Below are 230,686 nucleotides of genomic sequence, written 5' to 3' on the forward strand. Positions count from 1 at the left end.
CCGGATTACCTCCTGGATGGGGCAGGGCTGTGCGGCGGCAACAGACATCGGCTTCCAGAGTGAACAAGGACTCAACGCCCTTGCTTCCGGCGGCTGGCTTGGTGTGGGGCTTGGCCAGAGCCGCCAGAAGTACCAGTGGATTCCGGAAGCCCATAATGACTTCATCTTTGCCGTCATCGGTGAGGAACTCGGCCTGGTGGGAACCCTGGTGGTCCTCGTGCTTTTTGCGCTGCTCGCTGTTGCCATCTATCGCGTGGTCAGCCACCAGGAAGACCTGTTCGCCCGGGTGTTGGGCGGCTCGATCATGGCGTGGATGCTCGGGCAAGCCGCAATCAACATGGCTATGGTGGCCGGCCTGCTGCCCGTGATCGGCGTTCCACTGCCTTTCATCTCATATGGCGGCTCAGCGTTGGTGATGTCCCTCTGCGGCGTGGGCGTAGTGTTGTCTTTGGCCCGCGCCCAAATGGCTTCTGCCAGACCTTCCAAACCGCGTGGGCGGCCTGCGAAAACTGCACGAAAGCGTACATAGCACTCCATGAATTCCCAGCCCAAGCCCTTGTCCGTGGTCCTCGCCGGTGGCGGGACCGCCGGACACATCAGCCCGCTGCTCGCCATCGCCGACGCCCTCAAATCGCTGCGCCCGGATGCCACCATCCTTGCCGTCGGCACGGCCAATGGCATGGAAACACGCCTCGTTCCGGCTGCGGGCTACGAGTTGGCCACCATTGACCGGGTTCCGTTTCCCCGGAGGCCCTCCGCGGAGCTGCTCAGACTGCCCGGAAAACTCGCTGCCGCCGTCAAACAAGCAGGCCGCATTCTCGACAACGCGCAGGCCGACGTCCTGCTGGGCGTGGGCGGCTATGTTTGCACGCCGATGTACCTTGCGGCATGGCGTAGGAAGATCCCCATCGTCATTCACGAGGCCAACACCCGCCCAGGGCTTGCCAACCGGGTAGGAGCCCTGTTCACCAAACGCGTTGGCGTGGCCTTTCCGGAGACCCGGCTGAGGCATGCCCGCCATGTTGGAATGCCCATGCGCAAGGCCATCGCCGGCTTGGACCGGGCCGCTGGTCGCGCGGATGCGAGGCAATCCCTGGGGCTGGACGCCGGACAACCAGCGCTCATCGTGACCGGCGGTTCCTCCGGAGCCCAGAGCATCAACTGCACCATTGCCGGTGCGGTTGATGCTTTGGCGGAGGCGGGCATCCAAACACTCCACATCACCGGCCGCGGCAAGGCAGTCAAGAACGACGACGGCGACGCCCTCGCGGCTGATGGTTACCACCAGGTGGAATATGTGGACGGCATGGAAAACGTCTACGCTGCAGCAGATGTCCTCCTTGCGCGTTCCGGAGCCGCAACGGTCAGTGAGGTAGCCGCCGTCGGACTCCCCGCGGTATTCGTTCCGCTGCCCGTGGGAAATGGCGAGCAAGCTATGAACGCCTCTGCCTTGGTCAAGGCCGGGGCAGCCCTTTTGGTCGATGACGCGGCGCTGACCGCGGATTGGCTCAAAGCCGAGTTGATTCCCTTGCTCAGGGATCAATCCCGCCTTGAAGACATGGCCGGCAAGGCAAAGGAACTCGGCATCAGAAATGCTGATCAGCGGATGGCTGATCTCGTACTGGAAGCGGTATCCGAATGACCCAGCCCCTCGCAGACCTCGATTCCCTCGGCCGGGTCCACTTCATCGGTATCGGCGGCGTCGGCATGTCCGCCGTCGCCCGCATCATGGTGGCCCGCGGCGTCGTGGTAAGTGGTTCGGACGCCAAGGACCTTCCCGTCATGCGGGACCTTCAGGCCGCCGGCGCCCGGATCGCCGTCGGCTATGCCGCAGGAAATCTTGGTGACGCCCAAACCGTGGTTGCAGGTTCGGCCATTAAGGCCGACAACCCGGAACTCGAGGCGGCCCGCGCGGCCGGCCTCCCGGTTTTGCACCGCTCTGAGGCTCTCGCGGCAACGATGGGCGCCGATCGCGTCGTGACCGTGGCCGGCACTCATGGCAAGTCCACCACCACTTCCATGGTGGCTGTGTTGCTCAAGGAAGCGGGCCTCGATCCATCCTTCGCCATCGGTGCCAATGTGCCCGCCCTCGGCGTCAACGCGGCGCACGGCACCTCGGACATCTTCGTTGCCGAGGCCGATGAATCGGACGGATCCTTCCTCAATTACCGGCCGCTCATTGCGGTTGTCACCAACGTCGAGGCCGATCACCTCGACTACTACGGCACGCCTGAGGCTGTCTATGCCTCCTTCGACAGTTTCGCGGCCCTGCTGCCAGCCGCTGGAGTCCTGTTCACCTGCGCTGACGACGACGGCGCCCGTGCCCTCGCGGAGCGGACCCGCTCTGCGGGCAATACCCGTGTCCTGAGCTACGGGACGGCAGCCGACGCCGACATCCGCTTGCACGACGGCGATCCGGGAGAAGTCTGGGTCTTTGCCGATGGACGGCGGCACCGCCTCGATCTTCAAGTCCCTGGCCGGCACAACGCCTTGAATGCGGCTGCCGCGTTCGGCGTGGCCGTCGAACTCGGCGTGGCACCTGAGGATGCAGCGGCCGCACTGGGCCATTTCACGGGAGCGTCGCGGCGATTTGAATTCAAGGGGCAGGGGAGGGGCATTCGGGTCTACGACGACTACGCCCACCACCCCACGGAGGTCCGGGCCGCCTTGTCGGCTGCCCGCTCGGTGGCAGGCGGTAACAAGGTACACGTGCTCTTCCAACCGCACCTGTTTTCGCGGACCCGGGAATTCGCGGTGCAGTTTGCAGAGGCGCTTGGAGAGGCGGACACCGCCCTGGTGCTGGACATCTACCCGGCGCGCGAGGACCCCATTCCCGGGGTCACGAGCACCTTGATCACAGAGCGCCTCAAGAGCGGCAGGCTGGTGGCGGCGGGGCAGGACGCCCTGGACGCGGTTCTCTCCGCGGCCGGTGAGGGCGACATCATCCTGACCGTCGGAGCCGGTGACGTGACGGCTTACGGGCCCCGGATCGTGGAGTTGTTGGGTGGCTGATACCCGGAAGCCTACTTTCAAGCCGCGGGCGGGAACCCTGCCCGGAGTCGTCAGTGCTGAACGCAGCCTCGACGATCCTGTTGAGGTCCCATCCGGTGGCGCGAACGGAAAAGACAGCAATGTGCTTGCCTTTCCGGAACCGAAAGGGCGAAAGCGCCGGCGGACGGTGCTAACGGTGCTGGCCATCGTTGTCGCCCTGGTTGCCGGCATCATCGTTGCGGCCATCTATTCACCGGTGTTCGCCGTGCGAACAGTGACGGTTGACGGGGCCAAGCTGCTCCAGCCCGCGGCCGTCCAGAAGGCACTGGAGCCGGTGAAGGGAAAACCGCTTCCGCAAATCAACGACGCCGAGATCGCCGCGCTGCTCAAACAGCTGGTCCAAGTACGATCCGTCAGCACGGAGGCCCGCCCGCCGTCGGAATTGTTGGTGCACATTGTGGAGCGGGTACCTGTGGCACTGGTCAAGAACGGCGACAGCTATCTGCTGGTAGACGTCGACGGTGTCAAGCTTGGTTCAACACCTGATGCCGCATCGGTACCGTTGCCCCTCATCGATGGACAAGGATCCAACCAGGACCTCTTCAAGGCGATCACTGGTGTTCTGGCGACGCTGCCGGCCGATGTCCTGGCAAAAATGGCCAGCGCCTCGGCGAAGTCGCCCGACGCTGTCGAGCTCAAGCTCAGTGACGGCAAGATCGTGGTCTGGGGAAACGCGGACGAGAAGGAGCTGAAGGCACGCGTCCTGGAGGCGTTGCTGAAGGCGCCGGTCAATCCGAAAGTTCCGGTGAATGTCTACGATGTCAGTGCACCGAGGCATCCATTTACCAAGTAGGCCATTTCAGGAGTAACTTCGACGGCTATTTTGGGGACTTTCACACGACACGCGGAGGCGGTCATTGAATGTCGGATTCATAGCCCATACCGTCACTTAAGAGTTACTTGACATAACTATAACCTTCAACTAGAGGGTTAAGGTCCAAGAATTCAAGTTGGACTCGATCTGTTTCGCTATAGGACACAAGCAAGGGGCACGAAACGTGGCAGCACCGCAGAATTACTTGGCCGTCATCAAGGTCGTCGGCATCGGCGGCGGTGGCGTGAATGCAGTTAACCGAATGATCGAAGTCGGCCTTCGCGGCGTCGAGTTCATCGCCATCAACACCGATGCCCAGGCTCTCCTCATGAGCGACGCGGACGTCAAGCTTGACGTCGGACGCGAGCTTACCCGCGGTCTGGGAGCCGGCGCCAACCCCGACGTCGGACGCCAGGCCGCCGAGGACCACGCCGATGAGATCGAAGAGGTTATCCGCGGAGCCGACATGGTCTTCGTCACCGCAGGCGAAGGCGGCGGCACCGGAACCGGCGGCGCCCCCGTCGTGGCCCGGATCGCACGCTCGCTCGGCGCCCTGACTATCGGTGTCGTCACGCGACCGTTCACCTTCGAAGGCCGCCGGCGCGCCGGTTCGGCCGAGGCTGGCATCGACGCGTTGCGCGACGAGGTCGATACCCTCATCGTGATCCCCAACGATCGTCTCCTCTCCATCAGCGACCGCAACGTCTCCGTCCTGGACGCTTTCCGTTCCGCTGACCAAGTGCTCCTGTCCGGTGTCCAGGGCATCACGGACCTCATTACCACCCCCGGCCTGATCAACCTCGACTTCGCCGACGTCAAGTCCGTCATGCAGGGCGCCGGCTCCGCCCTCATGGGCATCGGCTCGGCACGCGGTGAAGACCGCGCTGTCAAGGCCGCTGAGCTCGCTATTGCCTCACCCCTGCTGGAAGCGTCGATCGACGGCGCCCACGGCGTGCTGCTCTCCATTCAGGGCGGCTCGGACCTTGGTCTGTTTGAAATCAACGAAGCAGCGAGGCTTGTGCAGGAAGTCGCCCACCCAGAGGCCAATATCATCTTCGGTGCCGTCATTGACGACGCCCTGGGTGACGAAGCGCGCGTTACGGTTATCGCCGCGGGCTTCGACGACGTCAAGGCCACTTCGCCGTCCATGAACCAGCCGGCGGCCCAGCAGCCGGGCCAGCACCTGGACCCTCCGGCTCAGGACCGTCCCGCAGCACCTTCGGCGGCTCCGGCCTACTCCGCGCCGCAACACGTTTCTGCCGGCGTCGGCGCTTCCGGCTTGAGTAACTGGGGCCAGCAGCGCTCGGCTTTGCCGGCTGACTCGGGCTTCGACGTGGACCTTCCGGCCGTCGTAGAACCGGACCTCTCAGGCAGCCGTACCGACGACCTCGACGTTCCGGACTTCCTGAAGTAGCCGATCCATATCAAGCCATTCAGGAGAGTCAGTCAGTAGTGTTTTGGTGGCGAAAAGAAGTGCGACCAGGAGTTTCGGTCGCCTTCTCCGATAGCAATGCGGGCAACCTTGCACTGCACGTGGCGGACAATCCTGAGGATGTCATGGTGCGCCGATCCCGGTTGGAAACAGCGGCGGGGCTCGGCGAACGGCATTTCCAATACATGAACCAGGTCCACGGAATAGCCGTCGAATTCATCACCGGGCACGGTGACGGTCCAACGGCGGACGCCATGGTGTCCAGGGGGCAACCACTTGCGGTTATGGTGGCAGACTGTGTCCCGATCGTGCTGTTGGGCGAGGGGCTGGGCAGTACGACGCCCGTTTTGGCGGTAGCCCACGCCGGCCGCGCCGGCGTTGTTGCGGACATCGTTTCGGCCACGGTCACTGAAATGCGGAGCCACGGCGCAACGGCCATCAGTGCCTGGCTCGGTCCTTCCATCTGCGGCGAATGCTACGAAGTTCCCGGTCAATTGCGTGCGGAAGTGGCGGCTGTTGTGCCGGAGACCTGGGCCACTACCAGGTGGGGTAGGCCCGCGTTGCACCTGCCGGCCGGCGTGCGGGCCCAGCTGGAGGCGCTGGGCGTCACGGTCGAGTATTCGGGGGAGTGCACGCTGGAGACCGCGCAGCTCTACTCGTACCGGCGCAATCAGCAAACCGGCCGCTTTGCGGGATTGGTGTGGACTCATGAGCGAGGCGTGGTCGCATGAGTGAGGACTTCCCGGCAGCGGAAGGCGCCGCGGGCGATCCACGGACCGCCGAGCTGCGCGATCGGCTCGCCGCGGTCCGTCGGCGGATTTCCGCGGCAACCCGTGCGGCTGGGCGCGGCGAGGAGCCACAGCTGATCGTCGTCAGCAAGTTCCATCCAGCAGCGGACGTCGCCCGGCTCGTTGCCCTCGGAGTGACCGACGTCGGTGAAAACCGCGACCAAGAGGCGGCCGCGAAGGCCGCGGAACTTGCCGGACTCGCCTTGCGTTGGCACTTCATCGGTCAATTGCAAAGCAACAAAGCCAAGTCCGTGGCGAAGTACGCGTTTTCTGTCCAGTCGATTGACCGTCCGCAGCTCGCTGAGGCCTTGGCCAAGGCTGTTGCACGGCAGCAGGACGAGTCCGGCAGGCCGGACCTTCATTGCTACATCCAGGTGAGTCTTGAGGACGACGCCGGTGCCCATCGCGGCGGCGCCGCTCCTGCCGACATCGAGCGCCTTGCCGAATCGATCGCCATCGCCTCCGGGTTGCGTCTGGCCGGCGTGATGGCCGTTGCTCCCCTCGGAGCGCCTCCCGAGGAGGCTTTTGAGAAGCTCGCCGCGATTTCAAGGGATCTGCGGGGAGTACATCCGGAGGCTGTGGGGATCTCAGCCGGGATGAGCCAGGACCTCGAAGCTGCCGTCCAATTCGGTGCGACACACCTGCGAATTGGTTCGGATATTCTCGGTTCGCGTCCGCGGGTGGGGTAGCGTCAAAGTATTGGAAGCGACGGGCCGGGATTTCAGCTATGTCAAGTCATAGGCGGCCCGCCCACTGCAGACACGATAGGAGTCCAGCATGGCTGGCGCACTGCGCAAGACAATGGTTTATCTTGGGCTCGCCGATGGCGATGAACACTACGAGTCTGAGCAGCACGTGCAGCACACGGACGAGGACCGGTCTGTTGACCATCATCGCGAAGAGCGCCGCGCCCCTGCACCTGTACGTGAAGTAGTTCGTGAAGTCCCCCCTGTCGCCGAAGAGGAATACCGCGCACCTGTGACACCTATCAAGCGTGCGGCATCGAGCCGCGAAGACGCCTCCGGACTGAGGCAGATCACCACCGTCCATCCCCGCTCCTACAACGACGCCAAGATCATCGGCGAAAGTTTCCGGGACGGCATCCCGGTGATCATGAACGTCACCGACATGGGTGAGGCAGATGCCAAGCGCCTTGTCGATTTTTCTGCCGGCCTTGTCTTCGGACTCCACGGCAGCATTGAGCGCGTCACCAACAAGGTTTTCCTGCTGTCGCCGTCGTACGTCGAAGTCCTCGGCGACGACAAGAAAGTCAGCGAAGCCCAGGCGACGTTCTTCAACCAGAGCTAGCGCCAACAGCAATCGATGCCAGGCAGAGCGATCTGCCTGGCATCTGTGTTGCAATAGAGGGACTGACCGAGAAAAGTGGCGAACTAGGAGATCTGAGCTAACCCGTGGGCATAGTTTTCGGCCTTTTGTACATTGCACTGATGCTGTTCCTGGTCACCCTCATTGTCAGGCTCGTCTTTGATCTGGTGCAGATGTTCGCGCGCCAGTGGCGCCCCCGTGGCGCTGCCCTGGTGGCCGCGCACGTGGTCTACTCCGTGACTGATCCGCCTCTGAAGCGGATTCGCCGGCTTATCCCACCCCTGCAGCTCGGTGGGGTTTCCCTTGACCTGGCATTTCTGATCGTGTTTATTGTCGTCAGCATCGCGATGGGATTCGTCTACACGCTGGCGTAGCTTTTCCGCAGGCCATTGCCGGCGATCTTTTTGCTCGGCGGTGTGCTGCAATCCTCCGATCCAACACGATGGTGTTGAATTGGGGGAATCAGATGATATTTAGGTACCGTAGTTTTGAACGGCCGGAAGGCCTACTGACTAACTAGACCAACGAGGTGACCAGATGGCTTTGACGCCAGAAGACGTTGTCAACAAGCGCTTTCAGCCGACCAAGTTCCGCGAAGGCTACGACCAGGACGAGGTCGATGACTTTCTCGACGAAATCGTCGTCGAGCTGAGGCGTTTGAACCAAGAGAACGACGAGCTGCGCAAGAAGCTCGCCGAAGGCGGAAACCCGGTTCCCGCCAGCGCAGTATCGGCACCCGTGGTCGAGAAAGTGCCTGCACCGGTTAAGGCCGACAAGGACGCTCAGGCCAAGGCAGAAGCCGAAGCGAAGGCAGCCGAGGCTGACAAGAAGAAGGAACCGGTCGCGGCCGTTCCTGCCGCTCCGGCCCCTGCAGGGATCGCTGCTGTCGGCTCTCCCTCCGCCGAGTCCGCAGCCGGCCTGCTTGCCATGGCGCAGCAGATGCACGACAAGCACGTGGCCGACGGTGAGCAGCAGAAGGAAAAGATCATTGCCGAGGCGCAGATCGAAGCTTCCAGCCTTGTCAACGACGCGCAGGACAAGTCCCGCAAGATCCTCGGCGCCCTTGAGCAGCAGCGCTCTGTTCTCGAACGCAAGGTGGAGCAGCTTCGCGGCTTCGAGCGCGACTACCGCTCCCGCCTGAAGGCCTACATCGAAGGCCAACTGCGTGACTTGGACGCCCGCGGCTCCGTTGCGGCTCCCGAGGTTGGCGAAGCCGCCGCAGAGGTCTAGCAAGTATTCTGAAAGCCGGTGGCTGGGGATTCCTCGGCCGCCGGCTTTCGCGTGTTAAGGCACCAGAAGCCACGGTTACCGAATGAAAGTACTATGAGCGACGAACAAAATGACGGCACCACGGAGCCGCTCCGCACCAAAGTCCACACGTGGCGCCCCGCATTGCTCTGGGTTTTCGCAGGCTTCGCCGTCTTCGCGTACGCCTTCGATCAGCTGACCAAGCTCTGGGTCACCAGCACCATGGTTGAAGGCGAACGGACCCCCGTGCTGCCTCCGTTGCTGCATTGGTACTACATCCGCAACTCCGGGGCGGCCTTCTCGATCGGCGAAAATGTCACGTGGGTCTTCACGATCGTCATGGCTGCCGTGTCCGTAGCGATCTTGTTCCAGTTGCGTCGCTTGGGATCCGCCTGGTGGGCCCTTGCCCTCGGATTGCTCTTGGGTGGGGCGCTTGGAAACCTCACGGACCGGCTCTTCCGCGAGCCCTCTTTTGCCATGGGCCACGTAGTGGACTTCATCCAACTGCCCAACTTCGCTATTTTCAACATCGCCGACTCAGCGGTGGTTTCCGGCGTCGTGATCATCTGCTTGCTGACCCTGCGGGGGATCGGCCTGGATGGCTCCCGCCAGCACTCCTCCGGATCCCGCGCTACCACGCCGGATGAAGCTGCCACACCGGATCGTGAGGAGTCGGGCGATGTCTGAGCAATTCGTGGTGCCCGAAGAGCTGGGTGGGGCCAGGGCAGACGCCGGACTGGCGAAACTCATGGATATCTCCCGTTCTGCGGCTGCTTTGCTGATCGCCGAGGGCAACGTGACCGTCTCCGCGAGTGCGGCGGGCAAATCGGCCGCAGTGGGTAAGTCGGCGAAGCTCCTTGCGGGGTCCGTGCTGGAAGTCACCGTTCCCGAACGCCGGGATCCCTTGGAAGTCGTGGAGGAAGTCGTGGAAGGCCTGAAGATCCTGTTGGACGATGAGGACTTCGTTGTCATCGACAAACCTGTTGGCGTGGCTGCGCATCCGTCGCCGGGGTGGGTTGGCCCTACCGTGGTCGGTGGCCTCGCTGGTGCCGGATACCGGATCTCCACCTCCGGTGCGCCTGAACGGGCCGGGATCGTCCACCGTCTCGATGTGGGGACGTCAGGCGTGATGGTGGTGGCGAAGACCGAACATGCTTACACGGTGCTCAAGAGGGCCTTCAAGGAACGCACGGTGGACAAGGTCTATCATGCTGTCGTTCAGGGCCTGCCGGACCCGCTGGAGGGCACTATCGACGCGCCCATCGGGCGTCACCCGGGGCATGACTGGCGCTTTGCGGTGATCGAAGATGGCCGTCCCTCGGTGACCCACTACGAAGTCCTCGAGGCTTATGGCAAGGCGACCCTCGTGGAAATTCACCTTGAGACCGGCAGGACACACCAGATCAGGGTTCATTTCTCGGCCCTCCGGCATCCCTGTGCGGGCGATCTGACCTATGGAGCGGATCCGCGCCTGGCCGCAAATCTAGGACTTACCCGGCAGTGGCTGCATGCGCGCCAGCTTGGCTTCAACCACCCCCGTACTGGCGAATGGGTGGAAGTCACCAGCCAGTACCCGGAAGACCTCCAGTACGCGCTGGAGCTTCTCGAAAGCGGCAACGCATAGGGAGAATTCTGCTCCATTCGAGTGACCCCTGCCGGTAGACTGTCGTGGTGACTTCCAGCAATGACTCGTTCGTCCATCTGCACACCCACACCGAATACTCCATGCTGGATGGTGCGGCCCGTCTCACCGAGTTGTTCGATGAGACCGAGCGGCTGGGGATGCCTGCGCTTGCCACCACGGACCACGGTTACCTGTTCGGTGCCTTCGATTTCTGGAAGAAGGCCACCGACAAGGGCATCAAGCCGATCATCGGCGTCGAGGCTTATGTCACCCCGGGGACGGCGCGCGGGGACAAAGAGCGCGTCCGCTGGGGCGAGGAGAGCCAGCGCAAGGATGACGTCTCCGGTGGTGGCTCCTACACCCATATGACGCTGCTGAGCTACAACAACGTCGGCATGCGCAATCTGTTCCGGGCATCCTCGATTGCTTCCCTCGACTCGGTGTTCGGGAAATGGCCCCGGTTGGACCGCGAGCTGCTGAACACCTATTCCGAGGGCCTGATCGCCACCACCGGGTGCCCTTCCGGCGAGGTCCAGACCCGGCTTCGGTTGGGGCAATACCGCGAGGCCCTCGCGGCGGCTTCTGAGTTCCGTGACATCTTCGGTGCGGAAAACTACTTCTGCGAGCTAATGGACCACGGCCTGGACATTGAGCGGCGGGTCACGGGCGACCTGTTGCGGTTGGCCAAGGAACTGAAGCTCCCATTGGTGGCCACCAACGATCTCCACTACACGCATGAGCATGACGCCAAGGCGCACGAGGCCTTGTTGGCCATCCAATCGGGTTCCACCCTGTTGGAGCCGACCTATGACAACGGCGGCTCCCGATTTGCCTTCTCCGGCAGCGGTTACTACTTGAAGTCACCGCAAGAGATGCGTGAGTTGTTCCGTGATCATCCCGAAGCGTGCGACAACACCCTGCTGATCGCGGAGCGCTGTGAGGTGTCCTTCAACACGGGGGCCAACTACATGCCTCGTTTCCCTTGCCCGCCGGGCGAGGACGAGACGTCGTGGCTGGTCAAGGAAGTGGCAACCGGGCTCGATTACCGCTATCCCAAGGGCGTCCCGGACAAGGTACGCAAGCAGGCCGACTATGAGCTTGACGTCATCACGTCCATGGGGTTCCCGGGGTACTTCCTGGTGGTGGCCGACTTCATCAACTGGGCCAAGAACAACGGCATCCGGGTGGGCCCGGGCCGTGGTTCCGGTGCTGGCTCCATGGTGGCGTATGCCATGCGTATCACCGACCTCGATCCCCTTGAGCACGGCTTGATTTTCGAGCGTTTCCTCAACCCGGACCGCGTGTCCATGCCTGACTTCGACGTCGACTTCGATGATCGCCGCCGCTCCGAGGTCATCGACTATGTCACCCGGAAGTACGGCGACGAACGCGTCGCGATGATTGTCACCTATGGCACCATCAAGACCAAGCAGGCGCTCAAGGACTCCTCCCGCGTGCTCGGGTACCCGTTCAGCATGGGTGAACAGCTCACCAAGGCCTTGCCGCCGGCTGTGATGGCCAAGGACATCCCGCTCGCGGACATCCAGAACCCGGAGGCCAAGCGCTATGGCGAGGCCGGGGACTTCCGCCAGCTCATCAGCACGGACCCCGAGGCTGCCAAGGTCTTCGAGACCGCACTGGGCATCGAAGGACTGAAACGCCAGTGGGGCGTGCACGCCGCCGGCGTCATTATGTCTTCGGACCCCATCATCGACGTCATCCCTGTCATGCGCCGTATCCAGGACGGCCAGGTCATCACGCAGTTCGATTACCCGACGTCCGAGGGCCTTGGGCTGATCAAGATGGACTTCCTCGGCCTGAGGAACCTGACGATCATTTCCGACGCCCTGGAAAACATCAAGATGAACCGTGGAGTTGATCTTGACTTGGAGAACCTGGCGTTGGACGACGCCGCGTCGTATGAGCTGCTCGCGCGCGGTGACACTTTGGGGGTGTTCCAGCTCGACGGCGGGCCCATGCGGTCCCTGCTCAAGCTCATGAAGCCTGACAACTTCGAAGACATCTCCGCCGTGTTGGCTCTGTACCGGCCGGGTCCCATGGGCGCCAATGCGCACACCGATTACGCCCTCCGAAAGAACAAGATCCAAGAAGTCATTCCCATCCACCCGGAGCTCGCGGAGCCGCTGGAGGACATCTTGGGCGGTACCTTCGGCCTGATCGTGTATCAGGAGCAGGTCATGGCCGTGGCCCAGAAGCTGGCAGGCTATTCACTTGGCCAAGCCGATATCCTGCGCCGTGCAATGGGCAAGAAGAAGAAATCCGAGCTGGACAAGCAGTTCGCCGGATTCTCCCAAGGCATGCAGGACAACGGCTATTCCATGGCGGCCGTGAAGACTCTCTGGGACATCCTGCTGCCGTTTTCGGACTACGCCTTCAACAAGGCGCACTCGGCCGCGTACGGGGTCATCTCCTACTGGACTGCGTACCTGAAGGCCCACTACGCCCCGGAATACATGGCAGCCCTGCTCACCTCCGTGGGCGACGACAAGGACAAATCGGCGATCTACCTCAATGAATGCCGGCGCATGGGCATTACGGTCCTGCCGCCGGACGTCAACGAGTCAAGCCTCAACTTCACCCCTGTCGGAACTGATATCCGCTTCGGGATGGGGGCCATCCGCAACGTTGGCGTCAACGTCGTGGAGGCCATGGTTGCGGCCCGGGCGAGCGAGGGCGCCTACACCTCCTTCAAGGATTTCCTCATGAAGGTGCCCGCGGTAGTCTGCAACAAGCGCACCATTGAATCCCTCATCAAGGCGGGCGCGTTCGACTCCCTTGGCCATCACCGCCGCGCGCTGGCGATGGTGCACGAAGAAGCGATCGACTCCGTCATCACGCTCAAGCGCAATGAAGCGATTGGCCAGTTCGATCTCTTTGCTGGATTCGAGGACCAGGAGCCGGAGGCCTCCCTGAGCACGGAGATCCCGGACCTGCCGGAATGGGAGAAAAAGGACAAGCTCGCCTTTGAGCGGGACATGCTTGGGCTTTATGTCTCCGACCATCCATTGCAAGGGCTCGAGGGTGTCTTGAGCCAGCATGCCGAGCAGTCGATCACGTCGATTCTGGGAGAAGACGGACCGCACGACGGCGCCATCGTCACCATTGCGGGCATGATCACTTCGCTTAGCCGCAGGATCGCCAAGGCAAGCGGCAACGCCTACGCGAGGGCGGAGATCGAAGACCTGGGCGCTTCCATCGAGGTGATGTTCTTCGGCCAGGTCTACGGCCCTATCGCTTCGGTCCTCGCAGAGGACCTGATCGTCGTGGTCAAGGGCCGCCTGCAGCGGCGCGACGACGGTGCGGTCACCCTGAACTGCATGGAGCTCTCAGTACCGGATCTGAGCGAAAGCACCAACGGGCCGCTGGTCATCACGATGCCCACCTACAAGGCAACCGAGGCCGTAGTCACTGATCTTCGCGATGTCCTGAACACCCACCGGGGAAACTCCGAGGTCAGGCTCCATTTGCAGGGTGATTCCAAGGTCGAAGTGATGGGCTTGCCCGTGCACCTGCGGGTCAATCCCACCCCATCCCTTTTCGGTGATCTCAAGGTTCTTCTTGGCCCGACCTGCTTGGACAGTTGATCGGGCGCGGCTACCTGAGCCAGCCGGCCGGTGACCGTCCGGCCCAGCCGGTGACGCTAGATTTCCTGCGCTAGATTTCGTAGTCGAGCGGAACCGGTTGGCCGTAGGAGCCCGAGTGGTACAGCAGGGGAGTGTCATCTTCGCCAACAAGTCCATCAACGACTTCGACCACGACGATCGCGTTGTTTTCGAAGGACAGGCGCATCTGGATCTTGCCGATCAACCAGCCGGCCACGTTTTTCAGTATGGGGACATCGAAGGGTCCGGGTTCCCAGTGATCGCCTTCGAACCGTTCCTGGGTGCGGGCGAATCGGTCGGCAAGTGCTTGGTTCTCGAGGCCCAGCATGTGCAGGCCGATGTACGTTGAATTCGCCACTGCGGGCCAGGAACTCGAACTGCGGGACATGTTGAACGTGAAGCGGGGCGGCTCTGCCGACAGGGAAGCCACCGACGTGGCGGTGAAGCCGAAAGGCTTGCCGTTGAGGTCGGCGGTGATGATGGCGACCCCGGCGGCATGCCGGCGGAACATTTGCTTGAATGTTCCCTCAAAAGCCGATTTTTCCGAAGCCACTTTGCTCGATCTCCTGCATGACCTATTGGTAATAACGCTGGTGGCTTCAGCGTATTCCGCCACCCGTTCGGGCGCTCCCTTGTTGAGCGTCCAGAAACGTTTGTTAATGTTTGTGTCATGACCAAGCCAATATCGAACCTCCTCGTGTCCGTTGCCGCGGCGGACACGGATCCGCGAGACCGCAGATGGTGGTTATGGCTCGCGGTGCCAGCCGCTTCGGGCATCGGACTGGGCTTGGCATGGTGGCTCCTGGCGCCGGGCGGCCTCAACTTGATTTCCGGAAATTCCGCCCTCGCCGACCCCTCCGCTGCTGCGGGTCGGCTTCCGCGGGACTTGGTCCTGGCCGGGCTTTTGCTTCTCGCAGGCTGCTTCACGGCTGTCCTGCTCGACAGCAAGGTCCGGAAGCCGGGTCAGGGCATGAGAACTCTCCTCGCTGTCGTCGGCGGTCTGGTTGGTGCCCTGGTGGCGTGGCAGGTTGGCTTGCTGGCGGCGCAGTGGTGGGGTCCTGCCCCCAGCGCCGCAGCGAATGGAAGTGAAGGCTTCTCCTTACGGGCAATGGCGGCCCTTTTGCTGTGGCCGGGAGCGACTGCCCTTGTGACTTTTCTGCTGACTCTTTTCGGGCTGATGGGAAAGCCGCCGGAGGCATCGCCCCATGCCCCGTAAAATGATCTGGTGACCATTTCTCCGGAGAACTCTGCCGACACCGCCGCCCAGACCCTGGACTTCCGCCGCATTGACTTGCGCGGACGATCCCTGACCTTGGCGGAACTGCGCGCCGCGGTGCCCCGGGCGAAGCATCAGACCATGGCGGACGCCGAGCAAAAGGTCCTGAATATCATTGCTGCCGTCCGCTCCCGCGGTTTTGAAGCGCTTGGTGAGTTCGCCATGGCGTTCGACGGCGTGGAACAGTCCCACCCCCGCGTGCCGGCAGAGGCCCTCGCCGGGGCCCTTGAAAAGCTGGATCCGGCCGTCCGAGCTGCCCTGGAGGAATCCATCAGCCGTGCCCGACGCTTCGCCGACGGCCAGCGGCCCGCGAACGTCGACGTGGAACTGGGGGACGGCGCCGTCGTCAGCCAGAACTGGGTACCGGTGGGGCGCGTGGGCCTTTACGTCCCCGGCGGGCTGGCCGTGTACCCGTCCTCGGTCATCATGAACGTCGTACCAGCGCTGGCTGCCGGAGTCCCGTCGATCGCTTTGGCTTCCCCGCCCCAGAAGGACTTCGGCGGCTTACCCCACCCCACCATCCTGGCCGCTGCCGCATTGCTGGGAATTGACGAGGTCTATGCCATCGGAGGTGCCCAGGCGATCGTTTCCTTTGCCTACGGAATCCCGGGAGCTGGCGACGAACAGCCCATCGAGCCCGTGGACGTGGTGACCGGCCCCGGCAACATCTTCGTGGCCACCGCCAAGCGGCTTGTGAAAGGCGTCGTGGGGATCGACTCAGAGGCGGGCACCACGGAGATCGCCATCCTGGCCGACGCTTCGGCCCGCCCGGCGCTCGTGGCCGCGGACCTTATCAGCCAGGCTGAACACGACCCCAAGGCGGCCTCGGTCCTGATCACCGATTCCGAGGAACTCGCCTCGGACGTGCGGCGGGAACTCGCAGTGCAGTCGGGAATTACCAAGCACGGCGAACGGGTCCGCACCGCACTGTCCGGACCGCAATCAGGCGTGGTGTTGGTAGACGATCTCGAACAGGGCATCGCGGTCTGCGATGCGTACGCGGCAGAACACTTGGAAATCATGACGGCGGACGCAGCCGCGGTCGCCGCAAGGATCCGCAACGCGGGGGCGATTTTTGTAGGAGACTACAGCCCGGTCAGCCTTGGCGATTACTGTGCAGGCTCCAACCACGTGTTGCCGACGAGCGGTACCGCAGCCTTCTCCTCGGGCCTGAACGTCACAACGTTCCTTCGCGCCGTCCAAGTCATCAATTACAACAAGGCTGCCTTGGAGGAGGTCAGCAGGCACATTGTGAGTCTTGCTGACGCGGAGGACCTTCCTGGCCACGGCGACGCGGTCAAGATCCGCTTTGCAGATGCGTAACCACTACATGTATGGGCGCCCACCACTACATATAGTAATTACAGTATTGTCATTAGCCCTTATGTAGCCGTAGACTGGTGCCGGAAGTCAAACTTCCGGCGCCTTTTGCGTCCCGGCCGATGCTGCCGCGATGACGTTCGGGCCGGAACCGAGCAAGGGAGGCACAGCGTGTATTGTCCGTTCTGCCGAAACCCTGACTCGCGCGTCGTGGACAGTCGAATGGCCGACGACGGCTCCGCCATCCGCCGTCGGCGGCAGTGTCCTGAATGCGGCCGCCGTTTCACCACGGTGGAGACCACCAGCCTGTCTGTCATCAAGCGCTCCGGGGTGGGAGAACCGTTCAGCCGGATAAAGATCATCAACGGCGTGCGCAAGGCCTGCCAAGGCCGGCCCGTGACCGAAGACGACCTCGCCATGCTGGCCCAGGAAGTCGAAGAAAACATCCGTTCCTCTGGTGCGGCCGAAATTGACGCCCACGAGGTCGGTTTGGCCATCCTCGGACCGCTCCAGAAACTGGACGAGGTGGCCTACCTGCGATTTGCCAGTGTTTATCAAGCCTTTGAATCCTTGGAGGATTTCGAATCCGCCATCGCGCTCCTCCGCCATGAGGCTGAAGCTGCAGCTACGGAAAACGCTGGGAAGGGCGCCAAAGGCAAGAGCTCGGAGAAGAGCACCCTCTAGCTCCGGTGGTGGCAGCGGAGGGGAAGCCGCAGCCACCACCGGCACCACCTATCGTCCGCCGGAAACCGGGAGCACGGCTCCTGTGATGTAACCTGCGTCATCGGACATCAACCACATGACGGCAGCGGCCACTTCATCGGGGTCCGCACCCCTGCCCATCGGTATCCCCGGGTTGAGCCGTTCTACGCGGTCAGGCATTCCCGCCGCCGCGTGCAATCCCGTGTTGGTGCTCCCGGGAGCGACGCAATTCACCCTGATGCCCTGTTTTGCTACCTCGGACGCGAGGCCCACCGTCAGCACATCAACCGCGCCTTTGCTCGCAGCATAGTGCGCCCACGTGCCTGGAGAACCGGCTTTCGTCGCAGTGGAGGAAACGTTGACGATCGAGCCGCCACGCCCGCCGCTGCCGGTGGAAAGACGTCTGACTGCCTCCTGGCAGACAAAGATCAATCCGCTCACGTTGACGTCCACAACACGGCGAATCGTTTCGCTCGGTACGTCTGCGAGGTTGCCGATGAGGTTGCCCGTGATGCCGGCATTGTTCACCACCGCCGTCACCGGACCTACGGCAGCCGCGGCATCAAAGAGCGCGGCAACCTGCGAGGGGTCGCTGACATCCGCCTGCACGCTGCCGGCCGTTCCGCCTTTGGCCTGGATTTCCGCGACGACGTTCCGTGCGCCATCGGCGTCCGTGGAGTAGTTGACGACGACGGCGTACCCTGCGGCGGCAGCCCTGAGGGCTATGGCAGCGCCAATGCCCCGGCTGGCGCCGGTGACAACCGCGACGTCGGGCACGCCGTCGTCCATCTGGAATGCAGCCGTGTTACTTGGCAAGCTTGTGGTGGAGGGCGACGTCCAGGGCGGCTCCCACGATTCCAGCGTCGTTCTTCAGTTCCGCCGTGACGATGCGAGTACGCAAATCCAAGTGCGGGAAGTACTCGTCCGAGCGCTTCGAAATTCCGCCACCGATGATGAAGAGCTCGGGGGAGAACAGGAACTCGACGTGCGAGAGATAGCGCTGCAGCAGCACGCTGTACTCCTCCCAGCTCAAGCCGTCGCGTTCACGCGCGACGGCGGAGGCCTTCGTTTCGGCGTCGTGGCCGTCCACCTCGAGGTGGCCGAGCTCGGCATTGGGGACCAGATGTCCGTTGAAGATGAAGGCTGAGCCTATACCCGTGCCGAGGGTAATGACGAGGACGGTACCATCGACGCCTTCGCCCGCACCGTAGCGGGCTTCCGCGAGGCCGGCTGCGTCGGCGTCGTTGATCACCTCGACAGGACGATCCAGTCGCTTGGTGAGCAGCGAATCAATGTCGGTGTCGAGCCAGGACTTGTCGACGTTGGCTGCAGAGCGGACCACGCCGTGCTGGATGATTCCGGGGAAAGTGACGCCGACAGGCGAACCCTGAGCAGGGGAGTCCGAACGCGCCGACAACTCGTCCACGATCTGTGCGATCACTTCGGCGACAGCTTCGGGAGTGGCGGGCTGCGGGGTGGGAATACGAAGGCGGTCCCCGAGCAGCTTGCCCTTCTTGAGATCGACGATGCCGCCCTTGATGCCGGTGCCACCGACGTCGATGCCGATCAGCGGGCCGTTCTTGTGGATCTTCTCATCCTTCTTGGTCAATGCGTTTCCGTTCATGGCAGGAGGGGTGGGCATGTCGCAGCGCGAACGGCTGCAGGTGACCTTCCGGAGAGCTTAAGGAAGAGTCAGGATTTCGGCGCCGGTCTCGGTAACCAGCAGGGTGTGTTCGAATTGTGCGGTCCGCTTGTGGTCGCGGGTGACTACGGTCCAATCATCGGGCCACATGTCCCACTCGATCGTTCCGAGGGTGAGCATGGGTTCAATCGTGAAGACCATGCCGGCTTCGATCACGGTGTTGTAGGCCGGCGCGGCGTCGTAGTGGGGGATGATGAGGCCCGTGTGGAAGGCCTCGCCGACGCCGTGGCCGGTGAAGTCGCGGACCACGCCATACCCGAAGCGTTTCGCGTAGGACTGGATGGCTCGGCCGATCACGTTGATTTCGCGGCCGGGTGCCACGGCTTTGATGGCACGATTGAGCGACTCCTGGGTGCGTTCAACCAGCAGGCGGGACTCTTCGTCCACGTCTCCCACCAAAAAGGTGTAGTTGGTGTCGCCGTGAACGCCGTTGATGTAGGCCGTGATGTCGATGTTCAGGATGTCGCCGTCTTGGACCACGGTGCTGTCCGGAATGCCGTGGCAGATGACCTCGTTGAGGGATGAGCAGAGGGACTTGGGGAAGCCGCGGTAGCCAAGCGTTGACGGGTAGGCGTGGTGGTCCAGAATGAACTCGTGGCCTATCCGGTCCAGCTGGTCCGTGGTGACGCCGGGCTCGATGTGCTTTCCGACCTCGACAATCGCCTGGGCGGCAATCTTGCTGGCGACCCGGATCTTCTCGATGGTTTCCGCCGATTTGACCTCTGAACCGGTGAACTTCGCCGGTGCCGGTTTGCCGACATACTCCGGGCGCGGGATGGACGCCGGTACAGGCAGCTGTGGGCTGACGGTTCCTCGGGTGAGCGTGCCGATGGGTGCGGTCAGGGCGGGAGAAGGCATAGATTGATCATATAAGGGACGCACGAGACGCAAGTAACTAAGTAGCTACATAACAGCGCCGTAGCAGGGCTACAGCCCCCGCCAACGCTTCGGCGGGATTCGCAGAGGAGGAACCGTGGCGGAGTTCTGGTACAACGTTCAGACACACCAGATCGAAGAGGACGCGTTGTCCGACTGGACACAGCTGATCGGACCTTACAAGACCCGTGAGGAAGCGGAGCACGCCCTCGAGAAGGTCAAAGCCCGCAACGAAGCCTGGGACAAGGACGACGAGGACTGAAGGTGGGTTCTCCTAGAAAGAGTGTTCCGGGCCGGGGAACTGGCCGGACCTGACGTCGTCGGCGTACGCCTTCGCCGCCTCGCTGAGTGTGGTGCGCAGGTCCGCATACTGCTTGACGAACTTGGCCATCTTGCCACCGCGCAGTCCGGCCATGTCCTGCCACACGAGAACTTGGCCTGTGGTTGCGTTGCCCGCGCCGATTCCGATAGTGGGTACCTCAATGGCGGCGTCGACGGCAGCCGCCGTTTCGGCTGGAACCATCTCCATGAGCACACAAAACGCTCCGGCATTGGCCAGGGCAACTGCATCCTCGATCAGGCGGGTGGCGTCATCGCCCCGGCCCTGGACGCGGTAGCCGCCCAACGAGTGTTCGCTCTGGGGCGTGAAGCCGATGTGCGCCATGACGGGAATGCCTGCTTGGACCATGGCCCGCACGGTCGGCGCATAGAACGCGCCGCCTTCGATCTTGACGCCATGTGCCAAGCCTTCCTTCAGGAAGCGGACGCCCGTGGCCACTGCCTGCTCCGGCGACACTTCATAGCTGCCGAAAGGAAGGTCGGCTACTACCAAGGCACGCTTGGCTGACCGAGCCACCGCTCGGCACAAAGGCAGCAGTTCGTCGACGGTCACAGGCAGGCTGGTTTCGTTTCCGAAAACATTGTTCGAGGCCGAATCGCCGATCAGCAGGACCTCGATGCCCGCCTGGTCGAAGATTTCGGCCGTGTATTGCTCGTAGGCGGTCAGCATGGCAAAGCGTTCACCCTTGGCTTTGGCCTGTTGAAGGTGATGCGTCCGGATCCTGGCAGGAGCCTTCGATGCTGAAAGGTCCGTTGAAGCCGCTGCACCTGCACCAGCGGGTCCCGTCCCATAGGGGGCAGGAACTTCGGCGGGCATGCTGGAATCGGAACTGTTGCTTGGGGCCATGAATAGAGCGTATGCGGTACCAGCCGTCCTAGCCACCGGCGCATGAGGAGCCTCACATTTGTAAACGCTGTGTTACGCGAACCGGGGGTGCAGCCATTCCGGGCCAATGCTTAGTAGAGTGAATGCTGAGTTGTCGTCGGCTTCGAACTTCGAACCTGCGGCATGGACGTTGACCCGGAAATGAGGCCCCATGGACCGCCAGCAAGAGTTCGTTCTGCGAACTATCGAAGAGCGTGATGTGCGCTTCGTACGCTTGTGGTTTACCGACGTCGTCGGTTCCCTGAAATCGGTGGCGCTGGCTCCGGCAGAAGTAGAAGGCGCCTTCGAAGAAGGCCTGGGTTTTGATGGCTCGGCCATCGAAGGACTCGCCCGGGTGTTCGAATCCGACATGCTGGCCCAGCCCGACCCCTCCACGTTCCAGATCCTTCCGTGGCGCGGTGAGACCGAACAGACCTCCAGGATGTTCTGCGACATCCTGACTCCCGACGGCGAGCCCTCCTCGGCCGATCCCCGTAACGTGCTCAAGCGCACCCTCGCCAAGGCCGCGGACATGGGATTCACCTGCTACACGCATCCCGAGATCGAGTTCTATCTCCTGAAGTCCCAGGACCTTGACCCCAACGGCGTTCCTGTTCCCGTTGACGAGGGCGGCTACTTCGACCACGTACCCGGTGGCGTGGCACAGGACTTCCGCCGTACGGCCGTGACCATGCTCGAATCCGTGGGTATCTCCGTGGAATTCAGCCACCACGAGGGCGGTCCCGGGCAGAACGAAATCGATCTTCGCTACGCGGACGCCCTCCAGACCGCGGACAACATCATGACCTTCCGCACGGTCATCAAGGAGGTGGCCTTGCAGCAGGGAACCTACGCCACGTTCATGCCCAAGCCGTTCACGGACCACCCCGGGTCCGGCATGCACACACACTTCTCGCTGTTCGAGGGCGACACCAACGCCTTCTACGAAGCCGGCGCCGAATTCCAGTTGTCCAAGACCGCACGCCAGTTCATTGCAGGTATCCTGCGCCACGCTCCGGAATTCACCGCCGTCACCAACCAGTTCGTGAATTCGTACAAGCGTCTCTGGGGCGGAGGCGAAGCGCCGAGCTACCTGAGCTGGGGCCACAACAACCGTTCGGCCCTGGTTCGCGTGCCCCTCTACAAGCCGGGCAAGGGCCAGTCCGCACGGATCGAATACCGCGGGATTGACTCCGCCACCAACCCCTACCTCGCCTACGCCGTGTTGCTGGGCGCCGGGCTCAAGGGGATCGAGGAAGGCTACGAGCTTCCGGCTGCAGCGGAAGACGACGTCTGGTCGCTGACCTCGGCCGAGCGCAAAGCGATGGGCCACACGCCACTGCCGGCCAGCCTCCACGATGCCATCCGCGCCATGGAGGATTCGGAGCTCGTAGCGGACATCCTCGGCGAACAAGTCTTTGACCACTTCCTGCGTAACAAGCGTGCGGAATGGCAGGACTACCGGCTCCAGGTCACGCCCTACGAGCTCAAGCGCAACCTCGGCATTCTCTAGGCTGTGGGTGTGAGCCTGGCCCGCCGGCTCATCTCAGCCGGCTTCAGCGACCTTGAGAAGGGTGAACGGTTCCTTGCCGCCCGTGAACTCGACGGCATCGACCAAGACACGATCTTTGCCGGGCTGCACCTGAGCGCCAACCCGGACACCGCGCTCCAGTCGCTCGTCCGCCTGATTGAAAAGCACCCTTCACTCAAACAGCTCGCGGGGGAGCACCCGGATCGCAGCGAGCCGCTATATCGCCTGCTGGGGGCTTCCGAGGCCCTGGGGGAGTTCCTCATCAGGCATCCGGAGCATCTGGACGTCTTCGATGTCCGGGTCAGCCCTGAGCCGTTGTCTGCCGACGCCGGCGAGCTACGGATGAAACTCCTCCGTTCGGTCAAAGCGGACCCCAACTCTCCGAGGCCCGTTGCCGGAATGTCGGGACCAAGCGCATACGCCGCTCTTCGGACGGCCTATCGGCGGGGGCTGACCGAACTGGCCATCAAGGACCTCTGCGCCGCCAGCCCCCAGGACTTCATGCCCGCCGTCGGCGCCGAACTGGCCGACCTCGCCGGTGCCGCGATAGAGGCCGCCCTGGCGGTGGCCCGGGCGGAAGCAGCGGCGACGTTCGATGCTACCGATATTGCCGGCGTCGGGCTGGCTGTCATCGGTATGGGCAAATGCGGTGCCCGCGAGCTCAACTACATTTCCGACGTCGACGTGATCTACGTGATCGAGGCACCCGATCTTGAGGATGCCAAGGCCGCGACAATCGGTACGGCCCTGGCCGCAGGGATCTCGCGTGCCATTTCTTCCACAGGGTCCGAACCCGGATTGTGGGAGGTTGATGCGAACCTGCGGCCTGAGGGGAAATCGGGTCCGCTGGTCAGGACGTTGCCCTCGCACTTGAGCTACTACGCGAAGTGGGCTGAAAGCTGGGAGTTCCAAGCGCTCCTTAAAGCCCGGACCATCGCTGGGGACAAGGAACTGGGCGAGCGTTACGAGCAAGCCGTCCAGCCGCTCGTGTGGGCCTCGGCCGGCAGGGAAGGCTTCGTGGAATCCGTGCAGGCGATGCGCCGCAGGGTCACCAACAACATTGCTCCCGCGGAAGAACAACGCCAGATCAAGCTGGGTCCCGGCGGCCTCCGCGACGTTGAGTTCACGGTGCAGCTCCTGCAACTCGTCCACGGAAAGTCCGATGAAACGCTCCGTTGCCGGGATACGACGTCGGCAATCTCCGCTCTGTCCGCAGGCGGCTACATTGGCCGCGTCGACGCCGCCGCTTTTGACGCCGCCTACCGCTATCTGCGGGTCCTTGAGCACCGGATCCAGCTGTTCCAGATGCGCCGTACCCACCTCATGCCCACCAGCCAGGACTCCCTGCGATTCCTCGCGAAGGCCGTCCTGGGGCCGTTTGCCACTGGCAGGCCACATCCTGACGCCCTGATCGAAACCTGGCAGAAGACCAAGCGATCCGTCCGGGAACTGCACGATCGGATCTTCTACCGGCCCCTGCTCAATACTGCCGCAAAGCTGAGCAGCGAAGACGCCAGGCTCACTCCGGAAGCTGCTCAGGGTCGGCTAGCAGCACTCGGCTACCGCGACCCGCAAGGGGCCATGCGCCATATTGAGGCCCTCACAGCCGGGGTCAGCCGACGCGCCGCTCTTCAGCGGCAGCTGCTTCCCATCCTTCTCGGCTGGCTCGCCGAAGGAGTAGACCCCGACGCCGGACTGCTCGCCTTCCGTCGTGTCAGCGAAGCCCTCGGAACCACCCATTGGTATCTCGGAATGCTCCGGGACTCACAGGCGGCAGCCGAGCGGCTTTGCCACGTGCTCTCCAACTCACGGCTGATCGCGGACCTCCTGGAAGTTTCCCCGGAATCCGTTGCCTGGCTCGGGGCCGACAAGGAACTCATGCCCCTGAGCTTCGAAGCCCAGTGGCAGGAAATCCAATCCAAGATGTCACGCCATGCCGATCCCGAAAATGCCATGCGGCTCATCAGGCTCATCCGACGCCGGGAGATCCTCCGTATTGCCATCGCGGACAGCTCCGGCCTCCTCGAGCAGGATGCAGTGGGCACGGCATTGGCCGACGCCGACCGGGCAGCAGTTCTAGGCGCCCTGCACGTCGCTGAAGCTATCGTGGCCTCCGAGGGCCCCCTCAAAATGCAGGTCCTGGTGGTTGCCATGGGCAGGCAAGGCGGACGCGAGATCGGGTACGGCTCGGATGCAGACGTCATGTACGTTCATCGCGCCCTTCCCGGGGCAGGTGAATCGGAAGCGCAGCAGCAGGCCCTCGCCATTGTGGGGCATATTTCCACCCTCCTGACCCAACCCCTTAAACCGGCCATCCTCGCCGAGCGTGTCCTAGCCGTTGACGCCGATCTTCGCCCCGAGGGGAAGAGCGGTGCCATGGTCCGTTCACTGGAGTCTTACGCGGAGTACTACCGCCGGTGGTCCCTTATCTGGGAGGCGCAGGCGCTTCTGCGGGCCCAACCCATGGCTGGCAACGACGAATTGGCGGCAGAATTCCTCCGGCTCATCAACCCCATCCGCTACCCTAAGACACTCGCTGAAACGGATCTGCGGGAGATCCGACGGGTCAAGGCCCGCGTCGAGTCCGAGCGACTCCCCAGGGGGGCAGATCCGGCGAGGCACGTGAAACTCGGCAGGGGCGGACTGAGCGACGTCGAGTGGCTTGTGCAGTTGCTGCAGCTCCAACACGCGGGCGAACATCCGCAGCTCCGGACCACCTCCACGCTGCAGGCGCTTGACGCCATTGAGTCGTTGGGCTTGATCGACAAGAGCGACGTCGTGTTGCTGCGCGAAGCGTGGAGGCTCGCGAGCCGTATCCGATCGGCAAATGTTATTTGCACCGGGCGCGCCTCTGACCTCTTGCCTGCCTCCCGGCGGGACCTGGAGGCAGTTGCCCGCTGGTGCGGCTACGCCCCCGGCCAAGCTGCAGTGTTCGAAGAGGACTACCTGCGCCTGAGCCGGCGGACCCGGGCGGTGTTTGAAAAGGATTTCTACGGCCAGTGATTTGCCGTTCGAGCCACAGGACGCAGCGCGTGGACAGCTAAGCTCGAAGGATGCTTGAAACGGTGTGGATCATTCCCTTGAAGAACCTCGACGACGATGCTCGCGCCATCAAGCTCGGCGACGTCGCGGCTATGGAACTGGCAGCCGGGCAGGAGGACTTTGTCGGGGACCCTTTCACGATGATGCTCATGGGCTTGGAGGACGAAACCCGCCTGCCGTATGTGATCGAAGAGGCCGGTGCCGCCGTCGGAGTTTTCACGTTGCAGGCCGGTGCCGCGACCCTGGCAGGATGGCCTGACGACGATTCCGCCTGGCTCTTGCGGGGATTCCTGATCGACCGGCGGCACCAAGGGAAAGGCTTGGGTTCCCAGGCCGCCGCCGCCGCTGCCCGGGAAGGGCTGAAGCTGACGGCGAGGCTGGGTGGCGGCCAGGCCGGCGTCGTACTCTCCGTCAATGAGCGCAATCCGGCAGCCCGCGCCGCCTACGAGAAAGCGGGCTTTATCGACAGCGGCAGGTACCTGGGTGGTTCCTCCGGTCCGCAATGGACGATGTACCGGGAGTTCAGCCGTTAGGCGGTATCTAGGACTCGACGAGCGTCAGGATTGTCTCCGGGCGCACGCCGTCGAATTTCATGGCCTCGGCCGCAACTTCGGACTCCATCATTCGCTGGAATGTTTCCATGTCCGGGACTTCGACGATCAGTCCGACACGGTTGGTTTTTGCCGGGTCTGCGAACGTTCGAACCGTAATGCCCATGGGTCCGAAGATTTCTTCACGTTTTGGTGAGCTGAGCCAGTGCTCCACGTCGTCGACCTCATGGAAGATCATCAAGGTTGTCATCGTATGCCTCCGCTTTCAGAAGTTGCGTCAGGAGCCGGAAGGGATGAGGACTCGCTTCTAAGCATCCTGATCACGCTGAACGTACCACGGCGTCCACTGCGGCGACAGGCTTCCGCGGGTGCGGATTAGAATAATAAGCATGCTTACAGTAAGGTTGCTGAGGTTTGTACAGCGATAAAGGCAATCATCAGAATGTTTACGACTGAAACGGAAGGTACATCATGAATGTCATCCTCGGAATCGTCGCGGTCATCGCGATCGTTTTCTTTATCATTGGCGGCACGGTAAAGGCCCTGGGGTTCCTTCTCTGGATCGCCCCGATACTGATCGTCTTGGCGATCGTCGTCTTCCTCTTCCGGTTGATTAGCGGGCGCCGGCGGGTGTAGGGAAAATTGGGGGTCCGACCCCGGGAATTCGAGGCCTTTACAAAAGGACGGCTGTGTCTTCGAAGACACAGCCGTCCTTTTTTGTGCGATTTTCGCCCCCCAGGAGTTAAACGGAGAAGGGGTCACGGGCGCTTGCCCATGACCCCTTCTTATGCTTCCTGCGGTGTTACTTAGACGCCGTAGTAGAGCTCGAACTCGTACGGGTTCGGGCGCAGCGAAAGCGGACGGATCTCGTACTCGTACTTGTACTCGATCCAGGTGTCGATCAGGTCCTGGGTGAACACGCCGCCGGCCTGCAGGAACTCGTTGTCCTCGCGCAGGGCCTCAAGTGCTTCCTCAAGGGAGCCTGGAGCCTTGGGGATGTCCTTGGCTTCCTCGGCAGGCAGTTCGTACAGGTCCTTGTCGATCGGAGCCGGGGGCTCGATGCGGTTGCGGATGCCGTCGATGCCAGCCATGAGCTGTGCAGCGAACGCCAGGTACGGGTTGGAGGCGGCGTCCGGAGCGCGGAACTCGATGCGCTTGGCCTTCGGGTTGGAGCCCGTGATCGGAATGCGGATACCGGCGGAGCGGTTGCCTTGCGAGTAGACCATGTTGACCGGAGCTTCGAAGCCCTTGACCAGTCGGCGGTAGGAGTTGACCGTCGGGTTGGTGAAGGCGAGCACAGCGGAGGAGTGCTTCAGCAGGCCGCCGATGTACCAGCGTGCGGTGTCGGAGAGGCCGGCGTAGCCCTTCTCGTCGTAGAACAGCGGGTCACCGTTGCTCCAGAGGGACTGGTGGCAGTGCATACCCGAGCCGTTGTCACCGAAAATCGGCTTCGGCATGAAGGTGACGGACTTGCCGTACTCCCACGCGGTGTTCTTGATGACGTACTTGAACTTCTGCAGGTCGTCGGCAGCGTGCACCAGCGTGGTGAACTTGTAGTTGATCTCAGCCTGACCTGCGGCGCCGACTTCGTGGTGCGAGCGCTCGACTTCGAGGCCTGCTTCGTCCAGGGCGAGGCACATGGCGTCGCGGAGGTCGGCCTGGTGGTCAACCGGGGATACCGGGAAGTAGCCGCCCTTGAAGGGGGTCTTGTAACCGAGGTTTCCGCCTTCTTCTTCGCGGCTCGTGTTCCAAGGGGCTTCAATCGAGTCGACCTTGTAGAAGGAACCCTGCGGGGAGGATTCGAACTGAACGTTGTCGAAGACGTAGAACTCAGCTTCGGGAGCAAAGAATGCCGTGTCCGCAATGCCGGTGGAGGCAAGGTAGGCTTCGGCCTTTTCGGCAACGCCGCGCGGGTCGCGGTGGTACGGGTCTCCCGTGCGGGGGTTCACGATGGAGAAGTTCAGCGCGAGGGTCTTCTCGACGCGAAAGGCGTCGATGAAGGCCGTGGTGACGTCCGGGATGAGCTGCATGTCGGACTCGGCGATGCCCTGGAAACCGCGGATGGAAGATCCGTCAAAGAGCTGACCGTTGACAAAGAAGTCAGCGTCGACGCTCTTCGCCGGCACATTGAAGTGCTGCTGGACGCCCGGAAGATCGGTGAAGCGGATATCGACGAACTTTACGTCTTCGTCTTTGATGAACTTGAGGACTTCGTCCGCAGTCTTGAACATCTATGCTCCTATCGCATAACAGGTAACAGGCCAACAGGGCCGTCTGATCCAGCGCAAACCGAAGGCAGGGAAACAAAAAAGTGTCCCTGCATCGGCGGCTAGCAACTTCTCCAACCCTAGGGAAAGGGGATTTCCCAGCGGTGTCAGTATTGTTTCGTGCAGGTTACAGAACTGCCTGCCGTGTAAACGCTACTGGTCTACTGCAGTGCCAGTCTATGTCTTTCTTCCGTGTGTCTGTTTCCTTGTGAACACAGTGAACACTCCACCGGGCCCCACCGCCCGTCGTCGGGCATCCGATGGTGAAGCCGTAAGCTTGACGTGTGGTTGATCGAAAAGACATTGGTTCATGGCTCACAGGGCCGGATACGTCCGGAATCTCCAAGTACCCGGGAGAACGGCTCGGATTGCCCGTGTCCGGTCCCGGCTCCATCGCCCGGGCCGGCCGTCGCATCCTGGCGATCTGCATCGACTGGGTCATTGCCTTGGCGATCAGCAACTTCGCCTTCGGTGGCAACCAGTGGGCAACGCTTGCAGTCTTTGCGGTGGAACAGATCCTTCTCATCGGCACGCTCGGCTACAGCATTGGACACCGTGTTGCGGGCATCCACGTGGTGCGCCTTGGTGGCGCGCCGGCAGGCCCGCTGGCCGCGTTGGTAAGGACCCTTCTGTTGTGCCTCGTGATTCCCGCGGTTGTCTTTGATCCCGACCAGCGTGGACTCCACGACAAAGCCATGAACACGATTCTCATCCGGATGTAACTTTTCCGCAGATAAGCAGACAAAAGAACCGCCCGGTTCCTGGATTATCCATCCAGGAACCGGGCGGTTCTTTTGTCTGTTGTCTTAGCGTCCGCGGGCTGCCTTGCGGTCCGGGCGAGCCTTGTACGGGTCGATGCCCTTCGGGATCGGCAGGCGGTTGCCGAGCGAAGAGATCCGCTTGCTGACGGCGTTGACCTCGACCTTGGTGAGCTCGTTCTTGTACTTGTTCATGGTCTTTGCAATTTGGCTGATGGGCACCTGGCCCTCGCCACGGCCGCTTTCGATCACGTGGATCGTCACGTTCGGGAGAATGCGTGAGAGCTTCTTGCGCTCGGCGTCAGCCAGCGGCTTGACGCGGTGCGAAGGTCCTTCGGTCACCAGCACTACGCCGGGACGGCCGATGGCGCGGAAGACCGCGTCCTGGGTGCGGGGGTTGACCGCGACCGGCTGGTCTTCCGTGATCCAGCCGCGGCGCAGGGTTCCCAGAGCCGCACCTGAGGCTCCAGGCTGGTTCTCGATCTGCGCAAAGGCCGCCCGTTCCGCGCGGCGCGAGAGGATGAAGACAGCTGCCAGCAGGCCCAGGGGGATGCCGATGATCAGGCCCGTGACCCAATTGTTCAGGAGGAGACCCACGATGAGGCTGACAGCAACGACGCCGAGGAACGCCAGAAGCATGAGCCACACAACGATGGGGTCATTGCGGCGGGTCATCTTGAAGACCTCGCCGATCTGCTTCAGCTGGCTCGGCTTCTTGGCCTTGGCTTCCTTGGGCTTGCGGGAAAACAAGCCGCGCTTGGGAGCGTCGGCAGCCGATGTTGTCGAGTTGCTGGAATCAGGGGATTTCGCCATAGTGCCTTAATTCTACGTGATTTATGCCAAAGGACCGGACGCCGGATTTGTCCGGGGTCCGGTCCTTTGACCGTGCTTTTGCTGGAGTGCTAAGCGTGGTGTGCGAGGAGGGTGCTGGCTTCCTGGCGGGTGGTGCCGGAGTCCTGGATGCCCTCGGCGATGTGGGCCAGGTGGGCGGGGATGTCGCGGCCCTTCTTGCGCATCGCGGTGGCCCAGAGGCGTCCGGCGCGGTAGGAGGAGCGGACCAGGGGGCCGGACATGACGCCGAGGAAGCCGATTTCCTCGGCCTCGTGCTGGAGGTCCACGAATTCCTGGGGTTTGACCCAGCGGTCCACGGGCAGGTGCCGTTCGGAGGGGCGCAGGTACTGGGTGATGGTGATCAGGTCGCAACCGGCGGCGTGCAGGTCGGTAAGGGCTTCGGAGATTTCGGCGCGGGTTTCGCCCATGCCCAGGATCAGGTTGGATTTGGTGACCATGCCCAGGTTCCGGCCCTGGGTGATGACGTCCAGGGAGCGGTCGTAGCGGAACGCCGGGCGGATGCGCTTGAAGATCCGGGGCACGGTCTCGACGTTGTGCGCGAACACCTCCGGGGCGGAGTCGCAGATCGCGGTGATGTGTTCGGGTTTGCCGGAGAAGTCCGGGATGAGCAGTTCCACGCCGGTGCCGGGGTTCAGTTCGTGGATCTTGCGGACGGTTTCGGCGTAGAGCCAGACGCCTTCGTCCTCCAGGTCGTCGCGGGCGACGCCGGTCACGGTGGCGTAGCGCAGGGCCATGGACTGGACGGAGCGGGCGACCTTGGTGGGTTCGAACATGTCCACGGGGGAGGGTTTGCCGGTGTCGATCTGGCAGAAGTCGCAGCGTCGGGTGCATTCGGAGCCACCGATCAGGAAGGTCGCTTCCTTGTCTTCCCAGCACTCGAAGATGTTCGGGCAGCCGGCTTCCTCGCAGACGGTGTGCAGGCCTTCCTTTTTCACGAGGTTCTTCAGGCCCACGAATTCCGGGCCCATCTGGACCTTGGCCTTGATCCACTCGGGCTTGCGTTCGACCGGGACGGCTTTGTTGCGCTGTTCAACGCGCAGCAGCTTACGGCCTTCAGGTGCCAGGGTCACTGGAGTGCTCCTTCGGGGCTGGATACGAGTGCTTCTTCGTGCTTGCGGAACTCTTCTACGAAGCGCTCAGCAATGTCGGCCGGGTTGATGGTCCGGCCGGTCTCAATGGACATGGTGGTGACGCTGGCATCCGTAATTCCGCACGCGATGATCTGTGCGTAAGGAGCTAGATCGTTGCTGCAATTGATGGCTACGCCATGCATGGTGACGCCGTCCAGGACGCGGATGCCGATCGCAGCGATCTTGCGGTCCGGACCTTTGCTGTCGGCGAGGACCCAGACGCCTGCACGCCCTTTGACCCGGGTGGCTTTGATCCCGTAGTCCTCCATGATCGCGATCATGACGGCTTCCAGTCGCTCGACGTAGTCGCGGATCCCGGCACGGTTCTTCAGTTTGAGGATGGGATAGGCGATCAGCTGACCCGGTCCGTGCCAAGTCAGCTTGCCACCCCGATCAACAGGGACGACGGGAGTGCCGTCAAAGGGGCGCTCGTGGTCCTCAGTGAGCTTGCCTGCGGTGTAGACCGCCGCGTGCTCAAGGAGTAAGACGGTGCTGGGTTTCTCGCCGGCAACAACTTTGTTGTGGAGTTCGCGCTGGATATCCCAGCCCTGCATGTAGTCAACGAATTCCGGGGCAAGACCCAGCTGTGAAAACTCAAGAGTCATGGGGACAAGCTTAGACCCCGCTGGGCGCAGGCCATGCTTTTGTGGCCAAGCTCTCAGTCGTACTCGGCTGGGTCGCACGGCTCGTGCCACGCAGGCCTGTGGATAACTTCTGCGGCGATCCGGGAATTCCGGTATCTGTTGAGTCATGGAGACTTTTTCGACCGGCAGGGGTGCTCAGGACGACGATAAAGCCATGCCCCTCCAGGGGACTGCCTCTTCAGAGCCGGTGATTCCCGGCTTCGTCCCCGTCCGTGAGCTGGGCCGCGGCGGAAGTGCCGCGGTGTGGCTCGCCACGGAACAGCGGTCCGGGAGCAGTTTTGCCGTGAAATGCCTTGGCCTGAAACCGGAGATGGAGGACCCAGGCAAGGCCAAGTCCGCCATGTTCCGTGAGGTGCATCTTCTGTCCAGGCTGGATCACGAGCACCTCGTCAAGGTCCGTGGCGTCGTAGAGTTGGCAGGGCCTTTCGACGGCGGCCTGGGCCTGGTCATGGATTACGCACCCGGGGGTTCGCTAGGGGAGCTTGTGTCCAGCAGGGGGCGTCTCAACGTGGGCGAGACGGTGACCATCCTTACTCCTCTGGCACAGGCCTTGGCCTATCTGCATCATCAGGGCATGACACACTCCGACGTTTCGCCCGGGAATGTGCTCTTCACTGCCCAGGGGAAGCCGCTTCTGTCGGATGTGGGCGTTTCGCGGAAGGTGGGTGACACTTCCGGCGTCCCGGACTTCGGCACTCCCGGATTCGCAGATCCAGCTCCGATGGTCGGGGAGCGTCCCGAACTCCGGCCTGAGCGCGACACCTATGCCCTCGCGGCCCTTGGCTGGTATTGCCTCACTGGTTCCGCCCCTGACACTGCGGCCCGCAGGCCGCCCCTGACTCTGCTGGTGCCCGCGGTCCCCACGGCCCTGGCCGTTGCCATCGAGGCCGGACTGCATCCAGACGGGCATCAACGGCCTTCCGCGGCGGAATTGGGTACCGCCGTCTACCGGAGCGCAGCGCCGGAAGCCGTGGACCTTTCCGTTTCGGTGCACGCGACGGTTGTTCCGGAACTGATGACCCGGCGTCGGGCAGTTGATCCCCGCTCAAAGCGCGCCCGCTTCGGGAAGTTCTTCGGACGCTTCCGCTCGCCACGGGGAGGAAGAAGGGGGCGGTGGGCTGTTGCGCTTAGTTCTGCGCGACGGCGGGCGGCGTCCATTCTGCTCGCTCTCGGGATACTTGTGGTTGCCGGCTCAGCGATCAGTATCTGGTGGGCTGGCGATCGAGGACAGGGAGTTGGGCAGCAAACGCAGGAGTTGACGCCGGCGCCCGGCCAGCCGGGGAACCGCCTGAAGGGGGCCGGCCTCGACGAGGTCCCCGCAGCGGTGCGGGACCAGATTCGATCCCAAGACCCCGAGGAAGCCATCAGGGGATTATCGGCGCTTCGGGACACGGCGTTCAGTACCGGCAAGCTTGAGCTATTGGATCACGTCAACGCACAGGGCTCGGCTGCTGCTGCCGCGGACGGCAAAGTCAGGGACGAATTGGAGGGCGCAGCCTTGGTTCTTTCGGGCTTCTCCACCGCCTTGACCAGCGTGAGCGTGGAAGGCGCTGCCAGCCGGGACCGCGCAACAGTTGCTGTCAGGGCGGAGACCTCGGCCTATGAAGAACGGGACGCCGCAGGGAAAGTGGTCCGCACGCGTCCCGCCGGCCAACCACAGGAACTCAGGGTGGTCCTTTTACGCAGCGAAGGGGGGTGGAGGATCACCGAGATCCTGGCCAAGCAGGCTTAGCCGGATTCGGGGGACCACTTGCCACCGCTTGCCACCCATCGGGCGGCGTCCGCCAGTGCAGGGTGCTGCCAGGCAAAGCCGGCGTCCATCAGCCTCGCCGGTTCCATGCGCTGGCTGGCGAGGACCAGTTCCTCTGCCAGTTGGCCACCCAAGACGAGGCGCAGTGCCGGGGCGGGTACGCGTAGGAACGCCGGCCGATGCAGGGCCGCCGCCAACTGCGCAACGATGGCGTTGACGTCGGCACTTTCCGGGGCGCACACGTTGACGGGACCCTCGAGCGACGAGTCCAGCAGGAATTCGATAACCGTGATTTCATCGGCCAAGGAGATCCATGGCCAGTATTGCCGACCGTTGCCTAGCGGTCCGCCCAGGCCCAGTTTCAGCAGCGGCAGGAGCTGGCCCACCGCGCCACCGGCCGGGCTGAGTACCACGCCGGTGCGGGGAGTCACCACGCGGACGCCCCGGGGAGCAGTGTGGGCGGCGGCTTCCCAGTCGACGCAGAGCCGCGCCAGCACGCTTTGGCCGGGGCCCGAATCTTCGCGCAGGAGCCCGGCTCGGGACGCGCCATAGTAGTGCGACCCCGATTGACTCAGGAATGTTCCGGGCGGAGTGCCCAGCCGTCCCATGGCCGCCGTGAGCGTTTTTGTTGTCCGCAAGCGCGAGTCGATGATGTCCCGCACCCGTGCTTTGGTCCAGCGGCGCTCCCCGATACCTGCCCCGGAGAGGTTGACCACGGCATCGGCACCGTCGAGTACTGCCTCATCCAGTTGCCCCGCGGCAGGATCCCACTGTGCTTCGCTGGTTCCCGTTGGTGTGCGGCGAACCAGCTTGACGACGTCGTGCCCTGTGCGAAGAAGACGATCGGCCAGCGCCGTTCCGATAAATCCTGATGCTCCCGAAATCACGATTCGCATGCCTCATCACATCATGGCGAGTGTCACTTCGGCACTCCGGCAGGTCTCAAAGAGCTTGCTTCTCCTTTGACTATGATCGAACAATGACCTCCTCCAGCTACTTCCGTTTCCCGCATTTGCACGGTGACCTGCTCACCTTCGTGGCCGAAGACGACGTTTGGATTGCGCCCGTGGCAGGAGGCCGCGCATGGCGGATTTCCGCCCAGCAGTTGCCTTCACGCAATCCCCGCTTCAGCCCCGATGGCAAGCGGCTTGTCTGGACGACGATCGTCGGCGCAGCTCCCGAGGTGGTGACAGCAGAGGTCGACGGCGGCGGGTACCGGCAGTTGAGCTACTTCGGCCACAGCACCACCCGGGTCAAGGGATTCACCTCCGGGGGCGATGTGGTGGTCACCAGCGCTTTCGAACAGGCCGAAGGGCGGCACACCCACGCTTACGCTTTGCCGCTCGACGGCGGCCCGGCCGTCGAGCTTCCGTTCGGTCCTGTGGAATCGCTGGCGTTCGGCCCGGAAGTAGGGGACGAGCGTCCCGTTGTCCTGGCCAGTGTGCTCTCCCGTGAGCCTGCTTGGTGGAAGCGGTATCGCGGCGGTACAGCTGGAAAGCTGTGGATCGACGCTGACGGGAACGGCGAGTTCGCCCGTCTGGTCCCCGAGCTCGACGGGAATCTCGCGGATCCGCTGTGGGTAGGCGGCCGGATTGCCTTCCTTTCGGACCACGAGGGTTTCGGAAATCTCTACTCCGTTCAGCCCGACGGAACGGATCTGCGCCGGCACACCGATCACGAGGGCTTCTATGTCCGGCACGCTGCGAGCGACGGCAAACGGGTCATCTTCGAATCGGCAGGCGAATTGTGGATCCTGCCGACGCTTGAGTCCGACGCCGAGGCGGTGCGGCTGGACATCACGCTGGGCTCGGCATCACAGTCGCGCCGGGCGGCACCCCTCAAAGTTCCCGCTCACTTGGGCGAAGTGTTCCCCAACGCTGAAGGTTCAGCCAGTGCAGTGGAATCCCACGGAACCATCCACTGGCTGCGCCACAAGGACGGGCCGTCCCGGGTAGTCGAAGCGACTCCCGGCGTGCGGGCGAGGCTTCCCCGGCCGCTGAGCGACGGTCGTATCGCCTATGTAGCGGACCACGACGGCGTCGACTCGGTTTACATCAAGAGGATCGCCCCGCGTGTCCCACGGCCGACCAGCGCAGCGCGAGTCCAGGACCCGGCCACTGCGACGCCGGAAACCGGAATGCCGCTGGCGTCCGATGAGGCTGTTGCCGAACAATTGCCGCGTCCCGTTTCCGCGTCAGCGATCGCGGGACAGCCGATGACGTCCCCGGCTCGGCATCCGCTCTCCCACACGCAGGCCGCTGCGGCTTCCGAGGGCAGCGCGGCGATGCCCGACGGCGCAATGGAGAGCGGAGGGGACGGGTTGCGCCTCGACGTCCAGCGGATCGACTTTCCCAGGGCAGCGCGTCCAAGCGCCCTCGAAGCCAGTCCTGACGGCAAATGGCTTGCAGTGGGGACAGCATTCGGTGATGTGTACCTGGCCGATACGGCGGGCGGCACCCTGTCGCTGATTGTGAGCGTAGGGGAGGGCAGCATTGATGGACTCGCGTGGTCGCTGGACTCACAATGGCTGGCTTGGTCCGAACCCGTGACGTCGTTCGGTTCGCGGAGCAAGATGCGGATGGTCAACGCGGCCAGTCCGGAAAGCATTGTGGATGTCACCGACGGCCGTTTCTGCGACGAATCACCCGCTTTCACTCCCGATGGCAAGTTCCTGGCGTTCCTGTCGAACCGCAGTTTTGATCCCGTCTACGACGGCCACGCCTTTGATTTGTCCTTCCCCAGCCCCATCAAGCCGTACCTCGTGGCACTCGCAGCGGACACTCCATCTCCCTTCGGGCCAGTAGTGGATCTGTTCGACGAGGGTGACGCTGAGGCCTCCCCAGGGGCGACGGACGGCGCCGAGGACGGCACTGTGGCCGGCGCGGCTGTCCAGGTCCGCGTGGACCTCGAGGGCCTGCCATTGCGTGTCATCGGCGTCCCGGTACCGCAAGGCAACTATTCCGAGCTTTCGGCCTCGAGCGATGCCCTGCTCTGGCTGGACACCCCACTTTCAGGCGTCACTGGAGAAGGCCGGGGGAAAGTGCAGGACAAGGCGCCAGCTCCCGCTTTGGTCCGCTACGAGCTTTCGAAGCAAAAGCAGGTCACGTTGGCTTCTGCTGTTGAGCGCTACCGTCTGTCCGGAGACGGCAAGAAACTGGTCTTGGTCAACGACAAGCAGGTTGTTGCCGTGCCGTCGGACGTGAAAGTTGATGAAGACTCAGCTGAGCGCGTGAAGGTTGAGCTCAACCGGATCCGGGTCATCATGGATCCGTTGGCAGTGTGGGGGCAAGCATTCGACGAAGCATGGCGGCTCCAGCGGGACTTCTTCTGGACCGAGGACATGGCCGGCCAGGACTGGGAATCGGTGCACCGCCGGTACCGTCCCGTCGTCGAGCGACTGGGCTCCCACGACGATCTGGTGGACCTCCTGTGGGAACTCCATGGCGAGCTCGGTACCTCCCACGCGTACGTGCGTCCGGCGGCTGTGGTTGAACCCGGCAGCAATGGACAGGGACGGCTTGGTGCCGACCTCCAATTGACGGAGGTTGGCTGGGAGATCACACGTATCCTCGCAGGAGACTCCTCAGACCCCCTCGCCAACTCGCCGTTGACCCGCCCCGGAGCCGACGCGAAGGTGGGCGACGTTGTGCTGGCAATCGACGGCGTCGGGCTCTCCGCGGACGTTACCCCAGCCAAACTACTGGCGGGCGCCGCAGGCCGCGCCGTGGAACTCACGCTCCTGAACGGCAACGGGCATGGCGAAGCTGCCGGACGGCAGCGGCGCATTGCCGTGGTTCCGGTGAAGGACGAGGAACGCCTGCGGTACCAGGAATGGGTACATGCCAACCGGCGTACCGTGCGCGAGGCGTCGGACGGAAAGTTCGGTTACCTGCACGTGCCGGACATGATGGCCAACGGCTGGGCGCAGCTCCACAGGGATCTTGACACCGAGACTGCTCTGGATGGGTTGATTGTTGATGTCCGGCGCAACCGTGGCGGCCACACTTCCCAGTTGGTGGCCGAGTTGATCGGCCGCAAGGTCACCGGCTGGAGCATGCCCCGCGGCGAAAAGCCGCGCACCTACCCCCATCATGCTCCGCGCGGGCCAGTCATTATCCTCACCGACGAATTCGCCGGGTCCGACGGCGACATCATCACGCAGGTGTCCAAGCTCCGCGGCATCGGCCCGGTCATCGGCACCCGGACCTGGGGCGGAGTGGTGGGCATCGACAACCGCTTCTCCTTGGCTGACGGCACGGGTGTGACCCAGCCGCGTTACGCCACGTGGTTCTCCGGCGGGATCGGCTGGAGCGTGGAGAACTTCGGCGTTGAGCCTGACATTGAGGTGGTGTTCCCGCCGCACGCGTACGCAGCAGGCACCGATCCCCAGCTGGAATACGGGATCGGAGCCCTCAAGGAAATGGTCCAGGAACTGCCCACGGACCGGCCTCCGCTGCGTGAAGGCTATCGCAAGGTCCGTCCCGTTGCGTTGCCCGCCAGGCCGCAAAAGGGCTAGCCGAAGGCCCGCAAAACGAAGTCCCCGCCCGTCCGGAAGGAAAGGCGGGGACTTCGCTGCTTTGGACGTGTCGCCGCTAGGAAGCGAGCGTGGCATCCAGCGTGATCGGAGTTGCACGAAGTGCCTGGGAAACCGGGCAGTTGACCTTGGCGTCTTCGGCGAGGCGCTGGAATTCTTCTTCGGAAACACCGGGGATGCGTGCGCTCACGGTCAGGTGGATGCCCGTGATGCCTTCGCCCGGCTGGAACGTGACGTCGGCCTTGGTGTTGACCTCTTCCGGCGTGAAGCCTGCGCCTGCCACGCCGTTGCTGAATGCCATCGAGAAGCACGCCGAGTGTGCGGCGGCAATCAGCTCTTCGGGGCTGGTCTTGCCTTCTGCGGACTCGGCGCGGGCCTTCCATGTCACGTTGAAGGTTCCGAGTCCGGAGCTGTCCAGCGTGGTGTTGCCGGCGCCTTCGATCAGGTTGCCGTTCCATACGGTGTGTGCGGTGCGTGTTGTAGCCATGTCCACTCCTCAGCGTCGTTGCGAATTGGCATCCGGATGCCGGATGCCACCGGGCTCAATCCTAAGGATTCGACGACGGCGGCGCACCGCTTGTCCGCTCTCAGAGGATTGTGACCGCCACGGGTTAAACGGCAGCGGCCGCCCGGACGGTGAGTCCGGGCGGCCGCTTGTCCATCAGGGTATTACTGCCAGATCGTGGCGATCGCGATGTTGACCAACGCCAGTCCGCCGACGCCGTGGGCCAGGCCGGTAGAGACCGGTTCGCCCTTCTTGACCTTGCGGGAGCCAATGACGGCGAGCACGGCCACGGCGAGACCAATGGCGAACTTGATGCCGAGCTTGAAGTAGTTGGGGTCGGCATTGGGCAGCATGGGCAGGATTCCCATCATGGCAATGCCAGTGATCAGCTGCACGAATGCGCCGTCCCGCTGGCGTGGGTGGACGGTCGGCTGCTTCATGGTAGCGATCCAGAAACCCACAATCATGGCTGCGCCGACGATGTGCAAGAACAGCAGGACGTTGAAGAGAATACTCATGGCTCCAGCTTAGCCAGAATCTTCTACGTGCCGTAGCAAAGCCACGGAGCAAAATGAGCGCACAAAAACGGGGCAGGCTCCGGCGGTTTCCCACCGGAGCCTGCCCCGTCGTCGTGATCCGCACCGTCACGCGGCGCGAATTGCTAGGTCATGACTGGAATCAGAGACCCAGGTCAGCCTCGAACGAACCTTCTTCAAGACGGGCCTTGAGCGTCTGTAGGAAGCGGCCAGCGTCGGCGCCGTCGACCAAGCGGTGGTCGTACGTCAGCGACAGGTACATCATGGAGCGGATGGCGATCGAGTCGTCACCGTTCTCGTCGGCAACCACTACGGGACGCTTGACGATGGCACCGGTGCCCAGGATTCCCACCTGCGGCTGGTTGATGATCGGCGTGTCGAACAGGGCGCCCACAGAACCGATGTTGGTGATGCTGAAGGTACCGCCGGACAGCTCGTCGGGACCGATCTTCCCCTGGCGGGTGCGGCCGGCGACATCGGCGATCTTGCCGGCCAGGCCGGCAAGGTTCAGGTTGCCGGCGTCGGAGATAACCGGGACAAGCAGGCCCTTATCGGTGTCCACCGCGATCGCGAGGTGTTCCGCGTTGTGGTAGGTGATTTCCTGCTTGTCTTCGTCGTAGGCGGCGTTCAGCTTGGGGTGCTGCTTCAGTGCCTCGGCGACGGCCTTGGCGATGAACGGCAGGAAGGTGAGCTTGACGCCGTTCTGGGCCTCGAAGGAACCCTTGGCCTTCAGCCGGAGCTTGGCGATCTTGGTCATGTCGACCTCGTGCACCTGGGTCAGCTGAGTGGAGGTTTCGAGCGACTCGCGCATGCGGCGGGCGATGACCTGGCGAATGCGCGGAGCCTTTTCCACGGTCCCGCGCAGCGAAGAGGCAACCACGGGGGCGGCGGCAGGCTTGCTCGGTGCGGCAGGAGCTGCGGACGCCGGAGCACCGGCTGCAGCCTTCTTTGCGTCGGCTGCAGCGAGCACGTCCTGCTTCCGGATACGGCCGCCGACGCCGGTGCCCGTCACGGTGGTGATATCGACACCGTTCTGGTTGGCAAGCTTGCGGACGAGCGGGGTAACGTAGCCGGATTCCGCCGGAGCCGAGGGTGCTGCCGGAGCCGGAGCCGCTGCGGGCGCGGATTCCGCAACCGGAGCTGTAGGGGCGGCGGCTGGGGCTGCCTCAACAACGGGCGCGGGGGCTGCCGGAGCGGGGGCGGTAACCGGAGCGGCTGCGGCGGGTGCCGGAGCGGCTTCGGCTGCCGGCGTAGCGGCGGGGGCACCGGAGCCAATGACGGCAAGAACCGAGCCGACCTCGGCAGTGTCGTCCTCGTTGACGCGGATTTCCAGCAAGGTGCCGGCCACGGGGGAGGGAATTTCGGTGTCGACCTTGTCAGTGGAGACCTCAAGGAGCGGCTCGTCCACCTCGACGGTGTCGCCGACGGCCTTGAGCCAGCGGGTGACTGTGCCTTCGGTGACGCTTTCGCCCAAGGCCGGGAGGGTCACGTCGTGACTCGATGCCGCGGCAGGAGCTGCTGCCGGCTCGGCAGCGGGGGTCGGGGCTGCGGCCGGCGCGGCTGCCGGTGCCGGGGCTGCTTCAGGAGCCGGCGCTTCGGCGGGGGCTGGAGCCGCCGGTGCCTCCGCCACAGGTGCGGTTGCGGGAGCTGCAGCGCCGTTGCTGCCGCTGCCGATCCGGACCAGGGGAGCGCCGACTTCGGCGGTCTCGTCTTCAGCTACGAGGATCTCTTCGATGATGCCGGCAATAGGAGACGGGATTTCAGTGTCTACTTTGTCGGTGGAAACTTCGAGCAGGGGCTCGTCGACTTCCACTCGGTCACCAACCTGCTTGAGCCAGCGGGTGACGGTGCCTTCGGTGACGCTTTCACCAAGGGCGGGCAAGTTAACGGATTCAGACATGTCGTCCCCGTTCTCCTTATTGATCTTTAGTGCGGATGAGTGTTGCCTGCTTGGGGGCCCTGCGCCCGCAGTTCGTGTGGGCGCAGGACCGGGTGTCTTGCGTAAAGACTTAGCCGTGGAGCGGCTTGCCTGCCAGGGCGAGGTGGACTTCGCCCAGGGTCTCGTTCTGCGTCGGGTGTGCGTGGATGAACTGTGCCACGTCCTCCGGGTGTGCTTCCCAGTTGACGATCAGCTGTGCTTCGCCAATCTGTTCGCCCATGCGGGAGCCGATCATGTGGATACCGACGACGGGGCCGTCCTTCTGGCGGACGACCTTCACGATGCCGCCGGTGCCCAGGATGGAGCTCTTGCCGTTGCCAGCCAGGTTGTATTCCTGGGTCTGGACCTGGTCCTCGCCGAACTTCTCCTTGGCGCCCTTTTCCGTGTAGCCAACCGTAGCGATTTCAGGTTCGCAGAAGGTGACCTTCGGGATGTTCACGTCTTCGACGACCACTGGGTTCAGGCCGGCGATCTCTTCGGCCACGAAAATACCCTGCTGGTACCCTCGGTGGGCCAACTGGACGCCGGGGACGATGTCGCCGACGGCGTAGACGTTGCCGACGCCGGTGTGCAGGCGTTCGTTGGTGATGACGAAGCCGCGATCGATGGTGATACCGGCTTCTTCGTACCCGAGGTTCGCGGTGACGGGGCCGCGGCCCACGGCGACCAGGAGGAGGTCGGCTTCGAAGGTCTGGCCGTCAACCAGGGTGACCTTGACGCCGTTGTCGTCCTGCTCCACGCCCTGGAAGAAGACGCCGGTGCTGAACTTGATGCCGCGCTTCTTGAACGCGCGCTCGAGGTTCTTGACGATGGCGGCGTCTTCGTTGGGAACGAGGGAGGGGAGGCCTTCTACGATGGTGACGTCGACGCCGAAGGACTTCCAGACGGAAGCGAATTCGACGCCGATGACGCCGCCGCCGAGGACGATGACGCTCTTCGGGATGTAGTCCATGGTCAGCGCTTCGTCGGACGTGATGACGCGGCCGCCGATTTCGAGACCGGGCAGGGAACGGGAGTAGGAACCCGTGGCCAGGACGATGTTCTTGCCCTTGTAGGCTGTGCCGTTCACGACGACGGTGTCAGTGCCCTGCAGCTTGCCTTCGCCTTCGATGACGGTGATGCCCTTGGACTTGATGAGTCCTTGCAGGCCCTTGTACTTACCGGCGACGATTCCGTCCTTGTAGGCGTTGACAGCGTCGATGTCGATGCTGTCAAGCGTCACATTCACGCCGTACTTGGCGGAGTCGCGTGCGTGGTCGGCCAGTTCCGCCGAATGCAGCAGTGCCTTGGTGGGGATACACCCGTTGTGCAGGCAGGTGCCACCGAGCTTGGCCTTCTCGACCAGACCAACGGTGAAACCAAGCTGAACGGCACGCAGAGCCGTGGCGTAGCCGCCGCTGCCGCCACCGAGTACCAGGATGTCGAATTCTTGCGCAGTTGCCTGATCGGCCACTAGGACGCTCCCTCGCGTGAGCGATGACACGCGACTACGCGTCATCTGGTCTTGGAACTTGTTCTGCCGCGATTATGCCAGCACCGAAGTTCTCTTGCATTTGTGACTACCGTGGTTCACCTTAGCGAACCACTTATCCATGCTCCACCCTGCCGAGGCTTTTGTGGGGCGCTTGTGGCCAGACTCACGTCGGGCCGTGGGGCCGGTCATGAACCGGCCCCACTTGGAGGCCGGTTCAGGCCGTTGCCAGCACGTCCTCGATGTAGGCGAGCAGCGTCCGGACGGTGCAACCGGTACCCTGCTTGGGCGTGTAGCCGTACGGGCTGCCGTTGTTGAAGGACGGGCCGGCGATGTCGACGTGTGCCCACGGGATCTGTGCGCCTTCAGCGTCCTTGCCGACGAACTCGCGCAGGAAAACGGCCGCGGTCATCATTCCTCCGTGGCGTTCGCCGATGTTCGCGATGTCCGCCACTTGCGAATCCAGGCTTGCCCGCAGTTCTTCCGGCAGCGGCATCGGCCAGACGAGCTCGCCTGCGCGGTCGGCGGCGGACTTGAGTGGGCCGGTGACAGCGTCCGAGCCCATCACGCCGGCAGTACGGTCGCCGAGGGCGATCAGCTGTGCCCCGGTGAGCGTCGCGACGTCGATGATGGCGTCCGGCTGTTCGAGGCTCGCCGCGACCAGGCCGTCGGCCATGACCAGGCGTCCCTCAGCGTCGGTGTTGAGGACCTCAACGGTCTTGCCGCCGTAGACGGTGAGGACATCTGCCGGGCGCTGTGCAGCACCGGACGGCATGTTCTCGGCGATGCAGAGCCACGCGGTCACCTTGACCGGCAACCCGAGCCCCGCAACAGCCAAGACAGTATTAAGTACGACGGCGGCGCCCGCCATGTCGCTCTTCATGTCGCCCATGCCGAGGGCCGGCTTGATCGAAATGCCGCCGGTGTCGAAGGTAATGCCCTTGCCCACGAGCGCGATCTTCTTGGTGGCCTTGGCCGGGGCGTACTCCACCTTGACCAGGCGCGGTTGGCGGGTTGAACCTTTTCCGACGCCCAGGATTCCGCCGAAGCCGTCTTTCTCGAGGCGCTTCTCGTCCCAGACGGTCACTTTGACGGGGAGACCCTTTGAGAGTTCTTTGGCAGCTTCGGCAAAGGACTCCGGGTAAAGGTGGCTCGGCGGCTGGTTGACCAGGGTACGGGTGGCGTTGACCGCGCGTCCGACGAGGAGCGCCCGGTCAAATGCGGGCTGGACTTCCTTGCCGTCAAGGGCTGTGTGGATCAGGACCTTGCCGACCGGATCCTTGAGGCCGTCCTTGCTGGAACGGTGCTCGGTGTAGGAATAGGAACCGAGCACGGCGCCTTCGGCGACGGCTGAGACGTCGGCGAGGGACGCCGTCGGGAGTGCGAGCGTCACGGAGGACAGGCCAGCCAGTTGGCGGACGGCGGATCCTGCAGCGCGGCGCAGGGCCTCCTCAGCGAGGGAAGCGCCGTCGGCGACCTTGCCGACACCCGCCAGGACAAGAACGCCTGAGCCGGTCTCCGGAAGACCCGGCAGACGGTGAACCTGATCGGCGGCTCCCGTAATGCCCAGGAGTCCCAACGAGGCTGCGAGAGATTCCGCAGCCTTGGCGCTCAGCGGGTTCCCGAGAAGCACCGGGCCGTCAGGACCCTGTCCGATGCCTATCACGAGTGCGTCGCTGGGCGACTTTTTCAGGTCCTTGGCGATGGTGCCAAGGGTGATGTCTGTAGTCTTCACCACGAGGATCCGTCCTCATTTCTCTCTGCATGGCTTGGCCGGGCTGCATGTTAGGCGCCCGGCCCTGGTACCCGTCGGTTGTCCGCTTGTGACAACGTCTGTGGTTGCTTCAGTCCGCACACGGCGGCACGTCTCGATCGTAGTCTGTCTGCTGCGCCGGAAAGCAATTAAATGAGAGTTGCAGCACATCGGCTGACAGGAATGCCTAGCCGGTCCGGGGCGTTGTACCAATACATGGAGCGTGGCTGGCCGCCGATGGCACTTGCCGTGGTGTGCGCCCGCTTGCTCCTCCTAAAACTTGCAACTGCGAAAGGAACACGCCGTGTTTGAACGGATATCCGGCTCACTCCTTGACCCTGAGTCGCTCTACGCGAGCAACATCGAGCTCTTCCACAGCCCGGAGATCAGGGGGCTCAACATGCTGATGGGCTTTACGGGATTTGCCGATGCGGGCAACGTGGTCCATCAGATCAACCGGGAGCTGCTGGACACACTCGAAGTCGAAACCGTGGCCGTCTTCGATGCCGACCAGCTTATTGACTACCGCACGCGCCGTCCCCACATCAGTTTCGTCGAGGACCATCTGGAGGACTACAAGGCCCCTCAGTTGGCCCTTTACAGGCTGAAAGACGGGCTGGGCGAGCCATTCCTGCTACTTGCCGGTTTCGAACCCGACCTCCAGTGGGAGCGGTTCTCGCGCGCCGTCGTCGGGATCGTGGAAAAACTCGACGTCAACCTGGTTACCTGGATCCATTCGATCCCCATGCCGGTTCCGCACACCAGGCCGGTGGGTGTCACGGTGCACGGTAACCGCCCGGAACTCATCGAAGGGATCTCAACGTGGAAGCCCACTGTCGACGTTCCTTCGGCTATTGGCCACGTTCTTGAACTGCGGCTGAGCGAAGCCGGGCGTAAGGTGGCCGGTTACGTGATCCACGTTCCGCACTATCTCGCCGACGCGGAGTATCCGCCGGCAGCTGTCGCGGGGCTTGAATACCTGGGCGCGGCGACCTCCCTGATGCTGCCCACTGACCGCCTCCGCGAGGCCGGAAGGGAAGTGGGCCGGCAGATCGCCGAGCAGGTGGAGGCATCCGAGGACGTCCAGCAGGTGGTGTCAAAACTGGAATCCCGCTATGACGACAAAGCCGAGGGGACGGTCCGGCGATCCTTGCTCGCTGACGAGAACGACGAACTGCCCAACGCCGAGGACTTGGGCGCGGCGGTTGAGGCGTACCTCGCACGTAAAGATGCGCGCCCATAAAGCAGCTTTAATGAGGCCCCGGGCATAATGGAAGGGTGAACGCACCCCGCGCCTGGCTCATATGGACGATCGGGGTGCTCGCCTATCTGGTGGCAGTGGCCCAACGCACATCTTTCGGTGTCTCCGGACTTGAAGCGACTGAGCGATTCCATGCCAGCGCGGCCGCTATTTCCTTCTTCACCGTGCTGCAATTGCTCGTCTATGCCGGCCTCCAGATACCAGTGGGGCTGCTTGTTGACCGCTTCGGCTCCCGCGCCATGATTGCCAGCGGTGCCGTGCTCATGGGACTCGGCCAACTCCAACTGGCTTATGCCGAAACCATTCCGGGCGGCGTGCTCGGCCGGGTGCTCGTCGGAGCCGGTGATGCCATGACCTTCGTCTCCGTGATCCGCCTCGTACCGATCTGGTTCGCGCCGGCCCGGGTTCCCCTTGTCACCCAGCTGACCGGAATGTCGGGCCAGCTCGGCCAGCTCATCAGTGTGGTGCCGTTCGCGCTGGTCCTTCATTCCGCGGGTTGGAACACAGCCTTTCTGGCTCTGAGTTCCCTCTCCGCGCTCGCCGTGGTCCTCGTCCTGGCGCTGCTCAGGGACGTTCCGCCGGGTCACCCACCCCGGGAGAGCGGTCAAGGGCTGCGCGCCACCGGTGTGACCCTCGCTCGCGCGTGGCGGCAGCCCGGGACGCGATTGGGGCTTTGGTGCCACTTCACCGTCCAGTTCAGCGGTAACGTCTTCGCCATGTCCTGGGGCTACCCGTTCCTGGTGTCGGCGCAGGGCCTGGACGCGGCCACCGTGTCCGCCCTGATGGGGCTCTTTGTGGTCACCAGCATTCTGGTGGGGCCCCTGTTCGGAACGTTCGTCGCGAGGCACCCCATGCGTCGCTCGGCCATGGTCCTCCTGATTACTGCGGCCACCGCACTTGCCTGGGCTGCGGTTCTGCTATTGCCGGGCAGGGCGCCCTTGTGGTTGCTTGCCTTGTTGGTGGTCGCCCTGGCCATCGGTGGCCCCGGGTCGATGATCGGCTTTGATTTTGCCCGGACATTCAACCCTTCCCACAGGATTGGAACTGCCACGGGCATCGTCAATGTGGGCGGATTCGTTGCGGCGCTCCTGACGATCTATTTCGTGGGGCTGGTCCTCGACATTCTTCACACGAGCGGTTTCTCGGGAGGCGAGCTGTACGGCCTCGCGTCCTTCCGTATCGCTTTAAGCGTGCAGTTCCTGTTCCTCCTTGTGGGTAGCGTCTTGATCGTCATGACCCGCCGTAAGGTGCGCCGCCAGATGGCGGCCCAGGGCGTGCACGTTCCGCCACTCCTCGTGTCGCTTGCAAATCAGCGCCGGCGCCGCGTCGAATTGCGACGCGCACGGCTCGCAAAGCAGCGAAGCTCCGCGCGGTAGCCTGATTCGTCATTGCAACCTTTGTCCACATAGGGCAATTGAGGCCTGCCGTCACCGCGTCTTGCCGCCAATGCTGGATTCATGACAACAGACAACCGTGTAACCATCTCCCGGCCCGAGGACATTCTGGGCTTCATTCCCCATGCCCTGGGACACTGGCCGAAGGAGAGTCTCGTGGCCATTACCTTGCGGGGCCAGACGCTCGGCGCCACCCTGCGCGTGGACCTTCCGCCTGAGGGATCCGAGAAGGTGCTTGCTCTGTACTCGCGGAGGATCGGTGAGTATTTGGAAGCAGACCATGACGCGGACGGAGTGCTCCTGGCAATTTTCAGCGATGATGGCTGGGAAAACGGCGGCGTTGTGCAGGGCAACCTGCCGCTGCTGGAGTCCTTGGAGCTGGTCTTCGCCCGCGGTGGCCTGGCGCTCCGGGATGCCTGGTTCATTGGTTCTGGCTACTGGCGCAGCGCGTTCTGTACCGATGTGGAGTGCTGCCCGATCCCCGGGCGTCCCGTGGACGAGATCCTCGACAGCAGGCTCAACGCCGAAATGGTTTTCAGGGGGAGCCGTGTCAGGGAGTCACCCCGGTTGCTGGGGCAGGCTGACGAACCGGCTATTGATCCGGAGTTCTTGCGTGCGGAAGACTCCACCCTTGAGGAAATGCTTCGGCGGTGGCGTGGCAAGAAGACATTCGAAGAAATGCTGGATGTGTGGATGGGGGTCCTCGATTCCGGCCTTCCGGAAGAATTCGACCCCGAGGCCGAGGCGTTCCTCCGGGCGAGCTTGCGGGTTCCGGCGTGGCGTGACGCCGTGGTGGTCCTTGCGGCTGCCGGGAAAGGAGTCGCCCGCGGCGGCGCGGAGGCCTTCCGCTTCTTTTCTCCCGAGGGCGATTCGGAAGCCGCCTTGTTCATTCCGCCGGGGCTTCGGTGTTTGTCTCCAGCAAAAGGGAAGCCGAAGGCGCAGAGATCGTCACCAGCAGGGCAAAGTCAGCGGGCATCCGGCGGAGAGGCTCCGCGGACGGCGGCGGCGGATAACAACGCCTTGCGGTACGGGGACGTGTTGCTAGGGCTGTACCCGGATAACCCCGACTGGGACCGACTGGCCACCTTGGACAGGGTTCTGGCGATGCTCTCGCGGCGTGGGGGCGGCGAGGGACGGGCTGCTGCGCTCACGATCCGGGGGTGGATTCAATGGTGCCAGGGGAGCGGTTCGTTCGCGGACGAGCTCTTTTCACAAGCGGACGCTGAACAACAGGGCTATCGACTTGCGGAGCTGCTTGCCGAGGTGGTGCGGCGCGGCACCGTGTGCGGTTGGGCGAAAAGCCATGCGTCCGCATGGCGGAGGTTCGGAGGCACAGCGGCGTGACACGAAACCGCGTCACTGTGGGAAATCCAGCGAAGCGTAATTGTCCACAAGGTAGCCGATATCGACGCCCCGGATTCCAAAACCGTGAGACAATGGTTGCCGAGACCCGGTTGGGTCCGTGTTTCAAGTGCCCGGAATGTCCCTGAATTTAGGGAACATTTAGGCGTCGTCGGGAGTTTTATCTAAAGACTCTGCGGTCGGCGATGGCACTTGATGTTACAGCGGACTTGACAGGGTCATAGTGGTGTTGCCCCCATGGCGATTCCACAGACCGCCGCTAGAAAGGTTTTCTGTGACCCCGTCTTCCGCCGAGAAGGAACCCGCCGCCCAGGCCGAACTGTCCGCCGAAGAAAAGAAGGCGGCTACAGTTGCGAAGCGTGCGGCAACGCGTGCTGCCAATGCTTCAACTGCAGGTGCAGAGAAGCCGGCACCCAAGAAGCGCGGGCCCAAGCCCGGCGCCAAGGCCGCTGCCGAAGCCGCCAACAAGTCCGCCGGTGCCGACGAGGACTCCGAAGAAGAAGCCGAGGACTTTGACGCCGTCGTTCCCGATGAAGCAGAGCTCACCGAGGAAGTCGAAGAAGGCGAAGAGGGCAAGAAACCTGCCGCGACAGGTTCCGGTTTTGTGTACTCGGATGCCGATGACGACGACGCTCCTGTCCAGCAGGTCATGTCCGCCGGCGCAACCGCCGACCCCGTCAAGGACTACCTGAAGCAGATCGGTAAGGTGGCCCTCCTGAACGCGGAGCAGGAAGTCGACCTTGCGCTCCGCATTGAAGCCGGCCTCTTCGCCGAGGAAAAAATCAATGCCGATGATGGTTCCATGGATCCGAAGCTCAAGCGTGAGCTCGAGTTCATCATCCATGATGGCAAGCGGGCCAAGAACCACCTCCTCGAAGCCAACCTGCGCCTTGTGGTTTCCCTGGCCAAACGCTACACAGGCCGCGGCATGCTGTTCCTGGACCTCATCCAGGAAGGAAACCTGGGCCTGATCCGTGCGGTAGAGAAGTTCGACTACACCAAGGGCTTCAAGTTCTCCACCTACGCCACGTGGTGGATCCGCCAGGCCATCACCCGCGCCATGGCAGACCAAGCCCGCACCATCCGCATCCCGGTGCACATGGTGGAAGTCATCAACAAGCTGGCACGGGTTCAGCGCCAAATGCTGCAGGACCTCGGACGCGAACCTACGCCTGAGGAATTGGCCCTCGAACTGGACATGACGCCCGAGAAGGTCGTTGAAGTCCAGAAGTACGGCCGCGAGCCCATCTCGCTGCACACCCCGCTTGGCGAGGATGGGGACTCCGAGTTCGGCGACCTGATCGAGGACTCCGAAGCCGTTGTACCGGCGGATGCCGTGAGCTTCACTCTCCTCCAGGAGCAGTTGCATTCGGTACTCGATACCCTGTCCGAGCGTGAAGCAGGCGTCGTAGCCATGCGCTTCGGCCTCACCGACGGCCAGCCGAAGACTTTAGACGAAATCGGCAAGGTCTATGGGGTCACCCGCGAACGCATCCGTCAGATTGAATCCAAGACGATGTCCAAGCTGCGCCACCCCTCGCGGTCGCAGGTTCTGCGCGATTACCTCGACTAAAGCAATGGATGCCTTGCCCTCAGCGGCGCAAGCTTTCACAGAAATGGGCCCTCGGATCTTCCGGGGGTCCATTTCTTTCCCCAGCGCATCTTCCCTAGAGCCCGTTGCGTTCGAGTGCTCGGCCGAGGATCCTTGCACCTTCCGGGAAGGCGGAGGGGTTGGGACCAGCGAAGTTGAGTCGGATGAACGGGCCGGCCGGTTCGGCAGGGAACCACTCGTTACCGACGGCGATCATCACCCCGGCACTCTCGCAGTCGAGAGTCAGCTTTTCGAGGTCGGTCCCGTCGGGCAAGCGTGCCCAGAGGTTCAGCCCTCCCTTGGGGATCTGGGTGATGTGAGCCCTGGGGGCGTGTTCGTGCAGGCTCGTCATCAGAAGGTCGCGGCGGGATTGAAGCTGATGGCGAAGGCTGCGCAGGTGCGTCTGCCACGCCGGCTGTGTGACGACATCGAGTGCCGCAGCCTGGAGCAAGCCGCTGACATACATCGACTCGGCTGCACGGTCCGCAAGAATGCGTTCGCGCGCCGGGCCGCGCGCGATGACTGCAGCGACGCGGACGGCAGGGGAGACGCTTTTCGTCAGTGAACGGAGATAGACGACATGGCCGGAGTCGTCACGTGCGGCGATGGGCACGGGAGTCGAGGTGATGCCGAAATCGTGCGCCCAATCGTCCTCAACCAGGAACGCACCGTGCTCGCGGACGACGTCCAGGACCTGTTCGCCCCGTCGGGCGGGCCATTGCGCCCCAGTGGGATTCGCATAGTTCGGTTGCGCGTAGAACAGGCGTGCGCCAGTCTCCTCAAAAGCCCTGGCCAATTCTTCCGGGTCAGGCCCATCGGGCCCGCTGGGCACCGGGACAATGCGGACTCCGGCCTGCGTCGCTGCCAGGATGGCTCCCCAGTAGCTCGGAGATTCCATGAGCAGAGGCTGCCCGTGGCCGACCAACGCAGTGAAGATGGAGCTGAGGCCCCCTTGGCTTCCTGGGAGCACGATGACGTCGCTCGGTGTGGGCGGGGTGAGCCCTGCCGGGGTCGCGGAGCCGAGTTCGTGCGCGAACCAGGACTGCAACTCGGGAAGCCCTGCCGCGGGTGGTCGAGACAAAGCCGCGTCTCCCCGGGCGGCCCGGGCGAGTGCGGCACGCACAAGGCGCTCCGGCAGGAGTTCCCGGTCCGGGTAGCCGGAGTGGAAAGCAATGATGTCGTTCGAGGTGTTGCGCATGGTGGTGGACGCCGAGCGGGGAGGCGCCTGCGGTGCACCCAGTGCTGCAGTCTGCCAGCCGTAATCCGACGGCCGCGCAGTCCGGACGGCCCGCACGAAGGTCCCGACCCCGGGCCGGCTCTCGATCAAGCCCTGCGCGGTGAGGGTCTGCAGCGCCTTCTGTACTGTCACGGGGCTGGCCTGGTACTCGGCGACCAGTGATCGTGTGGACGGCAAGCGGGATCCCGGCGCGGCCCCGGCGATCCATTCCCGCAGTCGCGTCGCAATCCGGGAACTGCTATCGTTGTTCATGAGAGACAATAGTAGCGCTACTACGCTTATTCGCCCAGTGATACCGTCCAGTTCGGCGACGGGCCTTTGGTGGGGCCTTGTGGGAGTAGCGGCGTTCTCGTTCACTGTTCCCTTCACCCGAGTGGCGGTCGGTGGATTGTCGCCCTTGCTTATCGGGTCGGGCCGCGCGGTCGTCGCGTCCGCACTCGCGGCGTGTGCCCTCGCGCTCACCCGGCAGCGCCTTCCTCAAGGCAAGCAATGGGCGCGGCTCGCGGTGGTCGCCGCCGGGATTGTTGTCGGCTTCCCGTTGCTCACCTCGTTCGCACTCACGACGGTGCCCGCCAGCCACGGTGCCGTCGTCATCGCCCTGTTGCCCGCAGCGACCGCAACCGCTGCAGTGCTCCGCGGACGCGAGCATCCACCGATCGCCTTCTGGTTGGTGACAGCCGTGGGGGCCATTGCGGCGATTGCTTTCGCTTTCGCACAGTCAGGCGGGCTCGGGCAGCTGAACTGGGCGGATCTGCTGCTCCTCGGCGCTGTCATTGCTGCGGCTATCGGATACGCGGAAGGCGGTCTGCTCGCACGCGAACTCGGTGCATGGCAGACCGTATCTTGGGCGCTCGTCTTGGCATTGCCGTTGATGGCCGGCCTGGCTGCGCTCTCCATGGCTCAGCACCCACCGTCGGCCTCGCCGGTCCAGTGGGCCGCCTTTGCATACCTCGGAATCGTCAGCATGTTCTTTGGATTCTTCGCCTGGTACCGAGGCCTCGCCATTGGACCCATGGCCAAGGTTAGCCAGATTCAGCTCATCCAGCCTGTGCTGAGCATTTGCTGGGCAGGGCTGCTGCTCGGCGAAGCTTTGAGCTGGACCACGATCATCGGGGGCCTGGCCGTCATTGTCTGCGCTGGGATCGCCGTCCGGGTCCGGCTCAACCCGCCACCGGCGAAACAGAATCTCTGAGGACGAACAGCCCCAAGAAGACCGCCTTTCCAAAAAATAGGAGGAATGAACCCATGTACATCCCAGCGCATTTCGCGGCCGGTCCCGATGCAATCCGTGACCTCTTGACACGGCCGGGTGCAGCGAACCTGGTCACCATGACGTCGCAGGGCCTGCTCGCCAGTTTCGTGCCCTTCGTCTACGATCCTTCGGTCGGTGAACTCGGCGCGCTGCACGGACACGTCGCCCGAACCAACACGCAATGGTCCGAGCCGACGATCGGAGAATCACTTGTCATCATCCAGGGTGCGGACGCCTACGTCTCGCCTTCCTGGTATGCCTCGAAAGCCGAACACGGACGCGTTGTTCCCACGTGGAACTACTCCACTGCCCACGTCTACGGAACGCTTGCCGTCCATGACGATGTGGCCTGGCTTGGCCACCAAGTGCGGCGGCTGACCAAGCTCAACGAAGCACCGTTTGAGCGACCGTGGTCCGTTGAAGATGCGCCGGAGAAGTATGTCGCCGGTCAGTTGCGAGCCATTGTTGGCGTCGAATTGTTGATCACGAGGATCGAAGCGAAAGCCAAACTCAGCCAAAACCGTCCTGACACGGACATTGACGGTGTGATAGCAGGGCTTGAGGCTCGCGGACAGGAAGAGAGCGCCGCCGACGTAGCGCGAGCCAGGCTGGAAAAACCGCAGCGGGACACCGGCCTCGCATAGGACGCATCAGTTTCTCGGTTGGGAGGCGCCCTTCCATGGGCCGCCCTCCGTTAACGCAGCGGCCCCCTCCATCTGGAGGGGGCCGCTGTCTCTGTGAAATTTTGTCAGCCGAGGCGGCCGCTGGAGCCAGCCATTGATGGCTAATCGGCGAGGACGGGTTCCTTCTCCTGAAGGCGCGCCGTCTCGTCATGCCAGTCCGAGGTCATCGGCCGCAGCGTGGCCTCTACTGCACGTGCGTGGTGGCCGCAGAAAAGCAGCTCACCGCCGGAGGACTCGAGTACAACGCGGACATATGCCTGGGCCCCGCAACGGTCGCACCGGTCGAGTGCATTGAGTGTGCGGTCTGCAACTGCTGTTGTCATGTTCGGCCTCCTTAGTAGTTCTGTGTATCCATATAACCAGCTTTCGAATCAAAACCATGGCAAGGATGGGTCACGTTCGCTGTCCGCGTATCACATGTGCGTAACGCGGGGAAGTGGCGTCCGGCACGATTGGGAGTGGCAGCTCTCGTCCTGGCTCCGAGGCGGCTAGCCTAGGAGGAGTGTTTTTCGCCTCTGTAATACCCCCGAAGGAGCGCCCCGCCCGTGGCACCGAGTTCTGAATACAACGCCCGGCACCTTTCAGTTTTGGAAGGCCTGGAGGCGGTCCGCAAACGTCCGGGTATGTACATTGGCTCCACCGATTCACGCGGCCTCATGCACTGCCTGTGGGAGATCATCGACAACTCGGTGGACGAAGCGCTGGCGGGCTTCGGGCACGATATCCAGATCATCCTGCACGCGGACAATTCGGTGGAAATCCACGACGACGGCCGCGGCATCCCTGTGGACTTGGAACCCAAGACCGGGCTGACCGGCGTCGAGGTCGTCTTCACCAAACTGCACGCCGGTGGAAAGTTCGGTGGCGGTTCCTACACGGCTTCCGGCGGCCTGCACGGCGTTGGCGCGTCCGTGGTGAACGCGCTCTCCGCCCGTCTTGACGTGCAGGTGGACCGCGGCGGCAAGACGTATCAGATGTCGTTCCGCCGGGGCGAGCCCGGACGATTCAAGGACACTGGCTCCAAGCCCAGCCCGACCTCGGTCTTTGAACCGTTCGTCGAGAACTCGGTGCTCGACGTCGTGGGCAAGGCCAAGCGGGGTGTCACCGGCACCCGCATCCGCTACTGGGCAGATCGGCAGATCTTCACCCCGGACGCGAAGTTCGCCTACGAGGATCTTGCGGCGCGCGCCCGCCAAACGTCTTTCCTTGTTCCGGGCCTCAAGCTCACTGTCCGCGACGAGCGCCGGCTTCCTGGCACTCCCGGCGAAAACGGGCCGCACCAAGAGATCTTCCATCACGACGGCGGCATTTCCGAATTCGTCGACTTCCTCGCCGCGGATTCGGGCGTCACTGATATTTGGCGGCTCCATGGTGCGGGCAAGTTCAAGGAAACCGTTCCGGTCCTTGACGAAAACGGGCACAGCAAGATCGCCGAAGTGGAACGCGACTGTGAAGTGGACATCGCGCTGCGCTGGGGGATCGGCTATGAAACCACCATGCGGAGCTTCGTCAACATCATCGCCACGCCCAAGGGTGGCACGCACCAGGCAGGCTTCGAACAGGCCCTCATGAAGACCTTCCGCAAGGCCGTCGAAACGAACGCGCGCAAGCTCAAAGCGGGCAACGACAAGATCGAGAAGGACGACATCCTGGCCGGCCTCACGGCGGTGCTGACGGTCCGCTTGGCGGAGCCGCAATTCGAGGGCCAGACCAAGGAAATCTTGGGCACTTCGGCCGTCAGGGCGATCGTCGCCAAGGTGGTCGAGGAAGAGATCACTGCGCGCCTGAACTCGGCGAACCGCAACGACAAAGCCCAGTCCGCCCTGCTGCTCGAGAAGATCGTCAGCGAGATGAAGTCCCGCATCTCGGCCCGCGTCCACAAGGAAACGCAGCGCCGGAAGAATGCCCTGGAAACGTCTTCGATGCCCACCAAGCTGGCAGATTGCCGCACGGACGACGTCGGACGCTCGGAGCTCTTCATCGTGGAAGGTGACTCCGCCCTTGGCACCGCCAAGCTTGCACGGTCCTCGGACTTCCAGGCGCTGTTGCCGATCCGAGGCAAGATCCTGAACGTGCAGAAGGCCTCGGTGGGGGACATGCTCTCCAACGCAGAGTGCGCCGCCCTCATCCAGGTAGTGGGTGCGGGATCGGGCCGGAGCTTCGACATCGATGCCGCGCGGTACGGCAAGGTGATTCTGATGACCGATGCAGACGTCGACGGCGCGCACATCCGTACACTCCTGCTCACCTTGTTCTTCCGGTACATGCGCCCGATGATCGATGAAGGCCGGGTGTTTGCCGCAGTACCGCCGTTGCACCGGGTTGAAGTCATCAACGCCGGCCAAAAGGCCAACGAGATGATCTACACCTATTCGGAGGCCGAACTGCACGTCCTGCTAGCTAGGCTCGCCAAGGAAGGCAAGCGTTACAAGGAGCCGATCCAGCGCTATAAGGGCCTGGGTGAAATGGACGCCGAGCAGCTTGCCGAGACCACCATGGATCCGCGCCACCGAACCCTCCGCAAGGTGGGGATCGAGAACGCCAAGATGGCGGAGGACACCTTCGACCTGCTGATGGGTTCCGATGTTGCCCCGCGCAAGGACTTCATCATTGCGGGCGCCGCAGACCTGGATCGGGAGCGCATCGACGCTTGATTCGGCCTGGCCCAGCAAACCACTTCAGCCCAGCAGGCCCGGCACTATCAGCAGGCCGGTGGGCACGGCGAGCAACATGGCCGAGGCCGCAAGGACCAGGGCGCGCAGCCCTGCCGGAAGCGGAGGCTTGGGTGAGAGTAGCCGGCTGACGCGCGACGCCGTCGTGCGCGGTGAATCGGCGCCGCCGGTTCCGCTCAACGTGCTGTCATCAGAGGAAGAGTCTCCTGCGCTTGTTCCGGGCAGGGAGACCCGCTCCATGGGACGGACGGAACCGCTGGCCACAATGGCGATCGCCTTGATGAGCGTTCCCTTGCTCTCGGTGCGGAGCGCCACGTCATCGGCGAGCATCTCGATCAAGGAATTGACCGCAACCTGGGCGAGGCGCGTGGTGGGGAACCAGGGCAGGGCCTGGCGCCACGCAGCGAAGGCCCACAAGAGAAGGTCGTGGCGTTGCGAGAGATGGGCATTTTCGTGGATGAGGACGGCACGGAGCTCGGCAGGTTCCAGTGCGGCCATCAGGCCATCGGACAATACGGTCACGGACCGTGCTCCGCCGGGCAGGCAGTAGGCAACGGGGGAGTCATGGTTGATGACCACGGTGCCCGGACCGTCGTCGGAGGGTGAAGCCAGAAGTGTGAGAAGTTCGCGGTGGCGCCGCCGCTGCCGTTCGATCTTGACGTAGGTGAGCAGCAGGGTGAACACGAGATGGGCGCTCAGCAGTGCCGCTGCGGACAACGCGAACAAATGCCAGAAGCCCAGCGCCGTAGTGGGCTCGTTGTGGAGGACCATGCCGGCCAAGGAGCGAAGGCCCGCAATGAGGTTGTCGCCGATGGGTTCTAGTCCGTACACGAGCATGGCTCCGATCATGGAGAGGCCACCCGCAAGCGCGATGGCTTGCCAGAGGACCATGGCCATGAAGGGCGCACGCGCCGGCCATTCAGCGCGCGACAAGAGGACGGGAACTGGCCATGCCAGCACCAAAGCAAGGACCGCCAGAAAATATGAGGTCCAGAACATGGGTGGTTAGTTTTTGCTGAGCAGTTTGCGTAGCGTGGCAGCTTCGCTTTCGCTCACGGAACCAATGAACCGGGCCAGCACTGCTTCGCGGTCCGGGGCCGAACCCAGTGCCTCATGCATGAGGTCTGCCGTGTGGTCGGCGCGGCTCGACACGGCCTGGTAGCGATGCGGACGGGTACCCCGTTCGCGCTCCACGAGGCCCTTCTTCTCAAGGCGAGACAAGACGGTCAGCACCGTGGTGACGGCGAGGTCTTTGCCTTGGTGCCCTGCAATGCCATCCGCAGCGGCAGAATCCTGCGCCAGCAGATCGCGGAGTTTGTTGGCTGTCGCGGCCTCCTGGCCTGCCCAGAGCAGATCCATGACCGCCCGTTCCAGTTCGCCAAGACTTGCCATCAATGCATCCCTACTTTCCGCAATTCCCTCCGCGATATGGCTCGAGGGGAGTGCGATGATCCAACATTCCACCATCAATCTACCGCGTTTTGAGCCACGATTCTACGTGAGGTAGAACATGCCGCGGGGCGTGTCCTTGCGGCACTGTGACGCCACTGGAAGAGTGGTGACCACATCGCAGAGGTTTGTTCTACACTGTGTAGAAGAATTTAGTTTCTACGCAACGTAGAAAATAGACGCCGCAAGCGGGCGTCGGGACAATGCCGGATAAAAAGGACAGCCATGGACGCCTTGGAAATCGCACGCTGGCAATTTGGAATCACCACGGTCTACCACTTCATGATGGTGCCCCTGACCATCGGGCTGGGGCTCGTTGTGGCCGTCATCCAGACCCTTTGGTACCGCACCGGCAAGATTGAATACCTGCGGATGACCAAGTTCTGGGGCAAGCTCTTCCTCATCAACTTCATCATGGGCGTCGCCACGGGCATCGTGCAGGAATTCCAGTTCGGCATGGCATGGAGTGAGTACAGCCGCTTCGTCGGAGACATCTTCGGCGCGCCCCTGGCCTTGGAAGCGCTTCTGGCGTTCTTCGTGGAATCGACCTTCCTGGGGCTGTGGATCTTCGGCTGGAAGCAGCTCAAGCGCAGTGTCCACCTCGCGTGCCTTTGGATCGCCGTGATCGGCTCGCTCTTCTCTGCATACTTCATCATCGTGGCCAATTCCTGGATGCAGCACCCGGTCGGAGTGGAGATGGTCAACGGACGTCCCGTCATGACCGACGCCTGGGCGGTCTTCACCAACAACACGGCGTTGGTGGCCGTGCCACACACGCTCTTCGGCGCACTGGGCGTCGCCGGCGCGTTCCTCCTGGGCATCGCCTGGTACCACCTCTGGCGCCGCCGCCATGACGGCATCGACAGCGTCGATGCGGACGGCCGCGCCATTCCTGGCGAAGCCAATATTCCCGGACGGGACAAAGCAGACTACAAGGTGTGGATCAATTCCTTGCGGATCGGCGCCGTCGTTGCCATGATCTCCTTCGCCGGGACAGCCTTCACCGGCGATCTGCAGGGCAAACTGATGTTCGAACAGCAGCCCATGAAGATGGCCGCCGCAGAGGCCGCATGCCACGACGGCACCGGATTCTCCGTGCTGAGTGTTGGCAACGTCGGCTCCAAGAACTGCAACGACATTGTGGCCGTGATCGAGGTCCCCGGCATTCTCTCCTTCCTGGCCAAGGGTGACTTCAGCACGGAAGTGAAGGGCGTCAACAGCCTCCTGGACGAGTACAAGGCAAAGTACGGCACGCACTTGCCCAACGATCCCTTGTACGGCGATCGCGCAGGGCAGGAAATCCAGTATGTGCCGGTCATGGAAGTGACCTATTGGGGCTTCCGCATGATGATTGGCTTCGGTGGGATCGCAGCCTTTGCCGCGCTGCTCGCCTTGTGGGTGACACGCAGGGGCGTGGTGCCGCAATCCAAATGGATCATGCGCCTTGCAGTCTTCGGCATCCTTGCTCCCTTTGGGGCTAACGCCGCGGGCTGGATCTTCACGGAAATGGGCCGGCAGCCGTTCGTCGTCGCGCCCAATCCGGATGCCAGCGGCATCGACCAAGTGTTCATGTTCACGGCTGCAGCCGTCTCACCGGGCGTGTCCGCCGCCGAACTCATCACCTCACTGGTGGTGTTGGCCTCGATCTATGCGGTGCTGCTGGTAGTGGAGGTCAGGCTGCTGGTCAAATATGCCCGCGGTGGCGTGGCCTCCGCGATGCCAGAGCTCGCTGAAGCCCGCCACGGCGGGGAGAAGGAAAAGAAGGACGACGACGGCGGGACCCCGGGCGCGCCGGGCGCCCCGCGCCAGCCCGGCGACACCGACGACGTCCTGGCATTCGCCTACTAGGAAGCAGAGGGATCTTTCGAATGGAACTGTTGCCAACAGTCTGGTTCATAGCCATCGCCGTGTTGTGGACCGGCTACCTCTTCCTGGAGGGCTTCGACCTCGGCGTCGGAATGCTCATGAAGCTCTTCGCCCGGAACAACACCGACCGCCGGGTGCTGCTGAATACGATCGGCCCGGTATGGGACGGAAACGAAGTGTGGCTGCTGACCGCGGCCGGTGCCACCTTCGCGGCCTTCCCGCTCTGGTACGCCTCGCTGTTCTCTGCCCTCTATTTGCCGCTCCTGCTTGTTCTGGTGGCTTTGATCTTCCGGGCTGTGGCTTTTGAGTACCGAGGCAAAGTGGACACTGCGCGATGGCGGACCATCTGGGACTGGGCCATTGCCGTGGGCTCCTTCACGGCCGCGTTTGGCATCGGCGCGGCCCTGGCGCTGACCACCACAGGGCTTCCGCTCAATTCCAACGGCGACCGGCAGGGTGGACCTTTTGCTTGGTTCAGCGGATACGCGGTCCTGGGCGGCCTCGCCGTCGTCGCGTTCGCCTTGGTGCACGCCTTGGCGTTCCTGGCGTTGAAGACCGACGGCGAGGTCCGCCACCGCGCGCGCGGCTGGTTTGTGTGGCTCGCGCCAGTCGCATTGCTGCCGCTGCTGGGATGGATGGTGGCCGTGCAGCTGCTCAGCGGCAAGCAGTGGACGTGGATACTCGTGATCCTGGGAGTCCTGGCTGCTGCAGCTGCCTGGGTCCTTGCCCGCAACGGAGCCGAGGGAAAGGCCTTCGGAGCCCTGGGTGCGTTCCTGGTGTGCGCCACAGCCTCCATCTTCGGAGCGGCCTTCCCCGTGGTCATTCCTTCCACCTTGGATCCGGCCTTCAACCTCACCATTTCCAACGCCTCCTCCTCCGCCTACACCCTGGGATTGATGAGCATCGTTGCGGCAGTCGGCCTGCCCCTCGTCATCGCCTACCAGGCCTGGACCTACTGGGTGTTCCGCCGGCGCGTGAGCGCGGCACACATTCCGGCCGCACACGGATTCCTGCCGGCCATCGCCGCCAAGGTGCTCGTCGGTCACGCGGCGCCGGGCCCGGTTGGGAAACACTCACGCCGCAACGCCAGCGAGTAAGGGATGAAGCCCCAGCTGCCTGCCGGACCTGCCACCCGATCGGCCCTGTACGTCCTTGGTTTGTTGTCTTCACTCAAGGCCTTTTCCCTGGTCCTGATTGCACAGGCCGTCGCGGGGATGCTGTCCGGACTCGCCGCCGGCGGAATCGGGTGGCGGGAAGGACTCCTCTGGGGTGCCATCGGCGCGGTGCTGCGCTCGCTGACGGTCTGGGGCCAGGGAGTCGCGGCGCGCCGGGCGGCCCTCGGTGTCAAGGAAGAGCTGAGGTCCAGGCTCCTGGGCCGCGCCCTCGGTCCAGGGGCCGCCGGACGAGTCGGCGAAGTGAATGACGGCGGGCTGGCCGTGCTCGCGACGCGCGGACTTGATGCGCTCGACAACTACTACACCCAGTTCCTGCCCGCCTTGGTCAATTGCGCCGCAATACCTTTGCTACTGGGCGCCCGGATCCTTTTCGCGGACTGGGTCAGTGCCCTGGTTGTGGTTTTGACACTGCCCCTCGTACCGCTTTTCATGGTGCTGATCGGCCGTCACACCGAGGACAGGGTCCGCGAAGCACAATCCACTCTCAGGAGGCTCTCGGGGCACATCCTGGAGCTGGCCAAGGGACTTCCCGTGCTGGTCGGACTGGGCCGTGCGGGCGAACAAAGGGCAGCCCTCGAAGACCTCTCCGAGGAATACCGTTCGCGCACCATGGGAACCCTGCGGACGGCCTTCCTGTCCGCCCTCGCCTTGGAGCTCATAGCTACCATCTCCGTGGCCGTGGTGGCCGTCTTCATCGGCGTACGACTGGTGGCGGGTGACATGGCCCTGGAGGCAGGCCTGCTGGCCCTCATCCTCGCCCCCGATTGCTACCTTCCCCTACGTGAGCTGGGTACGGCCCACCATGCCAGCGACGACGGCCGCGAAGCGCTGGCCGCGGCCAACGCAGTGTTGGACTCGCCCGCGGGCCGTCCGCTGACTAGTGATTCCCGCACCGATGAGTACGACGTCGGTGCGCCCGCCACGAACAAGCCGCCCGCCGACGTCGTGGTCACCGGACTGACGGTTACTTATGTGGGAAGGGCTGCAGCCGCCGTCGGGCCCATCGACTTCAAGGCTCCGGCCGGCCGGATCACCGCCCTTGACGGCCGCAGCGGTTCGGGCAAGAGCACCATCCTGGGCGTTCTGGCCGGCACGATCGGCGACGGTCCGCGGGCGTCCGTTAGCGGTTCGGTTGCCCGACTCGGCGCCCATGCGGTGGCCTGGGTGCCGCAGCATCCCGTGATGGCGGCTGGAACGGTGCTGGACGAGATCGTCCTTTACCTCGGCGGCGGCAACCAAGACTTGCTGGCAACCGATTCCGAATCATGGCCGGACGCGGACAACGCGACCGCAATGGCGTGCCTGGAGCAGGCTGCCGCGGAACACCTCGCACCCAAACATCCCGCCGAGCTTAGCCCGGGCGAACTGCGGCGGGTTGCCGTGGCCCGCGGCCTGGCACGCCTCAAAGCAGGAGCCACCGTCCTCCTGTTCGACGAACCGACCGCCCATCTTGACGCCGCCTCCGCCGACGCCATCCGTGCCGCAATCGAGGGCCTGCGAGGGTCCGCGACTGTCATCCTGGTCGCCCACGACGCAGCAACCCGGAACCTTGCGGATCATGTGGTGAAGGTCGACGGCGGGACGGCGGAGCAGCAAACCGGCTCCGCGAATGCGGAATCCGCGGACCGCGAATCCGCCGCCGCGTCCGCGCCAGCTCCGGTCCGACGGGACACGAATCCCGAGACCACACCGGTGGGGGGAATTGAACCCCCCACTACCATCTCCGCGCTCAAGGCCCTTGCGCGGATCCTGGCGCCCGTCCGTTACAAGTTCGCCGGCGCCGTACTGATCGCGGCGCTCGCCGCCTTGTTTGCCGTGGCCCTGTCCGGGCTGTCCGGCTGGCTCATCATCCGGGCCAGCGAGGAGCCGCCCATTCTGTACTTGCTCGGAGCGATCGTGGGTGTGCGGTTCTTCGGCATAGGCAGGGCCGTGCTTCGATACGCTGAACGGCTCCTCGTCCACGACGCCGTCTTCGCCGCCATGACAAGGCTCCGAGGTGCGCTGTGGGCGGCGCTCAGCGCGCGGGCGCTGTCCCTCCGCCGGCTCCTGCAAGGCGGCAATGTGCTCGGGGCGGTGGTCGACGACGTCGACACTCTGCGGGATTTGCTGCCGCGCGTCGTGCTGCCGCCGCTCTCGGCCCTTGCTGTCGCGGTGTCGGCGGTGGGTGCCTCGGCATTGCTGGTGCCCGCTGCCGTGCCGGCCGTCGTCGTGGCCGCCATGGTTGGGGTTGTAATTGCCCCTCTGCTTGCCCTGGTGGCAGACCGCAATGCTGCGCGTGCTGAGCAGCAACTGCGCTCACTGGTGTTGCGCGACGTTGCCTCTGCCCTCGACGCCCGTGCCGAGCTCAGCGCCAACGGCGTCGCCGGTACGGTTCTCTCGTCCTTGACCCGGAGGGACAACGCAGCCACGGCGGCCGCACAGCGGTCCGCGTGGGCTGACGGCATAGGCCAAGGATTGGTCGTACTCGCCTGTACCCTGGGTGCGCTGGGGGTGGGCATTCTGGCCGCACCGTCAGTGCAAGCCGGAAACACGGTGCAGTCCGGAACTGTTGCGCCTGCTGTGCTTGCCGTCGTCGTGCTCATGCAGCTGGCGCTCGCGGAACCGTACGGGGCGGTAGTGTCTGCCGTGCGGCAGGCGCCCGCCCTGGCCGCGGTATTGCGGCGGATCGCCCCATCGGGAGCTGTTGACGCATCAGCAGCGTCCGACGGCGGCGTGCTGGCACTGCCGGAGCGTCCCGACGGTTCTCCTGGGCTATTGTTGGACGGGCTCGAAGCGTCATGGCCCGGCGGTGCCCCCGTATTCAGTGGGTTGAGCGGCGAGGCCGCCCCCGGGCACTGGCTCTCCGTCACGGGTCCGTCCGGTTCCGGTAAATCGACGCTGCTCTCGGTACTGCTCGGCTTCTTGCCGGCATCGTCCGGCGCAGCCTACGTCACCGGAAGTGCCGCATGGTGCCCGCAGGAGGCCCACCTCTTCGACTCCACCATCCGCGGCAACCTGCTGCTCGCCCGCCCGGCCAGCCACAAGCCTTCCGAAGCGGACATGCACCAAGCCTTGGGCGCCGTCGGGCTCTCCGGACTGGTAGCCGGGCTTCCCGCGGGCCTGGATAGCCGCATTGGCCCCTCGGGTTCGTTCCTGAGCGGCGGCGAACGCCAGCGGCTCGCCATGGCCCGCACGCTTCTGACCGGAGCAACAGTGCTCCTCCTCGATGAGCCGACGGCCCATCTCGACGCCGAAGCCGCCCGCCTGATGATGGCCGAACTCCGTGGCGGACTGGGAGACGTCACTGTGGTCCTAGTGACCCATAACCCGGCCGATATCGGCGAGGGAGACTCCCGACTGGACCTTGGCACCCCCAAGCTTGGCTCGCCGTCGGACCGCCCGGCGCTGGTGCACGGAAGCTAGCCGCGGAGCCGCCCGAAGATGGCGTCCACCGAGTCGACGATCTTGTCCATGAGCTTCAGGGCGTCGTCCTCGCGGATGAGTGGAGTCGATTGGCCGGCCCACAGCGACATCAGCCCGGGGATTCCCTGTGCCGCCGCAACTGGCCGGAACTTGCCGGTGAGCCAGTTCTGGATGGGGAACGGGGCGTGGGCGGCAGGGTCGGCGAGTTCCGCGATGATCCGGTTGGGGATGCCTCGCGCCAGGCGACCGCTGAGGGCACGTGTCAGGACGGTGTGGGCGGCGTCGGGTCCGCGCATCGCAGCCAAGTGGGCGGGACTGATGGCAGACTGGCGGGTGGCGAGGAAGGCTGAACCGATCTGCACCGCGTCCGCGCCAAGCGCCAAGGCGGCAGCGACCCCGCGGCCGTCAGCGATACCGCCTGCGGCGATGACGGGAACCGAGACGGCATCCACCACTTGCGGCACGAGGGCCATGGTCCCGACGAGCGAGTCCTCCGGAGCGCGCAGGAACGAAACACGGTGGCCACCTGCCTCCATTCCCGTGGCAACGATGGCATCCACTCCGCCGGCGTGGAGGGCGACGGCTTCGTCCACGGTGGTCGCCGTACCTGCCACCACAATGCCGTTCCGGTGGGCCTCCTCGATAACAGACTCGGACGGAACGCCGAACACGAAACTCAGCACGGCTGGCCGGGCATCGATGGCCGCCTGGATCTGACTGTCCAGATCAGGCAGATAGGTATCAGGTTGCGAGGGTGGTTCCACGCCCACCAGCTCGAAATAGGGCCTGAGGACGTCCACGTAGGCCGCGAACTGCTCGGCATCCGGAGACGGCGGCTCTTCTCCCTCGATGGGAAGCCAGAGATTCAGCGCGAACGGTTTCCCGCTGGCCTCCCTGAGTTCGCGGGCTGTGGCGGCGATCCGCTCCGGATCGTAGCCGTAGAGTCCGTATGAACCCAGTCCGCCCGCCTCGCTGACGGTGCTTGACAGCTCCACGGACGACAAGCCGCCGAATGGTCCGAGGACGATGGGCAGTCCAATATTGAAGAGGCGGGTGGCCCGTGTGTCTTTCCACGACATCGCAGCGCCTAGCCGTCGACGTCGTGAAGGTGATGGACCACGTCGTGCAGGAAGTACTGGGCAAACGTCAGCACGGTGAAGGTGGAGCCATTGCTGCGGACACCGGTGCGCGGCCATTCATCTTCGCGGACTGAGGCGAAGGAATTCGCGATTTGTTGGCCCTCGGCAGCCAGTTGTGCAGACACCTCAGCGGGATCCGCGTTGGCGTAGTCCCCATCGATGGCGGCCTTGTCCTGGTTCCAATTGGCGAAGCGGGCGTCGTCTTCACGCAGCATCAAGTTCAGGCGCTGATCGAAGAGACTGAAGACATCCCTTACATGGCAGGCATACTCCAAGGGCGACCAGGTGTGGTCGTCCGGGCGGACCGAGGCGTGTTCGCGGCGAAGCACCGCGCGCCAGCGCGGCAGCATGTTCAGGACTGTTCCCGGCACCGTGGACGGGGTCACGGTCGCGGCGTCGAAACCACATTCGGGGCAAGGCGTGGACAGGACCCAGGTCCAGTCCTTGTCATCGGGAATGATCGGCATGGCAGTAGTCTAGGGCCCGCGTTCGCGATCCGGCCGCACCACGGAATGCGGGTGCGGGTCCGCACCCCCCAAATGGCCGATCAGGAGTAAGGTTATGAGCTGGGGAAGCCTGGAAAGTGAAATAGCCATGCTTAAGGATCTAAACGTCGCCGGCGTGCTCCCTGCCAGCGATCTTGCTCGCGCCCGCGACTTTTACCGCGACAAGCTAGGCCTCGAACCGGACAATCCGGAAGCCGCAGATAACCTGCTGTACAAATGTGCCAACGGCACCGCCTTCCTGCTCTACGAGACGCCCAACGCCGGGACCGCCAAGAACACCCAGTTGGGATTCCAAAGCACCGACTTGGAGCAGGACATGGCCGATCTCAGGGCACGCGGAGTCGTTTTCGAAGAGTACGACTTCCCGGGCCTGAAAACTGAGAACGGCATTGCTACCTTCCCTACCGGAGATCGCGGAGCTTGGTTCCTCGATACAGAAGGAAACATCCTCAGCATCGCTACCGTGCCTATCTGAGCGGCAGCGAAGTTCACTCCCCGGCGGTTTCCGGTGCGCTTCCTTCTTCCCACGCCATGGTTGCGCCAATGGCATCCACGGCTTGGGAGAGGGGAACACCGGAGCCGTCGCGGCGGCCGTGCTCTTGTGGGAGCGCACGGGCGACGCCGGCGCTGGACGCCGCCTTCGCGGGGCCGTGGCCTGCCCACCCGAGCAGCAGCGTGTCCTCACCCTTGAGGAAACGGTGGGCCCGGACGCCTCCCGTGGCCCGGCCTTTGGCCGGATACTCCTCGAACGGGGTGATTTTGGCCGTGCCCGGAGCAGTCCCCGGCAACGCGCCGTTGCTGCCCGCGATAGTCACGACGACGGCGGCGGGGTCGTCTGCGCGTACCGTGCCGAAGTGGATGACGTCGTCGCCATCTGCGAGCTTGATACCCGCCATGCCGCCGGCGGTGCGGCCCTGGGGCCGGACGGCAGAGGCACTGAAGCGCAAAAGCTGCGCAAGCCGGGTCACGAAGACGAGTTCGACGTCGTCGTTCTGTGCAGGCTCCACGCCCACCACAGTGTCCTTGTCCTTGAGCGCAATGATTTCCCAGTCCTCGCGGTTCAGCGGGTAGTCCGGCTGGACGCGCTTGACCACTCCCTGGACCGTTCCGATGGCCAACACGGCATCCAACGGCACGAAGGCCACCAAGGATTCGCCCTTGAGCAGGGTGACAAAGTCCTTTGCCGCCACGCCACCGGCAAGATTGGGCAAGCCGGACACCGGAGGCAGCGCCGGCATGTCCATGACCTGTACCCGGAGCATCCGGCCCTGCGAGGTGACCGCGCCGATTTCGCCGCGCGCCGTTGTCTTGACCACCGAGCGGTAGACATCATGCTTGCTCCGGGGGCCGGACTCGGCCAGTGGCTCTTGGTTGGACGTCCGCGCGATCTGCCCAGAGGTGCTCAGGAGTGCCCAGCAAGGATCGTCGGGGATTTCGAGCGGCAGTGCGGCGGCCTTCCCCTTGCCAGCCGGGACTGCGGCTCCGAGGGCCGCCGCGACGGTCGGGGAGACCGCCTCGGACTCGAGGAGAACAGTGCGGCGCGGGGTGCCGTACTTCTCGGACACCTCGGCCAATTCCCCGGATACCAACTCGCGCAGCAGCACGTCGGACGCCAGGATCGCCTCAAGCTCGGCGATCTCCCGGCGCAGCTCTTCCTGCTCTTTTTCGAGTTCGATGCGCGAGTACTTGGTCAGTTGGCGCAGGCGAAGTTCCAGGATGTAGTTGGCCTGGATCTCGGATAGATCATAGATCGACATGAGCCGTTCGCGCGCGGCTGATGCCTCGTCCGAGGAGCGGATGATCTGGATGACCTCGTCGATGTCCACGATCGCGATCAGGAGGCCCTCCACCAAGTGGAGGCGGTCCTTCTTCTTGCCCAGGCGGAAGGCAGTGCGGCGGCGCACCACCGACAGACGGTGGCCAACGTAGACCTGGAGCAGCTGGAGCAAGCCCAAGGTCTGCGGCTGTCCATCCACCAGGGTCACGTTGTTGATGCCGAAGGAGTCTTCCATTGGCGTGAACCGGTAGAGCTGCTGCAGCACTGCGTTGGGGTTGAAGCCGTTCTTGACCTCAATCACGAGCCGCAGCCCGTGCTTGCGGTCAGTGAGGTCCATGACATCGCTGATGCCTGTCAGCTTCTTGGCGTTGACGGCATCCTTGATCTTCTCGATGACCTTCTCCGGGCCCACCATGTAGGGGAGTTCGGTCACCACCAGGCCGGTGCGACGCGCGGTCAGCTGCTCGATCTCCACCTTGGCGCGGGTCTTGAACGAACCCCGTCCTGTGGCGTAGGCGTCGCGGATTCCATCCAGGCCCACGATCCGGCCGCCCGTGGGCAAATCCGGGCCAGGCACGAAGCGCATGATGTCTTCCAGCGTCGCGTCCGGATGGGCGATGAGATGCCGGGCGGCCGCGATGACTTCCACGAGGTTGTGGGGGGCCATGTTAGTGGCCATGCCGACGGCGATGCCCGTGGTGCCATTGACCAGTAGGTTGGGGAAAGCCGCGGGCAGGACATCGGGCTGAGTGAGCTGGTTGTCGTAGTTGGGGACGAAATCCACCACGTCTTCGTCGAGGTGCTCGGTCATCGTCATCGCAGCCGCCGCGAGCCGGGCTTCCGTGTAACGCGGTGCAGCAGGGCCGTCGTCGAGCGAACCGAAGTTGCCGTGCCCGTCAATGAGGGGCAAGCGCAGCGAGAAGTCCTGGGCCATGCGCACCATAGCGTCATAGATGGCGGCATCGCCGTGGGGGTGCAGCTTTCCCATGACTTCACCCACCACTCGGGCACTCTTGACATGCCCGCGGTCCGGGCGGAGGCCCATGTCGCTCATCATGTACAGGATGCGTCGCTGAACGGGCTTGAGGCCATCGCGCGCATCGGGGAGCGCGCGGGAATAGATCACCGAATACGCGTACTCCAGGAAGGAGCCTTCCATCTCGGAAGTGACGTCAATATCGATGATGTTCTCGGTGAAGTCCCCGTCGACGGCAGCCGTGGCTGCGTTCGCGCGGGAGGGACTTTGGCTGCGTGCCATGGAGTCGGTGGATCCTTAAACGTGTACTGCGGAAGACTTAGCTAGGCTAAGCCTATGGTGGATCAGCCCGGCGCCGGCGTATATCCGGAATATTGGGAGGCCGATGTCGTGCTTCGCGACGGCGGAACGGCGCATTTGAGACCCATCTCACCCGAGGACGCGGATGCCCTCCAGGCTTTCCACACTGCGCAGTCCGAGACGTCCATCTACATGAGGTTCTTCTCGTTCAAATCGCGGCTCTCCAGCAAGGAACTGCGCCGCTTCACCGAAGTGGACCACAAGGACCGGGTGGCGTTCGTCATAACGATCGGCGGAGAAATCGTGGGCGTGGGCCGTTACGACCGCCTCGATGACCCTACCGAGGCCGAAGTCGCGTTCAATATTTCCGATGTCCAGCAGGGCCGGGGCATCGGTTCCATCCTGCTGGAACACTTGGCGGCCGCAGCCCGCGAAAACGGCATCCGCCGCTTCACCGCCGAGGTCCTGCCCGAGAACCGCAAAATGCTGCGGGTCTTCGCCGACGCTGGTTATGAGCTCGCGCGCAAATTCGATGACGGCGTCGTCAGCGTTGAATTCAACATCGACCCGACCGAAAAATCCCTGGCCGTCATGGAATCGCGGGAACACCGCGCCGAGGCGCGCAGCGTACGGGACTTGCTGGCGCCGTCGTCGATCGCGGTGGTGGGCGCCAGCCGCCGGTGGGGGACCGTCGGGCACCAACTGCTGGAGCACATCCTCGAAGGAGGCTTCACCGGTGCGGTCTATGCGGTCAACCCCGAAGCATTCGAGTTGGCCGGGATGAAGTCCTTCGCCCGGATCGCCGACGTTCCCGGGCCTGTGCAGATTGCCATCATCGCAGTGCCGTACGAAGAAGTACCGAAAGTCGTGGACGAGTGCGGTGCGGCCGACGTCAAAGGCCTGGTGGTTGCGACCGCCGGATACGCCGACGACGGCGAGCGGGGGCTACAGAGGCAGAGGGACCTGGTGCGCCGGGCCAGGTCCTACGGGATGCGCGTGATCGGCCCCGAATCGCTGGGGATCGTGAACACGAATCCGGATGTCTCACTCAACGCGTCCATGGCCCCGAGCCTGCCCCGGCGCGGGGGACTGGGACTGTTTTCGCAATCTGCCGCCATCGGTGTTTCCGTCTACGCCGCCGCGAGCCGCCGGGGCCTGGGATTGTCCTCGTTCCTGTCTGCCGGCAACCGTGCCGATGTCTCCGGGAACGACGTCATGCAGTTCTGGGAAGACGATCCGGATACCGTCGCGGTCGGGCTCTACTTGGAGTCGATCGGCAACCCACGTAAGTTCTCCCGCCTGGCTCGCCGCCTCTCGCGCAGCAAGCCGGTCATCGTTGCAAAATCCGATGTCACGGGGCTGCGCCTTCCGCCGGGGCATGTGGTCAGGACCACGCTGGCGCCGGCAGCGGCCCTTGACGCCATGATGCGCCAAGCGGGGGTCATCGCCGTCGAAACCATCGAGCAGCTCATGGACGTGGCGCAGATCGTCTCCTGCCAGCCCTTGCCCAAGGGCCCGGCGCTCGCCGTCTACAGCAACTCCGCGGCCTTCGGGAAGGTGGTAGCGGACAACGCGGCCCCCCAAGGACTGGTCGTCGATCGGATCGTCACCGACGTCGATCTGGACGCGGGGATGTCCGTGGCTCTGGAGGGACTGCGGCGCAGCCTCCGCCAGAATCTTGCCGACGACGCCGTGCACGCAGTGGTCGCAGCCATGGTGCCCTCCCGCAGCCTCACGATGGAGGCGATTGCCGGAGTCCTCGCCGAATGTGCGGCAGAGGCGGGCAAGCCTGTCGTGGCGGCGTTCACGGGGATTCTTGACAGCTCTGTGCAGCTGGATGGATTGCTCGCCTCAAGCGGAGAGTCCGGGCCGTCGCTTCCTTGCTATTCGAGCGCTGGCAGCGCAGTGGCGGCGTTGGTGGCAGTGGTCCGCTACGCGAAGTGGCTTGACCGGGACCAGGGGATGTTCGTGGAACCGGCGGGTTGTGACCGGGAAGGAACGCGGGAGCACATCGAACGGCTCTTGTCTTCCGTCCCGGGGGAGCAACTAGTCCGGCTGGACGACGCCGAAGGCGCCGCACTGCTCGCCCGCTACGGCATCCCCGTGGTGCCGTCGGCTGTGTTCGAGAGCGACGACGAAGCGGTGGCCGCAGCCGAGCGGCTCGGTTGGCCCGTGGTGCTCAAGACCACGGATCCTGCCCTCCGGCATCGTCTGGACCTGGGAGGTGTGCGGCTGGACATCGAGGACGCGGACTCGCTGCGGCGCAACATCGCGCAGATGCGTCGCGCCCTCGAGCCCTACGGTTCATCGGCCATAGAAGTGCAGGCCATGGTTTCCGTGGGGCAGGCCTGCACGTTCCGGGCCATCGAGGATCCGCTCCTGGGTCCGGTGGTGTCCTTCGGCTTGGCGGGCGACGCCGTGAACCTCCTGGACGACTGGGCGCACCGGGTTCCTCCTCTGTCCGCCGCGGATCTCCACGACTTCATCAGGGCACCCCGGGCTTCGTTGAAACTGTTCGGCTACCAGGGACTGCCGGCAGTCGACGTGACAGCCCTTGAGGACATCGGCGCACGGCTGGTCCGGCTCAAGGATGAGCACCCCGAGATTGCCCTCGTGGAATTCAACCCTGTCCTGGCGGGGGCGCGGGGCGCGAAGATCCTTGCCGCCGAGGTATGGATCGGGAACGCCAAACAACGTACGGACAGCGCCCGCCGCGCGATGCTCAGCTGACCGGGTGGGGGTCTGGTGGTTATGAAGTCCCTAGCCAATCTGTGAAAATGGGGGAATGAGCTCGAAGTCCCCGACGCCTCCGTCCGGTCCGGCTACCACCGGGCACCACGCAGCACACAACCACAGCTCGCAGGGGCAGAGCCTGGACCAGGCACTTCAGCGGGCGGGCTTCTATCCCGTCCTCGTTGCCGATGTTGTGGCCGATGCCTTGGACGGGCGTGACTGCCTTGCGCACTTGGTGCATTTGGAAACGCATTTCGACCGTGCCGAGGTCCGGCGCCACATCACGGTCCTGGTCCTCACTGAGGACATGCTGGTGATTACCCACGTTGACGATCAGCAGCTTGATGAAGCCGGCGAGCAGATCGTCGCCCAGATTTCCACGGAATCCGTGCCTGTGGCACAAATCCGCTCGGTGGTCCTCAGCTACATGTATGCGCAACCGCAGAACTACACTCCGAGCGACCCCGTCAGGGAGCTGACCCTCTCGATTGCCTGGTCTGGTGGCCAACGCCTGGATGTGGGACCCGCCAGCTGCGGGGACCCGCAATGCGAAGCCGATCATGGGTACACAGGCACTATTTCCCAGGAGGACATCGTTCTTCGGATCAGCTCGGAGGCCGACGGGCCCAGGGCCGTGCAGGACGCGAAGATCTTTGCCCGCGCGTTGCGGGCCGTGAACACCGGGGGTCCCGGGCCTTCAACACATTCGGGTTCCATCCCCGCACCTCGACTCCGCTCGGGCGTCTTCGGAAACCGGCTGAGCCGCGGACACCAGCGCTGATGGTGACCTCGGAACACCTCGCCCAGGAAACCGCTCCCGTTGCCAGCACTATCCCCGAGCTTCCGGGCGCTCCGTTGTATGGCAGCAAGTCGATTGCCGAGGTCTTCACCAGCGCCGCCGCGAGCATGGGCCTGCCCGGCTTTGAGAACAAGCTGCACTTGCCTGCATCGCAACGCGTGTGTGTGGTGCTTGCCGATGGCCTGGGCCGCAACCTGCTCAAGCAGAAATCCGCCCATACCCCGTTCCTGAGATCCATTGCGAATTCGGGGCAGGGAGCCGTTCCTGTCTGGCTCGATTCAGCCTTCCCCTCCACCACGGCATCGTCCTTGGCAAGTCTGGGCACCGGCCGTACGCCCGGCGAACACGGCATGGTGGGCTATGACGTCCTGGATCCCGCCCAGGACAAGGTGGTCAACCTGCTCGGGAATTGGGACGCCGGTGTCGACCCCCTGAGCTGGCAACCGTTCCCGACAATCTTCGAACGCGTGGCTGCTGAGGCTGACGTGGTGACAGTGAGCTTGCCGCAGTTCGGTGCGTCACCGATGACCCTGGCGGCGCTCCGCGGAAGCCGCTTCGTGGGAGGTAGCTCCCTGCATGCCCGAACGGCAGCTGCGGGGGAGGCTATGGTCGCAGGAAATCGTTCGCTCATGTACTTCTACGTCAACGAGTTGGACAAGGCCGGCCACCGCTATGGCTGCCAGTCCGATCGCTGGGAACACCAGCTTGAAGAAATAGATTCAACCGTCAAGAGGCTCTCCGCAACCCTTCCGGCAGATACCACCATCCTGCTCACCGGAGACCACGGAATGCTTGACGTTCCGGAGTCACAGCGTATCGACTACTCCGCCGATGCCGCCCTCATCGCCGGTGTCCGGCATACAGCAGGCGAACCCCGCATGGTCCACCTGTACCTTGAGCCCGATTCAGGAGAACGGCAACGCCAGGCCTTGCTGGACGCTTGGCGTGCCCGCTTCAGTGATCGGATCTGGGCCTTCACCCGGGAGCAGGCCCTTGCGGCCGGTCTCTTCGGTGGGTTGCGTCCGGAGGTTTCCCCTCGGATCGGAGACATCATGATCGCCGCCCGGGATGCTCTGGCGCTTTATGACGTCCGTCGGGTTCGCCCTACCGCCATGGAAGTTGTCGGGCAGCATGGTTCGCTGACCAAGGCGGAGCGTGAGGTTCCGTTGCTCTGTTTCAAGGCCGGAGGCCCCAGAAGCCGCCGTGGCTGAGCTCATCTTCTTTTCCGGAACCATGGACTGCGGCAATTCCACACTCGAGCGCATCGACGACCGTTGCATTGAAGAAGTGCCCCTGGGCGAGGGCGGCGCTTGCCTTTGGCACGGCGCGAACTGAAGCCTCCCGCGAACTTGGGCGGCTAGTCTCCGCGCGTACCGAAGACGATTTCATCCCAGCTGGGGATGCTGGAGCGCTTGGGCCGTGACGGCTGGCGTTCGGCAGGTGCTGCGTCGGAAGATTCGTCACCGTGGGGCGGGTTGTCGGACGCCGAAGCCACACCCTCCGACGGGGTGGATGGTGTGGCTGTGTACCAGGAATCCTTCAGCCCAGCGCGGGTGGGCTTCGGCTCTTCGCGTTCCCGCCGGGGAGCGCCGCCGAGCAATTCGTCCAGGCCTGCCCGCGGTGATGTCGTTTCCTGGGATCGCGGCTTCTCTTGGGCGGCCTGCGCATCGTTGTCAGTCCTGCCGCGCAGAAGGGTCACGGGGCGCATAGGGCTCGGAATCACGGTGATTTCCCGTGTGTCCGTACTGACCCCGTCGTGCAGCCGGAGGGAATCGTCTTCATTGTCGTCTTGCTGCGGAGCCAGGCTCAGCGGCGACAGCATGGAGGCACGTGCGTCGCGACGGGTCGGGGCGGGATCGGCTTCTGCCGGTTCGTCCGTGTCTGTGTCCGTTGATTCTTTGTCCGAAAGCCCGTCTTCGACGTCGCTGGGCCTGGGATGGGCAGCAGGAACTCCGCTGCTCAGAAGCAGCGCCAAGGCGTCGTCGCTGTCTTCGTCGAGGCCCAGCCGTTGTCCGCGTCGTGAGCGCAGCATGTCCAGGAGCCCATCGGCTTCCTTGGTGGCCGCAGCGGCGGCACGGGCCGCGGCACCCGCGTCGGCCTCGAAATCAAAAGGCCGGTCGGAAACGGCGGCGAGCCGCCGTGCCGGTACGGGGCCATCAAGCGGTTCCAGTTCGCTGAGCTGCTGGGCCCAGCGGTTGGCGTTCTGGAGCGATTTCCGGGCGGGATTGAACGTCCACATCGCCGGCGGCTCTTCGCCAATGGTCTCCAAGGTGCCTGGCTTGGTTTCAAAGCGCGCGACGACGGTCCAAGCCCCATCGCTCCGGCGCCAGGAGTCCCACTCCACCGCGGAGTGGTCGATGCCGTGGGCCGTGAGCCGGTGCGCGACCATCTCGCCGAGGCTTGCAGGTTCGTCGCCGAACGCTGCGCGGTAAGTATCGTGGCCGGGTGCCGGGGCAGCGACTTCCACTTTGCGGGCTTGCTGCGCGATGTATTCCCGCTCGGCCAGCACGGGGCCTTCGTAGCGCTGCACGTTGGCGAGCGGCAATCCTGACAGCTCTGCCACTTCCGCGGCCGTAGCACCGCTACGGATACGCGACTGAATGTCACGCGGGGACATGGCGACGGGCGTGATCGAAGCACGCGCGGCCACCTGGGCAGGTGTCCGGCTCGCGGCAACACGCAACGCCTCGTCAATCGGAAGCTGGAACATCTCGCCGCCGGTACCGCTCAACAGGAGATGTCCGCCGTCGTCGTGGACGCCAACCAGCCGTAGATCCCGCATAAAATCCTCCACCATGGCCTATCTGACATTCGAAACTCTGCCACCCGGTGGGGCCTTTTCCTACTAGGACAAAGGGCGCGCCGCGATATTCCGCCATTTCCGGCACTTTCCCCGCGGAACGGTCCCCGTGGAGCTATGGACATTTGGTGCCGCTGGGAGGACAATCTGCCCGATATCGGGCACATAAACGGGGCCTGCTGCGTTACATCCTTAGACCGGAGCAGGTTCCGGTTGACAGGAGCGCGAGCCCTGCGTGAAGCACAAGGGAGAACGAAGAAGGGACCATGGCAACGGACTACGATGCCCCTCGGAAGACGGAAGAAGACACCGAGGACTCGATCGAGGAACTCAAGTCGCATCGCACCGAGAAGCAGTCGTCGGCGGTTGACGTTGACGAGACTGACCTGGCCGACGCCTACGAACTCCCCGGGGCGGACTTGTCCGGCGAAGAGCTGCTGGTCCGCGTCCTACCTCCGCAGGCAGACGAATTTACCTGTTTCAACTGTTTCCTGGTCAAGCACCGCTCCCAGATTGCACGGGAAAAAGACGGTCATCTTTACTGCAAGGAATGCGAGAGCTGATCCGGGGAACGGAACGGCCTACTTTGAAAGCGCAGCCAGCAGCTCTTCCGGGCGGCGGGTGGACGTCAGCCAGTACGGCGTACGGTCCGCAGGGTCGGTGATTTCAATACGCACCACGGGGTCGATCCAGCCACGGAGGCACAGGAACGCGAGGCCATTAAGCCGGGTACCGCGCTCTGCCGTGGCTTCGTCCTTGCGGAACGCCGCGACTGCGCCGACAAATTCGCGCTGGATACTGGCGCGACCCACCTGGACGGTATCTTGGTCCACCACAATCGCCGGCGTGGACAACAACAGCATGGTGGTCATGATCCCGAAGAGAACCAGTGCGGCGATGATGCCCGCTGTGATACTGATCGGCGCAAACATCAGGATGCCCGCGGCGGACAAGCCGACCACGACGATCCAAATCCAAGGGGACGGCCAGAGCTTTTCCGCAAACAGGACGCCCGTTCCACTTGTGGAGTGGTTCGGCGTGGGCACGGATGCAGTCGATTCAGGCATGCAACCAGCTTATCGGGACAGCGACCCGAGGAATTAACCCGCCTGGACCCTGCACCGACAACCGCGGCAGGATCCAGCGGACGATAGAATATCTGACTGTGAGCCATGAGACAGCAGTAGCCAGCCCAGCAGACACTTCCGCCGAATATGGCGCGCCGACCCTTCAGATCCAGCTGAAAATGCTCGACGACGGTCTGGAAGCACCGTCGTACGCCCACCCTGGTGACGCCGGTGCCGACTTGCGCGCCCGCACGGACGTGTCTCTCGCCCCGGGGGAGCGGAAGCTCGTTCCCACAGGGGTCTCAATCGCGCTGCCAAACGGCTTTGTCGCACTGATCCACCCGCGATCGGGGCTGGCCACCAAGCACGGGCTCACTGTAGTCAACGCTCCGGGCACGGTCGATGCCGGCTACCGAGGTGAAATTTCCGTGACGCTTTTGAATACGGACCAAAACCAGGCGATCGAACTCAAGCGCGGCGATAGAATTGCTCAAATGGTGATCCAGCGCGTCGAGTATGCGCAGTTCGTGGCGGTGGAGGAGTTGTCCGACACAGCACGCGGCACCGGCGGCTTTGGATCCACCGGAGGCTTCGCGCCGGCCGTGAGCTCGCAACAACCCTCGACAATCGACGCCGTACGGAGCTGATTGCCATGCTGCCCGCGAGTTGACGGGCAGTCTGCGGTTTACTGGGGATAGACCACTACTAAGGAGACAACCCGATGCTTTTTGGGCGCGGAAAGAAGTCCAAGGCTGAGCAGCCGGAAGACAAGGATACCGAGCAGGCGAATGCCGCGACGTCGCGGGGGGATGCCGGCACGGTAGCCAGTGGAACCGCGAAGGGCGACTTCCGTCTGTCCAAGGGGCCATTCGATGCCAGCGAAATTGAGAGCCAAGAGGGCTACGTGGACCTTGGCGCGTTGCTTATCGAGCCTTCCGAGGGCCTTCAATTGCGCCTCGAGGTGGAAGAGGCGACCCAGCGGGTAGTGGCCGTCACCATGGACCTGGACGGCTCGAGCCTTCAGCTCCAAGCGTTCGCCGCTCCCCGTTCCGAAGGACTGTGGGATGAAATCCGCGAACAGATCGGCCAGTCCGTGTCCAGCCAAGGAGGCGAAGTCGAGGAAATCGCCGGCACCTTCGGGACGGAACTCGTCGCCAAGCTTCCCACCGAATCTGCCGATGGCGGACGCGGTTTCCGAGCGGCCAGGTTCATGGGTGTGGATGGCCCCCGTTGGTTCCTCCGCGGCGTCATCGGTGGCCAGGCGGCCCTGGACAGGGACGCCGCTGAAGGCTTGGAGAATCTCTTCCGAAAGGTCGTTGTCATTCGAGGAGACAACCCCATGCCGCCCCGCGAACTGCTCCAGTTGAGGTTGCCCAAGGACGCCGCGGCCCCTGGGCACCACGGCGCTCCGCAGGAAGCGCCGGAGCTTCAGCGGCCTGAACGCGGTCCGGAGATCACCCAGATTGGCTGACAAAGCGGCTCGCGCCGCTGCAGGCACTGGCAGCCCGGCACCCCTGTCCCTCACTGATCTCCCTGTGCGTGGCAGAGTCAATTGCACGGGTTTTATCGAGTCGGTAACCTACCAACCCGCCAGCGAGCAGGCGCATTTCTCGGCAATAGTCGTTGACCGGATCGCGCACAGGGGAGAAACCGGTCCATTGGCCCGCCTGCGCGTCATCTGGCTCGGGCGCCGCAAGGTGCCCGGCATCGAACCCGGGACTGTCCTGCGCCTCGAAGGAATGGTCACTCTGCGGGACGGGATGCCCACCATGTTTAATCCGCGCTATGAAATCCTCTCCCGGCAGGAGCAGCAATGACCGTCGCCAACGGACCCGGTCCCCACGAAAAGCCAGCGCGGGAAAATCCCGGCCCGGCAGAAGGATCGAGTCAGGAGACGCAGGGACCAAGTATCGCGGACATCGCGGCAGGCTACGCACAAAAGGCCGGACTCCAACGCAACAGCCACGGGCACGTGGATATCCTCAAATCGGCCGGGGGTGTTCAAGGGATAGCCGAGAGCATTGTGCCGGGCCTCGTGTTCCTGATCGCCTTCATGGTCACCCGCGACCTTCCGGCGTCCCTGATTGCATCCCTCGCGGCGGCCGCTGTCTTTACCGTGGTCCGGCTTGTCCAGCGACGTCCGTTGACCCAGGCCCTTGCCGGGATCGCCGGCGTCGCAATTTCCGCTTGGCTCGCCAACACCACGGGCAAAGCCGAGGACTTCTACGTCCTGGGCTTCTACACGAACATTGCCTACATCGTGGGAATGGTGCTGTCCATTGTGCTCAAATGGCCCATTGCCGGCCTGCTCTTCGGCTTTGTCCGCAACGAAGGCTTCGATTGGCGGAAGAACCCGGAGCGCTTGCGGGCATATACCATCGGCACCTGGGTGGTCATCGCTGTCCTGGCACTACGGCTTGTGGTCCAGGTTCCCTTGTACTTCATGGGCGAGCCCGGCCTGGCCGCTCTCGCTACCATGAGGCTGATCATGGGTGCTCCGCTGTACATCCTTGGTCTTTGGATCGCTTGGCTCCTGACCCGGCCGGCGCCAGGCCAGAAGCCGGCCAAGGATCCTCAGCCGTCGAAGCCGTCGTCGTCGGACTGATCCGAAAATTCTTCCTCGATCTCAACTGACCCGTGGTCCGCTGCGGACGGGGACAACAATGCCCTGAGCCCGTCTTCGGCCGCAATGGTCGTGACGAAAAACAGCTCGTCGCCGCCGTCGATCACGTCATCACGGCTGGGCGTGATGGGCGCGTGGTCGCGGAGGATCGCCACCAGGGTGGCGTCTTCCGGCCATTCGATGCCTCCCACAGTGCTGCCGATAATGTACGAGTCGTGGGGGACGGTGAACTCCACGAGCGAGGACACTCCCGTCTGCAAGGTCAGCAGGCGGACGAGGTCACCGATTTCCACGGCTTCTTCCACGAGCGCCGTCATGAGCTGCGGGGTGTTGACCGCGACGTCGACTCCCCAGGAATCGTTGAACATCCAGTCGTTCTTGGGGTTGTTCACGCGGCCCACCGTCCGGCCCACGCCGAACTCGGTCTTGGCCAGCAAGGACACCACAAGGTTGACCTTGTCGTCACCGGTCGCGGACACGACGACGTCGGCCCCTTCCAGTTTCGCTTCCTGCAGCGTGCTCAATTCGCAAGCATCGCCCACCAGCCAACGGGCACCACGGAGGCCGCTGCGCCCAATGACCTCGGGTTTGAGGTCGATCAGCATGATCTCGTGGTTGTGGGCGAGCAATTCCCGCGCGATCGACGAACCGACGCTGCCCGCGCCGACAATAACGACTTTCACTCAGACTCCTTGGCGGGTGCGCTGGCGAGGACGCGTGCCACCTCGGCGCTGCGGTCCAGATTCAACATGGCATGCACAGTGTCACCTTCCTGGTACGCCGTTCCGGCTTGGGGCAGGACGCCCTCGCCGAAACGGGTGAGGAAAGCGATGCGGATCCCGGAAGCTGCTTCGATGGCAGTCAGCGGGTGCCCGATCCAGCCTTCGTTCAGGTCAACTTCAGACAAGACCAATCGGCCGGAAGGCTCGCGGTAATCGCCCGCAAGGTGCTGCTCGGGCAGGATGCGGCGCAGGACCTGGTCCGCGCTCCAGCGCACGGCGGCTACCGTGGGAATGCCCAGGCGCTGGTAGATTTCGGCGCGGCCGGGATCGTAGATGCGGGCAACAACATGCGAAACATGGAAAGTCTCACGGGCCACCCGGGTGGCCAGGATGTTGGAATTGTCACCACTGGAGACCGCGGCGAAGGCATACGCTTCTTCGCAACCTGCCTGCTTCAGCGTGTCCCGGTCAAAGCCGACGCCAGTGACTTTCCGGCCAGTGAATCCGCTGCGCAGGCGACGGAAAGCGCGGTCGTCCTGGTCGATGATTGCCACTGAATGGCCGGCGTCTTCCAAGGTGTGCGCCAAAGTTGCGCCTACTCGTCCGCAACCCATGATCACAAAGTGAGCCACGGTCTCTCCTTCACTCTTATGCATGCCGCTCGGTAAGACTCTACCGGGGTAAGTTGCGGAAGCCAGTCCGCCGTCATGACATCGCGTTCGATTCAGAGTAGCTTTGCGGAGTGCTGACAATTCTCAATGCCGCGAAGCGGGTGTTGGTGGGGCGGCCTTTCCGGAACGACCGTTTGGCCCACACCCTGCTTCCCAAGCGCATTGCGCTGCCGATTTTCGCTTCGGATGCCCTGTCCTCAGTGGCGTACGCCCCTGACGAAATCCTGCTGACGCTGGCCCTCGCTGGTGTGAGTGCCGTGGCCATTTCACCGCTGGTCGGCCTCGCCGTCATGGTGGTGCTTCTCACGGTGGTTGCCTCGTATCGGCAAAACGTCCACGCCTATCCTTCCGGTGGCGGCGACTACGAAATCGCCAACGTCAATCTGGGGAAGTTCGCCGGCCTGACCGTCGCGGCCGCTTTGTTGGTGGACTACGTCCTCACAGTCGCCGTGTCGATGTCCTCTGCAGCGGCGTACCTGACCACGGCGATCCCCTCATTGCACGGGCAGCAGGCTGTCATCGCCACAGTCGGCGTCGTCATCTTGGCCCTGGTGAACCTTCGCGGCATCAAAGAAGCCGGGAGTGTCTTTGCGGTTCCCACGTATATCTTCATGTTCTCCATTCTGGGAATGACGGCTGTGGGCATCTTCCAGGCGGTCACGGGCCAACTGGGCGAAGCGCCGTCGGCCGCTTTCTCGATCGTCCCGCAAGAGGGATTCGACCAGGGGCTAGTCGGTCTGGCAGGAGCGTTCCTGCTCCTTCGGGCCTTCTCCTCGGGCGCGGCCGCCCTGACCGGTGTGGAGGCCATCAGCAACGGTGTGCCGAACTTCAAGAAGCCCAAGAGCAAGAACGCCGCCACGACCCTCCTCATGTTGGGGGTCATCGCTTCGGCCATGCTCGCGGGCATCATCTACCTCGCCAACGCCACCAAGGTCCACATCGTGCTGGACCCGGCCAAGGAATTCCTCCTCGATGGCAAGCCGCTGCCGGACGACTACATCCAGAACCCGGCCATTAGCCAGATTGCACAGACCATTTTCGGGCCAGGGTCCATCCCGTTCTATATTGTCGTAGCAGCCACGGGCGTGATCCTCGTCTTCGCCTCCAACACAGCCTTCAACGGATTCCCGGTTCTGGGTTCCATCCTCGCCCAGGATGGATATCTTCCCCGTCAGCTGCGCACGCGCGGAGACCGATTGGCCTTCAGCAACGGGGTTCTCGCGCTTGCGGCAGGTGCCCTCGTCCTGATCATTTCCTTCAACGCCGACGTCACCAAGCTGATCCAGCTCTACATCGTGGGTGTCTTTATTTCCTTCACGATGAGCCAGCTGGGGATGGTGCGGCACTGGGGCAGGGAACTCAAGCTTGCCCGGGACAAAGCTGTCCGCCGGAGAATGCTGAAGTCCCGCACCATCAACATGCTCGGCTTCTGCATGACGGCCTTGGTGCTGACCATCGTTCTCATCACCAAGTTCGAACAAGGTGCCTGGATCGCCCTCCTGGCCATGTTCGTGCTGTTCCTCATCATGTGGAGCATCCGGGCCCACTACGACAACGTGGCCAAGGAACTGGCCGTTGACGAGGACTCGTCTCCGCGTGCGTTGCCCACGAGGGTTCACGCCGTGCTGCTGGTGTCCCACGTCCGCAAACCGGTGCTGCGCGCACTCGCCTACGCGCGGGCATCGCGGCCGTCCAGGCTGGACGCCATTATTGTGGACATCGACCACGAGGAAACCGCCCACACTGTGGAGGCCTGGGACAAGTTGGACATCCCTATCCCGTTGACCGTATTGGCGAGTCCATACCGGGAAACCGTCACGCCCATCTTGGACTACGTCAAGAACATGCGCCGGGATTCCCCACGCGACCTGATCGTCGTGTACATCCCGGAGTACGTCGTCGGCAAGTGGTGGGAACAGCTTGTCCACAATCAGACCGCACTGCGCATCAAGGCCCGGCTTCACTTTGAACCCGGGGTGATGGTGGCAAGCGTTCCTTGGCAACTGAAATCCTCCGAAGAAGCAAAGGCACTGCAGGATACCTAATGACCCACCCCAGCTACACCGATTCCAGCAAGCCCACGGCCCAGGACGGAGCTGCCAAGGAGCTGGTGGTGGACGTCGGCCCCATCGCCCACGGAGGCCATTTTGTCGCCCGGCACGAGGGCCGGGTCATCTTTGTCCGGCACGGCATCCCGGGGGAGAAGGTCCGGATCCGGCTCACCGACTCGGGCGAGTCTTCCCGATTCTGGCGTGCCGACGTCGTCGACGTCCTGGAAGCATCAGACGACCGGACACGCCATTTCTGGGCACTCGCCGATTCCCTTGCCGCCTGGCGCAAGGGCGGTCCGCCCGTGGGAGGTGCCGAACTCGGGCACGTGACGCTCGAACGGCAGCGCCGGCTGAAGTCCGAGGTCCTCGCCGAGCAACTGAAGCGGCTCGCCGGCGTCGAACTGAATATCGACGTGGAGCCCGTCTCCGGTCATGATCCAGCTTCCAACGGCGGTGCAGGCCCCGACGTCGATTCAGGCCTCGGCTGGCGAACGCGCGCCAGCTTTGCCGTCACCCCGGGCGGCCGCCTGGGGATGCACGCCCACCGCTCCGACGTGATCATTCCGGTTCACGAGATGCCGCTCGCACTTCCGGGCATTAATGACTTGCGGCTGTGGGAGCTCGACTTACACGGCATTTCAAGGGTGGAAATTGCGGCACCAGCTAACGGTTCACGTCCCCTGGTCCTTCTCGCCCCGGAAGAAGGTACCGACGCGCGCCGACTCAACCGCATCCTGGGCCAGCTCTCACACGAAGTTTCCGTAGCCAGCTTCGACCCGGCCCGCGGCGAAGTGCTGCAGTTGCGCGGCAGGACCTGGGTCCAGGAATCCGCTGCCGGCCATGAATACCGGGTCACGGGAGAGGGCTTCTGGCAGATCCACAAAGACGCTCCGGACACCTTGGTGGGGGCGGTTACGGGATTCTTGCACGATGGTGGCTACCTCCTTCCCGGATCAGCCGTGGCCGATCTTTACGCAGGAGCCGGGTTGTTTACGGCGCCCCTGGTGGACGCGGTGGGGATCACTGGTTCGGTGCTATCCGTTGAAGGATCGCCCGGAACCAGCCGGGACGCCCGCAAGAATCTGCATGGAGAGCCCCATGTGGAGATCGTCCAGGGCAAGGTGGAACGCGTCCTGCGGCAACGGTCCCGCAGCTTCGATTCGTTGGTGATCGACCCGCCGCGCGCCGGTGCCGGCAAAGCCGTAGTCAGCCAGCTCATCGAGTCCGGACCGCGGGCCATCGCCTACGTGTCGTGTGATCCAGCCTCTTTCGCGCGTGATCTCGGGTACTTCCGGAATGGCGGCTGGCGGCTTGATTCACTCCGTGCCTTTGATCTCTATCCACACACTCACCATCTGGAGACCGTCGCGTTGCTGGTGCCCGCGGCGTAGCCGCCACTACGATGGTGGAGAAGTTCGACGTCGCGCTTCACTTCTCCACCGACCGACGGCATGATGCTCAGATTAGGTTTGCCTAACTAGCTAGCGGTCAACCGCGCGACAAAGATGAAAGCTGTTGCGAGAGGAGTCCTGCCATGAGCACTGTGGACAGCTTCGGTTCCAAAGGCGTACTGAATGTAGCCGGCACCGATTATGAAATTTTCCGGTTGAACTCCGTTGAGGGCGCAGACAGCCTTCCGTTCAGCCTTAAAGTATTGCTTGAAAATCTCCTGCGGACGGAAGACGGCGCCAATATCACGGCCGACCACGTCCGCGCCTTGGCCGGTTGGGACCCGAATGCCCAGCCAGACACCGAGATCCAGTTCACCCCGGCTCGAGTCATCATGCAGGACTTCACCGGTGTTCCTTGTGTCGTCGACTTGGCCACCATGCGTGAAGCCGTCAAGGATCTCGGCGGCGACCCCAAGCGCGTCAACCCGCTGGCTCCGGCCGAAATGGTCATCGACCACTCCGTGCAGATCGACGCCTTCGGCAACTCCGGCGCCCTCGAGCGCAACATGGAGATCGAATACCAGCGCAACGGCGAGCGTTACCAGTTCCTGCGCTGGGGCCAGACCGCTTTTGACGACTTCAAGGTTGTTCCCCCGGGAACCGGCATCGTCCACCAGGTCAACATCGAATACCTGGCGCGTACCGTTATGACCCGCGAAGTTGAGGGCGTTCTCCGCGCCTACCCCGACACCTGCGTCGGTACCGACTCCCACACCACCATGGTCAACGGCCTGGGCGTGCTGGGCTGGGGCGTGGGCGGCATCGAAGCCGAGGCTGCGATGCTCGGCCAGCCCGTCTCCATGCTGATCCCGCGTGTTGTCGGCTTCAAGCTCACCGGCTCCATTCCGGCGGGCGCCACGGCCACCGACGTCGTCTTGACCATCACCGAGCAGCTGCGCAAACACGGTGTTGTCGGCAAGTTCGTGGAGTTCTACGGCGAAGGCGTTGCGGCGGTGCCGCTGGCCAACCGCGCGACCATCGGTAACATGAGCCCGGAGTTCGGCTCCACGGCAGCCATGTTCCCGATCGACGACGTCACGCTCGACTACCTGCGCCTCACTGGCCGCTCCGAGCAGAACGTCGCCTTGGTTGAGGCCTACGCGAAAGAACAGGGCCTCTGGCACGATCCGTCCCACGAGATCAAGTTCTCCGAGTACCTTGAGCTGGACCTGTCCACGGTTGTTCCCTCCATCTCCGGCCCGAAGCGTCCCCAGGACCGCATCATCCTCACGGAGTCGAAGGCACAGTTCCGCGAGGACCTGCGCAACTACGTCAAGGAAGACCTGGCCGACGGAAGCCTGGACGAAGCCATTGACGAGAGCTTCCCGGCCTCGGACTCGCCGTCGTTTACCGCTACCGCGACCCACTTGGCCGATGTAGCGCCGCACGCACACGGTCCCAAGTCGAATGGCCGCCCGTCGAACAAGGTGGGCGTCGTGACGGCTGACGGTCGCGAATTCGAACTGGACCACGGAGCCGTTTCGATCGCTTCGATTACGTCTTGCACCAACACGTCCAACCCCTCCGTCATGCTGGCCGCCGCCTTGCTCGCCCGCAACGCCGTGGACAAGGGCCTCACCTCCAAGCCCTGGGTCAAGACGTCGGTCGCTCCCGGCTCCAAGGTTGTCACCGACTACTACGAGAAGTCCGGCCTGACCCCCTACCTGGAGAAGCTCGGCTTCTACATTGTCGGCTACGGCTGCGCTACTTGCATCGGCAACTCCGGACCGCTCGACGCCGAAATCTCCGAGGCCATCCAGGCCAACGACCTTTCCGTCACCGCAGTCCTCTCCGGCAACCGCAACTTCGAAGGCCGCATCAACCCGGACGTCAAGATGAACTACCTGGCCTCGCCGCCGTTGGTCATCGCCTACGCCCTGGCCGGAACCATGGACTTCGACTTCGAGGCGGACGCCCTGGGCCAGGACCAGGACGGCAACGATGTCTTCTTGAAGGACATCTGGCCGAACCCCGTCGAGGTCCAGAAGGTCATCGATTCCTCGATCGACAAGGAAATGTTCGCCCGCGGCTACGAGGGCGTCTTCGACGGCGACGACCGTTGGAAGGCACTCGACACCCCGGCAGGCGACACCTTCGCCTGGGACGCCAAGTCCACTTACGTGCGGAAGCCCCCGTACTTCGAGGGCATGAAGGCACAGCCGGATCCGGTAACGGACATCACCGGCGCCCGGGTCCTTCTGAAGCTCGGCGATTCCGTCACCACCGACCACATCTCCCCGGCCGGTTCGTTCAAGTCGGACACCCCGGCTGGCCAGTACCTTCTGGCCAACGGTGTGGAGCGCAAGGACTTCAACTCCTACGGCTCACGCCGTGGCAACCACGAAGTCATGATCCGCGGAACCTTCGCGAACATCCGCATCAAGAACCAGCTGCTCGCTGACTTCAACGACGGTGCGGGCGTCGAGGGTGGCTTCACCCGCGACTTCACCCAGGCGGACGGCCCGCAGGCCTACGTCTACGACGCCGCCCAGAACTACCAGGCCGCGGGCACTCCGCTGGTGGTCCTAGCCGGCAAGGAGTACGGCTCCGGCTCATCCCGTGACTGGGCTGCCAAGGGCACCGCGCTGCTGGGTGTGAAGGCTGTCATCGCCGAAAGCTACGAGCGTATCCACCGCTCCAACCTCATCGGCATGGGCGTCCTCCCGCTGCAGTACCCGGCCGGCGAGTCCGCCGCGTCCCTTGGCCTGGTCGGTACGGAAACGTTCTCCGTCGAGGGCGTCATCGAGCTGAACAACGGCACCACGCCGCGGACGCTCAAGGTCACTGCAACGGCCGAGGACGGCAGTTCCAAGTCCTTCGATGCCGTGCTGCGCATCGACACCCCGGGCGAAGCGGACTACTACCGCAACGGTGGAATCCTGCAGTACGTCCTGCGCCAGATCTCCGCACACTAGCGGCAATTTGCGCAGACTGCGCCTGAGCCAATAGGCAACAGCTACAGCCCCGGATGGTCGTTGACCAACCGGGGCTGTCGCCTTTCCGGCGGCTTCGCGGCGGCCAAGGCGTTAGAGTTATATAGCACGTCAATCACCCTAAGGAGGGGCCGTTGGGACTTTTGGAGACAATCCGGAACCCGCAGGACCTGAGCAAGCTCACCAGCCAGCAGCTGGAGCAGCTTGCCGGCGAGATCAGGACTTTCCTCATCACCAACGTCGCTCAAACGGGTGGACACCTCGGACCGAACCTTGGCGTGGTGGAACTCACCATGGCCATCCACAAGGTCTTCGATTCGCCGCGAGACAGCATCGTCTTTGACACCGGCCACCAGTCCTACGTCCACAAATTGCTGACGGGACGGCAGGACTTCAGCACCCTCCGGCAGCAAGGCGGCATGTCCGGGTACCCCGATCGTGGCGAATCAGAACACGACATCGTCGAGAGCTCCCACGCATCATCCTCCCTGTCCTGGGCCGACGGTATCTCCCGCGCCCGGCAATTGACCGGAGAAGGCGATCGCTGCGTCGTCGCGGTCGTCGGTGACGGCGCCCTGACGGGCGGAATGGCTTGGGAAGCGATCAACAACATTGCCGCGGACAAGCGCCGTCGCGTGGTGATAGTCGTCAACGACAACGGCCGTTCCTACGCCCCCACGGTCGGCGGCCTGGCAGACTATCTCGCTTCGCTGCGCCCCACAATCGACTCGTTCCGCGCTGCCCCCACCTACGAGGTTGTGTTGGATTGGTGGAAGAAGAAGCTGCAAAACGGCGGTCCCATTGGCCAGTTCACCTACAAGAGCCTGCATGCCATGAAGAAGGGCATCAAGGACTGGTGGGCTCCGCAAGGCATGTTTGAAGACCTCGGCATGAAGTACATCGGCCCTGTCGACGGCCACAACATGCGCGCCCTCGAACACGCGCTCACCACGGCCCGCAACTATGGCGGCCCCGTGATCGTCCATGCCATGACGGAAAAGGGACACGGTTACGCGCCTGCCCTCGCCAACGAGGCAGACCAGTTCCACGCCGTCGGAATCATCGATCCCGAGACCGGCGAACCAACCCAGGCCGGTGGAGCCCGCTCCTGGACGTCTATATTCGCCGAGGAAATCGCGGATATCGCCGACGAACGCAAGGACATCGTGGGCATCACCGGGGCCATGCTGATTCCGGTCGGACTGCACAAGTTCGCGGAACGGCACCCGGAAAGGGTGATCGACGTGGGCATCGCCGAACAACATGCCCTCACCTCGGCGGCCGGCATGGCCTTCGGCGGACTGCACCCGGTAGTAGCCGTCTACGCTACGTTCCTCAACCGCGCTTTCGATCAGCTCCTCATGGACGTAGCCCTCCACAAGGCTGGAGTCACGGTTGTCCTGGACCGCGCCGGGGTGACCGGCCCGGATGGTGCCAGCCACCACGGCATGTGGGACATGGCGATGGTCCAGATCGTTCCGGGGCTCCATCTCGCGGCTCCGCGCGATGCCAGCCGCCTGCGCGAAGAGCTCCGCGAGGCCGTCGCGATTGCTGACGCACCCAGTGTGGTGCGCTTCTCCAAGGGCAGCGTTGGAAGCGAGATCGAAGCGATCGAACGGCTTTCTGACGGCGTCGATGTGCTGGCTCGCCGGCCCGAAGGCTCCACAGAGAACGACGTCCTGATTGTCAGCGTCGGCGCCATGTCCGAGCTCGCCCTTGACGTCGCGTCCCGGCTCGGTTCCCAAGGCATCAGTTCCACAGTTGTCGATCCGCGCTGGGTCCTGCCGGTACGCAAGTCCATCATCGCCCTCGCCGCCCGGCACCGATTGGTGGTCTGCATCGAAGACGGCGTTCGTGCCGGCGGCGTCGGATCCCGTATCCGCCAGGAGATGCGGGCAGCCGGCGTGGACACGGCGCTCAACGAAGTGGGACTTCCGGTCGAATTCCTCGACCACGGAACCAGGAGCCAAGTGCTTGAACGGGTGGGGCTTACTGCCCAACAGATAACGCACGACGTCGTCGCGCAGGTTCTGGGGACAAAGGTGCCTTTCGCGCGTCCCCTGCCGGGACACGAACACCCCACCACAGGCAGCCTCCCCAAGCTGTGAGCGGGGACGCATCGCGGCGGCCCGGCGCTCTCCAGCCGGGAGACCTGGTGGTTGCCCGGAACCGGAAATGGGACGGGACAGCCCACTGGGTTGTGCCGGGACGTTATCTCGGCGAGGACATCCATGGCTGGTGGATTTTCCAAGGGCGGGGTGAATTCTGTTCCCGACCGGGAGCCGCCTTCTACACGGCGTCGGACGCAGTACTCTTGGTGCCGCGTTCAGGGGAGTACGTGGCCACGTTCTACGACGACACCTACCCCGGGGATTTCCGGATCTACGTAGATCTGGCCATGGCCCACGAGTGGAAGCCCATCAAGCCCGGCGTAGCCGAATTCCACATGATTGACATGGATCTCGACGTCATCCGTTCCGTGCACAGGGACGTGTTTATCGACGACGAAGACGAATTCGACGAGCACCGCGTCACCATGGCCTACCCCGACGATGTGGTCGAATCCATGCGGCAGGAATGCGGCGCGCTTTACCAGGCAGTATTCACCAAACAGGCACCCTTCGACGGCACGGGACCCAGCAGTACGTGTGCCGAATGGTTCAGAAAAGGACGGGCATGAGCGGCATCATCCGCACCTACAAGCGCGACGACGAAGCTGTCCTGCATTTCCGGGAGGCCTGGTACGACGACGAATTCAAGCAGTTCGTGATCAACCACGGGGTCGTAGGACACCAGAGCAGCACTGACGAAACCGACGTTGAGGACGAGGCCGCCGTCGAAGGACTCATGGCTGCTTTTGCAGCGCAATGCGAAGAGGACGGTTACGCCGAGATCCCGGAGACCGAGCAGTTCTGGGTGGTCGCCCAAATCGCGCTGAAAACGAAGGATGGTACCGAGCGCGACCGCTACCTTGAACGAAAGGCCAAGGCTGCCCTGACCAGCGAACTGGCTTGGCGCGGCCTCGGGACAGTGGAGCGTTCCGAAATCGGCGACGCGAAGCTCAACATTTACTGCCTGTGCCCGGATGTCAACAAGGCCGTTAACGCCATCAAGGTGTGCATCCGCGGAGAAGACCTGGACTTCACCAAGCTGAGCATCGCTGCGGCCCCCCATGCCGAACCTGCCGCCTTCAAAGTGAAACACTCGCCGAAAACCGGCGCGGGCTTTACTCTCTAAGGACTACGTCACCGCTTCGAAGGGACAATCATGGCGCCCAAGAGCAACTGGCCCGGACACACTCCGCTGCCGAAGGGCTTGTCTGCTCCGGCACGCAGGGCACTCGCCCATGAAGGACTGGAAACCTTGGAACAGCTCGCCGAGTTCGGCGAGCGGCGGGTAGCGGCCCTGCATGGCATGGGACCCAAGGTCATGGCGCAGTTACACGAAGCGATGGAAGAGGCAGGGATAGCCTTCGGATCCTGAGCGGCTGATTGGCCACCGCGGCGTTGTAGGGTGAAACCATGACTGAATACCGCCGTCTTGGACATTCCGGATTGACCGTCTCAGTAGTCGGTTTGGGGTGCAACAATCTTGGCCGGGCAAATACGGCCACGGAATCGCAGGAGGGCACCAACGCGGTGGTGCATGCCGCACTGGATGCCGGGGTGACCCTTTTCGACGTCGCCGACGTCTACGGCCGGGAGCCCGGCCTCAGCGAAACCATGCTGGGCGTCGCGCTGAAGGGTCGCCGGGACGACGCCATCGTGGCCACCAAATTCGGTCTCGACATGCACGGCGTGAACGGCAACGACTTCGGAGCCCGGGGATCACGCCGCTACATCATCCAGGCCGCAGAGGCGTCGCTGCGCCGCCTTGGCACCGACTGGATCGACCTGTACCAGTACCACACTCCGGATCCGCTCACCCCAGTGGACGAGACCCTCGCGGCCCTCGATGACCTCGTGACGGCAGGTAAAGTCCGGTACATCGGCCACTCCAACCGTGCTGGCTGGCAAATCGCCGAGGCCGAATACGTCGCGCGGATGCAGGGCGGCGCCCGGTTCATTTCGACGCAAAACCACTACAACCTGTTGGACCGCCGCGCGGAACTCGAAGTGCTGCCGGCCGCCCAGGCCTTCGGGCTCGGTGTCCTGCCGTATTTCCCTCTGGCCAACGGTCTCCTCACGGGCAAGTATTCTCCAGGCAGCGCCCCCGAAGGATCGCGCCTGAGCCATACTCGGACCAATATGGTCAACGACGCCGATTGGGTCCAGTTGGGCCGGTTCAGCCAATTCGCCAAGGAACGGGACTTGAGTGAAGTGCAGCTGGCGTTCTCCTGGCTGGCCGCCCAGCCTGCCGTGAGCAGCGTCATTGCTGGAGCTACCCGCCCCGGGCAAATCACCGAAAACGCGCAAGCGGTGCGCTGGGTGCCCACGGCGGAAGAGCGCGCCGAGTTGGATGAGATCTTCCCGCGTTCGCCCAAGGTTGCCCTTTTCTGAGGACCGTTCCGTGAGCGAGGATCCGACGCCGACTGCCGGGCACCGCGAGTCGGTGAGCTTGCTGGTGGACTGCGACACGGGAATCGACGACGCCCTCGCCTTGGCCTATCTGTGCAGCCAGCCGCAAGTGGAGCTCGTGGCCGTGAGCAGCACCCCGGGCAACGTTGCCGCCGAGCAGGTGGCACGCAACAACCTGTCCCTGCTCGAGCTGTGTGGCCGCCCCGACGTGCCCGTTGCCATCGGTGCACGGGCGCCGCTGCGGATCCCGCTGGTCACGACGCCGGAAACGCACGGTCCCCAGGGCATCGGCTACGCCGAGCTGCTGGAACCGCACGGAAAGGTGTACGACGTTGACGCCGTCGAACTCTGGGTGGAAGCAGCCCGGTCACGGCCGGGGGAGCTGACCGCCCTGCTGACAGCGCCGCTCACTAACTTCGCCCTCGCCCTGCGGGCCGAACCGCGCCTGCCGGAGCTGCTGCGCGGCGTCGTGATCATGGGCGGCAGCTATTACTACCAAGGCAATACGACTCCCACCGCGGAGTGGAACACCCACGTTGATCCGCACGCGGCGGCCGAAGTGTTCGCGGCCTTCTCCGGGCTTCCTGAGGAGCAACTTCCAGTGGTGTGTGCCCTGGAGACCACGGAACGGATCGAACTGAAGCCCAAACACCTCGCCGCCCTGGCCGCAGAGGCAGGCTGCGCCGAGCCGGAACTTGTCATGCCGGATCAGCCAGAAGGGCGGCGCAGCACCGCTTCCAGCGAACTCGTGCGGCATGTCAGCGACATGCTGCGCTTCTACTTCGAGTTCCACCGCCGCTACGACCAGGGCTACGTGGCGCACATCCACGATTACTTCGCCGCATCGGTCGCCGCCGGGACCGCCAGATACCGGACCCGCAGCGCAACAGTGCACGTGGAGACAACAGCTCCTAGGCTTATCGGAACCACTGTGGCGGATTTTCGCGGACTCTGGGGCGAGCCGCCCAACGCGCGCATCGTCTCGGAGAACCACCCCGAGGAAGCGTTCAACGAACTGGTGCGCTCATTGGGCGGCCTCGCCCGTCGGCTGGGAAACCAGGACGGCCGGAGACGGTGAATCGCCCCGGGCAGGCCAGCCGGAAAGCTAGCCCGCGGCCGGCTTCGAAGCGATTCCGGGTGCCAGGAAGCGTTTGCCGTTAACACGCTCGGAAGCGCCCACCCGGTCCAGATACGGTGTGATCCCGCCCAGGAACATCGGCCAGCCGGCACCGAGGATCACGCAGAGGTCGATGTCTTCCGGCCCGGCCACTACCCCTTCAGCCAACATGAGCCCGATTTCCTCGGCGAGGGCGTCCTGGGTTCGGCGCAGCACTTCCTCGGCCGTTGACGGTGTGGTGCCGAAGGACATGAGTGCCAGCGTCTCTGCCGGGATGACAGGCGTTCCATCAGGACCAGGTGCCCAGAGCGACTTCACACCGTTGTCAATCAGCTTCTGCAGGTTCTGGGACACCGCGAAACGCTCGCCGAAGGCAGTGTGCAGCGATTCCTGGACGTGCTGGGCGACCGGAAGGCCCACCATCGCGCTGAGGGTGAACGGACTCATTGGCAGGCCTATCGGGCGCAGCGCCGCGTCGGCGACTTCCGCCGGTGTCCCTTCGTCGAACGCGGCAATGACTTCGCCCATGAGCCGCAGCAAGATCCGGTTGACGACGAAAGCGGCTGCGTCCTTGACCAGCACGGCTGTCTTCTTCAAGCCCTTGGCGAGCTCGAAAGCGGTAGCCAGCACGGCGTCGTCGGTCTTTGGAGCGCGCACGATCTCCAGGAGCGGCATGACCGCAACGGGGTTGAAGAAGTGGAAACCGACCAGGCGCTCCGGGTACTGCAGATCTTCGGCCATCGCGGTCACGGACAGCGAGGACGTGTTGGTCGCGAGGATGCACTCGGGGGAGACGATGGCCTCCACCTCGGCGAACACCTGCTTTTTGACGTTGAGTTCCTCGAAGACTGCTTCAATGACGAAATCGGCGTCGGCGAATGCCTCCTTGGAGACGGAACCGCTGACGAGGGCCTTGGTCCGGTTGGCGGCGTCGGAGCTGATCCGTTTCTTTCCAAGCAGCTTGTCCACTTCCGCATGAACGTAGGCAACTCCCTTGTCCACGCGCTCCTGGTCGATGTCCGTCAAGACAACAGGCACCTTGAGCTGGCGTGCGAAGAGCAAGGCGAGCTGGCTCGCCATCAGGCCGGCACCCACGACGCCGATCTTCGTCACCGGACGTGCGAGCTTGCGGTCCGGCGCACCTGCGGGCCGTTTCGACCGTTTCTGTACGAGGTCCAGGAAGGCGTAGACGGTGGAGCGGAACTCTTCCGTCTGCATCAAGTCTGCGAGCGTCTCGCATTCCAGGGCCGCGGATTCGACTTTGCTCATGGGCCGGTTGACCTCGAGGATATCCAGTACCTTGGCCGGAGCCGGTGAAGCGTTCGACGTCTTGGCTTCCACGAACGCCCGGCCTGCTGCCACCGCGCCCGTCCAGCGTTCGGCAACGGCAGGATCCGCCGGATCCACGGAGTTGCTCCGCTCCGGGATCGTCTCGCCGGCAATCACTTTCGCGGCCCAAGCAATGGACTGCTCCACGAAATCTGCTGGTTCGAAGATCGCGTCGGCAATGCCGAGCTGGAGGGCCTGTGGGCCGGTGAGCGTGCGGTTGTTGCTCAGCGGGTTCTCGATCATGACCTTGACGGCGTTTTCCGGGCCGATGAGGCGGGGAAGGATGTAGACGCCGCCCCATCCCGGGACAAGTCCGATGAACGCTTCAGGCAACCCGAGGGCGCCCGCGCCGGTGGAGACCGTGCGATAAGTGGACTGGAGGGCGATTTCGAGACCACCACCGAGGGCGAGGCCATTGATGAAGGCAAAGCTGGGGACTCCCAGATCCGCGAGCGTCGCGTAGACGTCATGGCCCAGCTGTGCCATCCACAGGCCGTGATCCCGCTCTTCGAGCCGTTTGACCGCGGAAAGATCCGCTCCCGCCACGAGGAAGTATGGCTTGCCCGTGACGCCGACGCCGACGATCTCGCCGCGCATGGCGCGCTCCTTGAGGCCTTCAAGCACCGTGCCGAGCTCCACGAGGGTATTGGGTCCAAGGGTGGTGGGCTTGGTATGGTCAAGCCCGTTGTCCAGGGTGATCAGGGCGAACGTTCCGGCGTCGCCGGGGAGTTCGATGTCTTGGACGTAGGAGTGGGTCACTGTCTCGTCCGGGAAAAGTCCGGCCAGTTTCTGGAATTCGGCGGCGCTCATGCTGCGGCTCCCTCGGTGGCTGTGTTGGCGGAGGTTTCTGTTGCGCTGTTGTAGTTAACGTGGTGCGGGTTCTCCCAAATCACCGTGGCGCCCATGCCCAAGCCGATGCACATCGTGGTGAGCCCAAAGCGGACTGACGGGTCTTCTTCGAACTGGCGCGCCAACTGGTTCATGAGCCGCACGCCGGAAGATGCGAGGGGGTGCCCGACGGCGATCGCCCCGCCGTAGCGGTTGACGCGGGGATCGTCGTCGGCGATCCCGAAGTAGTCCAGGAAGCTCAAGACCTGCACAGCGAAGGCTTCGTTGATCTCGAACAGGCCGATGTCGTCGATGCCGAGTCCGGCGTTCTTGAGGGCCTTCTCGGTGGCCGGAACCGGCCCGATACCCATGACTTCGGGTTCGACTCCGGCGAAGGCATAGGAGACCAAACGCATCTTCACGGAAAGACCTAGTTCTTCGGCAGCCTCGGCGGAGGCCAGGAGCGCCGCCGTCGCGCCGTCGTTCAAACCGGCGGCATTGCCCGCGGTGACGCGGCCGTGGGCCCGGAAAGGCGTGCGAAGCTCTGCGAGGTCATCCACGGTGGTTCCGGGGCGTGGTGGCTCGTCGGCAGTGTTGACTGTCCAGCCTTGTCCTGGCTTCATCGTGGCGACAGGGACCAGGTCCGGCTGGATCTGGTCCTTACCGTAGGCCGCCGCAAGTTTTGCCTGCGAAGCCGCCGCATAAGTGTCCGTGCGCTCTTTGGTGATCGCCGGGAAGCGATCGTGGAGGGTCTCGGCCGTGTTTCCCATGTTCAGCGCGGCTGGATCCACGATCCGCTCGGACATGAACCGTGGGTTCGGATCCGCACCGGACCCCATGGGGTGATTGCCCATGTGCTCTACGCCGCCGGCAATCACGACGTCATACGCGCCGAAACCGATGCCGCTCGCCGTCGTCGTGACCGCGGTCATTGCCCCGGCACACATGCGGTCGATCGCAAAACCGGGCACACTGCGGGGGAGGCCGGCCAAGAGGGCGGCGGTCCGCCCGATGGTCAGGCCTTGGTCGCCGGTCTGCGTCGTGGCGGCGATGGCGACTTCGTCAACGCGTTCGGCGGGGAGAGCCGGATTGCGGCGCATCAGTTCGCGAATGCACTTGACCACGAGGTCGTCGGCGCGGGTGCCTGCATAGATGCCCTTTTCGCCCGCTTTCCCGAACGGCGTCCGGACACCGTCCACGAAGACGACGTCGCGGACTGCCCGCGGCTTGGCGCTGTTCCCGGTATGGCTCATGTGTGGCTCCTCGTTGAGACATGGATGCCGGACAGTCCTCATAGGGGAAGCCGGTGTCATTCACAGCTATGTTACTCGTGGGTAACTTAGCGCGCAAGGCGATCCATTTCGGACGCTCACTCACATATATCGTCTTCCCGCGGGATCCTCGCTCACATCTATCGCGGAATGCACCTGGAAAAAAGCCCACATGTGAGCGGGCGTCATGCCGGAGGGTCCGATATGTGAGCGTGCGTCACAGGGGGACGGCAAAGGCCTGCCTCTGGACCATTCGGTCCGGCGGCAGGCCTTCCGCGCTCTCTGCGGGCCAATTGATCAGGAACGTGCACTGTCCTTCTCGTCCCGGTTGTTGCCTTGGCTTTCGTCCTGGGATTTCGGAGCGGGGTTCCGAGGCTCTTTGGGTTCCTTCGGCGGCAGCGGCTGTGGATTCAGTGACGCCTCGGTGAGGATCGGCGCCGTGATGGCGATTTGCCATTCCCGGGCGCCGAGGGCGCGCAGCTCTTCCGACACGGACTCGACCGTGATGTCCGACGGCGGCCGCCACAGCACGCGCCGCATGTAATCCGGCGTGAGCAGGTTCTCCACGGGAAGTTTGAGCTCGTCGGCCGCCGCCTGGAGCCGTGGACGGGCAGTGCCCAGGCGCGCTGCGGCCTCGGGATCCCGGTCCGTCCAGACGCGCGGTGGCGGGGGAGCATTGGTTGGAAGATGCAGCGGAGGAAGGTCCTCGGTGTTCTTTACAGCGGCGATGCAGCGCAGCCAGCGCGGTGCTTCCCGCTGTGCGGCCCGACCGTGGAAGCCCTTGGTGGCCAGGAGCTGCGGAACGGTGGTGGGCATGGCCTTTGCCGCGGCGACCAAGGCTGAATCGGGAATCAGGCGGCTCGGAGCAACGTCACGCTTGCGTGCCAACTGGTCCCGTTCATGCCACAGCTCGCGTACGGCTGCCAATTGGCGGCGATCACGGATCTGGTGCAGGCCGGAGGTCTTGCGCCACGGATCGACCCGGGGGGCCGGGAGCCCGGCGGCGAGGATGCCGGCGAATTCCTGCTCGGCAAATTCGAGCTTCCCATCTGCTTCCAGGAGTTCGATGAGTTCTTCGCGTAGCTCGGCGAGGACCTCGACGTCGAGGGCCGCATACCGCAGCCACGGTTCGGGAAGGGGGCGGGTGGACCAGTCGGCCGCTGAGTGTTCTTTAGCGAGGCCAAAGCCCAGGAGTTGCTCGATGACGGCTGCGAGGCCGACCCGGGGCAGCCCTGCAAGCCGTGCGGCGAGCTCGGTGTCGAAGAGCTTGTCCGGCCACATGCCTAGTTCGGCCAGGCACGGAAGATCCTGCGTCGCGGCATGCAGGATCCACTCGACGCCGCTCAGCGCTTCGTTGACGATCTTCAGGTCGTCGAAGGGCTCCGGGTCGATCAGCCAGGTACCTGCGCCGTCACGCCGGATCTGTACCAGGAAGGCGCGTTGTCCGTAGCGGAAGCCGGAGGCGCGCTCTGCGTCGACCCCTGCGGGGCCGGTTCCTGCGGCGATGGCGGCGGCGCACCGCTCCAAGCCGGACATGGTGTCGATGACAAGGGGTACGCCCTCGCGTGGGGCATCCAGATCGATGATTTCGGGTATCCGGCCCTCAAAGCCGTCTACCGTGATGTGTGGGGTGGGATCAGCAGCCGGAGCGCCGGCTGTGGTGGGTTCCAGATTTTCAGGGGTCATGGTGCCTTCAGTTTACCGACTCTGTTCGGGGCCGGTCCGGCCGGGATTCCAGCGAGCTTCCAGCTCTTTCATGTAAGCCGCCGATGTGGCAGCGGCGTGACGCCGGGAGGCAGGGGAGGGAGGCCTGCGAACGTGCAGACCATGTCGCACCACGCCTCCAAGTGCGCCTGGGCATCGGAAGACGCTGGTGTCCACGATGCGCGGAGTTCGATGTCGATGGTCTCCGGCCTTTCGGCCAAGGTGCCGAAGCTCTCGGACAGGATGCGTGTGGCCGTTCCCCCCGCCGCCCGGTACTGGGCGGAATGGCTTTCGAGAGCATCGACGAGCCAGGTCCAGGCCACGGAACCGAGCATGGCGTCGTTGCCCATGTCGGCTTCCAGCTGGGCCCTGATGTAGGTGACGATCCGGAATTCCCCGTCCCACACCGCCGAGCCGTCGGGATCATGGAGAAGGATGAACCTGCCTGTCGCGAGTTCATCGTCTTCGTCATCCGCCGTACCGGCGAAACCGGAGGCGCCGGGGGTGTTTTCTTTGGTAAATGCGATGGCCGCCGGGCCATGGACAGGAGTTCGGCCAGGACGCGTCGAGCGGCTGAAAACCTCCGCCCCCAAGGCCACGGCATAGGGGGCCAAGCGGGAGGGCGCCGGAATCTCCGCGAGCCGCAGCTCACTCCGGCACTGTGCTTTTCGTAGCGTTCCCAACGCATGCAAGAAATCCGCGGGAACCTGTGCGAGTGCGTTCACCTTCGCAGATTATGTGTCCGAGGCGGCGAAAGCTTGAAGCCACGCCGCCCCGTCCAGCGGCCTATGCCGAGGCCAGCTCACGCTTGATTGCGGCAACGAAGGAATCTATGTCCTCTTCCGTGGTGTCGAAAGAACACATCCAGCGCACTTCGCGGTTCGCTTCGTTCCAGTCATAGAACTTGAAAGACGGGCGAAGGCGGTCGGCGACGCCGGCCGGGAGCACCGCGAAGACCCCGTTGGACTCGGTGGCCTGCGTGGGTTCCACACCGTCGATGGAATCCACCGCGGCACGCAACCGCGCGGCCATGGCGTTAGCGTGTGCTGCCGAGCGAAGCCACAGCCCGGACTCCAGGAGCGCGATGAACTGGGCCGAAATGAAGCGCATCTTCGAGGCCAGCTGCATGTTCATCTTGCGAAGGAACTTCAGCCCATGTGCGGCCTCCGGGTTTAGCGCCACCACTACCTCGCCGAACAGCAGCCCGTTCTTAGTGCCGCCGAAGGACAAAATGTCCACACCGGCGTCGCGGGTGAACATCCGCAAAGGCACGCCAAGGTGGGCTGCAGCATTGGCGAGCCGGGCGCCGTCCATGTGCAATTTCATGCCCTTGGCATGGATGTGGTCGGCGATCGCCCGGATTTCTTCCGGCGTGTAGCACGTGCCAAGCTCCGTGGTCTGCGTGATGGACACGGCCAGCGGCTGCGCACGGTGCTCGTCGCCCCAGCCCCAAGCCTCACGGTCGATCAGCTCGGGAGTCAGCTTGCCATCCGGAGTAGGGACCTGGAGGAGCTTGATGCCGCCGATTCGCTCGGGCGCGCCGTTTTCGTCCATGTTGATGTGGGCAGTCGAGGCGCAGATGACGGCACCCCAGCGCGGCAGCAGTGACTGCAGCGACAACACATTGGCCCCAGTGCCGTTGAAGACCGGGAAACACTCGATGCCGGCGCCGAAGTGCTGCTCCATGACTTCCTGGAGCCGCTCCGTGTACTGGTCCTCGCCGTAGGAGACCTGGTGGCCGCCATTCGCTGCTGCGAGGGCCGCCAGGATTTCAGGGTGGACTCCGGAGTAGTTGTCCGAAGCGAATCCGCGGACCGAGGGATCGTGGAGGCGTCCTGCGGCTTCGGTGTCCAGGCCGGCCGGGAATTCTTTTGTAATGCTCGTCACTTGTTCATTCACGCTTTCAGTCTATTTGGCCAGAAGGAGGCGCTGTCCGTTCAGTTCCGCTGCTGGCTTGTCGAAGAGCCCGACGGCCGCCGCCGCCAGTTCCTCGACGTCCGTGTATCCGGGGAATTTCCGCTCGGGATGTTCCCTCCGCATCGCCGCGTCCAGGAGTGACTTGACCACAAAGACGACGGCGGCGCTGTGCTGTTCCGTGGGTTCGTCCGTGTTGCCTGAGTTGCCTGCTTGATCGCGGCGGAACCCGTCGGCCACGGCCAGGGTCCAGGTCTCCGCGGCAGCCTTGGCCGCCGCGTAGGTGGCGGCTCCCGCAGTGGGCGCGGCGACCGCCGTCGAACTCACCATGGCGAAGCGTCCCCTAGGGGAGGCCTCAAGATCCTTGTAGAAGACCCGCGAAACGTTCCTCAGCGTGGTGATGGCGCTTTGTTCAAGGGCATCCCAGTCCTCGTCGGGCTGGTCTTCGATTCCCTTGGCACCGCGCCATCCGCCCACGAGGTGGATGACGCCGTCGATCCGTTCTGCGCTTCCGCGGATTTTCGAGGCGAGCTCGCGCACCGACGCCAGTTTTGAAAGATCGCAGACGAGAGGGACAACGCGATCGCCCGCTTCGGCCGCCGCAGCCTTGATACGGGCGTCGTCCGAACCGACGGTAAATACCTGATGCCCGGCAGCCGCGAAAGCGCTGGCGACGGCAATGCCCGAGGAGTTGCTGCCGCCTGTGACGACGACGCTCAACGGATCGCCGGCCATCAGGCTGCGGTCAGTCCGGTAGTGCCGGTGATGCCCGTGGTTGACTCGATGATGGGACGCATTTTCTTCTCCAGTGCTTCGTAGAACATGGACAGGGGGAATTCATCGTCGAGGACCTGGTCGGTAAGGCCGCGGGGCGGCCCGTCGAGTGGCAATGCCTCTGGGCCCTTCGCCCAGACCGAGGCCGGGTGTGGAGTGACCGTACTGGAAATGAGCTTATATGCAGCGAGCCAATGGGCGGCCTTGGGGCGGTCGATGGAGCGCCAGTACAGTTCCTCGATCTGCGCGCCGAGCTCGACGACGACGGCGGCGGCTTCGTCCCAGTCGATGCTGAGCTTGCTGTCGGTCCAGTGCAGGACGTGGTGCTGGTGCATCCAGGCGAAGAGGAGCTGGCCGCCCAGGCCGTCGTAGTTGCGGACCCGGTTGCCCGTGATGGCGAAGCGGAAAATACGGTCGAAGATGACGGCGTACTGGACGAGCTTGGCGTGGCGTCGGGCGTCGGGCGAGGCTTCCTCATCCTTCTCGATCCGGACGGATTCACGGAAGGCCGTCAGATCGCAGCGGAGTTCTTCGAGCGAATAGAGGAAGAACGGCATGCGCTGCTTGATCATGAAGGGGTCGAAGGGGAGGTCCCCGCGCATGTGGGTGCGGTCATGGATCAGGTCCCACATGACGAAGGTCCGCTGCGTGAGCTCCTGGTCATCCAAAAGCTCGGCGGCATCTGCGGGCAGCTGCAGGGATGTTGTTGTTGCGGCTGCCTTGAGGACACGGCGGAAGCGTGCGGCCTCGCGGTCGGCAAAGATGGCACCCCACGTGAAGGCAGGCGTCTGGCGAACTGCGACGGTCTCGGGAAAGAGAACGGCCGAATTGGTGTCGTAGCCCGGGGTGAAGTCCAGGAAACGGATGGGCACGAAAAGCTTGTTTGAGTAGTCGCCGGCCTCCAGCGCGCCGATGAACTCAGGCCAGATCACCTCGATGAGGACAGCCTCCACGAGGCGGCTGGTGCTGCCGTTCTGGGTGTACATGGGGAACACGACCAGGTGCTGGAGCCCGTCCTCGCGGTGTTCCTGGGGCTGGAAAGCCAGAAGGGAGTCGAGGAAGTCCGGGACTCCGAAACCGGCATCGGCCCAACGGCCGAAATCCGTGACCAGGAGTTCAAGATATGCGGAGTCGTGGGGAAAGGCGGGAGCCAGGCTCTTGATGGCCTCCATGATGGTGGCCGTGTACTCCCGGGCTGCCCCATGGTGCATGGAATCCTGGATGGAGCCGTCCTGGCTCTGGAACGCCTGGAGGGCAGTGGCTGCGGCCTTCAGAGAGATCCAGTCCCGGTTGTCCGAGGTGATGCGCGGACGGGTGGTGGTAGCGGTGGTGGTCATCGTTGACGGTGCCTTTCCTCAAGAATCGTTGTTCTGAGGTGAGCGTAGCAAGCGGTCAGAGTCGCTAATTCAAAAGTGGCTTGAGCATAAGAAACTCTTGTGCAAGTGCTTCCGGCAGCCCCCGCAAGGTCCAGCCCGGGCAGGGCTGGCCGTGGGGACCGCCGGCTACTTGGGGTTGCCGATTGGAATTACTGCCCGGCCGGGGACTCGACGAGCTTGAGCGAAACGGAATTAATGCAGTACCGCTGGTCGGTCGGCGTACCGTAGCCCTCGCCCTCGAAAACATGGCCCAAGTGAGAATCGCAATTAGCGCAGCGGACTTCTACGCGATCCATGCCCAAGGTGCGGTCATGGATGTACCTGACGGTGCCCTCTGCGAGAGGTGCCCAGAAAGAGGGCCAACCGCAATGCGAATCGAATTTCTCATTGCTGGTGAAAAGCTCCGCGCCGCAGGCACGGCACTGGTAGACGCCCGCAGTATGTGTGTCCCAATATTCACCCGTATAGGGGCGTTCCGTCCCGGCCTCGCGAAGAACCCTGAACTCTTCCGGGGTAAGTTCTTCGCGCCACTCAGCGTCCGTCTTCTCCACGCATTGCCCGTCCTTGGGGACTTCTTGGAGGGGTACCCCGGCCAAGGGATCCGCGGCTTGGAAGTACTTCCTGTTATCTGCAGTGCTCATGCTCTCTCAACGCTCACGAGTCGCCGATAAATCCCGAGCCCGCGTATAGATGCAGCACGGGTAGTCCCAACTGGTCCTGGGCCTTGTTCGCCCAATCTGTATGGAAGGTATCGGCAATAGCGTGCGGGCGGGTGACCACCACTGCCTGTGCGGCGTTAAGGGCCTTGACCTTGGATACCAAGCCGGCAACTGCGCCGCCGTCCACGATTTCACCTGTGACCCCGCCACCTAGACCCTCCAAGGTAGCGAGGGAGGCCGACAAGGCTTCCGTGGCCTGCGCCCGCTCCGATTGGGGATCAGGTGCCTCTGCGACGAGGTCCCGGAAGGCCTTGGCCACTTCAAGCATCGAAAGGTTTTCGAGGAAGTCGACGAGCAAGTGCCGTTCGGTGTTCGCCGGCACCAGCACCACCAGGGGCGAGTCCCCGCCGTCGAGCAGTTTGGCAATATTGACGCGGTCGTCCGGGCCGAGAGGCTCTTCGGTAAGGATGACGATTGGATCACTCATGGCTACAGCGTAGACCTGAGGCGCTCCGGGTGGCATGGTTTGGCCCGGCAATTCTGTCCCGGCTGTGGAGCTGCCGTGGTTGTGCCTCCTAGACAGCACACAGACAGAACGGCTGTTCAAAGCACAGCCCCGCAACCGGGACAATGGTCACATGGCATCCAAGACCCTAGCTGAGCCGGCCGTCGAGAACGGTGCGAAAATGTCCACCCGCGCCAAATGGGCTGTCGCGGGGATCATCGCTGGAAGCGGCATTGCCGGCCTGCTCGGCGCCGGATCTTCGGCGCTCGCAGCCTATTTCGCTCGGCGCATCATCACCCCCTCGGTACGGGAGGCGGACCAGGAAGTACTGGCGGTGGTGCGCAGTGACAATGGACTTCAGGTCATCCTTGCAGCTACCCCGGACACCACCATCGATGGAGTGTTCAGCCTCTTTTTCGCCGAGGGGACCGGGTTTGCGCGGATCGGCCGGATCGTGTCCTATTCGCCCGCAGAGCGCACCGTGCAGCGCGAAGTAGAGGAGGTCTACAGCGGGGACCTGTCTACAGCCCGTCGCGGTTGGTGGAGCGGCGCCGTCTTTAACTCCCCTGCGGCACTTGGCTTGGACTCGAAAGACGTAAAGATCGATGTCGAGGGCGGCCAAGCCCCGGCGTGGCTGATCCCTTCCGGTGCGGGGAAGCCCGCAAAGGTGTGGGCCATCATGGTCCATGGCCGCGGTGCTACGCGCCTCGAAGGCCTGCGCGCAGTGCGCGCCGCGCGCGAACTCGGACTCGACAGCCTGCTGGTTTCCTACCGGAACGACGGCTTGGCACCCTCTGCCCCCGACGGGCGATACGGCCTGGGGTCTACGGAATGGCGCGACGTCGATGCCGCCATTGAGTACGCGCTCGCCCATGGCGCGCACGAGGTGGTCTTGTTCGGGTGGTCGATGGGCGGCGCGATCTGCCTGCAGACAGCTGACCTTTCCCACCACCGCCATGTCATCAGGGCCATGGTTCTGGACGCGCCGGTGATCAATTGGGTCAACGTCCTTGCACACCACGCCCAAATCAACAGGATTCCCTACGCTGTGGGCCGCTACGGGCAGCTGATGTTGGCGCACCCCCTCGGCCGACGCCTCACCGGCCTGGCCGCCCCCGTTGACTTGAAAGCGATGGACTGGGATTCACGTGCCGTCGAACTCCGGACTCCGACGCTGGTGATCCACAGTGTGGACGATGAGTACGTTCCCTACGGACCTTCAGCCAGTCTCGCCGAAAAGAATCCGGACATGGTCACGTTTGAAGCGTTCGAAGGAGCGCGACACACCAAAGAGTGGAACGTGGATCCGCAGAAGTGGGAGCGGCTGGTGCACGCGTGGTTAGCGCCGAGGCTCGCGCCGCGGAGCGGGCCGCCATCCGTTTGACCTGTAGTCCTAGGGCTCAGGCGCCTACGGGAGACTCTGAGCGTTTGTTAGTGGCTCCCGATCGGGGCAGTCCGGGCGTTCGTGATCCGGATCAGGTCCGCAGGATCCAGTTCAATGTCCAGGCCGCGCCGTCCACCGGAAACGAGGACAGTCCCGAAGGCCAACGCCGATTCGTCAAGCACAGTGGGCGATGACTGACGTTGGCCAAGGGGCGAAATCCCGCCCAACACATATCCGGTGCGCCGCTCGGCCGCTTGGGGATCGGCCATGGTGGCCTTCTTCGATCCAAGCACGGCGGCGATTGCCTTGAGGTCAAGGGTTCCACTGACCGGAACGATGCCCACTGCAAGCTTGCCCTCGACGTCCACCATCAAGGTTTTGAACACCCTGTCAGGATCGATTCCCAGGACCTCGGCCGCCTCAAGTCCGTAGCTGGCCGCCGACGGATCATGCAAGTACGGGTGGAGGGTGAAAGAAACGCCGGCCGCAGCCAGTACGGCTGTGGCCGGCGTTCCCTGTGAAGCCTGTTTCTTGGCCATTCTCGGAGGTATCCCGGATCAGGACAGCAGGCGGTCCGCTGCGGCGACCTTGCGCTTGATGCGCCCCAACATGGCGGTCATGCCACGCATGCGCAGCGGCGTGATGGCCCGGGTGAGGCCAAGCAGTTCCGGCATGTCATCCGGAACTGCCAGGATCTCCGCGGCCGTCAATCCGTCCAGTCCCTCGTGCAGGACACCCGCGAAACCACGCGTGGTTGGCGCTTCCGGTGGTGCCTTGAAGAACAAACGGTAAGCGACGCCGTCGGCGTTCTTTTCCTGTTCAATGGTCAGGAACAGCGGCGACTGGCACTCCACCACTTGCTCCAGGAGCTCCGGGTGGTCCAGCAGCCGTTCCGGCAGGGCCGGGAGTCCGCGGGAGAACTCAAGCAACAACTGAAGGCGGTCTGGCTCGGTCAGTGCCTGGAAGTCATCGACAATTTCCGCCAACGCGGCGGGCAAGGTATTGGTACTCATCGCTTCCAGCTTACGCAAGTCAGGGCCGGTCCGGCGCCCGTTACTTCAATATGGCCAGGCCAACATGGCAAGGCACGGAGATTCAGGGTTACTTTCCGGCAAGGACGGGGACCGTGCCCCGCTCCGCGCCCTTGACGATCGGGACGCGGACCGCATTGCCCCATTCGGTCCAGGAACCGTCGTAGTTGCGGACCGTTTCGAAGCCGAGCAGGTACTTCAACGCGAACCAGGTGTGGCTGGAACGCTCGCCGATGCGGCAGTACGCCACGACGTCGTCGCCCTCGGCGAGGCCGGCTTCGCCGAGGTAGAGAGCCTCAAGTTCCGTGCGGTTGCGGTATGTGCCGTCCTCGGCCGCAGCGCGTGCCCACGGGATGGAAGCGGCGGTGGGAATGTGGCCGCCGCGCAGGGCGCCTTCTTCGGGGTAGGCCGGCATGTGCGTGCGCTGGCCCGTGTATTCCTCGGGGGAGCGGACATCGATCAGTGGCTTTCCAAAATGAGCCAGGACGTCATCCTTGAATGCGCGGATCGGGGCATCGTTCCGTTCGATGACCGGGTACTCGCCCGGAACCGGCTGAGGGACGTCGGTGGTGATATCGCGGCCTTCGGCGATCCATTTGTCGCGTCCACCGTCCAGGAGCCGGACGTCTTCGTGGCCGAACAGCGTGAAGACCCAGAGGGCGTACGCGGCCCACCAGTTGGATTTGTCGCCGTAGATCACCACAGTGGTGTCGCGCGAGATGCCTTTTGCGGCCGCCAGGGTTGCGAAAGCCGCGCCATCGACGTAGTCCCGGGTGACTTCGTCGTTCAAGTCCGTGTGCCAGTCGATCTTGACTGCGCCCGGAATATGGCCGGTCTCGTACAGGAGGACGTCTTCGTCGGATTCGACAACCACCAGCTTGCCGTCGCCGAGCGCGCCGCCTTCAAGGGCTGCGGCAAGCCACTCGGTGGACACCAGACGCTCGGGGTGGGCGTACGCGGCGAACTTCTCATTCTGTTCAACGGGGTAGGACATTGGTATGGCCTTTCACTGACACTTTCACTGACACCGGGCGGCGCCGGGCATGAGGACGTGCCCGGCATTGATCCCACATTATCGAGGGCGGGGGACTAAAGCTCTTCCTCGTTCATATGGTGAAATATGGCCTTGATCACGTGTCCGTCGAGCCCATGATATTGCCGGTATTCTTGCTGGGGACTTACGACACAAAGAACGGACCGCCTTGGTACAGATCGAACAGCTCGCCGCGCGCACGCCGGCGGTCTCAGCGGATGAGATTCTCAAGGGTTTCTACCCTTCGCCACGGTTCGGCGAGGTGTCCTTCACCAGCTACCGGCCGGATCCCAACCAGCCGAGCCAGGCGGCGGCAGTCAAGGCCCTGGGGGCCTTCGGGGCAACGATCGGTGCCGGCGACGGAGACGGCCTGTTCAAGCGTCTTTTCAGCAAGAAGGTCAACAACAGGGCCGGCATCTACCTTGACGGTGGATTCGGCGTCGGCAAGACCCACCTGCTGGCGTCTCTCTGGCACTCGGCTCCGGGGCCGAAGGCTTTCGGAACGTTCGTCGAATACACCAACCTCGTGGGCGCCCTGTCCTTCCGTAAAACCGTTGAAGCCCTGAGCAGCTACAAGCTGGTCTGCATTGACGAGTTTGAGCTCGACGATCCGGGAGACACGGTGCTGATGTCCCGACTCATGCGGGAGTTGGCCGACGCCGGCGTCAAGCTCGCTGCGACGTCCAACACCCTTCCGGGCTCACTCGGGGACGGCCGCTTTGCCGCCGTCGACTTCCAGCGGGAGATCCAGGTCCTCGCCGACCAGTTCGATGTTGTCAGGATTGACGGCGAAGACTTCCGGCACCGCGGCTTGCCCGCCGCACCGGCACCGCTGAAGACCGAGGACCTCAAGCGCCAGATGCACTCTGAATTCGATGGCCAGACCGTGGCTGTCGACGACTTCCGCGGCTTGATCGACCACCTCGCCGGCGTCCACCCCAGCCGGTATCGCAAGCTGATCGCAGGAATCGATGCCGTTGTTTGGCGGGACGTGGAAACCATCACCGAGCAGGCTGTTGCCCTTCGCTTCGTGGTGCTGGCCGACCGTTTGTATGACAAGGACGTCCCGATTCTCGCGAGCGGTGTGCCGTTCGACAAGCTCTTCACAGAGGACATGATGACCGGCGGGTACATGAAGAAGTACTTCCGCGCTGTGTCCCGCTTGACTGCCTTGGCGCGTGAGGGCCAGAACCACGAACCCTCCTAAGCTGCCCCACGCTACTTTTGGGGCTTCCGGTCCTTGAGTACCCAACGCACCAGGATTCCGGCGGCCAGTGCCCAGAACGCTGCGCCGATCCCCGTGAAACTAAGGCCCGACGCAGCGATCAGGAACGTCACCGATGCTCCAATGCGCTCTTCTGCGACGGCAAGCGCCGAAGCGACGGCGGAGGCCATCGTGCCCAGGAGGGCCAAGCCCGCAACGGCTTCCAAAAGCCCAGGCGGTGCGGACGCCACGACGGCCACGAGGGCTGCGGAAAAGGCTGCAAGGACGAGGTAGGCAAGGCCCGACGTGAAGGCGGCGATCCAGCGCCGGCCCCGGTCTTCGCCCGCCTCTTCTCCAGCTGCCAGCGCTGCGCTCAGCGCGGCCAGGTTGATCGCGTGCCCGCCAAAAGGTGCCCCTAGCACCGTCCCTGCCCCGGTCACCAGCATCGATGGGCGCCACGGGACGGTGTAGTCGAAGGACTTCAGCACGGCCACCCCCGGAATGTTCTGGGATGCCATGGTGACAATGAACAACGGCAGGGCGATGCCGGCTGCCGCGCTGAGCGTGAAAGCGGGGGTTGTCCAGTGCAATTCGGGCAAGAGGCGGTTCGCGGGAATACTCACGCCGTTCAGCACGATGTAGAACCCCATGACGGCGAGGGCCACCACCAGCGCGACTGGGACAGACCAACGGGGTGCCAGCTTCATCATGATCAGCCAGCAGAGGATCACGGGAGCCACCAACAGGGGAGCGGTGCCCAGGGCTTTGAACGGGGCAAGGCAGAGGGACAGGAGGACCCCGGCGAGCATTGCTTGGGCGAGGGCCGTGGGAATCTTCGCGATGAGCCTGCCGAGGGGCGGAATCAATCCGGTCAGGGTGATTAGCGCACCGGCGATAAGGAAGGCGCCGACGGCGGACGGCCACCCGCCGTCGGGCGTTCCAGCCCCAGCGAGCAAGGCCGCGCCCGGCGTCGACCACGCTAGCGTGACAGGCAACCGTGATCGCCAGGACAGCCAGAGCACGCCGACCCCGAAGGTCAGGGTGAGGGCAAGGAGCCCGCTGGCGGCCTGCTCTTGTGTGGCCCCAACGGCCCTCAGGCCCGCGAGGACCACGGCGAAGGAGGAAGTGAAACCGACCAACGCGGTGACGATTCCGGCCACAAGAGGGCGGGAAAGCTGCCGGGAGGCGGAAATCGGGCGTGGCTGTCCGGTCTGGAGAGGTGACGCTGGCATAGTCACCCACGTTACCGGAGCCGGGGCGCGTCGGCCGAGGCGACAACGGTTAAACGCCTAGGGCACCGGCGGCGCCTCGCGGCGGGACCGGTGCCCCGTTGACGTAACTGTATTCGGGAGCTCTGGCCGGATGAACCGGCTACGGAGCCTCATTGGCGGAGGGAGCTATCCAGGCCGTAGCCCTTACAGCAAACCGTCGAGGTTGCCCACGAACTCGGAAGCGGCTCTCTGAACCGCATCTAGTCGTCGATAAAATCGGCGGTCTATTCGATGCCGTCCTTGATGGCTTCTTCATTGCCACCAACGAGGTCCTGAACTTTGCCCTTCAGATCGTCAAATAATCCCACGGGCACCTCCCTTCAATCACGGAGCCAGATCGCTCCTCCGTTCTCGATCCTAACCCGAGACCTTCGGGGTGCCAAGGTCTGGTTTGACGGGGATGTCCGTGACTCATCCCGGCGGTCAAATCTGCTGGTGCCGCGGACTGTCCGGGTTCATCAGGGAATGCTTGCGGCCGTAGCTGAAGTAGATCACCAGTCCGATGACCAGCCACACAACGAAGCGCAGCCAGGTCTCCCAATGCAACTGGATCATGAGGAAGGCCGAGGCGAGGACGCCGAAGGCCGGAACCAGGGGCATGAAGGGCAGCCTGAAGGTGCGCGGAGCGTTGGGCTTCTTGTAGCGGAAGACGATCACTGCCAAGCACACCACCACAAACGCGGCGAGGATGCCGATATTGGTCAGGTCTGCAACAGCCTTGATGGGGAAGACGCCTGCGAGCAAGGCCGAGGCGATGCCTGCGATCCACGTGACGCGCTGCGGAGTTCCGTGCTTGTCGGTACCGGCAAACCAGCCCGGGAGCAGGCCATCGCGGCTCATGGAGAACCAGACGCGGGTGACGCCCAGGAGGAAGGTTAGCATCACGGTCAGGATAGACAGGACTGCGAACACGGAGATGATAGTTGCGATGACGGGCAAGCCGACGCCCGTGAAGGCGGAGGCGAAACCCGCGGTGGGGTTGATGTCCTTGTAGTTCTGCATTCCGGTGAGCACCAGGGTCGCTGCAACGTAGAGGAGCATGGCAATGACAAGAGACAGAACAATGGCTTTCGGCATGTGCTTCTTGCCGTCCGTGGCTTCCTCGGCCGCAGTACTCATGGCGTCGTAACCGAACACTGCGAAGAAGACGGTGGCGGAGCCTGCCAGCACCGGACCGAAGCCGCTGGGCATGAACGGGTTGTAGTTGTTGGTGTTGATGTAGAAAATGCCCAGGCCGATGATGAACAGAATGAGCACCACTTTGATTGCCACGGCCACAAGTTCGAAGCGGCCAAACGCCTTGGTTCCGCGGCTCAGGATCCAGGTGACCAGCAGGCAGACCAGGATGGCGGGCAGGTTGATGACGCCGCCCTTGCCTTCGTCCACCGTCGAGGTCATCCAGGTGGGCATGTGGATGCCGACTCCGGACAGGAACGCATCAAAGTAGCCGGAGATTCCAATCGCGACCACGGCGACAATCGCGATGTACTCAAGCAGCAGGTCCCAGCCGATGAACCAGCCGATGACCTCGCCCAGGGCAACGTAGCCATAGGTATAGGCCGAACCGGCGCGGGGAATCATGCCGGCGAATTCTGCGTAGGAAAGGGCCGCGGCGGCCGAGGCAAGGCCTGCCACCAGGAATGAGATCAGCACCGCAGGGCCAACGCCGGGGGTGTCTTTGCTTCCGTGGGCGACCAGGCCAGCCAAAGAGAAGATGCCGACGCCGATGATGCCGCCAACGCCGATGGCCGTCAGTTGCCAGAGGCCCAGGCTTTTGAAGAGCCCGCTGTGCTTGCTTTCCTCCTCGATGTCGTCAATAGGTTTCTTCCTCATGATCGAACGGACGAGTGTTTGTTGATTCACCGTGTACTCCTGCCTGTTGGCGTGGACGAATTGGGTCTGAAGAAAAGTATGCGATCCGAATCACATTGGATAAAGTGATTTTTGCTGAGTGGTATTGATCAGTTCTGCCGATCTTTCCTTTGGGCGGCCCCCTGCTGCTGCTGTGGGCACAAAAAAAGCAGCTCCGCGGAGCTGCTTGGATGGTGGCGCTGTTTTGAAGCCTGGCGATTGCCGGAAGCCGGTGGGTTGGAGCGGACGACGAGATTCGAACTCGCGACATCCACCTTGGCAAGGTGGTGCTCTACCAGCTGAGCTACGTCCGCACATGATGATCGCACCGGTGATGGCCGGATATTCACCAACAAGCAAGTTGCCTTGCCTTGGTGGGCGATACTGGGATCGAACCAGTGACCTCTTCCGTGTCAGGGAAGCGCGCTACCGCTGCGCCAATCGCCCGGATCCGGCATGTGCCGGCCGGCCCGTTGCCGGGACCTTAAAATAGGAGAGCGGACGACGAGATTCGAACTCGCGACATCCACCTTGGCAAGGTGGTGCTCTACCAGCTGAGCTACGTCCGCACATGATGACCACCCCGGCCTGGGCCGAACGTTCATCAACAAGCAAGTTGCCTTGCCTTGGTGGGCGATACTGGGATCGAACCAGTGACCTCTTCCGTGTCAGGGAAGCGCGCTACCGCTGCGCCAATCGCCCAAATGCTATCCGGCCTGGACCGGAAACCAAGGTTTTCACCGAGGTGGGTACGGGATTCGAACCCGTGTATACGGCTTTGCAGGCCGCTGCCTCGCCTCTCGGCCAACCCACCGTGTAAGCACGATTCCTGGGGTTCCAAGAAGTCAATGCCGTGACAGTGTCCTGCGAGCGGACGACGAGATTCGAACTCGCGACATCCACCTTGGCAAGGTGGTGCTCTACCAGCTGAGCTACGTCCGCATAGTCTTATTCGCCGGCCTGCCCACACGTGGCATTCCGTCGCTTTCCGACGAGTAAAAACTCTATAGGAGGTTCCGGGAAACTCCAAATCGATCGGCCCGAATCGAAAGCAATGTCCTCAACTTCCTTGAATTGGCGCGGGTTTTACGAGTTACATGGCTGTGATTCATCGGCCGTTTCGCGCCTTTCGTGGGAGTTGTTGAACCGTGGAGGCGCTGGATTGTCTCTTCCGATGCGTCTTGGCGACGGGTGAGTTTCCGAGCGACTTTTCCTCCCGTTTTCCCGATTTTTGAATTCCGGCCGGGGTCGGTTAGTCTTCTTGTGCACGGGCGATTGGCGCAGTGGTAGCGCGCTTCGTTCACACCGAAGAGGTCACTGGTTCGAACCCAGTATCGCCCACCAAGGGAGGCCCTGCTCGAAACATGGTTCATGTTTCGAGCAGGGCCTCTTGTCGTTGCTCGTGAAATCCCTGATGCGCTCACGGATGAGGGGCTGCCCTGACCACCCGGTTCCTTCCGAGGGACTTGGCTTGGTAGAGGGCCGCGTCTGCGGCAGCGATCATCGCTGAGAGGTCGACGCCGTCGTACGAGCTAGCAGTAACGCCGTAGCTCGCCGTTGGAATGTGAATGCCCGCGAGGCGTTTGGTTTCCGCCAATGCGCGATTGATGTCGGCCGCGATGCCCTCAGCCCGTTCCTGGCTCGCTCCAGGCAGGAGAAGGATGAACTCTTCGCCACCGTATCGTCCAACTAAGTCGGTGGACCGTACCGATTCCGTGCAGGCAACCGCGAAGGCTTGGAGCGCGGCGTCGCCGGCAGCATGGCCGTACTCATCATTGATCGTTTTGAAGTGGTCCAAGTCAGCCAGGATCAAGGAAGCCACCAAACTTGTGGTTTGTAGGCGCTGCAGTTCCTTGGTGGCCAACTCCAGGAAGGTACCACGGTTGAGGAGCCCGGTCAGGTTGTCACGGGCAGCGCGTTCGCTTAGCCGGTTGATCAACTGGTCGTTGCTGAGGGCGGTCATGCTGAATGACACGGCAACCAGCAGTATCAGCGTGACCAAGCTGGCCATGGCCGGGCCAAAATACAAGCGGAAATTTGGGCCGGTCGGTCCTTCGACGACATATACGGACAGGCGGCAGAAATAGTAAGCCGCCAGGAATCCGGCGGCCAGGGCCATCGATTTGTGGACATGCGAGTAACTGGAATCCAGTAGCCACAGATCGCGGGAAGCCAACGCGATGCCAAGCGTCATGAAACCCAGATACACCAAGCCTCCGGACCACGTATTGTAACCAGGGCTTTCCAAGACAGAGGCGAGGGCCGTGATGCCACACGCCGCTGCAAATTGCCACTTTGGCGGCGGCAGCATCCTCAAGGATCGGGCACCGGTCCACACGCTGAACGCTCCACCTACCAGGAGGACGTTCCCCGACGGATTTGCCCAGACTTGATGCGGTGTCCCGTTGAGAAGGAAGGCTAGGTTCCCGGAGAGGAAGAAAAGGAGGGCGATGCACCACCATCCGTTGTAGGACGACCGCGTGCGCCGAAACGATGCGTAGAACAGAAGGAGCTGGGTAAGGGCGACCACGCCAAGGGCCACCCGCAGGGTTGTTATATCGAGGACCATTGTTCGCTCCCGTAGCCGAGGACGTGACCAATTATGGCATCGCGGGTCAACGAATCCGGTTCGCCGTGCATCCGTGCCTCTTTCGTTACGGGGTAGGGGTGATCCGACCCCGTGCGCGTCTTCCTGTCAGCGGTGTGTGAAAGAGTTTTCCCATGACAGATCCACTGCTTGCCCACGCCACCGAATACGGCCGGATGTACGCCCGGTCCACGTCCGAGTCCTTCTCTGTCCCTTCCATCACCACGGTGATCGGCCAGCAGGCCCACTCCCTGGACGGTTGGTTCGGCTACATGGGTGCGAGCAGCCTTGCGAAAGACCCGGAACTTCCGCAGCATCTCTCCAGTCCTGCCAAGATGCGGCAAGCCGTCAACAAAGCAGCCAAAGCGGCCGAGGTGTACCGGGACGACGCCGCACGCCGCGGCGACCGTGTGCATAACTACTGCGAACAAGTAGCCCTCCAGGCCCTCGGACGCCCACACCGAGTGAAGGAAGCCCTCGATGAGCTCGCCTCAAACGGCGAGGAAGCCTTCGCAGCCCGCTTCGATGAATGGTGGGAGCTGTACCGCGTGGAGCCCATTGCACCCGAAATCACTGTGTGGAACTCAAGCGTCGGCTACGCCGGAACCTTGGACCTCGTGGCCAAAATCAACGGCCGGATCTGCCTGATCGACTACAAGACCAAGGGCACCACCCGTGATGGAACAGTAAAACCCCTCGATGACAAGGTGGTGATGCAACTGGTAGCGGGCATGAAGGCCGAGGAAAGCCTCGTGGATCCAGTGGCAGGGGAGTGGGAACCGTGGAAATACGGGGAAAACCCTGTTCTGCTTGCAGTGGCCATCGGCGAGACTGAAGTGCGTCCCCAACGGGCCAATCCGGACGTTCTCAAGCACCACTGGTGGAAGTTCTGCGCCTTGAAGCGGGTGTGGGAGATGTCCGCCGATGTTGCCGCAGCCGGAACGGCGCTGCTCCCTGTTGCTCCGCCGTCGTACCCTGCCACCGTGGCGCCCTCAGGCTCAACTAAACTGAACTAGGTCCCCTTTTGCGGGACCGAAGCTTTGCCGATCGTGAGGAAAGACAGCACATGGCCATTTTGAGTATCCGTATCATCGGCGATCCCGTGCTCCGCACGGTTGCTGATCCAGTCACGGAATTCGGGCCTGAGCTCGCCAAGCTTGTTTCGGACATGACCGAAACCATGGAAGACGTGGACGGTGCTGGCCTCGCCGCCCCGCAGGTCGGCGTCAGCCAGCGGGTCTTTACGTACCGGATCGGGGGCGTGGAAGGCCACATCATCAACCCCGTGCTTGAGAACAGCGATGACTTCCAGCCCGACGAAGTAGAAGGCTGCCTCTCCATTCCCGGACTCGCGTTCCCGGTTCGCCGTCGCAAAACCACCCGTGCCACGGGCGTGGACATGAACGGCAACCCCGTGTCGGTTGAGGCGGAGGGCATGCTCGCCCGCTGTTTCCAGCACGAAACCGACCATCTGGACGGCATCCTTTTCACGGACCGTCTGGAAGGGGAGGATCGCAAAACCGCGCTCCGAGCCATCCGCGCGGCGAACTACCACTCCGTCACTGAGCAAACCGCGGCCAAGCGGGCCAATACAGTGGGCTCCAGCTTCGGCAGCTTCGGGGCTGCCGAATGAGGGTGCTTTTCGCCGGCACCCCCGCCGTCGCCGTTCCTTCCGTTGATGCGCTGATCGAGGCAGGCTTCGAGATCGTGGCGGTGCTGACCAGGCCGGACGCCCCTGTCGGCCGCAAGCGTATCCTCACCCCGTCGCCCGTGGCAGCCCGCGCGGCCGAACTTGGCATAGATATTATCCACGCATCCAAGGTGGACTCCGCCACCACGGAGCGGATCGCTTCCTATGAGCCGGACGTCGCCGCGATCGTTGCCTACGGGGGCCTTGTCCCCAAGGCCGCACTCGAGGTGCCGCGCCATGGCTGGATCAACCTCCACTTCTCCCTCCTCCCAGCGTGGCGGGGCGCCGCACCTGTGCAGCGTTCAGTCATCGCCGGTGACGACATCACCGGAGCGGCAACCTTCCTCCTCGAGGAAGGACTCGACACCGGACCCGTCTTCGGGACTTTGACGGAAGTCGTGCGGCTCGATGACACCGCGGGCGACTTGCTGGAGCGGCTCTCGCACAGCGGCGCGGTCTTGCTGAGCCAGACGCTATCGGCTGTCGACGCCGGAAAAGCGGCACCTCAACCCCAGCAAGGCGAAGTCTCGCTGGCGCCCAAACTAACGCTCGACGACGGCCGGCTCGACTGGACGCAACCGGCCCTCGCCATCAACCGGAGATCCCGGGGCGCCACGCCTGAACCCGGTGCGTGGACCATGCTCGACGGGCAAAGGGTCAAGCTCGATCCGGTGGGCATGCGCCCGGACACGCGCGATCTTGCGCCGGGTCGGATTCGGGTTGATGGCAAGAACGTCCTTGTTGGGACCGGATCCCATGCAGTGCAGCTCGGGCGGATCCAGCCAGCAGGCAAGAAGATGATGCCGTCGGCCGATTGGGCCCGTGGTTTGGCAACACCAGAAAGCGTGGAATTCGAATGAGTGAGTCCGGCCGGCGCGGCCCCAACAACAGTGGGAACAGGGACGGTGGGGGACGCGACAACCGCGGTCCCCGCGGCGAAAGCAACCGCGATGCCCAAGGCCGTGAACGCAATCGGGGTCCGCAGCGCGGTTTTTCCGCAAACGCACCATCGCAGCGGACCCGGCGCGCGGATCCGGCACGATTGGTGGCGTTCGAAGTCTTGCGAGCAGTCGCTTCGGAAGACGCGTATGCAAACCTCGTGCTTCCGTCTCGGATCCGCCACCATCACCTGGACAAGCGCGACGCCGGATTCGCCACCGAGCTAAGCTACGGGGCACTGCGCGGCCAGGGAACGTACGACGCCGTCCTTGCCAAGTGCGTCGACCGGCCGCTCGCCCAACTCGATCCGGCAGTCCTTGATGCGTTGCGCCTTGGGGCCCACCAGCTGCTCGCCATGCGCGTTCCGGCTCACGCCGCACTCGACCAGACCGTCGGGCTGGCCCGCGCAGTCATCGGAGCCGGCCCGTCGTCGCTCATCAACGCAGTGCTCCGAAAGGTCACCGCCAGGACGTTGTCGGAATGGCTCGACCACCTGCTGGAATACGAGACCGACGAAACCAAGATCGCCTCGGTACGCCATGCGCACCCGGAGTGGATTGTCAGGGCGTTGCGACAGTCGCTCGTCATGCATGGCCGTCCTGCGAGCGAAATCACCGAACTGCTCGAAGCCGACAACGCCGCCCCCGTGGTGAACCTGGTGGCGCTTCCCGGCATCGGTAGCCTGGACGAAGCACTCGAGAGTGGCGCCACTCCCGGCGAGCTCGTGATCGACTCGGCTTTGCCCAGCGGTGGCGACCTCGGCCGCATGTCTTCCATCCGCGAAGGCACCACACGCGTTCAGGATGTCGGATCCCAGTTGGTAGCCCGCGCCGTCGTGGGCGTGAACCTTGGGCACATCGCCAACGGCGAGAAATGGCTTGACCTTTGCGCAGGTCCAGGCGGTAAAGCTGCACTGCTGGCCGCCCTCGCTCATCAAGAAGGGGCGACCCTCTTGGCCAACGAGCCCGCGGAGCACCGGGCGAAGCTGGTCAGCCAGGCGCTCTCAGCGGTTCCGGCGGACGCCTGGACCGTCCGGGTTGGAGACGGACGCGACGTCGGCACGGAACAACCGGAAACCTTCGACCGGGTGTTGGTCGACGTCCCCTGCAGCGGCCTTGGCGCGCTGCGTCGCCGCCCTGAGTCGCGCTGGCGCAGGACCCCCAAGGACCTCGCCGATCTTGGTCCGTTGCAGCGTGAATTGCTCAACTCGGCCATCGACGCCGTCAAACCGGGAGGAGTGGTGGCGTACGTGACCTGCTCGCCGCACCCGGCCGAAACCATTGCGGTCGTCAGCGATGTCATGCGCAAGCGGGAAGATCTGGAGCAAATCGACGCGGGCGCGGCCTTGGACGCTGTCAGCCTGACGGGAAGCCTGGGCGCAGGGCACGAGTTGACGGCGCAACTTTGGCCGCACGTGCATCAAACAGACGCGATGTTCCTGGCGCTGATACGGAAGAAGCCGTAACCTTCCATGCCCTTCCCCGGCCGAAGGCGGGGCATGCCTAAGCTGGGGAATTGCCAAAAATACCAGATCGCCACCAACCCTGAGGGGACTGCCTTGACTGAGTGCTGTATCAACCCGAGCATCCTGTCCGCGGACTTCGTGAACCTGGAAGCCGAGCTGAAGAGAATCAGCAACGCCGACGCCGTACACGTCGATGTGATGGACAACCACTTTGTGCCCAACCTGACGCTCGGGCTGCCGGTTGTGGCGCGGATCCAGGCAGTGAGCCCGGTCCCGTTGGACGCCCATTTGATGATCGCCGACGCCGACCGCTGGGCACCGGCTTACGCCGACGCCGGGGTGGCTTCCGTGACCTTCCACGCTGAGGCTGCGATGGCTCCCATCAAGCTCGCCCGTGAGCTCCGTGCGCGTGGATCGAAGGCCGGAATGGCGCTTCGTCCGGCCACTCCGGTGGAACCGTACCTGGACATGCTCAGCGAATTGGACATGCTCCTCATCATGACCGTGGAACCGGGCTTCGGTGGACAGTCTTTCCTGGACGTCACCCTGCCCAAGATCCGGCGGGCGCGTGCCGCGATCGACGGCTCTGGCATCGGCGTCGCCCTGCAGATTGATGGCGGCGTCACCGAGGAGACCATCGTCCGGGCGGCCGAGGCCGGGGCGAATGTGTTCGTCGCCGGGTCCGCCGTCTACGGCCACGAGGATCCTGCTGCCGCCATTGAACGGCTGCGCGCTGCGGGCTTGGCGGCAATGTGACGACAATGACGCAATTGCATGCATATTGCTCCGGGAATACATCGGCCAGGCCTCCAGTTGTGACAGAATAACAACACACATACGTGCTCCGGGGTCGGTGTAATTCCGAACCGGCGGTTATAGTCCGCGACCCGCGAGCCATCGCGTTTCCTTGACGGGATTCACGACGGCGGACGGTTGAACTGGTGGAATTCCGGTACCGACAGTTAAAGTCTGGATGGGAGAAGCACGTACAGTCATGCCTTGGGCGTTCTGTGCGCCCGGCATTGCGCTGTCGTACACCCCCGGAGCCATCGCGGCATTCGAGGGAAGGAACGACATGGACTTTCTGCGATGGCTCTTCGAAGCACAGATTCCCGTAGGTGGATCTGTCCTTGTTCTTCGCGAAGTGCTAGGTAATATTTTCGGGCTCACCAGCGCCCTGGGCGGCATGCGCCGCAAAGTCTGGGCATGGCCCATCGGCATCGCAGGCAACCTGCTTCTGCTGACGGTCTTTCTTGGCAACCTCTTCGGTGCCGCTTCGCCGGCAACGCTCTGGGGCCAGGCCGGGCGCCAGATCATGTTCATCAGCGTTGCCGCCTACGGCTGGTACCGCTGGCGCCAAAGCCTTCAATCCGGTCCCCAAGGCCGCGCGGTTGTGCCCGGCTGGGCAAGCCCCAAAGCCCGCATCGCCATGGTGGTTGCAATGTTCGCCGGAACCGCGGCCCTGACTCCCGTTTTCGATTCAATGGGTTCTTACCCGCCGGTGTGGGCCGATGCCTGGACCTTTATGGGTTCACTCCTCGCGACCTACGGCATGGCGCGTGGCTGGACGGAATTCTGGCTGATCTGGGTGGCGGTGGACATCGTGGGGGTGCCGCTGCTTTTCAGCGCAGGCTACTTCGCCAGCGCTTTCATGTACCTCTTCTACGGCTTCTTCACGCTTGCCGGTTTCTTTGTGTGGTGGCGTGCAGACCGACGTGAAGGCCATCCGCTCAAGCCAACGGCCGAGCCCGCAACTGTAGGAGCCCTCTCATGAGTGACGCAATGAACCAGGATTTCTCGGACGCTGAGGCCGCAGCCATGGACATCGCGCTGCACGTGGCCCTCAGGGGACACCGAGGTGCCAATCCGTTGGTGGGGGCGGTTGTACTTGGACGCGGCGGGGAGCAGCTCATCACCGGCTACCACCGCGGCGCCGGCACGCCCCACGCTGAGGCCGATGCGATTGCCAAGGCGCAAGCAAAGGGCTTGGACCTCACCGGAACAACCATGGTGGTGACCTTGGAACCTTGCAACCACATTGGGCGCACCGGACCGTGTGCGCGGGCCATCATTGACGCCGGGATTTCGCGGGTGGTCTACGCCGTCGACGACCCCCACGATCCTGCCGCAGGGGGCGCCGGCACGCTGCGCGGAGCTGGTGTGGACGTTCAGTCCGGACTAGCCGCAGCCGAGGCGTTGAAGCTGAACCGCGAATGGTTTCATGCGGTGGAGGCAACGCGCCCGTTCGTCACGCTTCACATTGCACAGACCCTGGACAGCAGGATTGCCGCCACGGACGGGACCAGCCAATGGATCTCCAGCCCGGAATCGCTGGCCGACAATCACGGATTGCGCCGCTTGATCGATGCGATCCTGGTAGGCACCGAAACCGTCCTCGTGGACAACCCACGGCTGACGGCGCGGGAAGCGGACGGCCAGGAATCGGAAAGCCAGCCACTTCGAGCAGTCATGGGGTTGCGCGACGTTCCCGCTGATGCCGCGGTGCGGGGGATCGACGGCAAGTTCATCCAGCTGCCAACGCGCGACCCGGCCGAGGCCTTGGACCTGCTGTTTGCCCAAGGCGTCCGGCACGTCATGGTGGAAGGCGGCTCCCGCATCCTGAGTGCTTTCCTCGGCGCGGGTCTCGTTGATGAATTGATCGTCTATCTTGCGCCCACCCTGCTCGGCGCAGGTACGCCTGCCCTGACGGATCTCGGCATTTCCACCCTGGCCGACGCCCAGCAATGGAATTGGGACGACGCCGGCGGAGGTGCTGTCCATGCTTTGGGCCGTGACCTCCGGCTGCATTTGAGGTCCGGGCCAACAGACGGAAACAAACCTGCGTGGAAATCCCACGACGAACACCATGAACCATTTCGAGGCAAAGACGCCTCGGACACCACAACAGGAGGACACTGATGTTTACCGGAATCGTTGCTGAACAAGGGACGGTCCTGTCCGTTGAGCACGAGGGCGAGGCCAGTGCCACGCTGCGCCTGACGGCCCCCAGCACCACCGAAGGGCTCGCTTTGGGCGGCTCCATCGCTGTCAACGGCGTGTGCCTTACCGCAACGGACATTGACGGCCAAGAGTTCAGCGTGGACGTCATGGGTGAAACCCTTATCCGGACCACCATTGGCGAACTGAGCGCGGGCGACACCGTGAACCTCGAGCGTTGCGTCCAAGCCGGCGGTCGCTTGGACGGCCACGTCGTGCAGGGGCACGTCGACGGCGTCGGACAACTTCTTGAGCGCGAGTCGCTGGGCAATTGGGACCGTCTCCGCTTCGCCGTCCCGGCCCCGCTGGCACGGTACATCGCTGAAAAGGGATCAATCGCCGTCGACGGCGTTTCGCTCACGGTCACCGCCGTCAGCCCCGCGGAAGAAGCGGACCCATGGTTTGAGGTAGGCCTCATTCCCACCACGCTGGACGAAACCGGGCTCGGGGCCAAGGCCACCGGTGGGCGAGTCAACCTTGAGGTGGACGTTCTCGCTAAATACACCGAGCGCCTACTGTCCTTCCGTACCACCGCAATTGCCGGGGAGGCCGCCCTGTGAGCGCGGAACACAACGGCAGTGCCACGGTGGTGCGCCAGGGACTGGACCCCGTCGAGAAGGCTGTGCAGGCCATGGCTGCCGGCCGTCCCGTCATAGTTGTGGACAACGAGGACCGCGAAAACGAAGGCGACATCATCTTCGCCGCCGAGCACGCGACCCCTGCCCTCATGGGCTGGACTATCCGGTATAGCTCGGGTGTCATCTGCGTTCCCCTTGAGGAGTCGCGGGCTGATGCCTTGGCGCTTCCGCCGATGGTAGTGGTCAACGAAGACGCCAAAGGCACGGCCTACACCGTGTCCTGCGATGCCGCTTTGGGTGTGAGCACCGGCATTTCCGCTACGGACAGGGCGCTGACGGCCCGGATTTTGGCCGATTCCAGCAGCACCCCATCCTCGATCACCCGGCCCGGGCATATTTTTCCGCTTCGGGCCGTTAAAGGGGGAGTGCGTGAACGTCCGGGACATACGGAGGCGGCAGTTGACCTTTGCCGGCTAGCGGGGCTTGCCCCGGTGGGCGTGATCGCCGAGTTGGTTCATGACGATGGTGAAATGATGCGCCTGGATAGCCTCCGGGAGTTCGCCGGCGAGCATGGGTGCCCTTTGATTTCGATAGAGGACCTCGTGGCATATGTGGCGGCGTCGGAGGGCGAACACCAGGGTGCAATCCCAGCAGGAAATGAGGAGCAGCGATGACCACATCGACAACGCACGACGGCGGCAGGGCTGCGCGCGCACCCCATCCGGTGAGCGGTGGGCCGATAGTCCAGCTGCCCACTGCCTTCGGCGAGTTCGTGGCACAGGCCTGGACCGACCATGCGACCGGGGCGGAGCATCTGGCGGTAAGTTCTCCGAACACACCACGACCAGGCAAGGCGCCACTGGTGCGCCTGCATTCAGAGTGCCTCACTGGGGATGTCTTCGGTTCGTACCGCTGCGATTGCGGCGAACAGCTTGCCTATGCCCTTGAACTGATTCGCGAAGAGGGCGGCACCTTGCTCTACCTGCGAGGCCAGGAAGGCCGCGGCATCGGCCTGGCCAACAAGATCAAGGCCTACGCACTCCAGGAAGCCGGATTCGACACGGTTGAGGCCAACGAACAGCTGGGACTCCCGGTCGATGCACGCTGCTACAAGGCCGCAGCCCAGATCCTTGCTGAAATGGGCCTTCACGAAATCCGTCTCCTCAGCAACAATCCGGACAAGCAGAACCGGCTGGCCGAAGCTGGCGTGAAGGTTGTCGAGATGGTGCCTACCGAGGTCCCATCCCGTGAAGAAAACCTCCGGTACCTGCAGACCAAGAAGGACCGCATGGACCACCGGCTGACCCTTGGCGACACCGAGCCAGCGGGTACCCATGTAACTGCAAGCACTTTTGAACTCGACCAAGACTGAACTGAACATGACCAGACTGAACTGCATTAACAAAACTGAACGGACTACCACACACCCATGAGCGGACACGGCGCCCCCACCATCGACCTCACCACCCTCGACCCCGAGGAAACCCAACACCTGAAGCTCGCCATCGTGGCTGCCAGTTGGCACACGCAGATCATGGACGGGCTCCTCGACGGAGCACTTCGCGCGGCGAAGGAAGCCGGCATAGCCGAGCCCACCGTCCTGCGGGTTCCGGGATCCTTTGAGCTTCCCGTAGCGGCGGCACGGCTCGCGCCGCATTTTGACGCGGTAGTTGCCCTCGGCGTCGTCATCCGCGGCGGTACGCCGCACTTTGACTACGTGTGCCAGGCCGCGACGTCGGGACTCACCGAAGTGAGCGTCCGCACCGGCGTGCCGGTGGGCTTCGGCGTGCTCACGTGCGACACCGAACAGCAAGGACTGGACCGCGCCGGACTGGAAGGCTCGTCCGAGGACAAAGGGCACGAAGCCGTCACCGCCGCTCTGACGACGGCTTTGACACTCAAGCAATACGCGTAGCAAATCGACGAAAGGGATGTGGGCGGGCCGACGTACCTTGTGCGTTCGCTCACATCCCTTTCGTCATGCAATGCCCCGACAGGCCGTCTCCGGCCCCGAGCAAGTAGGCTGTAGGGCGTGAAGAATTTCGAGACGCTGTTCGCAGAACTGAGCGAAAAGGCAGCGACCCGTCCGGCAGGCTCCCGCACCGTCGCCGAATTGGACTCCGGAATCCATGGCATCGGCAAGAAGGTCGTGGAGGAAGCAGCCGAAGTCTGGATGGCTGCAGAGTATGAATCCGATGAAGCCGCGGCCGAGGAAATCTCCCAGCTGCTCTACCACCTGCAGGTCCTGATGCTCGCCAAGGGTCTGGGCCTGGAAGACGTTTACAAGCATCTCTAGCCACGTCCGCTCCGTCCGGACCCCAAGAGGTCTGCCGGAGCCCCAGCGTGGCCCCCGTGCCTTGAGCACAATGCGCCTTCGGTGCAATGCCTGAAACATACCCTTCCCAAGAAAGTCCCCTCATGCTGCGAGTAGCCGTCCCCAACAAGGGATCCTTGTCCGAAGCCGCCTCCGCGATGCTGTCCGAGGCGGGATACCGTCAGCGTCGCGATACCCGCGAACTGGTCATGGTCGATCCCGACAACGACATTGAGTTCTTCTTCCTCCGCCCCCGCGACATCGCCGTGTATGTCGGCCAAGGAACCCTCGACGTCGGGATCACCGGCCGCGACCTCCTGCTGGACGCGCAGGTAGAAGCAGAAGAATTGCTTCCCCTCGGCTTTGCCGCTTCGACGTTCCGTTTCGCCGGTCCCGTCGGTGACTTCTCCGGAGTCGAGGAGCTTGAAGGCAAGCGCCTCGCGACAAGCTACGACGGCCTCCTGCGCGATTACCTCGCCGAGCGCGGCGTGAAGGCCAAGGTAGTCCGTCTCGACGGTGCCGTGGAGTCTTCCGTGCGTCTCGGCGTCGCCGACGCAATCGCCGACGTCGTCGAAACCGGCAACACCCTCAAGGCTGCCGGGATGGAGATCTTCGGTGAGCCGATCCTCAAGTCCGAAGCCGTCTTGATCCGCCGCACCGGTGAGGGTGGTGCCGCGAACGGCACGGCGAAGGAGATTGAGGTCCTCATCCGGCGCTTGCAAGGCGTACTCGTCGCCCGTCAGTACGTCCTCATGGACTACGACATCCGCAAGGATCTTGTGGAAGAAGCCGCCACCCTCACTCCGGGCCTCGAATCGCCCACGGTGTCGCCGCTGCGCGATTCCGACTGGGTTGCCGTCCGCTCGATGGTCCCGAAAAAGGAAACCAACCGGATCATGGACGAACTGTACGACCTCGGGGCCCGAGCCATCCTGGTCAGCAGCATTCACGCCTGCCGCATCTGACGCCATCCAAGAGACCATTCCAGGAGTAGCAATGGCTGTAGCAGTACGGGTCATCCCTTGCCTAGATGTCGATGCCGGCCGTGTGGTGAAGGGCATCAATTTCGAGGGCCTTCGCGACGCCGGAGACCCCGTCGAACTGGCGCACCGCTATGACAACGCCGGGGCGGACGAACTCACGTTCCTTGATGTCACGGCGTCTTCCGGCAACCGGGAAACCACGTTCGACGTCGTCCGCCGCACCGCAGAGGAAGTCTTCATCCCGCTCACAGTGGGCGGTGGCGTCCGCGGCGTAGCTGAAGTGGACAAGCTCCTGCGTTTCGGCGCGGACAAGGCCTCCATCAACACGGCGGCGGTCGCACGTCCGGACGTCATCGACGAGATCACGCGCCACTTCGGATCGCAGGTGCTTGTCTTGTCGGTGGACGCCCGGCGGACGAGGCCCGGCTCCGAGCCCACGGCTTCCGGTTTCGAGGTGACCACCCACGGCGGGCGCCAGGGTACGGGAATCGACGCCGTTGCCTGGGCCAAGGAAGCCGCGGACCGCGGCGTAGGGGAGATCCTCCTGAATTCCATTGACGCCGACGGTACCAAGGACGGCTTCGACCTTGAGCTCATCCGCCTGGTCCGCGCAGCCGTGCACATCCCCATCATCGCTTCCGGCGGTGCGGGGGAACCAGCCCACTTCCCTCCGGCAGTAGAAGCGGGTGCCGACGCCGTTCTGGCGGCGTCAGTGTTCCACTTCGGTCCGGATGACATGATCGCCCAGGTCAAGACCGCGATTCGCGAAGCAGGTTTCCTGGTCCGCTAAGGCTTCCAACCCAACTAGCTCGCAGTTAAGGTCGTTTTGAGCCCTCATAACGACAACAACTGCGAGCTAGTTGGGGTTAAGCGCGGGTCAGAGGCCGACTTCGGCTGACTGGAGCAGTGCGACGGCGTCCGGCTGGCCTTCGAAGGTGACGAGGGCGTGGTGTGTGCGGCCGTGAGCGTGCATCAGCAGTTCGCCCGGCTCGCCGACGATGGCGACCGAGACCGGAGCACGCTTGGCAACATGGCGTGGACCGGTGGGGCGTACCAAGACGATTCCAAGGTCCACACCGCGGTAGAGAATGGCGGCGCGCTTGATCAGTTCGTCCCACAGGGCGTCCGAGTATTCCTCGTCCAGGGCCCGTGGAGCCCAACGGTCTCCTGCCCGGCGAATGTCTTCCGTGTGCACGAAATATTCAATGAGGTTGGAGGACTCGTCGAGGGCCTTGATCTTGAGGGGAGACAAGGCGGGTGGCCCTGAGCGGAAGGTATTCACCAGCTCGGCGTAATCTTCAGTGGTTTTGAGCTTGGAGGCCAGTTTGGCAGTGGCTTTGTCCGAGGCCCGGGCGAGGCTCTTGATGACCAAGCCGATACCAACGGCCGCTTTGCGCTCCCGCAGGTACAAGTGCGCCGCGAGGTCCCTTGTCAGCCACCCTTCGCAGAGCGTGGGGGAGTCAGGTCCGGCCGCCAGGAGTGTTTCGGCCAGTACTTCGCGGGAGGGATCGACGAAATGCATCACTTGTGAAACTAGCACGAGACGCGCTCTGTTGCGCAGTGGAACCGCCGCTGAATTTCGGCTCCACATGAGGCACTAGACTTGATCTGATGTCTGAGCAGTCAACACCCCCAGCCACGTCCGCGGCCTCTTCCGCCGCGGAGTCCGTCGTCGAGCCCGGAAGTCCGCTCCCTCATGAGCTGGCCGCCGCGCTCAAGCGCGATTCTTCCGGCCTTGTGGCAGCGATCATCCAGCAGTTCGACACGGATGAAGTCTTGATGCTCGGCTGGATGGACGACGAAGCGCTGCATCGGACCCTGACTACCGGCCGCGTGACGTTCTTCTCCCGCTCCCGCCAGGAATACTGGCGCAAGGGAGACACCTCAGGCCACGTCCAGTTCGTCAAGTCGGTGGCCTTGGACTGCGACGGCGATGCGCTCCTGGTCCGCGTCGATCAGGTGGGAGCTGCTTGCCACACCGGTACGCGCACATGCTTCGATGGCCGGGGCCTCGCCGCGGTGACAGGCGAGCGGAACTAGACCACCACCCACCATCCACTGTAGGCAACACAAGAAGAGGCGGAGAACACAAACCATGCAGGACCTTGGAATCATCAGCCCGGGCCTGGAGGAGTTCCGCGAACTCGCCGCACACAGCCGGGTCATCCCGGTCCGGCTCAGGGTCCTGGCCGACGCCGAGACTCCCATCGGGCTCTACCGCAAGCTGGCCCAAGGCCAGCCGGGCACTTTCCTCCTGGAATCGGCGGCCGTCGGTGGAGCATGGTCCCGCTATTCGTTCATCGGTGCCCGTTCCCGCGCCACGTTGACCAGCAAGGACGGCCAGGCTCACTGGATCGGCGAGCCTCCCGTCGGCGTGCCGGTGGACGGTAGCCCCGTCGACGCCGTTCGCGACACCGTAGCGGCCCTGCAGACCGACCGCTTTCCGGATCTTCCTCCGTTCACCTCGGGCCTTGTCGGTTTCCTCGGATGGGAAACAGTTCGGCACTGGGAGAAGTTGACAAGCCCGCCGGAGGACGACCTCCATTTGCCGGAAATGGCCCTGAACCTGGTCACCGACATGGCCGTCCACGACAACATGGATGGCACCGTCCTGCTGATTGCCAACGCGATCAATTTCGACAACAGTTCCGAACGGGTCGACGAAGCCTGGCACGACGCCGTCGCCCGGGTTAAGGGGCTGCTGGACAAGATCAGCACGCCTGTGAAGCAGCCTGTGTCCGTGTTGCAATCCGAAGCCCTCGACTTCGCGTCCAGCGTGCAGGAACGCTGGGATGAGCAGGAGTACCTGAACGCCATCGATCGCGGCAAGGAAGCGATCGTCGACGGCGAAGTCTTCCAGGTGGTCATCTCGCGCCGCTTCGAGATGGAGTGCGCCGCCGATCCGTTGGATGTATACCGCGTGCTGCGCAACACCAACCCGAGCCCGTACATGTACCTCTTCAGCCTCGAAGACGCCGACGGCCGCGAATACACGATCGTCGGATCCTCCCCGGAGGCCTTGGTGACGGTGACGGGCAACGAAGTCATCACGCACCCGATTGCCGGTTCGCGGCCCCGCGGCAAGACCGTCGAGGCCGACAAGGCGCTGGCCGCAGAGCTGCTCGCGGACCAGAAGGAACGCGCCGAGCACTTGATGCTTGTGGACTTGTCGCGCAACGATCTCTCCAAGGTCTGCGTGGCCGGAACCGTCGACGTCACACAGTTCATGGAGGTCGAACGCTTCAGCCACATCATGCACTTGGTGTCTACGGTGGTTGGAGAATTGGCCCCGGGTGCGAAGGCATACGACGTGCTGAAGGCAACCTTCCCCGCTGGCACGCTTTCCGGCGCCCCCAAGCCCCGCGCGTTGCGTCTCCTGGATGAACTCGAACCGCACCGTCGTGGGATCTATGGCGGCGTGGTGGGTTATCTGGATTTCGCGGGCGATATGGACATGGCGATCGCCATCCGCTCGGCCTTGCTGCGTGAGGGCCGGGCCTATGTCCAGGCCGGTGGCGGCATCGTGGCCGATTCCCATAAGCCCACCGAGGCACTGGAAAGCGTCAACAAGGCGGCTGCCCCGTTGCGTGCCGTGCACACCGCCGGATCGCTCCACAACATTTCACCGGACGTGTCTGCCGATGCGGCTTCGGCTGACGCGGCCCGCGGGAACCCCACCCCGTGAGCGCTTCAGGTCAGCAGACGCCCACCACAAAGCTTCCCCTGTGGGCGCGCAAAGCCAATGTTGTACTCGCCATGGCAATTCTTGCCTTGGCGGTTTTCGGGACGACGACGCAGACCTGGATCAACGTCCGGCTCGATCCCACTGCCGCGGCGAATGCCGATCTCCACGTTCAGGGGAGCAAGGCGGCGACCGCCGTGACAGCGCTGGCGCTCGTGGCCCTCGCCGGCGGCCTGGCATCATCCATCGCCGGCAAGGTTTCGCGCTGGATCATCGCATCGATCATCGTGCTTGCCTCGGCAGGCATCATTGTTGCCGCGGCGACGGTCCTGGCCGACCCCCTCGGTGCTGCGCAAGGAACGATTGCGGCTACCACAGGCATCTCGGGTGGTCAGGCGGCGGCGTCGTCCACCGTGTTCCCGGTCCTCGCCGTCGTGGCGGCCGGTTTGTTGGCTTTCTGTGGCGGCCTGCTGCCGCTGGCGGGCCGGCGCTGGAAGGCCCGTACCAAGTACGACGTCGCCAGCCGGGCAGCCCGCGCGGGTTCCGGACCCGTTGACGAGATTGATAGCTGGGACAGCCTCTCGCGCGGAGAAGACCCCACGTAAGACTCGACCGTCCGGACGTCGGACGATGTCCCGGGCGCCGTCAATAAATGGCAGAATGTAAGCAGTATTCATCCTGAGGAGATTTTCACATGAGCAAAACCACAGTGTCCGCGAGCAAGGCCCCTGTGACCGCTGCGAGCCACAGCGACGCCATCGGCCACGGCAACAGCCCGGCCGCGTGGACCTGCGTGATTGTCATGCTGGTTGGGGCCTTGGTGTCCTCCATCGCCTTTGTTATTGCCAGCACCCCCATTTTCGTCGCCGGGATCGTCGTGATGGTGGCCGGCTTGATTGCGGGCTGGGCCATGCGCAAGGCGGGCTACGGCGTCGACGGCAGCAAGCTGAAGAACGCCGGCCACTGACTGTGACTGTTCTTGATGACATCATCGTCGGTGTCAGGGAGGACATGGAGGCCCGCCGCCGCCTCGTTGGTCTTGACGAGCTGAAAGACCGCGCCGCGGCCTCTGCGCCCGCGCTGGACGCGTGGGCCGCCTTGGGCGGCCCGTCGGCCAACCGAGACGATCTGAAGGTCATCGCTGAAATCAAGCGCCGCAGCCCCTCCAAGGGCGATCTCGCGAGCATCGTCGACCCGGCGGCACTTGCAGTGCAGTACGCCGACGGCGGCGCCTCCGTGATCAGCGTCCTCACCGAACAACGGCGCTTCAACGGGTCCCTCGCGGACCTGGACGCCGTCCGTGCCGCCGTCGACATTCCGCTGCTGCGCAAGGACTTCACGGTTGACGAATACCAGATCTGGGAAGCCCGCGCCCACGGCGCGGACCTCATCCTGCTGATCGTCGCGGCGCTTTCCGATGCACAATTGCAGGAATTCAGCGCATTGAGCCACGAGCTGGGGATGAATGTCCTGGTGGAAACCCACACAACCGAGGAAATCGAGCGTGCGGCTGCGGCCCAGGCACGGATCGTCGGGGTCAACGTCCGCAACCTGAAGACGCTCGACGTCGACCGTTCCTTGTTTGCCTCGCTCGCCGGAAGCATTCCAGCGGGAGCGGTTGTCGTGGCTGAGTCCGGCGTGCGGAACGCCGACGACGTCGCGCATTATGCGGGGAACGGTGCCCACGCAATCCTTGTGGGCGAAGCCCTCGTGAGCGACTCCACCCCGCGCGAGCGGATCAGTGAATTCAAGGCGGCCGGAGCTGCCGCCATCGCCGTCAGGACCTGAGACAGGCCTGAACCCGCGGCGCGGACCGGACAGCAGCAGACAACGCGGCTGGTGGCTGTCCTGTGGCTCCTGGAAAAACTCAACTACCAACTGAACAGGACGGTGAGACTGATGGTGGACGCACCGACAGCCGACTCGCAAGAGAATGCGGCCGACGCATTCCTACAGGGTGGAGCCTCGCTCCGCAACGCCCCGGGGCCGTACTTCGGCTCTTATGGCGGACGCTGGATGCCCGAGTCCCTCATCGCCGCCCTTGACGAAGTCGAGGACACGTTCGAGAAAGCCAAAGCCGATCCTGAGTTCCTTGCCCAGCTGAAGGACCTCAACAAGAACTACTCGGGCCGTCCGTCGCTGCTCACGGAAGCCAAGCGTTTCTCTCAGCACGCCGGCGGGGCGCGCATCTTCCTCAAGCGCGAAGACCTGAACCACACCGGATCGCACAAGATCAACAACGTCCTCGGCCAGGCTTTGCTCGCGAAGCGCATGGGCAAGACTCGTGTCATCGCCGAGACCGGCGCTGGCCAGCACGGCGTTGCCAGCGCCACCGCTGCAGCCCTGCTCGGACTGGAATGCGTCGTCTACATGGGCGCCGAGGATTGCCGCCGCCAGGCACTCAACGTGGCCCGCATGCAGCTCTTGGGCGCCACGGTGGTTCCAGTGACCAACGGATCACAGACGCTCAAGGACGCCATCAACGATGCCCTCCGCGACTGGGTCTCCAACGTGGACAACACGCATTACCTGCTGGGCACAGCGGCTGGAGCCCACCCGTTCCCGGCGATGGTCCGCTTCTTCCACGAAGTCATCGGTGAGGAAGCCCGCGCACAGATCCTGGAGCAGACCGGCAAACTGCCCGACGCCGTCTGTGCCTGCATCGGGGGCGGTTCCAATGCCATCGGCATCTTCCACAGCTTCCTGGACGACGCTTCCGTGAAGATCTACGGCTTTGAGGCTGGTGGAGACGGAGTTGAGACCGGACGTCACGCAGCCGCCATCACTCTCGGACGCCCCGGTGTGCTGCACGGCGCCCGGTCCTACCTCATGCAGGACGAAGACGGCCAGACCATCGAATCGCACTCGATCTCCGCGGGACTGGACTACCCGAGCGTCGGTCCGGAGCACTCCTACCTCGCGGACATCGGTCGCGTGACGTACGAGCCCATCACGGACACCGAGGCTATGGATGCCTTCCGCTTGCTCTGCCGTACCGAAGGCATTATCCCGGCCATCGAGTCCTCGCACGCCCTCGCCGGTGCCATCAAGGTGGGCAAGCAGCTCACGCAGGGCAAGGAGAACCCGGCCGACACGATCATCATCGTGAACCTGTCCGGGCGCGGTGACAAGGACGTGGAAACGGCGGCGGCATGGTTCGACATGCTGGATGAAGACGGCAACGTGAAGGGCACCACCCTCTCCACCCGCAAGCCCAAGGGTCCGGCGGAGCGAAGCAATCTTGAGATCAGCACTGATGAAGCAGGCAAGGACCAGAACTGATGACTGAGCAGATGACCAGCAAGTCCGCGGCCGCGATCGACCGCGCCAAGGCACAAGGCCGGGCCGCGTTGATCGGCTACCTGCCCGCAGGCTACCCGGACGTTCAATCAAGCATCGACGCAGGCATCGCCATGGCCCGCAACGGCGCGGACCTCATTGAAATCGGGATCCCGTATTCGGATCCCGTCATGGACGGCGCTGTCATCCAGGCCGCGACCACCGAGGCAATCGCCAACGGATTCCGCGTGTCTAGCGTCTTCGACGTCGTGGCAGGCATCACCGCCGCCACAGACGCCGCAGTGCTGGTCATGACCTATTGGAACCCCGTGATGCGCATGGGCGTTGACGAGTTCTCCCGCAGGTTGGCTGAAGCCGGGGGAGCCGGGCTCATCACGCCGGACCTGATTCCGGACGAAGCCGCAGAATGGTTTGCGGCATCGGACAAGTATGGACTGGACCGGGTGTTCCTCGTGGCACCGTCGTCCACGCCGGAACGCCTGGCCATGACGGTGGAGGCGAGCCGCGGCTTCGTTTACGCCGTCTCGATCATGGGTGTCACTGGAGCCCGACAGTCTGTCAGCAGCGCCGCGGAGAAGGTCGTGGCCGACACGCATGCGGCTGGTGCCGAGCGGGTCTGTGTCGGGCTTGGAGTTTCCACCGCGGATCACGTCCGCGAGATTGCGGCATACGCCGACGGTGTGATTGTTGGTACCGCGCTGGTCGCGGCCATTCGCGACGGCGGCGTTGACGCCGTCGCGCAACTCACCAAGAACCTCAGCGCCGGCCTCGGCCGGGCAACAGCGCAGGCCTAGAAAAGGAAAAGCGTAGACAATGCAGAGTCTCCTCCACGTCGCGGCAATGGCTCCCATGAGCATTCCGAGCCCCTCATGGTCCGGATTTGATATTCCGCTGCCGTGGGGGACTCTCCGCATCCATGCGTACGCCCTGTGCATCCTCCTGGGGATCATCTTGGGACTTTGGCTCACGGCCGTGCGCTGGAAGCGTCGCGGCACGCCCGAAGGCAGCTTGTGGGACGTCGCCATCTGGGCGATCCCGTTCGGCATTGTGGGCGGCCGTCTGTACCACGTGTTCTCCTCGCCTGATGCGTATTTCGGCCCCGGCTTCAACGGCACTGGCGACCTCTCCCTGATACCGCAGATCTGGCGTGGTGGCCTGGGCATCTGGGGTGCCGTGGTTCTCGGCGTTTTCGGTGCCTGGCTGGGCTGCCGCCGCTCCGGCGTCAAGCTCACCGCATTCCTCGACGCCGCGGCCCCAGGTCTTCTCCTCGCGCAAGCGATTGGGCGTTGGGGGAATTGGTTCAACCAGGAACTCTTCGGGGGTCCCACTACCTTGCCATGGGGGCTGCAGATCGATCCCAACAGCCCGAACTTCCCGGCCGGGATGCCCAGCAGCACCTTGTTCCACCCGACATTCCTTTACGAATCCCTCTGGAACCTCATCGGCGTCGCGATCCTCCTTATCCTGGACCGCCGCTTCCACTTCCGCCGCGGCAGGCTCTTCTGGCTGTACGCCATTTACTACACGCTAGGCCGCGTATGGATCGAAGCCCTGCGGATTGACGACGCAGAACAAATCAGCCTCTTCGGTATCACCACACGGCTCAACGTGTGGACGAGCATCTTCGTGTTCGTCGCAGCAGTTATCGTCTTCGTCGTCCTGAGCCTTCGCGGCAGGCCAGAGCCGGACACGGCCTACCTTCCCGGGCGCGAACCTGCTGCCGTGGCCGCCGCGGCTGATGACTCAAGCACGGGAGACTCCAGCGCTGTTGACGATGAGGCCAACGGCACAATTGTGACCGATACGACGGACCATGATACGGACGGATCTGTCTCAGATACCGGTGCACATGGTAATCTCCGGAATAACCAAAGCGATCTGGGCCATACTGCTGAGCCTACGGAAACGGCTGAGGAGTCACATGCCGGCGTCACGTCGGACACCGGCTCCGCATCCACCGGAACCACCGCCAGCAGCGCCCCCGGATCCGGGCCGGAAGCTGGCAACACCAAGTAGCCAGCGCTACGGCACAGGGGCACCGGGCTACCGCCCAGAGGCCCCCGGCCACAGCGTCGTGGCGCCCTTGGCAGTCGCCCGGCAGCACACAGATGCTCCGCGGTCAAGCTTGGGCCAGGGGCAAGCGTAACTGTTCGTTGCGCCTTGCCTGCTGGCCTACAATTTCATGTAATTAGCGCTTTGTTATGCCCGTCACAGGGCAGGCAAGGTGGGGCCAACGTTGTCCCTTCCATTCGCACGATCTCGAGGAAGGACGTCTTCAATGACCCATCTTCATAACCCAAGTTGGTCCGAAGCAGTCGAACCGCAGGGTGCCATGTCGCCCTTCAAGCGTTTTGCTGCGCTCCCGGAAGCCCAGGGTCTCTACAACCCCGAGCAGGAGAAGGACGCTTGCGGCCTGGCCATTATCGCCACCTTGCGTGGCGAACCTGGCTACGACATCGTGGAAGCGGCCCTGACTGCCCTGCGCAACCTTGAGCACCGCGGTGCCGTCGGCGCCGACGAAGGCACGGGTGACGGTGCCGGCCTCCTCATGCAGGTTCCGGACGAGTTCTTCCGGGCCGTCACCGTGTTCGAGCTCCCAGCACCAGGCCAATACGTGGTTGGTACTGCCTTCCTGCCTGCTGAAACCCGCGAAGCCGAGACTGCAAAGGCCGGCATCGAGGCGCTTGCCGTGGACGAGGGCCTGATGGTTCTTGGTTGGCGCGAAGTGCCCGTGGTGGGGGATCTCGTGGGCGCCATGGCCCGAGCCTGCATGCCGTACTTTTCCCAACCTTTCTTTGCTTCCGCTACCGGCGAGGTGTTGGACCGCAATGAACTGGACTCCCGTGCCTGGCGTATCCGCAAGCGCGCGCAGAACAAGTTCGGCGTCTACTTCCCCTCACTGTCCTCGCGCACCATCGTGTACAAGGGCATGCTGACCACCGCACAACTGGAGCCGTTCTACCCGGATCTCTCGGACAAGCGCTTCAAGACCAAGCTGGCCATCGTGCACTCGCGCTTCTCCACGAATACCTTCCCCTCGTGGCCTCTGGCCCAGCCTTTCCGCACCATCGCCCACAACGGCGAAATCAACACCGTCAAGGGCAACCGGAACTGGATGCGCGCCCGCCAGTCCCAGCTCGCGAACCCCCTTTTGGGCGATTCCCCGGAAGAGTTGTACCCCATCTGCACGCCGGGTGCGTCGGACTCCGCGTCCTTCGATGAGGTTGCCGAGCTGCTCTGGCTTTCCGGCCGCCCCATCACCCACTCGATCATGATGATGATCCCGGAGGCCTGGGAAAACCATGCCACCATGGATCCGGCACGCCGAGCCTTCTACGAGTACCACTCGCTGCTCATGGAGCCGTGGGACGGTCCCGCAGCAGTATCCTTCACCGACGGCAATCTTGTTGGCGCCACCCTTGACCGCAACGGCTTGCGCCCTGGCCGCTACTGGATCACCGAAGATGGCCTGATCATCTTCGCCTCCGAAGTTGGCGTGATCGACGTCGAAGCCTCAAAGGTGGTCAAGAAGGGCCGTGTTTCGCCGGGCAAGATGTTCCTGGTGGACACCGAAGCCGGTCGCATCATCGACGACGCCGAGGTCAAGGCCGAGGTCGCCGCAGCGAATCCTTGGGCCGAATGGGTCAAGGACAACCTGATTGACCTCAACGATCTCCCTGAGCGCGAGCACGTGCTGCACACGGCCGCGTCCGTCAACATCCGCCAGCGGACTTTCGGCTACACCACCGAAGAACTGAAGATCCTGCTCGGACCGATGGCCCGCACCGGCGCCGAACCGCTGGGGGCCATGGGTTCCGACACTCCGGTTGCCGTTCTGTCCAAGCGGCCGCGCCTGCTGTTCGACTACTTCGTGCAGTCTTTCGCCCAGGTCACCAACCCGCCGCTGGACGCCATCCGTGAAGAGCTCGTCACCTCGCTGAAATGCGCCATCGGTCCCAACGGCAACCTTCTCGACGTCGGGCAAGTTCGCCAGCCGCAGATCTCCTTGCCGTTCCCGGTGATCAACAACGATCAGCTGGCAAAGATCGCCAATATCGAGAACGCCGACGGCGACAAGGTCGCCATGAAGGTCCGCGGACTGTACCGTCCGGAAGGCGGCGAAGCAGCCCTTCGCAGCCGCCTGACCGAAATCTGCGAGCAGGTTTCCGGCGCCATCAACCGCGGCGTGCAGTACATCGTGCTGTCCGACCGCGACTCCAACGCGCAGTGGGCGCCCATCCCGTCCCTCCTGCTCGTCAGCGCCGTGCACCACCACTTGCTCCGCAGCGCCAACCGCACCAAGACCGCCCTCGTGGTCGAGGCCGGCGACGTCCGCGAAACGCACCATGTGGCAGTCCTGGTGGGCTTCGGCGCTTCCGCCGTGAACCCGTACCTGGCCATGGAATCCGTGGAGCAGCTGATCAGCACCGGCGAGGTAGTGGGCGTGACGCCGGAGGACGGTGTCTACAACCTCATCAAGGGGCTCGGCAAGGGTGTCCTGAAGATCATGTCCAAGATGGGCATTTCGACAGTGGCCTCGTACACCGGTGCCCAAACCTTCGAAGCGCTGGGCCTGTCCCAGGAACTCGTGGACGAATTCTTCTCCGGAACCCACTCCCAGCTGGGTGGAGTCGGTTTGGACGTTATCGCCGCCGAAGTTTCCGCACGCCACCAGATGGCGTATCCGGAGGGCGGCATCGAGCAACCGCACCGTCCGCTGCTCGGCGGCGGTGAATACCAGTGGCGCCGCGACGGCGAACCGCACCTTTTCAACCCGGAGACCGTATTCCGGCTGCAGCACGCAACACGCGAGCGCCGCTACGACATCTTCAAGTCCTACACCAAGGGGATTGACGATCAGTCCGAGAACTTGATGACCCTTCGTGGGCTCTTGAAGTTCAAGGACAGCCTGCGACCTGCCGTGCCGCTCGAGGAAGTCGAGCCGGTTTCCAGCATCGTGAAGCGCTTCTCCACCGGGGCGATGAGCTATGGCTCCATCTCCAAGGAAGCCCACGAAACCCTTGCGATCGCCATGAACCGGCTGGGCGCCAAGTCCAACACCGGTGAAGGCGGCGAAGATGTGGACCGCCTGCTGGACCCGGAGCGCCGCTCCGCCATCAAGCAGATTGCCTCTGGTCGTTTCGGCGTGACCAGCCTGTACCTGACCAATGCCGAGGACATCCAAATCAAGATGGCCCAGGGGGCCAAGCCCGGTGAAGGTGGCCAGCTGATGGCGCAGAAGGTCTACCCCTGGGTAGCCCGGACGCGCCACTCGACCCCCGGCGTCGGACTCATCTCCCCGCCCCCGCACCACGACATCTACTCGATCGAGGACCTGGCGCAGCTCATCTACGATGCCAAGCGGGCCAACCCTTCCGCACGCGTGCACGTGAAGCTCGTGTCCGAAGTCGGGATCGGCACGGTGGCGTCCGGCGTCACCAAGGCGAAGGCCGACGTCGTGCTCGTTTCAGGGCACGACGGCGGAACCGGCGCCTCGCCGCTGAACTCGCTCAAGCATGCGGGTGTTCCGTGGGAGCTCGGCCTCGCCGAGACCCAGCAGACGCTCATGCTCAACGGGCTCCGCGACCGCGTCGTGGTTCAGGTGGACGGCCAGCTCAAGACGGGCCGCGACGTCGTCATCGCCGCTTTGCTGGGTGCTGAGGAATACGGCTTCGCGACTGCGCCCCTGGTGGTGTCCGGCTGCATCATGATGCGCGTCTGCCACCTGGACACCTGCCCGGTCGGTGTGGCAACGCAGAACCCCGAGCTTCGTTCGCGCTTCAACGGCAAGCCCGAGTTCGTGGTCAACTTCTTCGAGTTCCTCGCTGAGGAAGTCCGTGAACTGCTCGCCGAACTCGGTTTCCGCAGCCTCCAAGAGGCCATTGGCCACGCAGAAGTCCTGGACTCCCGCGAAGCAATCGACCACTGGAAGGCCGAGGGCCTGGACCTCGACCCGATCCTGCACGGCCTCGAGTTCGACGATGACGTTCCATTGCGGAACCTCACAGGCCAAAACCACGAGCTCGACAAGCACTTCGACCAGCGCCTCATCGGCATGGCCGCAGAGGCATTGAGTGACCGGACCCCGGTCAAGATCGCTGTCGACGTCATCAACACAGACCGTTCTGTGGGCACCATGCTGGGGCACGTCGTGACCAAGACGTTCGGCATCGATGTGCTCGCTACGGACACCATCGACATCACGTTGAAGGGCACCGCCGGGCAGTCGCTGGGCGCCTTCCTTCCTGCAGGCATCACCCTGCGCATGTTCGGCGACTCCAATGACTACGTCGGCAAGGGCCTTTCCGGCGGACGCATCATCGTCCGTCCGGACCGCACCAACGTTTTCCAGGCGGAACGCAACGTCATCGCCGGCAACGTGATCGGCTACGGCGCCACAAGCGGCGAAATGTTCCTGCGTGGCCAGGTGGGCGAACGCTTCCTGGTACGCAACTCGGGGGCCACCGCCGTCGTCGAAGGCATCGGCGACCACGGTTGCGAATACATGACAGGCGGCCAGACGCTGATCATCGGCCGGACCGGCCGAAACTTCGGTGCCGGCATGTCCGGTGGTACGGCCTATGTGCTGGACCTCCAGCCTGCCCGGGTCAACAAACAAGCCCTGGATTCCGGGGAGCTTCAGTTGCTCGAGCTCGACGCCGAGGACCGGGACATCGTCCATGGCCTCCTGGTCAAACACGTGGAAGAAACCGAATCCGTCCTCGCGGGCCGCTTGCTCGAAAACTTCGACGACACAGCTGCCCGCATCACTAAAGTTCTGCCGCGTGATTACGCCGCAGTCCTGCAAACCCGTCTCGACGCCATCGAAGAGGGCCTTGACCCCGACGGCGAAGAAGTATGGTCTCGAATCCTGGAGGTAACCGGTGGCTGATCCACGCGGATTTCTGAAAGTCCGGCAGCGCGAGACGCAGCCACGCCGTCCCGTTCCCGTCCGCATCATGGACTGGAAGGAAGTCTACGAGGCCCAGGACAAGGGTGTGCTCAAGAGCCAGGCCGGCCGTTGCATGGACTGCGGCGTTCCGTTCTGCCACCAGGGTTGCCCTTTGGGTAACCTCATTCCCGAGTGGAACGACCTCACCTGGCGAGGCAAGGGCGAGGAAGCGATCGAGCGCCTGCACGCGACCAACAACTTCCCGGAGTTCACCGGACGGTTGTGCCCTGCGCCGTGTGAAGCATCCTGCGTCTTGGGCATCAACCAGCCCGCTGTGACCATCAAGCAGGTTGAAGTTTCCATCATCGACGACGCCTTCGAAAATGGCTGGGTACAGCCGCTGCCGCCGACGCGTCTCTCCGGCAAGACAGTCGCCGTCGTCGGCTCCGGGCCCGCGGGGCTTGCAGTTGCTCAGCAGCTGACACGCGTCGGACACACTGTGGCTGTCTACGAGCGCGACGACAAGATCGGGGGATTGCTGCGTTACGGCATCCCCGACTTCAAGATGGAGAAAGAACAGGTGGACCGCCGGGTCGAGCAGATGAAGGCGGAGGGCACCCGGTTCCGCACCGGTGTGGCTGTCGGAAGCGACGTGACGTGGGAGCAACTGCGCCGTCGCTACGACTCCGTGGTGATCGCCACTGGTGCTACCGTGCCGCGCGATCTTCCGATCCCTGGCCGCGGGCTTGATGGCATCCACTACGCCATGGATTACCTCGTGCCCGCCAACCGCGTGGTTGCCGGTGAAACCGTGGAAGGCCAAATCGATGCCAAGGGCAAGCATGTGGTGATCCTCGGCGGCGGCGACACTGGCGCCGACTGCCTTGGCACTGCCCACAGGCACGGCGCAGCGTCCGTCACCACCCTCGCGATCGGTAAGCAACCGCCCCTCGAGCGTGCCTCGCACCAGCCGTGGCCAACGTTCCCCACACTCTTCGAGGTAGCCAGCGCACACGAAGAGGGTGGCGAACGCACCTACCTTGCCTCCACCGTTGAATTTGTCGGCGAAAACGGCAAGCTCACAGGGGTCAAGGTTGCCGAGACCGAATTCGTAGACGGCAAGCGACTTCCGAAGGCCGGTACGGAACGCATCATTCCGGCTGATCTGGTCTTCCTGTCGCTCGGCTTTACAGGTGCGGAACCTGCTGGCATCACCGAACAGGTCAGCGCAGAATTCGACGGCCGCGGCAACGTGGCCCGAGATGGGTACTACATGACCACTACCGAGGGCGTCTTCGTGGCAGGCGATGCCGGCCGCGGGCAGTCCTTGATTGTCTGGGCTATCGCCGAGGGCCGCGCCTGCGCTGCCGCCGTCGACAAGTACCTCATGGGCAGCACCATTCTCCCCGCGCCGGTGGCTCCCACCGATCGGGCTATATCGGTCCTCTAAGGACCGGCGCACGACGCTTTCCCCACTCCAACTGCAGCACACTACTAGGGTAGGTATATGAGACGCGCAAAAATCGTGGCAACGTTCGGACCGGCAATTTCCAGCTTTGACAACACCCTCGCGGTGCTGGAAGCCGGCGTCGACGTCGCCCGTATGAACATGAGCCACGGCGACTACTCTGTACACGACAACACGTACGAGAACGTCCGCAAGGCTTCCGCCCAGCTCCACAAGCCCGTTGCCATCATGGCCGACTTGCAGGGCCCGAAGATCCGCCTCGGCCGCTTTGTCGATGGCCCCCACGAGCTCGCCGTCGGCGACACATTCACCATCACCACCGAGGACGTGCCGGGCACCAAGGACATCTGCTCCACCACGCTCAAGAGCCTGACAGAAGACGTCAACGTCGGAGATGCACTGCTGATCGACGACGGCAAGGTTGCACTGCGCGCCGTCGAGGTCGACGACGTCAAGGTAGTCGCCACGGTGACAGTCGGTGGCTGGGTTTCCAACAACAAGGGAATCAACCTGCCTGGCGTTGCCGTCAATGTCCCCGCGCTGAGCGAAAAGGACGAGGACGATCTCCGTTGGGCCATGAAGCGCGGCGTCGACATGGTCGCGCTGTCCTTCGTTCGTGATGCCTCCGACATCAAGCGCGTGCACGAGATCATGGACGAAGAAGGCCGCCGCGTGCCGGTGATCGCCAAGATCGAGAAGCCGCAGGCAGTGGACCAGCTCCACGAAATCATCGACGCCTTCGACGCCATCATGGTGGCCCGTGGCGACCTCGGCGTGGAGCTTCCGCTCGAGGAAGTGCCGATCGTCCAGAAGCGAGCCATCGAACTGGCCCGCCGCTGGGCCAAGCCGGTCATCGTGGCCACCCAGGTCCTCGAGTCCATGATCGACAACCCGCGCCCGACCCGTGCTGAAGCGTCGGACTGCGCCAACGCAGTGCTCGACGGCGCCGACGCGGTCATGCTCTCCGGTGAGACCAGCGTAGGCAAGTTCCCGATCGAGACGGTCAAGACCATGGCCCGCATCATCGAGTCCACCGAAGAGCACGGTCTTGAGCGCGTCCCTCCGCTGGGTACCAAGCCTAAGACCCGCGGTGGCGCCATCACGCGTGCAGCCGTCGAAATCGCCGACCAGCTGGACGCAAAGTACATCTGTACCTTCACGCAGTCCGGTGACTCGGCCCGACGGCTGTCCCGCCTGCGGCCCGTCAAGCCGGTGTTCGCCTTCACCCCGGTGGAGCACGTCTGGAACCAGCTGGCACTGACCTGGGGCATTCAGCCCGTCCTGGTCCCCATGGTGGGCCACACTGACGCCATGACGGCCCAGGTGGACCGCAGCCTGCTCGAGATGAAGATCGTCGAGAACGGCGACCTCGTGGTCATCGCGGCCGGTTCGCCTCCCGGACAAGCCGGTTCTACGAACTCGCTCAAGGTCCACAGAGTGGGCGACCTCGCCGACACGTCCCGCGTGGAAGAAGCCGCAGCCCGCAAGGAAAAGCTCGGACCGTGGCCAGAAAAGAAGAAGAAGGCCAAGTCCAAGGCCTGATCTTTCCCGGATCAACTTCTCGGAAGAGTTAGGGGAGGCCCCGCGCGGCGGGGCCTCCCTTTTTGGTGGCTTTTTTGTTGGCGTCGCCGGCTGGTTCCGGGACGACGAAGGGCGCCTGCTACCCATCGGAAAGCAGGCGCCCTTCGTGGCGGAGTGCTAGTTGACCTGGTTGATGATGGTCTCGGCGACCTCACGCATGCTGAGGCGGCGGTCCATGGAGGTCTTCTGGATCCACCGGAACGCTTCCGGCTCCGTAAGGCCCATCTTGGTGATCAGGAGGCTCTTGGCGCGCTCTACGAGCTTGCGCGTGGCGAACTGCTCCTGGAGATCGGACACCTCGTTCTCGAGGGCCTTGATCTCCTCGTGGCGGGACAAAGCGATCTCGATGGCGGGGATCAGATCCGCCGGAGTGAAGGGCTTGACGACATAGGCCATGGCCCCGGCGTCGCGGGCGCGCTCCACGAGTTCCTTCTGGCTGAACGCCGTCAGGAGGACCACGGGGGCGATCCTGGCCTTGACAATCTTTTCCGCGGCGGAAATGCCGTCCATGACTGGCATCTTGACGTCCATGAGGACCAGATCCGGCTTCAACTCCTCGGCCAGCTGGACTGCTTTCTCACCATTGTCGGCCTCGCCGACGACGTCGTAACCTTCGCCCTTCAGGATCTCGATGATGTCCAGGCGGATGAGGGTCTCATCCTCTGCGACGACTACACGGCGGGCCGGCTGGGATGCGGGCTTGGACTCCGTCTGTTCTGACACGGGATCTCCTTCAAGACGTACGGCGGGTTCTCAACCATCTTAGTTGCACCCGGTCCTTGCGTATGATTTATTGCTCGGCCGAGCCGGTTCTGAAAAATAGCCTATCTGCATGTAGAGTAGTTTCGCGCACTGCAACAGGGAGCGTTGAGTTCTGCGAAGACCTCGACGTCGGTTAGTCTTGTTTCGGTGTTCCGCGCCCGAGTGGCGGAATTGGCAGACGCGCCGCACTCAAAATGCGGTATCGAAAGGTGTGTGGGTTCGAGTCCCACCTCGGGCACGTTTTCCCAGCTCAGAGGCCCTTTTTGGGCCTCTGGGTGCGGGGATTTGGTGTTTTTGTCTACCCGCCGGGGTTGTTTTACTTGCCTTCGGTTTTCTCCTTACGCTGTGGTGGATCTGGCTTGATCGGCGCTTGCTTGTCCAGGGCGCGCCGCAGTCCGGGCAACCTAATCTGAGCCAAATGGGTGCCGGAGTCTTCCGGGACCTTCTGGGCTTGTGAATCGTGCTTGCTGATCCGGTAATCTTCATGGCGGTTGCGTTGTCTGATTGCGCCCCTGCATAGAGATTTTCGAGAGATGCGAGCGTACTCTCGGCATCAACTTTCGTGTCAAAGTGGAAGCGCAGAAGACCGCTGGCCCATTGCGCCCTATCTCCAGGGCCTCTTGGGGCGCGGCCGCATTCGTCGATTCCGCTCGTTGTGGGCTCCAACCGCAATCATGAATCCCACAATTGCCAGGCCGATTATGAACGGGTAGATCATGGCGCGCTCAAACAGCCCACGGATCTGTATGGATTCACTAGTCGTCAACATGGCGATTCCGCCTGCGCCTGCAATCACGGTGAACAGAATGAATGCGATTACCCAGTACGTGCGCTTGAACCACAAGACTCCCATTGAAGCGAGCCAGAGGCACATGCCGAACCCACGGACGACGACAACGTTGCGGTGCAGGTCAGGGATGAAGTCTTCCGGAATTAGGCCAATAGTCGCCAAAGCCAAGCCCGTCGCAGCGAGAAGCGACCTGCTGATGATCGACATGGTCCGCGCAAAGCCGCCCGGTTTCACTGGAACTGGGTTCCACGGAACTTTGACCGGCCACTTCTTGTATTCGTCGAACAGATCGCCCGGATGAGCCGCAACCCACAGAACGGCTGACGTAATCAGACACGAAGTAACAAACAAGCCTATGCCTATGGAGACAAGGGCGAGATTCATGGCTACGAACGCGTGTGAGCATGTGTCCTGCACTGGCGGACCGGCAGAGCATGGCGTCACCATACCCAGGTCGCTAACGTAGTTTGTGACATAGCTGGGGGGTGAGGGCCAGTCCAGTCGAAGTGCGCTGCCCACTCGAAGATAAAGAATACGAGTGTAGCCTTGGCGGCCCATGAACCGACCAGGTGCCGCCTATCCGTGGTAGTGGGGCGACCCCCCTCCGACCAGCCGTCGAGCAAGCCGATTGCGCTTTTGAACCTACCCATGGCAAAGATTAATGCGCTACATCGAATCGAATTACTAGAGGGTCAGCTACGCGGGATGCGAACGTTGGATTACTCAGGGCGAATGAGTACTACTTGCTTTTCGAATCTAGCCACGTCAGCGGGACAGAACAACTTGCTCACGCATGGAAGTTGATCGCCTTTCTTGGCACATCCTTAATTTCCGTCTTCTAGCTTCAATCGATCCGCCACGCTCTGTGGCCCAGTATGAAGGCCGCACGCGGGGTGCTGAGTACGGGCGGACAAGATCATCAAGGCCGGGCGTGTGGCCGACGGCGAACAGGCTACTTCTGGAACCACTTGCGCTTGACCTTTGGCTTTGCTGGCTTTCAGCCCAATCTCAGCGCTACACACGTTGACCAGCGCCGTTTCGCGCTTACGGTACTCCGACTTCGAGGATGCCGCCGCCAGTTGATCAACCGTGCCATACCCGCTCGCCCACAGGGCAACGGCGCACAGCCAGCCCGGGTCAACACGCTGCGGACGGCCTTCAGGCAGTATGCGCTCTGTTCCAGCGTTCCCCGTCATGCCTCAGCCCCCATGGCCGCCAGCCTACCGCGCGTCAGACCCGTCAGTGTTCCGGTCATCCACGTTTCGAGGTAGCGCACGACGGTCGGTGCGACCCATAGCCGGCTGTCATCGACGTCGTTCCGTAGACCTCATTGTTCCCGCTGAGCGAGACGGCGAACTGGACTCCGTTGCCGGCGTCGGCGAAGACGGGCGCATGCCGGCCACCATCTGGGGACTTCAGCAAGGTGATGCTGGCGCGAAGTGAATCCATACCTTGAATTATCCCTTTCGGACCTGTCCTGCCCGGCTCGACGGCGTGCTATCGGCCGAATGTGAGGATGACGAGGTATTTGCATCTTTGCCCTCAGCCAAACACCGAGACGTGTTGTCAGTCAAAGCGGCCCCGGCCAAGTGCCGGGACATTAATAGGGATGTAATCCCGATAGTCCTTCACTTTCATGTCCTCAATGTATCGAAACGCAATGGGTCCTTGCTCGATGCCGACGCTCCGAAGCGGCTTTTTCATTGTCTTCCAATGGTCGCGGATCGCATCCGTTCGCTGTTTATGGAGCTTGGAACCGTAGTTCATTTCCGTGATGACGACGAGGCGAACTCGTTTTGGTTTCAGGCGTGGTCCATCGATCCACAGTCTGAATTGCTCGATGTCTTCGCACCAGTCCGCAGATCCTTTTCGCGCCTTCGTGACCAACGCGTTAAGGGCGTCGACGAGATTCTTCGACAAGTAGTCGTGCAGCGCGGGGCGCTCAAATTTCCCGGCAACCCTAGCAGCCAGATCAATTTCGTCGTCTTCGCAGGCGAAGCCCTCGATGGGAGCGGTCCCTACGAGGGAGCCTTTGCTGAGCGGCACCATGACCCGTAGGTCGACCGCCCAGTGCGCTCCCGTGACGGGCGGCTTGGTCAGGTAGACATATTCGACCAGTTCGCTGTCGCGGGCCTGTTGGATCTTTTGGGCGTCGAAGACCGCCCCCAAGTCCCTCACAGGACATACATGGACAAAGGGATGGCGCCTGCCTGGCCCGGCTGCGGCAATGTCGCAGGTTTGTGAGACTACAGCGAAGTAGCCCGTGTCACCGATCTCGGCAGAAGCTGCCAAGAGCCCCTCGCCAATTTCGGTGAAATCGTCGCCGGTGACCGGGTCGACTCCACCAGCCGTCCCCAACCATATGACAAGGTCACCGCTTATCAGGTGACCTTGCCGCCAAGCGTCCAATGCGACGGCGGTTTCCTCCGGCCAGGTCTCGGGAAGCAGGTCATCGACGGTCAACGGCGTCCACCTCGCTGGACCACGGTGACTTTAGGTTTGCCGGTTTTGACGATGGGCACGTCCACGTCCGGGCTGACGCCCAGGCGGCGAGAGGTTCCAATCGCCCGTTTGGCCGGTTTTGGCATGGCGACTGCGAGGTCAACGAGATCATCGAACCGGCCCTCCTGGAGCGCGGCCTCACGCTCCGGCAAGGCATGCAGCCAGACGGCGAGCGGACGGTCGATTTCCTCACGCAGATCCACCATGGTGTCGGCGAGGTGCCACAGGGCGCCAACGCTTGCCGGACGCGGTCGGGGAGTGTTCGGCTTCTTCCACGAGTAGTAGGTCCTGCGCTTGATCCCTGTCGCGGCAAGCAGGTCTTTCTGAGTGATGCCAAGCTCGATCTGCAGGCGGTCGAACACCGCCAGAGGCTCCGCCGTTTCCGGATCGACGAAGGAGGCATCGTCCTCGACAGACGCAGACCGACCAATGGTGACCACGTGGATCGGTCCCGGAATGTAGATGTTGGAGATCCACGTGCGGGCGTCACCGCCGGTCACGACGCGAACGGTCTCGTGATCGTGGATCGGATTGAACGTCTCGTCGAACCGCTGTACGGCTTCGCGCAGTGCGGGAACGACCGGGGCCAGGGCGAACGGAGTCAGGTCGATGTCGTCCGCGGGCGTCCGTCCCAGAAACCCCTTGTTGAATGTCATGGCCGTCCCGGAGCCCGGGGTCAGCGCGATTGCTGACATCAGCTCTTCCCTTCTCCTTGAAGCGCTTTCAAATAATCCTCCGAAACACACGCCTGGAACAGGCTCAACGCCGTCCGGTTCAGTTTCTCCGTCGTATCCAGTACTTCGTCGATCTTGAACAACTCGCTCGCGTTGGCAAAAACGTCAAGGTCCAGCAAATAGTTGACGCTCATTGAGGCCGGATCCGGAATGGGGCCGTGTCGCAGTACCGCCCCGTGGCGGCCATCAAGGGCGACCTCCACCTGCTGCTGGGCGCCAGTAACCAATCCTCCGAAGACAGGATTGCAAAGCGGGCCAAGCAGGGACGCCTCGATTTTTCCTTCCCAATCTTGCGTCCTCCGGCATGAGGGATCGACAAAGCGGTCCACATAACGGAGCCCGATTCGTTGCACCAGCGACGGGAACAGATCGGTTGCTATCGCCCCCAGAAGCAGCTCGAGCGGGCGGCGCATGCTGACGCTCCAACGCTCGTAATCAGCAACTTGCCAGACCACGCTGCCCGGAAAAACGGTCGCACTGTGTTGACCGTTCGCCGAGGCGATCTGCCAGCCCTTTGTTTCCTCCCCCGACCAGGCAGCGCCTCCCGCATTCAGGTTGATTTCCATCGTGTTCTGCGCGGCCGGCTGAATGCTCGTGAAATCGACCTCCAATGACTTGGAGAGGGCGTCTCGGACGCGCTCAGCGGTCTCAACAGGCACGCTGCCGCCTTCCGCCGTGAACCTGACCTCGCAGATTGCGACCTCCAAGGGGGCGTTCGCAAGCAGTGTCTTGTCAGCCGAGGGGAGACCCCCTAGGGGTGCGTCGCTGACGGCGAGGGGTGCGGAAGTATCAGACATCATGCCTCATCATGACATGCACTTTAGATGCACTTTCTGACATTTGCCATAGATGACTGTGATTTACAGCACTATTAGGCCCCGGATCGTGACGGGAGGAAGTCGTAAGCACCTTGCTGGTCACGCTCCTCGGGGTCGGACACGTGAGTCGTGCCGGTAGGAATGGCAACAGCCGCCCGCCCATCGGTTTGCCCGGCGCATATGCAGCCGCCGGGGGACAATACTCATCCGCGCACGCCAAGACGCCAAGACGCTGTCGCCGCCGGAGGAAAGAGACGCCGCGCGCGAAGTGTCCGGCAGTGGAGATTCCCCGGGGCAGTGGGTTTTGATACTTCATGCCAAATGTGTAAACGGACGGGGAAGTTCCTTCCGCGTGCAGGAGGGTGAGAATTGTGGTGCCGCTTGGCGACGTCGACGCACACTGGTGCGGGGTGAGCCCGCAGAGGTGTATGACGCGGGGTTCGGGGGTGTGCCGGATTGTTGCGGTAAAGCACGTGGGTTTGTGTCTTGATCAGAGGATCCTCCAAGCGGCGTCAATATATCGATACTCGCTTCAAAGGATTGGTGATTCTGATGGACGTGATGTTCGAGCGCGTTGCCGGGCTGGACCATCTCTGCCGGTTCACCTTGTGGGAGATGCGCTTTCGCCTCGTGGATTCGACGGCGCCACAGCTGAAGGTGCTCGAACGGGATCTGCGGTTCAGGCGAAAGCGAATGGCGTAACTTCGTCGAGCGGGGATGAAACGCCAGCCGTCGTGCTCTTCGAACACTGGCCCAAACTCGGAGCGGGGCGGGCGGGTAGCGGCCTGGGAGAGGCTTTCGAATTTTGTCGAAAACAGGGCCTGGGGTTCCTGTTGTCCGTCGAAGAGATCCAGGTCACACCGATCGTACGATCGAACAAGACCCAGACGGCAATCCTCGACGAATTGGCGAGGGTAATGACATCGACTTCTAGGAGCCCTGTAAATGGCTGATTCATACGATTACATCGTTGTTGGTGCCGGCACGTCCGGTTGCATCGTGGCGTCGCGTCTGTCGGAGGACCCGAGGGTACGGGTTCTTTTGGTGGAGGCTGGCGGGTCGGATCGGAATCCGATCATCACGATGCCAGGCGCGCTGCCGTTCGTGTATCAGAACAAGCGGATCGGGTGGGGGTATCAGTCCGGGCCCGAGCCTTTCGCGCACGGCAAGACCGTTGACGAGAAAGCCGGTAAGGTACTCGGAGGTTCGTCCTCGATCAACGCGATGATCTTCAACCGGGGTAACCCGTTGGATTTCCAGGGCTGGGCCGCCGACGGGCTTGACCAGTGGGGCTATGCCAGCGTCCTTCCTTACTTCCGTAAGATGGAGTCCTTTTCCGAAGGTGCGAATGAGTGGCGCGGCGGTGAGGGACCTGTTCACGTGACGCGGGCACGGGCGGCCCACCAGTTCTATGATGCCTTTCTCCGCAGTGGTGAACAGGCCGGTTTCTCGGTCAGCCCGGACCACAATGCCTATCGCCAGGAAGGGCTCCACGTCGCGCAGTCCTTCATCGACAGGGGTGTTCGCTGGAGCGCTCCGCGCGCCTACCTGAAACCGGCTGCTGGCAGGGAAAATCTGACCATCCTCCTGCGGCGCACGGTCAAGAGGATCGTCGTCGACTCAGGCGTTGCCCAGGGCATCGAGATCCAGGAGGGGGACAGGACCCGGATCATCGCCTGCAACCGCGAAGTCATTGTCTGCGCCGGGGCCATGAACACCCCGAAACTGCTGATGCTTTCAGGGATCGGGCCGGTTGAAGAACTGCGCCGCCACAACATCGCGGTCGCGGCCGAGGCGGAAGGCGTTGGCCGGAACCTGCAGAACCACCCGGGGGTCGATATCCAATTCGCCACAGCGCGCGAGGACTCCCTGACCAGCGAACTGGGCATGATCGGCCGCGCGAGGCTGGGTGCGGATTGGCTGCTGCGGCGAAAGGGCCTCGGAACGACCAACTTTTTCGAAACCGGGGCGTTCCTGAAGACCCGTGAGGATGTTGACTACGTCAACATGCAGTACGAGTTCCTCCCGCTCACCCGGCGCCTGCACCGGGGAAAAGTCGTGCCGATCCCCGGTTTCCAGTTCTGGATGGATCTGGCCCGGCCCAAGAGCCGCGGCACCGTAACCTTGCGCTCAGCCAACCCCGCCGATCACCCGGTGACCATCTTCAACCACCTGGAGCACCGGCAGGATCTTCAGGACCTCGTCGACGGCGTGCGCCTGGCCTTGGACCTGGTCAAGCAACCGGCATGGCAGAAATTCAACCCGACCAACCTCAGCCTGGGCCAGGGAACACCAAGCAACACCGACCTTGAAGCATTCGTCCGAAAACACGTAGGCACCTCCTACCATCCATCCGGCACCTGCAGCATGGGCGTCGACGGGGACGCTGTCGTGGATCAGGACGGGAAGGTCTACGCGGTGGGCAACCTCCGGGTCGCGGACGCGTCCATCATGCCCAAAATCATCACCGGAAACCTGAACGCCGCCGTGATGATGATGGCCGAAAAGATCGCCGACCACATCCGCGGAGTACCGGCACTCCCACCCTCAAACGCAAAATACCACCAGGCATCGGGCAATCGAACCGAGGCCGCCGTCGACAAGCCACGCGGGTTCCGGCGGCTGCCAGGGCTGCAGGACGGCCTAAACGAGTCGACAGGGAGTGCCCGGCATCAACACAACCTAGCGGAGAACGTGATGGATCCTACTAAAAGGGGCGCAGTCTGATGAGTACAGTTAGCGATACCCGGTCTGTGATCGGGTCCCCGGATGAGATCCGGGTTGCCCATCGGGCGCATTGGGGATGGTGGGTCCTCACAGGGTTCGTGCTCTTGTGCGCCGCCGGAATCGTCCAGATGCTGTTCACCAACCCGAACCTCGAGTGGAATGTCGTGGCTGGCTGGTTCTTCAGCCAGAGCATCGTGTTCGGTCTCCTGCGCACCCTGGAGCTGACGGTCCTGGCGATGTTCTTCGGAATCTTGCTGGGCATGCTCACTGCGGTGATGCGGCTCTCGCCGATCAAGATCCTGTCCACGGTGGCGTGGTTCTACACGTGGTTCTTCCGCGGCACCCCGCTGCTGGTCCAGCTGATCTTCTGGTACAATCTCGCAGCGCTTTTCCCGACGATTGATATCGGCATTCCTTTCGTTGGGCCGACGGTCTGGTCGGGCAACGCCAACCAGATCGTCACCCCGTTCATGGCAGCGCTACTCGGGCTGGCTCTCAACGAGGGAGCGTACATGTCGGAGATTGTCCGCGGCGGCATCCTCTCCGTGGACCAGGGTCAGCAGGAGGCCGCGGTCGCGCTCGGCATGCGTACGTCAAGGGCACTGCGGCGCGTCATCCTTCCGCAAGCCATGCGCGTGATCGTCCCACCGACGGGCAACCAGGTGATCGGCATGCTGAAGTCCACCTCCCTAGTGAGCGTGACCTCCATGCCGGAACTGCTGTACTCGGCCCAGCTGGTCTACAACCGCACCTTCCAGACCATCCCGCTGCTCATTGTCGCGAGCATTTGGTACCTGATTGTCACCAGCGTCCTGAGCGTCATCCAGTACTACATCGAGCGCCACTACGCCAAGGGCGGCCGTCGTGCCCTGCCACTCACCCCCTGGGAGAAGGTCAAACGCATGTTCACCAGATTCACGCCGGCCCAGACAATCACCGCCGACAGGAGGGCATGATGACTGTCCCAACCATTCCGGCAGGCCCTGTTGCGGGCAAGCGCGAGGTCGTCTTGCGCGTCACCGGGCTCAAGAAGCGCTTCGGCCCTCTGGAGGTCCTCAAAGGCGTCGACTTGATCGTAGAACGAGGCGAGGTGATGTGCATCATCGGGCCCTCCGGTTCGGGCAAGAGCACTTTGCTGCGCAGCATGAACCACCTTGAAGAGATCGACGGCGGCCGCGTCGAGCTGGACGGCGAGCTGGTCGGCTACCGTCTGCATGGTCAGAAGTACGTCACCTTGCCGGAGAAACTGCTGGCCAGGCAGCGGACAAAGATGGGTATGGTCTTCCAGTCCTTCAACCTGTTCCCCCACATGACCGTGCTGCAGAACATCATCGAGTCCCCGGTCGGTGTGCTGAAACAGGACCCGAAGGAGGCCAAGGAGACCGCCATGGCCCTGCTGGGCAAGGTCGGCCTGGCAGAGAAGGCCCAGCAGTACCCCCGCCAGCTGTCAGGCGGCCAGCAGCAACGCGTCGCCATCGCCCGCGCCCTGGCGATGAAGCCGCGGGTCATGCTCTTCGATGAGCCCACCTCCGCCCTTGACCCTGAACTGGTCGGAGAAGTCCTCGACGTCATGAAGGACCTCGCGCTTGAGGGCCTGACGATGGTCGTGGTCACCCACGAGATGGGCTTCGCCCGTGAGGTCGCGGATTCGGTGCTCTTCATGGACGGCGGAGTCGTCGTCGAACGCGGACACCCGCACGACGTCCTGCTGAACCCCCAGATGCCCCGGACCAAAGAGTTCCTGTCCAAAGTCCTCTAGCACCCACCCCAACGCCAGGGCGCATCCGCCCTGGCGAACCTAATCCGAGAGGTTCCTCCATGTTCCGACGCCCTTCCCTGCACACCGCCGCCGCAGTCACCGCGGTGGCCGCCATCACCGCCCTGGGACTGTCAGCCTGTTCCGACCCGAATGCCACGTCAAACACCGGGAGCACCGCCTCGGCCGGCGCCTCCGCCTCCAGCACATCCAACGTCACCACGACGTGGGGTTTGAAGCCGGTTGATTCGGTGACGGCGCTGGTGCCGGCCGACTTCAAAGACAAGACCATCCAGAACGCCATCTACAACGACTTCCCGCCTGAGGAGTTCCAAGAGAACGGGCAGTTGGTGGGCATTCAGCCCGACATTACCCTGGCGCTTAGCGAGGTGATGGGCGTAAAGGTCAACAACGCCTCGGTGGGCACCTTCGACTCAATCATCCCCGGCATCAGCAGCGGCCGCTACGACATGGCCTCCGCGGACTTCGGCGTCACCAAGGCCCGGCTCAACCAGGTCGACTTCGTCTCCGAGTTCGCCATCGGCACTGGATTCGCGACCAAGAGCGGCAGCAACATTACGATCAACAGCGCCTCCGACCTGTGCGGCCACAGCATCGGCGTTGTTGCCGGCTCCTACTTCATCGATCAGGTCAACCAGACCAGCGCCGACTGCACGAAGGCCGGCAAGGCGGCGCTGAGTGTCCAGACCTACCCCGACGACGGCGCACGCATTCTCGCCATCACCAATGGCCGCACGGAGATCACGGCCACCAGCGCCGACGCCATGGCCTACATCATCAAGTCCCAGAACGTCCCCCTCACCCTGCAGAAGTTCGTCTACGAGCCCCTCGAACAAGGGATCGCACTCAAAAACGGCAGCAGCCTTGGCCCAGCCCTGCAGGCGGCCATGAAGGAGATCATCAACGACGGGACCTACGGCAAGATCCTGAAGAAATGGGGCGTGGACACCATCGGATACACCTCGGCCGACCAGGCCAAGCTCTACACCGACCCCTCGCAGCTCCCGAACGGCTGAGGTCGCGGGCAAGGAAGCCCGCTTAAGAACGCCCAGAAGATCACTGAACCGCAGGAGATGAACGACCGGTAGGTTGCAGTACGCAACCCACCGGTCGCACCTAACCGGCAACAGAATTCAGGAGGGCATCCACAGGGCATCCGGCAGAGCATAGATGTCATCGTCGTCGCGAGCAGCATCGTGGGAGCCGCCACAGCAGCGGCCTTGGGCTCCCTCAGAGTCCAGGGCCGCCACGCAGCCGAGTTCCCCTCGCTCGGGAAGCCCTCGAGCTGTGGAGCGTGGCCGCCGAAGAGGATGATTTTGAACTAGTTAAGTCGGGGAACCTCTACTGTGGACGTGCCTACGTGTTTGCGGACGAATGCTTCAAGGTCGCTGTTGCTTGGTGTTCCCTGGACCAGGCTGAGGTTGGTCGGGTTGAATTTCTGCCATGCCGGTTGCTTGACCAGGTTCAGGGCCAGGCGCAGGCCGTCGACGAGGTCCTGAAGATCCTGCCGGTGCTCCAGGTTGTGATTCTCTGCGCTATTTGGCGTGTTTTTCGCGGCGATATTTGGCGCGGTCAGGTGCCGATGAGCAGGGTTTCACGCGCTGCTTCGACGACTTCTTTGGTGACGCCGTTGAGCTGGTTAATGTCACGGATGCGCGTGATCTGGGTGAAGAGGCGCTGGATAAGGCGAAAGTTGCCGTTGGTGATGCGGGCGACGGCGGCGATGGCCTCCGCGTCCGTGAAGTCCTGGGGATCGATAGTCAAGCCGAGCTCCTGCCGGCGGTTTGCCAGGACGAAGGTGAGTTCCTCGGTGCTGAGGGTCCAGTAGTGGTGGGCGAAGCCGATGCGGCTGTACAACTGAGGGTAACGCGCGAGGCGTTTTTCGATGCTAGGCGCCCCGATAAGAATGACGCCCATGGTGTGGCGGTCGTAGTAGTCCCGAACCTGCTCGAGTGCTGGAGGTTTGAGCCGGTCGGCCTCGTCGATGATGAGGAGTTCGGTCAGGCCAGACGCTGGGAGTCTCGGCGCTCGAAGACGTCGATGTTGCCGTCACGGGCGTATTCGATTGCCCAGGAGATCTTCTGGCAGGTCCGGGGTAGTAGCCGGTCGATCTCCCGCTGGCTGATGGTTACCGTAGGCGTCAAGAAGGCTGTTCTGGCCTCAAGCACGCGAGCAGGAAAGGGCTCGGTATCGGTTTCGCCGGTCCATTGCCATTGTTCCCATTCAGTCGCGCCAGCATGGGCGCGTGCGGAGAGGTTTTGCCGACGCCGGGCGGACCATAGCAGACGCCGATATGGCGGTTAGTGCGTACCGCCGTGGCGAATTCAGTGAATCGCCGGTGCTCCTTCGTGATTAGAAGTGACGGTGTGTCAGGCGGGACCGGTGGCGGGGCGACGGAAATTTCGCCGAGGTCGTTGAAGAGGAAGCGGCGTCCGTCGTCATTCTCGTTCTTAGCGGGCATGACGCTCCGATCTTTGTGCTCAGTCTTCGGCGTAAGTGCGGAGCCGGTGCTGCTTTGGATCCCTGGATTGTCCGCCGGTTTGGGCAGGTTCGACAGTTTCCGGCGGCGCGTAGCGGTCGTCGGCGGGCAGTGCCTCAGCGAGGCTGGCTTTGGCGCACAGCTGCTTCTTCAGTTCATTCCGGCGTGCTGCTCTGGCCGCTTTGAGTTGCTTGAAGGTGACTGAAGTGGCGGCGAGTTCCGGGGCGATGGCACGGCACAGAAAAGTGTCCTGGTGCCAGATGCGGATCTCGGCCATGTCCCGGGAGTCATAGCGGATAGTGACGCTCTCGCCGACGTAGGCCGAAAGTGTGAGGTCCAGGTAGCGCAGACCGTTGAAGTGTATGCCCTCTCGGTGCACGATGCGCTGGTGTGCGACGGTCAGTAGCAGGAGGTCAAGGTCCCCGGGACATGCGGGCATTCGGGGGATCCAGCCGCCGGCCTGCCAGCGTGCCGCGGGGACCTTTTCGGTTTCGGAGTGCGGGCTTTGGTTGTATTCGTCATGAGACGATTCACGGTGAGACACCTTTACAAGACGCTGGACGGCCCGGCATGGCGCAGATTCCTGTGACCCTCTCGAAGTGAGACGCCCGTGTCTCGAAAGCTTTTGTTAAGTGAGACGTAGATGCGGTGCCGTGATGAAGTATCGTCGGTCAAATTCATCTGCCGAGCGTTGACTTAGACCGGGCACCAGTGGCAGGGGATTTGCTGCCCGTGTCGTCTTGGTCTGGAACTTAGCGGGGGGGCTACTCGCTGAACCACTAGACGTTCCCTTTGGTCAGGTGATTCGTTCACCCTTGGGTTTGCGCAGGCCTGTACTTTCCCATTTAGCGCGAACCCGCTAAGGTCATTCACACGTGTGAATCGTGCGGCAACGCTATCGCTGTCGCTTGATCGACCGCCATACATGAGTCGAACCACTGACCTATCGGAGTAGATGTGATCAGAGAATCCTTTAATGAAGGCTGGACCGTTAAGCGGCGGTCCTCGATGTTCGAGTCGATGGGCGGTGGTGGTGGCGGTGTCGGTGTGACTCTGCCGCATGACGCCATGCTTGCCCAGGGCAGGAGCCCTGAAAGCTCCGCGGGATCGTTCGGCGGATATTTCAATTCGGGGGCGTGGGAGTACGAGAAGACGTTCCATGCCGCTGAATCGTGGCGCGGGCGGCGCATGACGCTGGAATTCGAAGCTGTCTATCGGGATGCGATGGTTTATGTCAACGGCGCGGCGGCCGGCCAGTGGGCTAACGGATATTCGGGTTTCTTGGTCGAGCTTGACCCGTTTCTTGAATACGGGAAAGCCAACACTGTTCGTGTCGAAGCCCAGGCATTTAAGGATTCACGTTGGTACAGCGGAGCAGGCATTTTCCGGCCTGTGCACCTGTTGGTCGGCGGGCTGGCGCATGTTGCACCAAATGGCTTGAGGGTTTCGACTCCGGAGATTGATGACGACATGGCTGTCATCGCGGTCGAATTCGACCTTGTCAATAAGAGCACTGAGACAAAAACTCTCGACTTCAACATCGAAATCCGCGATGGAGACGGACGGATAGCCGCCACTGCCCGCTCCCGGGCGACGCTCCTGGCCGGCGATCACCTCACATCGCTGGAGCGCGTCTACGTGGAGCACCCCCAGCTCTGGAGCCCGGAATCACCGGCACTGTATTCTGCCAGAGCCATCCTGCTCGATGGGGGCGAGATACTCGATGAGTCGACGACGACGTTCGGCATTCGCCGCCTGAGCCTGGATCCGCTGCGAGGACTGCGCATCAATGGTAAGTCGGTGAAACTCCGCGGCGCCTGTGTGCACCACGACAACGGCATTCTCGGGGCCGCTACGCATGCCGCCGCTGAAGAACGCCGCGTCCGCCTCCTCAAGGAGGCCGGATTCAACGCTATCCGCTCGGCGCATAATCCAATGAGCAAAGCGATGCTTGATGCGTGTGACCGGCTCGGGATGCTAGTCATGGATGAAACTTTTGATGTCTGGGCCACCGGGAAGACCGACGATGACTACTCGAGGCGCTTCCTAGGCTGGTGGGAGCGGGACATTGATGCCCTCGTTGCCAAGGACTTTAACCATCCCAGTGTGATCATGTACTCGATCGGGAATGAAATCCCTGAAGCCGGTACCCGTCATGGGGCGCGGTGGTCACGGCTTCTGGCGTCGCGTATCCGGCAGCAGGATCCTTCCCGTTTGGTGACTAACGCAATTAACGGGATGAGCGCTGCCCGCGATCTCATCCCCGGGATCATGGCCGCTGATCAGGACCCAACAGCAGCCGATGCGCAGGACTCCTCTGGATTCAACGACCTACTTGGCCAGTTCACTGAACTTATGGACAAAGTAATTTCTCTGCCCGAGGTCGGCGAACGGCTGATTGAGGATGCCTCGACCCTGGACCTTGTTGGGTTGAATTACGGGGACGCCTTGTACTGCGCAGACCGCGAGAGGTTCCCCGACCGCATCATCGTAGGTGCAGAAACCTTCCCTGCCCATGTGGACCGGTACTGGAAGCTGGTGCGTGAGAACGCGCACGTCATCGGGGACTTCACCTGGACCGGGTGGGATTACCTGGGGGAGACCGGAATCGGCAAGCCCGTTTATCCTGGCGAAGGTGCATCGCTTGCCACGCCATACCCGTGGTTGACCGCCGGTGTGGGCGATTTCGACATCACCGGTCACCGCCGCCCGATCTCTTACTACCGAGAGATTGTCTTCGCTCTCAGATCAGAGCCCTACCTGGCAATTCAGAACCCGGAACACTATGACGCCCCCTTCAAGCCGCGCGCTTGGTCCTGGAGTGACTCCCTTGCGACATGGGGCTGGAACGTGGAACCGGGAACTCCAATCACAGCTGAGGCCTACGCGGATGCTGACGAGGTGCAATTTTGGGTCAATGGGGAGTTGAGGGCCACATCTTCTGTCGGTACCGAAAAAGCGTACGTCGCAACGGCTGAACTGACCTACGAACCGGGCACCATCGAGGCGGTGGCCATGACGCAGAACCGTGAATCTGGCCGTTTCCTATTGAAAAGTGCCGGCGACGCCGTCCAACTCGTGGCCGAGGAGGAGGCAGCGTCAGGGCTGGCGGATGGTTGCGACGATCTGGTCTTTGTGAATGTACGGGTGGTCGATGCAGCCGGGACGACTGTCACCTTCGATGACCGCATCATCGAAGTCGATGTCACTGGGTCTGCTGTCCTTTCAGCCCTGGGGACAGGACGGCCATCAACCACAGAGTCCTTCCTTGACGCGCGATGCACGACCTACCACGGCCGCGCCCTCATCGCAGTTCGCCGTCAAGACGCACCCGGGCGGGCCCGCATCACGATCCGGACCCCTGGATTGGCCGACACGGTCCTCCAGCTGACAGGACACCCGGACCCGGACCTCGTCGAGGTGCCGGTGCCGGTGCAAACCAGTACGGGGCAGGCCGCGAAGTAGGAAGTGGCTCGCGGGGCGCCCTACGACGCGTCCCGCAAGCCGTGCCTACGCTGATTCACGAATGACGTAACGGGGAGCGGAGTCTGTCCGCAGCGCCGCGATGAACGCGTCATCGTCGCCGTGCTCGTCGCTGTCGAGCATCCGTGCCAGGCTCTTCATTGAAGCTTCCACCGCATATGCGATTGTGGTGAGCGGCGGATCAGTCTGCAACGCGATCGGGGAGTCATCCACGCCGATGACCGAAAAATCACGTCCACGCCCGATGGAACGACCGACCACCCTTGCTGCAGAAACCACAGCCGCCGCTGTGTGGTCGTTATAGCAGGCAACCCCTGTTCCTGCGGCCAGAGCATCCAACGACGTCATATCAGACCCCGCATGCATGGTCACCTCAACCACAATGGGTGCCTCGACCCCGAGCTCGGCGGCAGCATGGACGAATCCTGCCTGCCGGGCATCCATGAGCACGTCGTGGTGTGCTTCTTCAAGGCGGGCGTAGGCTAGCCTGCGGGCACCTGCCTCGTGTACGAGATACTTCGCCTGCATCACCCCGACCTGCCAGTTCCAACCGCCGGGCGACGAGGAAATTTTGGCCAGGTCAAGAATTCGAACACCCGCGTTGGCGAGAATGGACTTCTGCTCCTCACCAAGAGCCGAGCCGGCAACAACGGCTCGCGGCCGTATCGACCTCGTCACCGTCCGCAACGCATCAGGCGACGAAGTAGGAGACCACATCACCAAGGGCATTCCCAGTTCAGACAGCGCATCAGTGAGGGCGTTGATGCCCTCGAACGAACCCGCGGACGGCGCCGGCGGCAATACGAACAAAACTACGTCGCTGTGCCCCCGGGCCAAGGCACGCCCCGCCGCATGTGGCCGGTAGTCCAAGTCAGCGACTGCTTGTTCAACCGAGGACCGCGTCTCGGGGCTGAACCGGTGGGCCTGTCCGTTCAAAATGTAGCTCACCGTTGAACGTGAGACCCCGGCCCTCTTGGCCACGTCCTCGGCGGTAGCAGCCACCCGGTCCTCCCTTCCTTGGGATCAAAAAAATTCTCGACATCCCGCGTATTCGAGTATATCTTGTGTATTCACACGTGTGAACACACGCGTGAATCTACTTTTGGAGTCTCAATGACGAGTCAAACGCCGATAGAAAACGCAATACCCCTCCCCGGAGGCGCCGACCTTCTGGAACACCAGACGATGCGTCGGCCCCGCAGCAGATGGACAAGCGCCTCTGGGTGCTGTATCCGCTCGCCATGATTGGTGTCATGGTCGTCTGGGGCGGAGTCATGCAGGTGCTTCTTGGCAAGCAGGTCGCCGCGGCGGTGCCGGGTGCAGCTGCATCAGCTGCGATGCTGGGGCTCACTCTCAGCCTTGCTTCAGTTTCCGGAGTGATCTCCACGCCGATCGCTGGGTGGCTCTCGGACATCACGCGCACGAAGTTCCTCGGCCGCCGGAACGTCTGGATCTTTGGCTCCAGCGTCGCCGCAGCAGCCGGGCTCGTCGTTATGTCCCAGCTAACTGACCCAATGGCCATCACGATTGTTTGGGCTCTTTTAATCTGGCCCCTCAACTCCATAACGGGTGCACTTTCTACAGTGCTTCCCGAGCGGGTCCCCGAGCGCTTCCGCGGACGGATGGGCGGTATTATCGGTGGCTGCGTGACGATCGGTGGGGCACTTGGCGTAACTGTCGCGGGCCTGTCCCAGGAGATCTTCATGGGATACCTGTTGATCGCCGGCATTGTCCTGATTTGCGGACTGGTGTTCGCATTTGCAACTAACGACCGTCCGGCACCCCCTGTTTCAATGTTGCCCAAAGCGGAGCGCAAAGCGGCAAACAAGTTGCCCGGTTTCCGCGCGGCATCGGACTACTGGTGGGCATTCGCCGGACGTTTCCTGCTCACCTTCGGATATGCAAGTGTCGTAAGCTTCCAACTCTTCATCCTTCGCGACTACATCGGTGTCGGCGACGTCAACGAATCTGCGACCGTCCTGGTTGGACTAACCGGGCTCAGCTCCTTACTGGGTCTCGTCTTCGCGCTGGTCGGTGGGACAATCGCCGACAAGCTGGGACGGCTCCGCATTTTTGTTGGTGCATCAACCTTCCTTTTCGTTCCCGCGGGGCTGGTGTACATCTTCATGCCCACGATTACGGGCGCCTACATCGCGACCGGAATCATCGGCATCGCCTACGGCGTCTACCTCGCCGTCGACGCTGCCCTCGTCGCGCGGGTTCTGCCAAACATCAATAACGCCGGTCGCGATCTGGGAATCATGAATCTGGCCAGCTCTTTGCCTCAGATCGTTGCTCCCGGCATCGTCGGTTTGATAGTCGGCGCCACTGGCAACTACCAGCTGGTGTTCGTCGTCATGATTATCGCCACCGCGCTCGGCGCACTATCCGTTAAGTTCATCAAGGGCGTGCGTTAACGAATGCCCACTTGGGATGATGCAACATCGCCGCCCAGTCCACAATCCCCGCCACAATGACGCTGATTGGCGGGATGGCCGGAATCGACCTGCCGTCCAGGCAGTCTTCACAATTCGTACATCTCTTGGGGAAACTTTCCCCACTAAAAGGAGCCAGATATGACCTCAACCCTCTCGCGCCCGCCCTATATCCCTGATGTTGCTGCCGTAATCGACACTCTCAGCGGGCAGATAACGATGACTCTGCTGCCTGAAGGAATCGAAGCTGGCCGTGCCCACACCGCTACCTTCAGGGAAGACCTCAGCGGTTTTGCCATAACCCGCCGGGATCTGGTTATCCCCGGGTTCGGGGGGACAGAAATCGAGCTAAGCATTTTTGTCCCGGACGGCACCGCTTCCGATGCCCCATGTATCTTCCACCTCCACGGCGGCGGCATGGTCATGGGGGATCGATTTACCGGCATCTCGGCTGTGCTGCCGTGGGCAATCGATCACGGAGCCATCCTGACCACTGTCGAATATCGCCTTGCGCCAGAGCACCCTGACCCCACACCTGTGGAAGACTGCTACGCGGCACTTGTGTGGATAAGCGATCACGCGGGCGAGCTCGGAATCGACGGCACTCGAATCCTGGTCACGGGTAACAGTGCTGGAGGCGGGTTGGCAGCAGGAATATCACTTATGGCTCGCGACCGGCGCGGTCCCGCCATTCTTGGTCAGCTTCTGGTTTACCCCATGCTCGACGACCGCGACTCCACGACCTCGACCCTGCAGTTCGATGGCGTGGGATTGTGGGACCGGGAAAGTAACGTCACAGCGTGGAACGCCCTTCTCGGCGATCGCCGAGGAACCCACGAAGTTTCTATCTACGCCGCTCCCGCCCGCGCCACTTACCTTTCCGGCCTGCCCCCGACCTACATCGATGTCGCGTCCGCGGAGGTTTTCCGCGATGAAAATGTGGCCTTCGCTTCCCAAATTTGGGCCGACGGCGGTGTCGCCGAGCTGCACGTGTGGCCAGGCGGCACACATGGGTTCGAGCTTCTCGCCCCACGATCACGAATTGCTGAGCAGGCCGCCAGAACGAGGAATTCCTGGTTGCGAGACATGTTCGACGGCGACTCAACAGCACGTTCCGAAAAGGCAGGCTAAAAGCCGTTGTCAGCGATGGTCGAAAAGCCGTGAACTGCGTCGGCGGTAGTGTGATCACGAATAGTTCCGCTACCGCCGCAGCAGGACGGTTATCGCAGACCGTGCCTTGCATCTTGTGTCCCGCAGATCATGCCCCAGTTAGTAGCAGGCGACCCATCATAGGTTCTGCCGAATCCGAAGCTTTGCTAGATGAACACGCCTAGGACAAACAAGGCAAGGTAGGGGCTCCAGAACTGAACGGTCACCATTCGGGCACGTGGGGCTTCTCCCGACCTTGGATTCGGGGCAGCTGGAAAGAAATTCGCTGGACTCGTTCCCGGCCCCAACGGCTGGCCTGCTTGGCCACGTCCCTCCCAGAAGGTTATGGGAGAGGTCAGAGGTCAGTTTGCCTACCCCAAACCGTCCTGTCCAGGGTTCCCATCTAACTCGGTGTCTCGAAGCCTTCCCGTCTCGAATCGCTAGGAATACGAGACGAAAGGGATTAGGCCACGCCTCGCTCCGTGGCTCTGCGCGCCATTTATCGATCACGAAACACCGCCAAATAGCGCCGAAAGTCACAGCTCCAGGTGGTTGAAGATGGCCACCGACCCTGCCGGCTTTCTCGTCAACGGTCTTGCCGTGCGCGAAAGGCTCGGGCCCGCACTGATACCCCCACCCGATCCGCTTGTTCTGATACACGAACGGCAGCGCGCCTGGCATCGTGATGATGGGATTCCGATCCGACCCGCCAGCCTCCACCAAAAGAACCCGTATCCTCGGGTCCTCCGACAGACGCGACGCCACGATGCAACCGGACGTACCGGCACCAACAACGCTAGAAGTCGATGTCACTACCCTGGAAATTGGATCGACTGGGTTATCGAGGCACTACGTCAGGGCGCATGTTCGATCGTACGAACGGCGTGATGGAGATCTCTTCAATGGACAACAGGAACCCTGACTCCAGTTTCGACAAAATTCGAAAGGCAACGCAAAGCGCCGTAATGGAGCTACACCAGCCGAGGTGGCTCGGTTCGTGCGGAAGCCCGGCGGTAGGCATCAAGCCAAAGGGCCAGCTGAAGATGGGTCCGGTCGGGCCCAAGTCGTAGGTTGACTCCGGTGAGTTCTTCAATGCGATCGAGCCGGTAGTACAGGGTGGTGCGGTGGACGTGAAGCTCGTCTGCCGCAGCGCTGACATCTCCTCCATAGTCGAGGACTGCACGTGCGGTAACCAGAAGTTCATCCCGTGGCTGTGCGAGGATGGCCTCGACGCCCGGGTGCAGATCGACAGGCCGAAGTGAATCCGGCGCATCCACGATCAGGCGCCATGCGCCAAGTTGGTCCCACGAAACGGGATCCAGCTGGGCTCCTGCAGCTACGGCAGTGAGGGTGGCCCTCGCCCTGGCTACGGCAAGCCGGAGTTCGACGAGGGGGAGTGGTGACCCGCTGGTTGCAGCTCTCCGCAGACGCGTGACGGGGCGAGCGCTCATTCCTCCGGGCAAGAGCCAGCCGCCGGCTCGATGTTGTGCGTCGACTTGGATCTCGACGTCGTGGGGTAGATGCTCCAAACGCGCGAGCTCGCTGGCGGTACTGACATCAGCGCGATCAAGCAAGATGTCAATGAGCTCGTCGCGCCGGCGACGCAGGTCATCGGCAAAGCTCACTCTGGTGGCAAGGACGCTCGCTGCGAGGTCCGCGCACTCAATGAGCGGATCAAGATCGTCCTCGGTAACCGTTGCGTCCGGATCTAGGACCCACAAGTAGCCGGTCAAGTGGCCCTCGTGCCGCGCCGGAACACACCATCGGGCCCACATGCCCCGATCCGGCATAGCAGGTGTCCGGACGGGGTGCGCCACTTGATCGAGTTGGAAGCGTCTTACGACCTCGGCGGCCTGCGGGTCGACGTGCCGATCAAGAATGGTCGACATGCGTGTCTTGTCAACGGGCCCACGCGTGCTCCACCATATTGGGCGTTGATGCCGATCCTCAATGAGTACCGAAAGATTCAATGCAGCCGCCAAACGTTCAACTGCTGTCTGGACGTCGCCGTTGTCGGCCACTTGGGAACTCCACTCTTTTGGTTGGCGGTCCTAGAGCGGTCGAAGAGGATGATTCGCTTTTCCACGTCCCGACGAGGGTCCGCCGCTGCCTGTCGACCTACGATATTTCGAACTACCACTCCGATAAACTTGAAGACCACTTATGATGCCACTAGCTGTCCAAGAAACTGAAGCTGGTCACAAGTCGGCAATACAAACCGGATCTCCTGAAAGGGCACGGCTCGAAGCCGCCTTCGCAGAGGTCCTCTCCACAGCTTATGACCTGCCCCTCCTGGTTGGCAGCGAGGAAGTGCGAACTGGGCGGATATTCGAGATCCGCACACCTCATGAACAGGCCATTGAGTTGGGCCAGGTGCATGCGGGCGGGGCTATCGAAGTTGAAGCGGCTGTCAAAGTGGCCACGCAGATGACCCGGACTTGGGCTTGGCTGTCACTGCAGGAAAGCGCTGTGCCCTTCCTTCGGGCTGCCGAGCTTTTTAGAAGATGGCCCATGGCGTGATCGCCTCGTCGATGCGACGATGCTTGCGCTGTCCAAGACAGCGTCACAGGCCGATGGTGATGTTGCTGAGATTTCCGATTTCATTTGGGCGGACGTTCACAATATGTATGCCTTGGGCGATGTGCAGCCCACATGGCCGATTCGACCACGTAATTCCCATCGGCCCCCGGACTAGATGGCCCGCAGGCCATCTAGGCCTCCTTTGGCAAATGTCGACGCGGCACGGCGAACGCAAGTTTCGACTATTGTCGAAAACCTCCCGCTGTGTTCCTTTCTCGGGTTGAAGCAGTCGTAAGCACGACAGCGTTACGATCGACCATCGGCCAAACGGTGATGCTCGCCACACTGGGTCGCATGGAACCTCAAGATTTTGGCCAAATTCCTGGAGTCCACGGCGGATACGCGTTATCGCCATCTGATTGATAGTCCGCGCGTGCCCAGCGATTACAAGAATCCTCCACAAGGGCGATTGTGGTTGCATCGGGACAGCATGCGCTGGTCTGCCAGCTTCCGACACTAATTCGCGCTCATAGCAAAGGAGTAGCTCGTCTCATGACCATGGAAACCCGCAACGACCTCACCATCTCGATGGGATCCGGTGGCGATATCGCTTCCGTGATTGCTTCGCAGCAAGCCCAAGATGACTATTCGCTGCTCCTCAGCCCGCTGACGATCGGTAACAAGACTGTCCGCAACCGGATCGTCTCCACTCCACATGCAACGGGGTGGGACAAGCCGAGTGGAACCATAACGCAGGCGGAGATCAACTATCACGTGCGTAAAGCTGCTGGCGGCTGTGGGCTTGTCATGACCTTTGGATCAGCCAGCGTAGATCCCTCAACGGCAGCCTCGTATGGCGCCATCGCTCTCTGGGACCCCACGAACGAGCCAGCATTGCGGGCGCTTGCCGATGGGGTACATAAACATGGCGGTTTGGTCATGTCTCAGATCACCCACATGGGAAGACGGGGTGATTCACGCGCTTCCGGGATCCCGGTGCGCGGTCCTTCCGATATCCCGGAACCCGAACATCGTGAAGTACCTATTCCTCTCACCACCACGGAAATCCAGGCTCTGACCGGTCGTTTTGTCGAGGTCGCTAAACGTTTGGAGGCGTGCGGTTGGGACGGGTGCGAAGTCACTTCCTTCGGTCACCTCATCGAACAGTTCTGGGACCCGAAAATCAACAATCGCACGGACCAATATGGTGGGTCGCTTGAGAACCGCATGCGTTTCGGCCTAGAGGTTGTCGCTGCAGTGAAGGCAGCGGTCAGCGAAAAGTTCATCGTTGGTTTCAGGATGACGCTTGACCACCGCTCCGGCACTGATGAAGTTGGCCTAGGTGCCCAGGAATTGTCTGAGATCGCTATCAGAATGGCCAGTTCAGGCCATGTCGACCTCTTGAGCCTGACCGGCGGGGCAGCGATGACTAAGCAGGCTCTTTCGTACGCGATGGGCTCCGACTTCGTCCGGGAGGTACCCTTCGGGGAGCTTGCCGCGCAGGTCAAGAGCCAGGTGCACATCCCGGTGATTCTTGCTGGAAGGATCCTCGATGGGCAACATGCGGAGAACGCGATCAGGGAATACGGCGTGGATCTCGTCGGAATGACGCGCGCCATCATTGCCGATCCGGATCTTCCCAACAAGCTTGCTTCGGGCAAGCGAATCCGTCCGTGCATCGGCATCAACCAAGGCTGCATTGGACGTCTTTACAACGGCCTGCCAGTTCGCTGTTCGGTCAATCCAGCGATTCGGGAACCGGAACTGGGAAACCTGACACCGGCGCCCCGGGCAAAGAGGGTAGTCATTGTCGGGGCCGGTGTGGCCGGACTCGAGGCAGCCAGATCAGCAGCATTGAGAGGCCACAATGTTGCCGTCCTCGAAAAGGCCCCGAAGGGTGGCGGGCGCGCCAGCGTCAATGCACAATTTGGGTGGCGGCCGAGTTGGCAGCGGTATCTCGACTTCCTCCTCGCGGAAATCGAAGACGCAGGAGTAGAGGTGTTGTATGGCATCGAGGCGACCGCCGAAGTAATTCTCAAACGCGAGCCCGATGAAGTCATCCTGGCGACGGGTTCGAAACTGCGGGATGCGTTCCTGACCTCGTCGTCCGTGGACGCCCATGATGCCGATGATGTTATCGTCAACACACCGACTCCAGGCGAGGCAGCGACCGCGGTCATCGTTGACGAAGAGAACGGACTCTGCGGGCCGACAGCCGCCGTAGCCCTCGCCGAATCCGGCTGGAAGGTTGTCATAGCCACCCCGCTTCAAATGGTCGCAGGAGACGTCGACGGAACGGTCCTTCCGTTCGTTCACCGCAAGCTTGAGGCAGCCCATCCGACGATCCTCACGAACGTCCGCTTCCACGCCGCTCACGACCATAATGTCACTCTGGAAAACGTGCTGACCAGCACCATGACGCAGATTTCCGACGTCGGCATCCTGGTGATCGCCGGCCACCGGCAAGGGACGCACCAGCTGAAGCAGAAGATCGCTGAAGCGGCACCGTCTCTGCCGGTCCATCTGGTGGGAGATGCACTTTCTCCCCGCGGATTTGATGACGCGACGGCAGAAGGCGCTCGAATCGGGGCGCTGGTTTAGGGCAATTTCACCCACCGGCGTCACCTCCCCCAGTGTCAAAAGTCAATAAGTCACCTAGGAAGAACCTGATGAACTCACCCACCCTTGCTGAAGCACGAACCGTCATTGCCGCCGCTGAAAAGCATGCAGAGGAGATCGGCCAGCCGATGAACATCGCAGTGGTCGACGCTGGCGGAAACCTTATCTCCCACGTCCGCATGGACGGCGCCTGGATCGGCAGCATTGACATCTCGATCAAAAAAGCCTTTACGTCCCGCGCCTTTGACATCCAGACAAAGGACCTAGGAGATAACTCACAACCGGGAGGTCAGTTCTATGGCATCCATGCCAGCAACGGGGGGAAGATCATGATCTTTGCCGGTGGAATTCCGCTCACCCGAGGGGACGAAGTCATTGGGGCCATTGGTGTCAGCGGCGGATCCGGCGAACAGGATCATGCAGTTGCCGCCGCCGGGGCCGCTTCACTCAAATAATCTGATGACTGCAGAAAAGGATGTACGGAGAGCCCTGCGGGCCACGACAAATGCATCCAGGTTGGTAGAGATTTGCCGCCGTGCCGTGCTTAGACACGGCGGTGATCCAGCAACGGCAGATTCGCTCGCGGCTTCCGCCGTGTATGCCGAAAGGAACGGCAAACCAAACCAGGGCATCACCCACCTATTTGACTACCTCGATGCGCTCCGCGACGGGCGCATCAAGGGGCGGCCCCGGCCCTCGATCACACGACCGAGCCCAGTCACTTTCGTCGCGGATGGCGACGGCGGCGTTCCCCACATTGCGTTCGACCTTGCGGTCGACCAACTGGCCGCTGCCGTCAGAAACTTTGGCGTAGCAGTATTCAGCCAGAAGAACGCCTACTTTTGCGGCGCACTCGGCTACTTCGTCGAGCGAATGGCATCGCACGGCTTGATTGCGCTTGCCACGGCCAATTCGTCAGCACTGATGTCGGCAGGGGGCTCGGCGAGCGCAGTCTTGGGAACGAATCCCATGGCCTTCGCAGCGCCGGTAGCGGAAAGGTCGCCGCTTGTAATCGATCAGGCATCCAGCCAAACGGCGTTCATGAATGTCCGAGAATCCGCGCGATTGGGGAGATCGATACCGCCGGGATGGGCTCTGGATCATGAAGGTGCCCCGACTACGGATGCTGAGGCAGCCCTTGACGGAGTCCTCTTACCGTTCGGTGGATACAAAGGCTCGAATATTGCCCTGATGATCGAAATACTCTCGGCCATGTCGGGAGGGAATTGGTCTCTGGACGCCTCGCCTTTCGACTCAGGCGACAGTGGCCCGTCTGTAGGGATGTTCCTGGTGTGTCTTGACCCGAATCTCTTCGACGCCAATTTCTCCACGCGTCTTTCGCTCCACCTCGATCGATTACGCGACGATTTCGATGTGCGGTTGCCCGGTGGTGGGCGGACATCGAGGCCGTTTCCAGCGACCTGCGATCTTCCTGTTCAAGTGTTTGAGAGACTGTGGGCTCGGGCGGGCTAGCTTCTTTTAGCAGTTGTACACGGTGGAGATGTTGGTGACCTCACGCAACTGTCAGCGAAGCTTGATGCCTGCCGGACATCATCACTGTGCTCGTCCATCGGCTGAACGGGGACCTGGGCGCCAGTCCAATGATGTGACAAGAGAACAATCCTGGAAGCCGCGGCATACCTGGCGCGGCTACCCTGCAGACCAGCGCGACAAAGGACTTACCTCGTAGGAAACCTCAGCCGTTCAACGGGACGACGCACGAACAGAGCGACACCCATCCAAAGAACCAGATCGGTCTCTTCGGGTTGATCACTTTGGCGATCAGCGTTCAGATCGGCCCCGGCCAGCCCCAGGCGACGCTGGGCTCGGCCGGCATCGCCCGGCCATCCTCGACCATCACCTGGATCCTCGGTGCAACGATGGGTGGCATCGGGCCTGAACGACGGTGACCGCAGGATCAGGGAATTGACCGCAGAGGATCTTCGTCTGGACGGGGAGCTGGGGCATTCGCTGATGTTGCTGTGTTGCCTGCGCGTGATCCGGCCGTCGTTGGCGGCGTTCCGGGTCAACAGCTTCGTGCGCTATCACGAACATTTCGAGGTTGCGCAGAATGATCCGGATCTGGAGCGGTTTCTGGCATTGGTCGACGGGCACGAAGCCTCGGGGCATTTCAAGCGGTGTGCCCGTTTCGATGTTGCTGCCGCGTTGACGACCGAGGGCATAGCTCTCGCGGATCTGAGCACGGAAGCGCTGCTTCATTATGCGATCGCCACCCGCGACGGCGGCTGGGGCGCTGGTTACGAGTCCGACGTCGGTCGCCTTGCCTGGCGTGATGGCCGAGTCCGGTCACTTCCCCGCGCACGTTCCTGCCACGTTGCGCGGAGCAATGCGTGCCCCGGCGATGACGCCTGCAGAGCTCGTTGACCGGCACAACATCAGCGACCAGGACATCACGCGTTGTTCGTGGCTTACCTGACGCGGCGCAGCCATGACATCGACCATTCGACTTTGCGGGATATCGCAGCGAAACTTTGCCGGAAGTTCTGGACCGGTGTACGGAAGGTCAAGCCCGCCCAGGCGGATCTCGCCCTCGCGCGGGAAGGTTATGAAGCTGGCGGGCCGTCCTGGAGATCCGCGGCGACGGGCAGCCGCGTCTGAGCACGGACGCAGTTCTGACGACGATTCGGGCCTTCTACCCGGCTGCCGCCTTCGAGGCCGCTGTGACCGCCCGCGGACCACCTGCAGGACCTCCTGAACGCAGCGACCGACGCCGAACCCGACCAGGAACCTACGGTCGGAGCGAAACACTATCGGCGGCTTTTCACCGTCGGTGACGCCCGGCACGCCGAGCGTCACGACCGGGCCAACATCCGGGTGCTCGATGAGTCGACCGGACGGAAGGTCGACGTCTCGTTCGCCGAGGATGTCGCGTTCTGGCAGTGGGCAGCCCTTGAGACCTTGCGGCACACCGGGCTGCGTTGCGAGGAACTCCTGGAGCTATCCCAATTGAGCGTCCGCCACTATGCCAGGCCCAACGGGGAGGTCGTGGCCCAGTTGGTGGTCGCCCGGTCCAAGACCGACCGTGAGCGCGTGATCCCGATGACCGCCGAACTGTTCCATCTGGTCGCGACCAACATCCGCCGCCTCACCCGGAACCGGCGGGGCGTGCCATTGGCGACGCGCTTTGACAAGTACGAACGAATCACGAGTGAACCGCAACCGTTCCTGTTCCAGCGCACGGTCGGGCAGCGCACCGAGGTCATCAATCCCGAAACATTGCGCGCTGAATTGGCCAACCTCAGCGACACCCTGGCAGTCGAGCACCCGTCGCTGGCCGGTTGCGGTTTACACCGCACGAGTTCCGCCGTCTGTTCGCCACCGACCTCGTCAACCACGGCCCGCAGATCCACATCGGTGCCGCCCTCCTTGGCGACCTGGACGTGCAGACCACCCATAGCAACGTCACCGTCTTCCAGGAGGACGTTATCCGGCACTACCAGGCACACCTTGCCGGGCGCAGGCCCGCCCGCCCTGCGCGGGAATACCGGGCGGCCGCCTCGATGAGATCAATGAAGACCTCACCACCCGGCGTGTGCTGGCCGAAACAAAAAGGGTGGCTCGGTGAGCTCGAAGGCATCGACCTCACCGTGCGTTTCCTCCAAGACAAACGCGCAGATGCACAACGGATGGCGTGGCTGGGCCTACCCAACCTCGGCATCCCAGCTATCCTTCCTGGCAAACCAAGTCGAACCGGCAAGTGATTTGAAGAACCTACTTACAGATAGAGTGTGTCCGACGTTCGGACGTTGTCGGTGTGTTAGCAAGTCACGGTTATTCGGTTCCTCTGGCAGTGCCGGGCTACGAGCCAATTCGAGCTTTATCGTGAAGGCTGATCAGCTTCCATGGAAGGCGGCTGGGATGGCCGGCGGAGACATCAAGTGATGCGGCGACTCGTTGTGCGTCCTCCTCCAGGAGCAGGGTGCCGGTAGCGATGCGGGCGTTGTTGGAAGTGATGACCCTGCCGTTGGGTCCAAGCAGGATGACCGCCGGTTCGCGAAGTTGAAGCGCCCGCAGGAAGACCCTCTCCAGCTTAGCGAGGGTAAGGTCGCAGCCGAGGACGTGGGTACCTTGGGGGGTGGGGGCAGGCACGCATAGCGTGATGATGTTGACGTTGATGCCGCCGAGGTCGACGTAGGGGCCGACGGCCACGGGCTGGCCGGTGGAGGCTGGGAGCGTGAACCATTCACGGGTTGTGTAGTCGTAGTAGCTCAGCGAGTCGGGGTTGAGGTCGTGGGTGACGAAGCGGGGGCCGCCTTTGGGCTGGCCCCTCCACCATTCCAGCCAATGCGGAGTCTCGGGGAGGCTGCCGGTTGCATAGGCGATCCCGGCGCCGTTTATGAGGTCGGAGTTCAGTTTGATGAAGTCAGCCAGCTCTTGTTTGAGGAACAGGAATTCGCTTCGCCGGGGGGCTTCGGGCGCGGCATTGGCGACCGCTGTGACAGCGTCTGCAATCTTTTCCAGATCCGTGAACAGGCCGTTGATGCTGGAGGAGAGGATGGTGGCGGTCCGCTCCAGGGCTTCCATCGGGGTCTCCATGTCAAGCACCTTCTTCGGTTCGCATCGTCAGCCCGAGGTGCTGCTCTATCAGATATTCCATCTCGCTTCGGCTGTGGTGCTCAGCTGCGCGGGCTGCAGCGTCGGCGTCCCTGTCTCTGATCGCATCGACGATTGCCATGTGCTGTTTTACCAGTGAGTTCTGGCTCCCAGAGTGAACCGGGAGACCCCACCAAAGTGTCATCAGTTCAGCTTCGAGTTGAAGGGCGGCCGAGGTCAGCCTGCTTGACTGCGCGGCTATGCTGACGGACACGTGGAACCGGCTGTCCATTCGTCGCCGGGCGCGTTCATCGAGAGTGTCCCGGTGGCGCTTTGCCAGATTTTCCAGATCCTCAACGTTTTGCGGACCTGCGCGGCTGGCGGCAAGGCGGGCAGACATTGACGCGATAGCGGCCCCCAAATCCCCCAAGTCCCTGAGGGCCTCAGTGCTCGTGTCCTTGAGCTTATGCTGCAGCTGTGTGTCGGTAAGTTCGATCTGGCGGCGGATTACGCTGCCGCCGCTGCGGCCACGGCTTGTTTCGATCAGGCCTTTAGTGCGGAGGGCGGCAAGTGACTGACGAAGGGTGATTGGGGAGATACCGAGCTCTGCTGCAAGTACCGACTCTGTCGGGAGCCTGTCGCCTTCGGTCAGAATCCCCATCAGGATCGCGGTTTCAATCTGGTAGGACACCTGGTCTGCGCGACCGAGTCCTTCGGGTTCGCTCCCGCGCAGCAGCAGGAGCAGGTCAAGGGCGCGACTGGAGATTGCCATGCTCTGCATTTTCTCGGCACCCCTCCTGCTACTAGTGAGGGGATCGGATTACGGACCGGTTCCCTATTACCTTGAATCTTTACACATTCATTGGCCGTTCGTAACTACTGGAGCGGCTAATGCAGGCGAGTTGAATGCTGACGCCTGGCTGGTCGTGGATGCCGGCGCCGTGCTTCTGGGGGCGTTCGCTCTGAGGATCCTAGCCGCTGAGCCTCCGTCAACTGCCGTAATTGCAGACCGTATCGGCGCCTCTCGATGGTCATCCGATCCTGCCCCTCGCGGCTGGAATCAGCCATCCGGACCGGCGCCCTCACTGCGCCGGGGGAAGTTTCACTTGTGCAGCGCGATCTAAAACATACAAACCTAAACTATTGCTTTATGAGGTATTCCTGTGATCTACTTCATATATCGCAGGAACGGGACGCGTCGAATGCGTTGGCCGCCAGCCGCACTAAACGGATTTGGCTATGCAAGTACCGCTTCGCCACCTCTGGCGGATAGATATCAACGACACTCACATCAGGAGAGACCATGAACCTTCGCCCGTTCTCCCGCATGACGCGGGGCACCCTCACGGCTACCATCGTCGTCACTACCCTGCTCGGAGCGTCCGCGTGTGGTTCTTCCCCGCAGGCCCAGCCTGCTGGAGGTACGTCCAGCGCGGATGCCACGCCCAGCACGGACTCCACGCTGGTCAAGATGCTGCCGGCCTCGATCCGTGACAAGGGGACCTTGACAGTCGCCGCAGCGGTTTACGCGCCAGCAGTCATGCAACCCTCAGGAGGCGGCGAGGTGACGGGCTGGGACATCGAGCTTACCCGTAAGGCAGCGGCCCTGCTTGGCCTGAAAGTTGACTTCAAGATCATTCCCTTCGATGGCGTCATCCCCGGACTGCAGGCGGCCCGCTATGACGCAGCTACCGGGGAGATCAACGTGACCCCGGACCGGACCAAGGTGGTCACATTCGTCACTAACCACGTCTCGAAGGATGCATTCATCGTCAAGGCTGACTCACCCAAGGCCAGCTTCGACAAGCCAAGCGACGTGTGCGGGCTTAAGATCGGGGCCTCCCTCGGATCCTCCGAAGCAGCCACCGCCCAGTCCATGGCTGACGAGTGCAAGTCTTCCGGCGGGGCCTCGACCACAGTCGAAACTTTCCAGACACAGGCTCAGGTCAACCTCGCGCTTAGCCAGTCCCGGGTCGATGCCGCCTTGGCTAGCGGCAGTCAGGCCGCCTACACGGTGGATCAGACCAAGGGTCAGTTCAAACTGGGCAAGCTCGGCTTCGGCCCGGAGATCAAGACGGGGCTTGCCCTGGCCAACAACGCCGACACGGCCCAGCTCGCCAAGGCCTTCCAGGCCGCCACGAACAAGCTCATCAAGGACGGCGTCCTGGCCAAGGTCCTGGACCAGCTCAACGGCGGTCTTGGTGCCGTGGACAAATCCGAGATCGTCCCGGCCCCGAGCAGCTGACCCTCAGACGGGGTCGTACAGAATCGAAAGGCAGTAATTGCTATGGAAAGCGCTAAAGCAAAGACGCACCCGCAACACACGCCGTCCAACGCGGTCAGCGCCACGTCTGCATTGACCGCCGATCAGGAGACCCTGGCGAGGGAGACCGTCCCGCTGCGTCACCACGGCCGGACGGTCGCCGCTGTCTTCCTGTTGTTGGTCGTCGCGAACCTGGCCCACTCGATGGTGACCAACCAGAACTTCCAGTGGCCGACCGTGTGGCATTACCTGTTCTTCCCGGAGATCATGGCGGGGCTGGGCCGGACCCTGATCCTGACCGTCGTGAGCATGACGATGGCGATCGTGCTGGGGATCCTGCTGGCAGCGTGCCGACTGTCGGGGAACAAGGTTCTTCAGGCTGTAGCCGGCGCATACTTGTGGTTTTTCCGCGGAACGCCATTGCTGATCCAGCTCATCTTCCTGTACAACCTTTCGGCGCTCTACCCGCGGCTCGGCATTGGCGTCCCCTTCGGGGGGCCGGAGTTGATCGGGGGCTCCACCAATTTGGTGCTTTCATTGTGGACAGTTGCCCTGGTAGGCCTGGCCTTGCACGAATCTGCCTACATGGCCGAGATCGTCCGGGGAGGATTGCTCTCGGTGCCCAAGCACCAGACCGAGGCGGCCGCGGCCCTGGGCATGAACAACGTGATGGCGTTCGGACGCATCATCCTGCCCCAGGCGCTGCGGGTGATCGTGCCCCCGACGGGCAACCAGGTCATCGGCATGCTCAAGTACAGCTCGCTCGTCAGCGTGATCGCCTTGCCTGATTTGCTCTACTCCGCCCAGATGATCTACACCCAGACCTTCGAGACCATCCCGCTTCTCATCGTTGTCTCGTTCTGGTACCTGCTGTGCACCAGCATCCTGACACTGTTCCAGCAGCGCATCGAGCGATACTACGGTCGCGGGGTTGCAGGCCAGAGCACCACTCCGGGGCGTGGCCGGATCCTCGGACTGGGGATGCCCCGTAAGCGCGTCCGTACGACATTGTCATCAACCACTGCCGAGGAGGGCTAATCATGGCCACCATCGCCCACACGGAACACGTGAGGGATCAGTCCGATCCCATCGTGAAGATTGTCGAACTGCGCAAGAGCTTCGGTGACTTCGAGGTTCTCAAGTCTGTCAACCTGGACGTCTACCCTGGTCAGGTCGTCGTCATCCTCGGTCGATCAGGCTCCGGCAAGTCGACCATGCTGCGATGCATCAACCACCTCGAAAAGCCTTCCGGCGGAGCAGTCCTGGTCAACGGCGAAGTCGTCGGATACCGCCTCAAGGGCGAGAAGCTTCACGAGCTGCGACCGAACGAAATCGCCCGCCAACGCGCGACCACAGGCATGGTCTTCCAATCCTTCAACCTGTTTCCGCACCTCACCGTCCTGGAGAACCTGCTTGAGGCCCCGTGCCGGGTCCTGCGGCGATCCCCCCATGAGGTACGCGATGAGGCGATGAAGCTGCTCACCAGCGTAGGCTTGGCCGAGAAGGCCAACGTCTATCCCAGCACTCTTTCGGGAGGCCAACAGCAGCGGGTCGCCATCGCACGGGCACTGGTCATGAAGCCTTCGGTGATGCTCTTCGATGAACCCACCTCAGCGCTCGACCCCGAGCTCGTCGGCGAGGTTCTTGAGGTCATGAAAGAGCTGGCGCGAAGCGGCATGACCATGATCGTGGTGACCCATGAGATCGGGTTTGCCCGCGGAGTCGCGGACGAGGTTGTCTTCATGGCCGAGGGACGTGTCGCAGAGCAAGGCCCACCATCGCAGGTGATCGACAATCCCCAGGCCGAGGCCACCAAGACCTTCCTTCGCAGCCTCAACGAACGCCGGGACACTCCTGTCCAATGACGGCTCGGCTCCTGAGAAGAGATTTACTTTCACACCTGGAGAATTCGAATGCGCTTTAGCAAACTTTTCAACATCGTGGGGTGCCACGTTGGCGGCGAAGTCTGCAACGTGGTTGTCGATGGTGTCGGCAACGTTCCCGGGAACAGCATGTTTGAAAAACGCCTTTACCTCGAGCGGGAACGCGACGACATCAGGCAGCTTCTGCTGAAGGAGCCCCGCGGATCCATGATCCGGTCAGTCAACGTGGTCCTTCCCTCGTCCGACTCCGCTGCGGCCATGGGATACGTCATCATGGAGTCTGAAGAATACCCGGTCATGTCCGGCGGCAACATGATCGCCGTCGCCACAGTCCTGCTGGAGACCGGCATGGTGCCGATGCAGGAACCGGTCACCGAGCTCACCCTGGAATCACCTGCAGGCCTCATCCATCTGCGTTGCGAGTGCCGGGACGGGAAAGTGCTCAGCGTCCGTTTCACGAATCAGCCGGCCTTCGTTTACGAGTTGGATGCCAAGGTCGAAGTACCCGGTCTTGGCACCGTCACCTTGGACGCGGCGTGGGGCGGCATGGCGTACGCCATCATCGATGCTGCAAGCCTTGGATTCGATCTGGTGCCGGATGAGGCAAGGGATCTATGTCTAATGGGCCAGCGCATCAAGGCGGCAGCCGCCGAGCAACTCGTGACGGTCCACCCGGAGAATCCGAAGTTCGCCGGGATCACCAACACCGAGTTCACCAAACCCCTGGTGCGCCAAGGCGATGTCATCTATTCCCAGAATGCCGTCGTCGTCTCTCCAGGGAGGATTGACCGGTGCGCATGCGGAACGGGTACCTCTGCCCGGCTCGCCGTCATGGACGCCCGTAAACTCATCGTCCCCGGACAAAAGTTCGTTCACGAGTCGCTGATCGGCAGCCGATTCGAGAGCACAATCGAGTCGTTGACTACGGTCGGCGGGTACGACGCAGTCGTGCCCAGCGTCGCCGGGCAAGCTTGGATCACCGACATGTCCCAGGTCGGCCTGGACCCAAGCGATCCCTTTCCGCTGGGATACGTGCTCTCCGACAGCTGGATGCGAAGCAGCAGCACGGTCACCTCATAATTCCGCTTGCCTGCGTTAGCCCGTACACCCCACCGACCGTTACCTGCTCTTACTGCCTAGAGCGCCTACCCCCGTGCACAAGGCAGCCGGCACCACAGATCCTCGAAAAGGAAAGTTCAAACCATGAAAGATGTAGTCATCATCGGTGCTGGTCTCGCCGGTCTTTCGGCCGGATGGCGCCTCCGCCACTGGGACACACTCCTGCTCGAGGCGGGCGATCGCGTCGGCGGGCGGATCCGCTCTGAACGCCGGGGCGCCTACTGGTTGAACTGGGGAGGGCACGTCTTCGCCGGGGCCGGCTCGTCCACGGACGCGTTGCTCAATGAAGTCGGAGTGACGGCCGTCCAGATCCCCGGATCCCTCCAGGCGCTGTCCATGCACGGCAAGTTCATTCGCGAGGGACACATTGCCACCTACCCGTTCCGCATTCCGATGTCCTTCACGTCCCGGATCGACACTCTGCGGGCCGGTCTGAAGGTCGTTGCCGGCGTTGCCAAGTACACCGGTGTGGTGCGGAAGCGTTCCGGGGAATCCGGCGCCATGCGGCAGCAGCGCATCTACGACTTCGAAAATGACAGCTCGTTCCAGGACTTCATCGGCAACCTGTCCGAGGACGCGGCCGCATTGTTCAAGACCACCGTTACCCGCTCCGCCGGGGACATGGACCAGATCTCTGCCGGCGCCGGCATCGGGTACTTCAGCCTGGTCCTCGGCATCGGCCAGGGCCTGAGCCAGGGCATCGTCGGCGGTCCGTCCACCCTGACCGAGTCCATTGCGGCCGCCCTGGGCGACCACATCCAGCTCGGAGCCACCGTGCAGGAAGTGACCCACAAGAAGAACTCCGTCCTCGTCCGGTACAGCGAAGACGGCGTGGACCGTGAAGTGGAGGCCCGTACCGTCATCCTCGCAACCACCGCCGACGTCTCACACAAGATCGGAGTGGACCTACCGGAGGACCTGCGCAGTGCACTGAACCAGATCAAATACGGCCCGCACGTCAGCACGGCCTTCCTGACCAACGAAACGACAGCACGGCCGTGGGATGACATCTACGCCATCGCGGCCCCGAAACGCTCGTTCGCGATCGCCCTGAACCAGGCAAGCATCGTCCGTGGTACCGAGTCAGTGAGGAAGCCTGGCGGTAGCTTGATGACGTTCTCCCCGGCCAGCCTGGGACGGGCACTGCTGGAGAAGAGCGACGAGGAAGTCATCGCCACCCACCTCGCCGACCTCAACCAGGTGCTCGGCCACGGCTTCGCCGACAGCGTCGTCGAGGCCAAGACGGACCGGTGGAAGGTCGCGTCCCCCTACTGCTTCCCCGGCCGGGCCAAGCTCCAGTCCACGCTCATGCGGGGCACGGACCGGGTGTTCCTCGCCGGAGACTTCCTCGGAACCCTCTACACCGAAAGCTCCATCACCACCGGCTTCTCGGCAGCCCAGGAAGCCGCCAGCCTGCTCGCCACGGACAAACAGGGGACCGCCGCCCCGACCCTGCGCCTGGCCACAGGCACCTGATCCTTTCACCCGCGCCAGCCCTCGAACCACCACCAAGGAGAACAAACACCATGACAACGCATCTCAAAGGCGTCCTCACCGCACTGTCCACTCCCTTTGACCAAAACGGCACCCTCGACGTCGAGACCCTGCGGCGGATCGTCGACCGCTCCATCGACGCCGGCGTGGACGGCGTCGTCGCGGCAGGATCGACCGGCGAGGTCGGCGCCCTGTCTTCCGAGGAGCGCCTGCTCCTCATCCGGACCGTCATCGACCAGGCGGACAGCCGCGTCCCGGTCATCGCCCAGACCGGCGCCACCTCCACCGCCGAAGCCATCCGGCTCTCGCAGACGGCCGAGAGGGCGGGCGCGGACGTGCTCATGCTGATTACCCCGTACTACGAGCCGCTGTCCCTGGCCGAAACGGTCACCTACATCAAGGACGTGGCCCGGTCCGTGACCATCCCGGTGATGCTCTACAACATCCCGGCGGTCACCGGGGTCAACCTTGACCCGGCCACCGTCCGTTCGCTGGCTGAGGAGGTGGAGAACATCCTGTACATCAAGGACTCGAGCGCGAACTGGGAACAGGCCCTCCAGCTGATCCACCACCACAGCGACGTCATCGGCACCTTCATCGGTTGGGACGCCTACCTCTACAGCGCCCTGGCCGAAGGTGCCGCCGGCGTGATGGCCGGCACTGCCAACGTCGTACCCCACGAAATCGTCGCCGTTAGCCGCCGCATCGCCGAAGGCGACCTCACCGGCGCCCTGAAACTCTGGAAGCAGCTCTACCCGGTCCTCGACGCGCTGCTCTCCGTACCGTTCATCGCCTCCGTCAAGGCCGGCCTCGCCCTGCAGGGGCTCCCGGCCGGCTCGCCCCGCCGTCCCACGGCTGACCTCAACGCCGAGGACCTCGCCCGGGTCAAGCACGCCCTGGCCGCCCTCAACCAGAAGTAACGACAGGACCGAAGGAAACCATGACCGCCACAGACACAGCACCGTTTACCGTCCGCAGAGCGGAAGAGACGCCTGCGGCGTCCCTTCCTCCGTTCGGCCAGTTCATCGGCGGGACGTTCATTCCGTCCAGCTCGGCGTCAATGGTCGATGTGGTGAATCCGGCCACTGAAGAGATCCTGATGCAAGTCCCGGCCGGGTCCGAGGAAGACGTCGACGCCGCCGTCGCGGCTGCCGTCGCAGCCAAAACGGACTGGGCAGCGAAGACTCCCCAGGACTGGTCCGCGGTCCTGCTTCGCATCGCCGACATCATCGAGGCCAACCGCGAACTCCTAGAAACCCTCGAAGCCGCCAACACCGGCAAACCTGCCGCCGTCGCTGAAGACGATATCTCGAGTGCAATCGACACCTTCAGGTTCTCCGCCGGCGCCGCCCGCGCGTTCACCACCCCCGGCGCCGGCGACTATGCCCAGAACCACACCTCGGTGATCCTCCGCGAGCCGGTGGGAGTCGTCGGCGTGATCACCCCGTGGAACTACCCGCTGTTGATGGCCGCCTGGAAGATCGCCCCGATCCTCGCGGCCGGCAACACCATGGTGCTCAAACCGTCAGAGCAGACACCGCTGACCACACTCAAACTCGCCGAACTGATCGCCGCGGAGGTTCCGGGCGGTGTCCTGAATATCGTCACCGGCTCCGGACGGGTGGTGGGAAACCGGATTTCGGAACATCCCGACGTGGACCTAGTCGCCATCACCGGAAGCGTGGGCAGTGGCCAGAAGGTCGCCGCCAGCGCATCCTCCACCGTCAAGCGCGTGCACCTGGAACTGGGCGGCAAAGCACCCGTCGTCGTGTTCGAAGACGCCGATTTGGAGGCCGCCGCCAAAGGCGTCCGCTCCGCCGGGTTCTGGAACGGCGGACAGGAATGCGGCGCGGCATGCCGCGTCCTCGTCCACAAATCGGTCGCAGCGAAGTTCACCGAACTGCTCGTCCGGGAGGTCAGCGAGATCTCCGTCGGCACCCCCGGCGCGGGCGACGAAGTCGAAATGGGTTCCATGATCTCCAAAGCCCACTACGACAGGGTCCTCGCCGCACTTCAGGACATCCGCAACGACGGCCTGACCATCGCCGTCGGCGGCAACGCCATCGAGGGCCGGGGCTACTTCATCGAACCCACCGTCGTGAGCAACGTACCTGCCGGCGCCGCGATCACCAGCACCGAAATCTTCGGCCCGGTCGTGTCGGTGGAAACCTTCAGCACCGACGAGGAAGCGGTCGCGCGGGCCAATGAAACTATCTACGGGCTTGCAGCCTCGGTGTGGACCACCAACGCCGCCCGCTCGCTTTCCGTTCCCCGCAGCCTTGACTTCGGCACCGTCTGGGTCAATTCACACCTCGTCATCGCCAACGAAATGCCCTGGGGCGGCTTCAAAGGCTCCGGCTACGGCCGGGACCTCTCCATCTACGCCCTCGAGGACTTCTCCCGCACCAAACACGTCATGTACAACCACGGCTGAGGCTGGTCTCCACATGGCCGCTAATGTCATGCACCCGGTTTCCCGGGTGCATGACCGTTGCCGCTCCGGTCTGGCTGGCGTAAATGCGAAGAACCCCCACCATGAAAGGGCAACAGGGCGCATGGACCTGCATCACGGACTGGGTTCTCCTTATCGGGGCCAGGCCCGCGTTCCGCCAGCAGGGGTCGCGGTCTGCAGCGGACAGGTCGATGCCGTCACCGAGGACGGAAGAATCCTTTGGCTGCGGCCCCCTGCACAGAACCGAAGGCTCTTCGAGAAGGCTGAGTTCTATGAAGCCTGGCAACAGAGGACCGCACCGGCGTCCACCAAGACTTCGCGAAGGGCCTAAGCTCCCGGAGCCCTGAAAACCGCTCGCGACGGACGCGGCAGAATTTAGACGAGCCGGCGTTGAAGCCAACCACGCCGGAGATGTTCGGCAACTTGGCCAGGACCGCGGGGTGGTAAAGTAATTGGCCCGTCAATCGGTGTCGCGGGCAGTCCGCTGTCACGGTCCAACAGACTGCGATTGCGTGAGTAGGCACTTGCGACGGATTTTCCGGCCGGTTAGGCGCGGGCGACCTCAATCCTCTCGGCCTAGTCCGGCCTGTTCGACGAGTTCGGTCAGCCACGGCCGGTGCCCTTGGTGGAATTCCATCCCGTCAGGCAGTCCATGGACGGATGGTACGGAATTGGCAATATCGATTGTGATCCGGCCACCGGCCATTGGCGCGTTGCTGATGTGCAGCTCGCCGTAGGACTCCGGCAGGGCGGGATCCATCCAGAAACCACCGCGGGAGACATGCGCGTCATACCGCATCATGCTCGTTATCAGCTGGATCGGTGTGGTGGCTGCCCAGGCCTGTGGCGAGCATGCTGTGGGGTAGGGGACAGGTGATGCCAACTGCTCCCGGTCGAAGCCGCAGAACAGTTCCGGCAGCCGGCCATCGGAGAATTCGGCCGCCTCCAAGAGGGCCGAGGAGATCCGCTGCGCCTCCGCCACAAAGCCGTAGCGCATCAGCCCCGCCGCGATTATTGCATTGTCATGCGGCCAGACCGAACCGTTATGGTAGCTCGCTGGGTTGTATGCGCCCATGTCGCTTGACAGTGTCCGCACGCCCCAGCCGCTGAACATTTCGGGGGACATGAGCCGTTCTGCCACGAGCGGCGCCTTGTCCTCATCGAGGAGGCCGAACAACAGGCAATGGCCCATGTTGGAGGCGCAGGCGTCGACTTGCCGCTTCTTGCGGTCCAGTGCGACAGCGTAGTAGCCGCGGTCAGGCATCCAAAATTGCTCATTGAACCGCTTCTTCAATAGCGCTGCTCGCTCAGCGAGTTCAGTTCCCAAAGCCGCATCGCCGACGTCGTACGCCATCCAGGCGCGCGCCAAGTAGGCGTCGTAGACGTAGGCCTGGACCTCGCAGAGCGCGATAGGAGGTTCGGCCAGGCTGCCGTCGGCGAAATTAATTCCGTCCCAGGAGTCCTTCCAGCCTTGATTGATCAGCCCCCGGTCATTGAGGCGCTCATACTCAACGAACCCGTCGCCGTCCTTGTCACCATAATCACGGATCCACTCCAGCGCCCGGTCCGCGTGGGGGAGGAGCGCGGCGATGGTGTCCTTGGCGAATCCCCAGCGACTTACATCTCCCAGCACCGTCACGAAAAGCGGAGTCGCGTCGACACTGCCGTAGTAGGCGGATTTGCCGCCGAGTGCCAACCCGCTGGAGACATCGAGCCTGACCTCGTGCAAGATCTTGCCCGGCTCCTCCTCGCTCATCGGGTCCACCACAGTGCCTTGGCGGTCGGCCAGTGTCTGCAGTGTGCCGAGGGCCAGAGAGGGATCCACCGGCAGCGACATTTCCGATGCCCACAGCGAGTCGCGGCCAAAGAGGGTCATGAACCAGGGCGCGCCAGCGGCCACCACGACCCGGTCCGGATGGTTCGGATCCTCGATGCGAAGGGCGCCGAGGTCGTCGTAACTGCGCCGCAAAGTCCGTTCGATGGAGCGGTTTCCCATGTGCAGCACGGGAATCTTCGCCACCCACTCCTGCCGGCGCCGGTCCCGGGGTGACAATTCGTCCCCGTCAGGATGGACGAACGGCGTCGCGAGACCGACTCCCTCGATGCTGGGCACCACAGTGAGGACCGTACTCCACTGGCCGTGCGGCGCAAGGGAGAACCGATACGTAAGGCCATCCGGCGCGACGTCGGCGCCAGGCGCCTGGGCAACAATGCCCTTCCGGACATCCTGCCAGGCAGCCGTGATCATCAGCGAGTCGCCTTGCGCTTGGCGCGTTTCCTCCCAGCGCCGCTGGATCCGGGCCTCCTTGACTTCGAAAAGGTCGGCGAAATCCGTCCCGATCCTCAACGAGATTTCGCATTCGGCCGGTCCCGGGGAGTAATTACGGACGGTGACCTGCTCCTGGATCCCAGCCCCCACTTCGCGCAGGCGCTCCACGATCAGTGGGCTGTCCGCGTATCCGTCCGAGCGAGGAATGCGCCCTACGAACAGTGCACGGTACGGTACCTTGGTCTCCGCCGCCAACGGCTCAATCGTCTGGCCATTAACGGTCAGATTCCAGTGGGACAGGATGCGAGTGTCCTCGAAGAAGACACCATGCGGATGCTCGGGATGGATATCCCCGTTCGGCGAGGAGATGCAGAATGAAGATCCCTCAACCAAAGTGACGGTCCCGGGCCCGAGAGGACCAGCGGCCGTGTCAGCATTCCATCCAGCCACTCGGGACCCTCCAAAGAGTAATGCCTGGCTCCTCGACCCTGGGTAGGGGAGTTGACCGTCGCCGCCGTATTCTCCGATTGACGCTACTCCTGCCTGCTCCCGGATTCCAGATAGGGCGATGACTCACAGGGCTGGGCCCAGCTCCCCATCCTCTTCCAACGCAAGAAAAGTGCATTGATGCAAACTTGCACTTGTGCAAATAATGCAGCTGTGCAACGATTTCTCCATGAGCGATACTCTTTCTCCTCGTCTGCGGGAACGCAAAAAGGCCGAGACCTGGGCAGTCATCCATGAGGCCGCCGCGAAGCTTGCCCACCAGCACGGAGCGGGTCAGGCCACCGTGGAGGCGATCGCGGACAGCGCCGGGATCTCGCCCCGGACGTTCTTCAATTATTTCCAGACCAAGGAGGACGCGATCCTGGGCCTGCGGGAACCTTTTCTGGATCCTGACCTCTCGTCGCGGCTAACTGCCGACAGCGGCCTTTTAGGCCAGGTATCGCGGTTGCTGGTGACAGTGGCCCGGACGGCAATCGGGGACACGGATGCGGCACGGTTCCGCGAGCTGATGCGCCAGAATCCCGGTCTGATCCGGCGTCAGATGGAGTACATGGCCAAGGCCGAGGCGCTGGTTTGCCAAGCCGTTGCCGCTCTGCTCGAACGCGATCCTTCATGGTCCGGCGGTGTCGAAGGCTTCGACCTGAACGAGACCGCACGGATGGTGGTTTTGATCGCCGGTGTACCGGCCCGCTTCAGCATAACCTCCCCCAATCACGACCTGAGCGAAGGTCTCGCCACGGCCGACCTTGGCCCCGCTCTGTCCCTTCTTCACCACGTGCAAAGGAAGATTTCATGAAACACGCTCCTGCCCTTGGCGCCCCACCAGCCCAGGAAAAGCAGCACGTTATGCTGCTGTTCGTTGGTTTGATGCTCTCGATGCTCCTCTCGGCACTGAACCAGACCGTGCTCAGTACCGCGCTGCCTACCATCGTTGGCGAACTCCACGGCGTCGACAACATGCTGTGGGTCATCACGGCCTTCATTCTCGCCTCCACCATCACCATGCCTATCTATGGCAAACTCGGGGACCTGATGGGCCGCAAATCCCTGCTGATCGCAGCCATTGTCCTGTTCATGATCGGCTCGGTCATCGGCGCGCTGGCCAATGACATGGGCGTTCTCATCACCGCCCGGGTCATCCAAGGCCTGGGCGGCGGCGGCCTAATGATCCTGTCGCAGGCCGTTATCGCCGACGTCGTTCCGCCCCGGGAACGAGGCAAATACATGGGCATGATGGGCGGCATTTACGCCATCGCCTCCGTCGCCGGGCCGCTGTTGGGAGGCTGGTTTACCGAAGGACCGGGCTGGCGCTGGGTATTCTGGATCAACATTCCCGTCGGCCTGCTGGCGCTGGCCGGCGCCGTGTTCTTCCTCAAACTCCCCAAACACAGCGGAAAACCGCGCCTCGACCTCGCCGGAATGCTGCTGGTGGCGATTGCAACCACGTGCCTGGTTCTTTTCACAACCTGGGGCGGCAGCAAGTACGAGTGGAACGATCCCATCATCCTGTCCCTGATAGCCGGTACTGTCCTCAGCTCCGTTGCCTTCATACTCGTGGAGAGCCGCACCGCGGAACCGATCATCCCGCTGCACCTGTTCAAAGACCTGAATTTCAACCTCTCCACGATCGCAGGCCTGCTGATCGGCCTGGCCATGTTCGGAGCCATCGGCTACCTGCCGACCTACCTACAAATGGCCTTCAGCGTCAACGCCACCGAATCGGGCTTGCTGATGATCCCGATGATGGGCGCGCTCCTGGTTGCCTCGGTCGTCTCCGGGCAGCTGGTCAGCCGCACCGGCCGCTACAAGTGGATGCCGATTGCCGGCGGCATGCTGGTCGCAATCGCGTTGTTCCTGCTCTCAACCCTCAGGCCCGGGGCACCACTCTGGGAAATCTGCGTCTACCTGGGCGTCATGGGGCTAGGACTCGGCCTCAGCATGCAGACCATGGTTCTGATCGTTCAAAACTCGTTCCCGCTTCGCCAAGTGGGCACCGCAACTGCGTCGAACAACTTTTTCCGCCAGATCGGTGCCACCCTCGGCTCGGCGGTCGTAGGTAGCCTTTTCGCGAGCAGGCTGGCCGAACTGCTCGTCGAGCGCCTGCCCGCTGCGGCAAGCGGCGGTGGCGCAGCCGGTGGATCAAACTCCCTCACTCCAGCCGCGGTTAGCAAGCTGCCGGCGGCAATCAAGGAGTCGGTTATCTCCTCCTACAACGACGCGTTGACTCCCATCTTCATCTGGATGGTTCCGCTGGCGCTGATCGCCGCAGCCTTGATGTGCTTCGTCAAGGAAAAGCCGCTGGCCACCGCCGTCGAACACGACGTACTGTCAGAGTCGATCGCGGAAGGCAACATCCTCATCACGGCTGACGATGCAGACGATGAGGCCGCCGCATCGGCCCTGGGCTCGTCGACGCAATCACTGGTCTCTGGCTCGCGCCCTACCCGATGACGGGGTCAACAAATGACTAACCACCTTGGCCAGGACGTCCTCGTCGTCGGCGCCTCTGCCGCGGGCTTGTCGACGGCCGAGGCCCTGCGCCGCGGCGGTCATCGCGGTCGTCTCACGCTGATCGACGCGGAACTGCACCCTCCCTACGACAGGCCGCCCCTGTCAAAGCAATTCCTCTCGGGTGCGTGGAACGATGCTCGCATCGCGCTCCGGCCGCCGGAGGCGTTGTCTGAACTCGACGCCGACTTCGTGCTCGGCGAGCGGGCCACCCACCTCGACGTCGCACAGCGCCGGGTGAAAACAAACACCGGCCGCGTCGTCTCGGCCGACTCCGTCGTGATCGCGACCGGTGTCCGCCCTCGTCGCCTCGCCGGGCAGGAGGCCTTCACCGGAGCGCACGTCCTACGCAGCGTCGACGATGCCCGGCGGTTGCGGGCCGGATTGCGCCCCGGTCGAAGGCTCGTTGTAGTAGGCAACGGAGTGCTCGGCTCGGAAGTGGCGGCGACTGCCCGCGGCCTCGGACTTTCCGTTTCCCTCGTCGGATCCGCAGAGCAGCCCATGGGAGGTCAGCTGGGCGATCTAGGCGCCAGCGAACTAGCTGCCGTCCACCGCGCGGCCGGGGTCAACCTCGTCGGCGGACACCATGTCCGATCGCTGATTGGTGAGAGCGGCCGGGGTGGCCGGGTGACCGGCGTCGTGCTCGACTCAGGCGAGGTGCTGCCGGCCGACGAAGTAATAGTCGCTATCGGGTCGGAGCCCGCGACCGACTGGCTGATCGGCAGCGGGCTCGAGCTCGACGACGGCGTGCTCTGCGACTCGCGCTGCCGGGCAGCCGACGGCGTATGGGCCGTGGGCGACGTCGCCCGGTGGGAACACCTCGGCCTTGGTGGGACGATCCGGCTTGAGAACCGCACCAACGCGACCGAGCAGGCGATCGCCGTCGCCCGCGACGTGCTCGGCGACGGTGAGCCGTACCTGCCGGTGCCGTTCTTCTGGACGGACCAATACGGCGTCAAGATCCAGATGTACGGCGCCATACCGCCGGGGGCACGCACCGAGGTCGTTGACGGCGACCCCGCCGACGGGCGCTTCGTGGCACTCGCCCACGACGACGACCGGCTGGTCGGCGTGCTCGGCTGGGGCATACCTAAGCAGACGCGTGTGCGTCGCCAGGAGCTCGCTGAACAGATGGCCGCAAGCGTACCTGCCCTGCGCTGACTGCTTCTCCACCAGCCCTATCCAACAGACCGCTGGGCGGTTACCCCCGCCCGGCCTACAAGGAGGTACCCATGTCCACCCCCGACAGCACGACTACCGTGATCGGCACTCTCCCGCTCAAGCGGGAGGCGCGGTGCCCTTTCGACCCGCCGCCCGCCGGACTAAACGCACAGCAAGAACACGCCCTGGCGCGCGTTGAACTCTGGGACGGCAGCACGCCCTGGCTCGTCACCCGCTACGCCGAGCAGCGGACTCTCCTATCGGACCCGCGCATCAGCTCCGACATCCGCAACCCCGGCTACCCGAGCCCGGCACCCCGAGGGGAGGGCGGCCGCTCGCCGCTCAGTTTCATCCTCATGGACGACCCCGAGCACGCCCGGCTGCGCCGCATGGTCACCGCGCCGTTCATGATCAAGCGCATCGAGGCCATGCGGCCGGGGGTGCAGAAGATCGTCGACGACATGCTCGACGAAATGCTCGCCGGGCCGAAGCCGGTTGACCTCGTCGAGGCGTTCGCACTGCCCGTGCCCTCGCTGGTGATCTGCGAGCTGCTCGGGGTACCGTACTCGGACCACGATTTCTTCCAGGCCAACAGCAAGATCTTCGTCAAGCGCGGCGTCAGCGCCGAAGACCGGGGCGCAGCGATGGGCGCCCTCATGGGCTACCTGCACGGGCTGCTGACGCTCAAGCTCGAGCAGCCGGGCGAGGATGTCTTCACCGATCTCGCCCGCCGCGTCGACGCCGGTGACCTCACCGCCGACGACGCCGCCCAGATGGGCGTGCTGCTGCTGATTGCCGGCCACGAGACGACCGCGAACATGATCGCGCTGGGCACGCTCGCGCTGCTTGAGCACCCTGAACAGCTCGCCCACCTCCGCGATAGCGGAGACCCGGCATTCGTCTCCTCGGCGGTCGAGGAGCTGCTGCGCTACCTGACCATCACCCACGACGGGCGCAAGCGCGTTGCCACCGAGGACATCGAGATCGCCGGGGAGACGATCAAGGCCGGCGACGGCGTGATCATAGCGACGGACCTCGGCAACCGCGACCCGTTGGCGTTCCCCGAGCCCGCCAGCCTCGACCTCGAACGCGACGCCCGCCACCACGTCGCATTCGGCTTCGGCGTGCACCAGTGCCTCGGCCAGCCCCTGGCCCGCATGGAGCTCCAGGTCGCCTACAGCACGCTCTTCCGCCGGGTGCCCACCCTCGCCCTCGCCACCACGATTGACCAGGTGCCCTTCAAGCACGACGGCGCGGTGTATGGCGTGTACGAGCTGCCCGTCACCTGGTAACCGCCCGCCCCACCCCCAGTCCAACGATCTTGAGAAGGAGAAAAACATGAAAATTACCCTCGACCAGGACAAGTGCGTCGCCTCGGGCCAGTGCGTCACGGCCGCCGACTCGGTTTTCGATCAGCGAGACGAGGATGGTATCGCCGTGCTGCTGGACGCGGAACCAAGCCCGGAGCGCGAGGCCGAGGTACGCCAGGCCGCCGCTGTCTGCCCGGTCCTCGCGATCCGGATCCAAAGCTGACGCAACCCGACCGCCGGTCAAGCTGTTCAACGAGCCTCGATCAGGCCTTTCGTGATCGGGGCTCTGGGCTGCATGGAGAGCGACCTTTTTCGTGATGAGACACTGGGCTCTATGACCGCAACCCTTCATTGTTCTGCTGAATACTTGCGATCAGGATGGCTCGCGCCGCGGTCCGGGCTTCTTCCACCGGCCAGGCGAAGGTCCTCATTCCAAGGGTGACGAGGGCGCCCTCGAAGAGCAGCATCATGGTTCGGCCTGTCGCGGTCGGATCCGGACAGCCGCACTGGGCGCAGAGGTCGGTGAACAGATTCAGCATCCAGGCCTTTTGGCCGGAGACTTCGGGAAAGACGAAGTGCCCATCGGCCTCGGGAGCGGTCTCGGCGCGCGCGTTTATAGCGCTACAGCCCTTCGATCCGTGCACCCGGTACCACAAGGCGGCAGCGTCGAACACGCTGAGTACCCGGTCCACACCGGGTTGAGGGGCCTTGTCCAGGTGCTCATTGAGGACCTTGCGCCACTTTTCCTCACGTTGCCTGAGGTAGGCCACCACGAGCGACTCCTTCGAGCCGAAACGGTCGTAAAGGGTCCTCTTCGTCACACCGGCGGCCTCTGCGATGGTGTCCACGCCGACGGCGTGAATGCCGCGTTCGTAGAACAAAGTCGAAGCGACGTCGAGGATGCGCTGGGCCCGCGGCGTCAAGGTAGCCAGGTCCGGAACGTGAATCTGCATAACGCTACTTTACAGCCCTGTATAGATGATGGTTTACAAGTCTGTATAGTCGAAGGGTGACTATACAGATCGGTGTACTTCGGAAGACGGGCCTAATGCTCGCCTCGACGGCCTTCGTCCTGGCTTGGAGTTCGGGGTTCCTGGTGGCCAAAATCGGCACCTTCGACGCCTCCATCCTGACGCTGCTGGTGTGGCGGTTCGTTCCGCTCGCCTTGGCCCTGCTCGTGATTTCGTGGGCGAGAGGCGATCTTCGCAGCGTCTCGTTTGCCGACCTTCGGCGGCAGTCCGCGATCGGGCTTCTCGGGCAGTTAGGATACTGCGTCTCCGTGTACGCCGCGATTGTGATGGGAGTCGCCAGCGGCACCACGGCGCTCATTGATGCGGTCCAGCCGATCCTCGTCGCCACCCTTGTCGGGCCGATACTGGGCCTGCACGTCCGATGGTCGCAGTGGCTCGGATTGCTGATCGGCGCGGCCGGCGTACTTCTCGTCGTCGGCTCCCAATCGGCCATGGTCGTCTCGGGTGTCACGGCCTATGTGTTCCCGGTGCTCGCCATGGTGTGCCTTATCGTCGGAACGTTTATCGATCGACGGGCACCTTCCCGGCTGCCGGTGCTGACCACGCTGACGGTCCAGGTATCGGTAACCGCGTTCGCGCTCATACTGGTCGCGGTGTCGACGAACACTTTCGTGCCGCCGGCTGCCGCGGAGTTCTGGGCGGTCGTTTCCTTCGCCGCTTTGATTCCCACCGTCGTCGGGTACGGCCTCTACTGGTGGCTCCTGCGGCGCGTAGGCGTCACGACCCTCAACGCGCTGCTCTTCCTCGTCGCTCCGGCCACCGCGGTCGCCGGAACACTGATGTTCGCGGAGCCCTTCACCCTGGCGACGGGCGCCGGGTTCGCTGCTTGCGCCGCCGGAGTGTCCCTGGTCTTGGTCAGCGAGGCCCGCTCGCAGCCTGCCGCCGCCCGGGCCAACGCTTCAGCAACGCCCATTACCGCGGCGGGCGAACCGGCGCGGGCCGGTGCGCGTGGGCCCCTCGCATGACTCTCCGACGACGGTCCTTGACCCCGACCCGGACTTCCGGCGCACGGTCGAACTAGGCTGTCTCGCCTTCGATGAGAGTGAACATACTCGGCAAGGGATCATTTGGCTCCGCCGCGCTGCCTTCCAATTGTTCGCGGAGTTCGGCAATGAGTGTGGCGATGAAGTTGCGCATGTTCACGTGTACTGTCGTCAAGCGCGGGGACCAAAGCTGACCAGCGACGGTGTCATCCACTCCGATCACCGCAAGTTCGCCGGGGACGGCAATCCCGAGTTCACGTGCTCCAGCAAGCAGGGTCAGGGCGACTTCGTCGTTGTAACAGGCGGCCAACGCGTGGTCTCGGCGGGCGAACATCTGGCCGATCGCACGTTTGCCACCTTCGAGGTCGAGCCTGACCTGGACCGTGTGAGGTGGCTCAAGGTCCTTCTCGGCACAATACGCCTGCAGCGCGCCGAGGCGTTCCCGGCTGAAGGGTTCAGGCCGGTCGTCAGTTGTCTCGGCGTACCAGATAGGTCGTTCGCCGTTGCGCCGCAGGGTCTCGGCGTGGAGCCTGCCGATGCCGGGATCACTCGCGACGACGGTGGAGTCGGTGACACTGGGCACCACGATGATCCCGCGGTGGGTGAGGACGGCCGCGTCCGTCGTGGTGAGCACGCCGAAGTTGAGGACGACGAAGGGGCGCAGCCGCAGGAGCGCGTCGATCGTTACTTGCGACGTCGCGCTCGCGACACGGACCACGACGTTCCCGCCGAAGGGTCGCGTCTGCGCAGCAACCTCGTCGACCGAGTCCTGGAGGTGACTTCCGAATCGGGTGTCCGGAGCAAGGACCACGATGGTGTCGCTCTGGCCCTTCCGGAGCGACCTCGCGGCTCCGGAAGGCCGGTAATTCAGTTTGGTGGCGGCATCGAACACGCGCAGTCGGGTCGCCTCGGGGAATGCCCCGTCGTCCCCATTCAGGATGCGGCTGACCGTCCCCCGCGAGACACCCGCGAGCTTGGCGACGTCTGTGCTGGTCGCTGGCCGCGCAAGCTCTTGGGTAGTGGACACCCACCGATTGTCGCACGTCGCCGCTGAACAGACCAGTCAAGCTAGTAACACGAGATACTTTCGACTGCGTCCTCCATCCGACACCAAAAACCTAAGCAAATACGGGTACTTGCGATGTTGAAGAACTTGCCTCATACTCGATTTAGTGTCACGTGAAACTAGCGTTGCGGTTAGCACCCGCGGCGCCTATGACCACCCGCGATCAAAACAACGGAGTTTTCATGCCATCCATCAAAGACCCCACCACGCGGGGTACCGTTCCCGCCGCTTACTTGGCGGAAGAAGTCCCGACAGGGCAGCCCGTGATTCTGGCCGCCGGCGCCGCCGAGATCAGCGAAAGCCTCGCTGAGCCCAAATTGGCGCGGATGACCGTCCGCCAACTGCTCCCGATCTTCATCACGACCTTCACGCTGTTCGTGGCGTTCATCGCCCCGATCTCGTATTCACTCGCCGTGCGCATCGCCCAGATCGATCCTGCGGTGAAGGACGCCATGCTGCCCCTGGCGATCGGCATTCCAGGCCTCGTCGTCGTCCTGTTCAACCCATTGGTCGGCATGCTGAGCGACCGCACGAAGTCGAGATTCGGTCGTCGTCGTCCGTGGATGCTCGCGGGCTCCGTCGTCAGCATTGTCGGCGCGGTCTTCGTCGGCGTCGCGCCCTCCGTAACCGCGATCATCGTTGGTTGGTGCATCGCGTTCGTCGGTTACTCGGTATCGGCGTCGATGATCACCGCATACTTTGGCGACCGACTGCCCGAGTCGCAGCGCGGAAAGGTGATGGGCATCAACGGTGCTCTTACGAACATCGCCCCGATCTTCGGTTTCGCGCTCGCGGCGGCGTTCACCACGATGCCGGTCGCGATGTTCCTTGTGCCGGGCGGACTCGCGTTCCTTGGCGGGTTGCTGTTCGTGGTGCTGGCCAAGGACCAGAAGTTCACCGGGCCCGCCCGGGAGTTCGATGTGAAGGCGCTCCTGAGGGGCTTCTACTTCAATCCTCGCAAGTACCCTAACCTGGGATGGGTGTGGCTCAGCCGCGCGTTCGTGTTCGTGGCACTGTCCTTCCTCAGCCTCTACACGGTCTATCTGCTCAGCGCCCGGCTCGGCATGAGTGCCGCTGAGATCGGCGCCCTGTCCGCGACACTGGGCCTTGGCGGGGTTGTCTGCGGGATCGTAGGCGCGGTCGGATCCGGCTGGCTCTCGGACAAGCTCCGGTCCCGCAAGCCGTTCCTGATCGTCAGCGCTCTCCTGCTGGCGGTCGCAATGGTGCTAATCGCGACCGCGTCGAGCCTTCCGATGTACATCGTCGCCAACCTGCTGAGCTCTCTCTCCATCGGGGTGTACGGCGCCGTGGATCAGGCCCTTGCGCTCGATGTGATTCCTCATCAGGAGGACCAGAACGGCCGCTATCTGGCGATCTTCGGCCTGGGCTCGGCTATCCCACAGGCGATCGGACCATTCTTCGCGGGCATCATCCTCGCTGTCTTCGGCGGTGAGTACGGCTGGGTTTACGCCATCGGCGGTGTCTTCGCCGTCGCGGGCGCCCTCGCGATCATCCCGATCAGTATCGGCAAGCGCGCGCAGCTTCAGACCGCCAGCACCCAAGTGCTGCGCTGACGGAAGTCTGCAACCCGGGGCCGGCGCGACGTTCGCTCCACCGGCCGGAACGTCGGCCCCGCTTCACCATTACACCAACCGCAAGCAGAAAATCCGTGCGGCCCCCTACTTCGGAGAGTAAACGACTTGGTCGGCGACTGGCTGAGGAGGCGGGGCAGGATCCATAGCAAGGAGAATCCATGACCACCCGCTCGTTTAATGACGGCTGGACGGTGGGGCCCAAGACCAGCATTTACGCGGCCCTTCAGGGCGCAGCTCAGGCCCATGAGACCGTCACGCTCCCGCACGATGCTCTTTTTGCGCTCGAACGGTCGGCGGAGCAGGGCGAGGGCGCGCACACAGGCTACTTCCCGAGCGCTGCCTTCGAGTATGCCAAGACCTTCGACGTGCCCGGGGAGTACCGTGGCAAACGGGTCACCTTGGAGTTCCAGGGCGCATATCGTGACGCTGTCGTCTTCGTGAATGACGTCTTCGCCGCCCAGCGTCCCAATGGATACTCGACTTTCTTCGTCCCCCTCGACCCATACCTGAAGTACGGCGAACCAAACACGGTCCGCGTCGAGGTTCGCGCACACCAGGATTCGCGTTGGTACACCGGCGCAGGGCTCTACCGGGACACGAGGCTCATCGTGACGGAACTGGTCCACATCACGCCGAACGGCGTGCGGATCACGACGCCGGACGTCGACGGCGAACGCGCCGTCGTCGAAGTCGCCACCTCCTTGCACAACGAGAGCCTCGAGACGAAAACCGTCACCATCCGTACTGAGCTGCGCGATCCCGACGGCATCCCAGTCGCCTCAGACGCGGCACCGGTCACGCTCCGCTCAGGCGAGACGGCGGCCGTCCGCCAACGTCTCTACGTGAAGGAATCTCAACTTTGGGATACGGAAATCCCGGCGCTCTACATGGCGCACACCTCAGTCGACGACGTCGCAGCTGTCGTTGACGAAACTCGGACGACCTTCGGCATCCGAACGCTCCGCCTCGACCCAGTACACGGGCTTCGCCTCAACGGCCGATCCGTCAAGCTGCGCGGTGCGTGCATCCACCACGACAACGGTCTGCTCGGCGCCGCCGCGATCGGCAGGGCAGAGGAGCGCCGTGTGCGAATCCTGAAGGACGCTGGGTTTAACGCCGTCCGCAGCGCGCACAACCCGATCAGCCAGGCCATGCTCGACGCGTGCGACCGGCACGGGATGCTCGTGATGGACGAGACCTTCGACGTTTGGACGGTGTCGAAATCGACGAACGATTATTCTCTTGCCTTCCCCGAGTGGTGGGAGCGGGATGTCGAGGCGATGGTCGCGAAGGACTTCAACCATCCTTCGGTCATCATGTATTCGATCGGGAACGAGAATCCGGAGACCGGCAACGGCCTCGCCGCGCAGTGGGGCCGCAAGATGGCCGAGAAGATACGCGAGCTTGACCCCACCCGGTATGTGACCAACGGCATCAACGGTTTCGTCGCCGCGATCAACGAAGTCGCTGAACTCATGCAGCAGAACGCCTCGGCTGCAGCGGCCGCCGAGGACCAAGGCGTGAACGGGGCGATGAACATGGGCGACTTCATGAACCAGGTCAGCGCGTCTCCCCAGGTCACCGAGAAGACGGCCGAAGCGTTCTCAGTGCTCGACGTTGCGGGCATGAACTACGGCGACGCCCGGTACGCGCTGGACAAGGAACTGTTCCCGAACCGAATCATCGTCGGCACCGAGACCTTCCCTTCGCACATCAACGTCAATTGGCGTTTGGTGGAGGAGCACTCCCATGTCCTCGGCGATTTCACTTGGACAGGGTGGGACTACCTCGGCGAGGCAGGAGCCGGCCGCATCACCTATCTCGACGGCGATGGCGGAATTCCCTCTTTCCAGGCTGGGTTCCCATGGTTAACCGCTTGGACTGGCGACATCGATATCACTGGGCACCGGCGCCCCATCTCCTACTACCGCGAGACGGTCTTCGGACTGCGGCACAAGCCGTACATCGCTGTCCAGCGGCCCGAGACGTTTGGGAAGCCGTCCTTCGCAGGCCAGTGGTCGTGGTCGGATACCGTTTCGGGCTGGAGCTGGGATGCCGCCAACGGCACCCGAACCTCCGTCGAGGTTTACAGCGACGCCGACGAGGTCGAGTTGGTACTCAACGGGCGCCTCCTCGGGCGGCAGCCCGCTGGCCCGGAACACGGATTCAAGGCGATGTTCGAAGTCGACGTTGAACCAGGCGAATTGCTCGCCGTCGCCTACGTGAAAGGTGAGGAGCAGGCTCGAACGGCGCTGCAATCGGCCACGGGTCCGCTGCGGCTCGACGCGGAGGCGGAACGTTCCATGATCTCAGCCGACGACTCCGACCTCGCCTACATTCCGGTGGCGCTTCGCGACGCGGAAGGCAACCTCGCGCACACGGCGGATCGCTCTATTTCTGTCACGATCGATGGGCCGGGAGTTCTTCAGGCTGTGGGCAGCGGGCGTCCCGACCAGTTAGAGCGCTTCGACACTGCCACCCACTCGACCTTCGACGGCCGTGCTCTCGTTATCGTGCGCCCGACCGGACCGGGGCCTATCTCGGTGTCGGTGTCGGCAGGCGGCGTCGAGCCGAGCACAGTGGAACTGCGCGCTGAATCTCCCGAACTCTACGACGTGGACGCGACTACGTTGCGTCCGCTGGGCATCGATTCCACTGTCAACACACCTGTTCTCCTAGGGGAGGGGGTCTGACTATGAAAGCATCGCAACCAATCATCCCGGGCTTCTACCCGGACCCGTCCATCTGCCGCGCAGGCGACACCTACTATGTCGTGAACTCCAGCTTCGAGTACCTTCCCGGACTTCCCATTCACTCAAGCACCGATCTGACCACGTGGACCACGATCGGGAACGCCCTCACGCGAACGGGTCAGATCGCCGAACACGCGGGCGCCGCGAGCGGCGGGATCTACGCTCCGACGATCCGCCACCATGGCGGAAAGTTCTGGATCGTCGGAACGAACGTTCTCGAGCTGGGACTCGGTCTTGGGCATTTCATCATCAGCGCGGACAACCCATCCGGGCCGTGGTCGGATCCTGTCCATGTCGCCGGAACGATAGGCATAGATCCTGACCTCATGTGGGACGATGAAGGCGTTTGTCACCTCACTTGGGCGGCGTTCTCGCCCGATCTCCGCGGGATCGCAAGCGCCCCTATCGACCCACTGACCGGCGCTCTCCTGAGTGAACCGGAGCTGCTGTGGCAGGGGACCGGCCTGGCCCATGCCGAGGGGCCGCACCTCTACCAGATCAACGGATGGTGGTACTTGCTTCTCGCGGAAGGTGGCACGGAGCGCGGTCACACCGCCACGATCGCACGTGCCCGCTCACTCGCTGGACCGTTCGAAGCCGCACCCGGGAACCCCATCCTTACCCACCGCAGCACCGCCGGTTCGGTGCAGAATGTCGGACACGCCGACCTGATCGAGCTGGTCGACGGTAGCTGGGCGGCCGTCCACCTCGGCGTGAGGCCGCGCGGTCAGACGCCCGGATTCCACGTCAACGGTCGCGAGACCTTCCTCGTCGGAATCGACTGGGTCGACGGATGGCCTGTCATCGACGAAGGCCGTTTCGCCGTCGAGACCGCGGACCGTTCGTTCATGGACCGATTTGACGCCGCGACGCTCGATCAGCGTTGGCTGGGCGTAGGGCAGTTTCCAACCTCATTCACCCGGCCCCACAGCGACTCAGGACTCGTGATAGACGCGGATGCCGGGGGAGTAGGGAGGTCGATGCTCGCGACCAGGGTGCCCGACGTTGAGTGGAGCGCCGAGACGCAGTTCGACGCAACAGATGGCTCGGGCAGGTTCGTTCTTCGGATCGACGATAATCACGGATATGGACTCACCTACGACGGCGAAGCCGTAGAGGCAACCCTCATGATTGGCCCGGTTGTCCACGCGGTCGGTCGCGTGCCCATGCAGCACGAAACTGTCCCTACATTGCGGATCGCCGCACGTGTCCCCGAAAGTGGACTCCACGTCGGACCTGACGAGCCGGATCTCATCGAATTGGCCGTGATCGGCGACGACGGGTTTAAACTCAACTTCGGCAACTTCGACGGACGCTATGTCTCCACGGAAGTCGCGGGCGGCTTCACCGGTCGGGTGCTCGGAATCGAAGCTCTGGCCGGCCAGATCGTCCTGCGTACCGTGCGCTACTCCACTGGGGCGCATCCCGAGAGAGAGGATGGCTGATGCAGAAGGTGCTGATGGCGCCGTTCCGGCGTTTGATTAATTCGCAGAAGGAGGCCAGGCGTTCTCAATTCGAACTCCTTGCCCCCGCTCCGGGCGGGGTGCTGTTCCTCGGTGACAGCATCACTGAACAAGGCAACTGGAACGAGTGGTTTCCGGACCGCAAGACGTTGAACCGTGGGATCGGCGGGGATACCGTCGGCGGCGTCCTTGATCGACTGGAAAGCGCTATCAACGATCCCGACCTGGTCTCACTTCTGATCGGCACCAATGACTTGGGTGGAGGTGGTCGCGTGCAGGATATCGCAGGACAGATGGAGCGCCTCGTCGCGCAGGTCACAGCGCTCGCTCCCCGCACTTTGCTGCTGATCAACAGCGTGATGCCGCGCAAGCCGAACTTCGCGGACCGCGTGCTGGCGCTGAATGAGCACTACCGACGCATCGCGCTGAGCGCCGGCGCAGAGTACGTCGACCTCTGGCCAGTGCTGGCCGATCATCAAGGCGGATTGCGCACGGAGTGCACAAATGACGGACTACACCTGCGGGGCCTCGGGTACCGCGCCTGGGTCAACACGCTCGGGCCATACCTGGCTTTGGACACGCCGGTGCAGAATTCCACCGAGGAGGAAGCTAAATGATTCCGATCGACGAGACCACCAATGTGACCGTTGACCAAGGGTCCATCGCCGGGCCGCACGGGGTCATCCCGGTTCGCACCTATCGTCCGAGCCATTTCGTGCCGCGCTGCGGGCTGGTCTGGCTGCACGGAGGTGCGTTCATCGGGGGCACCCTCGACATGGCGGAATCCGACTGGGTCGCCCGCGAGATCGCGCACACAGGAGTCACGGTCGTGACGGTTGACTACCGACTCGCACCCACTCCGGACTGGATGGCTCCGCACGTCGGGCCAAACCCTACCGGTTGGCACTTCCCCGTTGCCTCGGAGGAGGTAGCGTCCGCTTTCATTTGGGCGACCCAGCTCGAGGAGGGCTTTGGCGCCGAGTGCTGGGCGATCGGTGGTGCGAGCGCGGGCGGAAACCTCGCAGTTGGCGCGGCGATGCGATTGCGGGACTCCGGCGGCGTCGCACCGCACGCGTTGGTTCTCGCCTACCCGTTGCTGCATAAGGAACTCCCGTCCATGAGCGTCGAACTGCAGGCCAAGTACGACACGTTGCCGGTCCAAGCCCGCTTCTCACCGGAGACCGTGTCGCTGATCAACCTGAACTATGTCGGCGACGCTGCACTCCTCGATCACCCTTATGCCTTCCCTGGAGGGCACGATCTCGGCGGACTTCCGCGCACGTTCATCGTGAACGCTGACGTGGACAGCCTGAGGGCCTCCGGGGAGTTGTTCGCAAGCGAGCTCGCGGCAGCCGGTGTCGACACGACTGTCATCCGGGAGCCCGACACTACCCATGGTCACCTCGATCAACCGGATACCTCCGGAGCGCAGCGAAGCCTGCGACGGATTGCACGTTGGCTGACTTTCACGCCTTTCGCCACCAAAACCCTCCATACAGAGCTTGAAGGAAATCATGACTAATCTGCCCTCCGGCGAAGTTACCCTGCCGATTGAAGAACTCGTCGCTGATCTGCCGTACCGCGATGCTGCACTGCCCGTTGAAGAACGCGTCGCTGATCTGCTTTCGCGACTCACTCTTCAGGAGAAGGCAGGGCAACTGACCCAGTTCTTCTTCTTGGGTGGGGGGGAAGTGCCTGACGACTTCGACATCGAGTCGCTTCCCCCTGAGCACCGTTCATACGCCGAGCAGCCGAAGATGGTCGAGGCTGCCGTGGCCCGGGGAACCGCTGGATCGGTATTGTTCGTAAAAGACGCCGCCACGACGAACCGCCTGCAGCGCCTCGCAGTAGACCAGAGCCGTCACGGGATTCCCCTGCTTTTCGGGTTCGACGTGATCCATGGCCTGCGTACGGTCTTCCCTGTGCCAATCGCACTTGCCGCGAGCTGGTCCATGGAGACCATCGAAAACGCGCAAGCGGCTGCCGCACGGGAGGCGCGCGCCGTCGGCATTCACTGGACCTTCGCCCCCATGGTCGACATTGCACGCGATCCTCGGTGGGGCCGCATTATCGAGGGCGCTGGCGAGGACCCGGTGCTGGGCTCAGCCGTCGCGGCCGCGCAAGTACGCGGATTCCAGGGTGATCTCGGGGCAGACCGCGTCCTCGCCGGCCCGAAGCACCTCGCAGGCTACGGCGCTGCGCGGGGAGGCCGCGACTACGACGAAGCGGACGTTTCCGATTCCGAGTTGTGGAATGTGTACCTTCCGCCCTTCCGATCGGCCATTGAGGCCGGGGCGGGGAATATCATGAGCGCCTACATGGACCTCAACGGGGTTCCGGCATCAGGCAATCGCTGGCTCCTCACTGACGTGCTACGCGACGCGTTGGGCTTTGACGGCTTCGTGGTCTCGGACGCCAACGCCGTTCGGTCGCTGGAGACCCAGCACTTCGCCAAAGACCTGACCGACGCGGCGGCGCGCGCGGTGACGGCGGGGCTGGACATGGAGATGTGCATGTTCGATCCGGCCTTCGAGCGACTGCCGCAGGCTGTCGCCGAGGGGAAGGTAAGTGAGCGAACGATCGACGAGGCGGTCCGTCGTGTGCTCACTGCCAAGTTCCGTCTCGGTCTCTTCGAGAACCCTTTCGCCGACGAAGACACCGAGGCAGCGACACTCGGCTCTGCCGGGCATCGCGAGCTAGCGCGAACCGCAGCCGAGCAAGCGATCGTGCTCCTGAAGAACGAGGGCGGAGCGCTGCCGTTGGCACCTGACTCCCTGCGCTCCGTTGCGGTGATCGGGCAGTTGGCGGACAGCAAGCGCGACACCCTCGGCCCCTGGGTCTTCGCTCACGACACCAGAGAGACGGTCACGATCCTGGACGGCCTACGAGCACGGCTTGGAGACGCCGCCAGGGTGGATCACGCCCCGGGTGCCGGGATCCAGGAGCGGATCTTCCCGTCGCCGTTCGATCAGATGGACACCACCGTTTCCGCGACCCGCGTCGATTACGACGACGACGCCGAGATCGACCGGGCCGTCGAGCTGGCGGCAGCTTCCGACGTCGCTGTCGTCGTCGTCGGGCAGCGGCAGAACCAGATCGGCGAAAAGGCTTCCGCCTCCACTCTTGAGCTGCCGGGCCGCCAGCTGGAGCAACTCCAACGGGTGTGGGCCACCGGTACCCCGGTGGTGCTCGTCGTGATGTCCGGCCGCCCCCTCGACCTGCGCTGGGCGGATGAACATGTTCCTGCCATCGTCCAGGCCTGGTACCCGGGCACTCGCGGCGGGGACGCCGTCGCGTCCATCCTGCTTGGAGACGCATCTCCGGCAGGGCGACTCCCGTTCACCTGGCCGCGTCATGTGGGACAGGTTCCCTTGGTGTACTCGCACTACCGGACCTTCGCACCGGAGGACCAAGGTGTCCGGTACTTCGATGAGCAGAGCACACCGCTCTACCCGTTCGGTCATGGCCTGTCATATGCCCGGTTCGATTACTCGAACGTGCGGCTCGAGCGTTCCGCGATCCCGGTCGGTGAGACGGTGACGGTATCTGTGGACGTAACCAACACTTCCGACCGAGAGGCAGACGAAGTCGTCCAGCTTTACATCCACCAGCGCTACGGCACCTCGTCCCGCCCCGTCCGCGAACTCAAGGGGTTCGAGCGAGTGACGCTGGCGGCAGGCGAGACGGGGACTGTGAGCTTCGAGATCGGGCCGGACCAGCTACGGTACTGGAGCGCAGTGACGGGGGGCTTCGTGCAGGACGCGACGACTCTCGACATCTGGGTAGGAGGCAGCTCAGCCGCCGAATTGGCAACGATGCTCGAGGTGACTGCATGAGGAAAGCCCCGGAAAATGGAGCAGAGCCGCGATGAGCCATAAGAACCTCACCAGCAGGTCCGTTGTTCGGCGATATATGGACGCGGCCGCGTTCCGGACCTTCGAACGTGCTACGAGGCCCGCCCGAGTCGCGCGCACATCTCAGTTCGAGGCAGTTCCGATACCAGAAGGCTCGGTTGTGTTCCTCGGCGCGAGCATGATCGAACAAGGTCTGTGGGATGCGTGGTTCCCCACTGTCCGAGCCGTCAACCGAGGGATCGGAGGCGAGACGACCGCGGACATTCGCCGTCGCCTTGCGAGCTCCATTGCGTCGCCAGTCGCAGTCTTCCTCTTGGCCGGAACGAACGACCTCACGCGAGGCGTGCCACAGGTCCAGACAGTTGAAGAGGTGCGGCGGATCGTCGACACGATCATTCAGCGCGCGCCTGGCTGCACGGTCTACCTCCAGAGCGTTACTCCGCGAGGGCTGCGCTATCGCGACGAGCTCGTCCGCCTCAACGGCGAGCTCCGCAGCCTGGCAGAGGCACGGGCACCGAGGGTCAAGTACGTCGATCTCTGGCCCGTGCTAGCCGACCGAGAGGGCGCGCTCATCTCGGAGTTCACCCACGACTCGGTCCACCTCAACGGCAGCGGCTATGCGGCGTGGACGTCGGCGATCCGACCGCTCGTGGAAGCCTTCGCCCCCTCCGTCCCGTCGCCTGCGACGGAAATCAACCGCCCTCCCGCCACTCCCAAAGCCGATGCAAAACAAAGGAGCACGAATGCCCCAGCCTAGCTCGCTGTCGTCGCCATGGACGGCGCAGATGATCACTGCCGACCACCCCTCCGCGCCAATCCTGCGCACGTCCTTCCAGCTCGAACCCGGCCACGGTGAGGTGACGGCGGCCGTGTTGCGCATCACCGCGCTGGGCATCGTCGAGGCCCGATTCAACGGCGTGCCAGCATCTGCCGATGTGCTGACGCCGGGCTGGACCAGTTACGAGCAGCGCCTCCGCTTCGCCGCTTGGGACGTCATTGACCTGATCGAGCCGACGACGACGATCGTGCTCGCCGTCGGCAACGGCTGGTATCGCGGACGTCTGGGGTGGCTGGGCCTGGAAGGCGTGTACGGTCCGGACAAGGCGGCCGCCGCGGAACTCGTGCTCGCCTACTCCGACGGGCACCGCCAGACGATCATCACCGACGGCACCTGGGAGTCCGCGCCTAGCGCTATCCTCGCGGATGACCTCTACGACGGCGAGACCATCGACGCGCGACTGTTGCTCCCGCAGAACGCTCACCTCGCCGAGGACAACAACTTCGGGCCGGTTCGCGTGGTCGAGTTCGACCCATCCATCCTCGAGCCGTACGTCGGTCCGCCGGTGCGGCGCCAGGAGGAGCTTGCGCCGGCCGTCGTCGGGCGCACGGCGTCGGGTGAACTGCTTCTGGACTTCGGCCAGAACCTTGTGGGCTGGTTGCGCATCCAGGTGACGGGGGAGTCCGGCGAGGAGCTCGTCGTCCATCATGCCGAGGTGCTGGAGAACGGAGATCTCGCCCTGCGGCCCCTGCGATCCGCCAAGGCGGCCGATCGCTTCGTCTTCTCCGGCGGCGACGACGACTTCGAACCGACGTTCACGTACCATGGGTTCCGCTACGCGCGCTTGCAGGGCTGGCCGGGCACCGACGAGGAAGCGATCGATGGCATTCGCGCGGTGGTCGTAGGCTCTGAGCTGGAGCGGATCGGGCACTTCGCGTGTTCCGACCCGGACTTGGTGAAGCTGCACGAGAACGTGGTGTGGGGGATGCGCGGCAACTTCCTTGATCTACCGACAGACTGCCCTCAGCGGGATGAGCGCATGGGCTATCTCGGTGACCTCGCGGCGTTCGCTCCGACTGCAGCGTTCCTTTACGACATCGACGCGTTCCTCCGGGACTGGCTCCTGGATCTGAACGTCGAACAGCGCATCCAGGGTGGGCAGGTGCCACTCACCGTGCCCAATACCCTCAAGTACGAGCCGTCGATGTTCCAGGCTCCCCCGGAGGGGGTCGAGATCAAGCCTGCGCCGATGGCGATGTGGCAGGACGGCGCCGTCTGGATTCCGTGGGCGCTATGGGAGCAGTACGGTGACGTGCGGGCACTCGAGCAGCAGCGCGAGTCGATTGCAAGCTACTTCGACATCATCGAGGGTGCGATCGAGGAGAACGGCACGCTGACTGCAGGCTATCAACTCGGCGACTGGCTTGACCCTGCCGCGCCACCCGAGGACCCGCGTAACGCACGGGCTGACCGTGAGGTCGTCGCGACGGCCTGCATGTATAAGACGGCCGACCTGGCAGCCCGGATTTCCCGTGTCCTAGGCGACGACGAGGAGGCCGCGCGCCGCCGAGCGGTTGCGGAGCGCATCCGCTCGGGCTTCCTCGACACGTACGTGGGGTCTGACGGGCGCATCCGCTCCGACGCACCCACCGTGTACGCCGTCGCGATCGCCTTCGGCCTCGTAACCGGCGACCTTGCGCAGGCGGCGGGTGACCGGCTCGCGGAGCTGATCGCCGACGGCGGGTACGTCATCGCCACCGGGTTCATTGGGACCCCGTTCGTCTTGCACGCCCTCAGCGGCACCGGGCATGTGGAGACCGCGTACCGGCTGATCACGCAGAAGCAGTGCCCGTCTTGGCTCTACCAGGTGAGCATGGGGGCGACGACGGTGTGGGAGAGGTGGGACGCCCTGCTTCCCGACGGCCGCGTGAACCCTGGCGAGATGACCAGTTTCAACCACTACGCGTTTGGTTCCGTCGGCGACTGGATGCACCGCGTCATCGCAGGCATCAGTCCCCTCGAGCCCGGCTATCGTCGCGTCCTGTTCGCGCCTCAGCCCGGCACCGGGCTCACCTCCGCAAGTGCTGACATCCGTACTCCGTATGGTGTGTCAGGCATCAGCTGGTCACTGGAGGACAGTCGACTGCGCGTGCAGCTCGAGGTCGCACAAGGGACCGAGGGCCTGCTGCGCCTGCCCGGTGCTCCGGAGCGCGTGCTCGGGCCTGGAAAGCACGAGTTCGAGGACGCGCACGTCGGCTGACGAGCGAGAGTGTGCGGCCGAGCTCGGCCGCACACTCTCTACGCCCTGCCCGCCCCACCCGTAACGGCGAAGCGCCGAAAAGCAATCCACAACAATCAAGACCGTCGCAAACGAAAGGAAAGAGGCATGACCTCCAGAATCCCTGACACCATCACACTGCATATCCGTGAACGTTCAGAAATGGACAGTTCCATCGAGGAGGCCGTCCAAACCCTGTCGGCTAAAGCTAAGACCCTCAAATGCGGAATTCTCGTAACGCGTAGCGGACCCCAAACCTTTACGGCCTGCCTGAGCCAAGAAATCCCATACGGCACAACCCACGAACGCGCGATTTGGTAATTAGTCCCCACATCGGTCCTGTTGTGGCCAGTAGACATGTCGATTCGAAGAGAATCGGCATCGCTGTTGGTTGCAAGTCTGAATAAGCGGGATTCAAGGTTGGCGTGAAACGCCCGGCTGCTGCCTGGCAAGGGGGACTGGCCATGGGCGAAAACACTTGATCCCATGTCGACTGATGTGGATCAGCACGAGATACCGCAGAAGCTCTTGGCTGATGCCAGCGAACCAGAAATAGACGAACGGGGCTTGCCCGGAAGCACCCGCGGCTTCGGCGTTATCGCACCCCAATCCGGAATCGCCCTGCAAGCCCAGCTCACCTGGAGTTCCTGGCTTCGCCACCCGCTCGAGGCCACTGCCAGTTCAACGCCCGAAAGTGCGCAAAAGCAGTAGAGCGATGGGCGCAGCTGCCGTCATCGCATTCGGCATCGGCTCGGGCGGGGCCTGCGCTCGGGTCTTGTTTCGCGCAGCCTGCTCAGTACCAGAATGCCCGACAATCAAGTGGAATGGGGAGCACCTGGACCGCTGGGTCGACCCTGAGGTTCAAACGCGGTGCTCTGGATTACCGGCGTCGGATGGCGTAAACGCACTCCGCCAGGCGAGGGTTACGTCCCGCATCGCTTGGCCGGGTCGGACGCGCAAATCGGTCAGTTTGAGGTCGATGTCCCCGAGTGCCGAAATCCAGTTCCGACCCTTCTGGCCAAGGTCAGAGGCGCGGGCAGGAATTACCTCATTCACCCTTTGAACTCTACTCACGTATAAGAGGCCGCGTTTCGCGTCGACGCGGAATCTCGTGACCAGCACGCCCTCCTTCCAAACGTCCTTTGCCGCCAACGCTGCCTCCGGCCAGGTCCCCGGACCCGTAACTACAGGGACGCCGCTGAACCTGGCTTCGGGAGTGCCGCGCAGCTGCGATGGCCCGGCTCGTCGCCGATATTCGCGCGCTCGTCCCAAGGAGGAGCAGTCTGACGCAACCGGGTGAAAAAACCTGGAGAACTCGTTTCGGAACTCTTACACAGCGGTATGCACGCCTCGTTGCCGTGAAACGCCCAGAAGCGAAACTACGAACGTATCGGTGGAGATCGAGATTCGACGAGGCAAGCCTGCAAACCCAGGTGCCGTCGACCCGAGGAGAGGTTCCTAAGGCGACTATCCTACAAATACAAACCTCGCAGCCGAGGCGGGCACTCGAGGAACGCCTCGCGGGCAGACCCCGCCCTGATCAGCAGGGCCTGCCCATACCGCTACAGCGCCGACCAGCCGCCATCGGACGCGAGGATGGCGCCGTTGACGTTGGTGCCGTCGTCGCTGAGCAGGAAGGTGATGGACGCTGCCAACTGCGCGGCCGTCGCGGGGGTGGGGACGGTGGCCTGCATCAGCGGACCGAGGCGTTCGGCTGCCAGCTGGGATCCCCACGTGGCCTCGATGTTGGTGATGGTGGGTCCGGGGGCGACTGCATTGAAGCGCAACCCTTTCGGCCCGTACATCACGGCCGAGTTCTTCGTCAGGCCGACGACGGCGTGCTTCGACGCCGTGTAGGTGGCGCCCGCTGCGGAGCCGCGCAGCCCGGCCTCGGAGGCGACGTTGACCACCGAACCCGCGCCCGCCTCCAGCATCAGCGGCACCACGGCCCGGGTCAGGCGCATGAGGGCCGTGACGTTGATCCGGAAAACGCGCTCCCACATGGCGTCGTCCACCTCGTGGATCGGGGCGAAGTTATCCATGATGCCGGCGATGTTGGCCAGGGCGTCCACGCGACCGCCAGCGGCGACGACGACGGCGGCAACGGTCTCCTCGGTCGAGATGTCGCCGGCCACGGGCACCAGGTCCAGGCCGCCGTTTTCCTCCACCAAGGCGTCCAGGCGCTCCTTGCTGATGTCGGCGGCAATGACCCGGCCGCCCTCCTTCGCGACGCGCAGGGCCGTCGCCTGGCCGATGCCCGAGCCTGCCCCCGTGACGATGACGGTCTTCCCGGCAAAACGGTCGTTGATAACGGCTTCCTGCCATGATGATTCGTTAGGCATGATGATGTCCTTCCAGACGTTGGTGGAGATGATGCCAGCACGTAACTGCCGTGCCGGCCAGCGGCGGGTACCGCCAGGGAGACGCTTGAAAAAGCTCCTCTTTACACTGGTGGCTGTCTCGCGTGCCGTCCGCTCTTCTGTGATTTGTTCTAATATGGGGTGTCAGAATCCGGCGCTCCGGACCCGGCGACTCCTTCGGCCAAGGGCTATGTAGCTCCGGTGCAGGCTGCTGCTCACGTCCCTGGCTTCACTTGCTCTTGGATCTTCGGGCAAGAACTCCTGCCCGCGTGCGGTAGCCGCGAACGTTTAGATGCCTATTATCTTCGGTCAGCTCCTCCTTAAGCTCGCCTTTTGTACCCCGAAAGCGGGCCAAAGTACTCGGCATCGGCTCCCTCTGCGGTCTCTCGGTATCAATCGCAACGTTGACGAATCCCGTCAGCGTACTTGGGCCTGCGCGGCATTCCGCTGTTGATGAGTAGCGGGGTAGCCGGAGGGAGTTCACAGATGCGGTTCGCAGGCCGTGCGCCTCATTTTCATCGTTCTCTCCATCCAAGGCCGAAACAACCCAAGCGAGTTTCGCTGCAAAAGGTGTCCTTTCTGGCTGAGCTGGAGAGGCACCTGGGCCGCTGATGGTGGATCTGTCCGGTGGCCCGCTAGGGCTTCTCTCTAGGTGGATCTTGGGTGTGCCCGAGGACTGAATCCTTTTGCCGCCCTCTGAGAGCCGCCGGCTCATCCGGTTTCGGATCAGTGCTAAAGGCCGGCGGCGGCCGCGATTCTCTGACGTGCGAAGTTTCCGAACCAGGCCAGGCTCGGTTTCGGGTGACGTGCGAACGTGGTGCGGTCTACGGCGATAAGGCCAAAGGTCGGTTCCCAGTGGCCCCATTCGAAGTTGTCGATGGCGCTCCAGTGGAGATAGCCGCGCACGTCAATACCGTCTTCGATCGTCGAGCGGAGGTGGTCCAGGGCCTCGGACATGTAGGCGATGCGGCGGCTGTCATCGGCAGTTGCGATGCCGTTTTCGGTCACGAGGATGGGTACGCCTCCCGTAACGGCCCAAGCGTGGCGTACCGCGATGCCCAGGGCATCAGGGCGGTAGGGTGTGCCCACCTGCGTGTTGCCGGGGCGTGGGGGATGAGGGACGGGTCCCTGCTCATCCACTGTCTGGGTGGAATAGGCTTGGACACCGAGGAAGTCGTCACCGCGGGCTCCCTCGAGGAAGACGTCTTCGCGAGCGTGGCGTTCCTCAATGAGTTTGGCCTCATTGCCCGGTGTTGCGCTGAGCGCGAGATTGGCGATTGTCCAGCCCACTTTCGCGCCGGTGCGGTCGCTGACCACTTGACGGACGGCATGATGGGATTCGATCAAGCGTTGGGCTGTATGGAGCGAGGGTCGCGGGAGCACGAAGCCGTCGTCCCGCTGCATGGTGGGCGTGTCCATCTCAGGCGCGGCATCGGTTTTGACCATTCCGCCCATCTGGATCATGAACGCGAGCATGTTCGGTTCGTTAATGGTGCAGACCCATTCAACTCCGCCCAGAATGTCGCACGCACGGGTGACGTAGGCCGAGAAGCGCTCGATGGCGGTACCGCCCAGCCAGCCGCCTTCTTCGATGAACCAGCGCGGGCTGGAAAAATGATGGAGAGTAACGACGGGAGTCAGCCCCAGCGAAATGGCAGTGTCGATCATGCGACGGTAGTGCGCCAGTTCCGCCAGGGAAAATTCGCCCGGCAGGGGCTCGATGCGCGACCATTCAACACCGAAACGGTATGCCGTCAGTCCGGCTTCGGCCAGCAGACGCATGTCTTGCTCGTATCGATGGTAGCTGTCCACCGCATCGCCCGAGTGCGAGAAATGTGGGGATCGCTGCTCATAGATCCACCAGTCACTGTTTACGTTATTGCCCTCGATCTGGTGCGGCGCACTAGAGGCGCCCCACAGGAAACCCGGAGGGAATTGAGCAATGGACAAAGGACATCCTTTCTAGAGTGGCGGGGGGCGCTTCGGGCCTCTCGGTGGCTCCGCTAAGCGGTGCCCACGCGTGTGGGCCCATCTGATTTAGTGTCTTCAAGGTTCGCTCGGACGCGCTCAAGGATGTCTGTGATCGCCAGCATGTCAGCGTGTGAATGAACGGGGTGCTCAAGAAGACCCTCGCGCACGGCCCTGCCGATGGCACGGATCATGGGCACGTATCCGTTTCCCTCGACCTTGTACTCAAGACGTTCGGGCTCCATCAGAGCAGAGGCGATCCCTCCACGGTGAACAGTCATGGACCTCGTGGCCCAGAACGGCGCCTCTAGCGTGATCCATCCATCGGTACCGTTCACCGAGGCGCTCGGTTCGATGTACTCGACCATCGAGCTGGCCAGTTGAGCAAACCGGCCGTGAGGGTACTCGACGGTCACCCGCTCAGCCGTATCCACGCCGCTTGCGTGCCACATGCCGGATGCCGAGAAGGATGCTGCTTCTCCGAGCAGCATCCGAGCCAAGGTGAACGGGTAAATGCCCTGATCGAAGAGGGCGCCGCCTCCGAGATCGGCACTCCACCGGCTGCCCACCCCGGCCGGAAACGGGAGCCCGAAGGAGGCCCTGACGCTTTGTACCGTTCCGACGGCACCGTCTTCTACTATCCGGAGGAGATCTTGGACTACCGGACTAAACTTCATCCACATGGCTTCCATCAGGAAGAGTCCGGCATGTTTGGCGGCGTCAACCAGGTCACCGGCCTGGGCTGCGTTCGTCGCGATTGGCTTCTCGACGACGACGTGCTCACCGGCCTTGAGGGCGGCGCGGGCCAGGGCATGGTGTGTGGCCGGCGGGGTCGCTATGTAAACCAGTTCGACGGTGTCATCGGCGAACATGTGCTCGGCGTCGCCGTAATGCGCGGGGATGCCGAGCATATCCGCGAAAGCAGCTGCCCGGCCAGCATCCCGGGAGGCCACGGCGACGGGCAGTGCATTTTCTGCTGCCTGCAGATCCGCTGCGAAGAAGTCGGCGACTCCTCCGGTACCGACGAGTCCCCATCTGAGGGGATCAGCGGCGGCAGGCCCCTCGCGCCCGGTTATCGTAGGACCTTCCTGCCGGATCGAAGTCTCGGCAGGAAGGCCCTGCAGTGGGTTCCCCCGATCGGACGGAAACCTCCTGTCGGGTGTGGGCTTCTCCATGTTCGGACTACTCCTTACTCTGGGATCTTCTGTAGCGAACCGGGCCTGAAGCGAACTGGGGCCTGCCGGCCCGCCGGGGAGTTAGCCAGCGGCCGCGAGCAGCTGCCGGCGCGCCTCACGGCGCTCCCGCTGTCGGTCCGGGTCCGCGGTGGGGGCGGCGAGTAGCAGCCTTTGCGTATATTCGTTCTTCGGGTTGTTTGTTACCTCCGCGACCGGTCCCGTTTCCACGAGCTCGCCGCGGTACATCACCGCGACCCGGTGGCTGATATGCCGCACCACGGACAGGTCGTGGGTGATGAACAGATAGGACACGCCGGTGCTGCGCTGAAGCTCGATGAGCAGTTCGAGCACCCGTGCCTGCGTCGTCAGGTCAAGGGCCGACACCGGTTCATCACAGACGATGAGCTTGGGTTTAAGAGCAACGGCCCGCGCGATGGCTACGCGCTGGCGCTGGCCACCGCTGAACTCGCGGGGATAGCGCTCCGCCGCGTTCGCGGGCAGCTGGACGCGGTCGAGGAGTTCACCTACCCGCTTACGGGCTTCGTTGGCGTCGACGCCCTGTGCGATGAGGGGTTCGGAAAGGATGTCCGCTATTTGCAGCGCCGGGTTGAGTGACGTGTATGGGTCCTGAAAAACCACCTGGAGATCCTGTGCGAGGGGACGCCGTTGACGCTGAGGCATACGCGTGATGTCCTTGCCTCCGAAGACCATTGAACCTCCGGTGGGGGCGGCCAATCCCAACACGGCACGCCCGAGGGTGGTCTTTCCGGAGCCGGACTCACCCACCAGACCCAGGGTTTCACCGGGCGCGATCTCAAGCGACACGCCTTTCAGAACCTCAGGCGAGGGCTTCCGGAATCCTCCTCCCGGGTATCGAAGCCGTAGGTCCGAGACGGTGAGCAGCGCGGTCATAGTGCCTCCTCGTGGGTTCGCGCCGAACCCGGCGCGGGGTCTGTGCGAACGGTTTCTTCGTCGAGGATCGACGCGATCAGTTCTCGGGTATAAGGATGCTGGGGCTGATGGAAGATGGACCGTACGTTCCCGGATTCGACCATCTCGCCTGAGCGCATCACTAGAACGCGGTCGCAAAGGTCAGCGACGACGCCGAAGTTGTGGGTAACCAGCAGGACGCCCATGCCGTACTCGCCTTGAAGGTCGCGGAGCAGGTCCAGGATCTCCGCCTGAATTGTGACATCGAGTGCGGTCGTCGGCTCGTCGGCGATCAGCAGCTTCGGTCGTCCGGCAACTGCTCCGGCGATGAGCACACGTTGGGCCATTCCACCGGAGATCTGGTGGGGATAGGACTTGAACGTGCGGACCGGATCTGTGATGCCCACGCGGGCCAGCAGTTGGAGCACCGTGTCCTTCGCTTCGCGCCGCGACATCCCCGCTGACAGTCCTTCAACCAGCTGGCTACCGATCGTGAAGGACGGATCAAGGTTCGCCATCGGCTCCTGTGGGATATAGGCAATGGCGCTGCCGCGCAGTCGTCGCATAGCTCCGGCGTGCTTATCCAGAAGCGACTCGCCCGCGACGGCCAGAGCATCCGCGCTGACGGAGGCCTCCTTGGGGAGCAGCCCGAGGACCGAAAACGCGGTCTGAGTCTTACCTGACCCCGACTCACCCACCAGTCCAACGATTTCGCCTGGAGCAACATCTAAGGAGACACCCCTGACGACAGCTTTCTCGGAGCCGTGTGGCTGCGGATACTTTACCCACAAGTTGCGAACGGTGAGTAGCCCGCTTGTTGCATCCGCAGCCGGTTTGGAAGACGGAGTATCTGAGACTGCAGGTTTGATGACGGCCTCACCGAGAAGGCGGCGGGGGCGGCGCTTCACGGTGGCCTGGGGCGCGGCGAGTGCATCGCGGTATGCGTTCCCGAGCAGCACAAGGGAGCCATTCAGCAGGGCAAGGAAGCCCGCCGCCCACACCAATTGAACCGGCTGGCTGTAGATGTTAACGAAAGCGTCGCTGGTCATAGCACCGAAGCTGACCTGGGCAGCCCCGAAACCCAGGAAGGCCAGACCTGCTTGTACGCCGATGGCAGCGCTTGCCAGGAAAGCCGCGGAGATGATGATGGGTCCGCGTACGACGTAGAGCACGTGACGGGTAAGGATCCGGCGGTTGGAAAGTCCCGAGACCCGTGCGGCGTCAACGTAGAGTTCGTTCCGTACGCCGACTACAAGGTTGCGAACGAGCCTAAAAATGCCGGGTGCCAGGAAGAATCCAAAGATGACCATGGTGGACTGGAACGTCCCGCCGGTCACAGGGAAAAGGATGATGATGAGTACGAGGGAGGGGAAGGTCATGAGCAGGTTGAAGACCCATGACGACACAGCGTCGGTGCGTTTACCGACGTAGCCTGCAATGAGACCGAACCCCACACCTACCATAAGGCCGACTCCCGCGCCTATGAGTGCGGAAATCAGCGAGACGTTAATCGAGGAGAGGACGCGGGCCCAGATATCTCGGCCGTACTGGTCGCCGCCGAAAGGCCATCCGGGGGTGCCCGGCGGGGCGTTGACATGCTGGAGGGAGCTGAAGGTCGGGGGATGCGTATTCAGCACCGGTTCGAGTAGGCCCAGAACTATCAGCGAAGCGAGGATGAAGAGTGCCATCACCCCAAGCGGTCTGCGCAGCAGCCTTCTTAATGCGCCGGCACGTTTCGCCGGTGCGTCAGCCTGTACGACCGTTTCGATATCGGTGGTGGTCATGAAGTCCTCGCCTTGGGGTTGAGCCAGCCGGCCGCAATGTCGACGAGGAGATTGACCACGACGACCAGACCGACACCAAACAGGGAAACACCGAGCATCGCGGGCAGGTCACCCTGGATGGTGGCGTTGAACGCGTACGTCCCATAGCCGGGCAATGCGAAGATCTTCTCAATAAAGAGGGCGGCGCCGAACATCCCGATGAATTGCAGTGAAAAGGTGGTGAGCGCGGGGCCGGCTGCATTTCGGAGCGCGTGCTTGAGCAGAATTGAGCGCTCCGAGGTGCCACGGCTTCTCAGGGTGCGCACGTACTCACGGCCGAGCTCATCAATGAGAGAGCCGCGGACCTGCGCCGCCATTGCAGCGATCCCGCCGATGCACAGGACGACTGCAGGCATGATGATTGAAAGGAACCAGGCGCTCGGCGATTCGGCGAAGGGTACGTATCCGATAGCGGGTACCCACTGCAGCTGGATTGCGAAAATGAACACCAAGAGGATTCCGAGGACGATTCCGGGGAAAACGAAAGCGATGGTTGAGATTCCCTGAAGTATCGAATCGATGATGCCGCCACGTGCTGCCGAGGCGACCCCGAGCGCGCAGCTGACGAGGATCGTGATGATCGAGGCAACGACAACAACGGAGAGCGTCACAGGCAAGCGGGCTGCTAGGGCTTCCGCGACTGGTTGGTTGGTGAAGTAGGACGTTCCCAGATCGCCGTGCAGGGTGCTGGTGAGCCACCTGAAGTACTGTTCGAAGATAGGTTTGTCGAGCCCGAGCTGGGCGTTCAGCGTTGCGATTTGTTCGGCGTTTGCACTATTGCCAAGCAGATTGCGGGCAACGGGAATATTGGCACCGTAGGTCAAGAAGAATGTAAATGCAGTGACCACGAAAATCAGAACAAGGCCGGCGCCGATGCGCCGCAAGAGGAAGATGATCATAATTGCTCCAGGTGGCGGCGCGGGGGGACAAGCCCCGCGCCGCTGTGTTGGTGGTGCTACTTAGAGTCCGCCGGCGCGTACGGCTTCACGTTCTGCCCGTAGCTCACAGGCGGCGTGTACTTCACCTTGTTGCTGGCGACGTAGTACCCGCTCGTGGAATTCAGAGGCGCGTTCCACGATTGTTCGACGAGATAGTTGTTCACGGCACGGAAGGCTGCGCCCTGATCCGCCTCAGAAGCTGAGTTGGCTGCTGCTAGCAGCTTTTGCAGCTCTGGTGTCGTGTTCTGGTTGGGGTTAAAAATGCCGGAGAGGCTAGCCTTAACATCCTGTGCGTCAGAGCCGCTATATCCGTTGTACATGAAGAACATGCCATAGTTTCCGCCGAAGACCTTCGGATAAAAGTCCTGGAAGGGGACCGTTTCCCATTTCACCTTTATTCCGATGTCGGACAAGGACTGCGTCAGCGTCGACTCGAAGGTAGTCGATACAGGTGTGCTGGGCATCGTGACCGTGAATCCATCGGCATAGCCGGCCTCCGCCATCAGCTTGCGGGCTTTATCGAGGTCGAACGGAGTCTTGCTCAAGAAGTCCTTGCTGAAGGCCTGGCCGCTCGGGCTGAAGACCTGGTTCGTAGGAGCGGATCCCGGCCCTGTCAGGTTTTTCGCGATCGAATCTCGGTCAAAAGCGAGGTTTATTGCCTCGCGGACACGCGAATCCTTGAGTGCGGGGACCAGCTTTCCTTCACGATCAACAATCCAGAGCGCGCCGAACGCGGTCGCCTTGTTTTCCCCCGTAGTGAACTGGCTCTGAGGGAACTGCGCCACAGTCTCTTTTGTGCCGGCAGCTGGCAAAACATCGAGCTGACCGGACCTCAGAGCGTTCTGCGCGGCTGTGGCATCAGGGATAACTTTTACTACGACCTTCTTGAACGGGTAGGCTTTGGCATTCCAGTTACCGTCGTTGCGTACCAAGGTGTAGGTGGAGCCTACTGTCGTCTGCGACTTATCCAGGACGTAAGGGCCGGAACCGACGGGCTCCAGCTTGGAGCTTTCCGCCGTCAGTACCTTGGTCGCGCCTACGGCACCGACGGTACTGGCCAAGCTGGGCAGCAGCGCGGCGTCCGGTTGTGACAGAGCAACAACTACTGTTGAGCCGTCGGTGGCCTTGACAGATGTAACCGCTGAGAGGTTCTGCGACGTTGACGCTCCCTTGCGCGCAACCTCAAGGGAGGCTACAACGGCCTGAGCGTCTACCGGGGTGTCATCCGTAAACTTCATCCCTTTTCGGATGTGGAGGGTCAGCTGGGTCCTGTCATTGTTGTATTCCCAGGTTTCCGCGATCCCGGGTTCCACCTTGCCGTCAACGCCGAAACCCAAAACGTCCTCGTACACCGAATTAAACAGCGTCGCATCGCCGCCGGACCAGTTTCCGATCGAGAAGTTGGACGGCGGTGCGGTTATTGCCAGCTGCAGCGTCCGATCGACCTGGGCTGCGTTGTTCTGACTACTGCCGCCGCCTGATGAGCAACCAGCCAAGGTAAAGGCCGCGACAATTGTGACGGCCGCAGCTCGTGTAGCGAGCTTCGTTCTCATGGGACTCCCTTGTCATTCGAGTTTAGGTGCCTGTTTCTCGCTTCGAGAACGTCCGTCGGCGGAAAAGGTGGCACGTGACACTCAGCATAGACTGGTACGTGTGATTAAGTCCACAGCAGTGGCTCAGTCGCCGATATCCTCCGTTTCGGCAATCATCAAGTCCTGTGTCGGCAGAGTTGAGGGACGCAAAGGCTGAGTGGCCTGATGTCTTGAGTGTCACGCGGCACTTGTGCGACTATGTTTGGATTGGCGCCAAGGCTCTTGCACCCAGTCGATCCGGCCGTGGGCTTCCGAAAACGAAAGGCTCAAAGTCAATGAAGACCATCATTCTCATGTTCGACAGCCTCAACAGGCATATGCTCAGCCCCTATGCCGATACTTTCGTTGATGCGCCGAACTTTGCCCGCCTGGCCAGCCGGACAGTAACATTCGACAACTTCTACGCCGGGTCAATGCCTTGCATGCCGGCGCGCCGGGAACTCCATACCGGTCGTTACAACTTCATGCATCGCAGCTGGGGACCGCTGGAGCCCTTTGACGATTCAATGCCCGAGATGTTGAGGAATGCGGGCATCCACACACACCTTGTTTCGGACCACCCGCACTACTGGGAGGACGGTGGGGCTACTTACCACACCCGATATACGACCTGGGAGTTCTTCCGGGGGCAGGAGGGAGATCCGTGGAAGGGTGTGGTGGCGCCCAGGGGTTTTGTGGACGGACACAGTCAGGATCGGATCAACAGGACGTACATGCCAACCGAGGCCGAGCACTCGCAGACGCGCACGGTGGAAGCCGGCATCCACTTCTTGGAGACGAACGCTGCGGCGGACAACTGGATGCTCCAGCTGGAACTGTTCGATCCGCACGAGCCTTTCTTCGCTCACCAGGGCTACAAGGACAAGTACCCTCACGAATACGATGGTCCGGGGTTTGATTGGCCGGGCTACCGCAAGGTCGTCGAGCCGCGTCCACAGGTTGAGCATGCCCGCTATGAATACGCCGCGCTGGTGTCCATGTGCGACAAATCGCTTGGCCGGGTCCTGGACATGATGGACGAACTCGACTTGTGGAAGGACACCCTCCTCATCGTCAACACGGACCATGGTTTCATGCTCGGGGAGCACGGCTGGTGGGCTAAGTCCGTGCAACCCTGGTTCAACGAACTGGTCCACCTGCCGATGTTCATGTGGGATCCGCGGAACGCGGCACGGGATACCCGCCGCGGGGACCTGGCCCAGACCATCGACATTGCCCCGACCGTCCTGCGATGGTTCGGTCTGGAGCCGACACCGGACATGCAGGGCGACGACCTCGCTCTTGCACCCGCTGCCGCCGCCGGGAAAGGTCACGAAGGCGCGCTTTTCGGCATCCACGGCGGTCACGTGAATGTGACTGACGGGCGGTACGTGTATATGCGCGGTGCTGTGGACCAGTCGAACGGGCCGCTGGAGGAGTACACGCTCATGCCAACCCATATGCGGGCACGGTTTTCTGTGGCTGAACTCGCCGCCTGGGAGCCGGCCGAGCCCTTTTCATTTACAAAGGGAGTCCGCACAATGCGGACGCCGGCCCTCCCGACGTGGACCAACCCTTGGCAGCACGGCACCCTGCTGTTCGATCTTGCTGTTGATCCCGCTCAGGGCCACTCTATCCAGGACGACGCAATCGAGCTGCAGATGCTTCGACTGCTGGCCCGGCGGATGCATGAGTCCGAAGCGCCCAGGAGCCAGTTTGACAGGCTCGGGATGCCGTACGATTGCGAACCTGACGCGACGCATCTGCTGGTCCGGGAGCAGGCAGCCCGCGCCGCCGAAATAGGCGCGCCTTTACCGCCTATAGATCATCTGCCTGCCAAGGAGCTGTTGGTCAAGCCCTTCCTGGAGCTGCTGCAGCTCGATGGGGTCCGGCCTCTGGCCGAAAAGCACTTGCCTGGTCTTGTGAGCACGGAGATGGTGTCGGTGCCGCCAGGCATGAGTGTTCTCGACATGGCTGCCTATGCGGCAGTAACCGCCCAACAGCTGTGCGACTTTGCGCAAGCACTCGGCGGACTTGTTGTTCTACCTGTTGACTTAGCGGGATCTGCTCAACGATGACGCGCTCCAACGATGAGGGCCACGAATCTATGCACCACATGACGGACGGGGATCAGCATTTCGAAGCTCCTGCGCTGAAAATGAAGAGCGGTTTCCCCGGCCCTGGCACCAGTCACGATCGCAGCTGCTGCGCACCGTCGGCCAGGAGCCCGCAGGTGATTGAGTTGCAAAGGCCGGCGCGACTCACCGCTGAAGGGCGCAGCCTAGATTCGACCGGCGGCATCTATGGCAGCGCGGCGGAGCAGTCAGAGGTCGTCGTGGCCGGCGGCGCGTTTCTGATGGGCGATGCCTTCGGCGAGGGCTATTCGTCGGATGGTGAAACCCCGGTGCACGAAATGCGGGTGGACTCGTTCCGCATGGACGCGACCGCTGTAACAAACAAAATGTTTGATAACTTCGTGCAGTCGACAGGGCATCGAACAGAAGCTGAGGTACACGGCACCTCAGCGGTGTTCCATCTGCTCGTCAAGGCACCGCAGTCCGATATCTTAGGGGGGTGGCCAGCGCGCCTTGGTGGCTTGACGTCCGCGGGGCGGATTGGGCGCATCCGGCGGGTTCTTCCTCGCACTGATCCGACGTTCCCGACCATCCCGTCGTCCACGTGTCTTGGAATGACGCACGGGCCTACTGCACCTGGGCGGGCCGGCGGCTCCCGACAGAGGCCGAATGGGAGTACGCCGCCCGCGGAGGCCTTACCGGCAAACGGTACGGTTGGGGAAACGAGCTAAATCCTGATGGTGAGTACCGGTGCAACATTTGGCAGGGCAGGTTTCCCACTGTGAACACTGAAGAGGATGGATTCCTCGGAACTGCACCCGTGAAGTCTTTTGTCCCCAACGGGTATGGGCTGTACGAGACGGCCGGGAACGTGTGGGAATGGTGCTCGGACTGGCACCTCCCCGATTACTACCGGACGTCGCCGAAAGAAAACCCCGCGGGCCCGGTTTCGGGATCCAGACGGGTCATTCGCGGGGGTTCATATCTCTGCCACGAGTCTTACTGCAACCGATATCGGGTCGCCGCTCGAACGTCCAACAGTCCGGAATCTTCGAGCGGAAACTGCGGGTTCCGGACTGTAGCAGACTTCCCTCACGCGCCACTGCTGGAAGCATCCACGCCCTAGCGCTGAGCGAGTTAACCGCCCACTGTGACCGAACCAGTGAGCTCCGGTCAGTCTCGGGCGGCGTACTCACAGCACCCTGGCAACAGCGGTGCCGCCTGATCCGGAACCTATCCTAAGTGGTGCCGCCCTGCACCAGTCGGAAATGGAGATTTGCAGACTCCGAGGGTGAAGGATCGCCTCCGGCGAGCCGCTCTTTCAACTCCTCAGCAAGATCCCTTACGACGCCGCGGATGTCAATCTCTACTGTCGTAAGCCGCGGTGCCCAGAACTGGCCGGCAGCAATGTGATCCACTCCGATCACGGAGATGCTGTCCGGCACCGGGACACTCATTTCCCTGGCCGCTGCAAGAATGGCCAACGCGACCTCGTCATTGAAGCAAACGACGCCAGCCGGCTCGCCAGTGCTCACCACACTGCGCAGGGCCCCGACCGAGCCCTCTAGCGTCAGTGGGACATCGATGCGCCGGGGCACGGGCAACTGCCGGTCCCGGCAATATGCACGCAGCGCGGCGAACCTCACATCCCCGTAGGGGTCCGGGCGTGAGTCACTCAGCGCCGCAAACCAAAGAGCCCGCATGCCTCCCTGAAGCAAGGCATCGGCCTGGAACTGCCCGATTCCACCGTCACTGATCGTCTGCGAAGACGAGGTCCCGCGGACAGCAGGAACAACAATAGTCCCGGAATCTTCCAAGGCGGTGGTGTCGGCGCTGGAAAGGGCGCCGAAGTTCAACACGGCAAGAGGTCGCAACGCCCGCATTGCTGCGACAGTCTGGCTGGGTGTGGCGCTGGCGAAACCAACGACGACGTTGCCGCTGTATGGCTGTGTAAGTGCCACGACCTCATCGACGGCGTCCTGCAGGTTGTTGCCGAAAGTACTGTTGGGCAGGGCGATCACAATGGTGTCGCTTCGGCCCCGCACCAAGGACCGGCCGGCAGATGATGGCCGGTAATTCAACCTGGCGGCAGCAACGCGGACACGGTCGCGCGTGGCCTCCGGAAACCGCGCCTCGTCCCCGTTGAGAATGCTGCTGACGGTCGTCCGGGACACACCTGCCAGGCGGGCCACGTCTAGGCTCGTTGCAGGCCGTGCGACCTTCTCTTTGATGCTCATCTCCTAATCCTCCCATGATCAAACGGAAGGGGGGCTCGGATCATCCGGGGGAGTCGGATTGATCTCCGGCAGGGCTGCTGCGCCCTTGTAGGGAAGCTCGGCAGTGGTCTTTCAGGAAACGGGTACCTGTCTTGGTGCACAAATTTTCGTGACAGCCCCTCCTGGCTAGCAGGGCCGCATTTAGATCATCATTGCCGGCCTGTGGATGGGACCGTCGGTGTAGCGGGCAAGCCTAAAGGATTCGAGGGCGCGGTGTGTGTGTGCGTCCAGGGACAGGTCCGAGGCGATCTCGCCGAGGACCGGCCCGAGGGCAAGTCCGTGGCCGGCCAATCCGGTGATGATGGTCAGCCCGAGCGGGCCGGCTCCGCCGTCGATGATGGGCAGCCCGTCGGGGGTCATGTCGACGAGCCCTCCCCAATAGCGTGTTGCTCGGGCTCCCCGGATGGCGGGAATGACGTTGGAGAGCCGGTCCAACGAGTCGCGGACAAGGGGACGGTCGCACTTGGGCTCGGGGGATTCCTGTGGAACGAGCGCGGTGCTGAAGGTCGAAAGGTGCCGGATCTGCTGGAGGATGCGGGGGACATCCAGTGACACCTTGAGGTTCTCCCGGAACGACATGCCCCGAGGCAGCCAGTAACGCAGGCCGTTGAAGTCGGCGAGGGAGATGCCGTGGGCAACCTTGGCATTCAGTCCTGCGCTGACGACGACCTTCCCATTAGGCCTCTGTCGGGCCCCGAATCCGAAGGCCCGGATGGTCTGGGCGAAGAGGGGCTTGAGTTCCTCGGTCTCCAGTTCCGACATGACGACTGGCATGATCGGCACTTTCAGCCCGACGGTCGCGACCAGGTGCGGGGTCCAGACGCCCGCGGCGACGACGACTGCGCCGGCTTGGATGCGGCCCTCAGTGGTTTCCACGCCCGAAATGCGCCCACAGCTTTCCAGGAGTCGAGTGACCTTCACGCCGAACGCAACATGCGCGCCGTTCCGTTGGGCGCGGCCAACGAAGTGGGCGGTGCCCTTTTCGGGCTGACATTGGGCGTCGATCGGGCTCCACATGGCGCCCAAGAACGGGCCCGTCGCGCAGGGCATGATTTCGCGGGTCTGCTCGGCATCCAACAATCGCACGTTGGTAAGGCCGGATTTATGGGCCTCCTTGACCAGGCCCTGCAGGACCGGCAGTTCCTTTTCGCTCGTGCGGAAGTAGAGGTTGCCGCCGGTGACCATTTCGAAGTCGCCTTCCTCCGCGGCCTCGGTCCAGAGCTGCAACGCCTCCTGAGCGAGCGGGAATTCGGCGGCGTGGCGGCCCTGAACACGCAGGGATCCTTGGGCGCGGCCGGAGCCCTCCCGGGCCGGTCCGACTTCCTTCTCGAGCAGAACGACGTTGGCTCCGCGGGCGGCTGCTGCAGCCGCTGTGGCGGCTCCAGTGATTCCGCTACCGACGACGATGACGTCGGCAGTCTTGGGAAGGTTCATCGGATTGTCTCCTTGGTGATGGGGGGCGCCTGCAGATGCCACGGGTAAATGCCCCTGGCACCTGCAGAAGGTGACGGTAGCGTCTGGGTGGCAAGCTGCCGCGGCTCAGTCCGTTTCAGGGCTTGAGCAGTAGGGGCAGCCGTCATCGCATTCGGCGTCGGCCCGGGCGGCGGCCTGCGCTCGATTCTTGTTTTGCGCAGCCTTCTCCGGACAAAGACGTTGCGCTGCCATCACGCCGCCCCTTCCTTGCGTTGAGGGGCGGGAGCCTGTCCTGGCTTTTCAGCGGCCGCCCAAGTGACAGAACGGCCTTCGAAGGATGGCATGAGGCTGCCCTCCGGGATAAATTGCGGTAGAGGTGAGCCGGCGGTTTCCCACCAGCCCGCTGCCGGGCAGTGTTCCCCGGTTCGCATCACCCTTCGGATTTTGGTTCCCGCGCCAATCAGGGTTCTTCGCCGCATTGTTGACTCCTCCCGGCCTAGGCCATGTGCGGGTAGCGGTAGTCGACCGCGGGAACGAAGGTTTCCTTGATGGATCGTGTGCTGGTCCAGCGCAAGAGGTTCTGGGGGGCGCCGGCCTTATCGTTGGTGCCGCTGGCGCGACCGCCGCCGAAGGGCTGCTGGCCCACGACGGCGCCGGTGGGCTTGTCGTTGACGTAGAAGTTTCCGGCGGCGAAGCGCAGCGCCTTGCTGGCCCAGTTGATGGCTGCGCGGTCTTGGGCGATGATCGCTCCGGTCAGGGCGTACGGGGATGCGGATTCGGCTTGGCTGACGACTTTTTCGAAGTCGCCGTCTTCATAGACGTGAACTACCAGGATCGGGCCGAAGTATTCGGTAGTGAAGATTTCATCGGTGGGGTCTTCGCCTACGATCACGGTGGGTCGGACAAACCATCCGACGGAGTCGTCGGTTTGTCCTCCGGCAGCTATCTCCAGCCCCGGGGTCTTCCGGGCCCGTGCGATGGCCGATTCGTGTTTGCGGAAGGCTCGCTCATCGATGACGGCGCCGAGGAAGTTGCTGAAGTCCGCGGGATCACCCATGGGCAGCGCGTCGACTTCCGTGAGGAAATCATCGCGCATCCGGTTCCACACCGAGCGCGCCACGTAGGCCCGGGACGCAGCGGAGCATTTCTGGCCGGAGTACTCGAACGCGCCGCGGATCAGCGCGGTCCGGACCACATCCGGGTCCGCGGACGGGTGGGCGATGACGAAGTCCTTGCCTCCTGTTTCACCAACGAGGCGTGGGTAGGAGCGGTAGGAGGCGATGTTCTGCCCAACAGTGCCCCAGAGCTTCTGGAAGAGGGGAGTGGAGCCGGTGAAGTGAATGCCTGCGAGGTCCGGGCTGGCCAGGACGACTTCCGAGACGTCGAGCCCGGAGCCCGGCAGCATGCTGATGACTCCTGGCGGCAGGCCGGCCTCTTCGAGCAGTTCCATGATCAGGCTTGCGGCCAGCTGCTGGGAGGAGCTGGGCTTCCAGATAACGGTGTTGCCCATAAGCGCCGGTGCGGTGGGCAGGTTGCCTGCGATGGCAGTGAAGTTGAACGGTGTGATCGCGTAGACGAAACCTTCCAAGGGGCGGTGGTCGAGGCGGTTCCAGACGCCGGGGGAGTTGGCGATTGGCTGTTCTGCGAGGATTCCGCGGGCGTAGTGAACGTTGAACCGCCAGAAGTCGATCAGTTCGCAGGCCGCATCGATCTCGGCCTGGAATGCGGTCTTTGACTGGCCAAGGACCGTCGCGGCGTTGAGCTTTTGCCGCCATGGACCGGCGAGAAGGTCGGCTGCCTTGAGGAAGACGGAGGCCCGTTCGTCGAAGGGCAGTGAACGCCAGGCCGGCGCGGCCTCGGCGGCCGCTGAGATCGCTTTCTTCGTGTCGTCCTGGGTGGAGTTGCGAAGCACCCCAAGCACGTGGCTGTGGTTGTGGGGCTGGACTACGTGGACTTCGTCGCCGCTGCCCTCGACCCATCCGCCGATATAGGCCTTGAGGGACCTCTGCTCCTTGCTCAGGGTCGCGATCTGTTCTGTCAGAGCGGCTCGTTCAGGACTGTTCGGTGCATAGCTCAGAACGGGTTCGTTGATAGGAGCCGGTGTGGTTGTCACTGCGTCCATGGTGTTCCTCTTCCGTGGGGGATGGGTTCTATGTGGGATTAGGGCTGGGTGCGGGCGTCGAGCCTGCGCAGTTCAGCTTCATCGACCGTGATGCCCAGGCCAGGGCCAGCTGGCACTGCCACATGGCCGTCGACGACGTCGATCTGCTGGTCGGTGATCTGCTGGGCGTATTTAAGCGGTCCCATGAGGTAGGACGGGTAGGCTAGCCGTGGCAGGGCTGCCGCGAGGTGAAGGCCCATGGCTGTCGCGATGCCCATTTCGATGACGCTGCCGACCATGACGCCCACACCGCTAGCGGCGGCGATGTGTGCGGCCTGAAGGGCAGCCGTCGGCCCGCCAAGCTTTGAATGCCCGACGTTGATCACCGTGGCGGAGCGATTCGCGACGACGGCGGCGGCGTCGCCAACCGTTCGCACCGCTTCGTCGGCGGCGATGTCCACTGGCCGAGCACCCACCAGTTGGGGCTGTAGTGCCGCACAGGCGGTTGGCAGCGGCTGTTCCAGCATGCTCAGGCCGATTTCCTCGACCCTGGGCAGTGCCCGGACCAGGTCGGAAGGAGACCACATCGTGTTGACGTCCACGAACAGGCCGGTTTCGGGTCCGACGGCATCCCGTACCGCCTGGAGGCGATCCAGGTCGGCGCCCAGCTCGCCTCGTCCTGCATATAGCTTGAGCCAGCCGTAGGTCCCGGCCTGTTCGCGGGCGATATCGACCATCTTCGCCGGGTCCTCGTTCCAGCCGACCGAACCATGGACCTCGACCCTGTCGCGGAAGGCACCCCCCAGAAGGGCATGGACGGGCAGGTTCCTGGAGCGGCCAACAAGGTCAAGGAGTGCGGTGTCGACGGCAGCCAAGGTGAAGGGCGCGAACTTCAGGACCTTCCCGACGGCGTCAAGCAGGGGAACCCTTACGGAAGCGTCACGGCCGATAAGCACCGGGGCGACCCGCTGTTCGACGAGCTCCACGATGGACTTTTGTGATTCTCCGGTGAACGCCGGCACGGGGCACGCTTCTCCGTACCCGGCCACGCCTTCATCGGTCCGGATGATCACAACCACGTTGGGCGAGGTGGTCCGATCGGTCGTGCCAAAGCGAAAGGTTGATTTGAACGTCGCTGTGAGGGGTATGGCTTCAACAGACTGGATCTTCATTGATTCTCCGCTTAAGGGGTCGCTGGTGTGTTAGGCGGGCCGTCATCTTGCGCCCATTGCCTCGCTGACATCAGTCTTTCCCAGCGGAAAAGGCGGGTCCAGAAACGGTTTATCCTATGATCTTTACTCCCATAAACGCCGTGCCTCACGGAGCGAAGGACTTCTATGATGGAGTCCATGACTCCCATCCAGATTCCCGATTTGCCGTCGCAACAGGCTCGACCGGGCGACAGTGGCGGGCCGGAGATCGAGAAGAACCGCCGAATGGAGCTCGCGGAATTCCTGCGGGCCCGACGCATGAGACTTTCACCCGAGCAGGTCGGTCTTCCAAGCAGGCAGCGCAGGCGGACCCCAGGCCTGCGCCGGGAGGACGTAGCGGAGCGTGCGGGAGTCAGCGCCGCCTGGTACACCTACCTCGAACAGGGGCGGGGTGGGATCCGGCCGTCGCGGGACTTAGTGGCAAGCCTGGCAGATGCACTGCTTCTCCCGGAGACAGACCGGACCTACCTGTTTACCCTTACTGGACATGTGCCACCAGCGGCCACCACGGCAGAGCTGAGCAGCTCTTTCCTGCAGCAGTTGGTGGAACATGTGACGGCGCCCGCCTACTGCACCGACGCATCGACGAACGTGCTGGCTTGGAACTCGTTTGCGAGCGAGGTCTTCGGCGACTTTGCAGCCTGGCCTGCAGAACATCGCAACCTGCTTTGGCTGCTGTTCAACGAGCCGGCGTTCGCGAGCCGGCTCAGCCGTAGGGAAGAATATGCTGCGCGAGTCGTACACACCTTCCGGACCCGTTCCCAGGCCTACCTGAGCGACCCGGACGTTATCGCCATGGTTGGCAAGCTGTCCCAGGAGAACCCCGCATTCAAAGAGCTTTGGGCAACCAGGGATCTTCGACAGGGGACCAACGACACCATTCAGGCCGTCCATCCACTGGGGGAGCTCACGTTCCGCACCATGATGTGGCAGGACGTCGCGCCGCGCGGAACCCGTTTTAGCGCCTACCTGCCCGCAGACGCCGCAACTTCGACGATCCTTCGCGAACTGGGCACGACCGCCTAGTCTGGCCCTTGGCCTCCGCCGGAAAGGCGGCCGCCCGCCGGAAAGGCGGCCGCCCGCCGGACTGGCGATGAACCGGTCCGGCGGGCGGCAGCAAGCCTCGCTTTGACGCGCGGCAGTTATTGTGAACTTATACGACGGCGATATTGGTTAGCGAATACCTAGCTCGGCGTAGGGCCTGCCTTCGGCGATTCGCTGGTATCCGAAGGGTGTCAGGTCGATGGTCTTGTAGGAGCCGGTGGTGATGTGCTCGGCCAAGCCGCGTCCCACGCCGAGGGCGTGCATGAAACCGTGACCGGAGAAGCCGACGGCGACGTAGAAGTTCTCGTAATGGCCAGCCCAGTTCCCGACGATGGCGTTGCCGTCGAATCGGTTCTGATCGTAGAGTCCCGTCCACGTCCGCTGCTCTTCAAAGTTCGTGGCGCCCTGGAGTCGATGGGCTAGGGCGGGCTTGACGACCCGGGAGTAGTACTCGTTGTCGGTGGTGAAGTCTTCACCACCGGGGTGGTTGAAGTCGACGAGGCCCACGGACAGTCCCCCGAGGTGGGCATGAATGGCCAAGCCGGCGACGTCCTTGATGAATGGAAGATGATCAAGCGGCTTGGAGGCAACCACGTAGTGTTCGTGGCGCCGCATCGGCTCAACCGGTATGTCCATTCCCAACTGCGACGCGAGTTCGGGAGCCCACGTACCTGCTGCGTTCACAACGAAGTCTGCTTCGATACTCCCTCCCGAGCGAAGAGTAACGCCGGTCACTTGATTCCCGGCGGTCGTGAATTCGCCGACTTCGTCGTAAATCACGGTGACGCCTTCGTGCAATGCCCGATCCTGCACTCCCTGGAAGAAGGCCTTGGGATTCAGCCACCCGTCACGGGGCGACAATACTGCTCCACGCAAGTCCTCCGTTCGGATTTCCGGGTAACGCTGGGCCAAGGCCCCTGGCTCGAGCCATTCCGCCTTCACGCCACCCGCTAGCTGCGTCTCGTAGTTAGCGCGAAGCTGTTCCACATCGTTCTGCCCGGCGATGAAGAGATATCCGTTCGAACGCCAGTTCAGATCCGGCGTGGACTTGTCCGGAACTTTGGCCCATTCGGCCCAGTCGTCGACCACCTCCAAGGTGTACTGGGACAGTGCGATGTTTTCGGAACGGGTGAAAAGCTGCCGGATTCCGCCAGTGCCCTTTCCCGTGGCCGCGCGCTCATATGTCGGGTCCTTTTCTATTAGGACAACATCGGTTCCTGGGCTGGTCAGCCTAAGCTGTAGCGCGGTGGCGAATCCCACGATGCCGCCTCCAACGATGACAACGTCTGCCCTCATTACATACTCCTGATTCGATAACCTCGACGCCTGCGACGCCACATCAGCAAAGGTAGGCTTCCGACGGATACCTAGCCAGCCCCGACTTATCGTGGGATCATCCGTGTCCGGCTAGTACCGCTGAGCTCGGAACCTTTACCCTCCCTGATACAGCTTGGTAAGGGTGTCGGCCAAGGCCGCAACGCCCGTTGGAGGCTCGTCATGCCACCAAGCGAGCCAGACGGGAATGCGGGGGCCGTCGCTGACCGATTTGTAGCTGACACCCTGACGGGGGTGGTGGACTGCCGTTGCCTCCGATGTCATGCCGACTCCCTTCCCCGCGGCGATAGCGTCGAGCCAATTGTCCAAGTCAGTTGTCTCCAGGGTGCGCGGGCCCTTGCCTTCGGCCCAGAGCTCACCGCGGGTCGTTCCGGTCCTGGGGTCGATGAGCACAGGTCTTGCAGCGATCTCCTTCATCCGCAGGCTGCGGCGGCGGGCCCATTCAGCGTCGTCTGACGCAAAGACCGCCATGCGCCGCTCCAGCCCCACGATGACCGCTTCGAAGCGCCGCGGGTCCAAGGGGGTCCTTACTATCGCCGCGTCGCAGATGCCTTCGGCGAGTCCGGCCGAAGGGGAGTTATGGCGGATGAGCCGAAGTTCAACTTCTGGATGTGCCAAGGCCCAGCCCCGAAGTAACGGCGTCGTATGCTGCCCGACGGCGGCCCAGGCATATCCCAGGCGGAGCGTAGTGCGGCCCGCCGTCAGCAGCTCATCGAGTTTGCTCAACTCCGAGAGAACCCGCCGGGCCTGGGGCAGGAAGCGATGGCCAAGGGCCGTCGGTTCGCACACACGTGGCATTCGACGCAGGAGCAGGCCTCCCGCTCGGCGTTCCAGACTGGCTATGCTGCGCGAGACTGCGGCCTGCGAAACACCAAGCTCTATCGCTGCATCAGTAAACGTGCCAGTGTCGACGACGGCGACGAAACCGCGCAGTTCGTGTACCTTCCACTCCATAACCAAAGCGTATAGCAGATAACGCCCATGCATTATGTGCATGTGAGATAGTTCCCTAGTCTCGTTGCATGGACGAAAAGACCAAGATTCAAGCTACCGGCGGTGGCAAGCTAGCGACTCAGGCTGGAGCGCGCCGCGGCCGTGCCGTGGGCATCGCCTTCATGCTCTCAAGTGCGGCCAGTACCCAGACGGGCGCAGCGGCGGGCACACTCGCCTTCCCTTCCATGGGTCCCATGGGCGTGGTTGCTGTTCGCCAACTCGTCAGCGCCGTCGTGCTCTTCGCCCTGGCCCGCCCCAACTTCCGCAGGATGAAGGGCCGCGAGTGGTGGCCGGTGGTGGGCCTCGCCCTCACCTTTGGGGTGATGAACCTGACTCTGTACAGCGCGGTGGAGCGCATCGGCCTCGGGCTTGCAGTGACGCTGGAGTTCCTCGGCCCATTGGCAGTCGCCGTCTGCGCGTCACGTCGTGTTCTTGACATAGTGTGCGCTCTAGCAGCGGGGGTGGGTGTCGTCGTGCTCACCAACCCGGGCCCGACAAGCGATATTCCCGGCATCAGCCTCGGACTCGTTTCCGCCGGTGCCTGGGCTGCCTACATCCTACTCAACCGAACCGTAGGGCAGCGCCTTCCCGGTCTGAGTGGAACATCGGCCGCGAGCATACTCTCAGCACTCCTGTGGGGGCCGATAGCGGCTATTTGGTTCATCACGCACCCGCCATCCTACCCCGCCCTTGGTCTCGCGCTGGCATGCGGAGTCCTCGCATCAGCCGTCCCCTACGTGGCTGACATCATCACCCTGCGACGGGTGCCAGCCGTGCTCTTCGGAACTTTCATGAGCATCAACCCTGTCTGGGCGGCTGCAGCGGGTTGGGTCATGCTCGGCCAGGCCCTCAGCGTCCAGGAGCTCACAGGAATGGGAGTCATAGTGTTCAGCAACGTTGTGGTCAGTCGATCTGCCGATCCGCCGGGCAAAGGCTCCATGAGCCGAGACGGGGACACGCCTGCGCCGAATAGTCGTTGACTGTTCCGCATGGGATACAGCTCCCGCTGAGAGTCCACCTGCGCCAATGGAGAGCAGCAGGAGGCCGCTGGCAAGGGCGGTACAGATGACCCCGGAGGCAAAGAGAAGCGACATGGTCAGGGCATAAGGTCGGAACATCGCGATTCTCCGTTGTCAATCATGGGGTCCGATACGAGCCGTTGACGCAGCACACAATGCCCGGTCTCCTCTAGTGAATTCGGGGGACACCCGGCATGCTCGCCTTGGAATTCTGAAAGGCCAGTTCGTCGAACTCTGCGTCAGGGTGTTGTTCGATCGTACGATCCGTGTGACCGGGGTCTCTTCGAGGAAAACAGGAAACTTAAGGTGATTTTCGACAAAATTCGAAAAGCTAAAGCCTATGAACGATTCCAGGGGCCGGCCTGCTCGCTCGGGGGCCGTCGACCTGGACCGGGACATCGTGCGGCAGATGCTCCAGCCGCGCTATTTTTCCGCCAGCCTTCGCGTCGGGCCTGTGAAGCAAAACATTGATGAAGCTTGTCACGTCTACGACGTAAGTCCTTCGCGAAGCTGGATCGCGTGGCGAGGATACCCGCGGCGAGATCCACGCACTCAATGAACCACCTCGACTCTCTGAGGGTCGACGTGACGGTCCAGGATGGTTGACGTTCGAATCCTGTCGAGGCGCCTCTCGTGCTCCACCAACCCGGCCTTGCTGTCGATCTTCGACGAGCACTGACAGATTGAGGGCAGCCGCCAGGCGTTCAACCGCCGTCTGCATATCACCACTGTCTGCCACGAACTTCGCTCCGCTAGGTGCCGATTCTACAGATGTCGAAAAGGACCATTGGCTTTTTCACGTCCCGACGAGTTTCAGCGACCGCCTGTCGACCTACGATATTACGAACCCCCACCCCGACAAACTGGAGAACCAGTCATGACCTCACTCGCCGAGCCCGCCGCTGCCCATGTACTAAAGCTGGTTCCAGGTCGGCAGTACCATGCCGGTTCCTCGGAGAGGGTGCGGCTGGAAGCCGCGCTTGCCGACGTCCGGGCCGCCGCCTATGATCTCCCGCTCGTGATCGGAGGTCAAGAAGTGCGTACCGGGAGAACCTTCAAGATCCGCACACCACACGAACACTCCGTTGTGCTGGGCCAGGCACATACGGGCGCGGGCGCCGAAGTAGACGCGGCCGTCACCGCGGCGGGCGACGCGGCAAGGACCTGGGGCCGGCTGTCACCGGAAGACCGCGCTACACCGTTCCTCCGAGCCGCAGAGCTTTTGGCGGACGGCGCTTGGCGCGATCGCCTCGTTGCCGCGACCATGCTTGAACTGTCCAAGACAGCGGCGCAGGCCGACGGTGACGTCGCCGAGGCCGCCGACTTCCTCCGCGCGAACGTCGCGAACATGCATGCCGTGCGAGGCGTGCAGCCCTCGTCGCCTCAAGGTTTCACCAACGACGTCGATTACCGCCCCCTTGAGGGCTTCGTGCTGGCAATCTCTCCGTTCAATTACACGTCGATGAACAATCTCGCCTTCGGTCCCGCCCTCCTCGGCAACACCGTGTTGTGGAAGCCGGCCGAGACCGCCTCGCTGGTGGCCCATCTATCCCTCCAACTGCTTCGCGAGGCCGGCCTGCCGGACGGCGTCATCAATCTCTTGACCGGAAGCGGCGCCGAGATCGGCGAAGCTGCGCTCCGCCGTCGTGAGCTGTCCGCAGTGCACTTCACCGGCTCGACACAGACGTTCCGAAACATCTGGAGCACCGTCGGAGGCAATATAGCCAACTACCGTGACTATCCGCGCATCGTCGGCGAGACAGGTGGCAAAGGCTTCGTGCTTGTCCACCCGTCCGCGGATGTCGAAGCAGTGGCGGTAGCGTGCGTCCGCGGTGCCTACGAATACCAGGGCCAGAAGTGCGCCGCAGTCACCCGGGTATATGCTCCCCGTAGCCTTTGGCCGGCCCTCAAGGAACGGTTGGTCGAACAGGTCCGAGCACTGAACGTTGGAGATCCGACGTTGCCCGGTACCCATGTGGGGGCTGTCATCAGCGCACGCCAGCATGCCAAGCACGCGACCGTCCTGGCGCAGGCCCGCGACCAGAAAACTGTCATTTCCGGCGGCCAGGCGACCGACACCACGGGTTGGTTCGTTGAGCCAACACTTCTGGAAGTGACCGATCCGTATTCGCAGTTCATGACAGAAGAGCTCTTCGGTCCCATCATGGCTGTCTACGTCTATGACGACGCCGAGTGGCAGGAAACGCTCGAACTCGTCGATCGCTCCACCGAGTTCGGGCTTACAGGTGCGGTCTTCGCCGACGACGAAAAGGCGATCGCCGAGGCCGACCACGCCCTGCGGTACACCGCAGGAAACTACTACATCAACGACAAACCGACCGGTGCCGCCGTCGGGCAGCAGCCGTTCGGCGGAGCCCGTGCTTCCGGCACGAACGACAAAGCCGGCACAGTGTGGAACCTGATCCGATTCACCAGCCCTCGGACGGTCAAGCACACTCACGTGCCGGACCGGGACTCCCGCATCTCAGCGCTGGACGGTTGAGAAGCGCTGTCCGTTGAGGCAGAAGCCCGCGGATTCGAGCAACGAGCACGCTCGGGAGAGGAAGCAGATGAAGTTATGGAGTATCCGCGACTTCCATTTGGATGATCTGGATCAGCTCATACGTGTGCGGCAGGATTCCGGAATTTCTGGCATACACCCCGTTTACAGCCTGGCAGAGATCATCGATGCGTGCGCCAACGGGATTACTGTTGTCGCTGTCGCTGACGGAAGTGTTATCGGAGCGGCCGCGTGCAAGATCCAGGATGACCGCGCCTGGGTGGTCCTCCTCGCCCAGGCGAAAGAGTGGCGGGAACAGGGGCTCGGCAGCGCCTTGCTCGCCGGGATTGAAAGCAGACTTGCCTCTCACGGAATTCGCAGGATTTCCGCCTTGCTACCGGCATTGGAGACAAGGGTAAAGGCGCTACGCAACAACGACTACCGCGTGGAAGAGGATCTGCATTACTTCGAAAAAACCATCCCCATCCAGCCTCGGGAGATCGGCCCTTTAAGCCAGCTTGGGGGCCGGCTCCTACCCCGCGGGCTATGGGATGCGCTGGCCGGGATGCAGCACGAGAAGAACCTCATTGAGCAGCGGCTGATCCTGCCCCTCGCCCAAACGGAACTCGCCAAGTCGCTGGGCGTTACTCCGCCGCGCTCCGTTGTCCTGTTTGGCCCACCGGGAACAGGAAAGACAACCTTTGCCAAGTCGGTCGCTTCCCGGCTCGCTTGGCCTTTCATCGAAGTATTCCCCTCCCGTCTGGCCGCTCATCCTGAGGGACTCGCAGGTGCTTTGCGGCAAGTCTTCCTCGACATAGCAAAGCTTGAGCATGCCGTTGTATTCATCGACGAAGTAGAGGAAATAGCATCAGCCCGGACGGGTGAAGGATCTTCACCGTTGCAGGGAGTCACCAACGAGCTCCTGAAAATCATCCCTGCATTCCGAGAACAAGAGGGCCGGATCCTGATCTGTGCCACCAATTTCATCCGGTCACTCGATAAAGCCTTCTTGCGACATGGTCGGTTCGACTACGTCATCCCCATTGGTCCGCCGGACAGGATCGCCCGTAAAGCCATCTGGAATCGCTACATTGCCCCCGGTTTCTCCCAAGACATCAACTTGGATGCCTTGGTTGAGGCCAGTGAACGGTTCTCTCCCGCCGATATAGAATTCGCGGCCAGAAAGGCCTCACAGCAGGCCCTGGAGCAGGTGGTAAGTCGTTCTGGCGTGAAGTCGAGGAACGACGATCCCGCTCTTTGCACCGAAGCGTATGTCGAGGCTATCAAAGAAACGCGCCCAACGATAACCGAAGCTGTCGTCAAGGAGTTCCTTGAGGACATCGAACGGATCGCACGGGTGTGAGAAAAGGCATCATGCGTCTCTTGGAGGACGTGTGTCGCATGGCTTACATGAGCTTCAGATCGTTGGAGACGTGTCTGTGCCTAGCGAAGT

194 protein-coding genes, 8 tRNA genes, 2 pseudogenes and 1 riboswitch (2 of these 205 only partly in view) are annotated in these 230,686 nt (G+C 63.1%); of the genes and pseudogenes, 123 read left to right on the top strand and 81 right to left on the bottom strand.

The window, feature by feature from the left end:
- The 13 genes from ftsW to dnaE form a co-directional block, all read left to right on the top strand.
- On the top strand, positions 1 to 529 hold the 3' end of the coding sequence (gene ftsW, locus HNP00_RS11110) for a putative lipid II flippase FtsW (RefSeq protein WP_184738989.1). Its footprint begins 779 nt before the window's first position; only the last 529 of its 1,308 coding nucleotides appear in the window; its start codon lies beyond the left edge, outside the window; its stop codon occupies positions 527 to 529.
- Between the two features lie 6 nt (positions 530 to 535).
- On the top strand, positions 536 to 1,642 hold the full coding sequence (gene murG / locus HNP00_RS11115; RefSeq protein ID WP_184738991.1) for an undecaprenyldiphospho-muramoylpentapeptide beta-N-acetylglucosaminyltransferase: 1,107 nt from the start codon (positions 536 to 538) through the stop codon (positions 1,640 to 1,642).
- Complete coding sequence (gene murC / locus HNP00_RS11120) at positions 1,639 to 3,012, top strand: UDP-N-acetylmuramate--L-alanine ligase (RefSeq protein ID WP_184738993.1); 1,374 nt, start codon at positions 1,639 to 1,641, stop codon at positions 3,010 to 3,012. Before murG ends, murC begins: the two co-directional genes overlap by 4 nt.
- On the top strand, positions 3,005 to 3,844 hold the full coding sequence (locus tag HNP00_RS11125) for an FtsQ-type POTRA domain-containing protein (protein ID WP_184738995.1): 840 nt from the start codon (positions 3,005 to 3,007) through the stop codon (positions 3,842 to 3,844). Before murC ends, HNP00_RS11125 begins: the two co-directional genes overlap by 8 nt.
- A 205-nt stretch (positions 3,845 to 4,049) precedes the next feature.
- The gene (gene ftsZ, locus HNP00_RS11130; RefSeq protein WP_184738997.1) at positions 4,050 to 5,279 is read left to right on the top strand and encodes a cell division protein FtsZ; all 1,230 of its coding nucleotides are present in this window, start codon (positions 4,050 to 4,052) and stop codon (positions 5,277 to 5,279) included.
- Positions 5,280 to 5,317: 38 nt separating this feature from the next.
- Positions 5,318 to 6,028, top strand: a complete 711-nt coding sequence (locus HNP00_RS11135) for a polyphenol oxidase family protein (RefSeq protein WP_184738999.1) — start codon at positions 5,318 to 5,320, stop codon at positions 6,026 to 6,028.
- Complete coding sequence (locus tag HNP00_RS11140; RefSeq protein WP_184739002.1) at positions 6,025 to 6,774, top strand: YggS family pyridoxal phosphate-dependent enzyme; 750 nt, start codon at positions 6,025 to 6,027, stop codon at positions 6,772 to 6,774. The genes HNP00_RS11135 and HNP00_RS11140 overlap by 4 nt, the downstream gene beginning before the upstream one ends.
- Before the next feature lie 88 nt (positions 6,775 to 6,862).
- Positions 6,863 to 7,393 carry a cell division protein SepF gene (locus tag HNP00_RS11145; protein ID WP_184739004.1) on the top strand — a complete coding sequence of 177 codons (531 nt, stop codon included), beginning with the start codon at positions 6,863 to 6,865 and terminating at the stop codon, positions 7,391 to 7,393.
- A 104-nt stretch (positions 7,394 to 7,497) separates the two neighbouring features.
- Positions 7,498 to 7,785 (top strand): YggT family protein, encoded by a 288-nt coding sequence (locus HNP00_RS11150; protein ID WP_184739006.1) that lies wholly within the window; start codon positions 7,498 to 7,500, stop codon positions 7,783 to 7,785.
- A gap of 163 nt (positions 7,786 to 7,948) precedes the next feature.
- Positions 7,949 to 8,641: a DivIVA domain-containing protein gene (locus tag HNP00_RS11155; RefSeq protein WP_184739008.1), complete on the top strand. Its 693-nt coding sequence runs from the start codon at positions 7,949 to 7,951 to the stop codon at positions 8,639 to 8,641.
- Positions 8,642 to 8,734: 93 nt separating this feature from the next.
- The gene (lspA, locus tag HNP00_RS11160; protein ID WP_184739010.1) at positions 8,735 to 9,346 is read left to right on the top strand and encodes a signal peptidase II; all 612 of its coding nucleotides are present in this window, start codon (positions 8,735 to 8,737) and stop codon (positions 9,344 to 9,346) included.
- On the top strand, positions 9,339 to 10,283 hold the full coding sequence (locus HNP00_RS11165) for an RluA family pseudouridine synthase (RefSeq protein WP_184739012.1): 945 nt from the start codon (positions 9,339 to 9,341) through the stop codon (positions 10,281 to 10,283). The genes lspA and HNP00_RS11165 overlap by 8 nt, the downstream gene beginning before the upstream one ends.
- A 47-nt stretch (positions 10,284 to 10,330) precedes the next feature.
- Positions 10,331 to 13,888, top strand: coding sequence for a DNA polymerase III subunit alpha (gene dnaE, locus HNP00_RS11170; protein ID WP_184739015.1), 3,558 nt, complete (start codon positions 10,331 to 10,333; stop codon positions 13,886 to 13,888).
- A 70-nt stretch (positions 13,889 to 13,958) separates the two neighbouring features.
- On the opposite strand, the gene HNP00_RS11175 is transcribed toward dnaE, so the two are convergent.
- Entirely contained in the window at positions 13,959 to 14,459 is a 501-nt protein-coding gene (locus HNP00_RS11175; protein WP_184739017.1) for a flavin reductase family protein, read from the bottom strand.
- 117 nt (positions 14,460 to 14,576) lie between these two features.
- On the opposite strand from HNP00_RS11175, the gene HNP00_RS11180 reads away from it, so the two are divergent.
- The 3 genes from HNP00_RS11180 (at position 14,577) to nrdR (ending at position 17,186) form a co-directional block, all read left to right on the top strand.
- Positions 14,577 to 15,122 carry a hypothetical protein gene (locus tag HNP00_RS11180; RefSeq protein WP_221451416.1) on the top strand — a complete coding sequence of 182 codons (546 nt, stop codon included), beginning with the start codon at positions 14,577 to 14,579 and terminating at the stop codon, positions 15,120 to 15,122.
- 9 nt (positions 15,123 to 15,131) lie between these two features.
- Positions 15,132 to 16,505: a histidinol dehydrogenase gene (gene hisD, locus HNP00_RS11185; protein WP_184739019.1), complete on the top strand. Its 1,374-nt coding sequence runs from the start codon at positions 15,132 to 15,134 to the stop codon at positions 16,503 to 16,505.
- A 168-nt stretch (positions 16,506 to 16,673) separates the two neighbouring features.
- Positions 16,674 to 17,186: a transcriptional regulator NrdR gene (gene nrdR, locus HNP00_RS11190; RefSeq protein ID WP_184739021.1), complete on the top strand. Its 513-nt coding sequence runs from the start codon at positions 16,674 to 16,676 to the stop codon at positions 17,184 to 17,186.
- A gap of 48 nt (positions 17,187 to 17,234) precedes the next feature.
- Here nrdR and HNP00_RS11195 read toward each other — a convergent pair whose 3' ends face one another.
- The 3 genes from HNP00_RS11195 to map form a co-directional block, all read right to left on the bottom strand.
- Entirely contained in the window at positions 17,235 to 17,993 is a 759-nt protein-coding gene (locus tag HNP00_RS11195; RefSeq protein WP_184739396.1) for an SDR family oxidoreductase, read from the bottom strand.
- A gap of 16 nt (positions 17,994 to 18,009) precedes the next feature.
- The gene (gene ppgK / locus HNP00_RS11200; protein ID WP_184739398.1) at positions 18,010 to 18,813 is read right to left on the bottom strand and encodes a polyphosphate--glucose phosphotransferase; all 804 of its coding nucleotides are present in this window, start codon (positions 18,811 to 18,813) and stop codon (positions 18,010 to 18,012) included.
- Between the two features lie 72 nt (positions 18,814 to 18,885).
- Positions 18,886 to 19,764, bottom strand: coding sequence for a type I methionyl aminopeptidase (gene map, locus HNP00_RS11205; protein ID WP_184739023.1), 879 nt, complete (start codon positions 19,762 to 19,764; stop codon positions 18,886 to 18,888).
- 115 nt (positions 19,765 to 19,879) lie between these two features.
- Here map and HNP00_RS11210 point away from each other — a divergent pair, with 115 nt between their 5' ends.
- Entirely contained in the window at positions 19,880 to 20,044 is a 165-nt protein-coding gene (locus HNP00_RS11210) for an SPOR domain-containing protein (protein ID WP_184739025.1), read from the top strand.
- A gap of 12 nt (positions 20,045 to 20,056) precedes the next feature.
- Here the strand turns inward: HNP00_RS11210 and panB are convergent, their stop codons facing one another.
- On the bottom strand, positions 20,057 to 20,968 hold the full coding sequence (panB, locus tag HNP00_RS11215) for a 3-methyl-2-oxobutanoate hydroxymethyltransferase (RefSeq protein WP_184739027.1): 912 nt from the start codon (positions 20,966 to 20,968) through the stop codon (positions 20,057 to 20,059).
- A gap of 190 nt (positions 20,969 to 21,158) precedes the next feature.
- On the opposite strand from panB, the gene glnA (HNP00_RS11220) reads away from it, so the two are divergent.
- Genes glnA (HNP00_RS11220) through HNP00_RS11230 form a run of 3 tightly spaced genes read left to right on the top strand, consistent with a single transcriptional unit; the run spans position 21,159 to position 26,092 of the window.
- Entirely contained in the window at positions 21,159 to 22,499 is a 1,341-nt protein-coding gene (gene glnA, locus HNP00_RS11220) for a type I glutamate--ammonia ligase (protein WP_184739029.1), read from the top strand.
- Between the two features lie 9 nt (positions 22,500 to 22,508).
- Positions 22,509 to 25,520: a bifunctional [glutamine synthetase] adenylyltransferase/[glutamine synthetase]-adenylyl-L-tyrosine phosphorylase gene (locus HNP00_RS11225; protein WP_184739031.1), complete on the top strand. Its 3,012-nt coding sequence runs from the start codon at positions 22,509 to 22,511 to the stop codon at positions 25,518 to 25,520.
- A 50-nt stretch (positions 25,521 to 25,570) separates the two neighbouring features.
- Positions 25,571 to 26,092: a GNAT family N-acetyltransferase gene (locus HNP00_RS11230; RefSeq protein ID WP_184739032.1), complete on the top strand. Its 522-nt coding sequence runs from the start codon at positions 25,571 to 25,573 to the stop codon at positions 26,090 to 26,092.
- Between the two features lie 7 nt (positions 26,093 to 26,099).
- Here HNP00_RS11230 and HNP00_RS11235 read toward each other — a convergent pair whose 3' ends face one another.
- Positions 26,100 to 26,360, bottom strand: coding sequence for a hypothetical protein (locus HNP00_RS11235; protein ID WP_184739033.1), 261 nt, complete (start codon positions 26,358 to 26,360; stop codon positions 26,100 to 26,102).
- Positions 26,361 to 26,581: 221 nt separating this feature from the next.
- Between HNP00_RS11235 and HNP00_RS11240 the strand changes: the two genes are divergently transcribed.
- On the top strand, positions 26,582 to 26,746 hold the full coding sequence (locus tag HNP00_RS11240; protein WP_184739034.1) for a hypothetical protein: 165 nt from the start codon (positions 26,582 to 26,584) through the stop codon (positions 26,744 to 26,746).
- 170 nt (positions 26,747 to 26,916) lie between these two features.
- Here the strand turns inward: HNP00_RS11240 and glnA (HNP00_RS11245) are convergent, their stop codons facing one another.
- The gene (gene glnA / locus HNP00_RS11245; protein WP_184739035.1) at positions 26,917 to 28,341 is read right to left on the bottom strand and encodes a type I glutamate--ammonia ligase; all 1,425 of its coding nucleotides are present in this window, start codon (positions 28,339 to 28,341) and stop codon (positions 26,917 to 26,919) included.
- A 320-nt stretch (positions 28,342 to 28,661) separates the two neighbouring features.
- On the opposite strand from glnA (HNP00_RS11245), the gene HNP00_RS11250 reads away from it, so the two are divergent.
- Positions 28,662 to 29,099, top strand: a complete 438-nt coding sequence (locus HNP00_RS11250; RefSeq protein WP_184739036.1) for an RDD family protein — start codon at positions 28,662 to 28,664, stop codon at positions 29,097 to 29,099.
- An 84-nt stretch (positions 29,100 to 29,183) separates the two neighbouring features.
- On the opposite strand, the gene HNP00_RS11255 is transcribed toward HNP00_RS11250, so the two are convergent.
- From HNP00_RS11255 to lipB, 3 genes are all read right to left on the bottom strand, one after another.
- On the bottom strand, positions 29,184 to 29,948 hold the full coding sequence (locus HNP00_RS11255) for a DUF4191 domain-containing protein (protein WP_184739037.1): 765 nt from the start codon (positions 29,946 to 29,948) through the stop codon (positions 29,184 to 29,186).
- 89 nt (positions 29,949 to 30,037) lie between these two features.
- On the bottom strand, positions 30,038 to 31,057 hold the full coding sequence (gene lipA / locus HNP00_RS11260) for a lipoyl synthase (protein ID WP_184739039.1): 1,020 nt from the start codon (positions 31,055 to 31,057) through the stop codon (positions 30,038 to 30,040).
- Positions 31,054 to 31,722 carry a lipoyl(octanoyl) transferase LipB gene (gene lipB / locus HNP00_RS11265; RefSeq protein WP_184739041.1) on the bottom strand — a complete coding sequence of 223 codons (669 nt, stop codon included), beginning with the start codon at positions 31,720 to 31,722 and terminating at the stop codon, positions 31,054 to 31,056. The genes lipA and lipB overlap by 4 nt, the downstream gene beginning before the upstream one ends.
- A 193-nt stretch (positions 31,723 to 31,915) precedes the next feature.
- Between lipB and HNP00_RS11270 the strand changes: the two genes are divergently transcribed.
- Entirely contained in the window at positions 31,916 to 33,493 is a 1,578-nt protein-coding gene (locus HNP00_RS11270; protein WP_184739043.1) for a serine/threonine-protein kinase, read from the top strand.
- Here HNP00_RS11270 and HNP00_RS11275 read toward each other — a convergent pair.
- Entirely contained in the window at positions 33,490 to 34,407 is a 918-nt protein-coding gene (locus HNP00_RS11275) for a TIGR01777 family oxidoreductase (RefSeq protein ID WP_184739044.1), read from the bottom strand. The two genes, HNP00_RS11270 and HNP00_RS11275, sit on opposite strands and share 4 nt — an antisense overlap.
- An 83-nt stretch (positions 34,408 to 34,490) precedes the next feature.
- On the opposite strand from HNP00_RS11275, the gene HNP00_RS11280 reads away from it, so the two are divergent.
- Positions 34,491 to 38,027 (top strand): S41 family peptidase, encoded by a 3,537-nt coding sequence (locus HNP00_RS11280; protein WP_184739046.1) that lies wholly within the window; start codon positions 34,491 to 34,493, stop codon positions 38,025 to 38,027.
- 76 nt (positions 38,028 to 38,103) lie between these two features.
- Here the strand turns inward: HNP00_RS11280 and HNP00_RS11285 are convergent, their stop codons facing one another.
- The 5 genes from HNP00_RS11285 to HNP00_RS11305 all read right to left on the bottom strand — a co-directional run bounded on the left by HNP00_RS11285 (position 38,104) and on the right by HNP00_RS11305 (position 44,234).
- On the bottom strand, positions 38,104 to 38,532 hold the full coding sequence (locus HNP00_RS11285; protein WP_184739048.1) for an OsmC family protein: 429 nt from the start codon (positions 38,530 to 38,532) through the stop codon (positions 38,104 to 38,106).
- A 182-nt stretch (positions 38,533 to 38,714) separates the two neighbouring features.
- Positions 38,715 to 39,068 carry a hypothetical protein gene (locus HNP00_RS11290; RefSeq protein WP_184739050.1) on the bottom strand — a complete coding sequence of 118 codons (354 nt, stop codon included), beginning with the start codon at positions 39,066 to 39,068 and terminating at the stop codon, positions 38,715 to 38,717.
- 160 nt (positions 39,069 to 39,228) lie between these two features.
- Positions 39,229 to 40,986, bottom strand: a complete 1,758-nt coding sequence (sucB, locus tag HNP00_RS11295; protein WP_184739052.1) for a 2-oxoglutarate dehydrogenase, E2 component, dihydrolipoamide succinyltransferase — start codon at positions 40,984 to 40,986, stop codon at positions 39,229 to 39,231.
- Between the two features lie 109 nt (positions 40,987 to 41,095).
- Positions 41,096 to 42,478 carry a dihydrolipoyl dehydrogenase gene (gene lpdA / locus HNP00_RS11300; protein ID WP_184739055.1) on the bottom strand — a complete coding sequence of 461 codons (1,383 nt, stop codon included), beginning with the start codon at positions 42,476 to 42,478 and terminating at the stop codon, positions 41,096 to 41,098.
- A gap of 235 nt (positions 42,479 to 42,713) precedes the next feature.
- A complete protein-coding gene (locus HNP00_RS11305; RefSeq protein ID WP_184739056.1) occupies positions 42,714 to 44,234 on the bottom strand; it encodes a leucyl aminopeptidase in 1,521 nt (506 codons plus the stop codon).
- Between the two features lie 319 nt (positions 44,235 to 44,553).
- On the opposite strand from HNP00_RS11305, the gene HNP00_RS11310 reads away from it, so the two are divergent.
- The 4 genes from HNP00_RS11310 (at position 44,554) to HNP00_RS11325 (ending at position 49,839) form a co-directional block, all read left to right on the top strand.
- Positions 44,554 to 45,492 carry a proteasome assembly chaperone family protein gene (locus HNP00_RS11310; protein ID WP_184739058.1) on the top strand — a complete coding sequence of 313 codons (939 nt, stop codon included), beginning with the start codon at positions 44,554 to 44,556 and terminating at the stop codon, positions 45,490 to 45,492.
- A gap of 35 nt (positions 45,493 to 45,527) precedes the next feature.
- The gene (locus tag HNP00_RS11315; protein WP_184739060.1) at positions 45,528 to 46,886 is read left to right on the top strand and encodes a nitrate/nitrite transporter; all 1,359 of its coding nucleotides are present in this window, start codon (positions 45,528 to 45,530) and stop codon (positions 46,884 to 46,886) included.
- 81 nt (positions 46,887 to 46,967) lie between these two features.
- Positions 46,968 to 48,248, top strand: a complete 1,281-nt coding sequence (locus HNP00_RS11320) for a DUF4192 domain-containing protein (RefSeq protein WP_184739062.1) — start codon at positions 46,968 to 46,970, stop codon at positions 48,246 to 48,248.
- 292 nt (positions 48,249 to 48,540) lie between these two features.
- Positions 48,541 to 49,839 (top strand): RNA polymerase sigma factor, encoded by a 1,299-nt coding sequence (locus tag HNP00_RS11325; protein ID WP_184739065.1) that lies wholly within the window; start codon positions 48,541 to 48,543, stop codon positions 49,837 to 49,839.
- A gap of 94 nt (positions 49,840 to 49,933) precedes the next feature.
- Here the strand turns inward: HNP00_RS11325 and HNP00_RS11330 are convergent, their stop codons facing one another.
- Positions 49,934 to 51,346 carry a PLP-dependent aminotransferase family protein gene (locus HNP00_RS11330; RefSeq protein WP_184739066.1) on the bottom strand — a complete coding sequence of 471 codons (1,413 nt, stop codon included), beginning with the start codon at positions 51,344 to 51,346 and terminating at the stop codon, positions 49,934 to 49,936.
- On the opposite strand from HNP00_RS11330, the gene HNP00_RS11335 reads away from it, so the two are divergent.
- Together HNP00_RS11335 and HNP00_RS11340 are read left to right on the top strand one after the other, a co-directional pair.
- Positions 51,345 to 52,286, top strand: coding sequence for a DMT family transporter (locus tag HNP00_RS11335; RefSeq protein WP_184739068.1), 942 nt, complete (start codon positions 51,345 to 51,347; stop codon positions 52,284 to 52,286). The genes HNP00_RS11330 and HNP00_RS11335 overlap by 2 nt on opposite strands.
- A 53-nt stretch (positions 52,287 to 52,339) precedes the next feature.
- Entirely contained in the window at positions 52,340 to 52,990 is a 651-nt protein-coding gene (locus HNP00_RS11340) for an FMN-binding negative transcriptional regulator (protein WP_184739070.1), read from the top strand.
- Between the two features lie 140 nt (positions 52,991 to 53,130).
- Here HNP00_RS11340 and HNP00_RS11345 read toward each other — a convergent pair whose 3' ends face one another.
- Positions 53,131 to 53,352: a hypothetical protein gene (locus HNP00_RS11345; RefSeq protein WP_059389114.1), complete on the bottom strand. Its 222-nt coding sequence runs from the start codon at positions 53,350 to 53,352 to the stop codon at positions 53,131 to 53,133.
- Between the two features lie 222 nt (positions 53,353 to 53,574).
- Between HNP00_RS11345 and HNP00_RS11350 the strand changes: the two genes are divergently transcribed.
- Positions 53,575 to 55,683 carry a type IIA DNA topoisomerase subunit B gene (locus HNP00_RS11350; protein WP_184739073.1) on the top strand — a complete coding sequence of 703 codons (2,109 nt, stop codon included), beginning with the start codon at positions 53,575 to 53,577 and terminating at the stop codon, positions 55,681 to 55,683.
- A 24-nt stretch (positions 55,684 to 55,707) separates the two neighbouring features.
- On the opposite strand, the gene HNP00_RS11355 is transcribed toward HNP00_RS11350, so the two are convergent.
- Both HNP00_RS11355 and HNP00_RS11360 read right to left on the bottom strand, forming a co-directional pair.
- Positions 55,708 to 56,700 carry a M56 family metallopeptidase gene (locus tag HNP00_RS11355; protein WP_184739075.1) on the bottom strand — a complete coding sequence of 331 codons (993 nt, stop codon included), beginning with the start codon at positions 56,698 to 56,700 and terminating at the stop codon, positions 55,708 to 55,710.
- A 6-nt stretch (positions 56,701 to 56,706) separates the two neighbouring features.
- Complete coding sequence (locus HNP00_RS11360) at positions 56,707 to 57,093, bottom strand: BlaI/MecI/CopY family transcriptional regulator (RefSeq protein WP_184739077.1); 387 nt, start codon at positions 57,091 to 57,093, stop codon at positions 56,707 to 56,709.
- A gap of 282 nt (positions 57,094 to 57,375) precedes the next feature.
- On the opposite strand from HNP00_RS11360, the gene HNP00_RS11365 reads away from it, so the two are divergent.
- Genes HNP00_RS11365 through cydD form a run of 3 tightly spaced genes read left to right on the top strand, consistent with a single transcriptional unit; the run spans position 57,376 to position 63,593 of the window.
- The gene (locus HNP00_RS11365) at positions 57,376 to 58,998 is read left to right on the top strand and encodes a cytochrome ubiquinol oxidase subunit I (protein ID WP_184739079.1); all 1,623 of its coding nucleotides are present in this window, start codon (positions 57,376 to 57,378) and stop codon (positions 58,996 to 58,998) included.
- 20 nt (positions 58,999 to 59,018) lie between these two features.
- Positions 59,019 to 60,113 carry a cytochrome d ubiquinol oxidase subunit II gene (cydB, locus tag HNP00_RS11370; RefSeq protein ID WP_184739081.1) on the top strand — a complete coding sequence of 365 codons (1,095 nt, stop codon included), beginning with the start codon at positions 59,019 to 59,021 and terminating at the stop codon, positions 60,111 to 60,113.
- Positions 60,114 to 60,116: 3 nt separating this feature from the next.
- Positions 60,117 to 63,593, top strand: a complete 3,477-nt coding sequence (gene cydD, locus HNP00_RS11375; RefSeq protein WP_184739083.1) for a thiol reductant ABC exporter subunit CydD — start codon at positions 60,117 to 60,119, stop codon at positions 63,591 to 63,593.
- On the opposite strand, the gene HNP00_RS11380 is transcribed toward cydD, so the two are convergent.
- The gene (locus tag HNP00_RS11380) at positions 63,590 to 64,672 is read right to left on the bottom strand and encodes a nitronate monooxygenase family protein (protein WP_184739085.1); all 1,083 of its coding nucleotides are present in this window, start codon (positions 64,670 to 64,672) and stop codon (positions 63,590 to 63,592) included. The two genes, cydD and HNP00_RS11380, sit on opposite strands and share 4 nt — an antisense overlap.
- Before the next feature lie 8 nt (positions 64,673 to 64,680).
- Complete coding sequence (locus HNP00_RS11385; protein ID WP_184739087.1) at positions 64,681 to 65,199, bottom strand: DinB family protein; 519 nt, start codon at positions 65,197 to 65,199, stop codon at positions 64,681 to 64,683.
- Between the two features lie 127 nt (positions 65,200 to 65,326).
- On the opposite strand from HNP00_RS11385, the gene HNP00_RS11390 reads away from it, so the two are divergent.
- Positions 65,327 to 65,713 carry a VOC family protein gene (locus tag HNP00_RS11390; RefSeq protein WP_184739400.1) on the top strand — a complete coding sequence of 129 codons (387 nt, stop codon included), beginning with the start codon at positions 65,327 to 65,329 and terminating at the stop codon, positions 65,711 to 65,713.
- A 13-nt stretch (positions 65,714 to 65,726) separates the two neighbouring features.
- Here the strand turns inward: HNP00_RS11390 and HNP00_RS11395 are convergent, their stop codons facing one another.
- Entirely contained in the window at positions 65,727 to 68,273 is a 2,547-nt protein-coding gene (locus HNP00_RS11395) for a DNA topoisomerase (ATP-hydrolyzing) subunit A (RefSeq protein ID WP_184739089.1), read from the bottom strand.
- A gap of 54 nt (positions 68,274 to 68,327) precedes the next feature.
- Here HNP00_RS11395 and HNP00_RS11400 point away from each other — a divergent pair, with 54 nt between their 5' ends.
- Genes HNP00_RS11400 through HNP00_RS23260 form a run of 4 tightly spaced genes read left to right on the top strand, consistent with a single transcriptional unit; the run spans position 68,328 to position 73,158 of the window.
- The gene (locus HNP00_RS11400) at positions 68,328 to 71,021 is read left to right on the top strand and encodes a bifunctional GNAT family N-acetyltransferase/acetate--CoA ligase family protein (protein ID WP_184739090.1); all 2,694 of its coding nucleotides are present in this window, start codon (positions 68,328 to 68,330) and stop codon (positions 71,019 to 71,021) included.
- Between the two features lie 55 nt (positions 71,022 to 71,076).
- Complete coding sequence (locus tag HNP00_RS11405) at positions 71,077 to 71,805, top strand: DUF5998 family protein (RefSeq protein ID WP_184739091.1); 729 nt, start codon at positions 71,077 to 71,079, stop codon at positions 71,803 to 71,805.
- Entirely contained in the window at positions 71,805 to 73,034 is a 1,230-nt protein-coding gene (locus tag HNP00_RS11410) for an alkaline phosphatase family protein (protein WP_184739092.1), read from the top strand. The genes HNP00_RS11405 and HNP00_RS11410 overlap by 1 nt, the downstream gene beginning before the upstream one ends.
- Positions 73,027 to 73,158, top strand: a complete 132-nt coding sequence (locus HNP00_RS23260) for a hypothetical protein (protein WP_260404914.1) — start codon at positions 73,027 to 73,029, stop codon at positions 73,156 to 73,158. The genes HNP00_RS11410 and HNP00_RS23260 overlap by 8 nt, the downstream gene beginning before the upstream one ends.
- A 22-nt stretch (positions 73,159 to 73,180) precedes the next feature.
- On the opposite strand, the gene sepH is transcribed toward HNP00_RS23260, so the two are convergent.
- Positions 73,181 to 74,605, bottom strand: coding sequence for a septation protein SepH (gene sepH, locus HNP00_RS11415; protein WP_184739093.1), 1,425 nt, complete (start codon positions 74,603 to 74,605; stop codon positions 73,181 to 73,183).
- A 284-nt stretch (positions 74,606 to 74,889) separates the two neighbouring features.
- Between sepH and HNP00_RS11420 the strand changes: the two genes are divergently transcribed.
- Positions 74,890 to 75,186, top strand: coding sequence for a DUF4193 domain-containing protein (locus tag HNP00_RS11420; RefSeq protein WP_184739094.1), 297 nt, complete (start codon positions 74,890 to 74,892; stop codon positions 75,184 to 75,186).
- 18 nt (positions 75,187 to 75,204) lie between these two features.
- On the opposite strand, the gene HNP00_RS11425 is transcribed toward HNP00_RS11420, so the two are convergent.
- Positions 75,205 to 75,690, bottom strand: a complete 486-nt coding sequence (locus tag HNP00_RS11425; protein WP_184739096.1) for a DUF3093 domain-containing protein — start codon at positions 75,688 to 75,690, stop codon at positions 75,205 to 75,207.
- Between the two features lie 98 nt (positions 75,691 to 75,788).
- Here HNP00_RS11425 and dut point away from each other — a divergent pair, with 98 nt between their 5' ends.
- The 4 genes from dut (at position 75,789) to HNP00_RS11445 (ending at position 78,295) form a co-directional block, all read left to right on the top strand.
- On the top strand, positions 75,789 to 76,337 hold the full coding sequence (dut, locus tag HNP00_RS11430) for a dUTP diphosphatase (protein ID WP_311770562.1): 549 nt from the start codon (positions 75,789 to 75,791) through the stop codon (positions 76,335 to 76,337).
- A gap of 74 nt (positions 76,338 to 76,411) precedes the next feature.
- Positions 76,412 to 77,161 carry a DUF3710 domain-containing protein gene (locus HNP00_RS11435; RefSeq protein ID WP_184739100.1) on the top strand — a complete coding sequence of 250 codons (750 nt, stop codon included), beginning with the start codon at positions 76,412 to 76,414 and terminating at the stop codon, positions 77,159 to 77,161.
- Positions 77,154 to 77,507, top strand: coding sequence for a hypothetical protein (locus HNP00_RS11440; protein ID WP_260404915.1), 354 nt, complete (start codon positions 77,154 to 77,156; stop codon positions 77,505 to 77,507). The genes HNP00_RS11435 and HNP00_RS11440 overlap by 8 nt, the downstream gene beginning before the upstream one ends.
- Positions 77,504 to 78,295, top strand: a complete 792-nt coding sequence (locus HNP00_RS11445; RefSeq protein ID WP_184739102.1) for a DUF3159 domain-containing protein — start codon at positions 77,504 to 77,506, stop codon at positions 78,293 to 78,295. The genes HNP00_RS11440 and HNP00_RS11445 overlap by 4 nt, the downstream gene beginning before the upstream one ends.
- On the opposite strand, the gene HNP00_RS11450 is transcribed toward HNP00_RS11445, so the two are convergent.
- Positions 78,265 to 78,996 (bottom strand): TrkA family potassium uptake protein, encoded by a 732-nt coding sequence (locus HNP00_RS11450; RefSeq protein ID WP_184739104.1) that lies wholly within the window; start codon positions 78,994 to 78,996, stop codon positions 78,265 to 78,267. The genes HNP00_RS11445 and HNP00_RS11450 overlap by 31 nt on opposite strands.
- Positions 78,993 to 79,667 (bottom strand): TrkA family potassium uptake protein, encoded by a 675-nt coding sequence (locus tag HNP00_RS11455; RefSeq protein ID WP_184739106.1) that lies wholly within the window; start codon positions 79,665 to 79,667, stop codon positions 78,993 to 78,995. The genes HNP00_RS11450 and HNP00_RS11455 overlap by 4 nt, the downstream gene beginning before the upstream one ends.
- A 110-nt stretch (positions 79,668 to 79,777) precedes the next feature.
- On the opposite strand from HNP00_RS11455, the gene HNP00_RS11460 reads away from it, so the two are divergent.
- The 9 genes from HNP00_RS11460 to HNP00_RS11500 all read left to right on the top strand — a co-directional run bounded on the left by HNP00_RS11460 (position 79,778) and on the right by HNP00_RS11500 (position 91,736).
- The gene (locus tag HNP00_RS11460; RefSeq protein WP_184739109.1) at positions 79,778 to 81,751 is read left to right on the top strand and encodes an APC family permease; all 1,974 of its coding nucleotides are present in this window, start codon (positions 79,778 to 79,780) and stop codon (positions 81,749 to 81,751) included.
- Complete coding sequence (locus HNP00_RS11465) at positions 81,751 to 83,148, top strand: class I SAM-dependent RNA methyltransferase (RefSeq protein WP_184739111.1); 1,398 nt, start codon at positions 81,751 to 81,753, stop codon at positions 83,146 to 83,148. The genes HNP00_RS11460 and HNP00_RS11465 overlap by 1 nt, the downstream gene beginning before the upstream one ends.
- 143 nt (positions 83,149 to 83,291) lie before the next feature.
- Complete coding sequence (locus HNP00_RS11470) at positions 83,292 to 86,123, top strand: aconitate hydratase (protein WP_184739113.1); 2,832 nt, start codon at positions 83,292 to 83,294, stop codon at positions 86,121 to 86,123.
- A 152-nt stretch (positions 86,124 to 86,275) separates the two neighbouring features.
- Positions 86,276 to 88,249 (top strand): 1-deoxy-D-xylulose-5-phosphate synthase, encoded by a 1,974-nt coding sequence (gene dxs, locus HNP00_RS11475; RefSeq protein WP_184739115.1) that lies wholly within the window; start codon positions 86,276 to 86,278, stop codon positions 88,247 to 88,249.
- Positions 88,246 to 88,821, top strand: a complete 576-nt coding sequence (locus HNP00_RS11480; RefSeq protein ID WP_184739117.1) for a DUF402 domain-containing protein — start codon at positions 88,246 to 88,248, stop codon at positions 88,819 to 88,821. Before dxs ends, HNP00_RS11480 begins: the two co-directional genes overlap by 4 nt.
- On the top strand, positions 88,818 to 89,378 hold the full coding sequence (locus HNP00_RS11485) for a hypothetical protein (RefSeq protein ID WP_184739119.1): 561 nt from the start codon (positions 88,818 to 88,820) through the stop codon (positions 89,376 to 89,378). Before HNP00_RS11480 ends, HNP00_RS11485 begins: the two co-directional genes overlap by 4 nt.
- Before the next feature lie 30 nt (positions 89,379 to 89,408).
- On the top strand, positions 89,409 to 89,624 hold the full coding sequence (locus HNP00_RS11490) for a hypothetical protein (protein ID WP_184739120.1): 216 nt from the start codon (positions 89,409 to 89,411) through the stop codon (positions 89,622 to 89,624).
- Positions 89,625 to 89,662: 38 nt separating this feature from the next.
- Complete coding sequence (locus HNP00_RS11495; RefSeq protein WP_184739122.1) at positions 89,663 to 90,640, top strand: aldo/keto reductase; 978 nt, start codon at positions 89,663 to 89,665, stop codon at positions 90,638 to 90,640.
- A 10-nt stretch (positions 90,641 to 90,650) separates the two neighbouring features.
- Entirely contained in the window at positions 90,651 to 91,736 is a 1,086-nt protein-coding gene (locus HNP00_RS11500) for a nucleoside hydrolase (RefSeq protein WP_311770563.1), read from the top strand.
- Positions 91,737 to 91,763: 27 nt separating this feature from the next.
- On the opposite strand, the gene HNP00_RS11505 is transcribed toward HNP00_RS11500, so the two are convergent.
- The 9 genes from HNP00_RS11505 to HNP00_RS11545 form a co-directional block, all read right to left on the bottom strand.
- A complete protein-coding gene (locus tag HNP00_RS11505) occupies positions 91,764 to 93,914 on the bottom strand; it encodes a 3-hydroxyacyl-CoA dehydrogenase NAD-binding domain-containing protein (protein ID WP_184739125.1) in 2,151 nt (716 codons plus the stop codon).
- Entirely contained in the window at positions 93,911 to 95,185 is a 1,275-nt protein-coding gene (locus HNP00_RS11510) for an acetyl-CoA C-acyltransferase (RefSeq protein ID WP_184739127.1), read from the bottom strand. Before HNP00_RS11510 ends, HNP00_RS11505 begins: the two co-directional genes overlap by 4 nt.
- A gap of 315 nt (positions 95,186 to 95,500) precedes the next feature.
- Positions 95,501 to 96,889, bottom strand: coding sequence for an HRDC domain-containing protein (locus HNP00_RS11515; RefSeq protein ID WP_184739129.1), 1,389 nt, complete (start codon positions 96,887 to 96,889; stop codon positions 95,501 to 95,503).
- A 68-nt stretch (positions 96,890 to 96,957) separates the two neighbouring features.
- Positions 96,958 to 97,632 carry a DUF3000 domain-containing protein gene (locus HNP00_RS11520; RefSeq protein WP_184739131.1) on the bottom strand — a complete coding sequence of 225 codons (675 nt, stop codon included), beginning with the start codon at positions 97,630 to 97,632 and terminating at the stop codon, positions 96,958 to 96,960.
- A 61-nt stretch (positions 97,633 to 97,693) separates the two neighbouring features.
- Positions 97,694 to 98,806, bottom strand: a complete 1,113-nt coding sequence (locus HNP00_RS11525) for a low specificity L-threonine aldolase (RefSeq protein WP_311770564.1) — start codon at positions 98,804 to 98,806, stop codon at positions 97,694 to 97,696.
- A 9-nt stretch (positions 98,807 to 98,815) separates the two neighbouring features.
- Entirely contained in the window at positions 98,816 to 99,556 is a 741-nt protein-coding gene (locus tag HNP00_RS11530; protein ID WP_184739133.1) for an SDR family NAD(P)-dependent oxidoreductase, read from the bottom strand.
- Positions 99,556 to 100,932 carry a DUF6421 family protein gene (locus HNP00_RS11535; protein WP_184739135.1) on the bottom strand — a complete coding sequence of 459 codons (1,377 nt, stop codon included), beginning with the start codon at positions 100,930 to 100,932 and terminating at the stop codon, positions 99,556 to 99,558. Before HNP00_RS11535 ends, HNP00_RS11530 begins: the two co-directional genes overlap by 1 nt.
- Positions 100,933 to 101,120: 188 nt before the next feature.
- On the bottom strand, positions 101,121 to 101,612 hold the full coding sequence (gene msrB / locus HNP00_RS11540) for a peptide-methionine (R)-S-oxide reductase MsrB (RefSeq protein ID WP_260404916.1): 492 nt from the start codon (positions 101,610 to 101,612) through the stop codon (positions 101,121 to 101,123).
- 13 nt (positions 101,613 to 101,625) lie between these two features.
- A complete protein-coding gene (locus HNP00_RS11545; RefSeq protein WP_184739137.1) occupies positions 101,626 to 102,117 on the bottom strand; it encodes a hypothetical protein in 492 nt (163 codons plus the stop codon).
- 151 nt (positions 102,118 to 102,268) lie between these two features.
- Between HNP00_RS11545 and HNP00_RS11550 the strand changes: the two genes are divergently transcribed.
- Positions 102,269 to 103,519, top strand: coding sequence for a S9 family peptidase (locus HNP00_RS11550; protein ID WP_184739139.1), 1,251 nt, complete (start codon positions 102,269 to 102,271; stop codon positions 103,517 to 103,519).
- Positions 103,520 to 103,566: 47 nt separating this feature from the next.
- Here the strand turns inward: HNP00_RS11550 and ybaK are convergent, their stop codons facing one another.
- The 3 genes from ybaK to HNP00_RS11565 all read right to left on the bottom strand — a co-directional run bounded on the left by ybaK (position 103,567) and on the right by HNP00_RS11565 (position 105,544).
- Positions 103,567 to 104,058 (bottom strand): Cys-tRNA(Pro) deacylase, encoded by a 492-nt coding sequence (ybaK, locus tag HNP00_RS11555; protein WP_184739141.1) that lies wholly within the window; start codon positions 104,056 to 104,058, stop codon positions 103,567 to 103,569.
- An 18-nt stretch (positions 104,059 to 104,076) separates the two neighbouring features.
- The gene (locus HNP00_RS11560) at positions 104,077 to 104,532 is read right to left on the bottom strand and encodes a SufE family protein (RefSeq protein WP_184739143.1); all 456 of its coding nucleotides are present in this window, start codon (positions 104,530 to 104,532) and stop codon (positions 104,077 to 104,079) included.
- An 88-nt stretch (positions 104,533 to 104,620) separates the two neighbouring features.
- Positions 104,621 to 105,544 carry a sulfurtransferase gene (locus HNP00_RS11565; RefSeq protein ID WP_184739145.1) on the bottom strand — a complete coding sequence of 308 codons (924 nt, stop codon included), beginning with the start codon at positions 105,542 to 105,544 and terminating at the stop codon, positions 104,621 to 104,623.
- A 208-nt stretch (positions 105,545 to 105,752) separates the two neighbouring features.
- Here HNP00_RS11565 and zapE point away from each other — a divergent pair, with 208 nt between their 5' ends.
- The gene (gene zapE / locus HNP00_RS11570; RefSeq protein ID WP_184739147.1) at positions 105,753 to 106,790 is read left to right on the top strand and encodes a cell division protein ZapE; all 1,038 of its coding nucleotides are present in this window, start codon (positions 105,753 to 105,755) and stop codon (positions 106,788 to 106,790) included.
- 11 nt (positions 106,791 to 106,801) lie between these two features.
- Here the strand turns inward: zapE and HNP00_RS11575 are convergent, their stop codons facing one another.
- The 8 genes from HNP00_RS11575 to HNP00_RS11610 all read right to left on the bottom strand — a co-directional run bounded on the left by HNP00_RS11575 (position 106,802) and on the right by HNP00_RS11610 (position 110,851).
- Entirely contained in the window at positions 106,802 to 108,019 is a 1,218-nt protein-coding gene (locus HNP00_RS11575) for a benzoate/H(+) symporter BenE family transporter (protein ID WP_184739149.1), read from the bottom strand.
- Positions 108,020 to 108,481: 462 nt separating this feature from the next.
- The gene (locus HNP00_RS11580; protein WP_221451419.1) at positions 108,482 to 109,891 is read right to left on the bottom strand and encodes an amino acid permease; all 1,410 of its coding nucleotides are present in this window, start codon (positions 109,889 to 109,891) and stop codon (positions 108,482 to 108,484) included.
- A 256-nt stretch (positions 109,892 to 110,147) separates the two neighbouring features.
- A tRNA-Gly gene (locus HNP00_RS11585) sits at positions 110,148 to 110,223 on the bottom strand.
- Between the two features lie 58 nt (positions 110,224 to 110,281).
- Positions 110,282 to 110,356: transfer RNA gene (locus tag HNP00_RS11590), tRNA-Val, on the bottom strand.
- Between the two features lie 49 nt (positions 110,357 to 110,405).
- A tRNA-Gly gene (locus HNP00_RS11595) sits at positions 110,406 to 110,478 on the bottom strand.
- Positions 110,479 to 110,536: 58 nt separating this feature from the next.
- Positions 110,537 to 110,611, bottom strand: a tRNA-Val gene (locus HNP00_RS11600).
- A 41-nt stretch (positions 110,612 to 110,652) separates the two neighbouring features.
- Positions 110,653 to 110,723 (bottom strand) — tRNA-Cys (locus HNP00_RS11605).
- A gap of 55 nt (positions 110,724 to 110,778) precedes the next feature.
- Positions 110,779 to 110,851, bottom strand: a tRNA-Gly gene (locus tag HNP00_RS11610).
- Positions 110,852 to 111,178: 327 nt separating this feature from the next.
- Between HNP00_RS11610 and HNP00_RS11615 the strand changes: the two genes are divergently transcribed.
- Positions 111,179 to 111,253: transfer RNA gene (locus HNP00_RS11615), tRNA-Val, on the top strand.
- A 76-nt stretch (positions 111,254 to 111,329) separates the two neighbouring features.
- Here the strand turns inward: HNP00_RS11615 and HNP00_RS11620 are convergent.
- Complete coding sequence (locus tag HNP00_RS11620; protein ID WP_184739153.1) at positions 111,330 to 112,478, bottom strand: GGDEF domain-containing protein; 1,149 nt, start codon at positions 112,476 to 112,478, stop codon at positions 111,330 to 111,332.
- A 152-nt stretch (positions 112,479 to 112,630) separates the two neighbouring features.
- On the opposite strand from HNP00_RS11620, the gene HNP00_RS11625 reads away from it, so the two are divergent.
- The 14 genes from HNP00_RS11625 to hisF all read left to right on the top strand — a co-directional run bounded on the left by HNP00_RS11625 (position 112,631) and on the right by hisF (position 124,252).
- Positions 112,631 to 113,512: a cytochrome gene (locus HNP00_RS11625; protein WP_184739155.1), complete on the top strand. Its 882-nt coding sequence runs from the start codon at positions 112,631 to 112,633 to the stop codon at positions 113,510 to 113,512.
- A gap of 50 nt (positions 113,513 to 113,562) precedes the next feature.
- On the top strand, positions 113,563 to 114,129 hold the full coding sequence (gene def / locus HNP00_RS11630; protein ID WP_184739157.1) for a peptide deformylase: 567 nt from the start codon (positions 113,563 to 113,565) through the stop codon (positions 114,127 to 114,129).
- Entirely contained in the window at positions 114,126 to 115,046 is a 921-nt protein-coding gene (gene fmt / locus HNP00_RS11635; RefSeq protein ID WP_184739159.1) for a methionyl-tRNA formyltransferase, read from the top strand. Before def ends, fmt begins: the two co-directional genes overlap by 4 nt.
- A complete protein-coding gene (locus HNP00_RS11640; RefSeq protein ID WP_184739161.1) occupies positions 115,043 to 116,590 on the top strand; it encodes an RsmB/NOP family class I SAM-dependent RNA methyltransferase in 1,548 nt (515 codons plus the stop codon). The genes fmt and HNP00_RS11640 overlap by 4 nt, the downstream gene beginning before the upstream one ends.
- Before the next feature lie 93 nt (positions 116,591 to 116,683).
- Entirely contained in the window at positions 116,684 to 117,346 is a 663-nt protein-coding gene (rpe, locus tag HNP00_RS11645) for a ribulose-phosphate 3-epimerase (RefSeq protein WP_184739409.1), read from the top strand.
- A 79-nt stretch (positions 117,347 to 117,425) separates the two neighbouring features.
- Positions 117,426 to 117,580, top strand: a riboswitch (FMN riboswitch).
- An 85-nt stretch (positions 117,581 to 117,665) separates the two neighbouring features.
- Positions 117,666 to 118,364, top strand: a complete 699-nt coding sequence (gene pnuC / locus HNP00_RS11650; RefSeq protein ID WP_184739162.1) for a nicotinamide riboside transporter PnuC — start codon at positions 117,666 to 117,668, stop codon at positions 118,362 to 118,364.
- Positions 118,361 to 119,509 (top strand): bifunctional diaminohydroxyphosphoribosylaminopyrimidine deaminase/5-amino-6-(5-phosphoribosylamino)uracil reductase RibD, encoded by a 1,149-nt coding sequence (gene ribD, locus HNP00_RS11655; RefSeq protein WP_184739164.1) that lies wholly within the window; start codon positions 118,361 to 118,363, stop codon positions 119,507 to 119,509. Before pnuC ends, ribD begins: the two co-directional genes overlap by 4 nt.
- Positions 119,509 to 120,147, top strand: coding sequence for a riboflavin synthase (locus tag HNP00_RS11660; protein WP_184739166.1), 639 nt, complete (start codon positions 119,509 to 119,511; stop codon positions 120,145 to 120,147). The genes ribD and HNP00_RS11660 overlap by 1 nt, the downstream gene beginning before the upstream one ends.
- Positions 120,144 to 120,839, top strand: coding sequence for a 3,4-dihydroxy-2-butanone-4-phosphate synthase (gene ribB / locus HNP00_RS11665; protein WP_184739168.1), 696 nt, complete (start codon positions 120,144 to 120,146; stop codon positions 120,837 to 120,839). Before HNP00_RS11660 ends, ribB begins: the two co-directional genes overlap by 4 nt.
- Positions 120,836 to 121,537 carry a GTP cyclohydrolase II gene (ribA, locus tag HNP00_RS11670; RefSeq protein ID WP_184739170.1) on the top strand — a complete coding sequence of 234 codons (702 nt, stop codon included), beginning with the start codon at positions 120,836 to 120,838 and terminating at the stop codon, positions 121,535 to 121,537. The genes ribB and ribA overlap by 4 nt, the downstream gene beginning before the upstream one ends.
- 57 nt (positions 121,538 to 121,594) lie before the next feature.
- Positions 121,595 to 122,080: a 6,7-dimethyl-8-ribityllumazine synthase gene (gene ribH, locus HNP00_RS11675; protein ID WP_184739172.1), complete on the top strand. Its 486-nt coding sequence runs from the start codon at positions 121,595 to 121,597 to the stop codon at positions 122,078 to 122,080.
- 117 nt (positions 122,081 to 122,197) lie between these two features.
- Positions 122,198 to 122,461, top strand: a complete 264-nt coding sequence (locus tag HNP00_RS11680) for a phosphoribosyl-ATP diphosphatase (protein WP_078105460.1) — start codon at positions 122,198 to 122,200, stop codon at positions 122,459 to 122,461.
- A 122-nt stretch (positions 122,462 to 122,583) separates the two neighbouring features.
- Positions 122,584 to 123,444 carry an ATP phosphoribosyltransferase gene (gene hisG, locus HNP00_RS11685; protein ID WP_184739175.1) on the top strand — a complete coding sequence of 287 codons (861 nt, stop codon included), beginning with the start codon at positions 122,584 to 122,586 and terminating at the stop codon, positions 123,442 to 123,444.
- Positions 123,445 to 123,475: 31 nt separating this feature from the next.
- A complete protein-coding gene (hisF, locus tag HNP00_RS11690) occupies positions 123,476 to 124,252 on the top strand; it encodes an imidazole glycerol phosphate synthase subunit HisF (protein WP_184739177.1) in 777 nt (258 codons plus the stop codon).
- A gap of 87 nt (positions 124,253 to 124,339) precedes the next feature.
- Here hisF and HNP00_RS11695 read toward each other — a convergent pair whose 3' ends face one another.
- Positions 124,340 to 124,984 carry a TIGR03085 family metal-binding protein gene (locus HNP00_RS11695; RefSeq protein WP_184739179.1) on the bottom strand — a complete coding sequence of 215 codons (645 nt, stop codon included), beginning with the start codon at positions 124,982 to 124,984 and terminating at the stop codon, positions 124,340 to 124,342.
- Between the two features lie 89 nt (positions 124,985 to 125,073).
- Here HNP00_RS11695 and hisI point away from each other — a divergent pair, with 89 nt between their 5' ends.
- The 11 genes from hisI (at position 125,074) to pyk (ending at position 140,346) form a co-directional block, all read left to right on the top strand.
- Positions 125,074 to 125,502 (top strand): phosphoribosyl-AMP cyclohydrolase, encoded by a 429-nt coding sequence (hisI, locus tag HNP00_RS11700; RefSeq protein WP_184739181.1) that lies wholly within the window; start codon positions 125,074 to 125,076, stop codon positions 125,500 to 125,502.
- 55 nt (positions 125,503 to 125,557) lie between these two features.
- The gene (locus HNP00_RS11705) at positions 125,558 to 127,147 is read left to right on the top strand and encodes an anthranilate synthase component I (protein ID WP_184739183.1); all 1,590 of its coding nucleotides are present in this window, start codon (positions 125,558 to 125,560) and stop codon (positions 127,145 to 127,147) included.
- A complete protein-coding gene (locus HNP00_RS11710; protein WP_311770565.1) occupies positions 127,144 to 127,749 on the top strand; it encodes a Trp biosynthesis-associated membrane protein in 606 nt (201 codons plus the stop codon). Before HNP00_RS11705 ends, HNP00_RS11710 begins: the two co-directional genes overlap by 4 nt.
- An 89-nt stretch (positions 127,750 to 127,838) precedes the next feature.
- Positions 127,839 to 128,111 carry an HGxxPAAW family protein gene (locus HNP00_RS11715; protein WP_184739185.1) on the top strand — a complete coding sequence of 91 codons (273 nt, stop codon included), beginning with the start codon at positions 127,839 to 127,841 and terminating at the stop codon, positions 128,109 to 128,111.
- Between the two features lie 2 nt (positions 128,112 to 128,113).
- Positions 128,114 to 128,932, top strand: a complete 819-nt coding sequence (gene trpC / locus HNP00_RS11720) for an indole-3-glycerol phosphate synthase TrpC (protein WP_184739187.1) — start codon at positions 128,114 to 128,116, stop codon at positions 128,930 to 128,932.
- A gap of 111 nt (positions 128,933 to 129,043) precedes the next feature.
- Positions 129,044 to 130,426 carry a tryptophan synthase subunit beta gene (gene trpB / locus HNP00_RS11725; RefSeq protein WP_184739414.1) on the top strand — a complete coding sequence of 461 codons (1,383 nt, stop codon included), beginning with the start codon at positions 129,044 to 129,046 and terminating at the stop codon, positions 130,424 to 130,426.
- Entirely contained in the window at positions 130,426 to 131,238 is an 813-nt protein-coding gene (trpA, locus tag HNP00_RS11730) for a tryptophan synthase subunit alpha (protein WP_184739189.1), read from the top strand. Before trpB ends, trpA begins: the two co-directional genes overlap by 1 nt.
- Positions 131,239 to 131,257: 19 nt before the next feature.
- Positions 131,258 to 132,460 (top strand): prolipoprotein diacylglyceryl transferase, encoded by a 1,203-nt coding sequence (gene lgt / locus HNP00_RS11735; RefSeq protein WP_184739191.1) that lies wholly within the window; start codon positions 131,258 to 131,260, stop codon positions 132,458 to 132,460.
- A 262-nt stretch (positions 132,461 to 132,722) separates the two neighbouring features.
- On the top strand, positions 132,723 to 137,336 hold the full coding sequence (gltB, locus tag HNP00_RS11740) for a glutamate synthase large subunit (RefSeq protein WP_184739193.1): 4,614 nt from the start codon (positions 132,723 to 132,725) through the stop codon (positions 137,334 to 137,336).
- Positions 137,329 to 138,786, top strand: a complete 1,458-nt coding sequence (locus tag HNP00_RS11745) for a glutamate synthase subunit beta (protein WP_184739195.1) — start codon at positions 137,329 to 137,331, stop codon at positions 138,784 to 138,786. The genes gltB and HNP00_RS11745 overlap by 8 nt, the downstream gene beginning before the upstream one ends.
- A 57-nt stretch (positions 138,787 to 138,843) precedes the next feature.
- Positions 138,844 to 140,346: a pyruvate kinase gene (pyk, locus tag HNP00_RS11750; protein WP_184739197.1), complete on the top strand. Its 1,503-nt coding sequence runs from the start codon at positions 138,844 to 138,846 to the stop codon at positions 140,344 to 140,346.
- Positions 140,347 to 140,502: 156 nt separating this feature from the next.
- Here pyk and HNP00_RS11755 read toward each other — a convergent pair whose 3' ends face one another.
- Entirely contained in the window at positions 140,503 to 141,108 is a 606-nt protein-coding gene (locus HNP00_RS11755) for an ANTAR domain-containing response regulator (protein ID WP_184739199.1), read from the bottom strand.
- 195 nt (positions 141,109 to 141,303) lie between these two features.
- On the opposite strand from HNP00_RS11755, the gene HNP00_RS11760 reads away from it, so the two are divergent.
- Positions 141,304 to 141,385: transfer RNA gene (locus HNP00_RS11760), tRNA-Leu, on the top strand.
- 366 nt (positions 141,386 to 141,751) lie between these two features.
- Here the strand turns inward: HNP00_RS11760 and HNP00_RS11765 are convergent.
- The 5 genes from HNP00_RS11765 to HNP00_RS11785 all read right to left on the bottom strand — a co-directional run bounded on the left by HNP00_RS11765 (position 141,752) and on the right by HNP00_RS11785 (position 145,973).
- Complete coding sequence (locus tag HNP00_RS11765; RefSeq protein ID WP_184739201.1) at positions 141,752 to 142,288, bottom strand: hypothetical protein; 537 nt, start codon at positions 142,286 to 142,288, stop codon at positions 141,752 to 141,754.
- Positions 142,289 to 143,188: 900 nt separating this feature from the next.
- Entirely contained in the window at positions 143,189 to 143,386 is a 198-nt protein-coding gene (locus HNP00_RS11770; RefSeq protein WP_184739222.1) for a hypothetical protein, read from the bottom strand.
- Between the two features lie 117 nt (positions 143,387 to 143,503).
- The gene (locus tag HNP00_RS11775; RefSeq protein ID WP_184739223.1) at positions 143,504 to 144,346 is read right to left on the bottom strand and encodes a hypothetical protein; all 843 of its coding nucleotides are present in this window, start codon (positions 144,344 to 144,346) and stop codon (positions 143,504 to 143,506) included.
- Positions 144,347 to 144,396: 50 nt separating this feature from the next.
- Positions 144,397 to 145,134 (bottom strand): hypothetical protein, encoded by a 738-nt coding sequence (locus tag HNP00_RS11780; protein WP_184739225.1) that lies wholly within the window; start codon positions 145,132 to 145,134, stop codon positions 144,397 to 144,399.
- Complete coding sequence (locus HNP00_RS11785) at positions 145,134 to 145,973, bottom strand: TIGR04255 family protein (RefSeq protein ID WP_311770566.1); 840 nt, start codon at positions 145,971 to 145,973, stop codon at positions 145,134 to 145,136. The genes HNP00_RS11780 and HNP00_RS11785 overlap by 1 nt, the downstream gene beginning before the upstream one ends.
- A gap of 561 nt (positions 145,974 to 146,534) precedes the next feature.
- Between HNP00_RS11785 and HNP00_RS11790 the strand changes: the two genes are divergently transcribed.
- From HNP00_RS11790 to HNP00_RS11810, 5 genes are all read left to right on the top strand, one after another.
- A complete protein-coding gene (locus HNP00_RS11790; RefSeq protein ID WP_184739229.1) occupies positions 146,535 to 146,693 on the top strand; it encodes a hypothetical protein in 159 nt (52 codons plus the stop codon).
- Between the two features lie 243 nt (positions 146,694 to 146,936).
- Entirely contained in the window at positions 146,937 to 148,718 is a 1,782-nt protein-coding gene (locus HNP00_RS11795; RefSeq protein ID WP_184739231.1) for a choline dehydrogenase, read from the top strand.
- A complete protein-coding gene (locus HNP00_RS11800) occupies positions 148,718 to 149,674 on the top strand; it encodes an amino acid ABC transporter permease (protein ID WP_184739233.1) in 957 nt (318 codons plus the stop codon). Before HNP00_RS11795 ends, HNP00_RS11800 begins: the two co-directional genes overlap by 1 nt.
- Entirely contained in the window at positions 149,671 to 150,477 is an 807-nt protein-coding gene (locus HNP00_RS11805) for an amino acid ABC transporter ATP-binding protein (RefSeq protein WP_395893817.1), read from the top strand. The genes HNP00_RS11800 and HNP00_RS11805 overlap by 4 nt, the downstream gene beginning before the upstream one ends.
- 59 nt (positions 150,478 to 150,536) lie before the next feature.
- The gene (locus HNP00_RS11810) at positions 150,537 to 151,511 is read left to right on the top strand and encodes an ABC transporter substrate-binding protein (RefSeq protein WP_184739237.1); all 975 of its coding nucleotides are present in this window, start codon (positions 150,537 to 150,539) and stop codon (positions 151,509 to 151,511) included.
- Between the two features lie 556 nt (positions 151,512 to 152,067).
- Here HNP00_RS11810 and HNP00_RS23270 read toward each other — a convergent pair.
- From HNP00_RS23270 to HNP00_RS11825, 4 genes and pseudogenes are all read right to left on the bottom strand, one after another.
- Complete coding sequence (locus HNP00_RS23270) at positions 152,068 to 152,412, bottom strand: ATP-binding protein (RefSeq protein ID WP_260404918.1); 345 nt, start codon at positions 152,410 to 152,412, stop codon at positions 152,068 to 152,070.
- 15 nt (positions 152,413 to 152,427) lie between these two features.
- A pseudogene (locus HNP00_RS23275) lies at positions 152,428 to 152,499 on the bottom strand (hypothetical protein); the annotation flags it as partial.
- Positions 152,496 to 152,663 (bottom strand): hypothetical protein, encoded by a 168-nt coding sequence (locus tag HNP00_RS23280; RefSeq protein ID WP_184739239.1) that lies wholly within the window; start codon positions 152,661 to 152,663, stop codon positions 152,496 to 152,498. The gene HNP00_RS23280 and the pseudogene HNP00_RS23275, both read right to left, overlap by 4 nt.
- A gap of 312 nt (positions 152,664 to 152,975) precedes the next feature.
- Positions 152,976 to 153,518 carry a Mu transposase C-terminal domain-containing protein gene (locus HNP00_RS11825; RefSeq protein WP_184739241.1) on the bottom strand — a complete coding sequence of 181 codons (543 nt, stop codon included), beginning with the start codon at positions 153,516 to 153,518 and terminating at the stop codon, positions 152,976 to 152,978.
- A 413-nt stretch (positions 153,519 to 153,931) separates the two neighbouring features.
- Here HNP00_RS11825 and HNP00_RS11830 point away from each other — a divergent pair, with 413 nt between their 5' ends.
- On the top strand, positions 153,932 to 156,439 hold the full coding sequence (locus HNP00_RS11830) for a glycoside hydrolase family 2 TIM barrel-domain containing protein (RefSeq protein WP_184739242.1): 2,508 nt from the start codon (positions 153,932 to 153,934) through the stop codon (positions 156,437 to 156,439).
- Between the two features lie 45 nt (positions 156,440 to 156,484).
- On the opposite strand, the gene HNP00_RS23640 is transcribed toward HNP00_RS11830, so the two are convergent.
- Complete coding sequence (locus HNP00_RS23640; RefSeq protein WP_184739244.1) at positions 156,485 to 157,459, bottom strand: LacI family DNA-binding transcriptional regulator; 975 nt, start codon at positions 157,457 to 157,459, stop codon at positions 156,485 to 156,487.
- Positions 157,460 to 157,662: 203 nt separating this feature from the next.
- Here HNP00_RS23640 and HNP00_RS11840 point away from each other — a divergent pair, with 203 nt between their 5' ends.
- The gene (locus HNP00_RS11840; protein WP_184739246.1) at positions 157,663 to 158,874 is read left to right on the top strand and encodes an MFS transporter; all 1,212 of its coding nucleotides are present in this window, start codon (positions 157,663 to 157,665) and stop codon (positions 158,872 to 158,874) included.
- A gap of 159 nt (positions 158,875 to 159,033) precedes the next feature.
- Entirely contained in the window at positions 159,034 to 160,023 is a 990-nt protein-coding gene (locus HNP00_RS11845; protein ID WP_184739248.1) for an alpha/beta hydrolase, read from the top strand.
- A gap of 989 nt (positions 160,024 to 161,012) precedes the next feature.
- Here the strand turns inward: HNP00_RS11845 and HNP00_RS11855 are convergent.
- Positions 161,013 to 161,930 (bottom strand): CdaR family transcriptional regulator, encoded by a 918-nt coding sequence (locus HNP00_RS11855; RefSeq protein WP_184739251.1) that lies wholly within the window; start codon positions 161,928 to 161,930, stop codon positions 161,013 to 161,015.
- 1,183 nt (positions 161,931 to 163,113) lie between these two features.
- Here HNP00_RS11855 and HNP00_RS11860 point away from each other — a divergent pair.
- From HNP00_RS11860 to HNP00_RS11880, 5 genes are all read left to right on the top strand, one after another.
- Entirely contained in the window at positions 163,114 to 165,162 is a 2,049-nt protein-coding gene (locus HNP00_RS11860) for an FAD-dependent oxidoreductase (protein WP_184739253.1), read from the top strand.
- 68 nt (positions 165,163 to 165,230) lie between these two features.
- Entirely contained in the window at positions 165,231 to 165,635 is a 405-nt protein-coding gene (locus tag HNP00_RS11865; RefSeq protein ID WP_184739255.1) for a heme-binding protein, read from the top strand.
- Between the two features lie 4 nt (positions 165,636 to 165,639).
- Positions 165,640 to 166,653, top strand: a complete 1,014-nt coding sequence (locus tag HNP00_RS11870) for an Ldh family oxidoreductase (protein WP_184739257.1) — start codon at positions 165,640 to 165,642, stop codon at positions 166,651 to 166,653.
- A 453-nt stretch (positions 166,654 to 167,106) separates the two neighbouring features.
- Complete coding sequence (locus HNP00_RS11875; RefSeq protein WP_184739260.1) at positions 167,107 to 167,565, top strand: hypothetical protein; 459 nt, start codon at positions 167,107 to 167,109, stop codon at positions 167,563 to 167,565.
- A gap of 914 nt (positions 167,566 to 168,479) precedes the next feature.
- Positions 168,480 to 168,902 (top strand): site-specific integrase, encoded by a 423-nt coding sequence (locus HNP00_RS11880; RefSeq protein WP_184739262.1) that lies wholly within the window; start codon positions 168,480 to 168,482, stop codon positions 168,900 to 168,902.
- A gap of 97 nt (positions 168,903 to 168,999) precedes the next feature.
- Here the strand turns inward: HNP00_RS11880 and HNP00_RS11885 are convergent, their stop codons facing one another.
- On the bottom strand, positions 169,000 to 169,737 hold the full coding sequence (locus HNP00_RS11885) for a cache domain-containing protein (RefSeq protein WP_184739264.1): 738 nt from the start codon (positions 169,735 to 169,737) through the stop codon (positions 169,000 to 169,002).
- A gap of 1 nt (position 169,738) precedes the next feature.
- Positions 169,739 to 170,506 (bottom strand): FadR/GntR family transcriptional regulator, encoded by a 768-nt coding sequence (locus HNP00_RS11890; RefSeq protein WP_184739266.1) that lies wholly within the window; start codon positions 170,504 to 170,506, stop codon positions 169,739 to 169,741.
- A 531-nt stretch (positions 170,507 to 171,037) separates the two neighbouring features.
- Here HNP00_RS11890 and HNP00_RS11895 point away from each other — a divergent pair.
- The 7 genes from HNP00_RS11895 (at position 171,038) to HNP00_RS11925 (ending at position 178,927) form a co-directional block, all read left to right on the top strand.
- Complete coding sequence (locus HNP00_RS11895) at positions 171,038 to 171,979, top strand: transporter substrate-binding domain-containing protein (RefSeq protein WP_184739268.1); 942 nt, start codon at positions 171,038 to 171,040, stop codon at positions 171,977 to 171,979.
- A gap of 42 nt (positions 171,980 to 172,021) precedes the next feature.
- The gene (locus HNP00_RS11900; protein ID WP_184739270.1) at positions 172,022 to 173,035 is read left to right on the top strand and encodes an amino acid ABC transporter permease; all 1,014 of its coding nucleotides are present in this window, start codon (positions 172,022 to 172,024) and stop codon (positions 173,033 to 173,035) included.
- Positions 173,036 to 173,037: 2 nt separating this feature from the next.
- Positions 173,038 to 173,862, top strand: a complete 825-nt coding sequence (locus tag HNP00_RS11905) for an amino acid ABC transporter ATP-binding protein (protein WP_221451420.1) — start codon at positions 173,038 to 173,040, stop codon at positions 173,860 to 173,862.
- A gap of 48 nt (positions 173,863 to 173,910) precedes the next feature.
- Positions 173,911 to 174,960 carry a proline racemase family protein gene (locus HNP00_RS11910; protein WP_184739272.1) on the top strand — a complete coding sequence of 350 codons (1,050 nt, stop codon included), beginning with the start codon at positions 173,911 to 173,913 and terminating at the stop codon, positions 174,958 to 174,960.
- A 123-nt stretch (positions 174,961 to 175,083) separates the two neighbouring features.
- A complete protein-coding gene (locus HNP00_RS11915; protein WP_184739274.1) occupies positions 175,084 to 176,475 on the top strand; it encodes an NAD(P)/FAD-dependent oxidoreductase in 1,392 nt (463 codons plus the stop codon).
- A 50-nt stretch (positions 176,476 to 176,525) separates the two neighbouring features.
- Positions 176,526 to 177,413, top strand: coding sequence for a 4-hydroxy-tetrahydrodipicolinate synthase (gene dapA, locus HNP00_RS11920; RefSeq protein ID WP_184739276.1), 888 nt, complete (start codon positions 176,526 to 176,528; stop codon positions 177,411 to 177,413).
- 20 nt (positions 177,414 to 177,433) lie between these two features.
- On the top strand, positions 177,434 to 178,927 hold the full coding sequence (locus HNP00_RS11925; RefSeq protein ID WP_184739278.1) for an aldehyde dehydrogenase family protein: 1,494 nt from the start codon (positions 177,434 to 177,436) through the stop codon (positions 178,925 to 178,927).
- A 580-nt stretch (positions 178,928 to 179,507) separates the two neighbouring features.
- Here HNP00_RS11925 and HNP00_RS11930 read toward each other — a convergent pair.
- Positions 179,508 to 181,664: a glycogen debranching N-terminal domain-containing protein gene (locus HNP00_RS11930; protein ID WP_184739281.1), complete on the bottom strand. Its 2,157-nt coding sequence runs from the start codon at positions 181,662 to 181,664 to the stop codon at positions 179,508 to 179,510.
- Positions 181,665 to 181,890: 226 nt separating this feature from the next.
- Here HNP00_RS11930 and HNP00_RS11935 point away from each other — a divergent pair, with 226 nt between their 5' ends.
- The 5 genes from HNP00_RS11935 to HNP00_RS11955 all read left to right on the top strand — a co-directional run bounded on the left by HNP00_RS11935 (position 181,891) and on the right by HNP00_RS11955 (position 186,923).
- The gene (locus HNP00_RS11935; RefSeq protein ID WP_184739283.1) at positions 181,891 to 182,517 is read left to right on the top strand and encodes a TetR/AcrR family transcriptional regulator; all 627 of its coding nucleotides are present in this window, start codon (positions 181,891 to 181,893) and stop codon (positions 182,515 to 182,517) included.
- Entirely contained in the window at positions 182,514 to 184,172 is a 1,659-nt protein-coding gene (locus tag HNP00_RS11940; protein ID WP_184739285.1) for an MDR family MFS transporter, read from the top strand. Before HNP00_RS11935 ends, HNP00_RS11940 begins: the two co-directional genes overlap by 4 nt.
- Positions 184,173 to 184,184: 12 nt before the next feature.
- Positions 184,185 to 185,390: an NAD(P)/FAD-dependent oxidoreductase gene (locus HNP00_RS11945; protein WP_184739287.1), complete on the top strand. Its 1,206-nt coding sequence runs from the start codon at positions 184,185 to 184,187 to the stop codon at positions 185,388 to 185,390.
- Positions 185,391 to 185,461: 71 nt separating this feature from the next.
- On the top strand, positions 185,462 to 186,682 hold the full coding sequence (locus HNP00_RS11950; protein WP_184739289.1) for a cytochrome P450: 1,221 nt from the start codon (positions 185,462 to 185,464) through the stop codon (positions 186,680 to 186,682).
- A gap of 46 nt (positions 186,683 to 186,728) precedes the next feature.
- Positions 186,729 to 186,923 (top strand): ferredoxin, encoded by a 195-nt coding sequence (locus HNP00_RS11955; RefSeq protein WP_184739291.1) that lies wholly within the window; start codon positions 186,729 to 186,731, stop codon positions 186,921 to 186,923.
- A 109-nt stretch (positions 186,924 to 187,032) separates the two neighbouring features.
- On the opposite strand, the gene HNP00_RS11960 is transcribed toward HNP00_RS11955, so the two are convergent.
- Positions 187,033 to 187,653, bottom strand: coding sequence for a TetR/AcrR family transcriptional regulator (locus tag HNP00_RS11960; RefSeq protein WP_184739293.1), 621 nt, complete (start codon positions 187,651 to 187,653; stop codon positions 187,033 to 187,035).
- A 56-nt stretch (positions 187,654 to 187,709) separates the two neighbouring features.
- Here HNP00_RS11960 and HNP00_RS11965 point away from each other — a divergent pair, with 56 nt between their 5' ends.
- Positions 187,710 to 188,696, top strand: coding sequence for a DMT family transporter (locus tag HNP00_RS11965; RefSeq protein WP_311770568.1), 987 nt, complete (start codon positions 187,710 to 187,712; stop codon positions 188,694 to 188,696).
- A gap of 52 nt (positions 188,697 to 188,748) precedes the next feature.
- Here the strand turns inward: HNP00_RS11965 and HNP00_RS11970 are convergent, their stop codons facing one another.
- Positions 188,749 to 189,741 carry a LacI family DNA-binding transcriptional regulator gene (locus HNP00_RS11970; RefSeq protein ID WP_184739295.1) on the bottom strand — a complete coding sequence of 331 codons (993 nt, stop codon included), beginning with the start codon at positions 189,739 to 189,741 and terminating at the stop codon, positions 188,749 to 188,751.
- Positions 189,742 to 189,962: 221 nt separating this feature from the next.
- Here HNP00_RS11970 and HNP00_RS11975 point away from each other — a divergent pair, with 221 nt between their 5' ends.
- The 9 genes from HNP00_RS11975 (at position 189,963) to HNP00_RS12015 (ending at position 203,212) form a co-directional block, all read left to right on the top strand.
- On the top strand, positions 189,963 to 191,354 hold the full coding sequence (locus HNP00_RS11975; protein ID WP_184739297.1) for an MFS transporter: 1,392 nt from the start codon (positions 189,963 to 189,965) through the stop codon (positions 191,352 to 191,354).
- A gap of 179 nt (positions 191,355 to 191,533) precedes the next feature.
- Positions 191,534 to 194,068: a glycoside hydrolase family 2 TIM barrel-domain containing protein gene (locus HNP00_RS11980; protein ID WP_184739299.1), complete on the top strand. Its 2,535-nt coding sequence runs from the start codon at positions 191,534 to 191,536 to the stop codon at positions 194,066 to 194,068.
- A gap of 2 nt (positions 194,069 to 194,070) precedes the next feature.
- The gene (locus HNP00_RS11985; RefSeq protein ID WP_184739301.1) at positions 194,071 to 195,573 is read left to right on the top strand and encodes a glycoside hydrolase family 43 protein; all 1,503 of its coding nucleotides are present in this window, start codon (positions 194,071 to 194,073) and stop codon (positions 195,571 to 195,573) included.
- A complete protein-coding gene (locus tag HNP00_RS11990; RefSeq protein ID WP_184739303.1) occupies positions 195,573 to 196,208 on the top strand; it encodes a GDSL-type esterase/lipase family protein in 636 nt (211 codons plus the stop codon). Before HNP00_RS11985 ends, HNP00_RS11990 begins: the two co-directional genes overlap by 1 nt.
- Positions 196,205 to 197,113 carry an alpha/beta hydrolase fold domain-containing protein gene (locus HNP00_RS11995; protein ID WP_184739305.1) on the top strand — a complete coding sequence of 303 codons (909 nt, stop codon included), beginning with the start codon at positions 196,205 to 196,207 and terminating at the stop codon, positions 197,111 to 197,113. Before HNP00_RS11990 ends, HNP00_RS11995 begins: the two co-directional genes overlap by 4 nt.
- Positions 197,106 to 199,427 carry a glycoside hydrolase family 3 N-terminal domain-containing protein gene (locus HNP00_RS12000; RefSeq protein ID WP_184739307.1) on the top strand — a complete coding sequence of 774 codons (2,322 nt, stop codon included), beginning with the start codon at positions 197,106 to 197,108 and terminating at the stop codon, positions 199,425 to 199,427. The genes HNP00_RS11995 and HNP00_RS12000 overlap by 8 nt, the downstream gene beginning before the upstream one ends.
- A gap of 178 nt (positions 199,428 to 199,605) precedes the next feature.
- Positions 199,606 to 200,202, top strand: a complete 597-nt coding sequence (locus HNP00_RS12005; RefSeq protein ID WP_221451421.1) for a GDSL-type esterase/lipase family protein — start codon at positions 199,606 to 199,608, stop codon at positions 200,200 to 200,202.
- The gene (locus tag HNP00_RS12010; RefSeq protein ID WP_260404919.1) at positions 200,189 to 202,483 is read left to right on the top strand and encodes an alpha-L-rhamnosidase; all 2,295 of its coding nucleotides are present in this window, start codon (positions 200,189 to 200,191) and stop codon (positions 202,481 to 202,483) included. Before HNP00_RS12005 ends, HNP00_RS12010 begins: the two co-directional genes overlap by 14 nt.
- Positions 202,484 to 202,987: 504 nt before the next feature.
- The gene (locus tag HNP00_RS12015; RefSeq protein WP_184739311.1) at positions 202,988 to 203,212 is read left to right on the top strand and encodes a hypothetical protein; all 225 of its coding nucleotides are present in this window, start codon (positions 202,988 to 202,990) and stop codon (positions 203,210 to 203,212) included.
- A gap of 150 nt (positions 203,213 to 203,362) precedes the next feature.
- Here the strand turns inward: HNP00_RS12015 and HNP00_RS12020 are convergent, their stop codons facing one another.
- The 8 genes from HNP00_RS12020 to HNP00_RS12055 all read right to left on the bottom strand — a co-directional run bounded on the left by HNP00_RS12020 (position 203,363) and on the right by HNP00_RS12055 (position 213,248).
- Positions 203,363 to 203,557 carry a hypothetical protein gene (locus HNP00_RS12020; protein WP_184739313.1) on the bottom strand — a complete coding sequence of 65 codons (195 nt, stop codon included), beginning with the start codon at positions 203,555 to 203,557 and terminating at the stop codon, positions 203,363 to 203,365.
- Positions 203,558 to 204,063: 506 nt separating this feature from the next.
- Positions 204,064 to 204,843: an SDR family NAD(P)-dependent oxidoreductase gene (locus HNP00_RS12025; protein WP_184739315.1), complete on the bottom strand. Its 780-nt coding sequence runs from the start codon at positions 204,841 to 204,843 to the stop codon at positions 204,064 to 204,066.
- A gap of 750 nt (positions 204,844 to 205,593) precedes the next feature.
- Positions 205,594 to 206,811 carry a family 1 glycosylhydrolase gene (locus HNP00_RS12030; RefSeq protein ID WP_221451422.1) on the bottom strand — a complete coding sequence of 406 codons (1,218 nt, stop codon included), beginning with the start codon at positions 206,809 to 206,811 and terminating at the stop codon, positions 205,594 to 205,596.
- A 53-nt stretch (positions 206,812 to 206,864) separates the two neighbouring features.
- Positions 206,865 to 208,004 carry a Gfo/Idh/MocA family protein gene (locus HNP00_RS12035; protein WP_184739317.1) on the bottom strand — a complete coding sequence of 380 codons (1,140 nt, stop codon included), beginning with the start codon at positions 208,002 to 208,004 and terminating at the stop codon, positions 206,865 to 206,867.
- Positions 208,005 to 208,085: 81 nt separating this feature from the next.
- The gene (locus HNP00_RS12040) at positions 208,086 to 208,916 is read right to left on the bottom strand and encodes an ATP-binding cassette domain-containing protein (protein ID WP_184739319.1); all 831 of its coding nucleotides are present in this window, start codon (positions 208,914 to 208,916) and stop codon (positions 208,086 to 208,088) included.
- Complete coding sequence (locus HNP00_RS12045) at positions 208,913 to 210,718, bottom strand: dipeptide/oligopeptide/nickel ABC transporter permease/ATP-binding protein (protein ID WP_184739321.1); 1,806 nt, start codon at positions 210,716 to 210,718, stop codon at positions 208,913 to 208,915. Before HNP00_RS12045 ends, HNP00_RS12040 begins: the two co-directional genes overlap by 4 nt.
- On the bottom strand, positions 210,715 to 211,656 hold the full coding sequence (locus tag HNP00_RS12050) for an ABC transporter permease (RefSeq protein WP_184739323.1): 942 nt from the start codon (positions 211,654 to 211,656) through the stop codon (positions 210,715 to 210,717). The genes HNP00_RS12045 and HNP00_RS12050 overlap by 4 nt, the downstream gene beginning before the upstream one ends.
- Positions 211,657 to 211,712: 56 nt before the next feature.
- Positions 211,713 to 213,248 (bottom strand): ABC transporter substrate-binding protein, encoded by a 1,536-nt coding sequence (locus HNP00_RS12055; protein ID WP_184739325.1) that lies wholly within the window; start codon positions 213,246 to 213,248, stop codon positions 211,713 to 211,715.
- Positions 213,249 to 213,562: 314 nt separating this feature from the next.
- On the opposite strand from HNP00_RS12055, the gene HNP00_RS12060 reads away from it, so the two are divergent.
- Together HNP00_RS12060 and HNP00_RS12065 are read left to right on the top strand one after the other, a co-directional pair.
- Positions 213,563 to 215,344, top strand: a complete 1,782-nt coding sequence (locus HNP00_RS12060; protein WP_184739327.1) for a sulfatase — start codon at positions 213,563 to 213,565, stop codon at positions 215,342 to 215,344.
- A 278-nt stretch (positions 215,345 to 215,622) separates the two neighbouring features.
- A pseudogene (locus HNP00_RS12065) lies at positions 215,623 to 216,467 on the top strand (formylglycine-generating enzyme family protein).
- Positions 216,468 to 216,579: 112 nt separating this feature from the next.
- Here HNP00_RS12065 and HNP00_RS12070 read toward each other — a convergent pair.
- The 4 genes from HNP00_RS12070 to HNP00_RS12085 form a co-directional block, all read right to left on the bottom strand.
- Positions 216,580 to 217,578 carry a LacI family DNA-binding transcriptional regulator gene (locus tag HNP00_RS12070; RefSeq protein WP_184739329.1) on the bottom strand — a complete coding sequence of 333 codons (999 nt, stop codon included), beginning with the start codon at positions 217,576 to 217,578 and terminating at the stop codon, positions 216,580 to 216,582.
- Between the two features lie 180 nt (positions 217,579 to 217,758).
- Positions 217,759 to 219,051: an FAD-binding oxidoreductase gene (locus HNP00_RS12075; RefSeq protein WP_184739331.1), complete on the bottom strand. Its 1,293-nt coding sequence runs from the start codon at positions 219,049 to 219,051 to the stop codon at positions 217,759 to 217,761.
- Positions 219,052 to 219,526: 475 nt separating this feature from the next.
- Positions 219,527 to 221,152, bottom strand: a complete 1,626-nt coding sequence (pruA, locus tag HNP00_RS12080; protein ID WP_184739333.1) for an L-glutamate gamma-semialdehyde dehydrogenase — start codon at positions 221,150 to 221,152, stop codon at positions 219,527 to 219,529.
- Between the two features lie 38 nt (positions 221,153 to 221,190).
- Positions 221,191 to 222,303 carry a mandelate racemase/muconate lactonizing enzyme family protein gene (locus HNP00_RS12085; RefSeq protein ID WP_184739334.1) on the bottom strand — a complete coding sequence of 371 codons (1,113 nt, stop codon included), beginning with the start codon at positions 222,301 to 222,303 and terminating at the stop codon, positions 221,191 to 221,193.
- Positions 222,304 to 222,480: 177 nt separating this feature from the next.
- Here HNP00_RS12085 and HNP00_RS12090 point away from each other — a divergent pair, with 177 nt between their 5' ends.
- Positions 222,481 to 223,368, top strand: coding sequence for a helix-turn-helix transcriptional regulator (locus HNP00_RS12090; RefSeq protein WP_184739336.1), 888 nt, complete (start codon positions 222,481 to 222,483; stop codon positions 223,366 to 223,368).
- Positions 223,369 to 223,515: 147 nt separating this feature from the next.
- On the opposite strand, the gene HNP00_RS12095 is transcribed toward HNP00_RS12090, so the two are convergent.
- Both HNP00_RS12095 and HNP00_RS12100 read right to left on the bottom strand, forming a co-directional pair.
- Positions 223,516 to 224,682 carry an FAD-binding oxidoreductase gene (locus HNP00_RS12095; protein ID WP_184739338.1) on the bottom strand — a complete coding sequence of 389 codons (1,167 nt, stop codon included), beginning with the start codon at positions 224,680 to 224,682 and terminating at the stop codon, positions 223,516 to 223,518.
- A gap of 135 nt (positions 224,683 to 224,817) precedes the next feature.
- The gene (locus HNP00_RS12100) at positions 224,818 to 225,675 is read right to left on the bottom strand and encodes a LysR family transcriptional regulator (protein ID WP_184739340.1); all 858 of its coding nucleotides are present in this window, start codon (positions 225,673 to 225,675) and stop codon (positions 224,818 to 224,820) included.
- Positions 225,676 to 225,743: 68 nt separating this feature from the next.
- Between HNP00_RS12100 and HNP00_RS12105 the strand changes: the two genes are divergently transcribed.
- From HNP00_RS12105 to HNP00_RS12115, 3 genes are all read left to right on the top strand, one after another.
- Entirely contained in the window at positions 225,744 to 226,694 is a 951-nt protein-coding gene (locus HNP00_RS12105) for a DMT family transporter (protein WP_260404920.1), read from the top strand.
- A gap of 916 nt (positions 226,695 to 227,610) precedes the next feature.
- Positions 227,611 to 229,236 (top strand): L-glutamate gamma-semialdehyde dehydrogenase, encoded by a 1,626-nt coding sequence (gene pruA, locus HNP00_RS12110; protein ID WP_184739342.1) that lies wholly within the window; start codon positions 227,611 to 227,613, stop codon positions 229,234 to 229,236.
- A 67-nt stretch (positions 229,237 to 229,303) separates the two neighbouring features.
- Positions 229,304 to 230,596 carry an ATP-binding protein gene (locus HNP00_RS12115; RefSeq protein ID WP_184739428.1) on the top strand — a complete coding sequence of 431 codons (1,293 nt, stop codon included), beginning with the start codon at positions 229,304 to 229,306 and terminating at the stop codon, positions 230,594 to 230,596.
- An 80-nt stretch (positions 230,597 to 230,676) separates the two neighbouring features.
- Here HNP00_RS12115 and HNP00_RS12120 read toward each other — a convergent pair whose 3' ends face one another.
- A protein-coding gene (locus HNP00_RS12120) for a TetR family transcriptional regulator (protein ID WP_311770569.1) crosses the window boundary here: on the bottom strand, positions 230,677 to 230,686 show its final stretch. The gene runs 632 nt beyond the window's last position; the window shows 10 of its 642 coding nt (coding positions 633-642); its start codon lies beyond the right edge, outside the window; the stop codon is at positions 230,677 to 230,679.

It is taken from the genome of Arthrobacter sp. AZCC_0090 (genome assembly GCF_014207375.1).
Taxonomy (GTDB): domain Bacteria; phylum Actinomycetota; class Actinomycetes; order Actinomycetales; family Micrococcaceae; genus Arthrobacter.

Excerpts from the sequence above, each read along its gene's own strand:
- murG (WP_184738991.1), top strand. The coding sequence starts at position 536 with ATGAATTCCCAGCCCAAGCCCTTGTCCGTGGTCCTCGCCGGTGGCGGG.
- murC (WP_184738993.1), top strand. The coding sequence starts at position 1,639 with ATGACCCAGCCCCTCGCAGACCTCGATTCCCTCGGCCGGGTCCACTTC.
- HNP00_RS11140 (WP_184739002.1), top strand. The coding sequence starts at position 6,025 with ATGAGTGAGGACTTCCCGGCAGCGGAAGGCGCCGCGGGCGATCCACGG.
- HNP00_RS11145 (WP_184739004.1), top strand. The coding sequence starts at position 6,863 with ATGGCTGGCGCACTGCGCAAGACAATGGTTTATCTTGGGCTCGCCGAT.
- HNP00_RS11155 (WP_184739008.1), top strand. The coding sequence starts at position 7,949 with ATGGCTTTGACGCCAGAAGACGTTGTCAACAAGCGCTTTCAGCCGACC.
- lspA (WP_184739010.1), top strand. The coding sequence starts at position 8,735 with ATGAGCGACGAACAAAATGACGGCACCACGGAGCCGCTCCGCACCAAA.
- HNP00_RS11165 (WP_184739012.1), top strand. The coding sequence starts at position 9,339 with ATGTCTGAGCAATTCGTGGTGCCCGAAGAGCTGGGTGGGGCCAGGGCA.
- HNP00_RS11180 (WP_221451416.1), top strand. The coding sequence starts at position 14,577 with ATGACCAAGCCAATATCGAACCTCCTCGTGTCCGTTGCCGCGGCGGAC.
- HNP00_RS11195 (WP_184739396.1), bottom strand. The coding sequence starts at position 17,993 with ATGGACGACGGCGTGCCCGACGTCGCGGTTGTCACCGGCGCCAGCCGG.
- map (WP_184739023.1), bottom strand. The coding sequence starts at position 19,764 with ATGCCTTCTCCCGCCCTGACCGCACCCATCGGCACGCTCACCCGAGGA.
- panB (WP_184739027.1), bottom strand. The coding sequence starts at position 20,968 with ATGGCCCCAAGCAACAGTTCCGATTCCAGCATGCCCGCCGAAGTTCCT.
- glnA (WP_184739029.1), top strand. The coding sequence starts at position 21,159 with ATGGACCGCCAGCAAGAGTTCGTTCTGCGAACTATCGAAGAGCGTGAT.
- HNP00_RS11230 (WP_184739032.1), top strand. The coding sequence starts at position 25,571 with ATGCTTGAAACGGTGTGGATCATTCCCTTGAAGAACCTCGACGACGAT.
- HNP00_RS11235 (WP_184739033.1), bottom strand. The coding sequence starts at position 26,360 with ATGACAACCTTGATGATCTTCCATGAGGTCGACGACGTGGAGCACTGG.
- HNP00_RS11240 (WP_184739034.1), top strand. The coding sequence starts at position 26,582 with ATGAATGTCATCCTCGGAATCGTCGCGGTCATCGCGATCGTTTTCTTT.
- glnA (WP_184739035.1), bottom strand. The coding sequence starts at position 28,341 with ATGTTCAAGACTGCGGACGAAGTCCTCAAGTTCATCAAAGACGAAGAC.
- HNP00_RS11255 (WP_184739037.1), bottom strand. The coding sequence starts at position 29,948 with ATGGCGAAATCCCCTGATTCCAGCAACTCGACAACATCGGCTGCCGAC.
- lipB (WP_184739041.1), bottom strand. The coding sequence starts at position 31,722 with ATGACTCTTGAGTTTTCACAGCTGGGTCTTGCCCCGGAATTCGTTGAC.
- HNP00_RS11270 (WP_184739043.1), top strand. The coding sequence starts at position 31,916 with ATGCCCCTCCAGGGGACTGCCTCTTCAGAGCCGGTGATTCCCGGCTTC.
- HNP00_RS11275 (WP_184739044.1), bottom strand. The coding sequence starts at position 34,407 with ATGCGAATCGTGATTTCGGGAGCATCAGGATTTATCGGAACGGCGCTG.
- HNP00_RS11280 (WP_184739046.1), top strand. The coding sequence starts at position 34,491 with ATGACCTCCTCCAGCTACTTCCGTTTCCCGCATTTGCACGGTGACCTG.
- HNP00_RS11285 (WP_184739048.1), bottom strand. The coding sequence starts at position 38,532 with ATGGCTACAACACGCACCGCACACACCGTATGGAACGGCAACCTGATC.
- HNP00_RS11290 (WP_184739050.1), bottom strand. The coding sequence starts at position 39,068 with ATGAGTATTCTCTTCAACGTCCTGCTGTTCTTGCACATCGTCGGCGCA.
- sucB (WP_184739052.1), bottom strand. The coding sequence starts at position 40,986 with ATGTCTGAATCCGTTAACTTGCCCGCCCTTGGTGAAAGCGTCACCGAA.
- HNP00_RS11320 (WP_184739062.1), top strand. The coding sequence starts at position 46,968 with ATGACAACAGACAACCGTGTAACCATCTCCCGGCCCGAGGACATTCTG.
- HNP00_RS11335 (WP_184739068.1), top strand. The coding sequence starts at position 51,345 with ATGAGAGACAATAGTAGCGCTACTACGCTTATTCGCCCAGTGATACCG.
- HNP00_RS11330 (WP_184739066.1), bottom strand. The coding sequence starts at position 51,346 with ATGAACAACGATAGCAGTTCCCGGATTGCGACGCGACTGCGGGAATGG.
- HNP00_RS11340 (WP_184739070.1), top strand. The coding sequence starts at position 52,340 with ATGTACATCCCAGCGCATTTCGCGGCCGGTCCCGATGCAATCCGTGAC.
- HNP00_RS11345 (WP_059389114.1), bottom strand. The coding sequence starts at position 53,352 with ATGACAACAGCAGTTGCAGACCGCACACTCAATGCACTCGACCGGTGC.
- HNP00_RS11355 (WP_184739075.1), bottom strand. The coding sequence starts at position 56,700 with ATGTTCTGGACCTCATATTTTCTGGCGGTCCTTGCTTTGGTGCTGGCA.
- HNP00_RS11360 (WP_184739077.1), bottom strand. The coding sequence starts at position 57,093 with ATGGCAAGTCTTGGCGAACTGGAACGGGCGGTCATGGATCTGCTCTGG.
- HNP00_RS11365 (WP_184739079.1), top strand. The coding sequence starts at position 57,376 with ATGGACGCCTTGGAAATCGCACGCTGGCAATTTGGAATCACCACGGTC.
- cydB (WP_184739081.1), top strand. The coding sequence starts at position 59,019 with ATGGAACTGTTGCCAACAGTCTGGTTCATAGCCATCGCCGTGTTGTGG.
- cydD (WP_184739083.1), top strand. The coding sequence starts at position 60,117 with ATGAAGCCCCAGCTGCCTGCCGGACCTGCCACCCGATCGGCCCTGTAC.
- HNP00_RS11380 (WP_184739085.1), bottom strand. The coding sequence starts at position 64,672 with ATGTCGTGGAAAGACACACGGGCCACCCGCCTCTTCAATATTGGACTG.
- HNP00_RS11385 (WP_184739087.1), bottom strand. The coding sequence starts at position 65,199 with ATGCCGATCATTCCCGATGACAAGGACTGGACCTGGGTCCTGTCCACG.
- HNP00_RS11390 (WP_184739400.1), top strand. The coding sequence starts at position 65,327 with ATGCTTAAGGATCTAAACGTCGCCGGCGTGCTCCCTGCCAGCGATCTT.
- HNP00_RS11395 (WP_184739089.1), bottom strand. The coding sequence starts at position 68,273 with ATGGCACGCAGCCAAAGTCCCTCCCGCGCGAACGCAGCCACGGCTGCC.
- HNP00_RS11400 (WP_184739090.1), top strand. The coding sequence starts at position 68,328 with ATGGTGGATCAGCCCGGCGCCGGCGTATATCCGGAATATTGGGAGGCC.
- HNP00_RS11405 (WP_184739091.1), top strand. The coding sequence starts at position 71,077 with ATGAGCTCGAAGTCCCCGACGCCTCCGTCCGGTCCGGCTACCACCGGG.
- HNP00_RS11410 (WP_184739092.1), top strand. The coding sequence starts at position 71,805 with ATGGTGACCTCGGAACACCTCGCCCAGGAAACCGCTCCCGTTGCCAGC.
- sepH (WP_184739093.1), bottom strand. The coding sequence starts at position 74,605 with ATGCGGGATCTACGGCTGGTTGGCGTCCACGACGACGGCGGACATCTC.
- HNP00_RS11420 (WP_184739094.1), top strand. The coding sequence starts at position 74,890 with ATGGCAACGGACTACGATGCCCCTCGGAAGACGGAAGAAGACACCGAG.
- HNP00_RS11425 (WP_184739096.1), bottom strand. The coding sequence starts at position 75,690 with ATGCCTGAATCGACTGCATCCGTGCCCACGCCGAACCACTCCACAAGT.
- HNP00_RS11435 (WP_184739100.1), top strand. The coding sequence starts at position 76,412 with ATGCTTTTTGGGCGCGGAAAGAAGTCCAAGGCTGAGCAGCCGGAAGAC.
- HNP00_RS11445 (WP_184739102.1), top strand. The coding sequence starts at position 77,504 with ATGACCGTCGCCAACGGACCCGGTCCCCACGAAAAGCCAGCGCGGGAA.
- HNP00_RS11465 (WP_184739111.1), top strand. The coding sequence starts at position 81,751 with ATGACCCACCCCAGCTACACCGATTCCAGCAAGCCCACGGCCCAGGAC.
- HNP00_RS11470 (WP_184739113.1), top strand. The coding sequence starts at position 83,292 with ATGAGCACTGTGGACAGCTTCGGTTCCAAAGGCGTACTGAATGTAGCC.
- HNP00_RS11485 (WP_184739119.1), top strand. The coding sequence starts at position 88,818 with ATGAGCGGCATCATCCGCACCTACAAGCGCGACGACGAAGCTGTCCTG.
- HNP00_RS11490 (WP_184739120.1), top strand. The coding sequence starts at position 89,409 with ATGGCGCCCAAGAGCAACTGGCCCGGACACACTCCGCTGCCGAAGGGC.
- HNP00_RS11495 (WP_184739122.1), top strand. The coding sequence starts at position 89,663 with ATGACTGAATACCGCCGTCTTGGACATTCCGGATTGACCGTCTCAGTA.
- HNP00_RS11505 (WP_184739125.1), bottom strand. The coding sequence starts at position 93,914 with ATGAGCGCCGCCGAATTCCAGAAACTGGCCGGACTTTTCCCGGACGAG.
- HNP00_RS11510 (WP_184739127.1), bottom strand. The coding sequence starts at position 95,185 with ATGAGCCATACCGGGAACAGCGCCAAGCCGCGGGCAGTCCGCGACGTC.
- HNP00_RS11515 (WP_184739129.1), bottom strand. The coding sequence starts at position 96,889 with ATGACCCCTGAAAATCTGGAACCCACCACAGCCGGCGCTCCGGCTGCT.
- HNP00_RS11530 (WP_184739133.1), bottom strand. The coding sequence starts at position 99,556 with ATGGCCGGCGATCCGTTGAGCGTCGTCGTCACAGGCGGCAGCAACTCC.
- HNP00_RS11535 (WP_184739135.1), bottom strand. The coding sequence starts at position 100,932 with ATGACCACCACCGCTACCACCACCCGTCCGCGCATCACCTCGGACAAC.
- msrB (WP_260404916.1), bottom strand. The coding sequence starts at position 101,612 with ATGAGCACTGCAGATAACAGGAAGTACTTCCAAGCCGCGGATCCCTTG.
- HNP00_RS11545 (WP_184739137.1), bottom strand. The coding sequence starts at position 102,117 with ATGAGTGATCCAATCGTCATCCTTACCGAAGAGCCTCTCGGCCCGGAC.
- HNP00_RS11550 (WP_184739139.1), top strand. The coding sequence starts at position 102,269 with ATGGCATCCAAGACCCTAGCTGAGCCGGCCGTCGAGAACGGTGCGAAA.
- ybaK (WP_184739141.1), bottom strand. The coding sequence starts at position 104,058 with ATGGCCAAGAAACAGGCTTCACAGGGAACGCCGGCCACAGCCGTACTG.
- HNP00_RS11560 (WP_184739143.1), bottom strand. The coding sequence starts at position 104,532 with ATGAGTACCAATACCTTGCCCGCCGCGTTGGCGGAAATTGTCGATGAC.
- HNP00_RS11565 (WP_184739145.1), bottom strand. The coding sequence starts at position 105,544 with ATGTCCTACCCCGTTGAACAGAATGAGAAGTTCGCCGCGTACGCCCAC.
- HNP00_RS11575 (WP_184739149.1), bottom strand. The coding sequence starts at position 108,019 with ATGCCAGCGTCACCTCTCCAGACCGGACAGCCACGCCCGATTTCCGCC.
- HNP00_RS11580 (WP_221451419.1), bottom strand. The coding sequence starts at position 109,891 with ATGAGGAAGAAACCTATTGACGACATCGAGGAGGAAAGCAAGCACAGC.
- HNP00_RS11620 (WP_184739153.1), bottom strand. The coding sequence starts at position 112,478 with ATGGTCCTCGATATAACAACCCTGCGGGTGGCCCTTGGCGTGGTCGCC.
- HNP00_RS11625 (WP_184739155.1), top strand. The coding sequence starts at position 112,631 with ATGACAGATCCACTGCTTGCCCACGCCACCGAATACGGCCGGATGTAC.
- def (WP_184739157.1), top strand. The coding sequence starts at position 113,563 with ATGGCCATTTTGAGTATCCGTATCATCGGCGATCCCGTGCTCCGCACG.
- fmt (WP_184739159.1), top strand. The coding sequence starts at position 114,126 with ATGAGGGTGCTTTTCGCCGGCACCCCCGCCGTCGCCGTTCCTTCCGTT.
- HNP00_RS11640 (WP_184739161.1), top strand. The coding sequence starts at position 115,043 with ATGAGTGAGTCCGGCCGGCGCGGCCCCAACAACAGTGGGAACAGGGAC.
- pnuC (WP_184739162.1), top strand. The coding sequence starts at position 117,666 with ATGGACTTTCTGCGATGGCTCTTCGAAGCACAGATTCCCGTAGGTGGA.
- ribD (WP_184739164.1), top strand. The coding sequence starts at position 118,361 with ATGAGTGACGCAATGAACCAGGATTTCTCGGACGCTGAGGCCGCAGCC.
- HNP00_RS11660 (WP_184739166.1), top strand. The coding sequence starts at position 119,509 with ATGTTTACCGGAATCGTTGCTGAACAAGGGACGGTCCTGTCCGTTGAG.
- ribA (WP_184739170.1), top strand. The coding sequence starts at position 120,836 with ATGACCACATCGACAACGCACGACGGCGGCAGGGCTGCGCGCGCACCC.
- ribH (WP_184739172.1), top strand. The coding sequence starts at position 121,595 with ATGAGCGGACACGGCGCCCCCACCATCGACCTCACCACCCTCGACCCC.
- hisG (WP_184739175.1), top strand. The coding sequence starts at position 122,584 with ATGCTGCGAGTAGCCGTCCCCAACAAGGGATCCTTGTCCGAAGCCGCC.
- hisF (WP_184739177.1), top strand. The coding sequence starts at position 123,476 with ATGGCTGTAGCAGTACGGGTCATCCCTTGCCTAGATGTCGATGCCGGC.
- HNP00_RS11695 (WP_184739179.1), bottom strand. The coding sequence starts at position 124,984 with ATGCATTTCGTCGATCCCTCCCGCGAAGTACTGGCCGAAACACTCCTG.
- hisI (WP_184739181.1), top strand. The coding sequence starts at position 125,074 with ATGTCTGAGCAGTCAACACCCCCAGCCACGTCCGCGGCCTCTTCCGCC.
- HNP00_RS11705 (WP_184739183.1), top strand. The coding sequence starts at position 125,558 with ATGCAGGACCTTGGAATCATCAGCCCGGGCCTGGAGGAGTTCCGCGAA.
- HNP00_RS11715 (WP_184739185.1), top strand. The coding sequence starts at position 127,839 with ATGAGCAAAACCACAGTGTCCGCGAGCAAGGCCCCTGTGACCGCTGCG.
- trpB (WP_184739414.1), top strand. The coding sequence starts at position 129,044 with ATGGTGGACGCACCGACAGCCGACTCGCAAGAGAATGCGGCCGACGCA.
- trpA (WP_184739189.1), top strand. The coding sequence starts at position 130,426 with ATGACTGAGCAGATGACCAGCAAGTCCGCGGCCGCGATCGACCGCGCC.
- lgt (WP_184739191.1), top strand. The coding sequence starts at position 131,258 with ATGCAGAGTCTCCTCCACGTCGCGGCAATGGCTCCCATGAGCATTCCG.
- gltB (WP_184739193.1), top strand. The coding sequence starts at position 132,723 with ATGACCCATCTTCATAACCCAAGTTGGTCCGAAGCAGTCGAACCGCAG.
- pyk (WP_184739197.1), top strand. The coding sequence starts at position 138,844 with ATGAGACGCGCAAAAATCGTGGCAACGTTCGGACCGGCAATTTCCAGC.
- HNP00_RS11770 (WP_184739222.1), bottom strand. The coding sequence starts at position 143,386 with ATGGATTCACTTCGCGCCAGCATCACCTTGCTGAAGTCCCCAGATGGT.
- HNP00_RS11780 (WP_184739225.1), bottom strand. The coding sequence starts at position 145,134 with ATGTCAGCAATCGCGCTGACCCCGGGCTCCGGGACGGCCATGACATTC.
- HNP00_RS11785 (WP_311770566.1), bottom strand. The coding sequence starts at position 145,973 with ATGATGTCTGATACTTCCGCACCCCTCGCCGTCAGCGACGCACCCCTA.
- HNP00_RS11795 (WP_184739231.1), top strand. The coding sequence starts at position 146,937 with ATGGCTGATTCATACGATTACATCGTTGTTGGTGCCGGCACGTCCGGT.
- HNP00_RS11800 (WP_184739233.1), top strand. The coding sequence starts at position 148,718 with ATGAGTACAGTTAGCGATACCCGGTCTGTGATCGGGTCCCCGGATGAG.
- HNP00_RS11805 (WP_395893817.1), top strand. The coding sequence starts at position 149,671 with ATGATGACTGTCCCAACCATTCCGGCAGGCCCTGTTGCGGGCAAGCGC.
- HNP00_RS11810 (WP_184739237.1), top strand. The coding sequence starts at position 150,537 with ATGTTCCGACGCCCTTCCCTGCACACCGCCGCCGCAGTCACCGCGGTG.
- HNP00_RS23270 (WP_260404918.1), bottom strand. The coding sequence starts at position 152,412 with ATGGGCGTCATTCTTATCGGGGCGCCTAGCATCGAAAAACGCCTCGCG.
- HNP00_RS11840 (WP_184739246.1), top strand. The coding sequence starts at position 157,663 with ATGGACAAGCGCCTCTGGGTGCTGTATCCGCTCGCCATGATTGGTGTC.
- HNP00_RS11845 (WP_184739248.1), top strand. The coding sequence starts at position 159,034 with ATGACCTCAACCCTCTCGCGCCCGCCCTATATCCCTGATGTTGCTGCC.
- HNP00_RS11855 (WP_184739251.1), bottom strand. The coding sequence starts at position 161,930 with ATGTCGACCATTCTTGATCGGCACGTCGACCCGCAGGCCGCCGAGGTC.
- HNP00_RS11860 (WP_184739253.1), top strand. The coding sequence starts at position 163,114 with ATGACCATGGAAACCCGCAACGACCTCACCATCTCGATGGGATCCGGT.
- HNP00_RS11865 (WP_184739255.1), top strand. The coding sequence starts at position 165,231 with ATGAACTCACCCACCCTTGCTGAAGCACGAACCGTCATTGCCGCCGCT.
- HNP00_RS11870 (WP_184739257.1), top strand. The coding sequence starts at position 165,640 with ATGACTGCAGAAAAGGATGTACGGAGAGCCCTGCGGGCCACGACAAAT.
- HNP00_RS11885 (WP_184739264.1), bottom strand. The coding sequence starts at position 169,737 with ATGGAGACCCCGATGGAAGCCCTGGAGCGGACCGCCACCATCCTCTCC.
- HNP00_RS11890 (WP_184739266.1), bottom strand. The coding sequence starts at position 170,506 with ATGGCAATCTCCAGTCGCGCCCTTGACCTGCTCCTGCTGCTGCGCGGG.
- HNP00_RS11895 (WP_184739268.1), top strand. The coding sequence starts at position 171,038 with ATGAACCTTCGCCCGTTCTCCCGCATGACGCGGGGCACCCTCACGGCT.
- HNP00_RS11900 (WP_184739270.1), top strand. The coding sequence starts at position 172,022 with ATGGAAAGCGCTAAAGCAAAGACGCACCCGCAACACACGCCGTCCAAC.
- HNP00_RS11905 (WP_221451420.1), top strand. The coding sequence starts at position 173,038 with ATGGCCACCATCGCCCACACGGAACACGTGAGGGATCAGTCCGATCCC.
- HNP00_RS11910 (WP_184739272.1), top strand. The coding sequence starts at position 173,911 with ATGCGCTTTAGCAAACTTTTCAACATCGTGGGGTGCCACGTTGGCGGC.
- HNP00_RS11915 (WP_184739274.1), top strand. The coding sequence starts at position 175,084 with ATGAAAGATGTAGTCATCATCGGTGCTGGTCTCGCCGGTCTTTCGGCC.
- dapA (WP_184739276.1), top strand. The coding sequence starts at position 176,526 with ATGACAACGCATCTCAAAGGCGTCCTCACCGCACTGTCCACTCCCTTT.
- HNP00_RS11925 (WP_184739278.1), top strand. The coding sequence starts at position 177,434 with ATGACCGCCACAGACACAGCACCGTTTACCGTCCGCAGAGCGGAAGAG.
- HNP00_RS11935 (WP_184739283.1), top strand. The coding sequence starts at position 181,891 with ATGAGCGATACTCTTTCTCCTCGTCTGCGGGAACGCAAAAAGGCCGAG.
- HNP00_RS11940 (WP_184739285.1), top strand. The coding sequence starts at position 182,514 with ATGAAACACGCTCCTGCCCTTGGCGCCCCACCAGCCCAGGAAAAGCAG.
- HNP00_RS11945 (WP_184739287.1), top strand. The coding sequence starts at position 184,185 with ATGACTAACCACCTTGGCCAGGACGTCCTCGTCGTCGGCGCCTCTGCC.
- HNP00_RS11950 (WP_184739289.1), top strand. The coding sequence starts at position 185,462 with ATGTCCACCCCCGACAGCACGACTACCGTGATCGGCACTCTCCCGCTC.
- HNP00_RS11955 (WP_184739291.1), top strand. The coding sequence starts at position 186,729 with ATGAAAATTACCCTCGACCAGGACAAGTGCGTCGCCTCGGGCCAGTGC.
- HNP00_RS11960 (WP_184739293.1), bottom strand. The coding sequence starts at position 187,653 with ATGCAGATTCACGTTCCGGACCTGGCTACCTTGACGCCGCGGGCCCAG.
- HNP00_RS11975 (WP_184739297.1), top strand. The coding sequence starts at position 189,963 with ATGCCATCCATCAAAGACCCCACCACGCGGGGTACCGTTCCCGCCGCT.
- HNP00_RS11980 (WP_184739299.1), top strand. The coding sequence starts at position 191,534 with ATGACCACCCGCTCGTTTAATGACGGCTGGACGGTGGGGCCCAAGACC.
- HNP00_RS11985 (WP_184739301.1), top strand. The coding sequence starts at position 194,071 with ATGAAAGCATCGCAACCAATCATCCCGGGCTTCTACCCGGACCCGTCC.
- HNP00_RS11990 (WP_184739303.1), top strand. The coding sequence starts at position 195,573 with ATGCAGAAGGTGCTGATGGCGCCGTTCCGGCGTTTGATTAATTCGCAG.
- HNP00_RS11995 (WP_184739305.1), top strand. The coding sequence starts at position 196,205 with ATGATTCCGATCGACGAGACCACCAATGTGACCGTTGACCAAGGGTCC.
- HNP00_RS12000 (WP_184739307.1), top strand. The coding sequence starts at position 197,106 with ATGACTAATCTGCCCTCCGGCGAAGTTACCCTGCCGATTGAAGAACTC.
- HNP00_RS12010 (WP_260404919.1), top strand. The coding sequence starts at position 200,189 with ATGCCCCAGCCTAGCTCGCTGTCGTCGCCATGGACGGCGCAGATGATC.
- HNP00_RS12015 (WP_184739311.1), top strand. The coding sequence starts at position 202,988 with ATGTCGACTGATGTGGATCAGCACGAGATACCGCAGAAGCTCTTGGCT.
- HNP00_RS12025 (WP_184739315.1), bottom strand. The coding sequence starts at position 204,843 with ATGCCTAACGAATCATCATGGCAGGAAGCCGTTATCAACGACCGTTTT.
- HNP00_RS12035 (WP_184739317.1), bottom strand. The coding sequence starts at position 208,004 with ATGGAGAAGCCCACACCCGACAGGAGGTTTCCGTCCGATCGGGGGAAC.
- HNP00_RS12040 (WP_184739319.1), bottom strand. The coding sequence starts at position 208,916 with ATGACCGCGCTGCTCACCGTCTCGGACCTACGGCTTCGATACCCGGGA.
- HNP00_RS12045 (WP_184739321.1), bottom strand. The coding sequence starts at position 210,718 with ATGACCACCACCGATATCGAAACGGTCGTACAGGCTGACGCACCGGCG.
- HNP00_RS12050 (WP_184739323.1), bottom strand. The coding sequence starts at position 211,656 with ATGATCATCTTCCTCTTGCGGCGCATCGGCGCCGGCCTTGTTCTGATT.
- HNP00_RS12055 (WP_184739325.1), bottom strand. The coding sequence starts at position 213,248 with ATGAGAACGAAGCTCGCTACACGAGCTGCGGCCGTCACAATTGTCGCG.
- HNP00_RS12060 (WP_184739327.1), top strand. The coding sequence starts at position 213,563 with ATGAAGACCATCATTCTCATGTTCGACAGCCTCAACAGGCATATGCTC.
- HNP00_RS12070 (WP_184739329.1), bottom strand. The coding sequence starts at position 217,578 with ATGAGCATCAAAGAGAAGGTCGCACGGCCTGCAACGAGCCTAGACGTG.
- HNP00_RS12075 (WP_184739331.1), bottom strand. The coding sequence starts at position 219,051 with ATGAACCTTCCCAAGACTGCCGACGTCATCGTCGTCGGTAGCGGAATC.
- pruA (WP_184739333.1), bottom strand. The coding sequence starts at position 221,152 with ATGGACGCAGTGACAACCACACCGGCTCCTATCAACGAACCCGTTCTG.
- HNP00_RS12085 (WP_184739334.1), bottom strand. The coding sequence starts at position 222,303 with ATGAAGATCCAGTCTGTTGAAGCCATACCCCTCACAGCGACGTTCAAA.
- HNP00_RS12090 (WP_184739336.1), top strand. The coding sequence starts at position 222,481 with ATGACTCCCATCCAGATTCCCGATTTGCCGTCGCAACAGGCTCGACCG.
- HNP00_RS12095 (WP_184739338.1), bottom strand. The coding sequence starts at position 224,682 with ATGAGGGCAGACGTTGTCATCGTTGGAGGCGGCATCGTGGGATTCGCC.
- HNP00_RS12100 (WP_184739340.1), bottom strand. The coding sequence starts at position 225,675 with ATGGAGTGGAAGGTACACGAACTGCGCGGTTTCGTCGCCGTCGTCGAC.
- HNP00_RS12105 (WP_260404920.1), top strand. The coding sequence starts at position 225,744 with ATGGACGAAAAGACCAAGATTCAAGCTACCGGCGGTGGCAAGCTAGCG.
- pruA (WP_184739342.1), top strand. The coding sequence starts at position 227,611 with ATGACCTCACTCGCCGAGCCCGCCGCTGCCCATGTACTAAAGCTGGTT.
- HNP00_RS12115 (WP_184739428.1), top strand. The coding sequence starts at position 229,304 with ATGAAGTTATGGAGTATCCGCGACTTCCATTTGGATGATCTGGATCAG.